The organism is Lentzea sp. NPDC004789, assembly GCF_053601075.1.
Window position 1 is genome coordinate 1 of the sequence record NZ_JBSGBE010000003.1, and the last position, 222,622, is coordinate 222,622.

The 222,622-nt window shown below is 68.9% G+C and carries 223 protein-coding genes, 1 tRNA gene, 2 pseudogenes and 1 riboswitch (1 of these 227 cut by a window edge); of the genes and pseudogenes, 92 read left to right on the forward strand and 134 right to left on the reverse strand.

Features of this window, described 5'->3' with window-relative positions; translation table 11 throughout:
- Positions 1 to 409: 409 nt before the first annotated feature.
- The 4 genes from ACWEIJ_RS07545 to ACWEIJ_RS07560 all read left to right on the forward strand — a co-directional run bounded on the left by ACWEIJ_RS07545 (position 410) and on the right by ACWEIJ_RS07560 (position 5,172).
- Positions 410 to 1,054 carry an FABP family protein gene (locus ACWEIJ_RS07545; RefSeq protein ID WP_449836362.1) on the forward strand — a complete coding sequence of 215 codons (645 nt, stop codon included), beginning with the start codon at positions 410 to 412 and terminating at the stop codon, positions 1,052 to 1,054.
- A gap of 62 nt (positions 1,055 to 1,116) precedes the next feature.
- Positions 1,117 to 1,704 carry a 5-oxoprolinase subunit PxpB gene (gene pxpB, locus ACWEIJ_RS07550; protein WP_449836363.1) on the forward strand — a complete coding sequence of 196 codons (588 nt, stop codon included), beginning with the start codon at positions 1,117 to 1,119 and terminating at the stop codon, positions 1,702 to 1,704.
- A complete protein-coding gene (locus tag ACWEIJ_RS07555) occupies positions 1,701 to 2,552 on the forward strand; it encodes a 5-oxoprolinase subunit C family protein (RefSeq protein WP_449836364.1) in 852 nt (283 codons plus the stop codon). Before pxpB ends, ACWEIJ_RS07555 begins: the two co-directional genes overlap by 4 nt.
- 85 nt (positions 2,553 to 2,637) lie before the next feature.
- A complete protein-coding gene (locus tag ACWEIJ_RS07560) occupies positions 2,638 to 5,172 on the forward strand; it encodes a glycosyl hydrolase family 18 protein (RefSeq protein WP_449836365.1) in 2,535 nt (844 codons plus the stop codon).
- Here ACWEIJ_RS07560 and ACWEIJ_RS07565 read toward each other — a convergent pair.
- Entirely contained in the window at positions 5,169 to 6,011 is an 843-nt protein-coding gene (locus ACWEIJ_RS07565; protein WP_449836366.1) for an aminodeoxychorismate lyase, read from the reverse strand. The genes ACWEIJ_RS07560 and ACWEIJ_RS07565 overlap by 4 nt on opposite strands.
- A gap of 71 nt (positions 6,012 to 6,082) precedes the next feature.
- On the opposite strand from ACWEIJ_RS07565, the gene ACWEIJ_RS07570 reads away from it, so the two are divergent.
- Genes ACWEIJ_RS07570 through ACWEIJ_RS07590 form a run of 5 tightly spaced genes read left to right on the forward strand, consistent with a single transcriptional unit; the run spans position 6,083 to position 10,226 of the window.
- Positions 6,083 to 6,472 (forward strand): Fur family transcriptional regulator, encoded by a 390-nt coding sequence (locus tag ACWEIJ_RS07570; protein WP_449836849.1) that lies wholly within the window; start codon positions 6,083 to 6,085, stop codon positions 6,470 to 6,472.
- Positions 6,469 to 7,530: a CAF17-like 4Fe-4S cluster assembly/insertion protein YgfZ gene (ygfZ, locus tag ACWEIJ_RS07575; protein ID WP_449836367.1), complete on the forward strand. Its 1,062-nt coding sequence runs from the start codon at positions 6,469 to 6,471 to the stop codon at positions 7,528 to 7,530. Before ACWEIJ_RS07570 ends, ygfZ begins: the two co-directional genes overlap by 4 nt.
- A 19-nt stretch (positions 7,531 to 7,549) precedes the next feature.
- The gene (locus tag ACWEIJ_RS07580; RefSeq protein ID WP_449836368.1) at positions 7,550 to 8,374 is read left to right on the forward strand and encodes a 3-keto-5-aminohexanoate cleavage protein; all 825 of its coding nucleotides are present in this window, start codon (positions 7,550 to 7,552) and stop codon (positions 8,372 to 8,374) included.
- 60 nt (positions 8,375 to 8,434) lie between these two features.
- On the forward strand, positions 8,435 to 9,004 hold the full coding sequence (locus ACWEIJ_RS07585) for an RsiG family protein (protein ID WP_112262787.1): 570 nt from the start codon (positions 8,435 to 8,437) through the stop codon (positions 9,002 to 9,004).
- A 43-nt stretch (positions 9,005 to 9,047) separates the two neighbouring features.
- On the forward strand, positions 9,048 to 10,226 hold the full coding sequence (locus ACWEIJ_RS07590) for an MFS transporter (protein WP_449836369.1): 1,179 nt from the start codon (positions 9,048 to 9,050) through the stop codon (positions 10,224 to 10,226).
- Here ACWEIJ_RS07590 and ACWEIJ_RS07595 read toward each other — a convergent pair.
- Positions 10,169 to 11,032, reverse strand: coding sequence for a hypothetical protein (locus ACWEIJ_RS07595; RefSeq protein WP_449836370.1), 864 nt, complete (start codon positions 11,030 to 11,032; stop codon positions 10,169 to 10,171). The two genes, ACWEIJ_RS07590 and ACWEIJ_RS07595, sit on opposite strands and share 58 nt — an antisense overlap.
- A gap of 173 nt (positions 11,033 to 11,205) precedes the next feature.
- On the opposite strand from ACWEIJ_RS07595, the gene ACWEIJ_RS07600 reads away from it, so the two are divergent.
- Positions 11,206 to 11,388 carry a DUF3073 domain-containing protein gene (locus ACWEIJ_RS07600; protein WP_355437970.1) on the forward strand — a complete coding sequence of 61 codons (183 nt, stop codon included), beginning with the start codon at positions 11,206 to 11,208 and terminating at the stop codon, positions 11,386 to 11,388.
- Positions 11,389 to 11,460: 72 nt separating this feature from the next.
- On the opposite strand, the gene ACWEIJ_RS07605 is transcribed toward ACWEIJ_RS07600, so the two are convergent.
- The 10 genes from ACWEIJ_RS07605 to ACWEIJ_RS07650 all read right to left on the reverse strand — a co-directional run bounded on the left by ACWEIJ_RS07605 (position 11,461) and on the right by ACWEIJ_RS07650 (position 21,809).
- A complete protein-coding gene (locus ACWEIJ_RS07605) occupies positions 11,461 to 12,450 on the reverse strand; it encodes an NADH:flavin oxidoreductase/NADH oxidase (protein ID WP_449836371.1) in 990 nt (329 codons plus the stop codon).
- A 105-nt stretch (positions 12,451 to 12,555) separates the two neighbouring features.
- Positions 12,556 to 14,409 carry a 3D-(3,5/4)-trihydroxycyclohexane-1,2-dione acylhydrolase (decyclizing) gene (iolD, locus tag ACWEIJ_RS07610; protein WP_449836372.1) on the reverse strand — a complete coding sequence of 618 codons (1,854 nt, stop codon included), beginning with the start codon at positions 14,407 to 14,409 and terminating at the stop codon, positions 12,556 to 12,558.
- Complete coding sequence (iolB, locus tag ACWEIJ_RS07615; protein ID WP_449836373.1) at positions 14,406 to 15,293, reverse strand: 5-deoxy-glucuronate isomerase; 888 nt, start codon at positions 15,291 to 15,293, stop codon at positions 14,406 to 14,408. Before iolB ends, iolD begins: the two co-directional genes overlap by 4 nt.
- Positions 15,290 to 16,195, reverse strand: coding sequence for a Cgl0159 family (beta/alpha)8-fold protein (locus ACWEIJ_RS07620; RefSeq protein ID WP_449836374.1), 906 nt, complete (start codon positions 16,193 to 16,195; stop codon positions 15,290 to 15,292). Before ACWEIJ_RS07620 ends, iolB begins: the two co-directional genes overlap by 4 nt.
- Entirely contained in the window at positions 16,192 to 17,127 is a 936-nt protein-coding gene (gene iolC / locus ACWEIJ_RS07625) for a 5-dehydro-2-deoxygluconokinase (protein WP_449836375.1), read from the reverse strand. Before iolC ends, ACWEIJ_RS07620 begins: the two co-directional genes overlap by 4 nt.
- Positions 17,124 to 17,894: an ATP-binding cassette domain-containing protein gene (locus tag ACWEIJ_RS07630; RefSeq protein WP_449836376.1), complete on the reverse strand. Its 771-nt coding sequence runs from the start codon at positions 17,892 to 17,894 to the stop codon at positions 17,124 to 17,126. Before ACWEIJ_RS07630 ends, iolC begins: the two co-directional genes overlap by 4 nt.
- Positions 17,891 to 18,940: an ABC transporter permease gene (locus ACWEIJ_RS07635; protein WP_449836377.1), complete on the reverse strand. Its 1,050-nt coding sequence runs from the start codon at positions 18,938 to 18,940 to the stop codon at positions 17,891 to 17,893. Before ACWEIJ_RS07635 ends, ACWEIJ_RS07630 begins: the two co-directional genes overlap by 4 nt.
- A 15-nt stretch (positions 18,941 to 18,955) precedes the next feature.
- Positions 18,956 to 19,939: a sugar ABC transporter substrate-binding protein gene (locus ACWEIJ_RS07640; RefSeq protein WP_449836378.1), complete on the reverse strand. Its 984-nt coding sequence runs from the start codon at positions 19,937 to 19,939 to the stop codon at positions 18,956 to 18,958.
- A 14-nt stretch (positions 19,940 to 19,953) separates the two neighbouring features.
- On the reverse strand, positions 19,954 to 20,814 hold the full coding sequence (locus ACWEIJ_RS07645; RefSeq protein WP_449836379.1) for a TIM barrel protein: 861 nt from the start codon (positions 20,812 to 20,814) through the stop codon (positions 19,954 to 19,956).
- A complete protein-coding gene (locus ACWEIJ_RS07650; RefSeq protein ID WP_449836380.1) occupies positions 20,814 to 21,809 on the reverse strand; it encodes a Gfo/Idh/MocA family protein in 996 nt (331 codons plus the stop codon). Before ACWEIJ_RS07650 ends, ACWEIJ_RS07645 begins: the two co-directional genes overlap by 1 nt.
- 135 nt (positions 21,810 to 21,944) lie before the next feature.
- Here ACWEIJ_RS07650 and ACWEIJ_RS07655 point away from each other — a divergent pair, with 135 nt between their 5' ends.
- Both ACWEIJ_RS07655 and ACWEIJ_RS07660 read left to right on the forward strand, forming a co-directional pair.
- The gene (locus ACWEIJ_RS07655) at positions 21,945 to 22,946 is read left to right on the forward strand and encodes a LacI family DNA-binding transcriptional regulator (RefSeq protein ID WP_449836381.1); all 1,002 of its coding nucleotides are present in this window, start codon (positions 21,945 to 21,947) and stop codon (positions 22,944 to 22,946) included.
- Positions 22,943 to 24,436 carry a CoA-acylating methylmalonate-semialdehyde dehydrogenase gene (locus ACWEIJ_RS07660; RefSeq protein WP_449836382.1) on the forward strand — a complete coding sequence of 498 codons (1,494 nt, stop codon included), beginning with the start codon at positions 22,943 to 22,945 and terminating at the stop codon, positions 24,434 to 24,436. Before ACWEIJ_RS07655 ends, ACWEIJ_RS07660 begins: the two co-directional genes overlap by 4 nt.
- Before the next feature lie 72 nt (positions 24,437 to 24,508).
- On the opposite strand, the gene ACWEIJ_RS07665 is transcribed toward ACWEIJ_RS07660, so the two are convergent.
- The 3 genes from ACWEIJ_RS07665 to ACWEIJ_RS07675 are packed head-to-tail and all read right to left on the reverse strand — an operon-like array spanning position 24,509 to position 27,495.
- Positions 24,509 to 26,026, reverse strand: coding sequence for a tripartite tricarboxylate transporter permease (locus ACWEIJ_RS07665; protein WP_449836383.1), 1,518 nt, complete (start codon positions 26,024 to 26,026; stop codon positions 24,509 to 24,511).
- Positions 26,027 to 26,530, reverse strand: a complete 504-nt coding sequence (locus ACWEIJ_RS07670; RefSeq protein ID WP_355437995.1) for a tripartite tricarboxylate transporter TctB family protein — start codon at positions 26,528 to 26,530, stop codon at positions 26,027 to 26,029.
- Positions 26,527 to 27,495, reverse strand: coding sequence for a Bug family tripartite tricarboxylate transporter substrate binding protein (locus ACWEIJ_RS07675; protein WP_449836850.1), 969 nt, complete (start codon positions 27,493 to 27,495; stop codon positions 26,527 to 26,529). Before ACWEIJ_RS07675 ends, ACWEIJ_RS07670 begins: the two co-directional genes overlap by 4 nt.
- A 130-nt stretch (positions 27,496 to 27,625) precedes the next feature.
- Here ACWEIJ_RS07675 and ACWEIJ_RS07680 point away from each other — a divergent pair, with 130 nt between their 5' ends.
- Positions 27,626 to 29,161 (forward strand): ATP-binding protein, encoded by a 1,536-nt coding sequence (locus ACWEIJ_RS07680; RefSeq protein WP_449836384.1) that lies wholly within the window; start codon positions 27,626 to 27,628, stop codon positions 29,159 to 29,161.
- Entirely contained in the window at positions 29,158 to 29,829 is a 672-nt protein-coding gene (locus tag ACWEIJ_RS07685; RefSeq protein ID WP_449836385.1) for a response regulator, read from the forward strand. Before ACWEIJ_RS07680 ends, ACWEIJ_RS07685 begins: the two co-directional genes overlap by 4 nt.
- On the opposite strand, the gene arfB is transcribed toward ACWEIJ_RS07685, so the two are convergent.
- From arfB to ACWEIJ_RS07720, 7 genes and pseudogenes are all read right to left on the reverse strand, one after another.
- On the reverse strand, positions 29,812 to 30,234 hold the full coding sequence (gene arfB, locus ACWEIJ_RS07690) for an alternative ribosome rescue aminoacyl-tRNA hydrolase ArfB (protein ID WP_449836386.1): 423 nt from the start codon (positions 30,232 to 30,234) through the stop codon (positions 29,812 to 29,814). The genes ACWEIJ_RS07685 and arfB overlap by 18 nt on opposite strands.
- Positions 30,235 to 30,937: 703 nt before the next feature.
- Positions 30,938 to 31,396, reverse strand: a pseudogene (locus tag ACWEIJ_RS07695) (SigE family RNA polymerase sigma factor); the annotation flags it as partial.
- Positions 31,397 to 31,450: 54 nt separating this feature from the next.
- Positions 31,451 to 32,512, reverse strand: a complete 1,062-nt coding sequence (gene purM, locus ACWEIJ_RS07700) for a phosphoribosylformylglycinamidine cyclo-ligase (RefSeq protein WP_449836387.1) — start codon at positions 32,510 to 32,512, stop codon at positions 31,451 to 31,453.
- A gap of 29 nt (positions 32,513 to 32,541) precedes the next feature.
- Positions 32,542 to 34,047: an amidophosphoribosyltransferase gene (purF, locus tag ACWEIJ_RS07705; protein ID WP_449836388.1), complete on the reverse strand. Its 1,506-nt coding sequence runs from the start codon at positions 34,045 to 34,047 to the stop codon at positions 32,542 to 32,544.
- A gap of 114 nt (positions 34,048 to 34,161) precedes the next feature.
- Complete coding sequence (locus tag ACWEIJ_RS07710) at positions 34,162 to 34,482, reverse strand: hypothetical protein (protein ID WP_449836389.1); 321 nt, start codon at positions 34,480 to 34,482, stop codon at positions 34,162 to 34,164.
- A complete protein-coding gene (locus tag ACWEIJ_RS07715; protein WP_449836390.1) occupies positions 34,482 to 34,802 on the reverse strand; it encodes a hypothetical protein in 321 nt (106 codons plus the stop codon). The genes ACWEIJ_RS07710 and ACWEIJ_RS07715 overlap by 1 nt, the downstream gene beginning before the upstream one ends.
- Complete coding sequence (locus ACWEIJ_RS07720; RefSeq protein WP_449836391.1) at positions 34,802 to 35,548, reverse strand: maleylpyruvate isomerase N-terminal domain-containing protein; 747 nt, start codon at positions 35,546 to 35,548, stop codon at positions 34,802 to 34,804. The genes ACWEIJ_RS07715 and ACWEIJ_RS07720 overlap by 1 nt, the downstream gene beginning before the upstream one ends.
- A gap of 94 nt (positions 35,549 to 35,642) precedes the next feature.
- On the opposite strand from ACWEIJ_RS07720, the gene ACWEIJ_RS07725 reads away from it, so the two are divergent.
- Both ACWEIJ_RS07725 and ACWEIJ_RS07730 read left to right on the forward strand, forming a co-directional pair.
- Positions 35,643 to 35,966 (forward strand): type VII secretion target, encoded by a 324-nt coding sequence (locus ACWEIJ_RS07725; RefSeq protein WP_449836392.1) that lies wholly within the window; start codon positions 35,643 to 35,645, stop codon positions 35,964 to 35,966.
- On the forward strand, positions 35,963 to 38,002 hold the full coding sequence (locus ACWEIJ_RS07730) for an alpha/beta hydrolase (RefSeq protein ID WP_449836393.1): 2,040 nt from the start codon (positions 35,963 to 35,965) through the stop codon (positions 38,000 to 38,002). The genes ACWEIJ_RS07725 and ACWEIJ_RS07730 overlap by 4 nt, the downstream gene beginning before the upstream one ends.
- Before the next feature lie 5 nt (positions 38,003 to 38,007).
- Here ACWEIJ_RS07730 and ACWEIJ_RS07735 read toward each other — a convergent pair whose 3' ends face one another.
- On the reverse strand, positions 38,008 to 38,355 hold the full coding sequence (locus ACWEIJ_RS07735; protein ID WP_449836851.1) for a sterol carrier family protein: 348 nt from the start codon (positions 38,353 to 38,355) through the stop codon (positions 38,008 to 38,010).
- Positions 38,356 to 38,443: 88 nt separating this feature from the next.
- Between ACWEIJ_RS07735 and ACWEIJ_RS07740 the strand changes: the two genes are divergently transcribed.
- Both ACWEIJ_RS07740 and ACWEIJ_RS07745 read left to right on the forward strand, forming a co-directional pair.
- Positions 38,444 to 39,982, forward strand: a complete 1,539-nt coding sequence (locus tag ACWEIJ_RS07740; RefSeq protein WP_449836394.1) for a hypothetical protein — start codon at positions 38,444 to 38,446, stop codon at positions 39,980 to 39,982.
- Positions 39,979 to 41,667 carry an FtsK/SpoIIIE domain-containing protein gene (locus tag ACWEIJ_RS07745; RefSeq protein WP_449836395.1) on the forward strand — a complete coding sequence of 563 codons (1,689 nt, stop codon included), beginning with the start codon at positions 39,979 to 39,981 and terminating at the stop codon, positions 41,665 to 41,667. The genes ACWEIJ_RS07740 and ACWEIJ_RS07745 overlap by 4 nt, the downstream gene beginning before the upstream one ends.
- Here the strand turns inward: ACWEIJ_RS07745 and ACWEIJ_RS07750 are convergent.
- The 5 genes from ACWEIJ_RS07750 to ACWEIJ_RS07770 all read right to left on the reverse strand — a co-directional run bounded on the left by ACWEIJ_RS07750 (position 41,662) and on the right by ACWEIJ_RS07770 (position 46,490).
- Positions 41,662 to 43,305, reverse strand: a complete 1,644-nt coding sequence (locus ACWEIJ_RS07750) for a glycosyl hydrolase family 28-related protein (protein WP_449836396.1) — start codon at positions 43,303 to 43,305, stop codon at positions 41,662 to 41,664. The two genes, ACWEIJ_RS07745 and ACWEIJ_RS07750, sit on opposite strands and share 6 nt — an antisense overlap.
- A gap of 56 nt (positions 43,306 to 43,361) precedes the next feature.
- Positions 43,362 to 44,168, reverse strand: coding sequence for an ESX secretion-associated protein EspG (locus tag ACWEIJ_RS07755; protein WP_449836397.1), 807 nt, complete (start codon positions 44,166 to 44,168; stop codon positions 43,362 to 43,364).
- Positions 44,165 to 45,397: a PPE domain-containing protein gene (locus ACWEIJ_RS07760; RefSeq protein ID WP_449836398.1), complete on the reverse strand. Its 1,233-nt coding sequence runs from the start codon at positions 45,395 to 45,397 to the stop codon at positions 44,165 to 44,167. Before ACWEIJ_RS07760 ends, ACWEIJ_RS07755 begins: the two co-directional genes overlap by 4 nt.
- Positions 45,398 to 45,411: 14 nt before the next feature.
- Positions 45,412 to 45,786 carry a transcriptional regulator gene (locus ACWEIJ_RS07765; RefSeq protein ID WP_449836399.1) on the reverse strand — a complete coding sequence of 125 codons (375 nt, stop codon included), beginning with the start codon at positions 45,784 to 45,786 and terminating at the stop codon, positions 45,412 to 45,414.
- A gap of 116 nt (positions 45,787 to 45,902) precedes the next feature.
- Complete coding sequence (locus ACWEIJ_RS07770) at positions 45,903 to 46,490, reverse strand: DUF3558 domain-containing protein (RefSeq protein ID WP_449836400.1); 588 nt, start codon at positions 46,488 to 46,490, stop codon at positions 45,903 to 45,905.
- 150 nt (positions 46,491 to 46,640) lie between these two features.
- Between ACWEIJ_RS07770 and ACWEIJ_RS07775 the strand changes: the two genes are divergently transcribed.
- Positions 46,641 to 49,289 carry a glycosyl hydrolase 2 galactose-binding domain-containing protein gene (locus ACWEIJ_RS07775; protein WP_449836401.1) on the forward strand — a complete coding sequence of 883 codons (2,649 nt, stop codon included), beginning with the start codon at positions 46,641 to 46,643 and terminating at the stop codon, positions 49,287 to 49,289.
- On the opposite strand, the gene ACWEIJ_RS07780 is transcribed toward ACWEIJ_RS07775, so the two are convergent.
- From ACWEIJ_RS07780 to ACWEIJ_RS07790, 3 genes are read right to left on the reverse strand one after another with little or no spacing between them, the layout of a single operon-like run.
- Entirely contained in the window at positions 49,286 to 51,076 is a 1,791-nt protein-coding gene (locus ACWEIJ_RS07780) for a glycoside hydrolase family 15 protein (RefSeq protein ID WP_449836402.1), read from the reverse strand. The two genes, ACWEIJ_RS07775 and ACWEIJ_RS07780, sit on opposite strands and share 4 nt — an antisense overlap.
- Before the next feature lie 20 nt (positions 51,077 to 51,096).
- Positions 51,097 to 53,262 (reverse strand): putative bifunctional diguanylate cyclase/phosphodiesterase, encoded by a 2,166-nt coding sequence (locus tag ACWEIJ_RS07785; protein ID WP_449836403.1) that lies wholly within the window; start codon positions 53,260 to 53,262, stop codon positions 51,097 to 51,099.
- Between the two features lie 60 nt (positions 53,263 to 53,322).
- Positions 53,323 to 54,135 carry an SAM-dependent methyltransferase gene (locus tag ACWEIJ_RS07790; RefSeq protein ID WP_449836404.1) on the reverse strand — a complete coding sequence of 271 codons (813 nt, stop codon included), beginning with the start codon at positions 54,133 to 54,135 and terminating at the stop codon, positions 53,323 to 53,325.
- A gap of 72 nt (positions 54,136 to 54,207) precedes the next feature.
- Between ACWEIJ_RS07790 and ACWEIJ_RS07795 the strand changes: the two genes are divergently transcribed.
- Positions 54,208 to 55,080: a pentapeptide repeat-containing protein gene (locus ACWEIJ_RS07795; protein WP_449836405.1), complete on the forward strand. Its 873-nt coding sequence runs from the start codon at positions 54,208 to 54,210 to the stop codon at positions 55,078 to 55,080.
- A 256-nt stretch (positions 55,081 to 55,336) separates the two neighbouring features.
- Positions 55,337 to 55,819 (forward strand): annotated as a pseudogene (locus ACWEIJ_RS07800) (pentapeptide repeat-containing protein); the annotation flags it as partial.
- A gap of 117 nt (positions 55,820 to 55,936) precedes the next feature.
- Here the strand turns inward: ACWEIJ_RS07800 and ACWEIJ_RS07805 are convergent.
- Positions 55,937 to 56,830, reverse strand: coding sequence for a LysR family transcriptional regulator (locus tag ACWEIJ_RS07805; protein ID WP_449836406.1), 894 nt, complete (start codon positions 56,828 to 56,830; stop codon positions 55,937 to 55,939).
- 78 nt (positions 56,831 to 56,908) lie between these two features.
- Between ACWEIJ_RS07805 and ACWEIJ_RS07810 the strand changes: the two genes are divergently transcribed.
- Positions 56,909 to 57,748, forward strand: a complete 840-nt coding sequence (locus ACWEIJ_RS07810) for an aldo/keto reductase (RefSeq protein WP_449836407.1) — start codon at positions 56,909 to 56,911, stop codon at positions 57,746 to 57,748.
- A 42-nt stretch (positions 57,749 to 57,790) separates the two neighbouring features.
- Positions 57,791 to 58,582 carry a lysozyme gene (locus tag ACWEIJ_RS07815; RefSeq protein ID WP_449836408.1) on the forward strand — a complete coding sequence of 264 codons (792 nt, stop codon included), beginning with the start codon at positions 57,791 to 57,793 and terminating at the stop codon, positions 58,580 to 58,582.
- 20 nt (positions 58,583 to 58,602) lie between these two features.
- On the opposite strand, the gene purL is transcribed toward ACWEIJ_RS07815, so the two are convergent.
- Genes purL through purS form a run of 3 tightly spaced genes read right to left on the reverse strand, consistent with a single transcriptional unit; the run spans position 58,603 to position 61,759 of the window.
- Positions 58,603 to 60,855: a phosphoribosylformylglycinamidine synthase subunit PurL gene (purL, locus tag ACWEIJ_RS07820; RefSeq protein ID WP_449836409.1), complete on the reverse strand. Its 2,253-nt coding sequence runs from the start codon at positions 60,853 to 60,855 to the stop codon at positions 58,603 to 58,605.
- Positions 60,852 to 61,523, reverse strand: coding sequence for a phosphoribosylformylglycinamidine synthase subunit PurQ (gene purQ, locus ACWEIJ_RS07825; RefSeq protein ID WP_449836410.1), 672 nt, complete (start codon positions 61,521 to 61,523; stop codon positions 60,852 to 60,854). The genes purL and purQ overlap by 4 nt, the downstream gene beginning before the upstream one ends.
- Positions 61,520 to 61,759: a phosphoribosylformylglycinamidine synthase subunit PurS gene (gene purS / locus ACWEIJ_RS07830; RefSeq protein WP_355438052.1), complete on the reverse strand. Its 240-nt coding sequence runs from the start codon at positions 61,757 to 61,759 to the stop codon at positions 61,520 to 61,522. The genes purQ and purS overlap by 4 nt, the downstream gene beginning before the upstream one ends.
- 563 nt (positions 61,760 to 62,322) lie before the next feature.
- On the opposite strand from purS, the gene ACWEIJ_RS07835 reads away from it, so the two are divergent.
- Both ACWEIJ_RS07835 and ACWEIJ_RS07840 read left to right on the forward strand, forming a co-directional pair.
- On the forward strand, positions 62,323 to 63,303 hold the full coding sequence (locus ACWEIJ_RS07835; protein ID WP_449836411.1) for an NAD-dependent epimerase/dehydratase family protein: 981 nt from the start codon (positions 62,323 to 62,325) through the stop codon (positions 63,301 to 63,303).
- Between the two features lie 102 nt (positions 63,304 to 63,405).
- Positions 63,406 to 64,029 carry an MBL fold metallo-hydrolase gene (locus ACWEIJ_RS07840; protein WP_449836412.1) on the forward strand — a complete coding sequence of 208 codons (624 nt, stop codon included), beginning with the start codon at positions 63,406 to 63,408 and terminating at the stop codon, positions 64,027 to 64,029.
- Here the strand turns inward: ACWEIJ_RS07840 and ACWEIJ_RS07845 are convergent.
- Both ACWEIJ_RS07845 and ACWEIJ_RS07850 read right to left on the reverse strand, forming a co-directional pair.
- Positions 63,992 to 64,642, reverse strand: a complete 651-nt coding sequence (locus tag ACWEIJ_RS07845; protein WP_449836413.1) for a DUF2334 domain-containing protein — start codon at positions 64,640 to 64,642, stop codon at positions 63,992 to 63,994. The genes ACWEIJ_RS07840 and ACWEIJ_RS07845 overlap by 38 nt on opposite strands.
- Before the next feature lie 50 nt (positions 64,643 to 64,692).
- Complete coding sequence (locus ACWEIJ_RS07850; RefSeq protein WP_449836414.1) at positions 64,693 to 65,568, reverse strand: phosphoribosylaminoimidazolesuccinocarboxamide synthase; 876 nt, start codon at positions 65,566 to 65,568, stop codon at positions 64,693 to 64,695.
- Between the two features lie 123 nt (positions 65,569 to 65,691).
- On the opposite strand from ACWEIJ_RS07850, the gene ACWEIJ_RS07855 reads away from it, so the two are divergent.
- Positions 65,692 to 66,090: a hypothetical protein gene (locus ACWEIJ_RS07855; protein WP_449836415.1), complete on the forward strand. Its 399-nt coding sequence runs from the start codon at positions 65,692 to 65,694 to the stop codon at positions 66,088 to 66,090.
- Here ACWEIJ_RS07855 and ACWEIJ_RS07860 read toward each other — a convergent pair.
- Genes ACWEIJ_RS07860 through ACWEIJ_RS07890 form a run of 7 tightly spaced genes read right to left on the reverse strand, consistent with a single transcriptional unit; the run spans position 66,087 to position 71,517 of the window.
- Positions 66,087 to 66,881, reverse strand: a complete 795-nt coding sequence (locus ACWEIJ_RS07860; RefSeq protein WP_449836416.1) for an MOSC domain-containing protein — start codon at positions 66,879 to 66,881, stop codon at positions 66,087 to 66,089. The genes ACWEIJ_RS07855 and ACWEIJ_RS07860 overlap by 4 nt on opposite strands.
- Positions 66,878 to 68,296, reverse strand: a complete 1,419-nt coding sequence (purB, locus tag ACWEIJ_RS07865) for an adenylosuccinate lyase (RefSeq protein WP_449836417.1) — start codon at positions 68,294 to 68,296, stop codon at positions 66,878 to 66,880. Before purB ends, ACWEIJ_RS07860 begins: the two co-directional genes overlap by 4 nt.
- A gap of 25 nt (positions 68,297 to 68,321) precedes the next feature.
- Complete coding sequence (locus ACWEIJ_RS07870) at positions 68,322 to 69,083, reverse strand: hypothetical protein (protein ID WP_449836418.1); 762 nt, start codon at positions 69,081 to 69,083, stop codon at positions 68,322 to 68,324.
- The gene (locus ACWEIJ_RS07875; RefSeq protein WP_449836419.1) at positions 69,080 to 69,613 is read right to left on the reverse strand and encodes a SigE family RNA polymerase sigma factor; all 534 of its coding nucleotides are present in this window, start codon (positions 69,611 to 69,613) and stop codon (positions 69,080 to 69,082) included. Before ACWEIJ_RS07875 ends, ACWEIJ_RS07870 begins: the two co-directional genes overlap by 4 nt.
- A gap of 57 nt (positions 69,614 to 69,670) precedes the next feature.
- The gene (locus ACWEIJ_RS07880; RefSeq protein WP_449836420.1) at positions 69,671 to 70,255 is read right to left on the reverse strand and encodes a TetR/AcrR family transcriptional regulator; all 585 of its coding nucleotides are present in this window, start codon (positions 70,253 to 70,255) and stop codon (positions 69,671 to 69,673) included.
- A 27-nt stretch (positions 70,256 to 70,282) separates the two neighbouring features.
- Positions 70,283 to 70,972, reverse strand: a complete 690-nt coding sequence (locus ACWEIJ_RS07885) for a hypothetical protein (RefSeq protein WP_449836421.1) — start codon at positions 70,970 to 70,972, stop codon at positions 70,283 to 70,285.
- A gap of 26 nt (positions 70,973 to 70,998) precedes the next feature.
- On the reverse strand, positions 70,999 to 71,517 hold the full coding sequence (locus ACWEIJ_RS07890; protein WP_449836422.1) for a SigE family RNA polymerase sigma factor: 519 nt from the start codon (positions 71,515 to 71,517) through the stop codon (positions 70,999 to 71,001).
- A gap of 183 nt (positions 71,518 to 71,700) precedes the next feature.
- Between ACWEIJ_RS07890 and ACWEIJ_RS07895 the strand changes: the two genes are divergently transcribed.
- Both ACWEIJ_RS07895 and ACWEIJ_RS07900 read left to right on the forward strand, forming a co-directional pair.
- The gene (locus ACWEIJ_RS07895; RefSeq protein WP_449836852.1) at positions 71,701 to 72,642 is read left to right on the forward strand and encodes a threonine aldolase family protein; all 942 of its coding nucleotides are present in this window, start codon (positions 71,701 to 71,703) and stop codon (positions 72,640 to 72,642) included.
- A 1-nt stretch (position 72,643) separates the two neighbouring features.
- Complete coding sequence (locus tag ACWEIJ_RS07900; protein ID WP_449836423.1) at positions 72,644 to 73,240, forward strand: HAD-IA family hydrolase; 597 nt, start codon at positions 72,644 to 72,646, stop codon at positions 73,238 to 73,240.
- Here ACWEIJ_RS07900 and ACWEIJ_RS07905 read toward each other — a convergent pair.
- The 9 genes from ACWEIJ_RS07905 to ACWEIJ_RS07945 form a co-directional block, all read right to left on the reverse strand.
- On the reverse strand, positions 73,184 to 73,909 hold the full coding sequence (locus ACWEIJ_RS07905; RefSeq protein ID WP_449836424.1) for a potassium channel family protein: 726 nt from the start codon (positions 73,907 to 73,909) through the stop codon (positions 73,184 to 73,186). The two genes, ACWEIJ_RS07900 and ACWEIJ_RS07905, sit on opposite strands and share 57 nt — an antisense overlap.
- Positions 73,910 to 73,947: 38 nt before the next feature.
- Complete coding sequence (locus ACWEIJ_RS07910; protein ID WP_449836425.1) at positions 73,948 to 74,121, reverse strand: hypothetical protein; 174 nt, start codon at positions 74,119 to 74,121, stop codon at positions 73,948 to 73,950.
- Positions 74,112 to 75,242 (reverse strand): pyridoxal phosphate-dependent aminotransferase, encoded by a 1,131-nt coding sequence (locus tag ACWEIJ_RS07915; protein WP_449836426.1) that lies wholly within the window; start codon positions 75,240 to 75,242, stop codon positions 74,112 to 74,114. The genes ACWEIJ_RS07910 and ACWEIJ_RS07915 overlap by 10 nt, the downstream gene beginning before the upstream one ends.
- A 21-nt stretch (positions 75,243 to 75,263) precedes the next feature.
- Positions 75,264 to 76,430, reverse strand: a complete 1,167-nt coding sequence (locus tag ACWEIJ_RS07920) for a transglycosylase SLT domain-containing protein (protein ID WP_449836427.1) — start codon at positions 76,428 to 76,430, stop codon at positions 75,264 to 75,266.
- A 1-nt stretch (position 76,431) separates the two neighbouring features.
- Positions 76,432 to 76,737 carry a hypothetical protein gene (locus ACWEIJ_RS07925; RefSeq protein ID WP_449836428.1) on the reverse strand — a complete coding sequence of 102 codons (306 nt, stop codon included), beginning with the start codon at positions 76,735 to 76,737 and terminating at the stop codon, positions 76,432 to 76,434.
- Positions 76,738 to 76,841: 104 nt separating this feature from the next.
- Positions 76,842 to 77,579 carry an ESX secretion-associated protein EspG gene (locus ACWEIJ_RS07930; protein ID WP_449836429.1) on the reverse strand — a complete coding sequence of 246 codons (738 nt, stop codon included), beginning with the start codon at positions 77,577 to 77,579 and terminating at the stop codon, positions 76,842 to 76,844.
- A gap of 22 nt (positions 77,580 to 77,601) precedes the next feature.
- On the reverse strand, positions 77,602 to 78,867 hold the full coding sequence (locus tag ACWEIJ_RS07935) for a hypothetical protein (RefSeq protein WP_449836430.1): 1,266 nt from the start codon (positions 78,865 to 78,867) through the stop codon (positions 77,602 to 77,604).
- Between the two features lie 10 nt (positions 78,868 to 78,877).
- Positions 78,878 to 79,477: a DUF3558 domain-containing protein gene (locus ACWEIJ_RS07940; protein WP_449836431.1), complete on the reverse strand. Its 600-nt coding sequence runs from the start codon at positions 79,475 to 79,477 to the stop codon at positions 78,878 to 78,880.
- On the reverse strand, positions 79,474 to 79,824 hold the full coding sequence (locus ACWEIJ_RS07945) for a hypothetical protein (RefSeq protein WP_449836432.1): 351 nt from the start codon (positions 79,822 to 79,824) through the stop codon (positions 79,474 to 79,476). The genes ACWEIJ_RS07940 and ACWEIJ_RS07945 overlap by 4 nt, the downstream gene beginning before the upstream one ends.
- Before the next feature lie 188 nt (positions 79,825 to 80,012).
- Here ACWEIJ_RS07945 and ACWEIJ_RS07950 point away from each other — a divergent pair, with 188 nt between their 5' ends.
- Positions 80,013 to 81,419, forward strand: a complete 1,407-nt coding sequence (locus ACWEIJ_RS07950) for a hypothetical protein (RefSeq protein ID WP_449836433.1) — start codon at positions 80,013 to 80,015, stop codon at positions 81,417 to 81,419.
- Between the two features lie 49 nt (positions 81,420 to 81,468).
- On the forward strand, positions 81,469 to 82,317 hold the full coding sequence (locus ACWEIJ_RS07955) for an AraC family transcriptional regulator (protein WP_449836434.1): 849 nt from the start codon (positions 81,469 to 81,471) through the stop codon (positions 82,315 to 82,317).
- On the opposite strand, the gene ACWEIJ_RS07960 is transcribed toward ACWEIJ_RS07955, so the two are convergent.
- The 4 genes from ACWEIJ_RS07960 to ACWEIJ_RS07975 are packed head-to-tail and all read right to left on the reverse strand — an operon-like array spanning position 82,307 to position 87,341.
- On the reverse strand, positions 82,307 to 83,215 hold the full coding sequence (locus tag ACWEIJ_RS07960; protein ID WP_449836435.1) for an ADP-ribosylglycohydrolase family protein: 909 nt from the start codon (positions 83,213 to 83,215) through the stop codon (positions 82,307 to 82,309). The two genes, ACWEIJ_RS07955 and ACWEIJ_RS07960, sit on opposite strands and share 11 nt — an antisense overlap.
- The gene (gene purD, locus ACWEIJ_RS07965; RefSeq protein WP_449836436.1) at positions 83,212 to 84,468 is read right to left on the reverse strand and encodes a phosphoribosylamine--glycine ligase; all 1,257 of its coding nucleotides are present in this window, start codon (positions 84,466 to 84,468) and stop codon (positions 83,212 to 83,214) included. The genes ACWEIJ_RS07960 and purD overlap by 4 nt, the downstream gene beginning before the upstream one ends.
- Positions 84,469 to 84,484: 16 nt before the next feature.
- Positions 84,485 to 85,462: a TAXI family TRAP transporter solute-binding subunit gene (locus ACWEIJ_RS07970; protein WP_449836437.1), complete on the reverse strand. Its 978-nt coding sequence runs from the start codon at positions 85,460 to 85,462 to the stop codon at positions 84,485 to 84,487.
- Entirely contained in the window at positions 85,398 to 87,341 is a 1,944-nt protein-coding gene (locus ACWEIJ_RS07975) for a TRAP transporter permease (protein ID WP_449836853.1), read from the reverse strand. The genes ACWEIJ_RS07970 and ACWEIJ_RS07975 overlap by 65 nt, the downstream gene beginning before the upstream one ends.
- Positions 87,342 to 87,514: 173 nt before the next feature.
- Here ACWEIJ_RS07975 and ACWEIJ_RS07980 point away from each other — a divergent pair, with 173 nt between their 5' ends.
- Both ACWEIJ_RS07980 and ACWEIJ_RS07985 read left to right on the forward strand, forming a co-directional pair.
- Positions 87,515 to 89,083, forward strand: coding sequence for a Na+/H+ antiporter (locus ACWEIJ_RS07980; protein ID WP_449836438.1), 1,569 nt, complete (start codon positions 87,515 to 87,517; stop codon positions 89,081 to 89,083).
- Positions 89,084 to 89,167: 84 nt separating this feature from the next.
- Positions 89,168 to 90,250 (forward strand): glycerophosphodiester phosphodiesterase, encoded by a 1,083-nt coding sequence (locus ACWEIJ_RS07985; protein WP_449836439.1) that lies wholly within the window; start codon positions 89,168 to 89,170, stop codon positions 90,248 to 90,250.
- Here the strand turns inward: ACWEIJ_RS07985 and ACWEIJ_RS07990 are convergent.
- The 5 genes from ACWEIJ_RS07990 to ACWEIJ_RS08010 all read right to left on the reverse strand — a co-directional run bounded on the left by ACWEIJ_RS07990 (position 90,240) and on the right by ACWEIJ_RS08010 (position 95,148).
- Positions 90,240 to 91,361 (reverse strand): LLM class flavin-dependent oxidoreductase, encoded by a 1,122-nt coding sequence (locus ACWEIJ_RS07990; protein WP_449836440.1) that lies wholly within the window; start codon positions 91,359 to 91,361, stop codon positions 90,240 to 90,242. The genes ACWEIJ_RS07985 and ACWEIJ_RS07990 overlap by 11 nt on opposite strands.
- Complete coding sequence (locus tag ACWEIJ_RS07995) at positions 91,358 to 92,326, reverse strand: ABC transporter substrate-binding protein (protein WP_449836441.1); 969 nt, start codon at positions 92,324 to 92,326, stop codon at positions 91,358 to 91,360. The genes ACWEIJ_RS07990 and ACWEIJ_RS07995 overlap by 4 nt, the downstream gene beginning before the upstream one ends.
- Positions 92,310 to 93,011 carry an ABC transporter ATP-binding protein gene (locus ACWEIJ_RS08000; protein WP_449836442.1) on the reverse strand — a complete coding sequence of 234 codons (702 nt, stop codon included), beginning with the start codon at positions 93,009 to 93,011 and terminating at the stop codon, positions 92,310 to 92,312. Before ACWEIJ_RS08000 ends, ACWEIJ_RS07995 begins: the two co-directional genes overlap by 17 nt.
- Positions 92,996 to 93,763, reverse strand: coding sequence for an ABC transporter permease (locus tag ACWEIJ_RS08005; RefSeq protein ID WP_449836443.1), 768 nt, complete (start codon positions 93,761 to 93,763; stop codon positions 92,996 to 92,998). The genes ACWEIJ_RS08000 and ACWEIJ_RS08005 overlap by 16 nt, the downstream gene beginning before the upstream one ends.
- Positions 93,764 to 93,858: 95 nt before the next feature.
- Complete coding sequence (locus tag ACWEIJ_RS08010) at positions 93,859 to 95,148, reverse strand: adenylosuccinate synthase (protein WP_355438119.1); 1,290 nt, start codon at positions 95,146 to 95,148, stop codon at positions 93,859 to 93,861.
- A 110-nt stretch (positions 95,149 to 95,258) separates the two neighbouring features.
- Here ACWEIJ_RS08010 and ACWEIJ_RS08015 point away from each other — a divergent pair, with 110 nt between their 5' ends.
- The 3 genes from ACWEIJ_RS08015 (at position 95,259) to ACWEIJ_RS08025 (ending at position 96,852) form a co-directional block, all read left to right on the forward strand.
- Entirely contained in the window at positions 95,259 to 95,867 is a 609-nt protein-coding gene (locus ACWEIJ_RS08015; protein ID WP_449836444.1) for a hypothetical protein, read from the forward strand.
- Positions 95,868 to 95,971: 104 nt separating this feature from the next.
- Complete coding sequence (locus tag ACWEIJ_RS08020; protein ID WP_449836445.1) at positions 95,972 to 96,601, forward strand: GmrSD restriction endonuclease domain-containing protein; 630 nt, start codon at positions 95,972 to 95,974, stop codon at positions 96,599 to 96,601.
- Entirely contained in the window at positions 96,601 to 96,852 is a 252-nt protein-coding gene (locus tag ACWEIJ_RS08025) for a hypothetical protein (protein WP_449836446.1), read from the forward strand. Before ACWEIJ_RS08020 ends, ACWEIJ_RS08025 begins: the two co-directional genes overlap by 1 nt.
- Here the strand turns inward: ACWEIJ_RS08025 and ACWEIJ_RS08030 are convergent.
- Both ACWEIJ_RS08030 and ACWEIJ_RS08035 read right to left on the reverse strand, forming a co-directional pair.
- Positions 96,761 to 97,900 (reverse strand): FUSC family protein, encoded by a 1,140-nt coding sequence (locus ACWEIJ_RS08030; protein WP_449836447.1) that lies wholly within the window; start codon positions 97,898 to 97,900, stop codon positions 96,761 to 96,763. The two genes, ACWEIJ_RS08025 and ACWEIJ_RS08030, sit on opposite strands and share 92 nt — an antisense overlap.
- 175 nt (positions 97,901 to 98,075) lie before the next feature.
- The gene (locus ACWEIJ_RS08035) at positions 98,076 to 98,486 is read right to left on the reverse strand and encodes a DUF3151 domain-containing protein (RefSeq protein ID WP_449836448.1); all 411 of its coding nucleotides are present in this window, start codon (positions 98,484 to 98,486) and stop codon (positions 98,076 to 98,078) included.
- Between the two features lie 250 nt (positions 98,487 to 98,736).
- On the opposite strand from ACWEIJ_RS08035, the gene ACWEIJ_RS08040 reads away from it, so the two are divergent.
- Positions 98,737 to 99,852 carry a hypothetical protein gene (locus ACWEIJ_RS08040; RefSeq protein ID WP_449836449.1) on the forward strand — a complete coding sequence of 372 codons (1,116 nt, stop codon included), beginning with the start codon at positions 98,737 to 98,739 and terminating at the stop codon, positions 99,850 to 99,852.
- Between the two features lie 63 nt (positions 99,853 to 99,915).
- On the opposite strand, the gene fbaA is transcribed toward ACWEIJ_RS08040, so the two are convergent.
- Positions 99,916 to 100,950, reverse strand: coding sequence for a class II fructose-bisphosphate aldolase (fbaA, locus tag ACWEIJ_RS08045; RefSeq protein ID WP_449836450.1), 1,035 nt, complete (start codon positions 100,948 to 100,950; stop codon positions 99,916 to 99,918).
- A 145-nt stretch (positions 100,951 to 101,095) separates the two neighbouring features.
- Between fbaA and ACWEIJ_RS08050 the strand changes: the two genes are divergently transcribed.
- Positions 101,096 to 101,380: a DUF427 domain-containing protein gene (locus ACWEIJ_RS08050; RefSeq protein ID WP_449836451.1), complete on the forward strand. Its 285-nt coding sequence runs from the start codon at positions 101,096 to 101,098 to the stop codon at positions 101,378 to 101,380.
- Here ACWEIJ_RS08050 and ACWEIJ_RS08055 read toward each other — a convergent pair.
- A complete protein-coding gene (locus tag ACWEIJ_RS08055) occupies positions 101,370 to 102,170 on the reverse strand; it encodes a TIGR03620 family F420-dependent LLM class oxidoreductase (protein WP_449836452.1) in 801 nt (266 codons plus the stop codon). The genes ACWEIJ_RS08050 and ACWEIJ_RS08055 overlap by 11 nt on opposite strands.
- Before the next feature lie 30 nt (positions 102,171 to 102,200).
- On the opposite strand from ACWEIJ_RS08055, the gene ACWEIJ_RS08060 reads away from it, so the two are divergent.
- Positions 102,201 to 103,127, forward strand: a complete 927-nt coding sequence (locus ACWEIJ_RS08060; protein WP_449836453.1) for an aldo/keto reductase — start codon at positions 102,201 to 102,203, stop codon at positions 103,125 to 103,127.
- A gap of 45 nt (positions 103,128 to 103,172) precedes the next feature.
- On the forward strand, positions 103,173 to 104,024 hold the full coding sequence (locus tag ACWEIJ_RS08065; RefSeq protein ID WP_449836454.1) for an SDR family oxidoreductase: 852 nt from the start codon (positions 103,173 to 103,175) through the stop codon (positions 104,022 to 104,024).
- On the opposite strand, the gene ACWEIJ_RS08070 is transcribed toward ACWEIJ_RS08065, so the two are convergent.
- Positions 104,014 to 104,298, reverse strand: a complete 285-nt coding sequence (locus ACWEIJ_RS08070; RefSeq protein WP_109629507.1) for a YciI family protein — start codon at positions 104,296 to 104,298, stop codon at positions 104,014 to 104,016. The genes ACWEIJ_RS08065 and ACWEIJ_RS08070 overlap by 11 nt on opposite strands.
- A 40-nt stretch (positions 104,299 to 104,338) precedes the next feature.
- Between ACWEIJ_RS08070 and ACWEIJ_RS08075 the strand changes: the two genes are divergently transcribed.
- The 6 genes from ACWEIJ_RS08075 (at position 104,339) to ACWEIJ_RS08100 (ending at position 109,502) form a co-directional block, all read left to right on the forward strand.
- Positions 104,339 to 104,902 (forward strand): SigE family RNA polymerase sigma factor, encoded by a 564-nt coding sequence (locus ACWEIJ_RS08075; RefSeq protein WP_109629511.1) that lies wholly within the window; start codon positions 104,339 to 104,341, stop codon positions 104,900 to 104,902.
- 107 nt (positions 104,903 to 105,009) lie between these two features.
- Positions 105,010 to 105,921: an ROK family protein gene (locus ACWEIJ_RS08080; protein WP_449836455.1), complete on the forward strand. Its 912-nt coding sequence runs from the start codon at positions 105,010 to 105,012 to the stop codon at positions 105,919 to 105,921.
- Positions 105,918 to 107,081: an N-acetylglucosamine-6-phosphate deacetylase gene (gene nagA, locus ACWEIJ_RS08085; RefSeq protein ID WP_449836456.1), complete on the forward strand. Its 1,164-nt coding sequence runs from the start codon at positions 105,918 to 105,920 to the stop codon at positions 107,079 to 107,081. The genes ACWEIJ_RS08080 and nagA overlap by 4 nt, the downstream gene beginning before the upstream one ends.
- Entirely contained in the window at positions 107,074 to 107,268 is a 195-nt protein-coding gene (locus ACWEIJ_RS08090) for a hypothetical protein (RefSeq protein ID WP_449836457.1), read from the forward strand. The genes nagA and ACWEIJ_RS08090 overlap by 8 nt, the downstream gene beginning before the upstream one ends.
- Positions 107,269 to 107,336: 68 nt before the next feature.
- Positions 107,337 to 108,008, forward strand: a complete 672-nt coding sequence (locus ACWEIJ_RS08095) for a DedA family protein (protein ID WP_449836854.1) — start codon at positions 107,337 to 107,339, stop codon at positions 108,006 to 108,008.
- A gap of 66 nt (positions 108,009 to 108,074) precedes the next feature.
- On the forward strand, positions 108,075 to 109,502 hold the full coding sequence (locus ACWEIJ_RS08100) for an amidohydrolase family protein (RefSeq protein ID WP_449836458.1): 1,428 nt from the start codon (positions 108,075 to 108,077) through the stop codon (positions 109,500 to 109,502).
- On the opposite strand, the gene ACWEIJ_RS08105 is transcribed toward ACWEIJ_RS08100, so the two are convergent.
- Positions 109,499 to 110,875, reverse strand: coding sequence for an FAD-binding oxidoreductase (locus ACWEIJ_RS08105; RefSeq protein ID WP_449836459.1), 1,377 nt, complete (start codon positions 110,873 to 110,875; stop codon positions 109,499 to 109,501). The genes ACWEIJ_RS08100 and ACWEIJ_RS08105 overlap by 4 nt on opposite strands.
- Before the next feature lie 155 nt (positions 110,876 to 111,030).
- Here ACWEIJ_RS08105 and ACWEIJ_RS08110 point away from each other — a divergent pair, with 155 nt between their 5' ends.
- Positions 111,031 to 111,696: a DedA family protein gene (locus ACWEIJ_RS08110; RefSeq protein WP_449836460.1), complete on the forward strand. Its 666-nt coding sequence runs from the start codon at positions 111,031 to 111,033 to the stop codon at positions 111,694 to 111,696.
- Here ACWEIJ_RS08110 and ACWEIJ_RS08115 read toward each other — a convergent pair.
- Both ACWEIJ_RS08115 and ACWEIJ_RS08120 read right to left on the reverse strand, forming a co-directional pair.
- Entirely contained in the window at positions 111,664 to 112,299 is a 636-nt protein-coding gene (locus tag ACWEIJ_RS08115; protein WP_449836461.1) for a nucleoside/nucleotide kinase family protein, read from the reverse strand. The two genes, ACWEIJ_RS08110 and ACWEIJ_RS08115, sit on opposite strands and share 33 nt — an antisense overlap.
- Positions 112,263 to 113,108: a carbohydrate kinase family protein gene (locus ACWEIJ_RS08120; RefSeq protein WP_449836462.1), complete on the reverse strand. Its 846-nt coding sequence runs from the start codon at positions 113,106 to 113,108 to the stop codon at positions 112,263 to 112,265. The genes ACWEIJ_RS08115 and ACWEIJ_RS08120 overlap by 37 nt, the downstream gene beginning before the upstream one ends.
- Positions 113,109 to 113,141: 33 nt before the next feature.
- Here ACWEIJ_RS08120 and ACWEIJ_RS08125 point away from each other — a divergent pair, with 33 nt between their 5' ends.
- Together ACWEIJ_RS08125 and ACWEIJ_RS08130 are read left to right on the forward strand one after the other, a co-directional pair.
- Positions 113,142 to 114,116: a LacI family DNA-binding transcriptional regulator gene (locus tag ACWEIJ_RS08125; RefSeq protein WP_449836463.1), complete on the forward strand. Its 975-nt coding sequence runs from the start codon at positions 113,142 to 113,144 to the stop codon at positions 114,114 to 114,116.
- The gene (locus ACWEIJ_RS08130; RefSeq protein ID WP_449836464.1) at positions 114,110 to 114,841 is read left to right on the forward strand and encodes a sugar phosphate isomerase/epimerase family protein; all 732 of its coding nucleotides are present in this window, start codon (positions 114,110 to 114,112) and stop codon (positions 114,839 to 114,841) included. Before ACWEIJ_RS08125 ends, ACWEIJ_RS08130 begins: the two co-directional genes overlap by 7 nt.
- Here the strand turns inward: ACWEIJ_RS08130 and ACWEIJ_RS08135 are convergent.
- From ACWEIJ_RS08135 to ACWEIJ_RS08160, 6 genes are all read right to left on the reverse strand, one after another.
- Positions 114,831 to 115,928, reverse strand: a complete 1,098-nt coding sequence (locus tag ACWEIJ_RS08135) for a glycoside hydrolase family 76 protein (protein WP_449836465.1) — start codon at positions 115,926 to 115,928, stop codon at positions 114,831 to 114,833. The two genes, ACWEIJ_RS08130 and ACWEIJ_RS08135, sit on opposite strands and share 11 nt — an antisense overlap.
- Before the next feature lie 25 nt (positions 115,929 to 115,953).
- The gene (locus tag ACWEIJ_RS08140; RefSeq protein WP_449836466.1) at positions 115,954 to 116,631 is read right to left on the reverse strand and encodes a TrmH family RNA methyltransferase; all 678 of its coding nucleotides are present in this window, start codon (positions 116,629 to 116,631) and stop codon (positions 115,954 to 115,956) included.
- On the reverse strand, positions 116,591 to 116,959 hold the full coding sequence (locus ACWEIJ_RS08145; RefSeq protein WP_449836467.1) for a DUF2784 domain-containing protein: 369 nt from the start codon (positions 116,957 to 116,959) through the stop codon (positions 116,591 to 116,593). Before ACWEIJ_RS08145 ends, ACWEIJ_RS08140 begins: the two co-directional genes overlap by 41 nt.
- A gap of 62 nt (positions 116,960 to 117,021) precedes the next feature.
- Positions 117,022 to 117,576: an orotate phosphoribosyltransferase gene (pyrE, locus tag ACWEIJ_RS08150; protein WP_449836855.1), complete on the reverse strand. Its 555-nt coding sequence runs from the start codon at positions 117,574 to 117,576 to the stop codon at positions 117,022 to 117,024.
- Between the two features lie 37 nt (positions 117,577 to 117,613).
- Entirely contained in the window at positions 117,614 to 118,387 is a 774-nt protein-coding gene (locus tag ACWEIJ_RS08155; protein WP_449836468.1) for an SDR family NAD(P)-dependent oxidoreductase, read from the reverse strand.
- 426 nt (positions 118,388 to 118,813) lie between these two features.
- Positions 118,814 to 119,545, reverse strand: a complete 732-nt coding sequence (locus ACWEIJ_RS08160; protein ID WP_449836469.1) for a hypothetical protein — start codon at positions 119,543 to 119,545, stop codon at positions 118,814 to 118,816.
- Positions 119,546 to 119,634: 89 nt separating this feature from the next.
- Here ACWEIJ_RS08160 and ACWEIJ_RS08165 point away from each other — a divergent pair, with 89 nt between their 5' ends.
- The gene (locus ACWEIJ_RS08165) at positions 119,635 to 120,798 is read left to right on the forward strand and encodes a cytochrome P450 (protein WP_449836470.1); all 1,164 of its coding nucleotides are present in this window, start codon (positions 119,635 to 119,637) and stop codon (positions 120,796 to 120,798) included.
- A 158-nt stretch (positions 120,799 to 120,956) separates the two neighbouring features.
- Here ACWEIJ_RS08165 and ACWEIJ_RS08170 read toward each other — a convergent pair whose 3' ends face one another.
- Both ACWEIJ_RS08170 and clpB read right to left on the reverse strand, forming a co-directional pair.
- Positions 120,957 to 121,340: a hypothetical protein gene (locus tag ACWEIJ_RS08170; RefSeq protein ID WP_449836471.1), complete on the reverse strand. Its 384-nt coding sequence runs from the start codon at positions 121,338 to 121,340 to the stop codon at positions 120,957 to 120,959.
- A gap of 36 nt (positions 121,341 to 121,376) precedes the next feature.
- Positions 121,377 to 123,959 carry an ATP-dependent chaperone ClpB gene (gene clpB / locus ACWEIJ_RS08175; protein ID WP_449836472.1) on the reverse strand — a complete coding sequence of 861 codons (2,583 nt, stop codon included), beginning with the start codon at positions 123,957 to 123,959 and terminating at the stop codon, positions 121,377 to 121,379.
- Positions 123,960 to 124,105: 146 nt separating this feature from the next.
- Here clpB and ACWEIJ_RS08180 point away from each other — a divergent pair, with 146 nt between their 5' ends.
- Positions 124,106 to 124,489, forward strand: coding sequence for a VOC family protein (locus tag ACWEIJ_RS08180; protein ID WP_449836473.1), 384 nt, complete (start codon positions 124,106 to 124,108; stop codon positions 124,487 to 124,489).
- On the opposite strand, the gene ACWEIJ_RS08185 is transcribed toward ACWEIJ_RS08180, so the two are convergent.
- Positions 124,486 to 126,045 (reverse strand): MDR family MFS transporter, encoded by a 1,560-nt coding sequence (locus tag ACWEIJ_RS08185; protein WP_449836474.1) that lies wholly within the window; start codon positions 126,043 to 126,045, stop codon positions 124,486 to 124,488. The genes ACWEIJ_RS08180 and ACWEIJ_RS08185 overlap by 4 nt on opposite strands.
- A gap of 190 nt (positions 126,046 to 126,235) precedes the next feature.
- Positions 126,236 to 126,763 carry a pyridoxamine 5'-phosphate oxidase family protein gene (locus ACWEIJ_RS08190; protein WP_449836475.1) on the reverse strand — a complete coding sequence of 176 codons (528 nt, stop codon included), beginning with the start codon at positions 126,761 to 126,763 and terminating at the stop codon, positions 126,236 to 126,238.
- Between the two features lie 390 nt (positions 126,764 to 127,153).
- Here ACWEIJ_RS08190 and ACWEIJ_RS08195 point away from each other — a divergent pair, with 390 nt between their 5' ends.
- Both ACWEIJ_RS08195 and ACWEIJ_RS08200 read left to right on the forward strand, forming a co-directional pair.
- Entirely contained in the window at positions 127,154 to 128,257 is a 1,104-nt protein-coding gene (locus tag ACWEIJ_RS08195; RefSeq protein WP_355438191.1) for an FAD-binding oxidoreductase, read from the forward strand.
- Between the two features lie 5 nt (positions 128,258 to 128,262).
- Positions 128,263 to 128,347: riboswitch (ZMP/ZTP riboswitch) on the forward strand.
- A gap of 13 nt (positions 128,348 to 128,360) precedes the next feature.
- Positions 128,361 to 129,578 carry a serine hydroxymethyltransferase gene (locus tag ACWEIJ_RS08200; protein WP_449836476.1) on the forward strand — a complete coding sequence of 406 codons (1,218 nt, stop codon included), beginning with the start codon at positions 128,361 to 128,363 and terminating at the stop codon, positions 129,576 to 129,578.
- On the opposite strand, the gene ACWEIJ_RS08205 is transcribed toward ACWEIJ_RS08200, so the two are convergent.
- Entirely contained in the window at positions 129,555 to 130,136 is a 582-nt protein-coding gene (locus tag ACWEIJ_RS08205; protein WP_449836477.1) for a TetR/AcrR family transcriptional regulator, read from the reverse strand. The genes ACWEIJ_RS08200 and ACWEIJ_RS08205 overlap by 24 nt on opposite strands.
- A gap of 87 nt (positions 130,137 to 130,223) precedes the next feature.
- On the opposite strand from ACWEIJ_RS08205, the gene ACWEIJ_RS08210 reads away from it, so the two are divergent.
- Positions 130,224 to 131,111, forward strand: coding sequence for an SDR family oxidoreductase (locus tag ACWEIJ_RS08210; RefSeq protein ID WP_449836478.1), 888 nt, complete (start codon positions 130,224 to 130,226; stop codon positions 131,109 to 131,111).
- Between the two features lies 1 nt (position 131,112).
- On the opposite strand, the gene ACWEIJ_RS08215 is transcribed toward ACWEIJ_RS08210, so the two are convergent.
- The 9 genes from ACWEIJ_RS08215 to ACWEIJ_RS08255 form a co-directional block, all read right to left on the reverse strand.
- Positions 131,113 to 131,535, reverse strand: coding sequence for a hypothetical protein (locus tag ACWEIJ_RS08215; protein WP_449836479.1), 423 nt, complete (start codon positions 131,533 to 131,535; stop codon positions 131,113 to 131,115).
- The gene (locus ACWEIJ_RS08220) at positions 131,532 to 131,960 is read right to left on the reverse strand and encodes a heat shock protein transcriptional repressor HspR (RefSeq protein WP_449836480.1); all 429 of its coding nucleotides are present in this window, start codon (positions 131,958 to 131,960) and stop codon (positions 131,532 to 131,534) included. The genes ACWEIJ_RS08215 and ACWEIJ_RS08220 overlap by 4 nt, the downstream gene beginning before the upstream one ends.
- 5 nt (positions 131,961 to 131,965) lie before the next feature.
- Positions 131,966 to 133,126, reverse strand: a complete 1,161-nt coding sequence (gene dnaJ / locus ACWEIJ_RS08225) for a molecular chaperone DnaJ (protein WP_449836481.1) — start codon at positions 133,124 to 133,126, stop codon at positions 131,966 to 131,968.
- A 179-nt stretch (positions 133,127 to 133,305) separates the two neighbouring features.
- A complete protein-coding gene (gene grpE, locus ACWEIJ_RS08230; RefSeq protein WP_449836482.1) occupies positions 133,306 to 133,941 on the reverse strand; it encodes a nucleotide exchange factor GrpE in 636 nt (211 codons plus the stop codon).
- Entirely contained in the window at positions 133,938 to 135,797 is a 1,860-nt protein-coding gene (dnaK, locus tag ACWEIJ_RS08235) for a molecular chaperone DnaK (RefSeq protein ID WP_449836483.1), read from the reverse strand. Before dnaK ends, grpE (ACWEIJ_RS08230) begins: the two co-directional genes overlap by 4 nt.
- 191 nt (positions 135,798 to 135,988) lie before the next feature.
- Positions 135,989 to 136,819, reverse strand: coding sequence for a DUF4097 family beta strand repeat-containing protein (locus ACWEIJ_RS08240; RefSeq protein WP_449836484.1), 831 nt, complete (start codon positions 136,817 to 136,819; stop codon positions 135,989 to 135,991).
- An 81-nt stretch (positions 136,820 to 136,900) separates the two neighbouring features.
- Complete coding sequence (locus ACWEIJ_RS08245) at positions 136,901 to 137,455, reverse strand: hypothetical protein (protein WP_355438207.1); 555 nt, start codon at positions 137,453 to 137,455, stop codon at positions 136,901 to 136,903.
- A 4-nt stretch (positions 137,456 to 137,459) separates the two neighbouring features.
- Entirely contained in the window at positions 137,460 to 138,035 is a 576-nt protein-coding gene (locus ACWEIJ_RS08250; protein ID WP_449836856.1) for a TetR/AcrR family transcriptional regulator, read from the reverse strand.
- Positions 138,032 to 138,376: a DMT family transporter gene (locus ACWEIJ_RS08255; RefSeq protein ID WP_449836485.1), complete on the reverse strand. Its 345-nt coding sequence runs from the start codon at positions 138,374 to 138,376 to the stop codon at positions 138,032 to 138,034. The genes ACWEIJ_RS08250 and ACWEIJ_RS08255 overlap by 4 nt, the downstream gene beginning before the upstream one ends.
- A 125-nt stretch (positions 138,377 to 138,501) precedes the next feature.
- Between ACWEIJ_RS08255 and ACWEIJ_RS08260 the strand changes: the two genes are divergently transcribed.
- A complete protein-coding gene (locus ACWEIJ_RS08260) occupies positions 138,502 to 140,721 on the forward strand; it encodes a (Fe-S)-binding protein (protein WP_449836486.1) in 2,220 nt (739 codons plus the stop codon).
- A gap of 61 nt (positions 140,722 to 140,782) precedes the next feature.
- Here the strand turns inward: ACWEIJ_RS08260 and ACWEIJ_RS08265 are convergent, their stop codons facing one another.
- From ACWEIJ_RS08265 to ACWEIJ_RS08285, 5 genes are all read right to left on the reverse strand, one after another.
- Entirely contained in the window at positions 140,783 to 141,163 is a 381-nt protein-coding gene (locus tag ACWEIJ_RS08265) for a phage holin family protein (RefSeq protein WP_449836487.1), read from the reverse strand.
- 32 nt (positions 141,164 to 141,195) lie between these two features.
- Positions 141,196 to 142,446 carry an SdrD B-like domain-containing protein gene (locus ACWEIJ_RS08270; protein WP_449836488.1) on the reverse strand — a complete coding sequence of 417 codons (1,251 nt, stop codon included), beginning with the start codon at positions 142,444 to 142,446 and terminating at the stop codon, positions 141,196 to 141,198.
- 85 nt (positions 142,447 to 142,531) lie between these two features.
- Positions 142,532 to 142,993 carry a hypothetical protein gene (locus tag ACWEIJ_RS08275; RefSeq protein ID WP_449836489.1) on the reverse strand — a complete coding sequence of 154 codons (462 nt, stop codon included), beginning with the start codon at positions 142,991 to 142,993 and terminating at the stop codon, positions 142,532 to 142,534.
- 160 nt (positions 142,994 to 143,153) lie between these two features.
- Positions 143,154 to 143,705, reverse strand: a complete 552-nt coding sequence (locus ACWEIJ_RS08280; RefSeq protein WP_449836490.1) for a MarR family winged helix-turn-helix transcriptional regulator — start codon at positions 143,703 to 143,705, stop codon at positions 143,154 to 143,156.
- 175 nt (positions 143,706 to 143,880) lie between these two features.
- Positions 143,881 to 145,155 (reverse strand): SdrD B-like domain-containing protein, encoded by a 1,275-nt coding sequence (locus ACWEIJ_RS08285; protein WP_449836491.1) that lies wholly within the window; start codon positions 145,153 to 145,155, stop codon positions 143,881 to 143,883.
- A gap of 202 nt (positions 145,156 to 145,357) precedes the next feature.
- On the opposite strand from ACWEIJ_RS08285, the gene ACWEIJ_RS08290 reads away from it, so the two are divergent.
- Positions 145,358 to 146,338, forward strand: a complete 981-nt coding sequence (locus ACWEIJ_RS08290) for a cation diffusion facilitator family transporter (protein WP_449836492.1) — start codon at positions 145,358 to 145,360, stop codon at positions 146,336 to 146,338.
- 3 nt (positions 146,339 to 146,341) lie between these two features.
- Here the strand turns inward: ACWEIJ_RS08290 and dcd are convergent, their stop codons facing one another.
- Positions 146,342 to 146,923 (reverse strand): dCTP deaminase, encoded by a 582-nt coding sequence (gene dcd, locus ACWEIJ_RS08295; RefSeq protein ID WP_449836493.1) that lies wholly within the window; start codon positions 146,921 to 146,923, stop codon positions 146,342 to 146,344.
- A gap of 72 nt (positions 146,924 to 146,995) precedes the next feature.
- Here dcd and ACWEIJ_RS08300 point away from each other — a divergent pair.
- Together ACWEIJ_RS08300 and ACWEIJ_RS08305 are read left to right on the forward strand one after the other, a co-directional pair.
- Positions 146,996 to 147,066, forward strand: a tRNA-Gly gene (locus ACWEIJ_RS08300).
- A 575-nt stretch (positions 147,067 to 147,641) separates the two neighbouring features.
- Complete coding sequence (locus tag ACWEIJ_RS08305; protein ID WP_449836494.1) at positions 147,642 to 149,039, forward strand: hypothetical protein; 1,398 nt, start codon at positions 147,642 to 147,644, stop codon at positions 149,037 to 149,039.
- Here ACWEIJ_RS08305 and ACWEIJ_RS08310 read toward each other — a convergent pair.
- A complete protein-coding gene (locus tag ACWEIJ_RS08310) occupies positions 149,036 to 149,452 on the reverse strand; it encodes a hypothetical protein (protein WP_449836495.1) in 417 nt (138 codons plus the stop codon). The genes ACWEIJ_RS08305 and ACWEIJ_RS08310 overlap by 4 nt on opposite strands.
- Before the next feature lie 118 nt (positions 149,453 to 149,570).
- Between ACWEIJ_RS08310 and ACWEIJ_RS08315 the strand changes: the two genes are divergently transcribed.
- Positions 149,571 to 149,906, forward strand: coding sequence for a hypothetical protein (locus tag ACWEIJ_RS08315; protein ID WP_449836496.1), 336 nt, complete (start codon positions 149,571 to 149,573; stop codon positions 149,904 to 149,906).
- Here the strand turns inward: ACWEIJ_RS08315 and ACWEIJ_RS08320 are convergent.
- On the reverse strand, positions 149,896 to 151,410 hold the full coding sequence (locus ACWEIJ_RS08320; protein WP_449836497.1) for a sodium:solute symporter family protein: 1,515 nt from the start codon (positions 151,408 to 151,410) through the stop codon (positions 149,896 to 149,898). The two genes, ACWEIJ_RS08315 and ACWEIJ_RS08320, sit on opposite strands and share 11 nt — an antisense overlap.
- Positions 151,411 to 151,651: 241 nt before the next feature.
- Here ACWEIJ_RS08320 and ACWEIJ_RS08325 point away from each other — a divergent pair, with 241 nt between their 5' ends.
- Positions 151,652 to 152,290 (forward strand): response regulator transcription factor, encoded by a 639-nt coding sequence (locus ACWEIJ_RS08325; protein WP_449836498.1) that lies wholly within the window; start codon positions 151,652 to 151,654, stop codon positions 152,288 to 152,290.
- Here ACWEIJ_RS08325 and ACWEIJ_RS08330 read toward each other — a convergent pair.
- Positions 152,252 to 152,830 (reverse strand): TetR/AcrR family transcriptional regulator, encoded by a 579-nt coding sequence (locus ACWEIJ_RS08330; protein ID WP_449836499.1) that lies wholly within the window; start codon positions 152,828 to 152,830, stop codon positions 152,252 to 152,254. The genes ACWEIJ_RS08325 and ACWEIJ_RS08330 overlap by 39 nt on opposite strands.
- Before the next feature lie 82 nt (positions 152,831 to 152,912).
- Here ACWEIJ_RS08330 and ACWEIJ_RS08335 point away from each other — a divergent pair, with 82 nt between their 5' ends.
- Positions 152,913 to 153,947, forward strand: coding sequence for an FAD-dependent oxidoreductase (locus ACWEIJ_RS08335; RefSeq protein ID WP_449836500.1), 1,035 nt, complete (start codon positions 152,913 to 152,915; stop codon positions 153,945 to 153,947).
- Here ACWEIJ_RS08335 and ACWEIJ_RS08340 read toward each other — a convergent pair.
- Entirely contained in the window at positions 153,862 to 154,365 is a 504-nt protein-coding gene (locus ACWEIJ_RS08340) for a PH domain-containing protein (RefSeq protein WP_449836501.1), read from the reverse strand. The two genes, ACWEIJ_RS08335 and ACWEIJ_RS08340, sit on opposite strands and share 86 nt — an antisense overlap.
- Positions 154,366 to 154,549: 184 nt before the next feature.
- On the opposite strand from ACWEIJ_RS08340, the gene ACWEIJ_RS08345 reads away from it, so the two are divergent.
- A complete protein-coding gene (locus tag ACWEIJ_RS08345; protein WP_449836502.1) occupies positions 154,550 to 156,385 on the forward strand; it encodes an acyl-CoA dehydrogenase in 1,836 nt (611 codons plus the stop codon).
- A 58-nt stretch (positions 156,386 to 156,443) separates the two neighbouring features.
- Here ACWEIJ_RS08345 and ACWEIJ_RS08350 read toward each other — a convergent pair whose 3' ends face one another.
- The 4 genes from ACWEIJ_RS08350 to ACWEIJ_RS08365 form a co-directional block, all read right to left on the reverse strand.
- Positions 156,444 to 157,172: a DUF1206 domain-containing protein gene (locus ACWEIJ_RS08350; RefSeq protein ID WP_449836857.1), complete on the reverse strand. Its 729-nt coding sequence runs from the start codon at positions 157,170 to 157,172 to the stop codon at positions 156,444 to 156,446.
- Between the two features lie 109 nt (positions 157,173 to 157,281).
- Positions 157,282 to 159,066, reverse strand: a complete 1,785-nt coding sequence (locus tag ACWEIJ_RS08355; protein WP_449836858.1) for a VanW family protein — start codon at positions 159,064 to 159,066, stop codon at positions 157,282 to 157,284.
- A 282-nt stretch (positions 159,067 to 159,348) separates the two neighbouring features.
- A complete protein-coding gene (locus ACWEIJ_RS08360; RefSeq protein ID WP_109632928.1) occupies positions 159,349 to 159,642 on the reverse strand; it encodes a GroES family chaperonin in 294 nt (97 codons plus the stop codon).
- 36 nt (positions 159,643 to 159,678) lie between these two features.
- Positions 159,679 to 161,499 carry an NHL domain-containing thioredoxin family protein gene (locus ACWEIJ_RS08365; protein ID WP_449836503.1) on the reverse strand — a complete coding sequence of 607 codons (1,821 nt, stop codon included), beginning with the start codon at positions 161,497 to 161,499 and terminating at the stop codon, positions 159,679 to 159,681.
- 243 nt (positions 161,500 to 161,742) lie between these two features.
- Between ACWEIJ_RS08365 and ACWEIJ_RS08370 the strand changes: the two genes are divergently transcribed.
- Entirely contained in the window at positions 161,743 to 162,762 is a 1,020-nt protein-coding gene (locus ACWEIJ_RS08370; protein ID WP_449836504.1) for an NAD(P)-binding domain-containing protein, read from the forward strand.
- Here ACWEIJ_RS08370 and ACWEIJ_RS08375 read toward each other — a convergent pair.
- Together ACWEIJ_RS08375 and ACWEIJ_RS08380 are read right to left on the reverse strand one after the other, a co-directional pair.
- The gene (locus ACWEIJ_RS08375) at positions 162,759 to 163,427 is read right to left on the reverse strand and encodes a dienelactone hydrolase family protein (RefSeq protein WP_449836505.1); all 669 of its coding nucleotides are present in this window, start codon (positions 163,425 to 163,427) and stop codon (positions 162,759 to 162,761) included. The genes ACWEIJ_RS08370 and ACWEIJ_RS08375 overlap by 4 nt on opposite strands.
- A gap of 252 nt (positions 163,428 to 163,679) precedes the next feature.
- Positions 163,680 to 164,372 (reverse strand): hypothetical protein, encoded by a 693-nt coding sequence (locus ACWEIJ_RS08380; RefSeq protein WP_449836506.1) that lies wholly within the window; start codon positions 164,370 to 164,372, stop codon positions 163,680 to 163,682.
- Positions 164,373 to 164,831: 459 nt separating this feature from the next.
- Between ACWEIJ_RS08380 and ACWEIJ_RS08385 the strand changes: the two genes are divergently transcribed.
- On the forward strand, positions 164,832 to 165,605 hold the full coding sequence (locus tag ACWEIJ_RS08385; RefSeq protein ID WP_449836507.1) for an HAD family hydrolase: 774 nt from the start codon (positions 164,832 to 164,834) through the stop codon (positions 165,603 to 165,605).
- Here ACWEIJ_RS08385 and ACWEIJ_RS08390 read toward each other — a convergent pair.
- From ACWEIJ_RS08390 to ACWEIJ_RS08410, 5 genes are all read right to left on the reverse strand, one after another.
- Positions 165,602 to 165,946 (reverse strand): NTP pyrophosphohydrolase, encoded by a 345-nt coding sequence (locus ACWEIJ_RS08390; protein WP_449836508.1) that lies wholly within the window; start codon positions 165,944 to 165,946, stop codon positions 165,602 to 165,604. The two genes, ACWEIJ_RS08385 and ACWEIJ_RS08390, sit on opposite strands and share 4 nt — an antisense overlap.
- A 15-nt stretch (positions 165,947 to 165,961) precedes the next feature.
- Positions 165,962 to 167,335, reverse strand: coding sequence for a S28 family serine protease (locus ACWEIJ_RS08395; RefSeq protein WP_449836509.1), 1,374 nt, complete (start codon positions 167,333 to 167,335; stop codon positions 165,962 to 165,964).
- A gap of 49 nt (positions 167,336 to 167,384) precedes the next feature.
- Positions 167,385 to 168,236, reverse strand: coding sequence for an NAD(P)-dependent oxidoreductase (locus tag ACWEIJ_RS08400; RefSeq protein ID WP_449836510.1), 852 nt, complete (start codon positions 168,234 to 168,236; stop codon positions 167,385 to 167,387).
- A gap of 228 nt (positions 168,237 to 168,464) precedes the next feature.
- Complete coding sequence (locus ACWEIJ_RS08405; protein ID WP_167969512.1) at positions 168,465 to 168,611, reverse strand: hypothetical protein; 147 nt, start codon at positions 168,609 to 168,611, stop codon at positions 168,465 to 168,467.
- Between the two features lie 158 nt (positions 168,612 to 168,769).
- The gene (locus tag ACWEIJ_RS08410; protein WP_449836511.1) at positions 168,770 to 169,963 is read right to left on the reverse strand and encodes an AAA family ATPase; all 1,194 of its coding nucleotides are present in this window, start codon (positions 169,961 to 169,963) and stop codon (positions 168,770 to 168,772) included.
- A 144-nt stretch (positions 169,964 to 170,107) separates the two neighbouring features.
- Here ACWEIJ_RS08410 and ACWEIJ_RS08415 point away from each other — a divergent pair, with 144 nt between their 5' ends.
- From ACWEIJ_RS08415 to ACWEIJ_RS08435, 5 genes are all read left to right on the forward strand, one after another.
- Positions 170,108 to 170,719, forward strand: coding sequence for an SIMPL domain-containing protein (locus tag ACWEIJ_RS08415; RefSeq protein ID WP_449836512.1), 612 nt, complete (start codon positions 170,108 to 170,110; stop codon positions 170,717 to 170,719).
- 112 nt (positions 170,720 to 170,831) lie between these two features.
- The gene (locus ACWEIJ_RS08420; RefSeq protein WP_449836513.1) at positions 170,832 to 171,566 is read left to right on the forward strand and encodes a hypothetical protein; all 735 of its coding nucleotides are present in this window, start codon (positions 170,832 to 170,834) and stop codon (positions 171,564 to 171,566) included.
- On the forward strand, positions 171,559 to 171,897 hold the full coding sequence (locus ACWEIJ_RS08425; protein WP_449836514.1) for a hypothetical protein: 339 nt from the start codon (positions 171,559 to 171,561) through the stop codon (positions 171,895 to 171,897). Before ACWEIJ_RS08420 ends, ACWEIJ_RS08425 begins: the two co-directional genes overlap by 8 nt.
- A gap of 35 nt (positions 171,898 to 171,932) precedes the next feature.
- On the forward strand, positions 171,933 to 172,643 hold the full coding sequence (locus tag ACWEIJ_RS08430) for a hypothetical protein (RefSeq protein WP_449836515.1): 711 nt from the start codon (positions 171,933 to 171,935) through the stop codon (positions 172,641 to 172,643).
- A 20-nt stretch (positions 172,644 to 172,663) separates the two neighbouring features.
- Complete coding sequence (locus tag ACWEIJ_RS08435) at positions 172,664 to 173,215, forward strand: hypothetical protein (protein ID WP_449836516.1); 552 nt, start codon at positions 172,664 to 172,666, stop codon at positions 173,213 to 173,215.
- Between the two features lie 5 nt (positions 173,216 to 173,220).
- Here ACWEIJ_RS08435 and ACWEIJ_RS08440 read toward each other — a convergent pair whose 3' ends face one another.
- Together ACWEIJ_RS08440 and ACWEIJ_RS08445 are read right to left on the reverse strand one after the other, a co-directional pair.
- Positions 173,221 to 174,192, reverse strand: coding sequence for a serine hydrolase domain-containing protein (locus tag ACWEIJ_RS08440; RefSeq protein WP_449836517.1), 972 nt, complete (start codon positions 174,190 to 174,192; stop codon positions 173,221 to 173,223).
- A gap of 58 nt (positions 174,193 to 174,250) precedes the next feature.
- Positions 174,251 to 175,456 carry an acetyl-CoA C-acetyltransferase gene (locus ACWEIJ_RS08445; protein ID WP_449836518.1) on the reverse strand — a complete coding sequence of 402 codons (1,206 nt, stop codon included), beginning with the start codon at positions 175,454 to 175,456 and terminating at the stop codon, positions 174,251 to 174,253.
- Between the two features lie 53 nt (positions 175,457 to 175,509).
- Between ACWEIJ_RS08445 and ACWEIJ_RS08450 the strand changes: the two genes are divergently transcribed.
- Both ACWEIJ_RS08450 and ACWEIJ_RS08455 read left to right on the forward strand, forming a co-directional pair.
- A complete protein-coding gene (locus ACWEIJ_RS08450) occupies positions 175,510 to 176,745 on the forward strand; it encodes a 3-oxoacyl-ACP reductase (RefSeq protein ID WP_449836519.1) in 1,236 nt (411 codons plus the stop codon).
- Positions 176,745 to 177,506, forward strand: a complete 762-nt coding sequence (locus ACWEIJ_RS08455; RefSeq protein WP_449836520.1) for a MaoC family dehydratase — start codon at positions 176,745 to 176,747, stop codon at positions 177,504 to 177,506. Before ACWEIJ_RS08450 ends, ACWEIJ_RS08455 begins: the two co-directional genes overlap by 1 nt.
- 3 nt (positions 177,507 to 177,509) lie before the next feature.
- Here ACWEIJ_RS08455 and ACWEIJ_RS08460 read toward each other — a convergent pair whose 3' ends face one another.
- A complete protein-coding gene (locus tag ACWEIJ_RS08460; protein WP_355438266.1) occupies positions 177,510 to 178,145 on the reverse strand; it encodes a TetR/AcrR family transcriptional regulator in 636 nt (211 codons plus the stop codon).
- A gap of 101 nt (positions 178,146 to 178,246) precedes the next feature.
- Between ACWEIJ_RS08460 and ACWEIJ_RS08465 the strand changes: the two genes are divergently transcribed.
- The 4 genes from ACWEIJ_RS08465 to ACWEIJ_RS08480 all read left to right on the forward strand — a co-directional run bounded on the left by ACWEIJ_RS08465 (position 178,247) and on the right by ACWEIJ_RS08480 (position 180,993).
- Positions 178,247 to 178,876, forward strand: a complete 630-nt coding sequence (locus ACWEIJ_RS08465; protein WP_449836521.1) for an SCP2 sterol-binding domain-containing protein — start codon at positions 178,247 to 178,249, stop codon at positions 178,874 to 178,876.
- 15 nt (positions 178,877 to 178,891) lie between these two features.
- A complete protein-coding gene (locus ACWEIJ_RS08470; RefSeq protein WP_449836522.1) occupies positions 178,892 to 180,106 on the forward strand; it encodes an acyl-CoA dehydrogenase family protein in 1,215 nt (404 codons plus the stop codon).
- Between the two features lie 194 nt (positions 180,107 to 180,300).
- Entirely contained in the window at positions 180,301 to 180,531 is a 231-nt protein-coding gene (locus ACWEIJ_RS08475) for a hypothetical protein (RefSeq protein ID WP_449836523.1), read from the forward strand.
- Positions 180,532 to 180,573: 42 nt separating this feature from the next.
- Entirely contained in the window at positions 180,574 to 180,993 is a 420-nt protein-coding gene (locus ACWEIJ_RS08480; RefSeq protein ID WP_449836524.1) for a hypothetical protein, read from the forward strand.
- A gap of 7 nt (positions 180,994 to 181,000) precedes the next feature.
- On the opposite strand, the gene ACWEIJ_RS08485 is transcribed toward ACWEIJ_RS08480, so the two are convergent.
- The gene (locus tag ACWEIJ_RS08485) at positions 181,001 to 181,396 is read right to left on the reverse strand and encodes a hypothetical protein (protein ID WP_449836525.1); all 396 of its coding nucleotides are present in this window, start codon (positions 181,394 to 181,396) and stop codon (positions 181,001 to 181,003) included.
- A 113-nt stretch (positions 181,397 to 181,509) separates the two neighbouring features.
- Between ACWEIJ_RS08485 and ACWEIJ_RS08490 the strand changes: the two genes are divergently transcribed.
- Positions 181,510 to 182,238: a thermonuclease family protein gene (locus ACWEIJ_RS08490; RefSeq protein ID WP_449836526.1), complete on the forward strand. Its 729-nt coding sequence runs from the start codon at positions 181,510 to 181,512 to the stop codon at positions 182,236 to 182,238.
- Positions 182,239 to 182,381: 143 nt separating this feature from the next.
- Here ACWEIJ_RS08490 and ACWEIJ_RS08495 read toward each other — a convergent pair whose 3' ends face one another.
- Positions 182,382 to 183,302: a helix-turn-helix domain-containing protein gene (locus ACWEIJ_RS08495; RefSeq protein WP_449836527.1), complete on the reverse strand. Its 921-nt coding sequence runs from the start codon at positions 183,300 to 183,302 to the stop codon at positions 182,382 to 182,384.
- Positions 183,303 to 183,346: 44 nt separating this feature from the next.
- Positions 183,347 to 184,816, reverse strand: a complete 1,470-nt coding sequence (locus ACWEIJ_RS08500; protein ID WP_449836528.1) for a carboxylesterase/lipase family protein — start codon at positions 184,814 to 184,816, stop codon at positions 183,347 to 183,349.
- A gap of 108 nt (positions 184,817 to 184,924) precedes the next feature.
- Between ACWEIJ_RS08500 and ACWEIJ_RS08505 the strand changes: the two genes are divergently transcribed.
- Positions 184,925 to 186,349 carry a pentapeptide repeat-containing protein gene (locus ACWEIJ_RS08505; protein WP_449836529.1) on the forward strand — a complete coding sequence of 475 codons (1,425 nt, stop codon included), beginning with the start codon at positions 184,925 to 184,927 and terminating at the stop codon, positions 186,347 to 186,349.
- Here the strand turns inward: ACWEIJ_RS08505 and ACWEIJ_RS08510 are convergent.
- From ACWEIJ_RS08510 to pdhA, 3 genes are read right to left on the reverse strand one after another with little or no spacing between them, the layout of a single operon-like run.
- Positions 186,343 to 187,725, reverse strand: a complete 1,383-nt coding sequence (locus ACWEIJ_RS08510) for a dihydrolipoamide acetyltransferase family protein (RefSeq protein WP_449836530.1) — start codon at positions 187,723 to 187,725, stop codon at positions 186,343 to 186,345. The genes ACWEIJ_RS08505 and ACWEIJ_RS08510 overlap by 7 nt on opposite strands.
- Before the next feature lie 14 nt (positions 187,726 to 187,739).
- Positions 187,740 to 188,765 (reverse strand): alpha-ketoacid dehydrogenase subunit beta, encoded by a 1,026-nt coding sequence (locus ACWEIJ_RS08515; RefSeq protein WP_355438287.1) that lies wholly within the window; start codon positions 188,763 to 188,765, stop codon positions 187,740 to 187,742.
- Positions 188,765 to 189,961: a pyruvate dehydrogenase (acetyl-transferring) E1 component subunit alpha gene (pdhA, locus tag ACWEIJ_RS08520; protein WP_449836531.1), complete on the reverse strand. Its 1,197-nt coding sequence runs from the start codon at positions 189,959 to 189,961 to the stop codon at positions 188,765 to 188,767. Before pdhA ends, ACWEIJ_RS08515 begins: the two co-directional genes overlap by 1 nt.
- Positions 189,962 to 190,315: 354 nt before the next feature.
- Between pdhA and ACWEIJ_RS08525 the strand changes: the two genes are divergently transcribed.
- On the forward strand, positions 190,316 to 191,734 hold the full coding sequence (locus tag ACWEIJ_RS08525) for a M20/M25/M40 family metallo-hydrolase (RefSeq protein WP_449836532.1): 1,419 nt from the start codon (positions 190,316 to 190,318) through the stop codon (positions 191,732 to 191,734).
- On the opposite strand, the gene ACWEIJ_RS08530 is transcribed toward ACWEIJ_RS08525, so the two are convergent.
- Positions 191,685 to 192,275: a hypothetical protein gene (locus ACWEIJ_RS08530; protein WP_449836533.1), complete on the reverse strand. Its 591-nt coding sequence runs from the start codon at positions 192,273 to 192,275 to the stop codon at positions 191,685 to 191,687. The two genes, ACWEIJ_RS08525 and ACWEIJ_RS08530, sit on opposite strands and share 50 nt — an antisense overlap.
- 312 nt (positions 192,276 to 192,587) lie before the next feature.
- On the opposite strand from ACWEIJ_RS08530, the gene ACWEIJ_RS08535 reads away from it, so the two are divergent.
- The 8 genes from ACWEIJ_RS08535 to ACWEIJ_RS08570 all read left to right on the forward strand — a co-directional run bounded on the left by ACWEIJ_RS08535 (position 192,588) and on the right by ACWEIJ_RS08570 (position 203,540).
- The gene (locus tag ACWEIJ_RS08535; protein ID WP_449836534.1) at positions 192,588 to 195,242 is read left to right on the forward strand and encodes an MGH1-like glycoside hydrolase domain-containing protein; all 2,655 of its coding nucleotides are present in this window, start codon (positions 192,588 to 192,590) and stop codon (positions 195,240 to 195,242) included.
- Positions 195,243 to 195,512: 270 nt separating this feature from the next.
- A complete protein-coding gene (locus ACWEIJ_RS08540) occupies positions 195,513 to 196,295 on the forward strand; it encodes a transporter substrate-binding domain-containing protein (protein ID WP_449836535.1) in 783 nt (260 codons plus the stop codon).
- Positions 196,296 to 196,374: 79 nt separating this feature from the next.
- Complete coding sequence (locus ACWEIJ_RS08545; RefSeq protein ID WP_449836536.1) at positions 196,375 to 197,175, forward strand: amino acid ABC transporter permease; 801 nt, start codon at positions 196,375 to 196,377, stop codon at positions 197,173 to 197,175.
- Positions 197,172 to 197,939, forward strand: a complete 768-nt coding sequence (locus ACWEIJ_RS08550) for an amino acid ABC transporter ATP-binding protein (protein ID WP_449836537.1) — start codon at positions 197,172 to 197,174, stop codon at positions 197,937 to 197,939. The genes ACWEIJ_RS08545 and ACWEIJ_RS08550 overlap by 4 nt, the downstream gene beginning before the upstream one ends.
- Before the next feature lie 4 nt (positions 197,940 to 197,943).
- A complete protein-coding gene (locus ACWEIJ_RS08555; protein ID WP_449836538.1) occupies positions 197,944 to 200,052 on the forward strand; it encodes a hypothetical protein in 2,109 nt (702 codons plus the stop codon).
- 51 nt (positions 200,053 to 200,103) lie between these two features.
- Complete coding sequence (locus ACWEIJ_RS08560) at positions 200,104 to 202,272, forward strand: hypothetical protein (protein ID WP_449836539.1); 2,169 nt, start codon at positions 200,104 to 200,106, stop codon at positions 202,270 to 202,272.
- Between the two features lie 11 nt (positions 202,273 to 202,283).
- On the forward strand, positions 202,284 to 203,183 hold the full coding sequence (locus tag ACWEIJ_RS08565; protein WP_449836540.1) for an ROK family protein: 900 nt from the start codon (positions 202,284 to 202,286) through the stop codon (positions 203,181 to 203,183).
- 93 nt (positions 203,184 to 203,276) lie between these two features.
- On the forward strand, positions 203,277 to 203,540 hold the full coding sequence (locus ACWEIJ_RS08570) for a hypothetical protein (RefSeq protein ID WP_449836541.1): 264 nt from the start codon (positions 203,277 to 203,279) through the stop codon (positions 203,538 to 203,540).
- Between the two features lie 287 nt (positions 203,541 to 203,827).
- Here ACWEIJ_RS08570 and ACWEIJ_RS08575 read toward each other — a convergent pair whose 3' ends face one another.
- Positions 203,828 to 204,607 carry a LamB/YcsF family protein gene (locus ACWEIJ_RS08575; protein WP_449836542.1) on the reverse strand — a complete coding sequence of 260 codons (780 nt, stop codon included), beginning with the start codon at positions 204,605 to 204,607 and terminating at the stop codon, positions 203,828 to 203,830.
- A 95-nt stretch (positions 204,608 to 204,702) separates the two neighbouring features.
- Here ACWEIJ_RS08575 and ACWEIJ_RS08580 point away from each other — a divergent pair, with 95 nt between their 5' ends.
- The 5 genes from ACWEIJ_RS08580 (at position 204,703) to ACWEIJ_RS08600 (ending at position 209,550) form a co-directional block, all read left to right on the forward strand.
- A complete protein-coding gene (locus tag ACWEIJ_RS08580; RefSeq protein ID WP_449836543.1) occupies positions 204,703 to 205,395 on the forward strand; it encodes a GntR family transcriptional regulator in 693 nt (230 codons plus the stop codon).
- Positions 205,396 to 205,494: 99 nt separating this feature from the next.
- On the forward strand, positions 205,495 to 205,761 hold the full coding sequence (locus ACWEIJ_RS08585) for a DUF3311 domain-containing protein (protein WP_449836544.1): 267 nt from the start codon (positions 205,495 to 205,497) through the stop codon (positions 205,759 to 205,761).
- Positions 205,761 to 207,395 carry a monocarboxylate uptake permease MctP gene (mctP, locus tag ACWEIJ_RS08590; RefSeq protein WP_449836545.1) on the forward strand — a complete coding sequence of 545 codons (1,635 nt, stop codon included), beginning with the start codon at positions 205,761 to 205,763 and terminating at the stop codon, positions 207,393 to 207,395. The genes ACWEIJ_RS08585 and mctP overlap by 1 nt, the downstream gene beginning before the upstream one ends.
- A 71-nt stretch (positions 207,396 to 207,466) precedes the next feature.
- Positions 207,467 to 208,708 carry a hypothetical protein gene (locus ACWEIJ_RS08595; RefSeq protein ID WP_449836546.1) on the forward strand — a complete coding sequence of 414 codons (1,242 nt, stop codon included), beginning with the start codon at positions 207,467 to 207,469 and terminating at the stop codon, positions 208,706 to 208,708.
- Complete coding sequence (locus tag ACWEIJ_RS08600; protein ID WP_449836547.1) at positions 208,705 to 209,550, forward strand: septum formation family protein; 846 nt, start codon at positions 208,705 to 208,707, stop codon at positions 209,548 to 209,550. The genes ACWEIJ_RS08595 and ACWEIJ_RS08600 overlap by 4 nt, the downstream gene beginning before the upstream one ends.
- Before the next feature lie 283 nt (positions 209,551 to 209,833).
- Here ACWEIJ_RS08600 and ACWEIJ_RS08605 read toward each other — a convergent pair whose 3' ends face one another.
- The 10 genes from ACWEIJ_RS08605 to ACWEIJ_RS08650 form a co-directional block, all read right to left on the reverse strand.
- On the reverse strand, positions 209,834 to 210,046 hold the full coding sequence (locus ACWEIJ_RS08605) for a hypothetical protein (protein ID WP_449836548.1): 213 nt from the start codon (positions 210,044 to 210,046) through the stop codon (positions 209,834 to 209,836).
- A 115-nt stretch (positions 210,047 to 210,161) separates the two neighbouring features.
- Complete coding sequence (locus ACWEIJ_RS08610) at positions 210,162 to 211,973, reverse strand: phosphoenolpyruvate carboxykinase (GTP) (RefSeq protein WP_449836549.1); 1,812 nt, start codon at positions 211,971 to 211,973, stop codon at positions 210,162 to 210,164.
- A 306-nt stretch (positions 211,974 to 212,279) separates the two neighbouring features.
- Positions 212,280 to 212,966, reverse strand: coding sequence for a DUF6802 family protein (locus ACWEIJ_RS08615; protein ID WP_449836550.1), 687 nt, complete (start codon positions 212,964 to 212,966; stop codon positions 212,280 to 212,282).
- A 44-nt stretch (positions 212,967 to 213,010) separates the two neighbouring features.
- Positions 213,011 to 213,613: a cupredoxin domain-containing protein gene (locus ACWEIJ_RS08620; RefSeq protein WP_449836551.1), complete on the reverse strand. Its 603-nt coding sequence runs from the start codon at positions 213,611 to 213,613 to the stop codon at positions 213,011 to 213,013.
- Positions 213,613 to 214,488 carry a cupredoxin domain-containing protein gene (locus tag ACWEIJ_RS08625; RefSeq protein ID WP_449836552.1) on the reverse strand — a complete coding sequence of 292 codons (876 nt, stop codon included), beginning with the start codon at positions 214,486 to 214,488 and terminating at the stop codon, positions 213,613 to 213,615. Before ACWEIJ_RS08625 ends, ACWEIJ_RS08620 begins: the two co-directional genes overlap by 1 nt.
- Before the next feature lie 25 nt (positions 214,489 to 214,513).
- A complete protein-coding gene (locus ACWEIJ_RS08630) occupies positions 214,514 to 215,398 on the reverse strand; it encodes a CopD family protein (protein WP_449836553.1) in 885 nt (294 codons plus the stop codon).
- On the reverse strand, positions 215,395 to 216,006 hold the full coding sequence (locus ACWEIJ_RS08635) for a hypothetical protein (protein WP_449836554.1): 612 nt from the start codon (positions 216,004 to 216,006) through the stop codon (positions 215,395 to 215,397). The genes ACWEIJ_RS08630 and ACWEIJ_RS08635 overlap by 4 nt, the downstream gene beginning before the upstream one ends.
- Before the next feature lie 247 nt (positions 216,007 to 216,253).
- Positions 216,254 to 218,074 carry a dynamin family protein gene (locus ACWEIJ_RS08640; RefSeq protein WP_449836555.1) on the reverse strand — a complete coding sequence of 607 codons (1,821 nt, stop codon included), beginning with the start codon at positions 218,072 to 218,074 and terminating at the stop codon, positions 216,254 to 216,256.
- Positions 218,071 to 218,436 carry a nucleotide exchange factor GrpE gene (grpE, locus tag ACWEIJ_RS08645; protein ID WP_449836556.1) on the reverse strand — a complete coding sequence of 122 codons (366 nt, stop codon included), beginning with the start codon at positions 218,434 to 218,436 and terminating at the stop codon, positions 218,071 to 218,073. The genes ACWEIJ_RS08640 and grpE (ACWEIJ_RS08645) overlap by 4 nt, the downstream gene beginning before the upstream one ends.
- Positions 218,433 to 219,938, reverse strand: a complete 1,506-nt coding sequence (locus ACWEIJ_RS08650; RefSeq protein ID WP_449836557.1) for a dynamin family protein — start codon at positions 219,936 to 219,938, stop codon at positions 218,433 to 218,435. The genes grpE (ACWEIJ_RS08645) and ACWEIJ_RS08650 overlap by 4 nt, the downstream gene beginning before the upstream one ends.
- A gap of 54 nt (positions 219,939 to 219,992) precedes the next feature.
- On the opposite strand from ACWEIJ_RS08650, the gene ACWEIJ_RS08655 reads away from it, so the two are divergent.
- Positions 219,993 to 220,427 carry a hypothetical protein gene (locus ACWEIJ_RS08655; RefSeq protein ID WP_355456228.1) on the forward strand — a complete coding sequence of 145 codons (435 nt, stop codon included), beginning with the start codon at positions 219,993 to 219,995 and terminating at the stop codon, positions 220,425 to 220,427.
- On the opposite strand, the gene ACWEIJ_RS08660 is transcribed toward ACWEIJ_RS08655, so the two are convergent.
- Positions 220,412 to 220,780, reverse strand: coding sequence for a GntR family transcriptional regulator (locus ACWEIJ_RS08660; protein WP_449836558.1), 369 nt, complete (start codon positions 220,778 to 220,780; stop codon positions 220,412 to 220,414). The genes ACWEIJ_RS08655 and ACWEIJ_RS08660 overlap by 16 nt on opposite strands.
- The gene (locus tag ACWEIJ_RS08665) at positions 220,777 to 221,454 is read right to left on the reverse strand and encodes a hypothetical protein (protein ID WP_449836559.1); all 678 of its coding nucleotides are present in this window, start codon (positions 221,452 to 221,454) and stop codon (positions 220,777 to 220,779) included. Before ACWEIJ_RS08665 ends, ACWEIJ_RS08660 begins: the two co-directional genes overlap by 4 nt.
- Positions 221,455 to 221,571: 117 nt before the next feature.
- Here ACWEIJ_RS08665 and ACWEIJ_RS08670 point away from each other — a divergent pair, with 117 nt between their 5' ends.
- Positions 221,572 to 222,622, forward strand: the 5' portion of a protein-coding gene (locus ACWEIJ_RS08670) for a sensor histidine kinase (RefSeq protein ID WP_449836560.1). Its footprint extends 125 nt past the window's final position; the window shows 1,051 of its 1,176 coding nt (coding positions 1-1,051); it begins with the start codon at positions 221,572 to 221,574; the stop codon falls past the right edge of the window.

Here is a 222,622-nt window from a genome sequence, read left to right on the forward strand (position 1 = left end):
TCTACCCGCCCGTTTGGCTCGATCCGCAGCAAAAACCGAGACGCAACCTGATCAACGCGGTCGCGTGATCGGCCTAATGTCGACCCGGCAAGCGTACTCGGATCGGCCGGGCTCTTTTCAGCCCGGCTTTTCAAGGCCGACCAGCACCTCGCAAGGGCCCCGAAGTCAAGCCCCAATCGCTATCGTCGCGAAGCGGCGATGACGCAACCGACCCCCGTCATCGGCCCGGCACGGCAGGCGCTGGAAGGTGACCAGCCGGTGTCCTGCACCACCACGACCCTGCACGTCAGCCCACGAGAGATATCCTCACTCCCGTGGCACACATCTTCACCGGACTCCTGGTCCTAGTGACAATCGCAGTCATGTGGTTCGCGGGCTACGTGGTCTACCGCCTCTACTCCGACCAGCGATGACGACCACCCCTGGCGCCGCCCCCATCCCCGGCAGCGGCGACGAGGCCATCCGCCTGGCCGAGGAACGAGCAGCGGCGACGCGTGAGCGCAACCTCCCGCAGTTCACCGACATGCCCATCGCGGGCGACACGGCGAACCTGCGCGAGGGGGCGAACCTCAACGACGCGCTGCTGTCGGTTCTTCCGCTCGTGGGTGTCTGGCGAGGCGAGGGCGAGATCGTCTACCCGACGATCGACGGGCCGTTCCGCTTCGGTCAGCAGATCACGTTCGCGCACGACGGGCGGCCGTTCCTCGTCTACGAGGCGCGCAGCTGGCTGCTCAGCGAGGCCGGCGAGGTGATTCGGCCCGCCGCGCGTGAGCAGGGGTTCTGGCGGCCGCAGCAGGACGACACCATCGAGCTGCTGCTCACCCACAACACGGGCATCGTCGAGCTGTACTACGGCAAGCCGCGGACGAACACCTCCTGGGAGTTCGAGACGGACGCGGTCATCCGCACGGCCAGCGCCAAGGAAGTGCTCGGCGCGCAGCGGCTGTACGGCATCGTCAACAGCGGTGACCTCGCCTACGTCGAGGAGCGCGCGATGGTCGGCCAGCCGATGCAGCCGCACGCGTCCGCGCACCTCAAGCGCGTCGTCGGCTGAGACACGAAACTCCGGGTCGTGGGATTGTTCAACAATCCCACGATTCCCCGTAGCATGGGCTCATGCTGCTACGGCGCTGCGGAACCGACGCGCTCCTCGTCGAGGTCGACTCACTGACCGAGGTCGCGGCCGTCCGCGCAGCCCTGCACGGCCTCGACGGAGTTGAGGAGCTCGTGCCGGCCGCCCGGACGGTGCTGGTCAAGGGCGCTCTCAACCGGGTCAGAGACGTTCTCGCCACCGTCGACCTCACGCGCGTGCCCGAGACGAGGTCCCGCGAGGTCACCATTCCGGTCACCTACGACGGGCCGGACCTCGACCTGGTCGCCGACACGGCGGACATCAGCCGAGAAGAAGTCGTCAGGCTCCACACGGACGCCACCTACGAGGTCGCGTTCTGCGGCTTCGCGCCCGGCTTCGGCTACCTGACCGGCCTCCCGCCCAGCCTGCAGCAGCCCAGGCTGGACTCGCCGCGCACCAAGGTCCCGGCGGGCAGCGTCGGCATCGCCGGCGAGTTCACCGCGGCCTACCCCAGGTCCACCCCCGGCGGCTGGCGTCTGATCGGGCGCACCGGCATCACCCTGTTCGACCCGAAGGCCGAGACCCCGGCACTTCTCCAGCCGGGCGACCGGGTCAGGTTCGTGGTGGCGTGAAGCGCACCGTCACGATCGTCCGCACCGGCCCGCAGGCCCTGGTCCAGGATCTCGGCAGGCCTGGCCACGCCCACCTCGGCGTGCCGCCGTCCGGCGCGCTCGACGCGCACTCGCTCACCCTCGCCAACCGGCTCGTCGGCAACGAGGAGGGCGCCGCGGGGCTCGAACTGCTGCTGGGCGGCGCGGAGATCACCACCGGCGTGTCGTGCACGGTCGCGGTGACCGGCCCCCAGGTGCAGGTCTGGGTCGACGACCGCCTCGCCGACTCGCACCAGCCGCTGCACCTCCCCGAGGCCTCGACGTTGCGGATCGGCACCCCGGACACCGGCCTGCGCACCTACCTCGCGATCTCCGGTGGCGTCGACGTTCCGGAGGAGCTGGGCAGCCGGTCGACCGACCTGCTGTCCGGAATCGGTCCAGACCCGTTGCGGGACAACGATGTTCTGCCACTCGGCACGCCTGGCGTCCCCGTCGGCGCCGACGTGGTGCCGCCGGTCCGAGCGCCGCAAACGTTGGTCGTCCCGATCCGGCTCGGCCCGAGAGACGACTGGTTCGAGGACGCGGAAACCCAGCTGCGCCAAGGCTCCTGGACGGTGTCCGACCGCAGCAACCGGGTCGGCGCGCGGCTCGGCGGCACGAAGCTGAATCGTCGTGACGGCGAGATTCCCAGCGAAGGGATGATCACCGGCGCCGTCCAGGTGCCGCCGGACGGGCAGCCCGTGGTCTTCCTGAACGACCACCCGACGACGGGCGGGTATCCCGTCATCGGCGTCGTCGACCGCGACCACCTGCGGTTTCTCGGCCAGGCGCGGCCGGGGACGAGCGTCAGGTTCCGCCCGATCAGCTGAGGGCCACGGCGTTGACGTAAGTGGTCCAGACCACATACCGTTACTGCCGGGCCGCCGCGGAATCTCTACCTACCTGGAGTTCCGCATGCGCCGAATCCCTGCGCTGCTGGCGGTTCTGATCGCCGTGCTCGCATTGGCGGTCCCCGCACAGGCCGCCACGGGCATCACCGCGACCTTCTCCCGCACCGGCACGAGTGGCAAGTTCGTGGTCGCCAACGCGGGCACGACCGCGCTCAACGGGTGGTCGATCAAGTTCGACCTGCCCGCCGGAGTCATGGTGAGCAACGTCCAGAACGCCACCACCACCCAGAACGGCACGAGAGTGACGCTCACTCCTGCCTTCTACATCAACAACATCCCCGCCGGACGCAACACCGAGCCGTACAGCCCGGCGTTCACGCTGAGCTCGGCGGCCGACCCCACCACCTGCACGATCAACAACATGGCGTGCGACGGCAGCGGTGACCCCGCGCCGGCGCCGAGCGGTGTCACGGCCGACTACTCGGTCGCCGGCGGCACGGCCAAGTTCATCGTCCGCAACAACACCACCGCCGCGATCTCCGACTGGTCGATCGTCTTCACGCTGCCCGCCGGCGTGACGGTCAGCAACGGCCAGAACGGCACCGTTTCCCAGTCCGGCAACACGGTCACGCTCACCCCCGCCTACTACAACAAGAGCGTCGCGGCGGGTGGCAGCACCGAGCCGTACAGCCCGACGTTCTCGATCAGCTCGAACGTCGACCCGGTCACCTGCCGGATCAACAACGCTAACTGCAACGGCGCGCCGGACACTCCGCCAAGCGCCCCAACGGGTCTGGCGTCACCGTCGAAGACCACGCGCACGGTGACGCTGCAGTGGAACGCCTCCACCGCGGGCTCGCTGCCGATCGCCGGCTACGACGTCTACAACGGCACGGCGCTCGCCGGCAGCTCCACCACGACGTCGACGATCATCACCGGCCTGAACCCGAACACCGCGTACTCGTTCACGGTGCGGGCCAAGGACACCAAGGGCACGCAGTCGGCACCTAGCGCGGCCCTGAGCGTGACGACGAACAACCCCGCGAACGACACGACGCCGCCGACCGCACCGGCGAACCTGCGCGCCACGGCGAAGGACGCGGGCAGCATCACGTTGGCGTGGAACGCTTCCACCGACAACAGCGGCGTCGCGAACTACGACGTCTACGTCGGCACGACCGTGAAGCTGACGGTCTCCGGCACCACGGCGACGGTCTCCGGACTCGCGCCGTCGACCAGCTACACCTTCACGGTCAAAGCCCGCGACACCTACGACAACGTGTCCGCGGCGAGCAACGCGCTGACCGAGAGCACGAGTGACATCGTCGGCGGGTACGCCCGTGTCGGGTACTTCGTGCAGTGGGGCATCTACGGCCGTCAGTACTTCGTGAAGGACATGGACGCCGCAAAGCTGACCCACGTCAACTACGCGTTCGGCAACATCGACCCGGTCAACCTGACGTGCCTGCAGGGCGTCACGAAGGGCACGACGTCGAACCCGCAGGACCCGAGCCAGGGTGACGGCGCGGGTGACGCGGAAGCCGACTACAGCAGGCCGATGAGCGCGGCGCAGTCGGTCGACGGCGTCGCGGACTCGGGCTGGGAACCGTTGCGCGGCAACTACAACCAGCTCCGCAAGCTCAAGGCGAAGTTCCCGAACCTCAAGGTGCTGATCTCGATCGGCGGCTGGACGTACTCGAAGTACTTCTCCGACGTCTCGGCCACCGACGCGGCGCGCAAGAAGTTCGTGTCGTCGTGCCTGGACGTCTACCTCAAGGGCAACCTGCCCACCTACAACGGCGCGGGCGGTCCCGGCAGCGCGGCCGGCATCTTCGACGGCATCGACCTCGACTGGGAGTGGCCGGGCGCGGAAGGCCACGCGGGCAACCACTTCGGGCCGCAGGACAAGGTGAACAACTCGCTGCTGATCGAGGAGTTCCGGCGTCAGATGGACGCGCTCGGCGCCACGACCGGCAAGCGCTACCAGCTCACCGCGTTCACCCCCGCCGACCCCGCCAAGATCGCGGCGGGCTGGGAGCTCGGCCGGGTCGCGCAGTCGATGGACATCTTCAACGTCCAGGGCTACGACTTCCACGGCGCGGGCAGCGACAACTCGTGGGAACCGAACCGGACCGGCCACCAGGGCAACCTGTACACCGACACCGACGACCCGTACTCGTTCCACTTCAGCGTGGAGAACGCGGTGCAGCAGTACCTCGACGCGGGCGTGCCACCGCGCAAGATCACCGTGGGGCTCGCGTTCTACGGCCGCGGCTGGCAGAACGTGACCGACGGCGGCAAGAACGGGGAGTGGCAGGCGGCGGGTGGCGCGGCACCCGGTCAGTTCGCCGAGGAGGCGGGCACCCGCGGGTACGCGAACCTCGTCGCGTCCGTGCCGAACTGCACGGTCCACCACGACGAACAGGCCGTGGCGACCTACTGCTACACCGGCAACCAGTGGTGGACCTTCGACGACGCGTGGTCGATCCAGAAGAAAACCGCGTGGCTGAGGTCGAAGAACCTGCTGGGCGCGATGATCTGGGAGATGTCGGGTGACCGCGGCCCGTTGATGACCGCGGTCGACGCCGGACTCCGCTAGTACTCGGACTCGTACAGGCCCTGCAGCTCGGCGAGCAGGGCCGACGAGTCGGGCAGCTGCTTGCCGTCCAGCGTGGTGACCCGCGTGATCTTGCGGACGCTGGACGCGAGGAACACGCCCTCGGCGTCGTAGAGCTCGCCGGTCTGGATCGGCTCCACGAGCACGGTCCAGCCGGCGCGCTCGGCGGCGCGGAACAACGCGTACTGCGTGGTGCCGGGCAGGATGCCGAGCTTCGACGGCGGCGTGACCAGCGTCTTGCCGCGCACCAGGATCACCGTGGAGGTCGGGCCTTCGAGCACCGAGCCGTCCGAGGTGGTGAAGATGACCTCGGCGGCGCCGCGGCGCTCGGCCTCCCGGATCGCGGCCATGTTGATCGCGTACGACAGCGACTTCGCGCCCAGCAGCAGCCACGGCGCGCGGTCGGCCAGGTCGGCGTCGATGCCGCGGTCCAGCGTCACCGCGGACAGGCCCTCGGCGCGCTGCGTGAGCACCTTCGCGCCGATCTCCATGCCGAGCGCGAAACCGGTGGGCGTGCCGTCACCGCCGTCGACGCCGCGGGTGTAGACGAGCTTGAGAGCGAACTCCCTGCCGCCGGCCCAGTTGCCGATGACGAGCTCGACCGCGCGCTCGAACTCCGCACGCGGAGGAGGCAGCATGTCGAGCATGGCCGCGGACCGGTCGAGCCGGTCCAGGTGGGGCGTGAGTTCACGGGGCTTCCCGTCGACCACGAGGATCGTTTCGAACACGCCGTCACCGCGCATGAGCCCGAGGTCGTCGACGCGGATCTGCGGCGAGTCGGGGTCAGCGAGGGTTCCGTCGAGCAGTGCGAGCACGCGCATGGAAAGAGCCTACTAACATCGGTGCTGTGGAGACCGCAAGAGGGCTGCGCAAAACGCTGCACGACCGCGGCATGCGGATGACACCGCAGCGCCAGCTGGTGCTGGACGCGGTCAGGTCCCTCGGGCACGCGACACCCGAGCAGATCTGCCAGCGCGTCCAGGAGACCGCGCCGACGGTCAACATCACCACGATCTACCGCACGCTCGACCTGCTCGACCGGCTCGGGCTGGTGCGGCACACCCATCTGGGGCACGGAGCGCCGAGCTACTCGGCCGACGACCACCAGCACGTGCACCTCGTGTGCCACGTCTGCGGCCGGATCGACGAGATCCCGTGTGAGCTGCTCGACCCGCTGGTCGGAACATTGCGGGAACGCGACGGGTTCGAACTGGATGCGAGCCACCTCGCGCTGTCCGGCACGTGCCGCGACTGCCTGAAGCAGGAGCAGGAGACAGAGTGACCTTCCCAGGAGCCGTCCCGCCGCCCGACGATTCCACCGACGCCGGCGTTGCCTGGCACTACGGCGACCCGTTCGCCGAGCAGCGCTCCGCCGCCCGTGCCGCGGTCGTCGTGGACCGCTCGAACCGGGGGATCATCGCGATCACGGGCGAGGACCGGCTCACGTGGCTGCACCAGCTGACGAGCCAGCACTTCGAGCAGCTGGGCGAGGGTGCCTCGACCGAGGCGCTGATCCTCGACGCGCAGGGCAGGCTGGAGCACCACATGGTCGTCGCGAACGTCGGCGGCACGGTGTTCCTGGACGTCGAGAAGGTCGACGACCTGCTGGCGTACCTGAAGAAGATGGTCTTCTGGTCGAAGGTCGAGCCGCGCGACGCCACGGCGGAGTTCGCGCTGCTGTCGATCATCGGACCGGACACGCCCTCGTTGCTGGAGAAGCTGGGCGTCCCGATGCCGTCGGACGTAGACGCGCTCGGCGAGGGTTTCGTGCGCCGTACGTCGTGGCCTGGTCAGGTCTCGGTCGACCTGCTGGTGCCGCGGGCGGAGCTGACGTCCTGGTGGCAGAGGATCACGGACGCGGGCGCGCGACCGGCCGGCAGCTTCGCGTTCGAGGCGCTGCGGGTCGAGGCGCTGCGGCCGCGCCAGGGCGTGGACACCGACGAGCGCACGATCCCGCACGAGGTCAACCTGATCGACCAGGCCGTGCACCTCAACAAGGGGTGCTACCGCGGTCAGGAGACGGTCGCCAAGGTCCACAACGTGGGACGCCCGCCGCGCCGGATGCTCCTGCTCCACCTGGATGGTTCCGCGGACGCCCAGCCGGAGACCGGTGACCCGGTCACGCTGGACGGCCGCGTGGTGGGCCGGGTGGGCAGCGTGGTGCTGCACCACGAGCTGGGCCCGATCGCGTTGGCGCTGATCAAGCGGTCCGTACCGATCGAGTCGGACCTCGTCGCCGGAGCCCCCGAACGGGAGGTTCAGGCACGAATCGACCCGGACTCGGTGCCACCGGACACCCCCGGCTTGGGCCGGGAAGCCGTTCGCAACCTGCGGGGATGAGGCCCTAGAGTCCCGGGACATGTCCCAGGGCACGCTCATCACCGTCGCTCCCACCGGAGCGGAACACGCGAAGGCCGACGTCCCGCAGCTTCCGGTCACCCTGGAAGAGCTGGTCGCGACGGCGCAGAGCTGCGAGCAGGTCGGCGCAGCCATGATCCACGTCCACATCCGCGGCGAGGACACCAAGCCGTCGCTCGACCTGGGCCGTCTCAAGGCCACCGTCGAGGCTCTGCGCTCCGAGACCAACCTGGTCGTCCAGCTGTCGAGCGGCGGGTCGGTGCACGACCCCGAGTCGGACCGGCTGCGCGTGCTGGAGGCGATGCCGGACTCGGCGTCCTGCACGATGGGCACGGTCAACTTCGGCGACGACGTGTTCCTGAACCGCTGGGAGTTCATCGTCGCGCTGCACAAGGGCATGCAGGAACGCGGCATCGTGCCGGAGTACGAGATCTTCGACATCGGCCAGCTCGCGTCGTTGAAGCGGCTGCTGGACCAGCACGGCCTGCCCGCGGGCGGTCACGTGCACGTGGACTTCGTCATGGGAGTGCCCGGCGGCATGCCCGGTGACGCCGCCACGCTGGTCGCCGCAGTCAACGCTCTGCCGGACGGGGCAACGTTCTCCGCCACCGGGATCGGTCGTACCACTCTTCCGGTGATGTTCACCGCATTGGGTGCGGGTGGGCACCTCCGCGTGGGTATGGAAGACACCATCAGCTACTCGCGTGGGGTGCCGGTGCGGGACAACGCACAGCTCGTGGCCCGTGCCGCCGGTCTCGCGAAGATCGCGCAACGACCTGCGTTGACGCCGGACGAGGCGCGGAAGGTGCTGGGCGTGCACATTTGAGACAAGTTTGGTGCATGGGATGTGTTGGCGGGTGAGGAGGATCTACCGCAGGATGGACACGTGATCGAGGTGCGTCCTGGCGGGCGCCGCCGAATCGACCGGGTGCTCGCCCCCGACTACACGGAGGGCGTCGAGCAGCGCCCGCTCGTCGAGGTGCGCGAACTCCGCGACGAGGCAGCGCAGGAAGAGACCGACCTGTCCTACCTGCGGCGGCTGCTGCACGCGCGGATCGACATCGTGCGCGCGGAGCAGGAGCGCCGCAGTTCCGGTGGCTCGGCGGTGGTCGAGCAGCTGGCCACGATCCTCTCCACGAACGCCGTGGGCCCGGCGACCGGCCTCGGCCGGTACCAGACCCACGAGCCGTCACGTGCTGATGCGCATCAACGGCACGTCGAGGCTTTGGTTTCCGACGTGGACCTCTCCGACGTGAGCAAGTTGTCCGACGATCGGCTGGCCGAGGCGTTGGAGACGTTCATCTCGGAAGAGGCCTCGGTGTCGGTGCGGCGGCGTGAGGTGCAGGTGGTCGTGGACAAGCTCAACGCCGAGATCGCCTCCCGCTACCAGCGCGGAAGTGCATCGGTGGACGAGCTGCTGGCGGCCGAGCGCGGCCACCACCGTCCCAAGAGATAAGACAGACGTTCCACTTTTTGAACGGCAGACCTAGCGTGCCCTCATGGGGTATCGCTGGGTCGTGCTGTGCATCGGAGCTTTGGCGCAGGGCGTGAACGCGGCCGTCTTCCTCGGCCTGCCGGCGATCAGCCCCCAGCTCCAACAGCACTTCTCCCTGACGTTGCCCCAGGTCGGGCTGCTCCTCGGTGCGGTCAACCTGGGCACGATGGTCGCGCTGGTCCCCTGGGGAGTCTTCGCGGACCGCCGCGGCGAACGGCTCGCCATGACCATCGGCGGTGTCGGCTCGGCCGCCTGCCTGCTGGCGGTGGCACTCGGCAACGCGTGGCTCGCGGGGGTGGCGTTGCTCGGAGCCGGGCTCTTCGGGGCGAGTGTGAACGCCGCCAGCGGCCGTGCGGTCATGTCCTGGTTCCGCGCGGGCAAGCGCGGGCTCGCGATGGGGGTGCGGCAGACGGCGACCCCACTGGGCGCGGCGCTCACCGCGGCGTTTCTGCCGGGTGTCGCGATCACCCACGGCGTGCCGGCGGCGTTCGTGGCGCTGGCCTCGGTGACCGCTTTCGTGGCGGTGGCCGTGGCACTGCTGGTCCGCGAGCCGCCCGGCGCGACCAGGGCGGGCAGCGACCGGGGCCAGATCCTCAAAGATCCGAAGCTGCTCAGGTTGTCGGTGGCCAGCGGGCTGCTCGTGGTGCCGCAGTTCACCGCGACCGCCCTGCTCGTGCCGTTGCTGAGCACCCACGGCATGACCGTCACAGCCGCCGCGGTGGTGTTCGGCGTCGCGCAGGCGCTGGGCGGCGCCGGCAGGCTGGTGGTGGGCGTGTGGTCGGACCGGGTGCGCAGCCGCGTGGGCCCGTTGAAGATCGTCGCGGTCGCCACGGCGGTGGGGTTCGCCCTGGTCGCGGTGTTCGACCAGGCACCGGTCCCCGCGCTCGTCGCTGTGCTGGTGCCGACGACCGCGCTGGCGGTGTGCTGGAACGGTCTCGCGGTCACGGAGGCCGGTGAGCTCGCGCCGGACGGCCGCAGCGCCACCGCGATCGCCATGCAGAACTCGGCCAACTACCTGAGCGCCGCCGTCACGCCGGCCGTGGCGAGCTGGGTCGCGGTGCACGTGGCGTGGCCTGCGGCGATGGTGCTGGCAGGCACCGCGGCGGTGGTGGCGAGGGTGCTGCTTCAGCCGTGGCGTTCCCTGCGGGCCAGCTCGCCCCAGAACTCGCGCAGCGTCTCGTAGCGCAACGCGACCTCCTCGGCGTCACCGGTTTCGAGCGCGTCCACGATGGCGTTGACGTCGGCCGCCGAGCTGTCCTCCAGGAGGTCCTTGTCCTCCAGCAGCTGGACCAGGCCGCCGTAGTCGAGCTCGACCGCCGAGTGCGGGTGGAAGTGCTCCAGCCAGCGCCCGGTGTCGGCGAGGACCTTGGCCGGTCCCTCGTCACCCAGCGACGACTTCACGACCTTCAGCGCCCGTGCGACGCGGCGCCGCGCGTCGGCCATGGCGACCCGCCAGGAGACCTGCCGTTTCGGGTCGTCCTGGGCGCTGGCGAGCACCACGCGGCGCTGAGCCGGGTCGACGATGGCGAACCAGGGCAGCGGCACCGTCCAGGTCGTGGAGATCACATGGACGGCTCCTCCCGCGAGCTCGGCCATCACGGCGGACGCGCGCGCTCGGACCGTTTCCGGAGAAACGTTGAGGGCCGCGTCCTGCAAGATCGGCGGAGAAGAGGCCAGGAAGCCCACCAGAGCCGCCGCGGACCGCGCCCTGAGGTCCAGCGGGCACACGAGAGGTCCGGGGCCGACACGCGCGGCCTCAGACGTCGGCACCTCGGCCGGACTGATCGTCATCACGTCGAAGTGGGAGTCGGCGGGGAGCATCTTCTTGGCCAACTGTGATCGCAACCACAGTTCCCTTTCGCGGTCCCCTGCCTCCGAACGAGGTAACGGGCCTGTTTCCAGGGCTTTTCGGACCTTGTCCGCTAGCGGTGCGTCCATTGTCGATAACGGTTCGTACACCCGAAGGTAGGCGACGAACGGTCTGGGCACCTGTGCATCCTTCCACGCGGGGGTGGCCGCGAGATTTGGCGGTACGTGTCACCCCTACCGCGTCGCGAGGAACCCCATCGGCACGGTACGGTAGTTACCAGGAACTAGTTGTCGAGACGAGTGGGGCCGCCGTTCCCCCGGCCGCCCCCGTCCCTGTGCGAGGGGGTCGAGCCATGGGGCGCGGCCGAGCGAAGGCCAAGCAGACGAAGGTCGCCAGGGAGCTCAAGTACAGCTCCCATGAGACCGACTTCGCTGCTCTGCAGCGCGAGCTGTCTGGCGAACCATCGTCGAACGGGAGTGGTGGCGAAGAACGCCACGACGACCCGTACGACGACTACGACGACTACCGTCGCTGAATTCAGCCTGAAGAGTTCAAGGGTTGGGCACCGATGATCCGGTTGCCCAACCCTTGAACTCTGAGGGCGCTCTCAGAACGCCCTGGCGTACTGCCTCGGCGCCTTGACCTCCACGCCCAGCTGCTGTGCCGCGCGCAGCGGCCAGTACGGGTCGCGGAGCAGTTCGCGCGCGAGCAGGACCAGGTCGGCGGAACCGTCGTTCAACACCTGTTCGGCCTGATTCGCCTCGGTGATCAGGCCGACCGCACCCGTGGGCACGTCTGCCTTGCGTCGCACCGCCTCGGCGAGCGGCACCTGGTAGCCGGGCCCGATCGGGATGTCCGCCTGCGCGGTGTTGCCACCGCTGGACACGTCGATCAGGTCCGCACCCGCGGCCTTGAGCGCCTGTGCCAGCACAACGCTGTCGTCGGCGGTCCAGCCGTCGTCCACCCAGTCGGTGCCGGAGATCCGGACGAACACCGGCACGTCCGGGCCGACCGCTGCCCGCACGGCGGCGGTGACCTCGACGGGGACGGCGATGCGTTCCTCGATGCTGCCCTCGTTCGTGAGCGGCGAGTAGTACTCGTGGAGCAGGTAGCCGTGGGCGGCGTGGATCTCGAGCACCTCGAAGCCGGCCTCGACCGCCCTGAGGGCACCCTCGACGAACGCCTTGACGATGCTGCCGTGCTCGGTGAGCTTCTCCGGCGTGTTCAGGCCCGGGAACGGCTCGGTCGTCGGCGCGACCGGCATCCAGTCGCCGAACGCCTTGCGCCCGCCGTGCGCGAGCTGGACGCCGGGAACGCTGCCCTGCTCCTTGATGAACGCGGTGATCCGCCGCCACGCCGCGACCTGCTCGTCGTTCCAGATGCCGACGTCCTGCGCCGAGATCCGGCCACGCGGCTCGACGGCAGTCGCCTCGGCGATCACCAGGCCGGCGCCGCCCACGGCACGGGAGCCCAGGTGGACGAGGTGCCAGTCGTTCGGCACGCCGTCGGTCGCCGAGTACTGGCACATCGGGCTCACCGCGATGCGGTTGGGCAGCGTGACCGACCGCAGGGTGAGCGGGGAGAAGAGCAGGCTCACGAGAAGCTCCCTCGAACAGTTCGTAGACCTAACTAACTGTTCAAGGGAGCTCGTGCGCGCGTTGTTCCCCGGTGCGAGGTTGTCTCAGTCACCGGGAGGTGACGCTCAGCTCAGGTAGCGCACCTGGCGGGCCTTGCCCTCCAGCACTTCCTCGCGCGCCGCCGCGATCTCCGTCCGGTGGGAGACCTCCGGCACGCCGACCTCCCACCACGCCCCGGCCTCGGTCCACGACGACGGGTGCGTGCGGATCACGACGACGGCCGGGCGCTTCTCTGCGACCGCAACCTCCCGCGCCTTGCGGTAGGCGCCTTCGAGGTCGGCCAGCGAGTCGACCGGGAAGACCGCACAGCCCATCGCGGCGGCGTGGGCGGCGAAGTCCGTGCGCGGGGGTTCGGCGTGGCTGGTCGTGCAGTCGGCGTAGAGGTTGTTGTAGCCCGCGCCGCCCTGGCCCGTCTGCAGGCGGTGGATGACCGCGTAGCCGTCGTTGTCGCAGACGACGGCAACGAAGCCGTGGCCCGCGAAGGCCGCGGAGAACAGCTCGGCGTTCAGCATCAGGTACGAGCCGTCGCCGAGCAGGGTGGTGACCACGCCGTCGGTGTGCGCGATGGCGGCACCCCAGGCTCCGGCCAGTTCGTAGCCCATGCAGGAGAAGCCGTACTCGACGTCCATGGTGGCCTCGCCGGTCGCGCGCCAGCCGCCGATCAGCTCGCCGGGCAGGCCGCCGGACGCGGTCATCACGTAGTCGGTGGGGCCGCTGACGTCGTTCACGACGCCGACCACCTGGGCGTACGTCGGCAGGCCCGCGGAAGGCTCGCGCAACGACGTGATGTGCCGGTCCCACTTCGCGCGTTCGGTCTGGGACCGGCGAGCCCAGTCGGCGGGTGCCTGCCAGGCGCCGAGGAGGTCGGTCAGCTCGCGCAGGCCCTCGTCGGCGTCGGCGACCAGGGCGAACGAGCCGTGCTTCACGGCGTCGAAGCGGGCGGCGTTCAGCGAGATCAGGTGCACGCCCGGCGCGAAGACGGTCCAGGACGCCGTGGTGAAGTCCTGCAGGCGGGTGCCGACGGCGATGACCAGGTCGGCCTCGCCCGCCAGGACGTTGGCCGAGGTCGAGCCGGTGATGCCGAGCGGGCCGGCGTGCAGCGGGTGGTCGTGCGGGACGAGCGTGCGGCCGGCCGTGGTCTCGGTGATCGGGATGTTGTGCTGCTCGGCGAACCGCAACGCCCTTCCGGCGGCACCGGAGTAGCGGACGCCGCCGCCCAGCACCAGCAACGGGCGGGACGCGCCGCGGATCGCCCGTGCGGCGTCGGCCAGGGCGTGCAGGTCGGGGCGCTGGCGTTGCAGGCGGTGCACGACCGGGGCGAACAGCGCGTCGGGGAAGTCGTAGGACTCGGCCTGGACGTCCTGCGGCAGCGCCAGGGTCACCGGGCCGCAGTCGGCCGGGTCGGTGAGGACGCGCGCGACCTGCGGCAGCGTCGACAGCAGCTGCTCGGGACGGGTGATGCGGTCGAAGTAGCGGCTGACCGCGCGGAACGCGTCGTTCACCGTCGCGGTCGGGTCGTGGAAGTGCTCGACCTGCTGCAGCACCGGGTCGGGCGCGCGGCCGGTGAACGTGTCGCCGGGCAGGAGCAGCAGCGGCAGGCGGTTCGCGTGGGCGACGCCCGCCGCGGTCACCATGTTCAGCGCGCCGGGGCCGATCGACGACGTGGCGACGCCGACCTGGCGGCGGTGGGTGGCCTTGCCGATGCCGACCGCGGCGAGCGCCATGCCCTGCTCGTTGTGGCCGCGCCAGACCGGCAGGCGGTCGCGGACCTCTTCGAGCGCGTTGCCGAGGCCGAGCACGTTGCCGTGGCCGAAGATCCCGAAGACGCCGGGGAACAGCGGCGCCTGCGTGCCGTCGAACAACTCCGTGCGCTGCGCCAGCATCCAGCGGACCAGCGCCTGTGCGGTCGTGAGCTTCACTTGACCCGCCCCTCTGCGGTCGTGACCGGGCAGCGCGGATCCAGTTCCTGCGTCGCCCAGCTGTCGCGGACCCAGGTGTGCGCCGGGTCGTCGCAGAACGCCATCGAACGTTCGTCGCCCGGTCCGGCCAGCACGTTCAGGTAGTACATCGGGTAACCCGGCGCCGCAACGCACGGACCGTGGTAGCCGCGCGGGATCAGGAACACGTCACCGTCGCGGACGGTCACGTCCTCGTCGATCGTGCCGTCGTCGGTGTACGTGCGGTGGAAGCCGAAACCCGTGCGGGACGGGGTGACCTGGTCCCGATCGGCGATCCGGAAGTAGTAGATCTCCTCGTTCTCGACCTCACAGGGTTGTGAGGAGTCGTGCTTGTGCGGCGGATACGACGACCAGTTGCCGTCCGGGGTGATCAGCTCGCACGCGTTGAGCTTGTCCGCGTGGTCCCACACGCCGGGCACGCCGAAGTTGGTGACCTGGCGGGTGGCGTTGCCGGAACCCCTGACCTCGACCGGAACGCCGTCGGCCGGACCGTACTTCGGCGTCAGCCTGCGGGTGCAACGCGCCATCGGCAGCGCGACCTCGCAACCGTCCACAGAGGACAAGGTGACCGACGCGTCCCGCGGCACGTAAGCGAAGTCGGTGACGCGGGTGAACACCGAGTCACGGCCCTGCAGCTCGTAGCGCTCGTCGTCGACCTCGACCGTCAACGATCCGGCGAGCGGCAGGACGAACGCCTCGAACTCACCGGTCTCGATCGTGCGCACCCAGCCTGCCTCGATCCGCAGCACGCGCAGTCCCGTGTAGGTCCAGCCCGCGTCCTCCGGTGCCAACGAGATGACGTCCGTCGAGGTCGAGAGAGTCCCGTGTGGACGGTGCAAAGTCATACCGTGATTCCCCTCGCGGTGCGCAGAACTTCAGCGGCGGCGGCGACCGCGGCGGCGACGTCGCCGTCCGGCGGGTAGAGCAACGCGCGACCGACGACCAGGCCGCGCACGGTCGGGTGGCGCAGCGAGCGGCCCCACGACGCGAGGTCGTCCTCCGGCCGTTCGGACGGCACGCCACCGAGCACCAGCGCGGGCAACGCGGTGGTGTCCAGCACGACGTCCGGCTCGTCCGGCGCGGGCAGCTTCAGCCAGGTGTAGGCGGAGGTCGCGCCCAGCCCGGCGGCCACGGCCGAGGCGCGCGACAGGGCCGCCGCGTCCTTCTGCAGCACCAGCTTGTCGTTGTGATCACGCTTGTACGGCAACGGTTCCACCATGGCCATCAGGCCGTGCTCGGCGAGCTCGGTGACGGCCCGCGCGCAGCCTTCCAGCGTGGGGATCGTGCCGGGGTCGGAGTCGACCAGGCGCAGCAGCATCTTGCCGCCGTCCAGCCCGAACGCGGCGATGGACGACGCGTCGTACGCGGTGAACCTGTCGTCGATCTCCCAGTCCGCACCGGCCAGGCCACCGCGGTTCATCGAACCGATGACCACGCGCTCGTCCAGGCCGTCCAGCAGCAGCAGGTCCTCGATGACGTCCGGCGTGCCGAGGACACCGTCGACCTCGGGGTTCGCCAGCGCCGTCAGCAACCTGCCGAGCAGCGACCGCCGGTCGGCCATCGCCAGCGGGTCGCCACCGACGCCGAGCGCGCCGCGTGCCGGGTGGTCCGCCGCGACCAGGAACAGCGTGGACTTGCCGTTCAGCAAGGAGTTCCGCCGCTTGCGGGCCTGGTACGCCCGCCGCACCGCGCCTGGGTCGGTCGCGCGGGTCTCCAGCAAAGAAGCCCACTGCTCGTCGGTGATCACAGCAGTTCCTCGATCTCTTCCTGATCCGGCATCGCGTCCGCACAGGCCAGCCGGGAGGCCACGATCGCGCCGGCCGCGTTGGCGTAGCGGGCGATCTTCACCGGGTCCCAGCCCGAGAGCAGGCCGTGCACCAACGACCCGCCGAACGCGTCACCGGCACCGAGGCCGCACACGACCTCGACCGGGTTCGGCGCCACGGTCCAACGACCTTCCGGCGTGGCCACGAGCACGCCCTCAGCGCCCTTCTTGACCAGCGCCAACGAGATTCCGCGGGCCAGCAGCCGGTCGGCGGCCTCGTCGGGGTCGGACGTGCCGACCGCGACCTCGCACTCCGTCCGGTTGCCCACGGCGACCGTCACGTGGTCGAGCATCCAGCTGATCTCGGCACGCGCGGTCTTGACGTCCGGCCAGAACATCGGCCGGTAGTCCAGGTCCAGCACGGTGTGTCCGTGCCGGGCGCGGCTGCCGAGCATCGCGCGCTGGGTCGAACGGGCCGGTTCGGCGGACACGCCGGTGCCCGTCACCCACAACAGCGGGACGTCGCGCACGAGCGACCACGGCACGTCGTCCTCGTTCAACGTCAGGTCCGGCGCGATCGGCAGCCGGTAGAACAGCAACGGCGGGTCCGCGGGCGGGTTGAGCTCGCAGAACACCACCGGCGTCAGCAGGTCGGGCGAGGTGCCGACGTACTCGGACGACACCCCGAAGCTCTCCAGCGCGGAACGCACGTAGGTGCCGAACCCGTCCGGGCCGACCTTGGTGAGGACACCGGCTTTCCGCCCCAGCCGAGCGGCGGCGACCGCGACGTTGGTCGCGGTGCCGCCGAGCGACTTGGCGAAGGTGCTGACCTGCGCCAGCGGCACGCCGGACTGCTCGGGGTAGAGATCGACCCCGACCCGGCCGACGGTCAGCACTTCCAGAGACGACGTCACGCCTCGACACCCCGCAGTTCGTGGGCCAGCGCTTCGAGCTCCGCGCCACCGGCCATCTGACGTGTCAGCTCCTCCAGGCCGATCTCCGACTTCTCGTACGACCCCAGCGCGCGGCCGCGCTTGAGCAGCAGGAACCGGTTGCCGACCGGGTAGGCGTGGTGCGGGTTGTGCGTGATCAGCACGACGCCGAGGCCGCGATCACGCGCCTGGGCCACGTACTTCAGCACGACACCGGCCTGCTTCACGCCGAGCGCCGCGGTCGGTTCGTCCAGGATCAGCACCTTGGCGCCGAAGTGCACGGCACGGGCGATCGCGACGCACTGCCGTTCACCACCGGACAGCGTGCCGACCGGCTGTTCCACGTCCCGCAGGTCGATGCCCATGTCGGACAACGCCTTCTTGGTGACCTCCCGGCCCTTCTTGCGGTCCAGGAAGCCGAACTTCGTGGTGGGCTCCGAACCCAGGAAGAAGTTGCGCCACACCGACATCAGCGGCACGACCGCGAGGTCCTGGTACACGGTCGCGATGCCGTGGTCCAGGGCCTCGCGCGGCGACGAGAACCTGATCTCCTCGCCCTCGACCTTGAACGACCCCTGGTCGTGCTGGTGGACTCCGGCGAGGATCTTGATCAGGGTCGACTTGCCGGCGCCGTTGTCACCGAGCACGCAGGTGACCTCACCCGCGTTGACCACAGTGGACACCTCGCTCAACGCGATGACGCTGCCGTAGGTCTTGCCGATGTTCTCGACTTCGATCAGGGACGTCATCGCTTCACCCTTTCCGCCCGGCGCCGCAGCATGTTGTTCACCAGCACGGCGGCCAGCAGCATCACGCCGAGGAACAGCTGGAACCAGTCGCTGTTCCAGCCGGCGTAGACGATGCCCTGCCGGGCCATGCCGAAGATCAGCGCGCCGATCGCCGCGCCCACCGCGGAACCGAAGCCACCGGTCAGCAGGCAGCCGCCGATCACCGCCGCGATGATGTACTGGAACTCCAGGCCGATGCCCTGGTTCGCCTGCACGCTCGCGTACCGCAGGATGTTGATCGACCCGACCAGCCAGGCGGCGAACGCGGTCGTCATGAACAGCAGGATCTTCGACCGCACGACCGGCACACCGACCGCGCGCGAGCTCTGCGCGGCACCACCGATCGCGAAGATCCAGTTGCCGAACTTGGTGCGCACCAGCACGGTCGAGGCGATGACCGTGAACAGCACCCACCAGATGATCGACACGTAGAAGCTCTGGCCGCCGATCTGGAACGTCGACGCGAACAGGTAACCGGCCGACTCGTAGCCGCTGGTCGCCCGCATGCCCGACACCTGCACGCTGCCGGTCATCAGGCGCGTCACGCCGAGGTTGAGGCCCTGCAACGCGAGGAAGCTGCCCAGCGTCACGATGAAGCTCGGCAGGCCCGTGCGCATCACGAGCCAGCCGTTCAACGCGCCCACCGCCAGCGCGAAGGCGAGCGAGACCAGCAACGACAGCCAGACGTTCAGGCCCAGCCGGGTGGAGAGGATGGCCGTGACGAGCGCCGTGGACGCGGTCATGACACCGGCGGACAGGTCGAACTCGCCGCCGATCATGAGCAACGCCACGGCCACCGCCATGATGCCGAGCATCGAGGCGTCGTCCAGCCACGTGGCCGCACCGCCCAGGCTCAGGAACTGCTCGGTGACCACGGAGAAGAACAGGAACACGAGCAGTGCGCCGAGCAGGGCGCCGATCTCCGGACGCACGACCAGCTGGTCGAGCAACCTCGGCTTGCCCAGCCGTTCGTCGGCAGCCGGTGGCGCTTGAGCCGTCACGGTCATCTCTCCCTGTCCTCCCTAGCGCTTGCCGGCCTTGGCGTACTCCGCGACCTTGTCCACGTTGGACTTGTCGACGAAGCCGGGGCCGGTCAGGACGGGCTTGCCACCGCCGAGGGTGTTCGCGTTGTCGTGGAAGAGCTTCAGCATCACGATCGGTAGGTAGCCCTGCTCGTACTGCTGCTGGTCGACGGCGAACAGCACGTCACCGGACTTGATCGCGGTGACCACGTCGGCGTTCAGGTCGAACGTCGCGACCTGCGCCTTCGAGCCCGCGCCCTTGATCGCCGACGCCGCGTTCACGGCCACCTGCGGGTTCAGCGCGAGCACGCCGTCGAACGACGTGTCGGACTGCAGCTTGGCCTTGATCCGGGACTCGATGTCGGTCGGGTTGGAGATGTCGACCTGCAGGTTCTCCACCGTGCCGCCGAAACCGGTGCGGGCACCGTCGCAGCGCTGGTTGAGGCCGGTGTTGCCGGCCTCGTGGATCACGCACAGCAGCTTGGTCCTGCCGGCGGCCTTGAGCTTCTTGCCGGCCTCCTCACCCGCGATCGACTCCTCCTGGCCGACGTGCGCCATGGCGCCGAACTCCGCGCTCTTCGCGCTGCCGGAGTTGATCGTGATGACCGGGATGCCGGCCTTCACCGCGTTCTGGATGGAGGTCTTCAACGCGTCCGGGTTCGCCATCGACACCACGATGCCGCCGACCTTCTGCGACACGGCGTTGTCGATCAGCTTGGCCTGGGCGCCGGGGTCGCCGTCGGAGTTGTAGGTGACGCCGACGCCGAGCTGCTTGCCCGCGTCCTCCGCACCGACCTTCACGACGCTCCAGAACGCGTCGCCCGCGGTGCCGTGCGTGATGACGGCGACCTTGAGGTCTCCGGTCGCCGGCGCGCTGTTGTTCTGCGTGTTTTGGGTGTTCGTTCCCGTGGGACCGCTACAGGCGGCGAGTAGAGCAACACCCGCGAGCGCCACGCCCGCACGGATGACCAAGCGAGACTTCATCGTCTCCAGTCCCTTCAGAGGATCTTGCTGAGGTGCGCGAGGCTGCGCGCGGTGTCCTTCAGTGGCTTGTCCACTGGGCTTCCGTCCTTGAGCCGGGTGTCCTGCTCAAGCACGAACCAACCGGCGTAGCCCGCCTCTTGAACGAGCTTCACCAGCGCTTCCACGTCCACGTCGCCGTCCCCGAGCGGCACGTAGATGCCCTGTTCCACGGCATCGGTGTAACTGAGTTCGCCGCTGCGCACCTGCGCCGCGATCTCGTCGCGCACGTCCTTGAGGTGCACGTGACCGATCCGGTCCGGGTAGCGGCGCGCCAGCTCGACCGGGTCCGTGCCACCGATGAGCAGGTGGCCGGTGTCCAGGCAGAGCTGGAGATCGGAGTCCGCGAGGAACCGGTCGACCTCCGCCTCCCGCTCGACGTGGGTGCCCACGTGCGGGTGCAGCACGGTGCCGAGACCGTGCTTCGCGGCGATCTCCCGGATCTTCGCGCAGGTGTCGACGAGGGTGTTCCACTCGTCGTCGGTGAGCTGCGGCCGTTCGTCATAGCCGTCGAGGCCCGTGGCCGCGGCCAGGACGAGGACCTCGGCCCCGCCCGCCTTGAGGATCGCGGCCACGCGGTCGGCCTCGTCCAGAGTGGACTGGACGTCCGTGTGCAGCGTGACCGCGAGGAAGCCGCCGACGAGGGTGAGCTCGTGGCCGCTCAGGAGGGTCTTCAACGCTTCGGGGTCGGCCGGCAGGTAGTCCGGCGGGCCGAGTTCGGTGGCGGTGAGGCCGAGCGAGTGCATTTCGGACAGGACCGTGTCCGCGGGCAGGACGTTGCCCCAGCCCGGAACCTCGCACACGCCCCAGGAGATGGGTGCCCCAGCGATCTTGGCCATCAGTTCCCCTCGATCTTCACTGGTGCGCCGGTGCGGCGCGACTGCTCACACGCAACAGCCAGGCGAAGGCTGATCAGACTCTCCCGCGCCGGTGACGGGTTCGCGACTTCGCCCTTGATGACCTGCGTGAACAGGTTCATCTCGTTGACGTAGGCGCGGTGGAAGCGCTCGGGGAAGCCGGGGTAGGCGTCCGGTCCGGCCACGTGACCGCCAGGCTCCAGCGAGTTCAGCGGGGTGCGCGGGTCGACGCCCGCGACCAGCGAGTCCTTGCTGCCCAGCACCTCGATGCGGTGGTCGTAGCCGACCGGGTCGTGCCGGCCGCCCGCCAGCGTGGCGTGCGCGCCGCCCGCGAACTTCAGCATCACCACGGCGTTGTCCACGTCGTCGGCGTCCGCGAACGCCTGATGCACCAGCACCGAACCACTCGCGTAGACCTCGACGACCGGCTCGCCGACCAGCCACGGCACGCAGTCCAGGTCGTGGATCAGCAGGTCGCGGAAGATGCCCCCGGACGCGGGCAGGTAGGAGAAGTCCGGCGGGTTCGCGTCGTTGCCGACGGCCCTGACCAGGTAGATGTCGCCGACCTCGCCCGCGCGGATGCGGCGGTTCAGCTCGTAGATGGCCGGGTCGAAGCGGCGCTGGAAGCCCACGAGGACCTCCACACCGGATTTCTCGACGTCCTCGACCAGCGCGGTCATCTCGGCGAGGTCGCTCGCGATCGGCTTCTCGCACAGCGTGGGGACGCCCCTGGCGATCGCCGCGCGGAGCATCTCCGGGTGGGTGTTGGTCGGGGTGGCGAGCAGGACGCCGTCGACGTTGCCGAGCAACGTGTCGAGGTCGTCGACCGCCTTGGTTCCGCTCAGCTCGGCCGACGCCTGCGCGGCACGACCGGGCACCGGGTCGAAGAGAAGCACCTCGTCGACTCGATCCAGTGCGGCGAGGTTGGTCGCGTGCATGGTGCCGATCCTGCCGACACCCGCTACTCCGATCCGCATCGCAGGTTTCCCCTGTTCTCGGCCGTAATGTGTTAGAGCGCTCTATTGGTTGGAGCGCTCTAATGCTGTAGCTTCCGTCACACGGGTGTCAAGGGTGTGTTTCCCGCCCGTGACGTGAGGGGGAGGTGGTCATCGGTGGTCAGACCGACGATGGAGGACGTGGCTCTGCGTGCGGGCGTGTCCCGCGCACTGGTGTCACTCGTGATGCGCAACTCACCCAAGGTGAGCGAGGCGCGACGCGCTGCTGTGCTGAAGGCGGCCGAAGAACTGGGGTACTCGCCGCACGCGATGGCGCGGTCGCTGGCCTCGCGCACGTCGACCGTGCTCGGCGTGATGGTGTCCGACCTGCACAACGCGTTCTTCGCCGAGGTCGTGGACGGCATCGACGAGGTCGCGCGCGAGCAGGGGTTCGACGTCATCATCAACACCGGTGGTCGCTCGCCCGCCCGTGAGCGCCGCGCGTTGGAGTCGCTGCAGTCCTTCCGCCCCGCCGGGCTGATCCTGCTCTCGCCCGTGGTGCCCGCGACGGCGATTTCCAAGGCGGCCGAACAACTTCCGATCGTGCTCGTGGCCCGGTCGTCGCGTGTGTCCACTGTGGATACGGTGAACGACGACGGCGAGCAGGGTGCCCGGCTCGCGATCGACCACCTGGTGTCGTTGGGGCACACGAGGATTGCCCATCTGGACGGCGGTGAGGGCACCCAGGCCGGGCCTCGCCGGCGGGGCTACGTCGCCGCGATGGAGGCGCACGGGCTCACGCCGCAGATCGTTTCCTCGGAGTACACCGACGTCGCCGGCGCTCGGGCCGTTCGCTCGTTGATCGCGGAAGGCACGTTGCCCACAGCCGTCCTGTCCTGCAACGACTTCAACGCCGTCGGTGCGATCTCCGCTCTTGAGGACGCCGGGCTGCGCGTGCCTGCCGACGTCTCCGTGGTGGGGTACGACAACACGTCGTTGGCGGCCCTCCGCCACGTTTCGCTGACCACGATCGACCAGCCCCGTGCCGAGTTCGGCCGGTTGGCGGCGCTCGCGCTGCTGCAGCGAGTTCGTGACGGGCGCACCGAACCCGTGCGCCATCTCCTCAACCCCTCTCTCGTAGTCCGCAACACGACAGCTCCCCCAGGAGGACCGCGTTGAGCACCATCCCCCACTGGATCGACGGCGCCCGCACCACGGGGGTGTCGTCCCGCACGTCGGACGTCTTCAACCCCGCGACCGGGCAGGTGGCGGCTCAGGTCGTGCTGGCCGAGCAGGCCGACGTCGACCTCGCGGTCTCCTCCTCGCTGAAGGCGGCGCAGTCCTGGTCGGAGTCGTCGCTGTCCACGCGGTCGCGGATCCTGTTCGCCTACCGCCACCTGCTGCACGAGGCACGGCACGAGCTCGCCGAGATCATCACGTCCGAGCACGGCAAGGTCCTCTCCGACGCCGCCGGTGAGGTGCAGCGCGGCCTGGAGGTCGTGGAGTTCGCGTGCGGCATCCCGCAGCTGCTCAAAGGTGAGCACTCCGAGCAGGTCTCGCGTGGTGTCGACGCGTACTCGCTGCGGCAGCCGCTGGGTGTCGTCGCGGGCATCACGCCGTTCAACTTCCCCGTGATGGTGCCGATGTGGATGTTCCCCATCGCCATCGCGACCGGGAACACCTTCGTGCTCAAGCCTTCCGAGCGCGACCCGTCCGCGTCCGTGCGGCTGGCCGAGCTGTTCCAGGAGGCCGGGCTGCCCGACGGCGTGCTGAACGTGCTGCAGGGTGACGCCTTCGCGGTCAACGCCCTGCTCGACCACCCGGACGTGGCCGCGGCGTCGTTCGTCGGCTCGACCCCGATCGCGCGGCACGTCTACTCGCGCGGTACCGCGGCCGGCAAGCGCGTGCAGGCGCTGGGTGGCGCGAAGAACCACATGGTCGTGCTGCCGGACGCCGACCTCGACGTGGCCGCCGACGCCGCGGTCTCCGCCGGTTACGGCTCCGCGGGTGAGCGCTGCATGGCGATCTCGGTGGTCGTGGCCGTCGGCGAGACCGGTGACGCGCTCGTCGAGAAGATCGCCTCCCGGACCCGCGACCTGCACCCGGCCGTGCTGCCCGGTACCGACCCCGACGCCCAGATGGGTCCGCTCGTGACGGGCGTGCACCGCGACAAGGTCCGGTCCTACGTGGACGCGGGCGAGGCGGCCGGTGCCACGCTGGTCGTCGACGGTCGTGGTTACGCGCCGGAGGGTCACGCCGACGGCTTCTGGCTCGCGCCGACGCTCTTCGACCACGTCACGCGCGACATGACGATCTACACCGACGAGATCTTCGGCCCGGTGCTCTCGGTCGTCCGCGCCGACACGTTCGAGGACGCCGTGGAACTGGTGAACGCCAACCCGTACGGCAACGGCACGGCCATCTACACCGGTGACGGCCTGGCCGCGCGCGAGTACCAGCGGCGCGTGCACGTCGGCATGGTCGGCATCAACGTGCCGATCCCCGTGCCGATGGCCTACTACTCGTTCGGCGGCTGGAAGGACTCGCTGTTCGGCGACACCCACGTCCACGGCGCCGAGGGCGTGAAGTTCTACACCCGTGCCAAGGCCATCACGGCCCGCTGGCCGCAGCAGCACGGCGTCAACCTGGGCTTCCCCACCCACGGCTAACCCCCGCTTCAAGACGGCACGCGGGGCCCTTTCGTACTCCACGAGAGTACGAAAGCTCCCCGCGTGCCGTCATCAGGCGTCGACTTTCTGGTGCTCAGGGGCAGGAGCGGCAGGAGGGGTTGGGCTCGGGAGGAAGCGTTTGAGCAGCGGGAAGAACACGATCAAGAGGATGATCACGTACACGATGACGGCCATCGGGCTGTTGACCAGCCCGGTCAGCGAGCCGTCGGAGAGCTGCAGCGAGCGGCGCATCTGCTGTTCCGCGGCCGGGCCGAGGATCACGCCGATGATCGCGGGCAGCACCGGCAGGCCGTAGCGGCGCATCGCGAAGCCCAGCACGCCGATCACGAACATCAGCAGCAGGTCGAAGATGTCCGCGTTCACCGCGTAGGCACCGACCGAGGCGAAGAACAGGATGCCCGCGTACAGGTACGGCCGCGGGATGCGCAGCAGCTTCGCCCACAGCGGTGCCAGCGGCAGGTTCAGCACCAGCAGCAGCGTCAGGCCGATGAACAGCGACGCGATCAAGGCCCACACGAGGTTGGCCTCGCGCTGGAACAACAACGGCCCCGGCTGGATGCCGTACGTCTGGAACGCCGCGAGCATCACGGCCGCGACCGCGGTGGTCGGCAGACCGAGCGTCAGCATCGTGACCAGTGTGCCGGCCGCGGACGCCGACGCCGTGGACTCCGGACCGGCCACGCCCTCGATGGCGCCCTTGCCCCACTCGTCCTTGTTCTTGGAGAGCCGCTTCTCCGTCACGTACGACAGGAACGTCGGGATCTCCGCGCCACCGGCCGGGATCGCGCCGAACGGGAACCCGATCACCGGCCCGCGCAGCCACGGCTTCCAGGTGCGCTTGAGGTCCGCCCTCGACAGCCACGGCTGACCGACCGGGATCGGCTCGAACGCCTTGCGCCGCAGGTGAGCGGCGACCCACAGGGCCTCGCCGACCGCGAACAGCGCCACCGCGACCACGACGACGTCGATGCCGTCCGCGAGGTGCAGCGAGCCGAACGTGAGCCGCTGCTGGCCGGTCATCTCGTCGAGCCCGACCAGGCCGATGGTGAGACCGATGAGCAACGACGCCACGCCGCGGATCCGTGAGGAACCCAAGACCGACGTCACCGCGATGAACGCCAGCACCATGATCGCGAACAGGTCCGGCGCGCCGATGTCGACCGCGTGCTTCGCCACGAACGGTGCCAGCAGGACGATCAGGGTCGTGCCGATGATGCCGCCGGTGAAGTGGCCGATCGCGGCGGCGGCAAGCGCTTGCGCACCGCGTCCCTTGCGAGCCATGGGATTGCCTTCGAACGCGGTGACCACCGCCGCGCTCTCACCCGGTGTGTTCAGCAGGATCGACGTGGTCGAGCCGCCGAACATGCCGCCGTAGTAGATGCCCGCGAACATGATGAACGCGCCGGTCGGCTCCATGCCGTAGGTGACGGGCAGCAGCAGTGCCACCGCCATCGCCGGGCCGATGCCCGGCAGGACGCCGATCGCGGTGCCGAGCAGCACGCCGATCGCCGCGAACAGCAGGTGCGTCGGCGTCAGCGCGGTCGCGAAGCCGTTGAGCAGTTGTTCCACCTAGAACACCTCCATCAACGGGCCACCGGGGAGCGGGACGCCGAGCAGGTTGTTGAACACCAGGAACGTCACGATCGACATGCCCGCCGCGATCAGCGGGTCGCGGACGAGGTTGCGGCTGCCGAGCGCGTAGGCCGCGCCCCAGAACAGGATCGCGCCGGAGATCGGGAACCCGACCACGCCGATCAGCGCCGCGTTCGCGAGGAACGCGCCGCACAGCAGCAGAACCGTGCGCCAGTCGGCGGGCGCGGTCAGGTCGACGTCCTCGCCGCCCTCCGCCTCGCCGCGGCCGCCGCGCAGCACGTCACGGGCCAGCAGCACCGCGACGACCAGCAGCAGCGAGCCGACCAGGATCGGCACCGCCTTCGGCCCGACCGGGCCGCGCTGGGCGAAGTCGGTGGGGATGCGCAGCGCGTCGGTCAGCACCAGCACGCCGAGCACGACCAGCAGGGCGCAGATGCCCAGCTCAGAACGCTCGCGCAACCAGGATTTCGTCGCTGTCATGCGAGCCCCAAGTCCTTCAGCACCGTTGCCACCCGCTTGTTCTCGTTGTCCAGGAAGGTCTTGAACTGGTCTCCCGGCGCGAAGGCGTCGGTCCAGCCGTTGCGCTGCAACGCCTCCGCCCACTGCGGTGTCTTCTGCATCCGCTGCAGCAGGTCGACCAGCCGGTCGCGGTCGGTCTGCGTGATGCCGGGAGGAGCCACGATGCCGCGCCAGTTGCTGAACTCGACGTCCACACCGGACTCCTTGAGCGTCGGCGCGTCGATGCCGTTGACGCGCTTGCCGCTCGTCACCGCGAGCACCCGCAACGTGCCCGCCTGGATCTGGTCGCGGTACTCGCCGACGCCGGAGACGCCGAACGCGACCTTGCCGCCCAGCACGCTCGCCAGCAGCTCGCCGCCGCCGTCGAACGGGATGTAGTTGACGCTCTTGGGCGCGAGCCCGACGCCCTTGGCCATCAGCATCGGCGCCAGGTGGTCGGGACCGCCGGGTGCCGAGCCGCCGCCGACCGTCACCGCGCCGGGGTCGGCCTTCCACGCGTCCACGAGCTGCGGCAACGACGTGTACGGCGAGTCCTTCGCGACCACGACGATGTCCGGTTCCTCGATCAGCCTCGCGATCGGGGTGGTGTCGAGCAGCGAGTTCGGCGACTTGTTCGTGTACACCGCGCCCACGACGCCCAGGCCCATCGACATGATCATCTTGCCGTTGCCGCGCTCACCGACCGTGCGGCCGAGCCCGACCGTGCCGCCCGCGCCGGGGAGGTTGAACACCTCGGCGTTGCGCAGCAGGCCGGCGTCCTCCATGGCCTTCGCCGCGGTGCGGGCCGTGATGTCGTAACCACCGCCGGGCTGGTTCGGCACCAGCACGCGCAGCGCCCGCACCTGGCTGGTATCGCCGCTGTCCGCACCCGGCGTCAGCAGCGGTGGCACCAGCAGGACGGCGAGCAACGCCGTCGCCACCGCCACCCACACCTTCACCGACACTGTGATCCCCGCCTCTCATCCGCGTGGTTCGACATGTTGCTCTGGTGTAAACCTTGATGTCGCTCTTGCGCTTCTAAGGTTTCTTTCGGTCTTTCTGGTCACGGGAGGTCTCATGCGCCGCCGCCGTTCCCTGGCCAGCCAGCTCCTAGTGTGGCAACTCGTAGTCGTCACCTTGCTACTGTGCGCGGTCGGCGCGCTGACTGTCGTCCAGACGGGCAGCAACTTTCGCACCAACGAGGAACGCCGGATGCTGTCCGTCGCGGAGAACGTGGCGGCCCTGAACGTCGTGCAGACGTCGATGGGCAACTGGCGGATCCTGGCCGCGCCCGCCGAGACCGCGCGGAGCCTCTCCGGTGCCTCCTACGTGCTGATCGTCGACATTCGGCGGATCGTGATCGCGTCACCCGACCCGGCCCAGATCGGGTCCACTCTGGACACACCGACGACCGCGTTCGACGGCAAGGCGTGGGTCGGCACGATCAACGGCTCGATCGAGGCGCACGTGCCGGTGTTCGACGAGCGGACCCGCAAGGTCAACGGCATGGTGGTCGCCGGCGTGATCGAGCCCGGCCTGTTCGCGGGGGCGCTGGACCAGCCGGAGGACGTGCTGCGGTACCTGGCGATCGCGCTGGTCATCGGCGTCACGGGGTCGTTGCTGCTGGCGCGGCGCGTGAAGAACCAGACGCTCGGGCTGGAGCCGCACGAGATCACCGCGCTGGTCGAGAACCGCGAGGCGTTGCTGCACGGCATCAGGGAAGGCGTCGTCGGCCTCGACGGGCAGCACAAGATCACCCTGGTCAACGACCACGCCCGGGACCTCCTCGCACTACCGGACGACGCGGTCGGCCGGTCGGTCGAGGAGCTGGAGCTCAACGACCGGCTGCGCGACGTGCTCACCGGGCGCGCGACCGGTGTGGACCAGCTGGTGCTGCGGGAGGGCGTCGTGCTGACGTTGAACCGCATGCCGATCGACGGTGCCGGCGCGGTCGTGACGTTGCGAGACCGCACGGAACTCCTTGCGCTGCAACACGAACTGGATGCCTCCCAGCACGCCACGGACACGTTGCGGGCACAGGCGCACGAGTTCGCGAACCGCCTGCACACCATCGCCGGGCTGATCGCGCTGAAGGAGTACGACGAGGTCAGCAACTACATTCACCAGATCAGCTCGGCGCAGGACCAGTGGCGAACCGAGGTCAGCTCGCGGATCGGCGACCCGGCCGTGGCCGCGCTGCTGATCGCCAAGGCCTCGCTGGCCGCCGAGCGCGGCACGGTGCTGCGCATGGGCCCGGACAGCGTGCTGGGACGCGTCGACGAGGCGTTGTCCGCGGATCTGGTGATGGTGCTGGGAAATCTGGTCGACAACGCGTTGGACGCGCTGAGCTCGTTCAGCGCCAACGGAGCCGGCAAGTGGATCGAGGTAGGTGTGGTGCAGTCGGACGACGAGGTCCAGGTCGTGGTGCGGGACTCCGGGCCGGGGGTGGCGCCGGAACTCGCGGAAGAGGTGTTCCGGCACGGGTTCACGACCAAGGCGGCATCGCACGGCGAACGCGGGATCGGCCTCGCGCTGATCAGGCGGGCGTGCCTGCGCCGCGGTGGTTCGGTGAGCGTGTCCGGCTCGGTCTTCACCGCAAGGCTGCCCTGGTGATCCGGGTGCTCGTCGTCGACGACGACTTCATGGTGGCGAAGGTGCACAGCGGGTACGTCGCGCGCACCGAGGGCTTCGAGGTGGTCGGAGTCGCGCACAACGGCGGTGACGCGCTGAAGCTCGTCGCCTTGTTGAAGCCCGACCTCGTGCTGCTCGACGTCTACCTGCCGGACGTCAGCGGGCTCGAAGTGCTGAAGTCGTTGCGTGCCAACGAGGACGTCGACGTCATCGTGATCACGGCGGCGACCGACGTCGAGACCGTGCGCAGTGCGATGCGCGGCGGCGTGCTGCACTACCTGATCAAGCCGTTCGACTACTCGGCGCTGCGCGACCAGCTCGCGCACTTCGCGTCGTTGCACGAGAAGCTGCACCGGCTGGATTCCGCCGGGCAGGCCGACGTGGACCAGGTGTTCGGCGCTCGTCCGGCGTCGAAGCCGTTGCTGCCCAAGGGGTTGACGCCGGAGACGGCGCGGCTCGTGGAGAACGCGCTGCGGTCGCACCCGGACGGGCTGTCGGCGTCGGAGTGCGCGTCGTCGACCGGCGTGGCTCGGGTGAGCGCGCGCCGATATCTGGAGCACTTCGTGTCGTCCGGCAGGGCCGAGGTTCGGTTGCGGTACGGCGGAACCGGCCGGCCGGAACGGATCTACGCGCTAGTCCCAGGAGCCTGAGCGGCCGCGCTTGGTCTCCGCACGGCGCTTCTTGCCGGCGATGCGGCGTTCCTTCGAGCCCTTGGTGGGCTTGGTCGGCTTGCGCATCGGCGGTGGCGGGGCGGCGGCACTGCGCAGGATCGCGGCGAGACGCTCCCGTGCGGCGGCGCGGTTCTGCAACTGGGCGCGGTGCTCGGACGCGGCGATCGTGAGGACACCGTCGACCAGCCTGTTCTCCAGGCGGTCGAGCATCCTGCGCTTGAGGTGCTCGGGGACCGACGGCGAGGCAGCCAGGTCGAACGAGAGCTCCACGCGGCTGTCCGCGGTGTTGACTCCCTGCCCGCCCGGCCCACCTGACCTGGAAAAACGTTCGCGCAACTCGGACGCCGGGATCACCAGCGTCCGAGTCACGGTCACGTCGTTCATGCCTGCCAGGCTAATAGGTGAGGCCCGGCAAAGTCGCGATCTTTATCAGCGTCTCGCGGTCGAGCGGCGGCGTCGGCCGGGTCACCGGGCCGTCCAGTTTCGGCATGCCGACGATGTTGGTGCGGAACTCTCCCACGTTCACGCTTTTGATCTCGACGAACACACCGTCTGGTCGAAGCGCCTGCACTTGGTAGGTGTGGAGGCCGTTCTGCTTACCCGCGATGCTGGACCGGACCTTGATGCCGTCGACCACGCGAAGCTCGCACGGCGCGACCTCGGGCTCAAAACACCAGCTGACGTCGTCGCCGGTGTTGGTGTGGCCGCGGTAGAGCTCGATCGTCAGCGCACCGGTGCCCTGGGCGTCCTTCAGCAGTGCCACGGCTTGTCGGACGTCTCCGTGGTCGAAGAACTGCAGTGGACCTGCCGGAACGCTCGGGACGTCCTGCACCGTCACTCCGGCCGGGATCACCTTGGCGTCGAGCAGGATCGCGGTGAGCTGGGCGTTGCGGTCGACGACCACCGCCCCGGCGGTCGAGGCCGCTCCGGACGACTGCCGCGGCAGTGCCAGGTAGCCGACCGTGCCCAGCCCGGCCATCAACACGAAGGCCATCACCGTCGCGATGGCGGTCCGCCTGCGGGCGAGCTTCGTCTTGCCCTTGCGGATCACCTCGGAGCGGTGGATCCGCAGCGCCGGCTCGTCCTCCAGCAGGTCGCGCAACGCCGCCAGCCCCTTGGCCGCCTGGCTCTTCACCGTGCCCTCCGTCCTGCCGAGGATGCGGGCGGTCTCGGTGACGCTCAGGTCCTCCCAGTACCGCAGCACGACGACAGCACGTTGTCCCGGTGGCAACGCGTCGAGCGCCAGCCGCAGGTCGAAGTCCGCCGAGTCGTCGGTCACCGCGGATTCCGGCAGGACGTCGACCGTGCGTTCGCGCTGGAAGAAGCCGCGCCTGGTCTCGTCGACGGCGGTGCGCACCAGCACCTTGCGCGCGTAGGCGTCCACGCTGTCCTTGCGCACGCGTGACCAGGCCACGTAGAGCTTGATCAGCGCGGTCTGAACGATGTCCTCGGCGCGGTGCCAGTCGCCGCACAGCAGATAGGCCGTGCGGCGCATGACGAGAGCGCGTGCGTCGACGAACTCCCCGAACTCGCGGTCGCGATCCAAGTGCCCCCTCCTCGGTCGCCGTTTAGTACGCGACGACGACCGCCGGAGGTTGCCTCAGAACCTCGGGTGGTCTCCGACGAGTGCGGCGCCGCCGACCTCGGCCTTGGTGACCTCGCCGAGCACCCACGACGGCACGTGGCGCGCGGTGAGCACGGCCAGTGCGCGGTCGACGTCCTCCGGCGCGACGACGGCGACCATGCCGACGCCCATGTTGAACGCCTTCTCCATCTCCTCGCGCTCCACCCGGCCGCGCTGGGCGATGAGCTGGAACACCGCGGGCGGCGTCCAGGTGCCGCGGTCGAGCGTCGCGTGCAGGCCGTCCGGCAGCACGCGGGCCAGGTTCGCGGCCAGGCCACCACCGGTGACGTGCGAGAACCCGCGGACCTCCGTCTCGGCGATCAGCGCGAGGCAGTCCTTGGCGTAGATCTTGGTCGGCTCCAGCAGCTCCTCGCCGAGGGTGCGGCCGAACTCCTCGACGTGACCCTCCAGCGGCATCCGCGCGATCTCCAGCAGCACGTGCCTGGCGAGCGAGTAGCCGTTGGAGTGCAGGCCGGACGAGCCCATCGCGATCACGACGTCGCCGTCGCGCACCCGGTCGGGACCGAGCAGCTTGGACTGCTCGACCACGCCGACGCCGGTGCCCGAGATGTCGTAGTCGTCGTCGCCCATCAGGCCGGGGTGCTCGGCCGTCTCGCCGCCGAGCAGCGCGCAGCCGGCCTGGACGCAGCCCTCGGCGATGCCCTTGACCAGCGCGGCGATCTTGTCCGGCACGACCTTGCCGACCGCGATGTAGTCCTGCACGAACAGCGGCTCGGCACCGCAGACGACCAGGTCGTCCACGATCATGGCGACCAGGTCGATGCCGACGGTGTCGTGCTTGTCCAGCGCCTGCGCGACCGCGATCTTGGTGCCGACACCGTCCGTGGACGAGGCGAGGATCGGTTCCTTCCAGCGGTCGAGCTTGAGCTGGAACAGCCCGGCGAAACCACCGATGCCACCGAGCACCTCTGGCCGGTGCGCCTTGGCAGCCCACGGCTTGAGCTTCTCCACCGCCTCGTCACCTGCGGCGATACTGACTCCGGCGGCGGCGTAGGTGGCCTTGGCGCTGTCGGTCACGTCAACTTCTTCCACTTGGTTCTTCGAGCTCACGGACGACGCAGTGCGTCCTCGGCACCATAGCCGTTGGCCAGGACGGGAGCGGCCGAGCCCGCCACGCCCTTGAGGCCTTCGAGCAGGTGCTTGCCGATGAGCGCGTCCTGCGGCAGTTCGATCGGGTACTCGCCGTCGAAGCACGCCGAGCACAGCCGCGTCTTGGGCTGCTCGGTCGCCGCGACGAGCTGGTCGAGCGACACGTAGCCGAGCGAGTCGGCACCGACCGAGCGGCGGATGCCGTCGTCGTCCAGGCCGTTCGCGATCAGCTCGGCCCGCGAGGCGAAGTCGATGCCGTAGAAGCACGGCCACTTGACCGGCGGCGACGCGATCCGGACGTGCACCTCAAGGGCGCCGGCCTCGCGCAGCATGCGGACGAGCGCGCGCTGGGTGTTGCCGCGCACGATCGAGTCGTCCACGACGACCAGCCGCTTGCCGCGGATGACGTCGCGCAGCGGGTTCAGCTTCAACCGGATGCCGAGCTGACGGATGGTCTGCGACGGCTGGATGAACGTCCGGCCGACGTAGGCGTTCTTGACCAGGCCCGACCCGTACGGGATGCCGCTGGCCTGCGCGTACCCGATCGCGGCCGGCGTGCCGGACTCGGGCACCGGGATCACCAGGTCGGCCTCGACCGGGTGCTCCTTGGCGAGCCGGCGACCGATCTCGACGCGCGTGGCGTGCACCGACCGCCCGGAGATCGTCGTGTCCGGCCGCGCCAGGTAGACGTACTCGAAGATGCAGCCCTTGGGCTCGGGGGTCGCGAACCTGCTGCTGCGCAGGCCGTCGCCGTCGATCGCGATCAGCTCACCGGGCTCGACCTCGCGCACGAAGCTCGCACCGACGATGTCCAGCGCCGCCGTCTCGCTCGCCACGACCCAGCCGCGCTCCAGCCGGCCCAGCACGAGCGGCCTGACCCCGTGCGGGTCACGCGCCGCGTAGAGGGTGGACTCGTCGCTGAAGGTCAGGCAGTACGCGCCCTTGACCGTCGGGAGGAGTTCGAGGGCCGCCTGCTCGATGCCCTTGTCGGCCGCCGCGTGGGCGAGCAGGCCGCAGAGGATGTCCGAGTCGGTCGTCGCGCCGTTGCGCTCGACGATGCCCAGCTCCTTGGCCTTCTCCAGCAGCTCGGCGGTGTTCACGAGGTTGCCGTTGTGGCCGAGGCTCAGACCACTCCCGGCAGCCGTGGTGCGGAACGTCGGCTGCGCGTTCTCCCAGGTCGTGGACCCGGTGGTGGAGTAACGGCAGTGCCCGACGGCCACGTGGCCCTTGAGGCTCTGCAGGACCTGCTCGTCGAAGACCTGGCTGACGAGCCCGAGGTCCTTGAAGACGACGACCTGCGACCCGTCACCGACGGAGATGCCCGCCGCCTCCTGGCCGCGGTGCTGCAGGGCGTAGAGCCCGTAGTAGGTCAGCTTCGAGACGTCCTCACCGGGAGCCCAGACGCCGAAGACGCCGCACTCCTCACGGGGTTCCTGTTCGGGCTGGGACTGGTCGGCGACCACCGAGTGGCTCCCTCACGCTCGCGCTGGATGCTTCCCGAGTGTAAGTGGAGCAGGGGGCCAACCACCCCCATCGCACCCCTGGTGAGGTGACGAAACTCATGCCTTCGGCCCATTTCAGGCCTTTTTGCACCCGCTCAGGTGGGTCTGGAGGTTCGAGTTCCCGAACGCGCTCCCCTTCTCCTGCTTGATCGTGCAGACGACCTCGTCACCGACAACCGCGCCTCCGCTGATCTCGCGTTGGTACGCGAGCTGATGCGCCAGCGCCTTCGAATCCAGGGCGCTCTTCGGCGCCTCGTCGAGCAGGTCGAGTTTCAGGTACTCGGTCGGAGAGCTGTTGTCGATTCCGCTGATCTTGTAGCGGAGGTCGTGCCCCGAGCTCGCGGCGCACGCGGTCAGCAGCAGGCATGCCACCAGGAGCGCGCTGATCTCGCGCATCAGGCCTTCCTGCACCCGCTCAGCTTGGTGTCCTTGGACCATGACGCGAACGGACTTCCCTGTTTCTGCGTGGCGGTGCAGATCACCTCGTCCCCGACCTTCGGGTCACCGCTGATGTCGCCCGGCGGCTGGAGCTGAGAAGCCACCCTGTCCTGCCACAGGACGTCCTTCGGAACGTCGCCCACCAGTTCGAGCTTGAAGAACTCGGTCGGCGTGGTGTTGTCGACTGAGACGATCTTGTAGCGGAGCTGCTGTTCCCAGCTGGTCGCACAGCCCGCCAGCAGGAGACATCCCAGCAGGGCCGCGGTGAGCTTGCGCATCAGTGCCCCCGTCCGACCTGCAGCACGTCCAGCACGCGCCGGTCGCCGGTCATCTCCTTGAGGTTCATCCGGTTCCAGAGCCAGAAGTAGACGAGCTCGGCCTCACCGACGACGGACGCGTCGCCTTCCTCGCCGGGCGCGGCGGCACGCGTCTCGGGCACCTCGCCCGCCGTGAGGGTGATCAGCCACGCCTCCGGCACGTCGGTCGGTCGCACGACGGCGCTGCCCGACACCGCGCTCGGCACGTCGCCCGCGACCTTGGCCGCGACGATCGTGGTCAGCACCTCGTCGATGCCGTCGGCGCAGAGGTCGGCGTCCGTGGCAACGACTTGACGGACGACCGTCTGCGCATCGAACCGACGCAGCACCGTCTCGTGCGCGATGCGGCGGTGCCACACCCACGCGAGGTCAGGCGCGGACGGCGAGAACGTCCACACCGGGCGATTACCGGGTACGGCCGTGAGGATCTCGCTGGCGGCCGTCAGCTGCAGGTCGAAGTACTCCAGTGGCGTCAGGCCGGTCTGGGCGGGTGGTGGCTGCATCGGGTGGCGGCTGCCGGTGCGCAGGTACGCCGTGGAGGTCTCCAGGAAGCGCGCGAGGTGGACGACCAGGTCCTGCACGGTCCATCCGGGACGCGTTGGCACCTCGGCGGCCGGATCCGCGTCCGCCACCGCCTTGCGGAACATCTCCGCCTGCTCGATGAACACAGCGGTCCACCGCTCGGCCGTCCACCCTGTCTGCACCATGAACGACATCGTGCCCGAAATGCTCCAGTCGCGAGGCGGGAACCGGCCATGATGTGGGCGCGTCGCAGTGATCGAGGACCAACAGGGGGTGGCGATGTTCGGCGTTGAGCCGGAGCTGCTGCGCAGCGCGTCCAAGGAGTTCGGCAACGGCTCCGACGCGGTGCGCGAGGCAGCGGAGATGATCTCGATGCTCAAGCTCGACGCCGGCGCGCTCGGCGAGGTCGACGCGGCGGCGGAGTTCGCAGACGCTCTCGCGAAGTTCGTCGACACGCACTCCCAGGACCTGCAGCGCGGTTCCGCGTGGATCAACGACGCCGCAGAGGGCCTCGTGTCGAACGCCGATGCCTACCAGCGCACGGACGAGGACCACGCGTCGATGCTGACGAAGCTCATGCAGGGACTTGGGGGCGGCAAGTGAGCTACACGGATCCGGAAAGCTTGTACGGCAAGCTCGCGTCCGGCGACATCAGCCGGATCGCCGCAGCCGCGGACCCGATCACCGGTGCCATCAGCGCCGTCGGACGCGCCGGCGAGTCGGTGGCCAGGGGCGGCAGGACTGCGGTGAGCAACTGGGTGGGTGATGCCGCGACCAAGTTCACCGCACGTGCCGAGCTGTCCGCGACCGCCGCCAAGGCTGCCGCCGAACGACTCGGTGCCGGTGTGGACATCGTCCAGGCGGCATCTCGGGCCTACGGCCAGATGCGCGGGGCCGCGGACCAGGCGATCAACGTGTGGCGCAGCCGTCCGCCGGGTCTCGACGAGGAACAGACTCGCGCGCTCGCCAACCAGGTCAACGACTCGCTGAACAAGGTCAAATCCGGCTACGACAACGTGCTGCGCTCCTACGCCGGCGCGCTCATCAAGATCCCGCCGGGCTTCGAGGAGTCCGCCAGGACCGACTGCGGCTGGGACCGTGCTGCCCAGCGCTCCGGTGTCGGCGGCGACCTGCCTCCGTTGCCACCACCGGGCAGCGACCCGGCAGCCGTCCGCAAGTGGTGGGACAGCCTCAGCGACGAACAGAAGAATGCGCTGGTCAAGTCCAAGCCCGAGGAACTCGCCAAGATCAAGGGCCTGCCCGCCGAGGGCCTGGACATGGCCAACCGCGAACGCATCAGGCAGGACAAAACGCGGTTCGAGGCGCAGAAACAGGATCTCAAGCAGCAACTCGACGACCGCGCCCGCGAACTCGGTGTGGACCCGAATTCGTCCGACGGTCAGCGTGCGCTGCGCAACGACCCCGCGGGTGCGCGGCTCATGTCGGAGTACGACGACGCGACCCGGCGCGCCAAGAACGCCACCGATGCGGATGGCGCACTGATCGAAGCCGACCGACTGGGCGTCGAGAACGGCAAGAAGCCGTATGTCCTGGCGTGGAACCCCGACGGTCCTGGTGCCAAGGAAGGCACTATGGCGGTGGCGTTCGGAAACCCGGACACCGCCAAGGACCTCGCGGTCTGCGTGCCCGGCACGACCTCCAAGCTCAGCGGCTTCAGCATGGACCAGGCAGCGCAGCTGAGCGGGGCGATGGGCGAGCACGGCGCTGCGATCCAGTGGCTCGGCTACGACGCCCCCGAGTTCCTGCCCGGTCAGGTGGACGACCCCGCGCAGGCGAAGGAAGGCGCGGCGCTGCTGGCCAACGACGTGGCGGAGTACCGCGACCGCAACCCCGGCGCGCACGTCACGGTGATCGGGCACAGCTACGGCAGCACGGTGGTCGGGTACTCGGCGATGGACAACGGGTTGAAGGCGGACGACATCGCGTTCGTCGGCTCGCCCGGTGTCGGTGCGTCCAATGTGGACCAGCTGTCGGCCGGCCGTGGGCACGTGTACGTCGGTGGCGCCGAGCACGACCCGGTCATCCAGGCGACCAGCGGTGACTGGTTCACCAAGGACGGGTCTTCGACCGGGCCGTACGACTCGTCGTTCGGTGCGCGGCAGTTCGGCACGTCCGGGGAGTCGTGGGTCGGGCACGCGCATTCTTCCTACTACGACAAGGGTTCCGAGTCGCTGGACAACCTGGCGAAGATCGCCACCGGGCACGGCGGCGACGTCAGCTCGCAGCGGTGGCAGGACTCGCCCACGCCGGTCGAGGTGCCCGGTTCGAACCTGCCCGGGGTCGGGCCGGTCATCGACTGGACCGTCAACACCGGCAAGGAAGTCGTCGACATGAGCGAGGACGTGTGGCGCGGCGGCGGTCAGGTCGCCGGCGACATCTCGCACGGCAACTGGGGTGACGCCGGGCGGCACGCGATGGGCACCGTTGGCGAGCTGGGCAGTGACGCCGTGGACGTGGTGGCCGACACGCTCGGCAACGTCGGTGAGCTCGGCCGGGATGCGTACGAGGGCGGCAAGGCCGTCGTCGAGGGTGGGGTCGGGGTCGTCAAGGACGTCGGCGGGGCGATCGCGGGCGGCGCGAAGTCCGTCTACGACAACACGATCGGTTCGTGGTTCTAAGAGTTCTAGAACTTCACGACCGGTAGCAGTGCGGACAGGTCGGCTCGGGTCCCCGACGCGGTGACCCGAGCGCCGTCCAGGGCGTCGGGCCAGGTCAGGGTGCCGGTCGCGAGTTCCAGCCACGTGCGCGGATCGGTCTCCACGACGTTCGGGGGCGTGCCGCGGGTGTGCCGCGGGCCCTCCACGCACTGCACCGCGGCGAACGGCGGCACGCGCACCTCGACGCTGCGGCCCGGTGCGATGTGTTCCAGCGTGCGCAGGCTGAGGCGGACGGCGGCGGCCAGCACCGGGCGTTCCGGCTGGTCGGCCTCGCCGCGCAGCCAGGGCAGGACGGCCTGCACGGCGGCGCGCATCTCGGCGGGGTCGACGGGCTTGGCTGGCACGTCGCCCACATTAGCGAAGCGGCAGCGGCGGTCCGGGCGCTGTTGGTATATCTGGACGGTGATCAGGAACTTCGCCGTCGTCGGTCCCGGGCAGGCGACCAGGGAGCGGCTGAAGGCGGCTCTCGCGGCCGCGCCGGACACCTCCGTCTACCGGATCGGGCGTGGTGCCGACCCGTTGCCCGTTTCGGCCACCTTCGACCCCTCTGACCAGCCCGGCTGCCGGAGTCTGCTGGACTGGTTCGAGCGCGGGGCGCCGTCCGGTGCGGTGCTGCTGGTGGACGACTGGCGGCTGTGCTCCGAGCAGGACCCCGCGCTCGACCGGGTCGTCGAGTGGGTCGCGGCGTTCGGGCCCGCGCGGGGCGTGCAGGTCGTCGTCACGGCACGGACGTGGGACGAGTTGCCGGACCGGTTGCGGCGACAGCTGCACGGTGAGGCGACGGACTTCCTCGCGCTGCACGGGATCCAGGCCGACCTGAGCGACAAGTACCAGCGGCGCGACCTCAGCGCGGCGGTGGGGGTCGACGAGCGCGGATGGCCGGTGCACCTGGACATCAGCGTCGACGGGGACGGGCTCACGGGTGCGTACTACGGACCGCAACGCGGGCAGAAGCTGCTCAGCGCTTTGCTGGGGCTCATGGTCACGCACTCGCCGCAGCACCTGAACCTCGGTCTCTTCGACCTGAAGAACTCCGGCGTGTTCGACGGCCTCAGCGTCGCGCCGCACGTGTCGTTCGCGCTCAAGGGTGAGGACGAGGACGAGCTGTTCGAGCGGTTCCAGGAGGGGCTGGCCGGCGAGCTCAACCGGCGGCAGCAGCTGCTGCACGAGGCCCGCTGCCGCAGCTTCACCGACTACCGCGAGCAGGCCGACGACCTGGCCGCGTTGCTGATCTGCGTCGACAGCGCCGAGGTGCTGATCGAGCGGCAGCCGGGGTTTCAGAACACCCTGGAGTCGCTCACGCGTGCCGGCCGCACGCTGGGCATCCACCTGCTCTACTCCGGCGACGCGTTCCCGCCGCAGCTGCCGTTCCAGGTGCCCGAGTGGCCGTTCGCGACGCCGCCGCACGACTTCGCCGAGTGGGTGAGCGTCCTGCCGCAGGCGCTGGTCGGATCCGCGCCGCCCGCACGCCCGATCGTGCTGCCGCCGCTGCACAAGAGCTACGTCGACCTGACGCTGGAAATGCTGCCGCCGGGCGCGATAGGGCTGGTGGACAAGCCGTTCGAGCAACGCCGTGACGTCCTGGTCCCCGGCTTCACCGAGGAGCAGCGGCACGGCGCCATCGTCGGCAAACCGGGCACCGGCAAGAGCACGACGCTGCGCACCCTGGCCCGTGTCCTCGGTGACGACCTGGCGCGCTGCCAGCTCCTCGACGGCCCCGGCGAGCCCCTCGACCCGCAGCGCCACATCGTGGTGACCGCCCGGTCGTGGGACCAGGTGCCGCCGTTCATCCGCGACAGCCTGGCGTTCGGCATCGAGTTCCGGCTCGACGACCCGGCCACGTCGCTCGTCGGCGCCCGTGAGGCGGCCCGCGTGCCGGACAAGCCGGGCTTCTGTCTGTCCGTGCCGGATCGCCTGCACGCCCAGATCGCGCTGCCGTGACCCATCTCGCCCTCGTCGGGCCGCCGCACCTCACCGGGCCGCGAATCCCTGCGGCACAAGGCGTTTACCGCATCGGGCAAGGCGAGTCACCGATCGCGGCGGTCAGCTTCGACCCGACCGACCAGCGCCGGTGCCAGAACCTGCTGACGTGGTTCGAACGCGGCGCGGAACCCGGCGCGACGCTGCTGATCGACGACTGGAAGCATTGCGCGGACCGCGATCCCGGCCTCGCCGACGCGGTCAGGTGGATCACCGCGACCGCGCGCGGAGTGCGGGTGATCGTCACCGCCCGGTCGCTCGGTGACCTCCCGGCACGCGTGCCGCTGCACGTGGAGGTCGTGGACTTCCTGGCGCTGCACGGGTTGAGCCGGTTCAGCAAGGCGCTCGTGTGGCGGGGCCGGTGGTGGAAGGTGCCGATCGGTGTCGACGGCAACGGCCGGCCGGTCGTCGTGGAGCTCACCCACTTCGCCGACGGCAAGTGGCGCACGGGATCGCACCTCGCCGTCACCACGCGCGACGCGTTCCGGAGCCTGGTGCTCGGGCTGATGACCACCCACTCGCCCAAGGTGTTCCAGACCATCTTCATCGACGCGCACGACACGGACACGTTCGCCGGGCTGGACCAGGCACCGCACGTGCAGGCACATCACCGCAACGCCGAGGCCGATCCCGGTCCGCTCGCCGAGGCGCTCCTGGCCGAGTCGGAACGCCGGTTGGAGATCGTCGGCAACACCTGGACGATCTTCGACCACCGCTCGCTCGGCCAGGTGCTGCCGCAACTCCTGATCTGCGTCACCGGGTTCGCGGACCTCGCGGCGACAGAACTCGGCAACGCCCTCACCACCATCGCCCGGGACGTCGGCAGATCCGGCGTGCAGCTGCTGCTGGACACCCCGCACGAGCTGACGCAGGTCCGGATCGACGACTGCACCACGCCGGCGAACCTCGACCAGCAAGCCGACGAGCTGCCCCGGCTGATGCACCAGCCAGAGCCGCCACCGGACTTCTTCACGTTGCACGACATGCTGAGGTTCGACAAAGCGCACGCGTGGCGGCCGCGCCCGGCCAAGCTGCGGTTCCGGACCGCGGTGGGCGTGGACGAGCACGGTCAACCGGTCGAGATCGACGTCAAGGCGGGTCTCGCGGAGGACGGCATGGGTCCGCACGGCGAGGTCGTGGCGCCTCCCGAACGTCGTGCGGACGCCCTGAAAGCGCTGATCCTCGGCCTGATGCTGTGGCACTCACCGGATGAGCTGCAGGTCGTTCTCATCGACTTCCACGGCACCGGCGTGTTCGCGGGCCTGGAGCACGCACCGCACGTGCAGCCGCACGACCTGATGGACGATCTGGAACGCCGTATCAGCATGCTGGTGGAAGGCAACGCACCACCGCGGCTGCTCGTCTGCGTGGACGGCGTCCACGGCCTGACCGAGGCGAAACCGGGGTTCCTCACCACGCTGCAAACCCTCACCGAGGTCGGCCGCACCTACGGCCAGCACCTGCTGCTCTCCGACACGACCTCGGTCCGCGACCTGCCACGGCTGCACACGACGTACCGCCTGGAGCTCACCGAGCAGGGCTGGGAACGCCGCATCGGCAGATCGGTGGAGAGCTTCGTGCTCCCCACCGATCTCGACACGGTCGTGCGGTCACTGCCGGTCGCCATGTACGCGGCTACCTCATGAGCGACGCAACTTCCGTTGTGCGTCATAGAGATTGCGCGGTGTCACGTCGTTCGTGCCGTAGAGCTCCAGGCGCGAGTTCAGCGGGCCGGTGAAGTCCGGCTTGTCGATCTGACCGAAGTCGCGGACCTCGGAGATCGCGACCGTGGCGCTGCACGGCGCGACCTGGTCGATGCGGACGTTGCCGGCGCGTTGGTTCGTGACGGTGACGTTCCAGTGCGTGAAACGCGCGCCGTACAACGGACCCGCGTTGGCGCTGCCGCCGTGCGCGCCGACGTTGTTGATGGTGATCTCGGTGCGGACGTTGCCGAACGGCAGACCGCGGTGGGTGTCGAAGACGTCGTAGTCCATCCGCCCGCGGGTCCACACGTTGCCGCACGACAGGCCTTCGACGTTCAGGCCGTGGTTGCCCGCGCCCGGCTGCGAGGGCTCCGACGGCGCCTCGATCACGAACCCGTCGGTCAGGTTGTCGTGCGACTGCTCGCGGGTCGCGTAGGCGTGGTGGTGGCCGCGGCCGGAGACCCGCGTGTTCAGCAGCGAGACCCCCTTGGAGGACACCAGGAGGAACCCGTTGTCGACGTCCTGCACATGCACGTCGTCGGCCCAGCAGTCCCACGCGCACTGGAACACCAGCCCGTTGTACCCCTTGTCCTGCAGGTGCTTCGGCGTCGGCACCTTGAACATCTCGATCTTGATGCCCTCGACGCCCGCGCCGGTGATCACCGGGGCCATCGTGGTCAGGCGCGCCTTCCACTCCGGACGGAGCTCCACCGGCAGCGGCTGCGCGAGCTTGACCCTGTTGCCGCGCACCCACTCCACGCGCACCGGCCACAGGAAGGGGAAGTACGACAGGAGCTTGTCCTTGTCGTCCCACTTGTACGTGGCCGTGCCGGGGATGTCGCCGCACAGGTGCTTGGGCAGCGAGTAGTTGTCGTCGTCCAGCCGCAGCAGCACGCGCTGACCGGGCCGCAGGTTCCGTCCGTTCTCGACGGTCACGACGAACGAGCCGCGCGCCGCGGAGCCGGTGACCGCGGTCAGCGTCGAACCCAGCTCCAGCTCGTTGCCCGTCCAGCCCTCGAACGGCCACTTGTGCGCCTTGATCGCGTCGACCAACGGCTGGTAGCGGTCGCGGTGGCACACCCACACCAGCCCGCCGGACCAGCTCCACGCCGAGTTCTCCGAGCCGTAGCGGCTGCGGTTGATGCCGACGATCTCCTCCAGCGACCTGGTCGCGCGGAACGTCGTCCGGTCGCTGCCCGCGCCGCGCAGCACCACGTTGTCGTGGCCGACGCGGATGATGTCGTCGATCCGGTAGCGGCCCGGCGGTACGAACACCGTGCCGCCGCCCAGCCTGCCGACGAACTCGATCGCGCGGTTGATGGCCACCGACGCGTCCGCCGAGCCGTCCCGGCGCGCACCGAAGAACAGCACGTTCGCCAGCACGGGACGGCGGGGAGGCCGCTCACCCGTCCGGTAGCCCGCGTACGCGATGTTCGGGAGCTGCGGGTGGTTGTACGGGTTCGCCGCGAACTCCTGCCACAACGAGGCGGAGGACGCGGCGGAAGCGGTATCCGTCAGCGCTTGCGTTCCGACCAGTGCGACCCCTGTAGCCAGCAGGAATCGCCTTCTGTCGATGTTCATTTCGCCGTCTCCAAGGGGTCTTGGCCACGGCGGCGGTGGTCAGATCAAACCAGAGATCAGCCGCCCGCGGAACGAACCGCTTCGGAGATCAGCTCGTCCACCTGGTGCATCATCCGGCGGGCATCGGTCGGCGTGAACGTGCTCCACGGCGGCTGACCGTTCGACGCACGGCGTTGCTGCAGGTAGCGGCCCTCTTCGGTGTCGAAGAACGCGACCACGCGGTCGGGCCGCCAGCGCTTGCCGTACTTGTCGCGGGCGGCGGCACCGAAGTTGCCCGTGTGCACGAGCCCGGTGAACATCTTGACCAGCGCCTTCGCGTCGTCCTCGCGCAGTCCGACGCCCCGGAACGCGGCCTCCATCGACTTCGGCGAACCGTCGGTCTGCGAGATCGCCTTCTCGATGTCCGCGCTCGGCAACGTCACCGAAAGCCCTGTTCCGGCCGGGTGCGCGGGCAGCACGGACAGCACCGCCGAGGCGAGCCCGGAGCCCGCCCACGGCTGGAACGTCAGCTGGTCGTCCCGCAACGTCGCGAGCGCGCCCCAGTCGCCGTTCGCGACGGCGAGGACCCGCAGGCTGTGCCCGAGCCAGAGGCGGCCGTCCGCCTCCCGCTCGGGCTTGACGAACATGCGCAGCAACCCGTCCAGCTCGGCCGACAGGCCACGCGAGTTGCCCAGCCGGCGGTGGTCCAACTGCTGGTAGACGCGGTTCTCGAGCTGGATGCGCTCGTCCCGCGTCTTGCCAGGCGTGGGAACTTTCAGCACGAGCGGCATCGAGCCGACGTTCATCCGTTCCCACACCACGTCGAACTCCTCGGCGGAGAGGGTGATCGGCTCCCTCTCCACCGCAGCGCCGAACAGGCTCACTCCGAGAAGCCTCCGATGACCGGCGGAGCGACCATGCGCTCGTCGCCGAACACGTCGTCGGTCTCGACCAGGTAGTCGGCGGCCTTGTGCTCGAGGTCGTCCTCGCCCTCGCCCTTCTGGCCGTGCGCACCACCGGCACCGGCACCGGCGCCACCGGCCTTGCCCGCACCCGCGCCGGAGCCCATGGCACCGCCGCGCATGCCCTCCGGACCGGAGCCCATGCCGGGCAGTCCGCCCTTGACCGAGCCCTGCTGACCGGACGAGCCGAGCGAGCCGCTCATCGGCCCGAACGCCTTGCCGCTGCCGAGCTGACCACCGCGAACGCCACCGGCACCGCCACCGCGCAGACCACCGGTGCCACCGGAGGTCGGCCGGGTGAACACCGGACCGGACGGCACCGAAGGCGTCGGGGTCGGCGTGGGCGTCGGGTGCGGCAGGTTGGTCGGCGGAGGCGTGACCGGCGGCGTCGACGGAGGCTGCACCCACGACGTGTGCGTGCTGTCCGTGGGCGGCGGCGGAGTCCAGGCCGGCTGCACGTGCTGCTGGGTCGACGGCGGCGTCGTCCACGACGGACTCGTCGTGCCGTTGGTGCCGGACGGCGTGTGCGGAGTGGTCGAGGTGTAGCCGACGCGCGTGTTCTCCGTGCCGGACGGGCCGGGCGGAGGCGTGTCGATCACGACCTGCGGCGGCTGCGGGAACTCACCGAGCGTCGAGGAGTTCCAGCGGCTGTCGGACTGGTAGTCCTCCATGACCTTGACGGCCTGGGCGGCGGCGTTGTCCGCGGCGGCTTCCTGCTTCTCGTGGTCCATCTGCTGACCGACGACGTGCGCCATGCCGACGGGACCGGTCAGCGCGCCGACCGCCACGTCCAGGAAGCCGGGCTTCTCCGTGGTGACCTTGACGGGCTCCGGCATCTTCTTGCGCGCGTCGGCGATGAACTCGCCCTGCAGGCGCGCGGAGCTCTCCATCGTGCCCGAGCCCTGCTCGGCGTAGCCGGCCCACTGGGCCAGCGGCGACAGCGCGCCCTGCGCGGTTTCAGCCGCGTCGGACTCCCAGCCGGCGCCCATCTTGGCCAGCGCGGCGTGCAGGTCGGAGTCGATCTGGGCCAGCGATTCCTTGATCGTCTTCCAGCCCTGCTCGACCGGGATGGAGGCGGAGACGCCGGGACCAGAGTTGATCATCTTGTACAGCTCGGGGTGGTCGTACCCCTGAAAGCGGTGGTCGGTCATCGGTCAGCCCCCTCTCAGCCCAGGTCCCGCTGGTGCTTGCCCCACATGGCCGCGTTGTCGCCCTCGACCTTGCGGTACTGCTCCTCGATCATCTTCAGCTGGTCGATCACACCGACGAGCTGCGCGCGGTAGAAGGTCAGCGCGGCCAGTGCCTTGTCAGAGGTCTGCTCGTTGAACGCCTTCGACGTCTCGCTGCTGATCGGGTCCTCCGCCCAAGGCTTCGTGGGCAGGTGCTCGACAACCTTCTTGATCTTGTTGTCGAACTCGTCGAGCGCGCGCTCGAAGGCCTTTCTGGCCTCCGGAATGGCAGACGGGTCCACCTTCAGCTTGCGCTGACCGAACTCCGTTGGCGTGGACACACCACCGCCACCACCATCCGCGAGATACACGGCACACCCTCCTCAGTACGGCCCTCAGGAGACGGGCCGCGTGTGCATTTGGGACGACTTTAGCTCTGATGCGTGACGCGGGTGACCGGTTCCCGGTACAAGGCGCGTAGTTCTACTCACTTCTTGGCGAGCACGGCACCCGCCGCCTCCGCAAGCCCCTTGACCCGCTCGCAGGCACCGTCCAAAGTGCCGTCACTACCCCATCCACCGATCACCGACACCAGCAGCAGCTGCTGGTCGTTCGCGTCGATGTAGACATCGCACTCGGGAGAGCCGGTCGCCTGCGACGGCCCCTTGGTGAGATAGCCGGGGTAGCCGGCGACCTTGAGCTCGGCGAGCTGCTTCACCTTGCCTTCGGTGCTCTTCAACCGGTCGACGCCACCGTTGACCAGCGTGTCGATGCTGTAGGTGAACTTGCGGTCCTCGTAGCTTGCGCCGCAGGACTTACTGCCCTCGCCGTAGTCGGCGTCGGGGGTGCCCGGCTCGACGGTGCGGATGCCGAGCTTGGCCTTCGCCTCCGGCGTGATCAGCGAGCACGGGTCGAGGGTCTTCATGTCGACGGCCTTGGGCCTGTTCACCGGGGCAGTCCCGGTCGACGTTCCGGTCTTCGGCGTCTGCTGCCCCGCCGTGGGTGTCCCGGGTTCGGTCGAAGAACACCCGGTCAGGACCACTGCCAGCACGAACGGGACGACAAGTCGACGCATGACGGTCAACGTATCGGATCGTCGCGCACGGAGTGTTGCGATTGCTGTGGCCCGCGTCACCCATAAGGCGCATTGCCGGTTACCAAATAAAAAGGAAACCTTCTTTACCATACCCCGAAGCGCCGCCGCCCCGATGCGTCGAGGAGCGACATGCTGCGCAACCGACCACTACCGACCCTGGTCGTGGCGGCGGTGGGTCTGGCCTTGCTCGTGCCAGGCACCTCAGCCAACGCGGGACCCGTCCCCGGCACGGGGGCGGTGCTCAAGGTGGCCGCCGGCCCCGGTCAGGTCTCCACCGTGCCCGACTGGCGGATGCAGACCAGCAAGACCGCCACCCAGTCCGGTGAGGTGATCTCCGGACCGGCCTATTCGGACTCCGGATGGCTGACCGTGCCCGCGCGATCGACGGTGATGGCGGGCCTGATCGCGAACAACAAGTACGGCGACGTCAACTACTCGGAGAACCTGAAGAAGGCCAACCGGGCCGACTTCCAGGTGCCGTGGTGGTACCGCAAGGTCTTCCAGGCCGATCCGCAGCCGGGTGTCAACACGTTCCTCAAGCTCAACGGCGGCGTGATCTCCCGCGGTGAGGTCTGGCTGAACGGCAAGAAGGTCGCCGGCACGGACACCGTCATCGGCGCGTACCCGAACTTCGAGTTCAACGTCACCGGTCTGCTCAAGAAGGGTGACAACGCGCTGGCCATCAAGGCCTCGCCGTCCGACCCGGCCAAGGACCTGGTGATCCACTTCATCGACTGGTCGCAGCTGCCGCCCGACCGCAACCAGGGTCTCTTCCGCAACGTCGACATCGCCCAGAGCGGCCCGGTCTCGTTGCGCGGCCTGCACGTGCTGACCGACCTGCCGCTGCCGAACCTGAACAGCGCCACGGTCACCGTGAAGGTCGACGCGCGCAACAACACCGGCAGCGCCGTCACCACGACCGTCGCCGGCAGCGCGGCGGGCCAGAACTACAGCCAGAACGTGAGCCTCGCCGCGAACGAGACCAAGACCGTCACGTTCCCGCTCAACGTCGCGAACCCGCAGCTCTGGTGGCCGTTCCAGATGGGCGAGCAGCCGCTGTACGACGCGACGGCCACCGCGACCGTGGCGGGAGCGAAGTCGGACGAGCAGAAGACGACGTTCGGCATCCGCGAGGTCACCTCGAAGATGGTCAGCGGCAACATCCAGTACCAGATCAACGGCAAGCCGATCCTGATCCGCGGTGGCGGCTGGGCGTCGGACCTCTTCCTGCGCACCAACGTGCAGAAGATCGCCGACGAGCTGATGCTGACGAAGTCCATGGGCCTCAACACGATCCGTCTCGAAGGCAAGCCGGAGAACGACGAGCTCTACGACATCGCCGACCGCCTGGGCATCCTGATCATGACCGGCTGGGAGTGCTGTTCGAAGTGGCAGAGCACCGGCAACTTCTCCGCGGAGGACAAGAAGGTCGCGGGCGCGTCCGCCGAGGGCGAGGCCAAGCGGATCCGCAACCACCCCAGCGTCTTCACCTTCCTGATCGGCTCGGACGAGGCCCCGGCGGCCGCCGTCGAGACGATCTACCTGGACGCGTTGAAGCGCGCCGACTGGCAGACGCCGATCGTCACCGCGGCCGCCCGCCGCAGCTCACCGCAGCTCGGTGACTCCGGCATGAAGATGGACGGTCCGTACTGGTGGGAGCCGCCGGTCTACTGGTACAACAACCAGAAGGGCGGCAGCGCGGGCTTCGCGTCGGAGATCGGCCCCGGCCCGGCGATCCCGGAGATGGACGAGCTGAAGAAGTTCCTCAGCTCCTCCGAGATCAGCAAGCTGACCGACTACAACGCCTCGCAGTACCACCTCTCCCCGTCGAGCACGTTCAGCAAGCTCGGCTTCTGGGGCACCGCGCTGGACAACCGCTACGGCAAGCCGTCCTCGGTGGACGACTTCGTGAAGAAGGCCCAGCTGCAGCAGTACGAGACGAACCGCGCGCAGTTCGAGGCGTTCGGCCGCGACTTCTCCGACACCGGCGCGAACCAGGCGCAGGGCGTCATCTACTGGATGCAGAACGACCCGTGGCCCAAGCTCTACTGGCACCTCTACAACTACAACCTCGCGACCGCGGGGTCGTACTTCGGCGCCAAGACGGCCAACAAGGCGCTGCACGCGCAGTACTCCTACGACGACAAGTCACTGGCCGTCGTGAACATGGGCCTGCAGGCGCAGGACGGCCTCAGCCTCCAGGTGACCGTCTTCAACTCCGACGGCACGCAGAAGGCGAACGAGACCCGTCCGGTTCCGGCCAAGGCCAACGGTTCCGTGCGGGTCGGCAACCTGCCGCAGCCGTCCGGCCTGTCCACCGCGTACTTCGTGCGGCTGCTGCTCAAGGACGCGAACGGCCAGGAGGTCGACCGCAACGTGTACTGGCTGTCCACCAAGGCGGACACGCTGAACTACAGCGGCGGCGACTGGTACTACACGCCGCAGTCGGCGTACACGGACCTGAAGTCGCTGAGCTCGCTGAAGGCGGGCCAGGTCTCGGTGTCGACGACCACGACGCCCGGCACGGACGGCAGGCAGGCCACGCACGTGACCATCAAGAACACCGGCACGTCCGTGGCGTTCTTCCTGCGGGCGTCGCTGCGCAAGGGAGCCGGCGGCGCCGAGGTGCTGCCGGCCGAGTGGACGGACAACTACATCACGTTGTTCCCCGGTGAGACGCAGACGATCCGGGCCGAGTACCGGGCGTCCGACCTCGGCGGTGCCCAGCCGGTCGTGGAGGTCTCCGGCCACAACGTGGCGAAGAAGTCCGTGAGCTAGTACCGGTTCGCGACGACGTCGGGCCGTTCCACGGGACGGCCCGCGTCGATCGACCAGGCCAGCCGCACGTACTGCGCGTGCGTCCAGGCGAGCGGGGTGGCCGAGGTGGTTCCCCGGCCGTCCCACACCTGTTCGGGCAGCATGAGGCCGCTGTTGGCCGTTGCCGCGATCTCCCGCAACCGCTTGGCAGCGCTGGCCTTCTGGCCGATGAGCAGCTCGTACTCGCCGCGCTCGCCGCTCAGCAACGGCCAGAGCCGTCCGTACGTGCGCGTGGGCGTCGGCCAGTTGATGTTCCACGGCCTGCCGTCCGCCGTCTCGCCGTAGCCGTCCTGCGTGAACCGGTGCCAGTAGCCCTGTTCCTTCAGCTGCTGGTCCACGACGCGCACGGTGTTGCGGATCGTCGGGTCGTCGGCGCGCTTGACCCCCAGCCTGGTCAGCTCCAGGAAGCTCGGGTCGACGACCGCGCGCTGGTCGATGTCGGCAGGGTTGTTGTCCCCGAGGTTGTACTTCGTGCCCGCGTCCGGGTTGCCGTCCTTGGTGAGCCGCAGGTAGTACGGCTTGGGCTCGTACGGACCGGTCGTGGTCGCGGTCCAGCTCTCGACCTTCCGCTGCCACTCGTCGGCGACCGCGAGGTACCGGTCGGCGTTCTCCCCGTTGCGCCGCAGGAGATCCGCGAAGCACACCAGCCCGGCGACGACCGAGGCGATCGTGGCGGGCGAGTAGCCGCTCTGGTTCTCCCACCGCTCCTGCTCGCTGAACGGCGCGTTCGGGTAGCTCAGCAGGTAGTCGGCTGCCTTGCGCAGATGCTCCACAGTGGACGCATCGCGCCGGTCCAGCTGCCAGGCCAGCAGCAGCGGTGCCGCGGTCTCGTCCAGCTGGACGCTCTTCCAGAACGGCGTGCCGTCGGTGCGGGTGTTCTGCGGCAGGTGGCCGTCCGGTTGCTGCTGCTTGATCAGCATGAAGTCCAACGCGCGCATGGCGATACCGCGATCACCGGCCGCGATCATGGCCGTTGCGACGTGGTAGAGGTCGCGCGGCCACACGAGCGCGTACGGTCCGAGCTCCGGCGCGAGCTCGCGGTCGAAGCCGAACGCCCACGGGAAGCTCGGCGAGGCGATCAACGCGCCGGGGTTGCGCTTGTCCTCGGTCGCGGCCAGCACCATCACGGACTGGTCGTAGAGCCGCCGGTCCGCCGACTTCGGCCGCCGCAACCCGGCCAGGTAGGTGTGCCAGCCCTGCGCGTACTCCCGTTGTGCCGCCGCGAACCCGCGGCCCAGCGCGGCCTGGGCGACGCCTGCGCCGAACCCGACCGCGAACGTGCCGTGCGCACGCCGCACCGGCTCGGTGGGCAGTGTGCTGACCACTTCACTGGTGCCCTTCATCGGCACGTGGTCCACCGACAACCGCATCGGGCGACCTGACGAGAACGCCACGTCCGCGAGAACCGCCGCACGTCGCGGGTCGGTGACGTAGGTGATCTCGGCGTGCCAGCCGTCCCCGCGCAGCCGCTGCCGGAACGTCAACGACCGGTCGTCCGCGGGTTCGGTGACGGCCTGACCTGGCTTTCCGTCGACCAGCAACCGGGTCTCGCGGGTCGCCGGTGTGCTCAGGTCCGGGAAGAAGATCTCGGACAGGCCCTGGTGGCCGAGCGTGAACCACACCGGGCTCGCCGCGGACCGCGCGGTGCCGAAGCCCTGCTTGTCAGCGGGCAGGGGAACGACGTCGGCGGCGCGAGCGACCGGAGCCGTCATGACGAGCAGGAGCACCACCAGGGCCAATGCCTTCATGGCCCTGGGAGTTCCCCGACCTAGAGATCACCACGCAGCAGGCTGTCGATGTCCTCCGGCGGGCCGGGACGGGCGAAGAACCACCCCTGACCCGTGTCGCAGCCCAGCCTCAGCAACCGCGCGGACTGAGCGGGCGTCTCCACGCCCTCAGCCGTCACGCCGAGCCCCAGGGCGTGCGCGAGCTGCACCAGCGTGGCGACGATCTGCGAGTCGACCGGGTCCTCCTCGGTCTCCGCGCGCAGTCCCTCCATGAACGAGCCGGCGATCTTCAGCTCGTGCACGGGCAGGTGCTTCAGATAAGCCAGGTTCGAGTAACCGGTGCCGAAGTCGTCGATCGCGATGCGCACACCCATGTCGCACAACGCCCGCAGCGCTTCCAGCGGCTCGTCGGCGGTGCCCATGATCGCCGACTCGGTGAGCTCCAGCTGCAGGTGGTGCGGCGGCAGCGCGCACTCGTCGAGGATGCGCTTGACGTCGCGGACCAGCTCGGGGTCGCGGGACTGGCGCACGGCGAGGTTCACCGACACGAACGGGGCCGCGTCGCCGAACTCCTCCAGCCAGCGCCGCGCCTCCTCGCAGGCCTTGCGCAGCACCCACCGTCCTAACGGGACGATGAGGCCGGTCTCCTCGGCCAGCTCGATGAACCGGTCCGGTGCCAGGCGGCCGAACTCCGGGTGCTGCCAGCGCACCAGGGCCTCGACGCCGGTGACCGTGGAGTCCTCCAGGCGCACGAGCGGCTGGTACTCGACGTAGAACTCGCCGCGTTCCAACGCACGCGGCATCGTGGCCGACAGCGTGAAGCGGGCGACCTCGCGGGCGTTGCGCTCCGGGTCGTACAGCGCCCAGCGGGCCTTGCCATCTGCCTTCGCCCAGTACAGCGTGATGTCCGCGTCGCGCATCAGGTCGGCGGACGTCGTGCCGGACAGCTGCCGTTCGACGATGCCGATGGACGCGGAGACCGACAGCTCGTGGCCCGCGATGCGGATCGGGGCCTCCAGCTCGGTCAGCACGCGGTCGGCCACGTCCACGATGTCCTGCTCACCGGTCGAGCCCTCGACCAGGATCACGAACTCGTCGCCACCCATCCGGGCGACCAGCTTGCCCTCGCCGGACACCGAGTGGTCGAGCCGGCGGCCGACCTCGACCAGCAGCTGGTCTCCGGTGTCGTGGCCCAGCGAGTCGTTGATGACCTTGAAGCCGTCCAGGTCGAGGTAGCAGAGGCCGGCTCTCAGGTGCTTGCCGCGGTTGGTGAACACGCGGCCGAGGCGTTCGAGGAACAGCGCGCGGTTGGGCAGGCCGGTCAGCGGGTCGTGCAGGGCCTGGTAGCGCAGCCGGTTCTGCAGCAGGTGGCGGTCGGTGACGTCCTCGATCATCGCCACCTGGTACTGCGGCTCGCCGTGGTCGTCGCGGACCAGCGACAACGTCAGGTGCGTCCACACCTGCTCGCCGTCGGCGCGGTGGAAGCGCTTCTCGGCGCGGTAGTGGTCGCACTCGCCCGCGATGAGCTGGTCGTAGAGCCGCCACACGCTGCCCGCGTCCTCCGGGTGCATGAGGTCGCGCACGTTGTACTGGCGCATCTCCTCGACGCTGAACCCGAGCATGTCCTGCAGGGCCTGGTTGACGTCCAGGATCCGGCCCTCGATGTCCGCGATGCCGATGCCGATCGCGGCCTCGGTGAACATCGCGCGGAACCGGGCCTCCGACGCCCGCAGCATCGCTTCTGCCTGGTCACGGGCGTCCAGCACGGCCGCTCTGATCGCCTCCTGCTCGGCGAGCGTGCGTTCGCGCAGCGCACGGGCGTACCCGGCGGCCAGCGCGCCCTGCAGAGCGGCCAGGCGGGACCGCAACCGGTCGTCGGCCGCGCGGCCCAGCTCGGCCAGCAGGTCGTCGCCGAGCAGCTGGATCGTGCGGCCGAGGGTGTCGGTGCCGGTGAAGTGCGCGTCGACCAGCCGTGAGCCGATCTCGTAGCCGGGTGCCGTGCGGAACGGGCTCGCGAAGAGCGCCTCGACCAGCATCTCGGTGAGGTCCTGCAGGTGCTGGGCGACCTCGGCGCGGGTCATCGGCACGTAGCTCGACCCGATCACGGCCGTGGCCCAGCTGCGCGCGAACGACTCGGCACCGGCCAAAACGGCCGGGTCCAAAGGAGAGCGGTCGTCACGCACCCGGTGGTCAACCCGTTCGGTCATCTGCTCGGCCCTAACGCCACGAACGCGCAGCATACGGGCGGTCGCCCTGCGGAGTCACCTCTAAGCCTTTCGGCCCACCGCGCAGAAGCCCGGGAAGGGCTGCTGCGACGCCTCGACGTCGTGGCCGGACTCGGGCCGCCACGCGGGCAGCCGCACCACACCGGGCTCGACCAGTTCGAACCCGTCGAACAACGCGGTGATCTCGGCCTTGTTGCGCAGCCGCGTCCGCACGACGTCACGCTCGTACACGGCCCGTGCCTCGCGAATCGCCTCGGTCTCCTCGTCCTCCTCGTAGCCCGAGTGCGAAATGGCGAGGTAGCTGCCGGGAGCGAGTCGATCGCGGTAACCGCCGATGATGGCCTCTGGTTTCTCGTCGTCCGTGACGAAGTGCAACAACGCGATCATCAGCACCGCGACCGGCGCGCCGAGGTCGAGCAGGCCGGTCACCTCCCGCGAGGCCAGCACGGCCGCCGGGTCCCGCACGTCGGCCTGCAGCACGTTCACCCGATCGTTGCCCGCTAAGAGCGACCGGCTGTGTGCGACGGCGACCGAGTCGATGTCGACGTAGACGACCTTCGCGGCCGGGTCGACGGCCTGGGCGATCTCGTGCACGTTGCCGACGGTCGGAATTCCGGAACCGAGGTCGAGGAACTGCCGCACACCGCGGCCCAGCAGGTGGCGGACGGCCCTGCGCAGGAACGCGCGGTGGTTCAGCACGACGTTGCGCAGCTCGGGCATCGACTCCATGGTCTTCTGCGCGACCGCGCGGTCGGCGGCGAAGTTGTGCGCGCCGCCCAGGTAGTAGTCGTACACCCGCGCCACGCTCGGCCGTTCCAGGTCGATGTCACCCGGCGCCCAGTTCGGCCGCTCCACGTGCTCACCTCATCCGCGTCCGGAGCCGTTCCAGCCCATCATGCACCCGCCGCTTGGCAGAATGCCGACCTCGTGAGGAAAAGTTTGCTGCTGCCCACCGTTCTCGCCTCGTTGGCGGCGTTTCTGCTGGTGGGCGGCGCATTGTTGATCATCGACCCCGGCGCGCCGAAACACGAGGCGATCAAGACCGGCGGGCTGGCGGGCGGCGCGATCGTGGCGCTCTACGCGTTGTGGCTCAACGACCGGCGCCGCAAGGTCGAGGAGGCCCGCCAGGAGCTCGAAAGCCAGCGCATCGACCACGACCGGTCCCGCGTGGCCGACGAACGGTTCGCGCGCGCCGTGGAGCTGCTGGGCCACGACGCGGCGCAGGTGCGCGTGGGTGCCATGCACGCGCTCGCGGGCCTGGCCAAGTCCAGGCCGGAGCACTACACGCAGACCGTGCTGGACATCCTCTGCGCCTACCTGCGACGGCCGTTCCGCCACGAGAAGGACGACGAGCAGAGCGAGATCGAGCTGGAGGTGCGGCTGACCTCGCAACGGCTGATCGAGGACCTGCTGCCGCGCCGCGACCAGGAGAACGCGCCGAGGTACGACCTCAACCTGACCAAGGCCCACCTCGAGTTCATGGACCTGTCCTACCGCCAGGTCGGCGACCTCTACCTGCGGGTCGCGCACTTCGAGGAGTCGAACTCCTTCCACCACATGCTGATCCACGGCCACTTCTACGTCACCGAGGCCACCGCGAACGGCCGGTTCCAGGTGCAGCACACGGAGATCCGCGGCAAAGCGTGGTTCAGCCGGTTCAAGTCCACCGGGATCGCGCTGTTCACGGACACGAAGTTCGGTGGCGAGACCAAGTTCGCGAACTCCGAGTGGGCGGAGGTGAGGGCGGACGGCTGTACGTTCGCGGTGGAGCCGGAGCTGCCGGAAGCTTGGAGGAACTGACGTGAAGTGGCTGCTGGCGGTCCTCTCCGCGGCCGTGGTCACCGCGGCCACCGCGGCGCTCCTCTGGTGGTTCAAGGCGCCGCCCGTCGACGTCGTGAAGACCGCCGGAGTCGCCGGCGGTGCGGTCATTGCGCTGTACGCGTTGTGGCTCAACGACCGCAAGCACTGGCTGGAGAGCGAGAAGGTCGCCGACGAGCGGTTCGCGCGTTCGGTCGAGATGCTCGGCAACGAAGCCGACCAGGTGCGGGTGGGCGCGATGCACGCGCTGGTGTGGCTGGCGAAATCCACCCCGCGCTACAAGCAAACGGTGATCGACGTCCTGTGCGCGTACCTGCGCCGGCCGTTCGTCCACGCCTCCTGGGCACTCGACGGCGCCGATCCGGACACGAAGCTCCCCGAGAACCTCACCCTGGAGGAACAGCAGGAGCAGCAGGTCCGGCGCACCGCCCAGCGGTTGATCCGCGACGTGCTGTCCTGGGGCGACAAGAAGAAGGAGTACTTCGACCTCGACCTCACCGGGGCCGCGCTGGAGTACTTCAGGCTGGACGGCAGGCGGGTGCACAGGTTCACCGCCCGGCGCGCGCAGTTCTACGGGATCACCGAGTTCCGCGAGCTGCAGGTGCGGAAACCCGCGTTGTTCTCCGGCGCGACCTTCCACGGGCGGCTTTCCCTGGCCGACGCGAAGCTGGACGGCGGCGTCGCGTTCACCGAGGTCACGTTCAAGCGCGAGGTGGACTTCCGCGCGGCCACCGTCGGCACGTTCCTGGCTCTCGTCGACCCGCCACCGCCGAAGCAGATCGGCGAGCTGGAGTTGTTGCCCGGCACGGCGATGCGCACCCGGCACCTCGGCTGGCAGCTAACCGGCAGCACGGAGGCGACCGGCGCGGGCCTCGGCGACCACGTCGAGCAGGACGCTCGCGGCGGCGCTGACGGTGTTCGGCGTGACGGCGACGGTCTCGGCAACGGGCAGGTCCCCGCGAAGGCCGACGAAGCGAGCGCGGTCGGTCTTGACGGCGAAGGACTGCGGGACCAGCGCGACACCTAGGCCGAACCCGACGAAGTCGAGCAGCGAGTGCACGTCGTTGACCTGCACGGCGACGTGCCGCTCGACCCCGGCCGCGGCGAGCGCGCGGTCGACCTCGTCGCGGGTGCCCCAGTCCGGGTTGAAGTCGACGAACGGCTGCCCGGCGAGCTCTTCCAGTGCGACGGACTCCGCACCCGCCAACGGGTTGTCCGGCGCGCACGCGAGCACGAGCGGTTCACTGGCCAAAGTGGACACCCGCAGGTCGTCGGCGATCTTCGGCTGACGGGCGACGAACGCGAGGTCGAGCCGTCCCGCGCGGACCTCCTCGACCAGCTCGGCGTTGCCGGACTGGCGCATCCTGATCTCCACGCCGGGGTGGAGCTCGTGGAACCGCGACAGCACCGCGGGCAGGTGCACCACGTGCAGGCACTGCAGGCTACCGACCGACAGCGTGCCGCGCAGCAGCCCCTGCACCGCGGCGACCGCGTCCCTGGCCGACTCGACGCTGTGCAACGCCCGGCGCGCCTCCGGCAGCAGCGCCCGACCGGCCTGAGTCAGCTCGACCTGGCGGGTGGTGCGCAGGAACAGCGGCGCACCGAGCTCGACCTCCAGCGCCCGGATCGACGCCGAGAGACCCGACTGGGAGACGTGCATCCGGCGGGCGGCCCGCGTGAAGTGGGATTCGTCGGCGACCGCGAGGAAGTGCTCCAGCTGCCTGAGTTCCACGATTCATCACCCGCAGTGCTCAATGAGATCACTTCTTTGCGTTGGACAGCTTAATCGAGCTGGGCCAGAGTGGAGTTCATGCAGAAGCGTCGTATCGGAGAAGTGGAAGTCAGCGCCATCGGCCTGGGCGGCATGCCCGTCTCCATCCAGGGACGGCCGGACCGCGCGCAGGGCATCGAGACCGTCCACGCCGCGCTCGACGCGGGCGTGACGTTCATCGACACCGCCGACGCCTACTCGCTCGACGACAGCGACTTCGGCCACAACGAGGAGCTGATCGCCGAGGCGCTGCGAGGCCGTTCGGAAGAGGTGTTCGTCGCGACGAAGGGCGGCCACACCCGTGTGCCCGGCGGTGGCTGGGGTCTCGACGGGCGCCCGGAGTACCTGCGCCAGGCCGTCGACGCGTCGTTGCGGCGGCTCGGCGTCGACCAGATCTTCCTGTACCAGTTCCACCGGCCGGACCCGAAGGTGCCGATCGCCGAGTCGGTCGGGGTGCTGAAGGAGCTGCTGGACAACGGCAAGATCCGCTACGCCGGTGTCTCGAACTTCAACCCGGACGAGATCGTGCAGGCCAACGACATCCTCGACGGACGGCTGGCGGCGGTGCAGAACCAGTTCTCGCCGTCGTTCCGGTCGAGCGAGCCGGAGCTGGAGCTGTGCGACAAGCTCGGCATCGCGTTCCTGCCGTGGAGCCCGTTCGGCGGCATCAGCAAGGCGGGCGCGCTGGCCGGACCGTTCAAGGAGGTCGGTGACGCCCACGGCGTGAGCCCGCACCAGGTCTGCCTCGCGTGGATGCTGGCGAAGTCCGAAGTGGTGGTACCCATTCCGGGTGCTTCCCGGCCCGCGAGCATCCGCGATTCCGCCGCGGCCACCCACCTGGAGTTGACCAGGGAGGAGCTGACCCGCCTGGACGGGTGACCCCGGTGGCAAAACAGGACAAATGGTCGCACGATCTAGTCCATGCGGACCTTGATCAGCATCGTGGCGATCGTCGCCGGCCTCTCGCCGGCACCCGCGTCCGCGGCGCCCTTGCCCGAGGGCTCCGCGGACCACACGGCGGGCTCCCAGATCCTCAAGCACGAAGGCACCGGTGATCTCCGAACAGCGGAGGACCCGCCGACAGACGGCAAGGTGCCCGGCATGGACGTCAGCAGCCACCAGGGTGACGTCGACTGGAAGTCCTCATGGGACAAAGGAGCCCGGTTCGCGTACGTCAAGGCGACCGAGGGCACCCACTACCGGAACCCGAAGTTCACCCAGCAGTACAACGGTTCCTACGACGTCGGCATGATCCGCGGCGCGTACCACTTCGCACTGCCGGACCGGTCCGACGGCGCGGCGCAGGCGAACTTCTTCGTCAACAACGGCGGCGGCTGGTCGCCCGACGGCAGGACGCTGCCGCCGGCGCTGGACATGGAGTACAACCCGTACGGCGAAACCTGCTACGACATGGACCAGGCCGCGATGACCGCCTGGGTGAAGTCGTTCAGCGACACGGTTTTCGCGCGCACCAAGCGTCATCCGGTCATCTACACGTCCACGAGCTGGTGGAACAAGTGCGTCGGCGGCTCGGTGAAGTTCGGCGACAACAACCCGCTGTGGGTCGCGCAGTACAACTCGAAGCTCGGCCCGTTGCCGGTGGGGTTCGAGTTCCACACCATCTGGCAGTGGCAGGCGGCCGGGCTCTTCCCCGGCGACCAGAACCTGTTCAACGGCAAGTTCGACCAGCTGCAGCGCGTCGCCGCCAGCTGACGGCGACGCGCTGAGCCGGCTCAGTCGAACAGAGCCGGGAGGGTGCCTTCCCAGGCCTCGCGGAGCTCGTCGAGCGTCAGCTCACCGAGACCCTGGATCTCCAGCGCCTTCGACTCCGGGTCGACGACACCGACCTTGCGCCACGGCAGGCGGCGCGCGGTGCACATGTCGGTGAAGCGCTGCTCCTCGGTCCGCGGCACGGCGACCAGCACACGGCCGGCCGACTCGCTGAACAGCTCGGTGAACAGGTCGCCCTGCAGGAACACCCGCGCGCCGGTCTCACCGATCAGGCACGTCTCGACCAGCGCCTGGGCCAGTCCGCCCTCGGAGAGGTCGTGCGCGGCGGAGACCATGCCGTCCCGGGAACCCGCGACGAGGACCTGGCCGAGCAGCTTCTCCCGCCGCAGGTCGGCCTTCGGCGGCAGACCGCCGAGGTGACCGTGCACGTGGTGGGCCCACTCCGAGCCGCCGAACTCGGGTTTCGTCTCGCCGAGCAGCAACAGCGTCTCGCCGGCCTCGGCCCCGATCCCGGTGGGGATGCGGCGCCGCACGTCGTCGATCACGCCCAGCACGCCCACGACCGGCGTCGGCAGGATCGCCGTGGAGCCGGTCTGGTTGTAGAAGCTGACGTTGCCGCCGGTCACCGGGATGCCGAGCTCCGCACAGCCGTCCGCGAGACCCTTCACGGCCTGCTCGAACTGCCACATGACCGCCGGGTCCTCCGGCGAGCCGAAGTTGAGGCAGTTCGTGACGGCGACCGGCGTGGCACCGGTGGCCGCGACGTTGCGGTAGGCCTCGGCCAGCGCGAGCCGTGCACCCTCGTACGGGTCGAGCTTGGTGTACCGGCTGTTGCAGTCCGTCGAGAGAGCGACCCCGCGGCCGGTCTCCTCGTCGATCCGGATCATGCCGCCGTCGCCGGGCTGCGCGAGCACCGTGCCGCCCCGGACGTACCGGTCGTACTGCTGCGTGACCCACTTCCTGGAGGCCAGGTTGGGGCTGGCCGCCATGACCTTGATCAGTTCCAGCAGGTCGTCCGGCCGTTCGAGCGAGTCCGGCGTGTCGGCCTGCAGCGCGTCCTGGTCGGCCGGGCGCTCGATCGGCCGGTGGTAGACCGGTCCCTCGTGCGCGACGGTGCGCGGCGGCACGTCCACGACGACCTCGCCGTGGTAGGTGATCACCAGGCGGTCGCCGTCGGTCACCTCACCGATCTCGGTGGCGATGACGTCCCACTTCCGGCAGACCTCCAGGAACGCCTCGACGTTGCCCGGCTCGACGACCGCGCACATGCGTTCCTGGGACTCGCTGGAGAGGATCTCGGCCGGGGTCATGCCGGTGGCCCTGAGCGGCACGCGGTCGAGGTAGACGTGCATGCCACCGTCGCCCGCGGACGCCAGCTCACTCGTGGCGCAGCTGAGACCGGCGCCGCCGAGGTCCTGGATGCCGACGACGAGGCCCTTCTCGAAGAGCTCCAGCGAGCACTCGATCAGCACCTTCTCCGTGAACGGGTCGCCGACCTGCACCGACGGCAGCTTCTTGCGCTTGCCCGCGCTGTCGTCGAACGTCTCGCTGGCCAGTACTGAGACGCCGCCAATGCCGTCGAGCCCCGTGCGCGCGCCGTACAGGATGACCTTGTTGCCGGTGCCGCTCGCGTGCGCGAGGTGCAGGTCCTCCACCCGCATCGCACCGACGCACAGCGCGTTGACCAGCGGATTGCCCTGGTACGACTCGTCGAACACGACCTCGCCGCCGATGTTCGGCAGGCCGAGGCAGTTCCCGTACCCGCCGACCCCCGCGACGATGCCGGGCAGCACCCGCTTCGTGTCCGGCGCGTCCGGCCTGCCGAACCGCAGCGGGTCCATGACCGCGAGCGGCCGGGCCCCCATGGCGAGGATGTCGCGCACGATGCCGCCGACCCCCGTGGCCGCACCCTGGTAGGGCTCGACGTACGACGGGTGGTTGTGGCTCTCGACCTTGAACGTGACCGCCCAGCCGCCACCGATGTCGACGACGCCGGCGTTCTCGCCGATGCCCGCGAGCATCTTGCTGCGCATCTCGTCGGTCGTCGTCTCGCCGAAGTACTTCAGGTGCACCTTGGACGACTTGTAGGAGCAGTGCTCGCTCCACATGACCGAGTACATCGCGAGCTCGGCGTCCGTCGGGCGCCTGCCGAGGATCTCCCTGATGCGCGCGTACTCGTCGTCCTTCAGGCCCAGCTCCCGGTAGGGCTGCTCCTGGTCCGGCGTCGCTTCCGCGTTCTTGACGGTGTCGATCACGCCTTCACCACCAGGTCCAGCAGGGACAGGAACATGCCCAGTCCGTCGTCGGTCGGGCCGGTGAGCGCGTCGATGGCGTGCTCCGGGTGCGGCATGAGGCCGACGACGTTGCCCTTGGCGTTGGTGATGCCCGCGATGTCGTTGCGGCTGCCGTTCGGGTTCTCGCCGACGTACCGGAAGACGACCCGGTTCTCGCCTTCGAGCTCCTTGAGGGTCTCCTCGTCGGCCTGGTAGCCGCCCTCGCCGGACTTCAGCGGCACGAGGATCTCCGCGCCCTTGTCGTAGCGGGTGGTCCAGGCGGTGGTGTTGTTCTCGACCTTCAGCCACTGGTCGCGGCACACGAAGTGCAGCTTGTGGTTGCGGGTGAGAGCACCCGGCAGCAGGTGCGCCTCGGCGAGGATCTGGAAACCGTTGCAGATGCCCAGAACCGGCATCCCCTTGTTCGCGGCCTCGACCACTTCCTGCATGACCGGCGCGAACCGCGCGATGGCACCGCACCGCAAGTAATCGCCATACGAGAACCCACCGGGCACGATGACCGCGTCAACGCCCTTGAGGTCGTGATCCCCGTGCCACAACGGCACGGCCTCCCCGTCGGCGTACCGGACGGCCCGCTGCGCGTCGACGTCGTCGAGCGTGCCGGGGAAGGTGATGACACCGACCCTCATGCCTCGACCCTGCGCACGGTCCAGTCCTCGATCACGGGGTTGGCGAGGAAAGACTCAGCGATCTTGGCGAGCGTGGCGTCGTCGACGTCGTCGGCGACCTCCAGCTCGAAGTGCTTGCCCTGGCGGACGGCGGTGATGCCGTCGAAGCCAAGACGCGGCAGCGCGTTCGCCACCGCCTGGCCTTGCGGGTCGAGAATTTCGGGCTTCGGCATGACGTCGACGACGACTCGGGCCACGACAGACTGCTCCCGGGTTTGAGGGGCTGGCGGTACTCCGAGACCCTACCTGACCTGGGGCTTCATCTCCCCGACACGTGGTCGGCGGCACACCTTCACCCGGCCTCCCCATCGGGTGAACGAGCTTGCCGCGGCGGCAGTGTTCGTAGACGAGATTTGTGGACAACGCGACGCGGCCGAGTGAGGTGCGGATCGTCAGGAGGTCATGCGAATCTCGCTGGGCGCGCGAATCGAGAACGAGCCGGTGAGCACCGGCTTTCAGCAGATCCTCGACGAGTTGCCTGACGCACGTTTGGCGTGCCTGCTCATCACCCTCGTCACAGCTGCGCCTGTACAGCCGCACCGAGACCTGCTCTTCCACCAGCCGGGACGCGATTGCTTTGCGGCGACTGGGGGGTTTCCTTCTTGCAATGCAGCTCCCGTTGTCCCGGCATCAGCAGACAGCGCAGAGCCTTGCGGAACTTGTGCAGCCGACCGGGCGGCACCAAGTCCAGCCGTTCGAGGCGTTACGCCGAAAGCGAGACCGGTAGCCATACCGGCCCGGCGGACGGATGCTGGGAATCATGAAGATCCTGGTGCTCGGCGGAACCGTGTTCCTCAGCAAGGCGATCACCGCGGAGGCGGTGCGCCGGGGCCACGAGGTGCTCTGCGGCGCCCGCGGTGCCTCGGGCGAGGTCCCCGAAGGTGCGCGGCTCATCTCGATCGACAGGAACAGGCCCGGCGCGTTCGACCAGCTGGCGGGCGAGCGGTTCGACGCCGTGATCGACGTGTCCAAGTACTCGGTGAACTGGGTGCGGGACGCGTTGGAGGCGTTCGGCGCGACGACGCCGCACTGGACGTTCGTGTCCAGCATCTCGGTCTACGCGGACCACGGCACGGGCAGTGACGAGCTGTTGCCGCCGCTCGAGGACGATCCGACGCAGGAGTTCACCCCCGAGCGGTACGGCAGCGTGAAGGTCGCGAGCGAGAACGCGGTCAGGGAAGCCGTCGCGGGGCGGGAGTTCATCGTCAGGGCCGGGCTGATCACCGGGCCGGACGACCCGAGCGACAGGTTCGGGTACTGGCCCGCGCGGATGGCTCAGGGTGGCAAGGTCGTCGTGCCGGACAGCCCCGACCTCGGGTTCCAGCACATCGACGTGCGGGACCTGGCGCAGTGGATCGTGTTCGCGGCCGAGGAGCGGGTCACCGGCACGTACGACTCGACCGGGCCGGTCATGCCGTTCCAGATGGCGATCGGGGAGATCGCCGGAGCCACGGCGGCGCCGGGGACGCAGATCGTCAGCGTGCCGGAGAGCGTGCTGCAGCAGCTGGAGATCAACCCGTGGGCCGGGCCGCGGTCGCTGCCGCTGTGGTTGCCGCAGGAGTGGGCCAAGATGGTCGGCCGCGACGTGAGCAACGCGCTGGCGAACGGGCTGCGGGTCAGGCCGCTCGCCGAGACCGCGCTCGACTCGCTGGAGTACGAGCGCGCCCTCGGGCTGGACCGGCCTCGCAAGGCCGGGCTCACGCGGGAAGAGGAGCGGGAAGTCCTCACCGCAGTGAGCTGATCTGCGCGTCGATGAGAAACCGGTCGCGTCGGGAGTCGCCGTCAACGAAGATCGAAGTCCCGGTTCGCGTCAGTCCGCCAAGAGCCGGTAATGGAGGAATTCGTGCGAGTAGTCCACTTCGGTCACGCCTGCGTGCTTCTGGACACCGGGACGACGCGCATCCTGATCGACCCCGGCACGTTCTCCGCCGGGTTCGAGGACGTGCGGGACCTGGACGCCGTGCTGATCACGCACCAGCACTACGACCACCTGGACGTCGACAAGCTGCCGGCCCTGCTCGAAGCCAACCCGCAGGCGCAGCTCATCGTCGACGAGGGATCGGCACCCAGCGTCGAGAAGCCGACCGTCGCGCAGCCCGGTGACGTCCTCAAGATCGGCGACACGACGGTCAAGGTCGTCGGCGGCAGGCACGCGATGATCCACGAGGACATCCCGATCGTGCCGAACACCGGCTACGTGGTCGGTGACGGCGCGTTCTACCACCCCGGCGACTCGCTGTTCGTACCGGACGAGGACGTCGACGTGCTCGGCCTGCCGGCCGGTGCGCCGTGGCTGCGGCTCGGCGAGGCCGTCGACTTCATGCGCGCGATCAAGCCGCGGGTGGCCGTGCCCATCCACGAGAAGCTGTTGTCGATGCCGCAGAACGCCTACGCGGTGTTCGAGATGCTCAAGCCGGAGGGCACCGAGATCAGGCCGCTGACGCCTGCCGAGGAGACGGCAGTCTGACGTAGGTGGTCGGCGCGGCGTCGTGGGCGAGTGCGATGTCCACGGCGTCGAGCACGGCCTGCCGCGCACCGGGGCGGTGCAGGTCACGGGCATCGACGGTGATCCTGGTCAGGCCACCGCGGCGCGCGGACCTGGCCGTCGCGTAGACCAGCGCGAGCGACCGCAGCTCACCGAAGCTGCTGCGTTCGGTCAGCGCGTGCAGGCGGCCGATGGTCGCGAGGCCCGTGCCGACCTCGCGGACGGCGTGGGCGTCGGCGCAGCGGTTGAAGCGGTGCTTGGCCAGCGCGATCAACGTGCCGGGCGACGCCACGCACCGCCGTGGCGCGAACGTGTCGGCGTTGAGCCCGATGGCTTCCATCTGCGCACGAGCGCCCGTGAGCAGCAGGCCCGCCTCGTGGGCAGGTAGCCGCCGCCGGCCGAGGCCGTGCAGCACGACGGCGTCGCCGGACGCGGCGCGCCGCCGCACCCATTCCTGCGCCTCGCCGAGCTCGCGGGGGACCACGAGCAGCGACAACGGCACCTTCCGCGGGTCGAGCGCCGCGGCGAGATCAGCGCATCGGTCGAGTGTCTGCGGACCGATGCCGGACAGTGAGACCACGAGCTGTGAGTGCACGCTCTGAGTGCGCCACGCCGTGGTGACATCCGCGTGAAACCAGAGCTAACTCACGCGAGCCAGTCGGCGAAAGACCGGCCGGTGAGCCGCTCGTACGCCTCCACGTACCTCTTCCGGGTGGCTTCGACGACGTCCGCGGGCAGCGGAGGCGGAGGCACGTCCGACTTCCGGTCCCAGCCGGACGCAGCGGACGTCAGCCAGTCGCGCACGTACTGCTTGTCGAACGACGGCTGCACGCGGCCCGGCTCGTAGCCCTCGGCCGGCCAGTAGCGCGACGAGTCCGGCGTGAACACCTCGTCCGCGAGGATCAGCTCGCCCGACGCGTCCAGCCCGAACTCGAACTTCGTGTCCGCCAGGATCAGGCCACGCGTCAACGCGTACGCGCGCGCCTCGCTGTACAGCTCGATCGTGCGGTCACGCAGCTTCGACGCCAGCTCGACGCCGTGCTTGGCCGCGATGACCTCGAACGACACGTTCTCGTCGTGCGCGCCGAGCTCGGCCTTCGACGCGGGCGTGAAGATCGGCGGATTCAGCTCGGAGGCCTCGACCAGCCCGGCCGGCAGCTCGATCCCGCACACCGCGCCCGTCGCGGTGTAGTCGGCCATGCCGGAACCGGTCAGGTACCCGCGCGCCACGCACTCGACGTCGACCATCCGCAGCTTGCGCACCAGCAGCGCACGGCCGCGGACCTCGGCGGGGATGCGCGGGTCGTCGTAGGCGACCAGGTGGTTCGGGGCGAGCCGCTCGAACCAGAACACGCTCATCGCGGTCAGCACCCGGCCCTTGTCCGGGATCTCGGTGCTCAGGACGTGGTCGTAGGCGGAGATCCGGTCGGACGCGACGAACAGCAGCAGCTCGTCGTCGACGTCGTAGAGTTCGCGAACCTTGCCGCGGGCGACGTGCTGGTAGTCAGCGAGCGTAGGCACGCTGGTCAGCGTACGTGCCGGGCTCCGGCAACCGGATGCACACCCCTTGCTCCACTTCAGCTCGAATTCGCCGGCGCCTACAGTGCACCCGTGTTCACCCGCAAGGCGTTATGGATCCCCGCTTTGGCCAGCGTGGGACTGCTCGTCGTGCTGGGCGTCGTGGGGTGGAGCATCGACTCCAGCCCCATCACGTCCCCCGCGACGAGCTCGCAGAACACGCCCCTGCCGCACTCGGTCAGCATCGTGCCGACCCCGGACGTCGCTGACATCTCGGTCAAGACCTCCGCCTCGACGACGGTCACGACGACCACCACCACCCGGCCGAAGCCGCCGCCCGCGCAGACACCACCGCCCGCGCAGCAGCCCACCACGCCGTCCACTCCGCCGCAGCAGGGCCTCCTGGTCAACGAGGGCGCGCGGTGCGATCCCGAGGGCGCGAGCGGTATCGGCCTGGTCGGCGAACCGCTGGTGTGCCAGAAGGACCCCCAGCGCGGCGACCGGCTGCGCTGGCACAAGGTCTAGGCGGCCCACTCCAGCACGTCGATCTTGTCGCCGACCGCGATCGTGCCGGTGCCGACGACGGCGGCCTTCATCCCGAAGGTCACGCCGCCGTCCGGGTCACGCCGGTAGCCGGCGAGCGTCCTGGTCGGTTCAGGACCGTCCTTCAGGCCCGACTCCTGGTCGACCATCGGCACGGCGCACCGGACGCAGTCCTTGGCGTAGCCCAGTTCCACGTCGCCGATCACCGCACGCCGCACCCGGTCCTCGGTGTGCGGTTCCGGCCACCCGGACACGACGATGTTGGGGCGGAAGCGGTTCATCGGCACCGGAGCACCGCCGCGCTCCAGGATCCGCTCGTTCAGTCCGTCCAACGAGGACAGCGAGATCATCAGCAGCGCGTGCGCGTCCGCGTACCCGACCAGGCCCGCCGTCCTGCCGCCCGACTCGCGGCGCAGGTCCGGCGGCGTCCGCGCGAGCCGAACGGACATCCCGAGCGCGTCGGAGAAGTACGCGGCGGCCGCGTCACCCTGGTCGATGCCGGTGCCCTGCCACTTGTGCACGACCACTGGAACCCGCGGCCCGTCCGCGACGACGGGGAACGACTCGCCGCCGATCGTCAGCGACGAGTCCACGAGCGACGGACGCAGCGCGGCCATCGCGGGCACCTTGCGCTGCGACAGGAACGTGCCGTCGGCGTCGACCAGCATCATCATCCGGTCGCCGCGCAACCCGGTGAGATCAACGGGCGACGAAGCGACCGAGCAGCCGCCGCAGCCCTTGATCGGATAGACGTGCAGACCCGAAACGATCACAGAATCGGCTCCGGCTCGTAGGCGGGGTACTTGTCGACGACCGCGGCGACCTGCTCGACCACGGACGCCACCTGCGCCGACGCCACGCCGGTGAACGACAGGCGGTCGGCCAGCAGCGCGTCCAGCGCGGCGCGGTCCAGCGGCAGGCGGGAGTCCGCGGCCAGCCGGTCCAGCAGGTCGTTCTGCGCGAGCCCCTCCTCGCGCATCGCCAGCGCGACGGCAACCGCGTTCTCCTTGATGGCCTCGTGCGCGGTCTCACGGCCGACGCCCGCGCGCACGGCCGCCATCAGCACCTTGGTCGTGCCGAGGAACGGCAGGTAGCGGTCCAGCTCACGCGCGACCACGGCCGGGTAGGCACCGAACTCGTCCAGCACCGTCAGGAACGTCTCCAGCAGCCCGTCGAACGCGAAGAACGCGTCCGGCAGCGCGACCCGGCGGACCACCGAGCACGACACGTCGCCCTCGTTCCACTGGTCGCCCGCGAGCTCGCCGACCATCGACAGGTAGCCGCGCAGGATCACCGCGAAGCCGTTCACGCGCTCGCACGAGCGGGTGTTCATCTTGTGCGGCATCGCGCTGGAACCGACCTGGCCTGGCTTGAAGCCCTCGGTCACGAGCTCGTGGCCGGCCATCAGGCGGATGGTCTTCGCCACCGACGACGGCGCCGCAGCGAGCTGCACGAGCGTGGACACCACGTCGAAGTCGAGCGAACGCGGGTAGACCTGACCGACCGACGTCAGCACGCGCTCGAACCCGAGGTGGCCGGCGACCGTGCGCTCCAGCTCCTCCAGCTTCTCGGGCGTCCCGAGCAGGTCGAGCATGTCCTGGGCGGTGCCGACCGGGCCCTTGATGCCGCGCAACGGGTAGCGCGCGATCAGCTCGTCCAGCCGCGAGAACGCCACCAGCAGCTCGTCCGCGCCGGTCGCGAACCGCTTGCCCAGCGTGGTGGCCTGCGCCGCCACGTTGTGCGAACGACCGGCCATGACCAGGTCGGAGTGCTCGGCCGCGAGCCGCGCCAGCCGGCCGAGCACCGCCGCGACCTTGGACCTGATGAGCTCCAGCGACCGCAGCACCTGCAGCTGCTCGACGTTCTCGGTCAGGTCGCGCGAGGTCATGCCCTTGTGGACCTGCTCGTGGCCCGCCAGCGCGTTGAACTCCTCGATGCGCGCCTTCACGTCGTGCCGCGTCACCCGCTCACGCGCGGCGATCGACTCCAGGTCGACCTGCTCCAGCACGCGCTCGTAGTCGGCGATCGCGGTCGCCGGCACGTCGATGCCCGCCGCCGCCTGCGCCCGCAGCACGGCGAGCCACAGCTGACGCTCCAGCACGATCTTGTGCTCGGCCGACCAGAGCGTCGCGAGCGACGTGGAGGCGTAGCGACCTGCGAGGACGTTGGCGATGCGCGGCTTGGTCACGCCGTAAGGCTAGTGCACCGCGGACTCACTCCCAGGTGATGGCGGGGTCGGCGACCAGCGCTGTGAGCACATCCACACCCACCGGGATCGTCTTGCGGAAGCCGGTGCCCGACATCGGGTTGTGCGCGTAGCTGGAGATGACGACCGCCCTGCTGCTGTCCGCGAGCCTGCGCATCGACACCGCCTTGACGATGTCCGGACCCTCCTGGAACTCCGCCTCGGTGACGACGGTGCCGTCCCGCTGCGGCACGTCCCGGCAGAAGATCGCACCGCTGCTGCACAGCTGGCTCTGGGAAACCGCCGAACCGGTGGTCACCAGCAGCGCCGTCGGTCCTATCGAGTCCTGGAAGTAGACGAACCCGTACAGGTCGGTCGAGTCCACGCTCTGCCGGATCTGCTGCAGCGGTGCCTCCGGCTTGAACCCGGTCCCCTTCCAGTTGAAGGACGCGTACACGTCCTTCATCTCCGGCCTGAGCTTCAGGAGCTTGGAGGTGAGCCCGTCACCGATCCTCTGCTCGCGTTCGTACGGCGACAGGGTCCGCGTCGACGACGGCGTGGTCGACTGCCCCGTGGCACCCAGCTGCGCGTCGCCGTCGCGCGGCAGCAGACCGGGCAGCGTGAGCGAGGTGACGACGATCATCGCCGTAGCCACGCCCACACCCACCAGCGCTCGTCGCCGACTTTTTTTCTGCTCTACCCGCCGGATCAGCTTGTCCGGGTCGAAGTCGAGCGGCGGCTCGTCCCAGACGGCCAGCAGCATTCCCTCACGGATCTCCTGCTCACTCACGACGCGACCCTCCCCGAACTGCTGTCGAGCTTCTCCACGATGGCGCGCAACGTCGCGAGGCCGCGCGCCGTCTGGCTTTTGACCGTTCCCTCGCTGCACCCCATGGCCACCGCCACCTCGGCGACCGAGAGGTCTTCGAAATAACGCAGGACGAGCACCGCTCGTTGCCTCGGCGGCACCTGCAGCAACGCGGTGTGCACCAGCTCACGCGCCCACAGCTTCGCGCTGGTGCTGTCGGGATCGACCGTCGCGTCCGCGGTGTCCGGCAGCTCCCCGTCGCACTGCTCGGCTCTGCGCCACGGCCTGCGCTTCTCGTCCAGCCAGGTGCGCAGCAGCACCTTGCGGGCGTACGCGATCAGGTTGTCGAGGTCCTTGATGCGCTTCCAGGCCATGTACATCTTCATCAGGCTGGACTGCATCAGGTCCTCTGCCGTGTGCCAGTCGCCACAGAACAGATAGGCAGTGCGTCGCAAAGACGCGGCATTGGCTGCCGCGAATTCGCGAAAGCCCTGCTCATCGGCCTTGCGCATGCGATCCCCTCTCGCGTCCTCACTGAGGGGAACGCATCAGGGGAACGGGGGGTTGCATCAAACCTGACGCGAAAGGGCCGTTCGGAGCATCCTCGCCGCCACACCGCGCGGGTCGGGCTTCAGCTCGATGAACGCGTTCACCATCGCACCGTCGACCAGCGCGATCAGCTCCTCGACCCGGTCGGAGGCGATGTCACGGCCGGAGCGGGCGAAGATGTCGGCGATCAGCGCGTGCAGTTCCGTGGACAGCACGCGCATCAACGGGCGCAGGTACGGACGGCGACCGGTCGCCACGAGGCGTTCGTAGCGCAGCAGCATCGTCTCGGTGTCGGCGTCGTCCTGGCCGACGAGCAGGTCGAGGACGAGGTCCACCAGCACGTTCTCGTCGGTCAGCTCGTGCGAGAGCTCGGCCAGGCGGGCGCGGCAGCTCGCCAGTTCGCCGCGGCCGTGGAACTCCACCGCCGCGGTGATCAGCTCGTCGAGCGAGTCGAAGTAGTAGGTGGTCGAGGCGAGCGGCAGACCTGCGCGTTCGGCGACCGCGCGGTGCCTGATCGCGTCGAAGCCGCCTTCCACGAGCAGTGCGGACGCGGCTTCGACGAGCGCCTGCCGCCTGCGCTCACCCTTGGGGGTTGCTGCCGTCATAGTCGCGCCAGGGTACTGGGCGTGGTGTCAGAACCTCGGCGCCAGTGCGTCCGCGATGGCCCTGACCTCGGGTTTCAGCTCGCCATCGCCCTGCGTGACGAGGTAGAGGTTCTGGCCGGCGGCCGTCTTCACCTTTTCCGTCCGCGCATCGGCCGGCACCTCGAACGCCTGCGGCGTCACGATCGCGGTGACCGTCAAGCCGTTGATCTTGAACGCGGCCGCGCGCGAGTCGGGGGAGCAGGTCATCGAGGGCGCCTGGGCCAGACCCGGTGAGACCGAAAGCTCGCCGGCGAGGGCGTCTGCGAGCTCTCGGTCCACCGCCGCGCAGCCCTGCACTGCGCGTGGGGCGCCGGTCGTGAAACCGGCGCTCCCCGGCGTTGACGCATCTCCCTGCGTGGAAGCGTCACCGGGGAAGTCCTTCGTCTGCGGCTGGGGGACCTGCAGCGGGGTCAGCAGTTCGGTCGGCGCCGAGTCCTCCTGCTGACCCGACCCCGCGTTGTTCATGGTGGTGGTCTTCTCCGTGCCGAACCAGCCGGCACCCGTCACGACACCGCCGAGGCCGAGCACCACGACCAGAGTAGTGCCGACGGCGATCGAGTTGCGCCTGCGGAGGGTGGCGCGTCGCGAAGCCGTTCGGACGTCACTCGCGTCGAAGGACGCCGGTGGCGCGTCGTGCGCGGCGTCGCGGAACAGGTCCGCGAGCTTCTGCTCGTCCATCTACGTCGTCCTCCTTCCGCTGGTGGTCACGACGCCGGTCGCAGGTCGTCGATGGCGTCACCGAGAGCTTCCCTCAGTGCGGTCAGTCCGCGGGCGGTCTGACTCTTCACAGTTCCTTCCGAGCACTTCAGCACCCCGGCCGTGGCCGTGACGTCGAGGCCTTCGAGGAACCTCAGCACGAGCACCGCCCGTTGCCGCGGCGGAACCCTTCGCAGGCCCTTCATCAACGCGTCGCGCGTCGCGACCGTCTCGCCGACCTCGGTGTCCGTCCTCGGCGGTTCCGGCAGCTCGTCGGTGAACTTCTCGCGCCGCCACGGACGACGCGACTCGTCGATCACCGCGCGCACCAGCGTGCGCCGCACGTAGGCGTCGAGAGCCTGCTTGTCCCGGATCTTCCGCCACCTCCTGTGCACCGCCACGAACGCCGTCTGCGCGAAGTCGTCAGCGCGGTGCCAGTCGCCGCACAGCAGGTATGCCGTTCGGCGCACGGCCTCACGGCGAGCCACGAAGTACTCCGCGAACTCCTGCTCGTCGCGCTGATCCACGCGGACTGCTCTCCGCTCGTTCCTCGAGTTGCACTGACGGGACGGAATCTGAGGCAACAACGGTTGCACGAACCCTCGGCGAGAGCTACATCACCCCCGCGGTCGTTCACCGGATGTGATGTGATCGGACGTGTGACCCCCATCGATCTGCGCTCCGACACCGTCACCCAGCCGGACGCGGAGATGCGCCGCGCGATGGCGGCGGCCGAGGTCGGCGACGACGTGCTGGACCACGACCCGACGATGGCCGCCCTGGAGGAGCGGGTGGCCGCGTTGCTCGGTGTCGAGGCCGCGCTCTGGGTTCCCTCCGGGTCGATGGGCAACCTCATCGCGTTGTTCCTGCACCTCAAACGGGGTGACCGCTTCCTGGCGCCGCTCGGCGCGCACGTGCTGGACGCCGAGCTCGGGACCGCCGCGTGGCTGGCCGGCGGCATGCCGCACGGGCTAGCGGTGCTGACGCCGGAGGCCGTGGTCGCCGCCGGTGGTGGTGAGTCGCCCTACTACGGGTTGAACACCACGTTGTTGTGCTTGGAGAACACGCACAACGCCTCCGGTGGCACGTTGACCGAGCCCGATGAGCACGCACTGCTGGTGTCCGCGGCACGGTCCGTCGGGCTGGCCGTGCACCTCGACGGCGCCCGGTTGTGGAACGCGTCGGTGGCGCTCGGCGTGCCACCCGCCGCGCTGACCGTGGGCGCGGACACCGTGCAGGTGTGCCTGTCGAAGGGGCTCGGGGCGCCGGTCGGGTCCGTCGTGGCCGGATCGGCCTCGTTCGTGGTCGAGGCGCGGCGCGTGCGGAAGATGCTCGGTGGCGGGGTGCGGCAGGGTGGCGTGCTCGCCGCCGCCGGTCTCGTCGCGCTCGACCGGATCGACCGGCTGGCCGCTGACCACGCCAACGCCTCCGCACTGGCGGCAGGCCTGCGTTCGCTGGGCTGGGACGTGCCGGAGCCCGCCACGAACATCGTCCTGGCGTCCGTGCCGGACCTGGACAAGACGCTGACGTCGTTGCGCGATGTCGGGGTTTTCGCCAGTCCGATGTCCGGCAAGGTTCGGTTCGTGACGCACGGCGACGTGGACTCGTCCGACATCGCCGAGGTGCTGCGCCGACTGCGAGAGGACGCCTGAGATGCGCTGGATCGTGTTCGACTTCGGCGAGGTCATCAGTCAGCGGAACCCGGCGATCCCCGCGATGGCCGCGCGGCTCGGGGTGTCGGTGGAGCGGTTCGAGGCGGCCTACTGGGACCGGGACGCCTACGACCGCGGCGGGTCGGACGCGGACTACTGGGCGTTGATCGGGTCCTCGCTCGGGTTGACGTTCGGCTCCGCCGAGGTGCGGGAGCTGACCGCGATGGACAACGCGGGCTGGCTGGACGAGCCGGTCGCGGAGACCGTTGCGCTCATCGACGACCTGGACGCGCTGGGCGTGCCGCTGGCGCTGCTGTCCAACGCGCCGACGACGTTCGCGCGGCTGGCCGAGAAGGTGCCGTGGGCCAAGCACTTCCGGCACCTGGTCTTCTCCGGCGACCTCAGGTGCGCGAAGCCGGACGCGGCGATCTGGAGGCACGTCGAGTCCGTGATCGGGTCGTCCGACGTGATCTTCTTCGACGACCGGCTCACCAACGTCGAGGGCGCGCTGGTCGCCGGCTGGGACGCGCGGCTGTGGACGTCAGCCGCTGCTGCGCGCGTTGAGCTCCGCGCGGAGTTCGGCGATCTCGGCGCGTAGGTTCCGCAGCTCCTGCGCGGCCTCGAGCTCCGCTTCCTCGACGCCGCGCAGCTTCTCCACGAGCCAGCTGGCGATCGTTCCGGTGATCACACCGAGCAGTGCGATGCCGCCGACCATGAGCAGTCCCGCGACCAGCCGTCCCTCCGCCGTGACGGGGAAGCGGTCGCCGTACCCGACCGTCGACATGGTGGTGAGCGTCCACCACAAAGCGTCGCCGAACGTGGTGATGCTCGCGTTGTCCGCGTGCCTTTCCGCGTCCAGCACGGCGAGGCTCGCGCAAAAAGCGACGATAATGGTCACTCCGGCGACATAAATGCTCACGCGCTGCCGGATCTTGTGCTGGAACTTCTTGTTGAGCAGCGTGATAACGGTGATCAGCCGGAGCACGCGCAGTTGACGCACCATCGGCAGGACGACCGCCGCAAGATCGAACAGGTGCGTTTTCAGGAAGTGGACCTTGTTCTGCGCAAGGGTCAGCCTGGCGCCGTAGTCGACCGCGAACACGGCCCAGACCAGCCACAACACGATCTCGAGAGTGACGTGCATGCTCCCGTGGTCGTCGAAAACCTGCCACGCGTACGCGACGAGGAACAGCACGGCGAGAGCCGTCAGCGGCCACTCGGCCTTTCGCTCCCACCGTTCCAGGCGGGCCTCGTTGGACTGCAACACCGCTTCATGGTGAGCGGTGCCCACCGTTCAGACCAGGGTCATCGCTTGGATTTGATCGCACCGTAAGCCGCGGTGCCCGCGAGGAGTAGTCCACCGATCACAGCGAGCCAGAAAAGGCCCTTCACCACGGCTCCCACGACCGCGAGCACGATCCAGATCGCCACCAGCCAGCCGATGATCGCCCACACGGTCGCCTCCCCCTTCACAGCCATGCCTTCAGACGTACCAACGCCTCCTCGACGTCGTTTGTTGCACCGGCGAACGACATCCGCACGAAGTGGTGCCCGTCGACCGGGTCGAAGTCGATGCCGGGGACGATCGCGACGCCGGTGTCGTCGAGGAACCTGCGGCAGAACGCCATCGAGTCATCGGTCAGGTGCCGCACGTCCGCGTAGACGTAGAACGCCCCGTCCGCCGGGGCGAGCTCGTCGATGCCGAGGTTCGTCAGGCCTTCGAGCAGGAGATCGCGGTTGGTCTTGTACCTCTTCAGGTGCTGTGCGGTTTCGGCGTAGGCGTCCGGGTGGAACGCCTCGACCGCGGCGTACTGCGCCAGTGCGGGCGGGCACAGCGTGAAGTTGCCGGTCAGGCAGTCGACCGCGCGACGGAGGCGTTCCGGCAGCAACATCCAGCCGAGCCGCCACCCGGTCATGGCGAAGGCCTTCGAGAACGAGTTGACGACGATCGCGTCCCTCGACGTCTCCCAGGCGCAGTGCAGCGGTTCGCCGTAGCTGATGCCGTGGTAGATCTCGTCGCTGACCAGCTGGACGCCCTTGTCCGCGCACCACCGCGCGATCGGGCCGACGTCCACGACGGTGCCGGTGGGGTTGGCCGGGCTCGCGACGATCACGCCCTTGAGGTCCTCGTCGAGCATCTCGACCGTGGGCTGGAACCGCGTCTGGGGCCCGCACGGCAGCTCGACGACCTCGCAGCCCAGCGCCTTGAGGATGTTGCGGTAGGCGGGATAGCCGGGCCGGGCCAGGGCGACGCGGTCACCGGCGTCGAACGCGGCCAGGAACGCCAGCGTGAACGCGCCGGACGACCCCGTCGTGACCACCACGTCGTCGGCGGTCACGTCGAGGTCGTACTCGCGCTGGTAGTGCCCCGCGATGGCGGTGCGCAGCTCGGGGATGCCGAGCTGCTCGGTGTAGCCCAGCGGGTGCTCGTTCAGAGCTTTCGCCGCGGCGTCGCGCACCGGTTTCGGCGCCGGGCTGGACGGCTGCCCGGCGGCCAGCGAGATCACGTCACCGTGCGTCCGCTGCCGTTGCGCGGCAGCGGAAAGCACGTCCATGACGTGGAAGGGCGGTACGTCGGCGCGGGCGGCCACGGTCAGCATGCCGCCAGGCTAACTCCCTGCTCAGTAGCCCTGGTAGCCACCGCCGTGGGCCATCGACTTGAGGCCTGGGTGCCCCTCGAAGCCGCCGTAGCGCGAGAACGTGTACCGGACGCCGGCGATGATGTTGTCGACCGGGTTCCAGATGTCGTCGTGGCCGGGCAGCTTGTGGGCGTTGAACGTCGAGTCGATGCACTGCATCAGACCCTTCGACGGGTGGCCCGCCTGGGCGTTCGAGTCCCAGAGGTTGATGGCGTGCGGGTTGCCGCTCGACTCCTTCTCGATGATCTTCCAGATCTCGTCGATGTTGTCGTCGGTGACCGGGATGCCGTTGGCCTGCAGGATCTTGATGGCCTCGCGGATCCACTCCTGGACGTTGCCGGGAGGCGGGCTGCCCGACGGCGGGCCACCGCTCGGGCCGAGGCCGCCACCGCCTCCTCCGCCGCCACCACCGCTCTCGGCACCGCCGCCGCCTCCACCACCGCCACCACCGTGGTGCTGGGGCGCGGGGGCCGACTGCTGCTGCTGGGGCTGCGGAGAGTCCGAAGAGGACTGCTTGGTGGTGTCGTCCGGCGGCGGGGTGGGCGCCCACTCGATCGGCTTGCCCGGTGCCGGGGTGAAGGACTGGGTGTTCGGGTCCTCAATGGACGAGAACTTCGGCGTGAGCGCGCCGGGCCGGCCCTTCAAGGTGCCGGCGGCGGCGTTCACCGCGTTCTCCGCCTGGGAGATCACGGGTTTCGCGTCGCTCGTCGCCTCGGCGCAGTAGCTGCGGATGACGCTGTCGACGTCCTCCTGCGGCTGGTTGTGCAGCTGCTGGCGGGTCTGCCGGGCACGGCTCAGCAGGTTCTCGCAGATGCTCGTCATCGAGGTCTTGGCGGACTCCAACGCGTTCGCGACCGCCTCCAGGTCGGCCGCGGCGCCGTTGAGGCCGTCCGCCATCGAGGTGCCGGCCTTCGTGACGTTGCCCATGTAGGCGACGAAACCGTCCGCCGACCTGCCCTCCCACGCCCCGTCGAGCTGGGTCACCGACTTCTGCAGGACGTTCGTCTGGTCACCGCACTTGCCGGCCGCCTGCTTCCAGCGGTTCGCGATGTCGCGCACGGCCTGCGGCTGCGCGGTCTCGATCTTGTCAGCGAGCGCGGCCAGCTCAGCCCCGCCGGGCAACGCCGCGACCTCGTCCATCGCGCTCACGTCACACCGCCTTCAGGGAGTTCTTGTTGGCCTGCTCGGTGTCCTCGACGTTGGTCTGGATCGCGTCGAGCGCGCTCTCGACCTTGCGCAGCACCTTCTCGGCCGCCTCGAACTCCTGCGCACCCGCCTGGTCCATGGCGGTCACGGCGCTTTGCACCGCACCGGAAGCACCGAGTTTTCCGAAAATGTCCGGATTGCCGTACTGATTGGAAAAGCCGTCACCGATCGCGCCGAATTGCCCGGCCTGGCTGCTCACGGTCGTGCGGCACTGTTCCATGGCTTCGGTGTTGAACTTGGCCACAGCCATGCGCACCTACCCCCTAAGTGTCTCCTCGCCGACCTTAGAACGAATTGCGTTGCACGGTCGGGTGATATCCGAGATTGAGACGCAGGGGCAGGCGCGAACGTTCCTCAGACCTCTTGCAGGAGCTCCCACACGGCCCCGGCGAGCCGATGGTTGTCCACGGGCGTGATGGTGCACCACTGCCGCCCGTCACTGCTCGGCTTGAGCTGCCGCAGGTACCGCCCGTTGTGCGTGTCGTGGAACGAGACGACCCGCTTGGCGCGCTGCCCGTTGCGCTGCACCCCGAACTGCCCGCGCGTCGACGTCCCGTCGAGCATCCCGGCGAGCTCCTGAGCGTCACCGAGCCGCATCCCCTGCCGCTCCAACGCCGTGATCAGCCGCTGAGCGTCCAGACCAACGTCCTTCGCCGCCCGGACGAGCTCGTCGTAGGGCAGGCTGATCGACCGCCCGAACCCGGCCGGCATCTCCCCGGCCACCGACACGGCCGCCTCGGCCAGCGCCGTGCCGCGCGCTTCGATCAACCACATCTCGTCGCGATCCTGCACCGCCAGGATCGCCTCGTCCCCGATGGCCGCCGCCAGCCCGCTGATCTGCCGGTCGGCCCAGATCCACAGGTCGATCGAGACGTTCGCGTTGGCCAGCAACGCGAACCCGTCCGCCAGCTCGGGCACGACCCGGCCGTTGTTCGCGAGACCTCTGGACTCCAACGACTCCCAGGCCCGCTTCACCACCTCGGCCTTCTCGGTGTGGGTGATGGACGGAATCCGCGTGTCCAGCGCAACGTGCGCGGCCGGGAGGCGCTGCGCCTCCCAGACCACGGCGAACTCCACTGTGGACAAAACCACAGAACCTGGTGAGCTCAAGGGATTACTGGTCCTTCGGTTCTTCGCCGATGACGGACTGCACCACCATGCGCTCGTCACCGAACACGTCATCGGAGTCAACGCCGTACTTGCGCACGTGCTCGCCGTCCTCCTCGCCCTCACCCTTGGCCGCACCGGCCGCAGGCGACATGAGCGACCCGGACCCCTTACCGCCGGCGCCACCCCGACCGGCAGCACCGCCCCGGTTGGCCGCCTCAGGCCCAACACCGGCCGCACCGCCAGGCGTCATCGTGCCGCCCTTGCCCGGCACACCACCCTTGCCGGCCGCGCCGCCCTTGCCCTCGCCGATCGTGCTCGGCGCACCCTTCGGTCCGTTGGGGGCGATGGGCGACTTCGGCGCCTGACTCGGACCGCGGCCACCACCCACGACCTGCGCACCCTTGGCGGTGCCGGCCGCGCCCGCCAGTCCGGTGGCGGCGGCACCTGCGGCGGCCAGGCCGATCGGGACCGGCGAGCCGAACGGCTTGGGCAGGCCTGGGCCGGTGGCGAGTGGGGTGGGCTGGGTGCCGGGGAGCACGCCCGTGGTGTTGCCGGGGATGCTCGGGGGTGGGCCCACCGGGACGCCCGGGGTGCCGGGCAGGCCCGGGGTGCCCGGGAAGCCGGGGGTGCCAGGGGTGCCGTGGATGCTCGGAGTGCCCGTCTGGGGCATGCCGACGGCCGGGCCCACCGGGGTGGGCGCGGCGGCGCTGGCCACGACGATGTCCGGCGGCGGGTTCGGCGTGCGGAACGAGTCGATCGCGCTCTGGCTGTTGGACACATAGCCGTTGAGGCTGTCGATGGCTTGCTGACGGGCTCGGTTCGTAGCTTCTACCTCGGCCGCGTGGTCCGTCTCGATGCCGATGAGGCTCGCGCCCTTGTCGATCCAGCTCTTCTCACTGTCGCCGCGAAGCGACTGGGATTCAGGCGAGCTGTTACGCGCAGCAGTGGTGCTCTCACTCTGCCGTGCGACGGCGTCCGAGTTCCCCTGCGTCGCTTCGCCTGCATCGCTGATGCCTTGCGCGGAGACTTTGGTTTTCTCCTGCCCCTTCTCGCCAGCCGCACCGCCCCAGTCGATGCCGAGGGCCTTCAGCTGGTTGCGCAGCTCGTTGTCCACGTCCTGCAAGGTGCTGGCGAGCCCGCGCAGGACGTCGGACGCTGCGGCGAACTTGCGGGCGAGATCACCGTTGCCAAGCTTCTGGACCTCTTCCGCCAGCTGCCCGTTGGACCAGCCGTCGAAGTTGAAGTCCGCAATTCGCTCGTTACCCGACATGCCCTCCCCCTCACTTCAAATTCTTGAGAGTGTCAACCGCGAGCGTGGCCGCCTTCTTCGCGTTGCCGCACAGCTGATCCTGAGTCTCGCTCTTCTGGGTGGTCGGTGAGTAGTTGACGTACAGCGCCTGGCCGTCAGAAACGTCCACCGCAATGGCGCAGTTAACGCCTTCGGTACCAGTCAACGTGATTTGGGCGGCCCCGAAGCCTCCGACGTCCACGAGCTTCGACGTGGTGTTGCCGCCACCATTGAGCCAAGAACGAATATCCCTGTTCGTCAGGCCGACAACCATGTAGGTGTACTTCAGACCGTTCTCGTAGAAGCAACCCGGTTGCTTGCCGAGATCCGACACCTCAACTTGATCTGATGTGGCCTGTGCGACTTTGATCTCTGACATCTGCGATGCCGTGAGCAGCTTGCACGGATCGACGCCGTTCAGCTTGAGGTTCGCAGGACGCTTCGGCACGTCGACATTGGACGTGGACGACTTCGACGTGGGAGAACCTCCCGACGTCGGGCTTGGTGTCCCGCCGACGCTGTTGCCGGTACACGCCGTGCCCGCAAGGAGCACCGACGCCACGGCCATGATTTTGAAGATCGCCCTGGTCACGCCACCGGTCCGAACGTCGTGGTGATTTCTTCCTCCGTGAAGCCGTACTGCTTCGCGGATTCTCTGAGCTGCTGCGACAATCCGTCCAAGCTTTCGATGTACTGCCTGATACGCCCCACGTAGGAATCATCGCCCATCGTGAGGCGGCGGTTCCACAGACCTGCGATGTTCGCGCTCACCACACCTGATGCCTCACCGTCGACGTCAACGTCAAGGTGGGCCTCAGCCTTCTTCAGGGCTCTGTTCAGCACGATGGCCTGGTCCTGGATGATCGTGCCCGCTTTGAGGACGTTGTCCTTGTTGACGTGGAAGCTCTGGGTCGACGGACCTGCCATGAGGCCGTCCAAGAAGTCCGATGCCGTGTGGAACGCGCTGACCGCGGCCCCGATCACACCCCCGGCCATACCCCCGACGGCACTGAGAGCGGCATCCGCCCCCGCGCTCTCGTGTGTCACGACGTCCTACCCCCGTACGGTTGGTAACGGTTCGGTCCCGCTTCGCAGGCTACCAACGCCTGCGTAAGACGTACCTGTGGTTGGACGAAGACCACCCCGTGTTGGTTCCGCGTCACTCTCAGTTCTGTTTCCGCTGGCGCAACCCGCTGATTCCGGTAGCTTCCGCGACTTGGGGGAGGAACGGACACGACCACTGGGGGGAACACGTGCACGGGCCACAGCAGCCGTATCCGTATCAGCAGCCTTATCCGTTTCAGCAGCAACCACCAAAGAAGAAGCGGACCGGATTGATCACCGCGGCCGTCGTCGGGGTGCTGGCGCTGCTGGGTGGCGGCGTCACCGCGGCTGTCGTGGTCACCAAGGGTGATGAGCCTGCGGCGAAGCAGGAGGCCGGCCCACCGGATGGCGACGTTCTCGAGGAGAGGACCACCACCGGGCCGGTCAGGTACGGGGACTTGGCCGTCGTCGATGCCTGCACGCTCATGTCGGCGTCGGTCCTGGAGGAGGCGGGCTTCGGCGACGTGGCGCACGACCTGCACATCCAGAAGTACGTCGAGAAGTCGGTTCCCGCGGCTGAGGCCACGGTGAAGGACGTGGACGACGGTATCTCGGTTTGCCGATATGACGGGGCGAAGGAGGGCCGGGCTCAGATGCTCGCGCTCACCGTGGAGCAGCGGCCGTTCAACGACCCGCTGCCCGCGTCGGTGGTCGGTGACGAGATCGAGATGACGGTGGGCGGACTCAAGGCCTTCGCCGCGAAGCGGGATGGCAGGAAGCCGGACGACTTCTTCACGCGCATCTACAGCGCGGATGGCCGAACCTCGGTGCACCTCAACGCCTCCCGCCTGGCGGATACCGAGGACTACCAGGCGGCGCACGCCAAGTTGCTGGAGAAGGTGGCGCTCAACCTCGCCATGGCGACCGGCTCGCAGACCAGGTACGCGTACACGGGGCGCTACCAGAACGTGCCGCCTGCGTGCGATGTCCTCACCGGCAAGTTGTTCGAGGAGCTCGCACAGGTCAAGGACTCGGGTGTGGTGGAGACCGAGATCGGCGAGAGCGAGCAGCGGCAGTCGTCGACGCCCAAGGAAACCAACGTGACGCAGTACTTCTACTTCACGAGTCAGACGTGCCACCGCCACTCGCCCGAGTCGCTCAAGCCAGGCCGCGGGGTCAGCCTGAAGATGCAGTTGAACGTCCATCGCGATGCCGACATGGCCAGGAACTACGAGCCCGAGTGCGACCCGGACTCGCCGTCGCGAAAGCTGCTCGGCAAGGCGAAGAACGCGCAGGAGAAGGTCGGTGACGGCGATGCCTGTGCGTTTCTCATCGGCAACTCGCTCGTCTTTTCCTACGTCGTCGGACGTGCCCAGGTCAGGCTCACGCCGTACGGCTCGTGGGCGCCGAACGATGTCGATCAGTTCGTAGCCAAGTTCACGCCGATCGCGCAGAAGACGGTCGACGAGGTTCGCAAGGCGATCGGATAGGGCACAGGAAGTCGGGTGCGCCGGCAACGAAGCCCATAGCGTTGTGGGCGTGCTGGAACGACTCAACGAAGCCATGGCCCGCATCGAGGCCGACCTCGACGGCGAGGTCGACGTCAAAGAGCTCGCACGTATCGCGGGCACCAGTGAGTACCACCTGCGCCGGTTGTTCAGTGCGCTCGCGGGCATGCCGCTCAGCGAGTACGTCAGGCGCAGGCGGCTCACGAGGGCGGGCGCTGAGGTCCTCAGTGGACAGGACTCGCTCCTCGACATCGCGGTGCGGTGGGGGTACGGGTCCAACGAGGCCTTCGCGCGGGCGTTCAGGGGCATGCACGGGGTTGGGCCGCAGGAGGCCCGCGCGAGCAGGAAAGCGTTGCGGTCACAGCAGATTCTCACGTTCAGGCTGGTTGTCGAAGGGAGTACGAGCATGGAGTACCGGATCGTGAACAAGGAGGCGTTCAAGGTGGTCGGGCTGGGGACGCGGGTGCCGTTGGTGCACCTGGGGATGAACCCCGCGATCGTCGAGTTCGTGAAGGGCATCGGCATGCCCACGCTGGAGCGGATCAAGGCGATGAGCGACGGGGATCCGGAAGGGATGCTGGCGCTCACGTACAACCAGGAGGGGGTCGAGGAAGGGGATCGGCTCGACTACTTCCAGGGGGTGGTGACGAGCCGGGATGCGCCTGAGGACTTGCAGACCGTCGAGGTGCCTGCGAGCACGTGGGCCGTGTTCACCACGCAGGGGCCTTATCCCGAGACGATTCAGCACATGTGGCGGGACGTTTACGCGCAGTGGTTCCCGTCCAACAGCTACCAGAGCGTTGAGGGGCCGTCGATGTTGCGCACGCGGATCGACGGCGATCAGGCCGAAGCGGAGTTGTGGATTCCCGTCACCAGCTGAGGGTCAGGCGTTCGATCACGTCCCGCAGTTCGAGCACGGACAGCCACGAGGGCGGAATGACGGCGACGCCGTCTCGGGCGCCCAGGATGTTGCCGCAGATCGAACCGGTCGAGTCCGAGTCGCCGGAGTGGTTCACGGCGGCCCGCAGAGCCGACTGGAAGTCCGGCGCCACCAGCGCGGCGTGCAGGCCGATGGCCAGGGCCTCTTCGCCCACCCAGCCGCCGCCCAGTTCGGACTCGATCTCCTCCGGGGTGAGCGGGCCGAGGCCCATCACCTTGTCCAGCAACGAGGTCTGCTCCTCGTGGCCGTCCCAGCGGATGAGTTCGGCACGGGCCGTGCTCACGGCGGACGGCAGGTCCGCGCCTTCGAGCAACTGCTGCACGATCACGGCCAGAACGCCTGCCGACAGGTAGCCGCTCGGGTGGTGGTGCGTCATCTGGGCGGTGCCGGCGGCGAGGGTGAAGACCTCGCGGACGTCGCTGGACCACACGGCGACAGGGGCGGCGCGCATCACGCCGCCGCAGCCCTTCGAGTTGTTCTTCTCGTTGTGCTTCAACGCGGTGATGCACGTGTGGCCCGGCGCCCGCCGTGAGTGCAGGCGCTGGTCCGCCATCAGCCAGCCGTCGGAGGCGACCGGTGGGCCGCCCTGCGTGTGCAGCCAGCGCGCGTAGGCGGCCCGCACGGTCAGCAACGGGTCGATGCCGTGCTGACGGGCCAGCAGCAGGCCCTCCAGCGTGAACAGCACCATCTGGGTGTCGTCGGTGATCTCCAGCGCGGGGAGGTCGACGACACCGTCAGGGCCGTGCTGGCGGCGGATCACGTCGATCGACGAGAACTCGACCGGTGCGCCGAGGCCGTCACCGACGGCCCCGCCCAGCAGGCAGCCCAGCAGGCTCACGGCACCGTGATCTTGCCGTCGATCGCCTTCGACGCGATGTCCGTGCGGTGGTGGGAGCCGGTGAGGTGGATGTCCGCGATGCGCTTGTAGGCGCGCTCGCGGGCCTTCGACAGCGACTTGCCGGTGCCGACGACCGACAGCACGCGGCCGCCCGCGGAGACCACGGCGCCGTCCTCGCGGCGGCGGGTGCCGGCGTGCAGCACGCCTTCCGCCTCGGCGCCGGTGATCACGTCGCCCGTGCGCGGACGGCCGGGGTAGCCCTCGGCGGCCACGACGACGGTCACCGCGTAGCCGTTCTCCCACTCCAGCGCCGGCAGCGACGCCAGCGAGCCCGTCGAAGCAGCCAGGAACAGCGACGAGATCGGCGACTTCAGCAGGGCGAGCACGGACTGCGTCTCCGGGTCGCCGAAGCGGCAGTTGAACTCGATCACCTGCACGCCGGTGGACGTCAGGGCCAGGCCCGCGTACAGCAGGCCGACGAACGGCGTCTCCCGCGCGCGCAGCTCGTCGACGACCGGCTGCACGCACCGCGAAACGATCTCGTCGACCAGGCCCTCGGGAGCCCACGGCAACGGTGCGTAAGCGCCCATGCCGCCCGTGTTCGGGCCGTGGTCCCCGTCACCCACGCGCTTGAAGTCCTGCGCAGGGATCAGCGGCACGACCGAGACACCGTCGGTGACGCAGAACAGCGACACCTCCGGACCGTCCAGGAAGGACTCCAGCAGCACCGGGTGGCCGCCGTCGAGCAACGTCATCGCGTGCGCGCGGGCCGCGGCCAGGTCGGACGTCACCACGACGCCCTTGCCGGCGGCGAGGCCGTCGTCCTTCACGACCCACGTCGGGCCGAACCGCCCGAGAGCGGCGTCCAGGCGGGCCGGGTTGTCCACGACCTCGCTGTGCGCGGTCGGCACGCCCGCCGCGGTCATGACGTCCTTCGCGAACGCCTTGGAGCCCTCGATCCGCGCGGCGGCGCGCGAAGGCCCGAAGCAGGGGATTCCGAGGGCTCGGACCGCGTCGGCGGCCCCGACGACCAGCGGTTGTTCGGGGCCGATGACGACGAGGTCGGCCTTCCACTCCTTCGCGAGGGTGGCCACGGCCGAGGCATCTGCGACGTCCACGCCGTAGATCTCGGCGTGCCCGGCGATGCCCGCGTTGCCCGGCGCGCACGCCAAAGCAGTCAGTTGCGGGTCGCGCGACAACGCGAGGACAAGGGCATGCTCACGGGCTCCAGACCCGATGACCAGGACGCGCACGATGCCCCAGCGTAGTTCAGCCGAGCGCCTGCTTCGCTCCAGGGTGCAGCGGGACCGGGTCGGACGCCGCCGCCTTGTCGCGGGAGATGTCCTTCACGGCCGGGTGGACCTTCTCCAGGTCAGCCTTCCTGTCGAAGATCAGCTTCGTGATGGCGCACGCGTTCGGGGCCGCGAAGTCCTCGCGCACGAGCAGCAGGTTCGGTACGACGATCGTCGCAACGTCCGAGGTGCCGTACGTCGCAGCCGGGATCTTCCCGCCGTCGTAGACCGAGCTGATCTTCTTCATCTCCGGCAGCAACGGGCTGATGTCGACGAACTTGACCTTGTCCTTCAGCGACGTGGTGATGTCGGTGATCTGCGGCGTCGGCAGCCCGCCCGACCAGATGAGGCCGTCGATGGTGCCGTCCTTCATCCCGTCCGCGGTCTTGGTCAGGTCCAGGCGCTGGGCCGAGACGTCGGAGTCGATGTTCAGGCCCGCCGACTTCAGCAACCGGCCGGCGATCACCTCGGTGCCGGACTTCGGCGACCCCGTCGAGATCCGCTTGCCCTTCATGTCGGCCACCGAGTTGATCCCGGAGTCGGCGCGGACGAGCACCTGCGTGTAGTTCGGGTAGATCCGCGCCAGCGCCGCGATCTTCTCCTTCTTGCCGTTGAACGCGCCGGTGCCGTTCACCGCGTCGGCGGCCGTGTCGGCCAGCGAGAACGCGATGTCGTACGTGCCGGAGACGAGCTGCTGGATGTTCTGCACGGACGCACCGGTCTCGGCGGCGGACGCCTTGAGCTTCGTGTGGTCGGAGATCAGCTTCGCCAGGCCGCCGCCGACCACGAAGTACACGCCACCGGAGTTGCCGGTCGCGATGGTGATCCGGCCCTCGGACGCCTCGCACGACGTGCCACCGCCCGACGCGTCCGGGGTGGTGGGCGTGCGTTTACCGCCGCACCCGGAAACCACGAGCGCCAGAGCGATGGCGCCGATCGCGTACTTGCGCAGCATCACGAACCCTCCCACGAGTGACCAGGTGGACCGCGACGGCCGCCACGAGGAACCCGGCCCCGAGCACGATCGTCAACGGCTGCAGGTAGAGCAGGAACAACGCGGCCGGCACGCTCAGCAGGCGTTCCGGCCAACGCGCGGGACCGAACAACCAGCCGCCCGTCAGCACCGCGAGGGCGGCCACCCCAAGGGCGGACGCGGCGAACGCCCACAGCGAGTCCAGCAGCGACCCGCGCAGCAGCAGCGAGGAGCCGGCGTCGGTCAGCACGAACGCCAGCGGCACCAGGAACGCCGGCAGCGTGTACTTCCACGTCTGCCACATCGTCCTCATCACATCGCCGCCGGTCAGCGCGGCGGCGGCCACGGCGGCGAGCGCGGTCGGCGGCGTCACCTCGGACAACACCGCGTAGTAGAAGATGAACATCGCGGTCTCGGCCGGCTCCACGCCCAGCGTGATCAACGCCGGCCCGATGACGACCCACGAGATGATGAACGACGCCGTCACCGGCACGGCCAGCCCGAGCACCGACACCGCCACGGCCGCGAACACCGCCGTCAGCATCAAGACGACCACAGGTGACGACGAAACGGCCGAAGCCAGGTCCACCAGGGAGCCCGCAAGCGCTTGCCCCAGCCCGGTCTTGGTGATCGTCGACGTGACCACGCCCGCGGCCGCGCACACCGCGATCACCGGAAACGCCGAACGCGCGCCGATCGACAGGGCGTCCGCGACCAGCCGGAACCAGTCGCGCCGGTGGTCGATCAACGCGAACAACGCCGCCACGCCCGTCGCGTACACGACCGCTCGGTAGACCGGGATGCCCAGCGCCAGGAACACGATGATGATCCCGAGCGACAGGAAGTGGTACCAGCCGAGCTTCAGCACGTGCCGGAACCGCGGCGCGTCGACGTCCACCGGCCGGGCCCCGAACCGCCGCGCGTCCGCCTCCACGGCCAGCGCGATGCCCAGGTAGTACAGCAGCGTCGGGATGATCGCCCAGATCAGCACCGACAGGTACGACACGTCCAGGTACTCGGCGATGATGAACGCCGCCGCGCCCAGGGTGGGCGGCGACAGGATCGCCCCGATGCCGGACGCGGCGAGCAGCCCGCCCGCGTTCTCCCTGGGGTAACCGGCTTTCTGGAGCATCGGCCACGTCACGGCACCCAGCGACACGGTCGTCGCGGTCCCGGACCCGGAGACGGTCCCGAGCAGGAACCCGGCGGTGGCGGCCGTGCGGCCGGGAGCCGTCCGCGACTTGCGGAAGGCGGCGAAGCTGACGTCGACGAAGAACTTCCCGGCACCGGACGCGTTCAGCATCGCGCCGTAGATCGTGAACAGCACGATGTAGGTCGCGGCGACGTCGAGCGGTATCCCGTAGAACCCGCTGGAGTCGTTGAAGAAGGCGTTGATGATCTGCGCGTAGTCGACGCCGGAGTGCGAGATCGACCACGACGGCGGCAGGAACCCGCCGTAGTAGGCGTAGGCGATGAACGCCAGGCACACCACCGGAAGCACCCATCCGGTCGTGCGCCGGCACGCCTCCAGGATCAGGACGAGCAGCACCGAGCCCGCGAGCACGTCCAGCGCGGTCAGCTGCCCCTGCCGGTTCAGGAACTCGTCGTAGCCCCCGAACAGCGGGTACGCGCCGGCGACGAACGCCACCAGCGCCAGCACCCAGTCCCACCACGGAGGTGTGTGCCCGCGGCCGTACGACAGGAACACCAGCGGCAGCGTCACCGCCAGGAAGATGATCAGGTAGTACTGGCTGCCCTTGGCGAACGGGAAGAACACCTGCTCGAGCACCAGGAGCGCGATCAGCAGACCGGCGATCCACAGCGCCCGCTCCCACCTGGGCGAGAGCGAACGCGACGGCATCTCCTCGTCGTGCTCCGCGACGATGCGGGCTAGATCGGGGTTGGCCACAGACCGAACGTACTGTGGCCGCGATCACAGCAGGAGAGGGTCAATCCAAAGAGATTGCAAAGACTCGGGCGGTGCTCTCCGCGTGCGAGGAGGTCCGGCCGCCGATCTTTACGCAGAATGAGGGCATGGTCGGGCCTGAACTGCTGCTGCTGTTGCTCGGGGCGTTGGTCGTCACGTCCGTCGCCCGCCGGTTCAACTGGCCGGCGCCGCTGGTGCTGGTCGCCGTCGGGCTCGTGGTCTCGTTCGTACCGGGGGTGCCGGAGTTCGAGCTGGACCCGCACCTGATCCTGGTCCTGGTGCTGCCGCCGCTGCTCTACAGCGCCGCGCTGGACAGCTCCTACCTCAACATCCGCGCGAACCTGCGGCCGATCGGCCTGCTCGCGGTCGGGCTGGTGCTGTTCACGACGTTCGTGGTCGGCGTCACGGCGAAGCTGGTGTTCCCGGACCTCCCGTTCGCCGCCGCGCTGGTGCTCGGGGCGGTCGTGGCGCCACCGGACGCCGTCGCGGCGGTCGCGATCGGGCGCAGGCTCGGTCTGCAACGCCGGGCGATGACGCTGCTGGTCGGCGAGAGCCTGATCAACGACGCCACGGCGCTGACCGCGTTCAAGGTCGCGGTGGCGGCGACGGTCGGCGCGGCGATGCACCCGATCGCGGGCGTCGGCATGTTCGTGCTGGTCACGGTGGGTGGCATCGCGGTCGGGCTGGTCGTCGGCGTCGCGGTCCGCCTCCTGCGCAAGCGGCTCTGCGAGGGCGTGCTGGAGAGCGCGCTGGGCCTGCTCGTGCCGTTCGGCGCCTACCTGCTCGCCGAAGAAGGCCCGCACCTGCTGTTCCACGACGTCCAGTTCTCCGGTGTGCTCGCGGTCGTCGTCGCGGGCCTCTACGTCGGCCACCACTCACCCCGCGGCACCTACACGACCCGGCTGCAGGACGCGGCGGTGTGGCGGTCGGTGGACGTGCTGCTGGAGTCGTTCGTCTTCGCGCTCATCGGGCTGCAGCTGTCGACGATCGTCAGCGACGTCGAGCTGAACACCGGTCTGCTGCTGGGCGCGGGTGCCGTGCTGCTGGCGACGATCCTCGCGCGGTTCGTGTGGATGTACCCGGCCACGTACATCCCGAGGTTGATGTCCAAACGCCTGCGGGAACGGGAGCGCCAGCCGCACGTGGGCCAGGTGACGGTGATCGCGTGGGCGGGCATGCGCGGCGTGGTGACCCTCGCCGCGGCCGCCGCGATTCCGCAGGAGGTGCCCGGCCGCGACATCATCGTGTTCTGCGCGTTCGTGGTCACGGTCGCCACGCTGTTGCTGCAGGGCACGACGTTGCCGTGGGTGATCAACAAGATCGGCTTCGAGGGCGACGACGCCCGCCAGGACGCCCTGGCGGAGGCGCAGGTGCAGCACCGGGCCGCGCAGGCCGCCGTGACGAGGCTCGACGAGGAGATCGGCGAGGTGCCCGACCACGTGCGCGACCAGCTGCGCTCGCTCGCCGAGCACCGGGGCAACGCCGCGTGGGAACGGCTCGGGCGCCAGGAGGAGGAGAGCCCGGCGGCCGCGTACCGGAGGCTGCGCCGGCTGATGCTGAGCGCGGAGCGCGACGAGTTCATCCGGGCCAGGGACCAGGGCGAGATCGACGACGAGGTGCTGTTCCGCGTGCTGCGGGAGCTGGACCTGGAGGAGGCCGCCCTGTCACGTGAATAGGCACTGCCCCGTGAGCAACCGTTCACCTGCATTTCGTGTTGCGATGCTTGGGTGCGCTCTCAACACGAACTGGGAGGTCGAACGATGTTCCGGAGAGGTCTTGCCGCCGCGGTCCTCGTCTTCGCGGGTGCGGTGGTGGCGTCCCTGCCCTCCGCCTCGGCACACGACGACAAGGGACCGATCGTCATCGGGCACCGGGGCGCGTCGGCGTACCGGCCCGAGCACACGCTCGCGTCCTACGAGCTCGCCGCCCGCATGGGCGCCGACTACGTCGAGCCGGACCTGGTGTCCACGAAGGACGGTCAGCTGGTCGCCCGGCACGAGAACGAGATCGGCGGCACCACCGACGTCTCGACGAGGCCGGAGTTCAAAGACCGCCAGAAGACCAAGGTCATCGACGGCGCGCCGATCACCGGGTGGTTCACCGAGGACTTCACGCTCGCCGAGCTGAAGACCTTGCGCGCCAAGGAACGCATCCCCGCGATCCGCCCGCGCAACACCCTCTACGACGGCCGCTTCCAGGTGCCGACGCTGCAGGAGGTCATCGACCTCACCAAGCGGCTGTCCCGCGAGCTGCACCGCGAGATCGGCATCTACCCGGAGACCAAGCACCCGACGTACTTCCAGTCGATCGGTCTCGCGCTGGAACCGAAGCTCGTCGACGTGCTGAACCGCAACGGCCTCAACCGCCGCGGTGCCAAGGTGTTCGTGCAGTCGTTCGAGGTGGCGAACCTCAAGCAGCTGAACAGGTCCCTGCGCGTGCCGCTGATCCAGCTGGTCAACGGCTCGGGCGCGCCGTACGACTTCGTCGTCGCCGGCGACAAGCGCACCTACGCCGACCTGGTCACCCCGGCCGGTCTGCGCGAGGTCCGCTCGTACGCGGACGGCGTCGGCGTCACCAAGGACCTGATCGTCCCGCGGGACGCCGCCGGTTTCCTCAAGCAGCCGACCACGCTCGTCGCGGACGCGCACAAGGTCCATCTGGCCGTGCACGCCTGGACGTTCCGCAACGAGAACTCGTTCCTGCCCGCGGACTTCCGTTCCTCCGCCGACCCGGCCGCGTACGGCCGGGCCTTCGAGGAGTACGACGTGTTCTTCAGGACCGGTCTCGACGGCCTGTTCGCGGACAACCCCGACACGGCCATCGAGGCCAAGATCAAGCGCTGAGCACCAGCGTGCGGTCGCTGCCGAGCAACCCGCGTTGCGCGAGCAGCGGCCGCACGCCCTCGCCGAACCAGTAGGCCTCCTCCAGGTGCGGGTAGCCGGAGAGGACGAACTCGCTGATCCCGATGGAGTGGTACTCCTCGATCAGGTCCGCGACCTCCGAGTGCGAGCCCACCAACGCCGTGCCCGCACCACCGCGCACCAGGCCGACGCCCGCCCACAGGTTCGGGTAGATCTCCAGACCGCGCACGCCGCGGCTGAGGTCGCCGCCGTGCAACGCGACCATCCGTTGCTGGCCAACGGATTCCGACGCGCGCAGCTGTTCCTGCGCCTTCGCCACGGCGGCCGGGTCCAGCGCGTCGAGCAGCCGGGCGGCCGCCTCCCAGGCCTCGGCCGAGGTGTCCCGGCTGATCGTGTGCAGCCGGATGCCGAACCGGATCGGGCGATCCGTGAGCGTCCGCACCCGCGCGATCTTCGCGGCCACGTCCGCCGGCGGTTCGCCCCACGTCAGGTAGACGTCGGCGTTGCGCGCCGCCACCGGCAGAGCGGCGTCCGACGAGCCGCCGAAGTAGATCGGCGGCACCGGGTCCGGCGCGGCCAGCACGGTCGCGTCCCGCACCTGGTAGTGCTCGCCGTGGAACGAGTACGGCTTCCCGGTCCAGATCCCGCGCACGATCTGCAGGAACTCGTCGGTGCGCGCGTACCGCTGGTCGTGGTCGAGCCAGTCACCGAACCGTTGCTGCTCAACGGAATCGCCACCGGTCACGACGTTCAGCAGCAACCGGCCGCGCGAGATCCGCTGGTACGTCGAGGCCATCTGCGCGGCGAGCGTCGGCGAGAGCACGCCCGGCCGGAACGCCACCAGGAACTTCAGCCTCGTGGTCTGCGCGATCAACGCGGACGTGGTCAGCCACGCGTCCTCGCACCACGTGCCGGTCGGCGTGAGCACGCCGGTGAAGCCGACCTGCTCGGCCGTGCGCGCGATCTGCGCCAGGTAGTCGATGTCCGGCTCGCGACGCGCCCCGGCCGCAGGCGCGCGCTGCGCGTGAAAGTGCTCCACGACCGTGCGCCCGTCGCCGGAGGTCGGCAGGAACCAGTGCAGCGTGACGCTCATGTCAGATCTCCCTGGAACCTCGTGTCGACGAACTTCGCGAAGTCGACCTTGCCCGGCAACGTCCTGTCCTCGGTGAACGCGTCGGCGAGCTCCTGCTCGGAGGAGATCAGCGTGTCGTCGATCCTGACCGGCAGGTCGCCGTTGCGGTTGACCGCGGCCAACGCGACCTCGTACTTGAGGCCCGTCTCGGCCGCCCAGGCCTTCGCCCACTCCTCGCGGTGCGTGTCGGCCCACTTCTGCGCCTTGTAGTAGCGGACGAGGTACTCCTTGAGCGCCGGCGTCTTCCCCTTGTCGTCCAGCGCCTTGCGGCCCGCGACCTGGAAGCCGTACCCGTTCGCCTGGCCCCGGCCGTCGGCCAGCACGCGCGCCTTGGCCTCCGCCTGCGCCTGCGCGGTGTACGGGTCCCAGACCGCCCACGCGTCGACCTTGCCCTGGGTGAACGCGCCGTAGGCGTCCGAGGGCTGCAGGAAGTTCAGCGTCACGTCCTTGGTCGTCAACCCGTTGGCGCGCAACGTCAACAGCACCTGGCCGTGCGCCGAGCTGCCCTTGGCGACCGCGATGTTCTTGCCCTTGAGGTCAGAGACGCTGCGCAGCGGCGAGTTCTCCGGCACCAGAATCGCGTCCGCCTCGACGTCACCCTTCGACGCACCGACCGCGGCGATCCTGGCGTTCGCGGCGGCGGCGAAGATCGGCGGTGTGTTGCCGACGCCGCCGACGTCGATCGCTCCGGCGGACGCGGCTTCGAGCAGCGGCGGACCGGAGGTGAAGGTCGACCACTCGATCTTGTACGGGAAGTCCTTCAGCAGACCGGCGGCCGTCAGCAGCGCCTTCGCCCCGCCCTTCTGGTCACCCACCTTCAGCACGACCTCGCCGGCGGGCGTGTCCTGCGCGGCGGCCGAGCACCCGGTCGTGAACAGGATCGCGGCGAGCAGGCTGAGCCATTTTCGGCTAGGCAGCTGTTTCAACATCCACTCCCAGGTCGGCGAGCACGCGGGTGCGTTGCTCCACAACGGAGGCCCGGCGGCGCGGGCGGGGCAGGTCGACGTGGTGCGTGGCGACGATCCGGCCCTCGTCGAGCACGAGGATCCGGTCGGCCAGCAGCAACGCCTCGTCGACGTCGTGGGTCACCAGCAGCACGGCCGGCCGGTGCCGGACCCAGAGGTCCTCCACCAGGTGGTGCATGGCGAGCCTGGTCAACGCGTCCAGCGCGCCGAACGGCTCGTCCAGCAGCAGCACGTCGGGTTCGCGGACCAGGGCGCGTGCGAGCGAGACCCGTTGCGCCTCACCGCCGGACAACGTCAGCGGCCACGCGTCGGCGTGATCGGGCAGCCGCACTTCCTCCAGGGCCTTGCGCGCGACCGCGTGCCCGTCCGGCCTGTGCAGGCCCAGCGCGATGTTCCGCCAGACCTTGCGCCACGGCAGCAACCGCGGCTGCTGGAACGCGATCGACACCGTGCCGGGAACCGCCGCGGTGCCCTCGATCTCGCGGTCGAGGCCCGCCAGGATCCGCAGCAACGTCGACTTGCCGCAGCCGCTGCGGCCGAGCAGCGCCACGAACTCGCCCGGCGCGATCTCCAGGTCGATCCCGTCCAGCACGGTCCGCGACCCGAAAGCCTTGCGCAGCCCCCTGATGCTCACCGCACTCGCCATCGCAGCACCCTCCTCTCCAGCAGCCGCACCAGCGCGTCGGTCGTGAGGCCGAGCAGCGCGTAGACCACGAGGCCGACGACCACGACGTCGGTGCGGAGGAACTCACGGGCGTTGTTGATCAGGAAGCCGAGCCCGGCGTCGGCGTTGATCTGCTCGCCGACGATCAGCGAGAGCCACGCCGTGCCGAGCGCGATCCGCAGTCCCACCAGGGTTTGCGGCACGGCGGACGGCAGCACGACGTGCACGATCCGTTCGAGACGGCCGTACCCGAGCACGCGAGCGGCCTCCACCAGACCGGGATCGGTCTGCCGGATGCCGGCGTGCAGGTTGAGGTAGAGCGGGAACGCCACACCGGCCGCGACCAGCGCGAGCTTGGGCTCCTCGCCGATGCCGAACCACAGGATGAACAACGGGATCAGACCGAGGTGCGGCAGCGTCCGCAGCATCTGGACGGGCGGGTCGAGCAACGTCTCGCCCCACCGGGAAAGGCCGGAAACCAGCCCCAGGGCAAGACCGATCGTGCCGCCGATGAGAAAGCCGAAGAAAACGCGGCCCAGCGAAACGAGGAATGCGTCGGCCAATTGGCCATCCGCGATGAGCTCACCGGCGGACTGCGCGACGGTCAGCGGCGAGGCGAGCTTCTCCGGCGGCAGCAGGCCCACTGAGCTGGCCGTTTGCCACAGCAGAACCAGCGCTACCGGGCTGATCCAGCGCACCGGTACCGCGGGTTTTCGGACAAGAGAAAGGGCCACGGCCAGAAGTACAGGCGAGCCGTGGCCCTTCGTCAACGACGCCCAAATCGTGAAAAAGCGTCGTACATCGAGATAGTCGGTGCTGCGCCCTTTTTCTAGCCGAGCACGTCGTGGCGGACGATCGTCTGGTCGCGGCCGGGGCCCACACCGATCGCCGACACGCGGGCGCCGATGATGCTCTCCAGGTACTCGACGTAGGCCTTGGCGTTGGCCGGCAGCTCGTCGAACTCGCGGCAGTGCGAGATGTCCTCGAACCAGCCAGGCAGCTCCTCGTAGACCGGCACGGCGTGGTGCACGTCGGTCTGCGTCATCGGCATCTCGTCGACCCGGCGACCGTCCACTTCGTACGCGACGCAGACCGGCACCTTCTCCAGGCCCGACAACACGTCCAGCTTGGTGAGGAAGTAGTCGGTGATGCCGTTGACGCGCGAGGCGTAGCGGGCGATCACGGCGTCGAACCAGCCGGTGCGGCGCGAACGCCCGGTGGTGACACCGAACTCGCCGCCCTGCTTGCGGAGGTACTCGCCCATGTCGTCGTTGAGCTCGGTCGGGAACGGACCGGAGCCCACGCGGGTCGTGTAGGCCTTCAGGATGCCGATCACGGTGCTGATGCGGGTCGGGCCGACGCCGGAGCCGACCGTCGCGCCACCCGAGGTCGGGTTCGAGGACGTGACGAACGGGTAGGTGCCGTGGTCGACGTCGAGCAGGGTGCCCTGCGAACCCTCCAGCACGACGATCTCGCCGCGGTCGAGCGCCTGGTTGAGCAGCAGGCGGGTGTCGGCGATGCGGTGCACGAAGTGCTGCCCGCGCTCCAGCACCTGGTCGACGACCTGGTCGGGGTCGAGCGCCTTGCGGTTGTAGACCTTGACCAGCACCTGGTTCTTGAAGTCCAGGGCCGCCTCGACCTTCTGCCGGAGGATCTTCTCGTCCAGCAGGTCCTGCACGCGCACGCCGACGCGGGCGAGCTTGTCCTGGTAGGCGGGGCCGATGCCGCGGCCGGTGGTGCCGATCTTGGCCTTGCCCAGGTAGCGCTCGGTCACCTTGTCGATGGCCACGTGGTACGGCATGATCAAGTGCGCGTCCGAGGAGATCAGCAGGCCGCTGGTGTCGACGCCCTTCTCCTCCAGGCCCGAGAGCTCCTCGAGCAGCACGCCGGGGTCGACCACGACACCGTTGCCGATGACGTTCTTCACGCCGGGCGTCAGGATGCCGGACGGGATCAGGTGCAGGGCGAACTTCTGGCCGTCCGGGAGGACCACGGTGTGACCCGCGTTGTTGCCGCCCTGGTAGCGGACGATCCACTGGACACGCTCACCGAGGATGTCGGTGGCCTTGCCCTTGCCCTCATCGCCCCACTGGGCACCGATCAGCACGACGGCCGGCATGTGAAACTCCAAGCGCTTGGACTGGTTCGAGCGAATGCCGGTAAGCGAGGGTAGACCAGGAGATGACCGTGCGCGGAATCGTGTTGGCCTGCGGAAACACGCAGTTGCCAATGATCACTCAACGTGACGGGGTGCAGGTCGTTCCGGCCCGTCCCGGCAAGGACCACGTGGATCAGCACCTGGACGCCGAACGGCTCATCGTCGTGGGCACGGACGCCGACCTGTCCGCGGTCGCGCTGCGGTTGCTGCGCAAGGAAAAGCTCGGTTCGGTCGCACTGGGTTACGTGCCGGTGGGCCAGTCGCCCGTCGCCGCGCTGTGGGGCCTCTCGACCGACCCGGAACGCGCGTTGGACATCGCCCTCAACGGTGACGTAGATCCCGTCCCGTTCGTGCGCGACGACGTCGGCGGCGTGCTGATGGGACTCGGCGTGTTGTCACCTGTCCGTGGCGTCGGTTACAGCGACGCGGACAACGTGCTGCGCGGTCAGGCCTCGCGGATCGAGTGCACGCCGGATCCGGAAGGCGGCTTGGGCCTCGTGATCCGAATCGTGAACAAGCGCCTCATCGGCGCCAAGGTCAGGGAGAGCCGCCCGCGCGCGTTCCAGCTGGGCTGCCTGCCCACGACGGCCGTTCTCGACGGTCACAAGCACCCGCGCCCGGTCGACAAGTGGACCTGGTACCGCCACACCGAGGACTTGAGGCTGGTTCGAGGCGTCTAGTCGTGCGCTTGTCATTCACTTGAGTGTCACCCAAAGGTATTGCCTAATTCCACACTGTCACTGAGGGTGTGTCCCGATCACTTCCAACAAGGAAGGTCGGGACGATGTCAAAAGTTAACCGAACCGTCGGTGTTCTCGTTGCCGCCCTGGCACTCGCCGTCGGTTTTGTTTCCCCTGCACTCGCGACACCCCAGAACATTCCCACCGCGACCGAGGCCCGCAGCATGCTGGCCGGTCTCACCGTGCGCGCCGACGGCCCGATGACGGGCTATTCCCGCGACAAGTTCCCGCACTGGATCACGCAGTCGGGCACCTGCAACACCCGCGAGGCCGTGCTCAAGCGGGACGGCACGAACGTGGTGACCGACTCGTCGTGCGCGGCCGTCTCCGGCAGCTGGTACTCGCCGTACGACGGTGCGACCTGGACCGCGGCCTCGGACCTGGACATCGACCACATCGTGCCGCTGGCGGCCGCCTGGAGGTCCGGAGCGTCGTCGTGGACGACCGCGCGGCGCCAGGCGTTCGCGAACGACATGACCCGCCCGCAGCTCATCGCGGTCACCGACAACGTGAACCAGGCGAAGGGCGACCAGACCCCGGCCACGTGGAAGCCTCCGCTGACGTCGTACTGGTGCACCTACGCCAAGATGTGGGTAGGTACGAAGAGCTACTACGGCCTCAGCGTGAACTCGGCCGAGAAGACTGAACTGACGGGCATGCTCGGAAGGTGCTGATGGCAACGCTCTCCTCGCTCTTCGTGGCCGGCCCCGGCGGCGTGATGACCGACGAGGTCGGTGTCGTCACCGGGGACCTGGAGCTGTGCACCGAGCTGTCCGACGACGGGAAGCTGCGCGCACTGGTCCGCTACGAGGGCGCGGAGGAGTGGTACGCCATCACGGGCGGTTCGTGCGTCCTGGCTGATCCTCGTGATCACGAGCCGGTTCACCAGCTGCTGCTGGGCCTGCTGAACCGGCCGGAGGGCTGAGGGGCGGAAGCGCCTCCATCGCCTCGCTCCGGCTCAGTCCCGTGGCCTGCAGGAGATCCACGGCCACGCTGCGGATCTGCGCCAGCACGACCTTGGACGAGAACCCGTCCCCGCCGAGGCGCCGCGCGGTGAGATGCCGCGCGGCGCCCCGCACGGCCTCCCTGGTGTCCTTGGGCGTCCTGCCCTTCTCCAGCTCGCCCCGAAGGCAGTCGACGGCGTCCGCGTAGTCCTTCAGCACCTCCGGCACGCCGTCCGGGATCTCCTCGTCGGCCTTGAGCGCCGCCATGGTCCTGCGAGCGAGCACGCGGGTGTTGCGGATCGCGTAGTCCACCGGTCCCGCCGCGGTCTGGTACCGGCTGAGCCCGTCCTTGGACCGCCACCGGATGGGTGCGATCTTCGCGATCTCGCTGCCGGTCTGCAGGGCCGACTTGTAGTCGTCGATCGTGGTCTGGCTGGTGCGCAGCTCGGCCAGCACTCCGGCCGCCTTGACCGCGTCCTTCTCCGTGAGCGCGTCGGCGAGGTTGCGCAGCGCGCCGCTGAGGGTGTTCGTGAGCACCTTGAGCTGCCGTTGGGCCACGGTGACCGGATTCGCGGGCAGCAACGCCGCCACGGCGAGCCCGACCAGCCCACCGGTCAGCGCGTCGATCATCCGGTCGAACCCGCCGCCCGCGCTCGGCGGCAGCAACGTCGCGACGAGCACGGCGGACGAGCCGGCCTGCAACGCGATCACCGAGCCGCCGTCCAGCAGCACGGCCGCCGACATCGCGAGGCCCACGGCCAGCGCGATCTGCCAGGGACCGGACCCGATCCAGCTGATCAACGCGTCACCGACGCCGACCCCGACCGACACGCCGACGACGAGCTCGCCGACGCGCCGCAGCCGTTGCCCCAGCGAGACCCCGAGGCACACGACCGCGGCGATCGGCGCGAAGAACGGGCGCTGGTGCCCGATCACGAGCGTCGCCACCACCCAGGCGATCCCGGCGGACAGGGCGCACTGCACGATCGGCAACGCGGCCGCGCGCCACCGCGTCAGCCCACGCCCCACCGCTTCACCGACCGCGCCCACCACTCACCCCGACCTGGCTCGTCCGTCTCTGCCGCCGCCAGTCTTGATCCCGGGGCCATCAGGCACAACCGGCCAGACCGAGGCGAACCCGCCCCCGCGCCCGCCGCCTTGGCCACGAGCCACTTCAGCGGGCGCCTCACAGTGTTGGACCAGGTCAGACCAGACCGAGCGCGGCCGGGGCCTTCGGGTCGGAGTCGGCCAGGAACGTGCTGCAGCGCTCCCACTCCTCGTCCTCGCCGATCTCCCTGGCGGCACGGGCGAGCGCGGCCAGCGCGCGCAGGAAGCCCTGGTTCGGCCGGTGGTCCCACGGCACCGGGCCGAAGCCCTTCCAGCCGGAACGGCGCAGCTGGTCGAGGCCGCGGTGGTAGCCGGTGCGGGCGTAGGCGTAGGCGGCGACGGGATCGCCGGAGTGCAGCGCCCGTTCGGCCAGCAGGGCCCACGCCTCGGAGAAGTCCGGGTAGGCCCGCACGATCTTGGCGGGGTCGGTGCCGCCGTCCGCGGCGGCCTGCGCCTCAGGGCGGTCGGGAAGACGGGTCGGCTCGGGCCCGAGGAGGTTCTCAACCATGCGGCCCATCGTGCCGCACGGACGGCTCCTAGGAGATGAACACCCTCATGACGGCGGCCACAACGGCCAGCATCAGTGCGGTCACGAGCACGCCTGCGATGATCTTCTTCTGCATGGCCTGGCATGGTTCCCGGCTAGGCCGAACAGATCAACGCCGTTCACCCCATCGTGCGCACGAATGGGAAACATCAGGGTAAAACCAGGGTGGTTTCGCCTACCTGGACCCCGGACGTGCGCTCATGATGTTCGGATGATTCAGGGGGTAAGGCAGTTCCGGGACCAGTACTGGGAGCGTGGCACGCCGGGCAGGGAGACACCGGCGGTGCTCACCAGGCAGCTCTACCGGTTGTGGCTGGCCGGTCTGGTCCTCAAGCTTCTCGGGTCGTCGTGGGACGTCTCGTGGCACTTCAAGTGGCTGCGCGACGACCTGGCGCCGCCGCACCTGATCAACACCGTCGGCACGGTGATCGTGGTCGGGTTGACGCTGTTCCACACGTTCACCGGCTACGGCGTGGACAAGGCGACCCTGCGGCTCATGCAGATCGGTTGCGGGATCTTCCTCGTCGCCCTGCCGATCGACGTCATCAACCACCGGATCAACGGGCTCGACATCACGTCGTGGAGCGGCTCGCACGCGTTGCTGTACCTCGGCACGGCGGTGATGCTGGCCGGTGCGATCCGCGGGTGGATGAAGTACTTCCCGGACGGCGCCACGCGGACGTTCGGGCTCGTGGCGCTGTGGTTCTTCTTCCTGGAGAACGTCTGGTTCCCCAACCAGCACCAGGAGTACGGCGTGCGCGCGTTGCAGGCCTACGACAGCGGTAAGCCCGAGGCCGAGCCGATCCTGCTGCAGTTCGCGGCCGACCAGCTGGGCGTCCCGATCGGACGCGAGGCGGTCGTGCACTTCGCGTTGCCGATCGCGGACTGGGTCTACCCGGTGTGGGGCCTCGTCGCGGCGGCCATCGTGCTGGTGATCGCGCGCAGGACGATCGACCGGCCGTGGGCGGCCACGGCGGTCGCGGGCGGCTACGTGGCGTACCGGTGCCTGATCTGGCCGTTGCTCGCGGGCATCGACTTCCCGAAGTCCGCGGTGCCGTTGTTCCTGGTCCTGGTCGGGCTCGCGATCGACGCGGCGCACGTGATCAAGATGCCCACGCCGGCTGCGGCCGTGCTGGGGTCGGCGGCCGTCACGACGGTCGGCTACGTCGGCATCTGGTTCCAGCAGGAGTACCTGTGGGGCCCGCCGATCGCGTTCGCGTCCGCGGCCGTCACGGCCGTGCTGCTGGCGGTCCTCTGGACGTTCGGCGACCTGATCATCCACCGCCCGGAGACCCAGCTGCTGGCCTCCCGCCTCAAGCTCAGCTGAAACGCACGCGGGGACCTTTCGTACTCTCACTGAGTACGAAAGGTCCCCGCGTGCGGTCAGAAATCAGCCCGCGATCATGCGGCCCGACGACTTGAGGTGCTCGCACGCCTGCGCGATGCGGGCGGCCATCGCCTGCTCAGCGGCCTTGAGGTAGCTGCGCGGGTCGTAGGCCTTCTTGTTGCCGACCTCGCCGTCGACCTTCAGCACACCGTCGTAGTTGGCGAACATGTGCGCCGCGATCGGGCGGGTGAAGGCGTACTGCGTGTCCGTGTCGATGTTCATCTTGATGACGCCGTACGACACGGCCTCGTGGATCTCCTCCAGCAGCGAGCCGGAGCCGCCGTGGAAGACGAGGTCGAACGGCTTCGAGCCGGCCGGCAGGCCCAGCTTCTCCGCCGCCACGTCCTGGCCCTGCTTGAGGATCTCCGGACGCAGCTTGACGTTGCCCGGCTTGTACACGCCGTGCACGTTGCCGAACGTCGCGGCGAGCAGGTATCGGCCCTTCTCACCGGCGCCGAGCGCGTCGACGGTCTTCAGGTAGTCCTCCGGCGTCGTGTAGAGCTTGTCGTTGATCTCGTTGTCGACGCCGTCCTCCTCGCCGCCCACGACGCCGACCTCGATCTCGAGGACGATCTTCGCCTTGGCGGAGAGATCGAGCAGCTCGCTCGCGATCTGGAGGTTCTCCTCCAGCGGCACGGCCGAACCGTCCCACATGTGCGACTGGAAGAGCGGGTTGCCGCCCTTGTCCACCCGCTCCTGGCTGATCGCGATGAGCGGACGCACGTACCCGTCGAGCTTGTCCTTCGGGCAGTGGTCGGTGTGCAGCGCGATGTTGACCGGGTACTTGGCCGCGACCACGTGCGCGAACTCCGCGAGCGCCACAGCGCCGGTCACCATGTCCTTGACCTTGGTGCCCGAGGCGAACTCGGCACCACCGGTCGAGATCTGGATGATGCCGTCGCTCTCGGCTTCAGCGAATCCGCGCAGAGCCGCGTTGAGAGTCTCCGACGAGGTGACGTTGATCGCGGGATAGGCGAACTCGTTCGCCTTGGCCCGGTCCAGCATCTCCGCGTAGACCTCGGGGGTTGCGATGGGCATCGGTCGTCCTCCTCAGGTGCCCTGAACGCCGTGTCGTCCGCATCCTACGAGGGTGTGTCACGGGGCCAACGCGGCGGCCAATTCGGCGTAGTGCCCGTTCGACCTCGCCGTTTGGCTACTCGCCGGTACGGGCATAGTGGGAGACATGGCTACCGCCCGGTGGAACAACAAGATCATCGCGTCGAGTGACGACACGGTGGTCGTCGAAGGCAACCACTACTTCCCGCTGGAGTCCGTCGACCAGAGCGTGCTCAAGCCGTCGGACCACACGTCGATCTGCCCGTGGAAGGGCACGGCGAACTACTACTCGCTGCAGGTCGACGGCGCCGAGAACACCGACGCCGCCTGGTACTACGCCGAGCCCAAGGAGGCCGCGGCGCAGATCAAGGGTCGTGTCGCGTTCTGGAAGGGCGTCGAGGTCAGCGCTTGAGCCCCAGCGCCGCGGCCAGTTCGGCGTAGTGCCCGTTCAACGACTGGATCGCCACGTGGTCGGCGCCCGCGTCGAGGTGCGCGTGCAACTGTGCGGCCACTTGGCCGGGGTCGCCGTGCGCGACCAGCGCGTCGATCAGGCGGTCCGAGCCGTTGTCCGCGAGGTCGTCCTCGGTGAAGCCCCAGCGCAGCCAGCTGCTCGTGTAGTTGGTCAGCGTGAAGTAGTACGCGAGCCGCTCCCGTGCGACGGCCCGCGCCGCCGCCGGGTCCGGTTCCACGACCACGGTGACCTCCGGCGCGAGGAGCTTGTCGCCGAGCACCTCACGTGCCTGCGCGGTGTGCTCCACCGGCACGAGGTACGGGTGGGCGCCCGCGGTGCGGTCGGCGGCGAGCTTCAGCACCTTGGGACCGAGCGCGGCCAGCACCACCTTCTCCGCGGGCACGTCGAGCCGGTCCAGGTAGGACACCAGCTTCGGGTACGGCTTCTCGTAGGCCTGGTCGATCTGCTTGTGGCCCACGCCGACGCCGAGCACCAGCCGGTCGCCGCCGATCCGGTGGAACGAGCGGGAGACGTCCTCCGGCTCGGTCTGCCAGACGTTGATGACGCCGGTCGCGATGGTCATGGAGGTCGTGACGCCCAGCAGCCGCTCGGGCAGCTCCAGGTCCGACTCCGGCGAGCTGCCGAGCCAGAACGTCCCGAACCCGAGTGCCTCCAGTTCGGCCACCCCGTCGATCCGGTCGGCCCACTCGTACCGCGAACCCCAGACGCCGAACTTCCCAAGATCGCTCATGTCCCCCTCAACACGGAGTAGGTTCGAAAAATGCCGAACTTGAGCACCTCAGACCTGAACGTGTCCCGTCTTTGCTTGGGCGGCAACGTCTTCGGCTGGACCGCTGACGAGGAATCCTCGTTCGCCGTGCTCGACGCGTACACCGCCGCCGGCGGGAACTTCGTCGACACCGCGGACGTGTACTCGGCCTGGGCGGACGGCAACTCCGGCGGCGAGTCGGAAACGATCATCGGCAGGTGGCTGGCCAAGCGCGCCGACCGCGACGAGATCGTGGTGGCGACGAAGGTCGGCATGCTCGCCGGGTTCGACAACCAGAAGCGCGACACGATCCTGACCAGCGCCGAACGTTCGTTGAAGCGCCTCGGCGCCGACCACATCGACCTCTACTACGTCCACCGCGACGACCCGAACACGCCGCTGGAGGAGACGCTGGCCGCCTACGACCAGCTCGTCCGCGACGGCAAGGTCCGGTACGTCGCCGCGTCCAACTTCTCTCCCGAACGGCTGGCGCAGGCGCTGGAGATCCAGGAACGCGAGGGCTTCGCGAAGTTCGTCGCGCTGCAGCCCGAGTACAACCTGGTGAGCCGCTCGCAGTTCGAGGGCGAACTGCAGCGGGTCGTCGCCGAGCACGGCCTCGCGACCGTGCCGTACTTCTCGCTGGCCAGGGGCTTCCTCACCGGCAAGTACCGGCCCGGCGTCGAGGTGGACAGCCCTCGCGCGGGCGCCGCCTCCAAGCACCTCGACGAGCACGGCCTGCAGGTCCTCGAAGTGCTCGACGAACTGGCCGAGACGCACTCGACCACGGTCGCGGCGGTCGCGCTGGCGTGGCTCGCACAGCAGCCGACGGTGGCCGCGCCGATCGCGTCCGCCCGCACGTTGGCGCAGCTCAACGACCTCCTGCCGGTGTTGAGCCTCGAACTCACCCAGGCCGAGGTGGACCGCCTCAGCGCAATTTAACTTGCCAGTAGCTTACTCGGAGTAGGTTGCGTTACCGTGGCGGACATGGACGTCACGGGCAAGGTGGTACTGATCACCGGCGCGGCCAGGGGCATCGGCGCCGAGGTGGCGAGGCAACTGGCCGCGCACGGGGCTCGTCTCGCGCTCGTCGGGCTCGAGAAGGCCCAGCTCGAAGAGGTCGCGCGGCAGACCGGTGGCAAGGCGTGGGAAGCCGATGTCACCGACTGGGACGCGCTCGAACGCGTCACGAACGAGGTCGCCGAGCACTTCGGCGGCATCGACGTCGTCATCGCGAACGCGGGCATCGCGGCCACCGGCTTCGTGCGCTCGATGGACCCCAAGGCGTTCGAACGGGTCATCGAAGTCAACCTGCTCGGTGTGTGGCGCACGGTCCGCACGGCACTGCCGCACCTGATCCGCAGCCGCGGCTACTGCCTGGTCGTGTCGTCGCTGGCCGCGATCGTGCACATCCCCGGCAACGCGGCCTACTCGGCGGCCAAGGCGGGTTGCGAGGCGTTCGCGGACAGCCTGCGGGCCGAGGTCAGGCACCTGGGCGTGGACGTCGGCACCGCGTACTTCTCGTGGATCGCCACCGACATGGTCAACAGCGCCGACGAGCACCCGGTGTTCGGCAGGCTGCGCAAGGGCATGCCGGGCCTGGCCGGCAAGAAGTACCCGGTCCGCGACGTCGGGAAGGCCGTGGTCCGGGGGGTGCGGAAACGAGCGAAGGCGGTCCACGTCCCCGGCTGGGTGGGCGCGCTGAAGTACTTCCGCGCGTTCACGCCGATGGTCGTGGACCGCCAGGCGGTCGAGGAGGTGGCCGACGCGGACCGGCAGATGGCCGCTTCGGACACATCAGGCCTGGTCGGGCCGGGAGGGCAAGCCGCTAGTCGGTGAGCCAGGAGCCGAGCAACGCGTTCCAGACGCGGATCTCCCACTTGGTGATCACGTTCGCCGGGGTGTACGGGTCGGCGGAGATGATCTCCTTCAACGTCGTCTCGTCCGGCGCGTCGTAGATGATCAACGCGCCGGTGTCGTCCGCGTACGGACCTGCGGCGAGGACCACGCCCTTCTCGGCGAGGGAGGCGATGTACTCGCGGTGTGCCGGGCGCACCGCGAGACGCTTCTCGCGATCGGGACCGAACACCAATTCGACTGCAAAGCGGGCCATGCGTCCACCGTAGCGACGGTGACCGGTACCGTCCTACCTTGTGGTTGGCGACGAAACCCCGCGCACCGTGCAGGACACCCTGACCAACCTGCGGATCCAGGACGGCGTCGCAGGACCTCCCACAGGGCCACTCACGCTCGAAGACCTGTACAAGCAGCACCGCATGCGCCTCATCAGGCTTGCGCTGCTGCTGGTGGACGAGCCCGCGACGGCAGAGGACGTGGTGCAGGAGGCCTTCACGGGCCTGCACCGCAACTGGAAGGGCCTGCGCGACGCACAGGCTGCCGTGGGCTACCTCCGCACGGCCGTGGTCAACGGCTCGCGCAGCGTGCTGCGCCGGCGCAAGACCGCCCGCGACTACACCCCTCCGCACGTGGCGAACGCGCGGTCGGCCGAGTCGCTCGCGATGCTGACGGCGGAGCACCAGGCCGTGGTCAAGGCCCTGCAGCAGCTGCCGCCGCGTCAGCGCGAGGTGCTCGTGCTGCGCTACTACGGCGACCTGTCGGAGGCCGAGATCGCCGAGGCGACCGGCATCTCGAAGGGCACCGTGAAGTCGACGGCCTCGCGTGCGCTGGACGCTCTGCAGAAGATCATGGCGGGCTGACGAACGCCGTTTTGCCCGGTGAGAGCGGTCTCACCGGGCAGGAACACGCCCCCAATCCGGCACTTGGTATAGACCAATAGGGCCTCGATGCCGCAGGATCAGTCCTCGTGGCACGCAGACACGTGGTCGCCGTCGACATCGGCGGTACCGAAACCAAGGCGGCGCTGGTCGCCGGCACCCCGGACGCGGTGGCGGCGCAGAAGCACGCCCGCCGGGCGACTCCCGGCGAGCTGGAGCCCCTCCTGGCCGTGATCGCCGAGCTCGTCGACGAGCTCGGGCGGGCCTGCGAGCACGAGGTCGACGCCGTGGGGATCGTGGCGCCGGGCATCGTCGACGAGGCCAACGGCGTGGGCGTGTACACGACCAACCTGCCGTGGAGCCGGTTCCCGTTCAGCACTGTCCTCACCGAACGGCTGGGCGTGCCCGTCGCGTTCGGGCACGACGTGCGCGCCGCCGGGCTCGCCGAGTGCCGTCTGGGCGCCGCGAAGGACCTGCGCAACGCGGTGATCATGCCGATCGGCACCGGGATCGCCGGCGCGCTGCTGCTCGACGGGAAGATCTTCAGCGGCGCCGGCTACGCGGGCGAGATCGGACATGTGAACGTCGGTCACGGCGTGCCCTGCGCGTGTGGCCAGATCGGCTGCGTGGAGACGGTGGCGTCCTCCGCGGCGATCGCCCGCCGGTACACCGCACGTACCGGCACCCCCGTCAACGGCGCCGCCGATGTCGCCAGAAGGGTGAAAGACGGGGAGCAGGACGCCGTCGCCGTGTGGCACGAGGCCGTGGACGCGCTCGCCAGGGGGATCCTGGTGCTCGCGACGCTGCTCGGCCCGGAGGCCGTGGTGCTCGGCGGTGGGCTCGCGCTCGCAGGAGACCTGCTGGTGGAGCCGTTGCGGGAAAGGCTGGACGGCCTGATCGCCTTCCAGCGCCGACCGGAGCTGCGGCTCGCGGCGCTCGGCGACGAGGCGGGCTTCCTCGGCGCCGCGCTGCTGGCCATCGACATGCTGGAGGCGTCATGAGCACGTGGGGTGGACCTGTCGAGGTGACCCTGACCAACGGTCGGGTCGTCACGCCGGACGGGGTGCTCGAGAACGGGTGGGTCAGCGTCCGGGACGGCCGGATCGCCGCGGTCGGCGAGGGCGCCGCGCCCGAGGGACCGACGACGGACGTCGGTGGCGGCACGATCGTCCCGGGGTTCGTCGACATCCACTGCCACGGCGGCGGCGGTGACGCGTTCACCAGCAGCGACCCGGCGAAGGTCCGCAAGGCCGCGGCCGCGCACCGCAGGCACGGCACCACGACGTTGCTGGCCTCGCTGGTCTCCCGCCCGGTGCCGGAGCTGGCCGACCAGGTGTCCGCGCTGGCCGAGCTGGTCCAGGAGGGTGTCGTCGCCGGCATCCACCTCGAAGGCCCGTTCCTGTCCGCCGCCCGCTGCGGAGCGCACGACCCGGCGATCCTGTGCCCGCCGGAGCAGACCGCGGTGACGAAGCTGCTCGACGCGGGCAAGGGCACCGTCCGGATGATCACGATCGCCCCCGAGCTGGAAGGCGCGGTCGTCGCCGTCCGTCAGCTCGTGGACTCGGGCGTCATCGCCGCCATCGGCCACACCGACGCGACCGAGGCGCAGGTCCGCCCGGCCGTCGACGCGGGCGCCTCGGTCGCGACGCACCTGTTCAACGGCATGCGCCCGCTGCACCACCGCGAACCGGGCCCGATCGGCGCGCTGCTGGACGACGAGCGCGTGACCGTCGAACTCATCTGCGACCTCGTGCACCTGCACCCGACCGCGGTCCGCCTGGCCGCGCGGCACGCGGGTCTCAAGCGCACGGTCCTCATCACCGACGCCATCGCGGCCGCCGGGGTGGGTGACGGCGTCTACGACGTCGGAGGCCTCGAAGTGCGCGTGGTCGACGGCGTGCCGACGCTGGCGGGCGGTGCCGCACTGGCCGGCAGCACGCTGACCATGGACATGGCCTTCCGCAACGCCGTCAACTCCTGCGGGCTGTCGCTCGTGGAGGCCGCGTACGCCACCTCGACCCGCGGCGCCGAGCTGCTCGGCCTGGACACGGGCAGGCTGCAGCCGGGCTGCGCGGCCGACCTCGTGGTGCTCGATGCAGAATTGAGGGCGAGGGACGTGATGAGCAAGGGCGAGTGGGTCAAGGACCAGGTGGATGGCTGAAGATCCGGAACGGCTGGTGACCGACGCGTTGCGCGCGCAGGCGACCAGCACGAATGCCGGATTTGCCGTACCTGTCCCGGTTTCCGAGGAACGTCCGGCGCCCATGTCCGCGTGGCTGGTCCTGGGCCTGGCGCTGCTGTTGGGCCTGGCAGCGGGCACGGTGGCCGCAGTGATCACGCTCAGCTGACCTGTACCGTTGAGACCGTGACGATTGCATTGGGCCCTGACTGGCTGGACCCCGAGAAACTGCTCACGATGCTCGGCCCGTGGATGCTCGTCGGGCTCTGCCTGATCATCTTCGCCGAGTGCGGGCTGCTGGTCGGGTTCTTCCTGCCGGGTGACTCGTTGCTGTTCACGGCAGGTCTCTTCGTCGCGGCGGGGCACATCTCGACGCCGCTCTGGCTCGTCTGCGCGCTGCTGACGGTGTGCGCGTTCGTCGGCAACGTCTGCGGCTACTACATCGGCCGCAAGGCGGGTCCGGCGCTGTTCAACAAGCCGGAGTCGAAGATCTTCAAGAAGGAGTACGTCGACAAGACGCAGGAGTTCTTCGACAAGTACGGCCCGCGTGCCATCGTCCTCGCGCGGTTCGTGCCGATCGTCCGCACGTTCATCACCGCCATGGCCGGCGTCGGGCGCATGGACCCGAAGAAGTACTTCACCTACTCCGCGATCGGCGGTGTGGCGTGGGCGGCGGGCCTGACCGTGCTGGGCTACTTCCTCGGCCAGGTCGAGTTCATCCGCAAGAACCTCGAGATCACGCTGATCGCGATCGTGCTCGTCTCGGTCGTGCCGATCATCTTCGAGGTGATCAAGGCGCGCAGGGAGAAGAAGTCGCTGCTGGAGGAAGAGGCGGACGACATCACCCAGGTCATGGAGATCCAGCTCCAGGACGACTCGACGCAGATCATCCCGCGCGTCGAGCGCTGATCACCGGCATCGGGTCGTTCGAAGGGGTTTGAGTCTGACGTAACGTCACGGTGTTGGTTGATCGGCATGACTGACACCACTCGACGTGAAGTGCTGGGCTGGCTGGCCGGACTCGGTGCGGCAGCCGTCCTCCCACCGGGCCGGGCCGATGCCGCTCCAAGCCTCACCGCGCTGCGTGGCGTCACGCTCGTCGACGCTTCCGGTGTCCGCCGCGACGCCAGCATCGTGCTGGCGGACAACAGGGTTCTCGCGGTCGGCGGGTGCGATCTGCCGTTGCCGCGCGGCTGTGCGGTGCTCGATCTCGCGGGCAAGTTCGTCATCCCCGGCCTGTGGGACATGCACGTGCACGGCTCGTATCTGGACCGCATCACGTTGCCCTTGTGCCTGGTCAACGGCGTGACGGGCGTCCGCGAGATGTGGGGCTTCCCGCCGCTTTACGCACTGCGGGACCGCATCGAGCGCGGCGAGGTGTTCGGGCCGCGGCTGGTCGTCGGCAGCACGATCATCGACGGCCCGCACTCGACGTTGCCAGGCGCGCAGATCGTTGCCACGGCGGACGAAGGACGCCAGGTCGTGCGGGACGCGAAGGCCCAGGGCGCGGACTTCGTGAAGGTCTACTCGTACCTGGACCGGCCGACGCTCGCGGCCATCGCGGACGAGTGCTCGCAGCAGGGCATCACGTTCGCCGGGCACTGCTCGGACCACGTTGCCATGGGCGATGCCAGCGATCTGGGACAACGCACGTTCGAGCACATGTACGGCCTGCCGCTCGCGACGAGCACGCGAGAACCCGAGCTGCGCCAGGCGATCGCGGATCTGCCGCTCGACCCGGCGAACTCGTTCGCGTGGTTCAAGCAGGTGCTGGAGTACGAACGCCAGGCGTCCCTGTCCCACAGCCGCTCCAAGGCCGTGCGACTCGCGAAACGGCTGCAGCGCAACGGATCCGCGTTGTGCCCGACGATGGTCGCGATGCGGGTGTACGCCGGCCCCGCGGACCGGTACGCGAACGACCCGCGGCTGAAGTACCTGCCGGCGTTCTACCGCGACCTCTGGCGTGACAACCTCAGGAACTGGGCCCCGGTCACGCCGCAGGAGATCCGCGAGCAGGCCGAGTTCCTCAAGCGCCGCATGGACCAGGTGGCCGAGATGCACGACCACGGCGTGGAGATCCTGGCCGGCACGGACGCGGGCAACCCGTACGTGTTCCCCGGCTTCTCGGTGCACGACGAACTGGAGCTGCTGGTCGAGGCAGGCCTGTCACCCCGCCAGGCGTTGACCGCGAGCACTCGCAACGCCGAGCTCAAGCCGGGTGAGATCGCCGACCTCGTCGTGCTGGACGGCAATCCGCTGAACGACATCCGCAACACGCAACGGATCCACACCGTGATCACCAGGAACAGGATCATCGGACCGGCGGACCGGCAGAAAATGCTCGCGGACGTGGAGAAGGCCGCTCAGGAACCGTTCCGCGCGGCAGTCCGGTCGTGCTGCTAGAGGCTGAACATCGAGCCGGGGTTGAACAGGTTCTCCGGGTCCAGCGCGCGTTTGATGTCGCGGTGGACCCGCAGCCCGACCGGCCCGATCTCCTTCGCGAGCCACTCGCGCTTGATCTTGCCGATGCCGTGCTCGCCGGTGACCGTGCCGCCCAGCGCGAGGCCGACCGCGAGGATGTCGTCGAACGCCTTCTGCGCGCGGGCGAACTCGTCCTCGGAGGCGGGGTCGTAGACGATCGTCGGGTGCATGTTGCCGTCGCCCGCGTGGCCGACGACGGCGATCTTGAGGTCGACCTCCTTGGAGATGTCCTCGCAGCCCTGGATCAGCTCGGCGATGCGCGTGCGCGGCACGCACACGTCGTCGGTGAGCCACGAACCGTAGACCTCCAACGCCGTCAGCACGGCCCGGCGCGCGGTCAGCAGGTCGCGGCCCTCGTTGATGTCGTGCGTCGCGTACACGAGGTCGGCTTCCGAGCAGATGGCCTCGATCTGCTGCAGTTCGTGACGTGCCTGCTCGCCGCCCGCGTCGGACTGGCAGATCAGCAGCGCCGCGCAGCCGGGACCGGCACCGAGCTCGGTCTTCAGGTACTGCTCGACGGCCTCGATCGAGGTGCGGTCCATGATCTCCATCAGCGACGGCACCACGCCCTCGCGGACGATCCGGCTGACCGCGGCACCGGCGGTGGCGGTGCCGCTGAACGCGGCGACCAGCGTGGCGGGAGCCTGCGGGAGGGGCTTCAGCGCGAGCGTGGCCTTGGTGATCACGCCCAGCGTGCCCTCCGAGCCGATGAAGAGCTTGGTCAGGTCGTAGCCCGCGACGCCCTTGACCGTGCGGCGGCCGGTCCGCAGCACCTCGCCGTCGGCCAGCACCACCTCCAGGCCCAGCACCGAGTCGGTGGTCACGCCGTACTTCACGCAGCACAGGCCGCCGGCGTTGGTGGAGAGGTTGCCGCCGATCGTGCACCAGTCGTAGCTGCTCGGGTCCGGCGGGTAGAACAGGCCGTTCTTCTCGACGGCCCCGCGCAGGTCGAGGTTGACCACGCCCGGCTCGACGACGGCCAGGCGGTTGTCGGCGTCGATCTCGACGATGGCGTCCATCTTGGTCGTGACGAGGACGACACAGCCGTCGATGGCGTTCGCCGCACCGGAAAGGCCGCTGCCCGCTCCACGCGGGACGATGGGGACGCGGTGCCGCGCGCAGGCGCGCACGACCGCCTGGACCTGCTCGGTGTTCAACGGGAACACCACCGCCAACGGGCTGCCGTGCGGCGCCAACGGCATCATGTCGCGCTGGTAACTCGCCGTGACATCGGCGTCGGTCAGCACGGCGTTGTCACCCAGTGCGGTGCGGAGTTCCGCGAGCAACGTCTCCATGCTCACCACGCTAGTCGGATTCGACTGGTTCACTCGACAGTGAGATCCAGGAGGGGAGTTCACGTGGTGACCGAGTGTGCTCAATCCAGATTTAGTCATCCCGTTAGACCGATGTCGCCGTGCCGCCGCATGAGCACGACGTAGGCTGGTTCACCGTGGCGCATGCTTTCGCCTCGCTGGAGACAGCCGGTCCGGTGGCCGTGTGGCTCATCGTGCTGAGCTTCATCTTCTTCGAGTGCGCTTTCATCTTCGGGCTCTTCCTGCCCGGTGACTCGCTGCTGTTCGCCGCCGGCGTGGTGCTGGCGCAGCACAACAGCGAGCTGTCGGCGTGGGCTCTGTCCGGTGTGGCCCTGATCGTCGCCGTCGTCGGCAACCAGATCGGGTACTTCATCGGCAGAGGTACCGGCACCCGCGTGCTCGCGCGCAAGGGCGGCAAGGTGCTGAACCGGCACAACCTGAAACGCGCGGGAGACTTCCTCGACCGCCGCGGGTTCTGGGCCGTCGTGCTGGCCAGGTGGATCCCGTGGATCCGCACGCTGGCGCCGATGATCGCCGGTGCCGCGCGGATGGACCTCCGCCGCTTCACGCTCGCCACCGCCATCGGCGCCGTCGCGTGGGTGCCGACGCTGGTGCTCGCCGGCTACTACGGCGCGGGCATCCTGCAGGAGCTGCCGTGGCTGGAGACCGCCGCGGTGATCGTCAGCATCGCGTTCTTCCTCGGCGGCACCGGATGGGGTCTCTGGCGCTACCGGCAGGAGATGCGCAAGCCGATCGACGACGACGCCGACCTAGAGCACCTCAGTGATCAGCAGGTCCGCTGAGCCCTTCGACGAGTTGACCATCAGCGCGTTGACGTGGTCCGTGCCGTGGAGCACGCGTTCCTGCGCCTCCGACAATGTGCGCCCGTACCGCAGATGGCGGTCGATCAGCCGTTGGACGCGCACGTCCTCGTCGATGTGCAGGAACCACGCCTCGTCCAGGATGATCCGGACGCGCTTCCACTTGTCGTAGTTGAGCAGCAGGTAGTTGCCCTCGGTCACGACCAGCGGGACGTCCGGGTGCACCGGCACCGCGCACGCGATCGGCTCCTCGATCTCGCGGCGGAACTCCGGCGCGTAGATCATGTCCGGCCCGCACGCCTTGATCCGGCCGAGCAGGTCGACGTAACCGGGGATGTCGAACGTGTCCGGCGCGCCCTTGCGCTCGACCAGCCGCAGCCGTTCCAGCTCGCTCTGGGCGAGGTGGAAGCCGTCCATCTCGACGAGCACCGCCTGGCCGTCGAGCGCCTCGACGAGCCGGCGCGCGAGTGTCGACTTGCCGGAACCGGGTGCCCCGCCGATCCCGAGGATCTTGCGCTCGCCCAGATCGGTGAGCGCTCGGGCCCGCTCTAGCAGCTCCTCGAACCTGACCTGCTGTCCTGCCACCGTGCCAGCCTCTCAACCCAGTCCCCGACCGCACCGACCCGGACGGCGGCCGCCTCCGATGCGAAGCCGATGGCGGCCACCGGATCCGCTCCTGACGCCAGCGCGTAGGCGTACGCGCCGTGCCAGACGTCGCCGGCACCGTTCGTGTCCTTCACCTCCACCGCGGGCACGGGCACCTCGCCGGACGAGCCGTTCCGCGACCAGGTCACCGGCTTCGCACCGTGCGTGCGAATGACCAGCGGCACTCCGTACGAGTGCACCTCGGCCTCAGACCGCTCGAAACCCGAACTGCAGGCAACCACGTCCACCAGCGGCAACAGGTGATCGAGGACAGGTTTCCAGCTCCCGGCGTCGAGCACCACAGGCAATCCGAGAGCTTTCGCCTGTTGGGCGACGGGCATCACCAGGCCGTCGTGGTGTCCGTCCAAGAGCACGACGTCCGCGGCGGCGAGCAGACCGGACAAGTCGGGCGCCGTGACTTGCACCGACGCGTTGCGCGAAACGACCGTGCGCTCCCCATCTGCGGTTCTGACGACGACCATGCTCACGGGCGTCGTCGCGGCCACGGCCGTCACGTGGACCGGGTCCAAGGACGCCCGCACGAATTCACCCAGTGCGTCGGCACCCAACGCGGTGAGCAGTGACGATTTCCCCCCGAGCGCCGCAACGGCACGGGCCGCGTTGGCCGCCGGACCGCCGGGTGAGAGCCGCGCGTCGAGCGAGCGGATCTTCTGCCCGGGTTCCGGGAAGGCGTCCACCCGTTGAGTCACGTCGAGAGTTGTGAGCCCGACACACAGCACGGCTGCCATCAGGGCTTCCTCCAAACGGGTAAGGTCCCGGCCATGGTCACCATGCGGGATGTCGCGGCTCTCGCGGGGGTCTCCATCACCACGGTGTCACACGTGATCAACGAGACCAGGCCGGTCGCGGGGGACACGCGTGAGCGCGTGCAGAAGGCGATCGACGAAACCGGGTACACGGGCGACGCCATCGCGAGGTCGCTGGTCATGGGCGGCACGAAGTCGCTCGGCCTCGCGGTGTCGCTGGTCTCCCACCCGTACTTCGCCGAGCTGATCGCCGCCATCGAGTCCGAGGCGACTCGCAACGGCTACTCGCTCGTGCTGATCGACACGCGGGACACCCCCGAATCCGAGCAGACCGCGGTCAGAATGCTGCGCTCACGGCGCGTCGACGGACTGCTGCTGACACCGTCGGCCGGTGGCGGCAGCCTCGTGCTGCCGGAGCTCAAGAGACTCAGCATCCCCACCGTGCTGGTGGACCGGCTGACCGTGGCCAAGGACATCGACCAGGTCGGGCCGGAGAACGTCCAGGCCACCTCGGGTCTGGTGAAGCACCTCGCGGAACTGGGGCACCGCAGGATCGGCATCGTCTGCGGCAAGGCGGGCGTGGCGACGACCGAGGAGCGCATCCTCGGCTACCGGCTCGGTCTCGGCCGCGCCGGCCTGAAGTGGGACGAGGCGCTGGTCTCGCAGAGCGGCTGGCTCGCGCCGCTGCTCGACCAGGACGACCCGGCCACCGCGGTCGTGGCGGCCGACCACCTCGTCACGGTCGGCATGCTGCACGAGATGCGCGCCCGCGGCCTGAAGCTCGGCACGGACCTGGCCGTCGTCGCCTACGACGAGGTCGAGTGGGCCACGTTGATCGACCCGCCGCTCACCACGCTGGCCCAGCCGGTCGAGGAGATCGGCAGGACCGCGGTGAAGCTGCTGCTCTCCCGCATCGCCGAGCCGGAGCGGCCACCGGAGACGATCCGGCTCGCGCCCTCGCTGATGCACCGGCAGTCCTGCGGATGCTGATCCCCGGCCTCGTCTCGGTGACGTTCCGGCAGCTCACCGTCGAAGAGATCGGGGAGCTGGCGGCGGAGTGCGGGCTGCAGGCCGTGGAGTGGGGCGCGGACGTGCACGTGCCGCCCGGTGACTTCGCCGCCGCACGGCGTGCGCTGGACACCGGGCTGAAGATCGCCGCCTACGGGTCGTACTACCGGGCCGGTGTGACCGATCGGTCCGAGCTGGCCGCGATCCTGGAGACCGCGGCCGAGCTGGACGCGCCGCTGGTGCGGGTCTGGGCCGGCACGTGCGGGTCGGCCGAGTGCCCCGACCGCGGGCCGGTGGTCGAGGCGTTGCAGCACGCCGTGGAGCACGCCGACGCGATGGGCACGCGGATCGCGCTGGAGTACCACCGCAACACGCTGACGGACACGCTGGAGTCCGCGGTCCAGCTGCTCGACGAGGTCGACGGCGTGGTGCCGTACTGGCAGCCGCGCGGAGGCCAGGACGTGTTCTCGGCCGTGCACGAGGTGCGGACGCTGGAACCGGTGACCGCGCACGTCTTCTCGTGGGGGCAGGGTGGTTACCAGGACCGGCTGCCGCTCGCCGCGCGCCGCGACCTGTGGAAGCCGGTGCTCACGGAGCTGGCGCGGGACGGCATCGACCGCAACGTGCTGCTGGAGTTCGTCCTCGACGACTCGCCGGAGCAGTTCCGCGAGGACGCGAAGACCTTGTTGAGCTACCTCAAGGGGTAGGCGCGTCCACGCCGTGCCGTTCGAGCAGGGCGGCGGCCTCCAGGCACATCCAGCCGCCGAGCTGGACGGACAGGTCGCGGCCCTCGCGCTCGTCCGCCGGGACCGTCCACTCCGGACCGAACAACGGCCCGCTGACCGCCATCACGCGGTTGAGCCACGCCGACTCCGCCGACTGGATCACGAGCTCCCTGGCCAGGTCCGCGGTCTCGTGCCGCTCCGGGTCGAGCTCGGGGATCGTCAGCACGGCCTGCGCGAGGTAGCGGGTGAGGATGCCCGCGAACAGCCCGCCGTCACCACCGCCCTGCCCCTTGATCACGCCGTTGGTGGCGAGGTCGTCGTGGACCGCGGTGATCGTGCGGGCGGCCCGGTCGAGCCACTTGTCCTGCTGCCCGTGCCTGGCCAGCTCGACGCACGCGCCGATCAGAACTCCTTGGCAGTACGTGTAGACGTTCTTCTCGTACTCGCGGATCTCGCCGTTGGGGTGGACGTGCAGACCGTCCCACGCGAGACCGCTGCCGGGATCGACGAGGTTGTCCTCGACCCAGTCCACGATGGACCGGGCGCGCGCGAGATCGGTGCGTTCGTTCTGCCGGGCCAGGAAGATCGCGGCCGGGCCGTTGGCGGGCACGTTCTTGAAGTCGTCGTCGCGCTTCCACCAGATGCCGCCGCCGGCGTGGTCGGTCCAGCCGTCCCGCAACCGCTCCGCGATCGCGGTGAGCGCCTTGGGTTTCGCGACGCCGACGTCCTTCTCGGCCCGTTGCAGGGCGAGGCCGAGCCACGCGATGTCGTCGTAGAAGTCGTTGGTCCAGCCGAGGACGTTGCGCACCCGGATGCCCCGCACGACCTTGGTGATCGCCGCCTTGCGCAGCTCGCTGGGCGAGCGCAGGTAGCCGTCGATCATGCAGTCGAGCAGGTGCGCCTGCCACCAGTAGTTGAAGCTCGTGTGCAGCTTGTCCCGCAACAACGGGGGCCACGCTCGCGCTCCGAGCAGCGTGCCCGGCACACCCCACACCCGCCTGAGGTGCCTGGAGTACACCGCGCGCTCCGCGACGCCCGCGCGCGCCGCCAGCAGTTTCGCGATCACCACTGGGCCATGGTGAGTGCTTGATCGGTCAAGAAGCGCGGTGAATCGCCCAGTGGTACAGCCCCATTGCCACCGAAGTGGTCAGGTTGTAGCTGCTGACCTTCTCGCGCATCGGCAGCCGGACGATCCTGGTGGCCTTCGCGCGGACCTCCGCCGACAGCCCGTGGCGCTCCGATCCGAACGCCAGCACGGCGTTGTCCGGGATCGGGCCGGTCAGCAGGTCGCCGTCCGCGTCGAACGCGATCAGCTCGCCGGCGAAGTCGAGGCCGTCGGCCTTCGCGACCGGGAGGGCGAAGTGCAGGCCGGCTGATCCGCGCAGCACGTTGGGGTGCCACGGGTCCACGTCGCCGGTGGAGGTCACGCCACCCGCGTCGAGCCCGGCGGCCACGCGGATCGCGGCACCGAAGTTGCCGAGGTTGCGCGGGTTGTCCAGCAGCACGATCGGCGCGTTGCGGTCGAACGGCAGATCGGGCTTCTCCGCGAACCCGGCCACACCGGTCGGGTGCGTGCGGCCGACGCGGAGCTTGAAGTGGTTCTGGTCGACCTCGGTGGCGGCGCCGAACCTCTCGACGAGGTCCGGCGCGTGCGTCTGCGCGAGGCCGACCGCGGCGCTGAGGTCCGTCGTGATCAACGGATGCACCTCGGCGCCGAAGCGCAACGCGTGCTTAACAGCGTGAAAGCCTTCGAGCAGCACGGTGGCCAGCATAGAAGCCGATCCACGAGAAGATCACGATCGACCCCAGCACCAGCTGCACCAGCGTCGACGCGCTCTCCGGGTACCAGACGCCGTCGATGTAGTGGTCGATGAACCCCGTGCCCAGCGACGGCATCCCGGCCTGCGCGCGGAAGAAGTCCTCCGCGGTCGTCAGCGGGCACGTCACTGGCACCAGCAGGCTGAGGATCGCCCACGCACCGATCGCCAGGTGCGGGTAGATCACGCCACGCCACCGCCATGCGGCGAACCCGCCCAGGAGCAGGAACGCCAGCACGGCGAAGTGCAGCATCATGACCGCTTCGGCTAGGAACCTGGCCATTCGCACCACCCCGTCCTCCAGACTAGGACGGGATGACTCGAACGGCGCTCGACAAAACCCGGTCAGCCGAGCCCGAGGTCGTTGAGGTCCAACAGGTACCGGTACGGCAGCCCCTCGGCCTCGATGGCCTCCTTGGCGCCCGTACCGCGGTCGACGACCGTGGCGACACCGACGACCTCGGCACCGTGCTCCCGCAGCGCCGTCACGGCCGTGAGGACCGAACCACCCGTGGTGGAGGTGTCCTCGACCGCGAGCACCCGCTGGCCGCGCACGTCGATGCCCTCGATCTGCCGCTGCATGCCGTGGGTCTTGCTGGCCTTGCGCACGACGAAGGCGTCCAGCACGTCACCTTCGATCGCGGCCGAGTGCATCATCGCGTAGGCGACCGGGTCGGCGCCGAGCGTGAGACCGCCCACCGCGACGAAGTCCCAGTCGCTCGTCAGTTGCCGCAGCAGTTTGCCGATCAACGGGGCCGCCGCGTGGTGCAGCGTCGCCCGCCGGAGATCGACGTAGTAGTCGGCTTCCTTGCCGCTGGAGAGGGTCACCTTGCCGTGCACGACGGCCAATTCGCTCACCAGACGAGCGAGTTCCGACTTCGCGTTCGCGTCCAAGACCACTTCAGTTCGCACAGGTCGCAAGCTTCGCACACCCGGCTCAGGTGCGCCCACGCCCGCCCGCGAACCGGGACGCCATCTTGCGCACCAGGGCGCGCGGCAGCACCTTCGTGATGCTCACGATCGCCTTGTACTGGGCGCCGGGGATCGACAGGACCTTGCCGCGGCGCAGGTCGCTCAGCGCGTCGTGGACCAGCCGGTCGGCGTCGACGTAGAGCCAGTCCGGCGTCTTCGACATGTCGATGTTGGCCCGCTTGTGGAACTCGGTCTTCACGAAACCGGGGCACAGCGCCATGATCCGCACGCCCGAGTGGGCGACCGCGAGGGACATGCCCTCGGAGAACGACGTCACCCACGCCTTGTCGGCGCTGTAGCTCGTGCCGCGGCCGGGCAGGAAGCTCGCGACGCTGGACACGTTGATCACGTCACCCTTGCCGCGCGCCATCATGCCGGGGATCGCGGCCCGGCACAGACGCAGCACCGTGGCGACGTTGACGTCCAGCTGGGCCTGCAGCTTCTCGACGTCCGCCGCGAAGAACTCACCGGTGTTGGCGAAGCCGGCGTTGTTGACCAGCAGGTCGACCGGCGACTCGGCCAGCCGTGCCTCGACCTTGGCGCGGTCGGCGTGGTCGCTGAGGTCGGCGGGCAGCACGTCCACGTGGACGCCGTGCCGGTCGTGCAGCTGCCGCGCGAGCTCCTCGAGCGCGGACGCGGTGCGCGCGACCAGTACGAGGTCATATCCCTCGGCGGCGAGCCGGCGAGCGAAGGCGGCCCCGATCCCGACGGTTGATCCGGTCACCAGTGCGGTTGGCATGCCACCGCACGGTAGTCGGGTCTAGGCCGGGGTCGGAAGCGCGCCGATGATCACGCTTCGTTCTTCGTCGGCCGACGGAGAACGAACAGGCGCAGTGCGAGGCCCGAAACGACCAGAGCGACTCCGCCGAACAGCAACCAGCCGACCGACGCACCCGTGTAGGCCAGCGTCGCGGTGGACGCCGTACCCGCCACAGCTACGGGCGTGACTACATTTCCTCCGTACATCGTGATTCCTTCCGAGGGGTTCGGGGACACGACGTCTTACGCACGGAGTATCTGAATCACCCTTGAATGTTTTACACAGAGTGAAGTGTGACGTGGATCACACCGCATCGATGACGGTGTGGAATACCCCTGGCTACCAGCGATCGACGCTCGGTAGCCCTGCTACAGCGGTTCACCCAGCGTTACGAGGAAGCCTCGGTTACGGCTGCTTCCGGCCGAACGAGGGGCGGTAGACCTCGCCACCGTCGTCCTCCGCCGCCGGCTCCTCCCGCTCGGAGGGGTCCGGGTCGAACGGGTCGATGACGTCCGCCAGCTCACCGATGTCGCGCAGCAGCCGCTCCAGCCGCGCGGGCGACGAGTTCGGCGGTGCGGCGGCCAGCACCCAGTCGTTCTCCATCCAGACGACCGTGACGTCGCCACCGATCTCCTCGGCGGCGTCGATCAGGTCGGGCGTGATGATCTTCCGGGCGGCCGGCACGTCGGTGACGAAGGCGTAGCGCGAGCCGACCGGCCCGAGCAGGTCCGGCATCGGCATCTTGTCGTTGTCGCGCTGGAACGGAACCGTGGACAACCACAGCTCGATCACCACCGACAGCGCACGCCGGCAGCGCACGCCGACCAGCACCGAGTTGACCTTGCCCCCGGTCTCGTGGTCGAGCACGTAGACCTGCCTGCGGCCGTCCGCGGTGAAGGTCGAGCCCGCGACCACGTCACGGGCGAGCCCGGTGCCGTAGTACGCGATGGCTCCCGCCTCCCACCGCGTCGGCAGCACGTGGTCTGTCTCCTCGAACTGCCAGCCGCGCAGGGCAGCCCAACGGCGCCGTTCACGATTACGCGCGGTTCGTTGCGCCCGGTCGGTCGCGAGCAGGGCGAACCCCGCCACGCCCGCCACCGCGGCGACGGTGAACCAGACCCACGCCGGTATGCCCACAGTGGAAGCGTAGTGGGTCGGGCCCCCGGAACGAAGATCACTTCCCCCGCGTCGCGAACCGGGTGTGCCGATCCGACGTGGTTGGGGACATGCCCGCCACGTTTCCGTTCACCACACCGCGCTCGTCGGACAGCGAACCGGAAGCCCAGCAACTCCTCGCCGCGCACGGCCCCGTGGTGCCCGCCACGATGGGTGCGACCCCGATCTGGCTGGCCCTCTCCTACGCCGCCTGCAGGCAGGTCCTCACCGATCCGCGCTTCAGCCGTGCCGAAGCCACCCGCCCCGGCGGCCCGGTCACGGTCCCGTCCGGCGCGAACCCGCTGATGCTCACCTCGATGGAGGGCACCAGGCACGCCCGCACCCGCAAGCTCGTGGCCTCGGCGTTCAGCCCGCGGATGGTCGCGTTGCTGGAACCGCGCGTCCAGGCGATCGTCGACTCGCTCCTCGACGCCCAGCCGCGAGACCTGGTCGCCGGCCTGTGCGTGCCGCTGCCGACCATGGTGATCTGCGAGCTGCTCGGAGTGCCCTGCTCCGACGCGCCCGACATCCGCCGCTGGACCGGCCGCCTGATGACGTCCCGGCTGACGCCCGCGGAGTTGCGCGAGGCGGAGAACGACATGCAGGGCTACCTCGCGGACCTGGTCGAGGAGAAACGCCTGCGGCCGGACGCCCAGCTGATCACCGCGCTGGTGCTGGCGCACGACGAGGGCGGGCACCTGACGTCCGCCGAACTGCTCGCCAACCTGCAGCTGTTGCTGGCGGCCGGGCACGACACCACCGTCAACCAGCTGGGCAACTCGGTGCTGACGCTGCTGCGGCACCCGTCGGAGCTGCGGCGGCTGGCCGACGACCCCGCGTTGGTCGGCACGGCCGTCGACGAGCTGCTGCGGTTCTCGCGGCTGATGGCGGCGACGTTGCCTCGGGTGACCACCGAGGCGGTGGAGCTGGACGGCGTGTGGCTGGAGGCCGGTGCCGCGGTGCTGCCGGTGATCTCGTCGGCCAACCGGGATCCCGCGGTGTTCCCGGATCCCGACCGGCTGGACCTCGGCCGTGCGGGTGCGGCGCCGCTCGCGATGGGGTTCGGGCCGCACTACTGCCTGGGCGCGCAGCTCGCGAAGCTGGAACTGCGGATCGCGTTGTTGGCCGTGCTGAGGCGGTTTCCGTCGTTGCGGCTCGCGGTGGACGAGTCGGAGCTGACGTACCGGATGGAGACCAACGTCCGCGCCCTGGTCTCGCTACCGGTGACCTGGTGAGCCACCGCGGCACGACGACGGTCGCCGGATTCGTGAAGTTGGCGTCGTACCAGTCGTTGTTCAGCCTTCGGAACAGGTGGTGCGCAGGGGTCAGCTGATCCGGCGGGGGCCGCTTGGAAACGCACGTGGCGAAAATCCCCACGGTCCTGAACTCGCGGTCAGACGGGTACGACGACGATCTGGTCCGCGTCCTCGTAGATGACGCGGCCGGGATCGTCGGACTCCAGTCGACACCAGCGCACGCCGTGCGCGTCGAGAATGGCCAGGTAACCCGCGACCCGGTCCAGCAGGTGCGTCGCCTCGGCCTTGAACCACGCGGCGGCCCCGGGATTGATCGTCCGGTCGTAGACGGCCGGATCGACGGTCGACGGGTCGGTGTAGGCGGCGTTGTACCAGGCGCCGTTGATGCGGCAGAACGATTCCTGCTCCTCGGTGAGCCGACCAGCCCTCCGCAGGCCGTTCACCAGGCCGAAGACACCGGTGAAGGTGCCTCTGGGCGTCGGCTCGACCGCCTGGTACCGCACATGGCGAAATTCCCCCACAGGGCGGGACCTTACCGCCCTGCGGGGGAACGGGAATCAGACTCCGCGACCCACGATCAGTCCGGACTGGTCGTCCGTCACGTCGACCCGCACCTTGTCGCCGTCCCGCACCTCACCGGCCAGCAGCTCCTTCGCCAGCTGGTCGCCGATCGCCGACTGCACCAGCCGCCGCAACGGCCGCGCCCCGTACACCGGGTCGAAACCGTTGAGCGCCAACCAGTCGCGCGCCGCGGGCGTCACGTCCAGCGTCAGCCGGCGGGCGGCCAGCCGGTCCGCCAGGCGGGCGACCTGGATGTCCACGATGGACGTCAGCTCCTCGGTGGCGAGGGCGTGGAACACCACGACGTCGTCGAGCCGGTTCAGGAACTCCGGCTTGAAGTGGCGCTGCACCACGGCCATCACGGCGTCACGCCGTTCGACCTCGGACAGCGACGGGTTGGCGATCGCGGTGGACCCCAGGTTCGAGGTCAGCACCAGGATCGTGTTGCGGAAGTCCACGGTCCGGCCCTGGCCGTCGGTCAGGCGGCCGTCGTCGAGCACCTGCAGCAGCACGTCGAACACGTCCGGGTGCGCTTTCTCGACCTCGTCCAGCAGCACCACGGAGTACGGGCGGCGGCGGACCGACTCGGTCAGCTGGCCGCCCTGGTCGTAGCCGACGTAGCCGGGAGGCGCGCCGACCAGGCGGGCCACCGAGTGCTTCTCGGAGTACTCGCTCATGTCGATGCGGATCATCGCCCGCTCGTCGTCGAACAGGAACGCCGCCAGCGCCTTGGCCAGCTCGGTCTTGCCGACGCCGGTGGGGCCGAGGAACAGGAACGATCCGGTCGGGCGGTCCGGGTCGGCGACGCCGGCTCGGGTGCGCCGGACGGCGTCCGACACGACGCGCACGGCCTCGGCCTGGCCCACGACACGGCGGCCGAGCTCGTCCTCCATGCGCAGCAGCTTCGCGGTCTCACCCTCCAGCAGGCGGCCGGCGGGGATGCCGGTCCACGCCGAGACGACGTCGGCCACGTCGTCCGGGCCGACCTCCTCCTTCAGCATCGCGGCGTCCTGAGTGGACTCCGAGGCCGCGGCGAGTTCCTTCTCCAGTGCGGGAATCCGGCCGTAGCGCAACTCGGCCGCGCGGCCGAGGTCGCCGTCGCGCTCGGCGCGCTCGGACTCGCCGCGCAACGACTCCAGCTGCTCCTTCAGGCCGCGCACGCGGTCGATGGAGCCCTTCTCGTTCTGCCACCTGGCGGTCAGCGCGGACAGCTCCTCGCGCTTCTCGGCCAGCTCGGCGCGCAGGGCCGAGAGCCGTTCCAGCGAAGCCGCGTCCGACTCCTTGGACAGCGCCATCTCCTCGATCTCCAACCGCCGCACGGCACGTTCGACGGTGTCGATCTCGACGGGCCGCGAGTCGATCTCCATGCGCAGCCGGGACGCGGCCTCGTCGACGAGGTCGATCGCCTTGTCCGGCAGGAAGCGCGCGGTGATGTAGCGGTCCGAGAGCGTGGCGGCGGCGACGAGGGCGGCGTCCGTGATGCGCACGCCGTGGTGCACCTCGTAGCGCTCCTTGAGGCCGCGCAGGATGCCGACCGTGTCCTCCACCGACGGCTCGCCGACCAGCACCTGCTGGAAGCGGCGTTCCAGGGCGGCGTCCTTCTCGATGTGCTCGCGGTACTCGTCGAGGGTCGTGGCACCGACCATCCGGAGCTCGCCGCGGGCCAGCATCGGCTTGATCATGTTGCCGGCGTCCATCGCCGACTCGCCGGTCGCGCCGGCACCGACGATCGTGTGCAGCTCGTCGATGAACGTGATGACCTGGCCGGCCGAGTCGGTGATCTCCTTCAGCACGGCCTTGAGCCGTTCCTCGAACTCACCGCGGTACTTGGCGCCCGCGACCATCGAACCGAGGTCCAGCGACACGACCCGCTTGCCGCGCAACGACTCCGGCACGTCACCGGCCACCACGCGCTGCGCCAGGCCCTCGACGATCGCCGTCTTGCCGACGCCGGGCTCGCCGATCAGCACCGGGTTGTTCTTGGTGCGCCGCGACAGCACCTGCACGACCCGGCGGATCTCGGCGTCACGGCCGATCACCGGGTCGAGCTCGCCCTTGCGGGCGCGTTCGGTCAGGTCGACGCCGTACTTCTCCAGCGCCTTGTAGGTGCCCTCGGGATCGGGCGACGTGACCCGCGCCGAGCCGCGCACCTTCTCGAACGCGTCCTTCAACGCGTCCGGCGTCGCGCCGTGCCTGCGCAGCAGGTCGGCCACCTGACCGCCGTGCTGCGCCAGCCCGACGAGCAGGTGCTCGGTGGACACGTACTCGTCACCCATCTCGGTGGCGAGCTCCTGCGCCTTGCCGAGCACCCGCACGGCGTCACGCGAGAGCTGCGGGGCGGAAACCGTGCTGCCCGAGGCGCTGGGCAGCCCGCGGGAGAGCTGTTCCAGCTCCTTGCGGACCTGCGCCGGGTCGGCACCCACCGCGGAGAGCAACGGCGCGGTCAACCCGTCCGTCTGCGCCAGCAGTGCGCTGAGCAGGTGCACGGTTCCCACGTCCGGGTTCCCGTTGAGCGTGGCGGCCTGCACCGCAGCGGAAACCGCCTGCTGCGTCTTCGTCGTCGGGTTGAAAGCGTCCATTCCTCCACCTCGTGGTCAGCTTCCAGCATGGACCATCATCCTGCACAACGTCAGAAAAGTTGAGTCTGTTCCGCTCAACTACGAGAACGTGACGGCAGTCGCGAAAATCCTGCCGCAACAGGTGGGGGATGAACGAAGATCAGCGGATGACTTCGATCATCCACAACATCACCGTCGACGCTCGCGACTCGTACGCGATCGCGTCGTGGTGGGGCCAGGTGCTCGACCTGCCGCTGCACCCGGACGACAACCCCGGCGACCCGGAGTGCCTGATCCAGCTGCCGAGCGGGATCCGCTACCTCTTCATCAACGTGCCGGAGGGCAAGGAGATCAAGAACCGCCTGCACGTCGACCTGCAGCCGACCGACGTGACCCGCGACGAGGAGGTCGAACGCCTCCTCGGCATCGGCGCCACGATCTACGACGACCAGCGCAGGCCGGACGGCACCGGCTGGGTCACCATGCACGACCCCGAGGGCAACGAGTTCTGCGTGGAACGCAGCGCAGCCGAACGTGCGGCGACGTCCTAGCTGCCGTCACCCACTCGTACCAACAGCTTGTCCACAGCAGATCCGGAGTTATCCACAATCCGCTGGTCAGTATCCACAGGTGAGTCGAGCTCAGTGGCGACCGTCTGTGCACCAGAACCCGTTGGAGTGACATCCACGGAGTCCCGCAGCGGCTGCTCCTTGATCAACAGCACCGCGATCACCGTGAACACCGCGAGCCCGGCGGCGATCAGGAACAGCTCGCCCATCGAATCGCCGTAGGAGGCCCGCACGACTGGGGAGAGGGAGCCGCGGTCGAGCGTCTTCGTGCTGACGTGGGCGGCCAGCACGGCACCCAGCACCGAGACGCCGGCCGTCCCGCCCAGCGACCTGAGGAACGTGGCCGTGGAACTGGCCGCCCCGAGGTCCGACATCCCCACGCCGTTCTGCACGGCCAGCACGAGGTTCTGCATCGTCAGCCCCACGCCGACGCCCACCAGCAACAGGTACGCGCCCATCAGCGTCAGGTTGGTGGTGTGGTCGATCGTCCCGAGCAACGCCAGCCCCGCGACCAGCGAGAACGCCCCCCAGACGAGGTAGCCCTTCCACCTGCCGCTCCTGGCGATGAGCTGCCCGCTGACCGTCGACGAGATGCTCAGCCCCAGCACCAACGGCACCGTCAGCAGCCCGGCCTTGGTGGGCGAGAACCCGCGCGCGATCTGGAAGTACTGCCCCATGAACACCGACGCGCCGAACATCGCCGTACCGACCGCGATGCCGCCGAGCATCGCCAGCACGACCGTCCGGTTCCGGAACAGGTGCAGCGGGATGACCGGCGAGCTGGCCCGCCGCTCCACGAAGTAGGCGGTGATGATCGCGAGCACCGCGCCGCCCGCGAACAACGCGCTCTCCTTCGAGAACCAGGCGAAGTCCTTGCCCGCGAACGACACCCACATCAGCACCAGGCTCACGCCACCCGTGATGAGCGTGGCGCCGAGGTAGTCGATCTTCACGTGCTGCTTGCGGACCGGCAGGTGCAGCGTCTTGTGCAGCACGGCCAGCGCCACCAGCGCCAACGGCACGCAGACGAAGAAGCACCAGCGCCAGCCGGGCCAGTCGACCAGGAAGCCGCCGACCAGCGGACCGCCGACGGTGCCGGCGGAGATCACCATGCCGGTGTAACCGCTGTACCGGCCGCGTTCACGGGGGCTGAGCAGCGCCCCGACCACGACCTGGCCGAGCGCCTGCACACCGCCCATGCCGAGTCCCTGGATCACCCGGAACGCGATGAGCTGCTCCATGTTCTGGCTGAGGCCCGACAGGACCGAGCCGGCCACGAACACCACGATCGACGTCTGCAGCAGCTTCTTCTTGTCGAAGAGGTCCGCGAGCTTGCCCCACAGCGGCGTGCTGGCCGTGGAGGCCAGCAGCATCGCCGTGATGACCCACGTGTACTGGGTCTGAGTGCCCTTGAGCTCGGCCAGGATCGTCGGGAGAGCGTTGGAGACGATGGTGGAGCTGAGGATCGCGACGAGCAGCGCCACCCAGATCCCGGACAGCGCTTCGAGGATCTCCCGATGCGACGAGGGCCGGTTCAAGCAGGCCTCCAGTTAGTTGGTTGATGTCATACAACTATATCTGGAGATAGTTAGCCAGGCCAACGAATTCGGTGGCTGATGGATCACACGGCGGTCGAGGTCGCGCGAGGCGCTGGAGCGGGAGCCGCACACGAGAAGAGGGGTGGCCAGGCGAAGGTCACCCGGCCACCCCTCCGCGCGACAACTCAGGTCACTCGGCGGTCTTGCCCGCCTTGACCCCGAAATAGTCGCCGCCCTTCCGCTTCACGTCGTCCGTGCCCCAGTCGCGCACGCGGTCGACCGGGAGCATCCGCGGGATGTGCTTGCGGCAGTGGATGTAGGCCTCCTTCACCTCCACCACCACCCACCGCTCGACCTTCCGGTCGTCGGTCGGCAGCTCCTCCCGCGGCACGATCCGGGCCCGTCCGTTCACGTGCAGCCCGATCAGGTCGTCGGCGAAGTCCACCATCAGCATCCCGACGTGCGGGTTCTCCATGATGTTGCCCAGGGACGCCATCACGCCGTTGCCGCGGTACTCGGGGTACGCGACGGTCCGGGAGTCGATCACCTTGATGAACCCCGCCGGCCCGGCCCGCAGGGTCGAGTCGCACTCCCCGTCCGCATCGGCGGTCGAAATGAACGCCATCTCCATCCGCCCGACGAACTCGGCCATCGCCGGGTTCAGATGATCGAGAACCTGGTCCGCGTAGAAGCGTGTAGCGCGAGCGGACGTCTCCAAGGCACATTGGAGGAAGTGCTCACCGCGTGAGCCTGGACGCTCAACACGGTCGGGTGAGGTGGTTTCAGTCAAGTCAGGCAGGGACACCCGCAACACGCTCCCACGCAAGCACGCAAGTCGGTACAGACGGACCCTCATATTCACACGGTTGCGGTAACAACTACTCACGGAGTGTGATCGGACTTCGCTCGAAGGTGGCATCAAGGAGTCAAACCCTCCGATCAGGGGTTACTGTCCACTCTGTCGGGGGACGGATGCTTGACGAGGACTACCGCGCCTTGCTGGCGCCAATGAGAACGTGGAGACTGCGCGCGGACCATGACTGCGAACGCTGTGCTGAGCCCCATCCCTACCCCGCCACACCGAGAGCCCCCGCCTGGCGTCACCGCGATGGTGCGGATGATCCGGGAGAGCTTCGCGGTGGTGGAACCGCACGCCGAAGAAGTGGCGAAGTTCTTCTACGGCATGCTCTTCTCGCTCTCGCCTGCCACACGCGAGATGTTCCCCGCGAACATGGAGGTGCAGCGGAGCCGCCTGCTGCGCGCTCTCGTGCACGTGGTGCAGATGGTCGACCGCCCGGACGACCTCATCCCCTTCCTCCGCCAGCTCGGGCGTGACCACCGCAAGTTCGGGGTCATCAACGTCCACTACGAGGCTGTCGGCACGGCGCTGCTGTCCGCGGTGAAGAAGTTCGCGGGCGCTGCCTGGACGCCGAAGGTCGAGATGGCCTGGGCGGAGGCCTACACGTTGATGGCGCGGGCCATGCAGGAGGCCGCCGACGCCGACAACGGGCCCGCCTACTGGCACGCCACCGTGCTGGAGCACCAGCGCGTCTCGTGGGACCTGGCGGTCGTGCGGCTGCAGCCCGACCACCCGGTCAACTACAAGGCCGGGCAGTACGTCAGCGTGGAGACGCCGCAGCGCAAGCGCCTGTGGCGGTACTACTCGCCGGCGAACGCCCCGCGCGAGGACGGCGTCATCGAGTTCCACATCCGGTCCGTCGACGGCGGATGGGTGTCGCGCTCGGTGGTCGGCCACACGCAGGCCGGTGACACGTGGCGGATCGGACCGCCCATGGGACGTCTGTCGGTCGACCGCACGGCCGGGTCGGACATCCTCATGGTCGCCGGCGGCACCGGCGTGGCGCCCATGCACGCGATCATCGACGAGATGGCGCAGTACGGGGAGAACCCGCGCGTGCACCTGTTCTACGGCGGCCGCACCCGCGAGGACCTCTACGACCTGGACAACCTGCAGCGCATCGCGACCACGAACCCGTGGCTCACGGTCGTGCCGGTGCTGGAGTCAGACCCCGGAGTCCGAGGTGTCGAGCAGGGCAGCCTCGCCGACGTGGTCACCCGCTACGGCGCGTGGGAGGAGCGTGACGTCCTGGTCTGCGGCAGCCCTGCCATGATCAGGTCGACCGTGTCGCGCATGCTGGTCGCCGGAACGCCGCTGGACCGGATCAAGTACGACCCGTTCACGCTGGACTAGACTCGGCACGTCGAAGCGACTGGCGTGCCGAGGGTGGAACTGACCACCGGGAAGCGACGGCCGAGCGCACCGAACGCCTGGGTGCCCGGCACGGAGTGATGCCGTGCTGCACGAAGTCGATCCCGAGATCGCCACCCTGATCCAGGCTGAACAACGTCGTCAGGCCAGCAAGCTGCGCATGATCGCCTCCGAGAACGACGTGTCGGCCGCCGTGCTTGAAGCAACAGGCTCGGTGCTGACCAACAAGTACTCCGAGGGCTATCCCGGCAAGCGGTACTACGAGGGCCAGCAGGTCGTCGACCAGATCGAACAACTGGCGATCGACCGGGCGAAGGCGCTGTTCGGCGTCGACCACGCCAACGTCCAGCCGCTGTCCGGCGCACCGGCGAACCTCGCCGTGTACCTCGCGTTCCTGCAGCCCGGTGACACAGTGATGGGCATGTCGCTCCCGATGGGCGGCCACCTGACCCACGGCTGGAGCGTGTCCGCCACCGGCAAGTGGTTCCGCGCGGTGCAGTACGAGGTCCGCAAGGACACCGGTGTCGTCGACATGGACGAGGTGCGCTCGCTCGCACTGGCCGAACGCCCGAAGGTCATCTTCTGCGGCGGCACCGCGATCCCGCGCACGATCGACTTCCCGGCGTTCGCGCAGATCGCCGACGAGATCGGCGCCGTGCTGGTGGCCGACATCGCGCACATCGCGGGGCTCGTCGCCGGTGGCGCGCACCCGTCCCCGGTCGGCCACGCCCCGGTGATCACCACGACCACGCACAAGACGTTGCGCGGCCCGCGCGGCGCCATGATCCTCTGCGACGCCGAGCACGCGAAGGCGATCGACCGCGCCGTGTTCCCCGGCCTGCAGGGCGGTCCGCACGACCACACCACCGCCGCCATCGCCGTGGCGCTGCACGAGGCCGCGCAGCCGGAGTTCCGGGAGTACGCGCACACGGTCGTCGCGAACGCTCGCGCGCTGGCGGACGCGTTGCTGGAACGCGGCTTCGACCTGGTGTCCGGCGGCACGGACAACCACCTGATCCTGGTGGACCTCACCTCGAAGCTCATCGGCGGCAAGCCGGCCGCGCAGGCCCTGGACAAGGCCGGCATCGAGCTGAACTACAACGCGGTCCCGTTCGACTCCCGCAAGCCGTTCGACCCGTCCGGCATCCGGCTGGGCACGGCCGGGATCACCACCCGCGGCCTCAAGCCCGAGCAGATGCCGTTGATCGCGAACTGGATCGACCGCGCGATCGCCGCGCACGACAACGACCAGGCCCTGGAGCGCATCGCCGCCGAGGTCTCAGAGCTGCTCGGCGCCCTGTAGCTCCGCGGCCGCGGCCCGGACCTCCTCGAGTGCACGGCGGGCGACTTCCGCGAAGTCCCCGCCGTCGGAGAGCCACCGGGTGTAGCCCCGTCGCAGCGCCAGAATCCCCAGTTCAGCGGCCACGTCCGCGTCGAGCTCCGACACACCGCGCTGCCGCAGCGAGTCCCTCGTCGCTTGACCGAACCCGGCCATCTTCAGCGCGTCCCGCTCACGCAGCTCGTCGGTGCGGTTGATCACCGCGAGCCGCCGCGCCCCGTACTCCCAGCGCTCCTGCGTGAACGTGACGGCAATGGCCACGAGTGCCGCCTCGACCGCCTGCAGCGGCCCCGCGGACTCGGGTGCGCCCGCGATTCCGCCCCTGATCAGTTCGAGCAGTTCGTCCTGGCCGCCGAACAGCACCTCGCGCTTGTCCCGGAAGTGCCGGAAGTACGTGCTCTTCGTGAGGCCGGCGCGCTCGGCGATCTGCGCCACCGAGGTGTTCTCGTAGCCCTGCTCGCAGAACAGGTCGAGTGCGGCGCGCAACAACCGCGCCCGTGCGTCCGGCTCCCATCGACCCATGCCTCACATGATAAGTGATGGGACTTGGTCTCATCACTCTGCTACCGTTGATGAGACCAAGTCCCATCACTTGAGGATGTGCAGATCATGAAGGTCTTCGTCACCGGTGCCAGCGGACATGTCGGCTCGGCCGTCGTACCGGAACTGCTGCGAGCCGGTCACCAGGTCGTCGGACTGGCCCGCTCGGACGCCTCGGCGGCCAGGCTCGAAGCCCAGGGCGCGACCGTCCAGCGCGGCGATCTCGACGACCTCGACGGGTTGCGCAAGGGCGCGGCCGAGGCCGACGCGGTGATCCACCTGGCGTTCAAGCACGAGGAGATGTTCGCGGGCGACTACGCCGGTGCGTCCGCCGCCGACCTCGCGGTCGTCCGCGCGTTCATCGAGGAGCTGTCCGGCACCGGCAAGCCGCTGATCGGCACGGGCGGCACGCTGTCGTACTCGGGCCTCGGCCGCACCGCCACCGAGGAGGAGCGCGCCCCGGACGACCACAGCCGCGGCACGGCCCGCAACCTGATCATCGACGCCGAGGGCCTGCGCGGCGCGGTCGCCGTGCTGCCGCCGACCGTCCACAGTGAACTCGACACGGCGGGCTTCATCCCGCTGCTGGTGCGAATCGCCCGCACCACGGGCGTTTCCGGCTACCCGGGCGATGGCACGAACCGCTGGTCCGCCGCGCACACGCTGGACGTGGCGCGGCTCTACCGGCTGGCGGTGGAGAAGGCTCCTGCGGGCTCGGTCCTGCACGCGGTCGCGGAGGAAGCCGTGTCGCTGAAGGAGATCGCCGAGGCCATCGGGCGGAAGTTGAACGTGCCGGTGCGGAGTGTTCCGGACGAGCACTTCGGTCCGCTCGCGAACATGGTCACGCGTGACGCACCGACGTCCGGTGCTCGCACGAAGGCGTTGCTGGGCTGGGAACCGAAGGAACCCGGCCTCCTCGCCGATCTGGAAGCCGGGTTCTACTTCGAAGAGCGCTGAGTCAGCGCATTCCTCGCCCGCGCAACCACTCCGCAAGGCTCTTGCCGGGAGCGTTGTCGCCGGTGCACTCCTCGACGAGGGCTTCGAGCGCAACCGGCGTGGCGTCGTAGTACGCCTCGATCGCCTGCCGTTCGCGCGAATCGCCGTTCTCGTGCGCGGTGTTCGCGATGCGCAGCCAGTAGAAGTCCGCGTCGAGCTCACCGGCCGCGATCAGGTCCAGCACGCGCGGGAGCAGGTAGCGCGCGAAGTTCTCGTCGCCGATCGTGCCGGAACGCAGCCAGTACTTCTCGACCTGTTCGGAGGTCAGCTCACGCAGCGGCACGGTCGTGAACGGCGCCACGTCCTCCGGATTCACGCAGTGGTCGCAGTGGTCGACCACTCGGGGACGAGGCGCCGAGAAGACCTCGTAAAGGCGCTCGATCACTTGCGAGGTTTGGGCTTCCACACGACGAGCGCGGTCTCCTGCCGGATCGGCACGAGGTCTCGCCGATAGGACGCGTGCACGGCGGCGGCCGTGGAGTCGGCTGCCGCCAACGCCTGCGCGAGCTCCTGCTGGAGTTCGGTGATCCGCGACCGCAGTGCGTCGACCTGGTTCTCCAGCTCGATGATCCGCTTGATCCCGGCCAGGTTCACGCCCTCCTCCTGGGAGAGCCGCTGAACCTCGCGCAGCAGCACGATGTCCCGCATCGAGTAGCGGCGGCCGCCACCCGAGGTGCGGCCCGGCGACACCAGACCCATCCGGTCGTAGGACCGCAGCGTCTGGGCGTGCAGACCGGAGAGCTGCGCCGCCACCGAGATCACGAAGAACGGCGTGTCCTCGTCAGTCCCGGGAGGGAACGGAAAACCCACCGAACTCACCGCCCTTCAAGGAGTGCGTTCAGCTCACCACGGGGGTCGTGGTCCTTCGTCACGTCGGCGTACGCCTCAAGGGCCTTGCGAGCTTCAGCCGACAGGTTGTTCGGCACCGCGACCTCCAGGGTGATGAGGAGATCGCCCGCGGTGCCGTCCCGCTTGGTGATCCCCTTGCCCCGAGCCCGCAGCACGCGCCCGGAGGCGGTACCGGCAGGCACCTTCAAGGTCACCTTGCCGTCCAGCGTGGGCACGGTCAACGTGGTGCCGAGCGCGAGCTCGGAGAACGTCATGGGCGCGGTCAGCGTCAGGTCGTTGCCCTGACGGCCGAACACGCTGTGCGGGTTGACGTGCACGCGCACGAACAGGTCGCCGGACGGTCCGCCGTTGCGGCCCGGTTCCCCTTGTCCGGCAAGGCGGATCCGCTGGCCGTCGTCGACGCCGGACGGGATCCGCACGGTCAGCGTGCGGGTGCGGGTGCTGACGCCGTCGCCACCGCACTCGGGGCACGGGTCGTCGATGATCCGGCCGGTCCCGCGGCAGTCGCGGCACGGCTCGCTGAACGCGAACGCGCCCTGCGAGCGGGTGACCAGGCCCGAACCGGAACAGGTCGCGCAGGTGTGCGGCGTGGTCCCCGGCTTGGCACCGGAACCGCCGCACGTCGTGCAGGCGGCGGGGGACGACAGGCGCAGCGGCACCGTCGCGCCCTTCACCGCCTCGGTGAAGTCGATGCGGACGTCGGTCTCGACGTCCTCGCCACGGCGCGGGCGCGTCGCGGAAGCCGCGCCGCCACCGCCGCGCCGGTTGAACAGGCCGCCCAGCAGGTCGCCGAGGCCGCCGCCACCGGTGCCCGGGGCCGCGCGGCCGAACAGGTCGTTGACGTCGAACCCGCCGCCGCCACCGAACCCGCCGGGGAAGCCGCCGCCGCCCGCGAACAGGCGACGGGCCTCGTCGTACTGCTTGCGCTTGGCCGGGTCCGACAGCACGCCGTAGGCCTCGGAGACCGCCTTGAAGCGGGCCTCGGCCTTGGCGTCGCCGGGGTTGGCGTCGGGGTGCAGCTCGCGGGCGAGCTTGCGGTACGACTTCTTGATCTCGTCGGCCGACGCCTCGGAGGAGACGCCCAGCTCGCGGTAGAAGTCCTTTTCGATCCAGTCCCTAGCACTCACCGGACGTCCCTCCTTTCGTGGTGGTGTGGCGCGGAACGTTGACGTGCGAATTCGCGGTCAGACGGACGCATCGCGGTGCCGCCCCCGCGTCCTCGTACTGGTTGTCCGCGGGCGCGGGGGCGGTACCGCGAGGCGTCCTGCTGAGCGTGAACTCACCGCCAACGTTCCGGGTCACGCCACTAGTTCTCTTCGGCCTGCGGTGCGGCGGGGGCAGGCTCGTGGTCGGTCACCGCGACGAGCGCGGGCCGGACGAGCTTGTCGCCGAACGTGTAGCCGCGGCGCAGGACGGCGGTGACGGTCGGGCCGTCGACGTCCGGGGACGTGCTGTGCTGCACGGCCTCGTGCACCGACGGGTCGAACGCCTCGCCCTCGTGCGCGAACGGCTCCAGGCCGGTCTTCTGCAGAGTGGACACCAGCTTGTCCGCCACGGCCTTGAAGGCACCGGTCAGGTCGCCGTGCGCGGCGGCCCGCTCGATGTCGTCCAGGACGGACAGCAGCTCGGCGGCCACGGCCGCCTTCGCGTTGTTGATCACCGCTTCCCGGTCGCGTTCCACCCGCTTGCGGTAGTTCGCGTACTCGGCGGTGAGCCGCTGCAGGTCGGCGGTGCGCTCGTCGAGCTGGGTCTTCAGCTCGGCGGCCACCTCGTCCACGACCTCTGCGACCAGGGGCTCTTCGGAAACCGGAGCAGCCGTCTCCTCGTCGGCAGCGTGACCCGGCGCCCGGACCTCACCCGTTTCGGGGTCGATCCGGTGCCGGTCGTTCACGACTACCTGAGGCTGCTCCTCGTCAGGGGCGGCGTGCCTCGGCTCGGTCACTTCTTCTTTTCCTCGTCCACGATCTCGGCGTCAACAATGTCGTCCTCGCCGGCCTTGGCCTGGCCGGCACCCGGCGCGTCCGCACCAGGGGCCTCGGCACCGGCGGCACCCGGCGCGTTGGCGTAGATCGCCTGGCCGATGGCCTGGGACTCGGTCGCGAGCTTCTCCACCGCGGCCTTGATGGCGTTGATGTCGGTGCCCTTGAGCGCCTCGTTCGCCTCGGCGATCGCGGCGGTGACCTTCTCCTTGATGTCGGCCGGGAGCTTCTCGTCGTTCTCCTTGACGACCTTCTCGGTCTGGTAGACGAGCGTCTCGGCCTGGTTGCGGACCTCGGCCTCCTCGCGGCGGCGCTTGTCCTCCTCCGCGTGCGCCTCGGCGTCCTTGACCATGCGGTCGATGTCCTCCTTCGGCAGCGCGGAGCCACCGGTGATGGTCATCGACTGCTCCTTGCCGGTGCCCAGGTCCTTCGCCGACACGTGGACGATGCCGTTCGCGTCGATGTCGAAGGTGACCTCGATCTGCGGCACGCCGCGCGGGGCGGGCGGCAGGCCGGTCAGCTCGAACATGCCGAGCTTCTTGTTGTGCGCCGCGATCTCGCGCTCGCCCTGGAAGACCTGGATCTGCACGGACGGCTGGTTGTCGTCGGCCGTCGTGAAGGTCTCGGAACGCTTCGTCGGGATCGTGGTGTTGCGCTCGATCAGCTTGGTCATGATGCCGCCCTTGGTCTCGATGCCGAGGGACAGCGGGGTGACGTCGAGCAGCAGGACGTCCTTGACCTCACCCTTGAGGACACCGGCCTGCAGGGCGGCGCCGACGGCGACGACCTCGTCCGGGTTCACGCCCTTGTTGGGCTCCTTGCCGCCGGTCAGCTCCTTCACGAGCTCGGCGACGGCGGGCATGCGGGTCGAGCCACCGACGAGCACCACGTGGTCGATGTCGCCGACGGAGATGCCGGCGTCCTTGATCACGTTGTTGAACGGCGCACGGGTGCGGTCGAGCAGGTCGGACGTGATGCGCTGGAACTCGGCGCGCGACAGCGTCTCGTCGAGGAACAGCGGGTTCTTGTCCGCGTCGACCGTGATGTACGGCAGGTTGATCGACGCCGTGGACGAGCTGGACAGCTCGATCTTGGCCTTCTCGGCGGCCTCGCGGATCCGCTGCAGGGCCATCTTGTCCTTGGTCAGGTCGATGCCGTTGGCCTGCTTGAAGCGGTCCACCAGCCAGTCGACGATGCGCTGGTCCCAGTCGTCACCACCGAGGTGGTTGTCACCGGAGGTCGCGCGGACCTCGACGACGCCGTCGCCGAGTTCGAGCAGCGAGACGTCGAACGTGCCACCACCGAGGTCGAAGACCAGGATGGTCTGCTCCTTCTCGCCCTTGTCGAGGCCGTAGGCCAGCGCGGCCGACGTCGGCTCGTTGACGATGCGGAGCACGTTGAGGCCCGCGATCTGGCCGGCCTCCTTGGTGGCCTGGCGCTGCGCGTCCTCGAAGTAGGCGGGGACGGTGATGACGGCGTCGGTGATCTCCTCGCCCAGGTACGCCTCGGCGTCGCGCTTGAGCTTCATCAGCACGCGCGCGCTGATCTCCTGCGAGGTGTACTGCTTGCCGTCGATCTCATCGGTCTTCCAGTTGGTGCCGATGTGCCGCTTCACCGAGCGGATGGTGCGGTCGACGTTCGTGACGGCCTGGTTCTTCGCGGGCTGACCCACGAGGACCTCGCCGTTCTTCGCGAACGCGACGATGGACGGGGTCGTCCTCGAGCCCTCCGAGTTGGCGATGACCGTCGGCTCACCGCCTTCGAGGACGGCGACGACGGAGTTGGTCGTCCCGAGGTCGATGCCGACTGCACGCGCCATTGGAGTTCCTTCCGCTAGTACTTGTTGAGCGTTGTTGGCTCAAGTTTGCCATCCCGCTCAACCTTGAGCCTACCCGACTCAAGCTTTCTGACTGAACCAACGGCGGGGAAGGTCTGGTTGTTCCCTCACAACGCGCCGAGGGCCACCCCGCGTGGAGTGGCCCTCGACACATTCCCCCAGCACAGCGGTGCTCAGCCCCCGAGCACCCTGACGTTCCCCGACCCGGTGCTCACGTGCACGGCCATCGGCGCCGCCGGATCGGTCGGAACGGCGATCGTGCGGTCACCGCTGCCAGACGCCACGTCGACCTTGTACGGACCCCCTGGCACCCGCACGGTGACGTCCCCGGACGAGGCGTCCACCCGCACCGACCGCGGCGACGTGAACGTGAGCGCGATGTCGCCGGAACCACCGTCCGCCGTCACGTCGTTGTCGAGCCTGGTGCCGGTGATGTCACCCGAGCTCGTGTGGACGAGCGCCTTGCCCTTCAGCTGGTCCAGCCGGATCCGGCCGGAACCGAGGGTGGCGGTCACGGAGCCCTTGACGTTGATCGCGTCGAAGTCGCCGGAGCCGGAGTCGACCCGGACGTCGCCCGCGATGTCGCGGACCACGATCCGGCCCGAGCCGTTGCGGTAGTCGACCGACGCCACCCCCTCGATCGTGGTGTCCCCCGACCTCACGTCCTCGCCCACCACCGCGATGTCGGTGGACGGCACCTGGACCTGGTACTCGATCGAGCAGTGGTCGCCGCAGTCGTCGAGCACCAGCGTGGTGCCCTCGACGTGGTGCGAGACGCCGGACGGCTTGTTGTCCTTGGCGTGCTGAACCCGGCGGTGGATCTTCGTCTCGGACAGCCCCGGCACGTACCGGATCGACACCTGCTCGGAGCCGGTGCGCACCCGCACCGACGTCAACTTCTCCGCGACCGTCTGGTCGTCGGAGAACTCGTACTTCACGATGCGGATGCCACACCCGGAGAGCAGAGCCCCCATCAGCACCGCCACCAGCGCCGTCCTCAGCATGAGCACAAAACTAGAGGCGGCGGGGATCGGCGACACGGCTGTCAGCCCCCGAAGGCGGGGTGGGGTTGTCCCTACCCCGGCTCAGACGAGGTCTTCGAGGACCGCGCGCAACGCCGGCGCCGTGCGCGCCGGGTCGTTCAGGAACCGCGTCGACGCCAGGACGTGCGCGGGTGCGATGCGCTCCCACAGCAGGCCGTCGACGGGCACCTCGGCGATGTGCAGCTCCACGCTCTGCGCCCACCGGCCGATCCGCGACTCGATGCCGCGCAGCACGTCGCCGATCGGCAGCGCGACCGGGGCCTGCACGCGGTGCAGCTGCTCGATGCCGGGCTTCAGCGCCAGCACCGCGTCACGACAGGCCGGCCGGGTGAGCAACGCCTCGGCGTTCTCCGGCGCGATCGGCTCGGCGCCGCGCGTGCACGCGTCCAGCGCGTCGGTCCACCAGCCCGGCCACTCGCGGGTCACGGCGGCGCGGTCCACCCCGGCCGGCACCTGCACCGGCAGCGACGGGTCCAGGCCGGGCACGTGCGGTTCGACGTCGACGGACAACGCCAGCGAGTCGCGGACGTAGAGCGCGGCCAGCAGCCCCAGGCTCACCCCGTGGCTGATTCCGGACACCTCTCGCGCGAACTTCATGCCCTCATTGTTCCCGCGCGGGAGGGGTGAAATCGTCGCGGCCGCGGATCAAGAAGGACACGATTGGCTCCAGCTCCTCCTCGTTCGGAGCAACATCGGCTATCAGGCCCTGGATCAGCAGTCCGTCGACGGCCGCGAGGAACGCGCGGAACGCCACCGGATCCGCGGGCCGGACGACTTCCACGGCAAGGTCGAGCCACCGGCGTGCGGCGGCCTTCAGTTCGGGACGACGACCCGCCAGCAGATACAGCTCGTACTCGGCGAGTGTGCGCGCACGGTTCTCGTTGACCGACTTCGCCAGAGAGGCAGCGATCTCACGCGCGGTACCGCCGCTGGCGACGATCTGCAGCATGTGGTCGCACAGCTCCTCGGCGACCCACAACAACGTGGCGATCAACAGGTCGTCGATCGACGCGAAGTAGTAGGTGGGCGCCGTCGTCGGCACGCCGGCCTCACGCGCCACGCTGCGATGCGTCACCCCGGCGACGCCCTCGCGCTCGATCACCCGCAGCGTCGCCTCGACGATGGCCCGCCGCTTCTTCTCGCCGCGCGCCTTGCGGCCGTCAACCACTGCGGTCAGTGCGCCCTCCCGAGCTCCAGCGTCACCACGCCTCCGATGATCAAGGCCAACCCGATGACCATCGTGGGGTTGAGGGTCTCACCGAGGAACTTCCAGCCGATGATCCCCACCGCTGCCACGCCGACCGCGGACCAGACTGCGTAGGCGACGCCCACGGGCATACCCAACTTCAACGCGCGCGAAAGAGCCGTGAAGGCGATCGCGTAGCCGATGACGACGACCACCGATGGCCACGGTCTGGTGAAGCCCTCGGACAGCTTCAACGACACGGTGGCGGCGATCTCTCCGACGATCGCCGCAGCGAGATACAGGTACAGCACGGCGACCTCCGGGTTGCCCATCACAAACTACTGGAACAATTGTTCCATAAGTTTTTGATCAACTTCCGGATACTTGACCGGTACGTGAGGAGACACCGGCCACGTCCAAGTGGTTACCCACGAGTAACGTGGCCTAGACTCCCGCCATGACCCTCCAGCTGGTTCTCGGACTCGTCGCGGTAGCGGTGAGCGTCGTCGCCTGGGCCGTGTTCGTCGCCGGCGTCTGGAAGATGATCAAGATCATCCGGCTGGGCCAGCCGGACGGGACCCGCAACGGCCCGTTCTGGCCGCGGCTGAGGACGCTGATCGTCGAGTTCGTCGCGCACACCAGGATGGCCAAGTTCCGCTCGGTCGCCCCGTGGCACTGGATGGTGATGTGGGGCTTCCTGATCGGCTCCGCGGTGCTGTTCGAGGCCTACGGCGAGGTGTTCGACCCGCACTTCCACTGGCCGATCATCGGCACGTGGTCGATCTGGCTGCTGCTGGTCGAGCTGCTGGGTCTCGGCACCGTCGTCGGTGGCGTCGCGCTCGCGATCATCCGCCAGCGCAACCACCCGCGCCGCGCCGACCGCGTCTCCCGCTTCCAGGGCTCCGACTTCAAGTCGGCGTACTTCGTCGAGGCGGTCGTGATCATCGAGGGTCTGGGCATCCTCGGCGTGAAGGCGTTCAAGCAGTCGAGCGGTCTGGAAGAGGCGCCGCTGTGGACGTCGTTCGTGACGCAGCCGCTCGCTCACCTGCTGCCGTCCGCCGCCATCTGGGTGTCGGTCATGGCGCTGGTCAAGCTGCTGTCCGGCATGATCTGGCTGGTCGTGGTCGGCCGGAACCTGACCATGGGCGTCGCCTGGCACCGGTTCTCGGCGTTCTTCAACATCTACTTCAAGCGCGAGGCCGACGGCGGCGTGGCGCTGGGCGCGTTGAAGCCGATGATGTCCGGCGGCAAGGTGCTGGACCTCGAGGAGGCCGATCCGGACAAGGACGTGTTCGGCGTCGGCAAGGTCGAGGACTTCAGCTGGAAGGGCTGGCTCGACTTCTCCACCTGCACCGAGTGCGGCCGCTGCCAGTCGCAGTGCCCCGCCTGGAACACCGGCAAGCCGTTGTCCCCCAAGCTGGTCATCACCCAGCTGCGCGACCACGCGTTCGCCAAGGCCCCGTACCTGCTGGCCGGCGGCTCGCGCGACATGGCCGGTGACGAGGTCGGCCTGGTCGAGGACAAGTACGAGGACTACAAGAAGCGCCTCGAGTCGATCGACGTGCTGGCCATGGCCGAGTCCGAGCGCCCGCTGGTCGGCGGCCCCGACGAGCTGGGCGTCATCGACCCCGAGGTGCTGTGGTCCTGCACGACCTGCGGCGCGTGCGTCGAGCAGTGCCCGGTCGACATCGAGCACGTCGACCACATCGTCGACATGCGCCGCTACCAGGTGCTGATCGAGTCGAACTTCCCGACCGAGCTCGGCGGCATGTTCAAGAACCTGGAGAACAAGGGCAACCCCTGGGGCCAGAACGCCAAGGACCGCCTGGCGTGGACCGAGGGTCTCGAGTTCGAGGTGCCGGTGTTCGACGGCGAGCTGGGCGACGCCGAGTACCTGTTCTGGGTCGGCTGCGCCGGCGCCTTCGAGGACCGCGCGAAGAAGACCACCCGCGCCGTCGCCGAGCTGCTGCACACCGCGGGCGTCAAGTACACGGTGCTCGGCCCGGAGGAGACCTGCACCGGTGACCCGGCCCGCCGCGCCGGCAACGAGTTCCTCTTCCAGATGCTCGCGCAGCAGAACGTCGAGGTCCTCAACTCGGTCTTCGAGGACCGGCCAGCCGGTCAGCGCAAGATCGTCGTCACGTGCGCGCACTGCTTCAACACGCTGGCCAACGAGTACCCGTCGGTCGGCGGCACCTACGAGGTCGTGCACCACACGCAGCTGCTGAACAAGCTGGTCCGCGAGCGCCGCCTGGTGCCGGTCGCGCCGGTCACCGAGGACGTCACCTACCACGACCCGTGCTACCTGGGCCGCCACAACAAGGTCTACGAGGCACCGCGTGAGCTCATCGGTGCGTCCGGCGCGAAGCTGCGCGAGATGCCGCGCCACGAGGAACGCTCCATGTGCTGCGGTGCCGGTGGCGCCCGGATGTGGATGGAGGAGCGGATCGGCAAGCGCATCAACATCGACCGCGTGGACGAGGCGTTGTCGACCGCGCCGTCGAAGATCGCGACCGGCTGCCCGTTCTGCCGCGTGATGCTCACCGACGGCGTGACGGCCCGTCAGTCCGACGGCCAGGCCGGTGCGCACGTCGAGGTCGTGGACGTGGCGCAGATGCTGCTGGAATCCGTGAAGCGCGGACAGCCGGCCCCGGCCGCGGAAGAGGCGAACGCGTAAGCACCGCACCGAAAAGAGGCCCTCGGTCCACACCGGACCGAGGGCCTCTTCCGCTTGCGGGTCAGTCGTTCTCGGTGATCTTGTCGTAGATCACGTTCAGCACCCAGCCGGTCAGGGCGACGATGATCGCGCCCCAGAACGCGGGCCAGAAGCCGTCGACGCGGAACGGCAGGTCGAGCTGCTCCGCGATCCACCCGGTGAACATGAACAGCAACGCGTTCACGACGAGCCCGATCAGCCCGAGCGTCACCAGGTAGAACAGGCAGCCGAAGAACTTCACGAGCGGCTTCACCACGGCGTTCACCAGACCGAAGATCACCGCGACGCCGATCAGCGTGAGGATCCGCGATCCGGTGCTGCCCTCGCCCAGATCGATGCCGGGGAGGGCCGTCGAGACCCAGACCGCCACGGCAGTCAGCAGCACATGCACCAGAATGCCCATGCCGCAGACTAACCGTGGCGGGTCCTATGTGGTCAGGAACGGCGGCGGCGCGCCACGAAGAACGCGCCCAGCCCGGCCGCGAGCAGCAGTGCGCCGAGGGCGAGGAAGCCCAGCGGCGAGGCACCGGTCGACGCGAGACCGGACTTGTCACCAGCCTTGGCCACGGCCTGGGTGGTCGTGGTGGCCGGCGGCGCGGTGGTCGTGCTCGAAGCCGGCGGCGTGCTGATCTCCGCGCTCCTCTCCGCGATCTTGATCGGCACGACCCGCACGTTGTCCTTGAACGGGTCGTCGCCCCACCTGCTGGGCCGCACCAGGACGTTGACCTGCACCGGCTCGGTGGTGTCGAACCTGACGCGGATCTTCACGTCGATGCTCTGCCCGGGCAGCAACGGCGACTTGACCGCGAACTCGTCGTACGAGCCCGGCGTGGGTTCGACGTTGTCGCTGTGCGCCAACGTGGTCAACGACCACTTCCCGGTCGTGAAGGTCGGCGATTCCGGTGCCTCGCCCTTGTTCGTGATCTGGAACGTCGCCTCGACCTCGTCGCCGACGACGTAGACGTCCTTGGCCGGCGACAGCACGGGCGTCGAGATCGCCAGGTCGCCCTTGGGGTTGAAGTACCGGATGTCGATCGGCGCGGACGTGAACCTGTCGTCGATGTCGTAGACCCGCTTGCCGGTCACCCAGTCCAACGCGCTGGACGACTTGCTGTCCACCAGGGTGAGCCCCTCGCGGCGGTAGTCCGTCGCCACCAGCTCGTACCGGCCGAACGGCAGGTCGTCGACCACGAACTGGTTGGTGTCCCGCCGGACCTCGAGCTTCTTGCCGTTCAGCGTGCCCGGTTCGAGACGGCGCTCGCCCTCGTTCTCGTCGAGCGAGCCGTTGCGGTTCTGGTCGAGGAACGCGTAACCCGTGAGCATGCCGCCACGCACGCCGAAGTCGACGGTGCCGCCCTCGGTCGTCGCCTGGCCCTTCCCCGTGACCGAGTACCGGCCGCGGACCTCGACGGACACGACGTACTTGCCCTTGGGCAGGTCGTTGGCGCTGTAGTTGCCCTTTTCGTCGGTCTGGTACTCACCGACGAGCTCGCCCGTACCGTCCTTGACGATCTTGATGATCTTCTCGTTCGGCACACCGGGCTCGGTGTCGTCCCGCTTCGTGTCGCTGTTGCGGTCGAACCAGACCAGACCACCGATGGAGATCTTCTCCTCCTGCGCGCCGGCGGTGCCGGCCACGGGCAGGAGGAGGGCAGCCGTCATCCCGACGGCGATGAGCTTGTTCACTTGTCCCCCAGAGATCGATCACTCCACTTGAGACATCGAAATCCGGGGGACAGGCGTTGCGTGATGCAGATCACGCGACCCGCGATCAGGGCTGTTCGACGTAGATCGGGCCGACGTACCAGTTGTTGTCGGTGTCGGCCTCGCCCGCGGGGCTCTCCCCGACGTGGGTGTTGATGGCCGTGAGACCCGCGTGCGTGAGCTCGGCGCGGACGGTGATCTCGACGCTCTGACCCGGCGCCAGCGGGTCCTTCAGCGCCCAGTCGGAGCCGGAGCGGACGAAGTTGTCGCTGTGCGCCAGCATCTTGTCCGTCCACGAGCCGAACCAGATCGACGGCTGCTCCACGACCTCGCCGCGGTTGGCGATGGTGAACTTCGCGTCGACCACGTCACCCAGGACGTAGTTCATCTTCCACGGCGTCCAGGTGAAGCCCTCGACCGCGATCTCACCCTTGGGCTCGGCGGGTCCGACGTCCGCGCTCGCCGTCCCCGCGACAGCGGTCGTTGCCACAAATGCGGTCGCCAAAGCCACCGCGAAGTACTTCTTCACGTGAATCCCCCAGTGTGTGGTTGTACCGCAGCCGGTCTACCACAGCCTCTGGCGAAGCCGCACGGAAATCGATCACTCGGACAACGGGTAGCCGCCCATGTCGCACCCCTCCCTCTCGCGCCCAGTTAGCACGATATCGGATAGTACGAGTTCGTAGCAATTACTCCTTGTCGTCGAGCGCGAGCCTCGTGCGACGGTGTGCCGGACCCAGTTCGCCCGCCAGCACCTCCATCACCTGCCGCAGCAGGTCGCGGAGGTTCTCGAGGTCACCGCCGGGCAGCGCGGTGAAGAGGTCCCTCTCCCGCTCGGCCTGACCCGCGACGATCTGCAGGAAGATCTCGCGGCCCGCGTCGGTCAGCGTCGCGGGCAACGACCGGCGGTCGCTCGGGTCGAGCTCGCGGATCACCAGGCCGGCCTTCTCCAGCCGGTCGAGGCGGCTCGTGATCGTCGTGGCCGGGCTCAGCGTGCCGTTCGCGAGCTGCTTGGGCGTGAGCCGGTGCGGCGGCCCGATCCAGAACAGACGGGCGAGGATCTCGTAGTCGGCGCGGTTCAGCCCGTGCGGCGCGGCGATCTCCGTGGCGAGGAAGTCGAGGTACTTGCTGATCTGGTGCACCCGGTCGACCACGCCTTCGACCACCGGATCGATCGCCGGAACCATGGCCCTCCACGACTCGACCTCGGCATCGGTGTCGTCCGCACCACGCTTGCCCATCCCACGATGGTAGTTGCGGCCGCATGCAGAACGGCCCGCGTCTCTCCCGGACGCGGGCCGTTCCGTCTTACCCCCTGGTGATCAGCGTCCCCCCGGAGCAGATCCCAGCCTTAAGACACCACAGGGCCGCAGAATGTTGCCCGGCCCCGCGAATGTCACTCGAATGCAGTAACGATCAGGCGCTGCGACGACGGCGAGCGCCGTAGAGCGCCAGGCCACCGAGGGTCAGCGCGCCCAGGCCGACCGCACCCAGACCGATCGGCGAGGCACCGGTGTTGGCCAGCGCGGCGGTCTTCTCGATCTCCGGCGCCTGGACGACCGGCTCGTCACCCCGCGGCTGCGGCTGGGCGGCCACCGCGTTGATCTTGCGGGTCAGCACGTTGTTGGACGGGTCGGAGTCGACGTTGTCGCTGCCGGCCACCCACTTGATCTCGGCACCGGTGAACTCCTTCTCCACCACGACCCTGGCACCGAGGAACTCGACGAGGCCGGGGTGCTCCTTCGGCCCGAACGGCAGGACCACCTGCTGCCCCTGCACGATCGCGCCGGGGGCGAGCCCGCCGATCGGCTCCACGATGCGCAGACCCTCCGGCAGCGTCAGCGTGCCGCCGAGGCCTTCCGGCGCGTTGCCGTTGCCCGCAATCGAGCCGTAGATGTCGAGCGTGTCGCCGACCTTGAAGGTGTCCCCGTCGGTCGCGTGCGGGTTGGCGACGACGATCTGCACGGCCTTCAGGTCGTAGCGGGCCTTCTTGAACCCGGCGTCGACGCCCTTGACCTGCTCGCCCTTGCCGACCTTGATCGCGCTCGTCTGGTTGTTCACCCAGTCGAACTTCGAGTCGCCGGTCGGCGTGGTCAGCACGAGCGGGTCGCCCGTCTTCTTGGTGTACGCGAGCGTGTAGTCGCCGGCCGGCAGGTTGTCGAAGCAGTAGCCGCCGTCCGCGCCCGTCTCGACGAGCTTGTCGAGCGCCTTCAGGTAGATCTGCCGGCCGGACAGCACCGGCTCGCCGGCCTGGTGCTTGCCGTCCTCGTTCGTGTCGCTCCACGCCGTGCCGCAGATCGAGCCGCCGCGAACACCGAAGTCGACCCCGTCGACACCACCCTTGAGGTCCACCTTCACCGTCGTCGGCGTGGTGTTGCCCAGCTTCGGGTCGACGTAGCTCACCTCGTACTCGCCGAACGGCGCGCGCTTGACGAACCAGTTGCCGTAGCTGGTGGTCGGGTACGGGTAGGCCTTGCCGTCCGAACCCTTCACCATGACGTCCACGTACGGGATCGTGGGCTCGTTGTCCTGCCTCTTGCCGTCGCCGTTGAGGTCGTTGAAGACAACGCCCCCGATGTAACCGCTCGGCTGCGGCTCCTCCTGCGCGAGTGCGGTACCGGACAACGCGAGCGGCACGGCGACCAGGGAGGTCGCCACGGTGACGGCTGCGGCGCGAATCTTGATGCTCATTTTCCTGCCCCCAGGATTTTGCGCAGCACAAATAGAGCCGCACATTTTCAGTGGATTTTCCCAGCCGCTCCAGCGTCCGGTCGCTATAGAGTCGTTCGAGGGGTGTGCCCGGTTGCCACCCGAGATCGAACCGTGATTTTCGCCGGTCAGCGGGTTGCACTCAGTACTGTGCGCCAGCGCCCGGAGGCCTAGAGTGATCGCCATGAGCGAGAAGCAGGCGGGCTCTGGCGAAAGCACACTCACCGTAGTTCTGGCGCTGCTGGTGAATCTGGCGATCGCCGTCACCAAGGCGATCGCGGGCGTCCTGACCGGTTCGGCGGCGATCCTCTCCGAAGCCGCGCACTCGGTGGCCGACACGTTCACCGAAGCGCTGCTGCTGACCGCACTGCGCCGCTCGGACCGCCCGGCCGACCGCCGCCACCCGTTCGGCTACGGCAAGGAGCGCTACTTCTGGTCGCTGCTGGCGGCCGTCTCGATCTTCGCCTCCGGCGCGATGTTCGCGTTCTACGAAGGCTTCCGCACGATCTTCGGCGAACCTGAGGAGCAGACGCGGCCGCTGGTCGGCTACATCGTGCTCGCCCTGGCCTTCGTCCTGGAGAGCGTGTCGTGGACGCAGGCGTTCCGGCAGGTGCGCAGCGAGGCCGCCGCGCACGACCGCGGTTTCTTCGACTTCCTGCGCCTGTCCGACGACCCGACCGTGAAGACGGTGTTCCTGGAGGACTCCGCCGCGCTGATCGGTCTGGTGCTCGCGTTCGGCGGCCTGGGCCTGCACCAGCTGACCGGCTCGTCGTTCTGGGACGGCCTGGCCTCGCTCGCGATCGGCGTCCTGCTGGCGCTGGTGGCGTACGTCCTGGCCCGCACCAACAAGGGCCTGCTGATCGGACGCCAGGCCGACCCCGTGCTGGTGAAGGCGATCTGGCGCCGGCTGGCCGAAGTGCCGGAGGTCGACGCCGTCGTGGACATCCTGACGATGCTGATCGGCACCGACCGCGTCCTGCTGTGCGCACGCCTCGACTTCAACGACACGCTCACGGCGTTCGAACTGGAGAACGCCTGCGTGCGCGTCTCCGCGGAACTGCGCGCGGAGTTCCCGGACCTCGACGAGATCTTCCTGGAACCGGTCCCCCGCACCGATCCCAACCTCCGGCGCCGAGTCCTCGACCGGTACGGCGAGCTGAGCTGAGCGCTAGCGGCGCGTGTCGGTGCGGTGGAAGTTGAGGTAGGCCCGGCTCGGCGTCGGCCCGCACTGCCCCTGGTACCGGCTGCCGGCCTGCTTCGAACCGTACGGGTGCTCCGCCGGGCTCGACAGCTTGAACAGGCACAGCTGCCCGATCTTCATGCCGGGGTGCAACGTGATCGGCAGGTTCGCGACGTTGGACAGCTCCAGCGTGATGTGGCCGGAGAAGCCGGGGTCGATGAAGCCCGCGGTGGAGTGGGTGAGCAACCCGAGCCGGCCGAGGCTGGACTTGCCCTCGAGCCGCCCGGCCAGGTCGTCCGGCAACGTCACCAGCTCGTAGGTGGACCCGAGCACGAACTCGCCGGGGTGCAGCACGAACGGCTCGCCCTCCGGCGCCTCGACCAGGCTCGTCAGGTCGTCCTGCTGCACCGACGGGTCGATGTGCGTGTACTTGGTGTTGTTGAAGACCCGGAAGAACCGGTCCAGTCGCACGTCGATGCTCGACGGCTGAACCATCTCGACGTCGAACGGGTCGAGCAGCAGACGGCCCGACTCGACCTCTTTGCGCAGATCCTGGTCACTCAGCAGCACCCGGACAGGCTAACCGAGTCTCGGCGACGAGGCGTTGCCGCGCTGTGTATGATCGGCTGCGAGCTTGCTCATGCGGGTGTAGTTCATTGGTAGAACGACAGCTTCCCAAGCTGTAGAGGCGGGTTCGATTCCCGTCACCCGCTCGCGACCGAGGCCGAGGTGTGTCTGCAGAAGGCGCAGACCTTCCTCGGCCTCTCGGTTTTTCTCTGGGGGCCGAGCCCCCAGACCCCCAGCCGGGGGCTGCGCCCCCGGACCCCCAGAACCGGGCGGAAGGCTTCGCCCCCCGGGCCCCCAGGACCGGGCGGAAGGCTTCGCCCCTGGGCCCCCAGAACCTTAGGTCGGAACACTTCTCTTCCGGATGCCCTGATCTCAGCTGGAGGGCTTCCCCCTGCGGACCTCTGATCTCCGGACAGAGGGCTCCACCCGCCGACTCGCAGACCCAGCCGGAGGCTTCGCCCCGGACCCCAGAAGCGGCCGTAGACCTCCACCCACCCGAGCAGACCTGGCTGGGTGGCATCCGCGCCGAACCGCGGAGCCTCCTGCCAGCTCCAGGCCAAACGTTCTCCAGGTCCAAACGTTTTGGCGTTTTGGGGGTGCTATGGGCGTTCTGGGTGAACCAGGGCCGGCGTCCGTCACGATTGCATCACGCGCCGAAACACCCCACCTGGCGTTTGCGACGGTCGGTTACACCGCTCAGCACAGCAGGGGGAGGCATCGCATGAGCACCGAAACCGCCGAAACCGCCGTTGGGCCGCTGGAGGTCACTCCGAACACCGGCGCGCCGAGTGCGGTCAGTCGCTACTGGCATCCGGGGGACAAGGACTGGCTGTCCGTGCCGGCGCACGGGAACCAGCCGACGGCCGCCCAGCTCGCCTCGTTCGGGTATCAGGCCGTCACGATTCCGCAGTTCTACGTGAGCATGGTCGGCAACAGCGGCATGGTGGCCAACTACCGCTGGTGGCATCCCGGCGACAAGGACTGGGTCGACGTGCCGGCCGGGTCCATCCCGGACGCCTCGATGACCGCGAACGGCTACATCAACAAGACGTTCCAGTACTACGCCTACGCGACGCAGGTGCCGGGGACCGTGGCGATCAACCGGTGGTGGCACCCCGGCGACCGGGACTGGTTGACGCTGCGCCAGGGTGAGCTCACCGACGCGCAGATGGCGTCGTACGGGTACCAGAACAAGACGCAGCTCTTCTTCGCGTTCCCGGAGCGCACGCAAAGCTCGCAGACCGGTTACTTCGCGCTCGGGACGCCGCAGAAGGCCGTGCTGAGCCCGATGTCGTGGAGCAGCGGGGACGACCACCCGCACACGTTCAGCGTGCTGGACGTGAACCCCGCGATGTCACCCGCGGTCAACCAGGGTTTCCGGTACCTGGGTTACTGGGGGCACCACGAGTGCTCGGGCATCGGCACCGCCAGGACCAACGACCTCAACGGCACGTGGACGCAGTCCAACACTCCGTTGTTCAGCGGTAACGGCGAGCGGTGGGCGTGCGCTCTCGTGAACCCCGACAACACCATCGGCATCGTGCACAACGTCTACTGGTGCGGGGGCAACCCGGACGGCGGCGCGTACTACATCGTCGGGCACAAGAGCACCAACGGGCTGAACGGCACGACGTTCACCACGCGCGTACCGATCGTCAAGGAACAGACCGTGGAGAACGGCAACCCCACGCTGTTCCGCGACCCCGCCGACGGCCACGTGTACCTGTACTGGTTCCGCAGAGTCGACGACACGTACGAGATCCGGGTCAAGGCCGCGAACAGCTTCGACGCCCTGCTCACCACGAACCCCGCCGACATCGGCACGCTGGTCGCGTTCTCGAAGGAGCTCGTGGCCGCGCCGCACGTGATCAAGGTCGGCAGCCTCTACTACCTGGCCGTGGAGACGCAGGAGCAGGACATCGTCTGGAAGACCAGGGTGCTCACGTCGACGAGCCCGCTGGGACCGTTCTACGAAATCCCGGACGGGCCGGTGTACGGCGACAACTCGGCGTGCGTGTTCCAGCACGTCTTCGGGACGACGCTGCACTCCTGGTACTGCAACGAGGGCACGGCGGGCAGCGGGCACTGGACGCTCGACCACGTGTCGGCGCCGCTCTAGTCGACCGGCAGGCCCCACGGGCGGCGGTCCAGCTCCACCCAGCCGCCGCCACGTGCCAGCGCAGCGCGCACACCGGCCACGTGGCTGGCGAACGACGCGAGGTCGCCGTGCAGCAGTTCGGCGCGTTCGACGTCCAACGGGTGCGTGTCGTCGTGCCACAGGTCGACCGGGAACGACGCCACGAACGGCATCGACTGCAGCAGCTGCAACAGCGCGATCGACGGCCGTGCGGTCTCGGCGAGGTAGTCCAGGCGGATCGACTCGCAGGCCGCCAGCAGCTCGCGGACCTGCCGGATCGCGTCGGCGGGGGTGCCGTCCCACGACGGGTCCGGGTAGACGCGGTCGCTCAGCTCCAGCCACAGCCGCCAACCCGCGGCCAGTTCCGCGTCATCTGCAGGACACCACGTACCCATGCCATCCACTGTGCATGCGCGGCCCGCACGAGTCTCGTGACGATGACGCACGCCACGGCAACCATCGAGTGATGTGCACGTCTTGAACCGCATGACGCGAATGTGGCAAGGACGCTCCGTGCTGCTGAGTCTCATGATCGGGCTCGCGATCGGCGTGCTGCTGACGGTGCTCGCGGTGCCGGCGCTCAAGTACGAGGTCGTCGACCACGCCAACCTGCTGACCCGCGTGCTGGCCTACGGCTTCCTGCTCGTGCCGATCGCCGTCATCACCGTGCTGAAGAGCCCGTTCCCGGTCACGCACACGACCGGGCTGGTGGCGGGCGCGACGGTGGTGCTGGCGACGACCGCCTCGACCTACACCGGTACGCCGATGCCCTACATCTGGCTCGCGGCGGCGACCCTGTTCGGATGCGCCGCCGCGAGGATCATGAAGAACGAACGGGCTACGCCCTGACCTTCTCCGGCTCGGTCTCGCCCGCGTCGCTGTTGAGCGAGTCGAGCAGCACGTCGCGCTCGGCGGACGGCTCCTTCTTCAGGAAGCCGATCGACAGGTAGAGCACCAGCGAGAGCAGCAGCGGCCACGACACGAGCACGCCCTTGGTGACCCAGGAGGCCTTGTTCATCTGCTCGATGTACAGGAACGCCCACATGGCGAGGCCGCCGACGACCGAGGCGATCGCCGCCGTCGAGCCGATCTTGCGGAACCACGGCAGCAGGCCGAGCATCAGCGGGATCGCGATCGGGCCCATCGTGGCGGCGACCAGGTCGACCACGACCTTGAGCACGAAGCCCTGGCCTCCCGAGGCGATCGCAATGATCATGCTGATGCCGATGAAGGTGAAGGTCGTGATGCGGGCGAGCAGCAGCTGGCCGTCCGCGGAGAACGACCTCACCCTCTTCCACACGTGGGGCAGCATGTCGCGGTCGATGACGGCGGCGATGACGTTCGCGTCCGACGACACCATGGCCATGGTGTGCGAGAAGAAGCCCGCCAGGACGAGGCCGATCATGCCCGCGGGCAGCATCTGCTTGCCCATCTCGATGTACGCGCTCTCCGCCTGGGCTCCTTCGAGGCCCGGCACGATCAGCGGCGCGGCCCACATCGGGAAGAACAGCACGAGCGGCCACACGAGCCAGAGCACGGACGACAGCAGCGCGGAACGCTTGGCCGCGAAGCCGGACGGCGCGGCCATGTAGCGCTGCGCCAGGTTCCACATGCCGCCGTTGTACTCGAGCGTCTTGATCAGGAAGAGCGCCATGAGGAACGTCGACGTGTACGGGCCGGCCAGCGGGTCGCTGTGGCTCTCCGGGAGCTTGTCCCAGATCGTCGCGGGGAAGTCCCAGCCGAGGCGACCGGCGACGGCGAAGAACATCGCGAAGCCCGCGGCCGCCTGGATGACGAACTGGCCGAAGTCGGTGAGCGCGTCGGCCCAGAGGCCGCCGAGCACGGAGTAGACCATCGTGACCAGGCCGATGATGATGATGCCCCAGGTGATCGGGACGCCCGCGAAGCCGCGGAGCAGGATCGCCACGGCCGCCCACTTGGCGGCGATGTCGACGACCTTGAGCAGCGCACCCGCGTAGGCCATGACCTGCTGGGTGGGCAGGTTGTAGCGCTTGGCCAGGTACTCGAGCGGCGACGCGACGTTGTGCTTCGCGCGCAACCGGTTCCACCGCGGCGCGAACAGGAACGCGCCGATGCCGACGCCGATGCCGATGGTCAGCGACCACCACACGTAGACCGTCAGGCCGAGCCGGTACGCCTCGGAGGCGAACGCGACGAACATGACCGCGCTGTAGCCCGACATGTGGTGCGAGATGCCGGACAACCACCACGGCATCTTGCCGCCTGCCGTGAAGAAGTCGGCGATGTTGTGGACTCGCCCGCGTGACCAGAGCCCGATCGCGACCATCACGAAGAAGTAGCCGACGACCACGACCCAATCGAGGGTGCCCATGTGACCTCCTTGCGTGCACACACGTGTGCCCGCGAGAGCACCAGGCCTATGGCGGCGGAACCTGGCACATCCGCACGGGATATGTGACGTAGGTCTTACGAGACTGTTGCCGGGTGACGGAAGACTTGCGCCGGTCTTGAATCACATTCGTGACCCTTGTTCATCCACATGAACAAGACTTTCCACGTCACACGTCCAGGGGACGCACGTCTCAACTCCGGAAGCACGAACGGAGGTGCCGATGCTCCCGACCGGCCGGCCTGCTCCCGGCGTCGCGTTGATCGACCCCGTACCGCTCTACCGCGAGGGCCTGTCCGCCCTGGTCAAGCGGACCGCCGGGCTGCGCTGGCTCGGCTCGACCGGCGATCTGCACGCGGCCGTTCGCCTGCACGAACGACTGCGTCCCGACGTGCTGCTCGTCGACTCCGTGCTCGACCCCGTCGGCCACCTCGCCCGGCTGCTGGTCGAACGGGACCCGCACCTGCTGGTCATCGGACTGGTCCGGGACGCGCACTCGCACGCGAACTACGTGACGACCGCGCTGGAGGCGGGCGTGCGCGGCGTCGTGCCGCGGTCGGCCCAGCCGGAGCAGATCGTGCGGGTGATCGGCGAGACGTGCCGTTCACGCGGATACGTGCACCCCGACCTGCGGCCGACGGAACGGCCGACGCTGACCCGGCGCGAGTACGAGGTGCTCACGCTCATCGCGGACGGGCTGGAGAACCAGCAGGTCGCCGACGAGCTGATCGTGTCCGTGGAGACCGTGCGCACCCACGTGAAGGGCATCCTGCGCAAGCTGAGCGCGCGCGACCGCACACATGCGGTGTCGCTCGCCTACCGGTCAGGACTGCTGATCGGCCGCCCAGCCGTGTTCGAGTAGCCCGAACAACGCCTCCGCCACCTGCTCGCGGTCCTGGCGGCCGAAGATCACGTCGCGGGCCTCCAGCGCGAACCGCGCCAGCCCCGCGCACCGCACGTCGTCCGGTGGCGCGCCGATCTCCTCGGCGATGGCACGCGCCAGCGACGTCCCCTGCCTGAGCCACATGGCGCGCTGGTACGCCCGCAACGACGGCGTGCTCTCGACCAGCCGGACGAAGGTGGCGAACAACGGGTGGTCGGCGTGGTTGGTGGCCGCGCCCAGGAAGTGGTTCTTCAGCGCCTGCGGGATCGACTGCCCGGCCGGCCGCTCGCGCACCGCCGCGACCAGCGCCGCCTCCGTCTCCGCGTCCTCGTCGAAGAGCAGCGCCTCCTTGCTCGGGAAGTGCTTGAACAACGTCGTCACCGACACGTCCGCGTGGTCGGCGATCTCCTTCACGCCCACGTCGTCGAACCCGCGCGCCAGGAACAGCTCCAGCGCCGCGTCGGCGATCGACTGGCGGGTCTGCAGCTTCTTGCGCTCACGGCGGCCGAGTTCGGTCACGAACAGATCCTACCTCGCGAGTTGAGCCACTTCAAAAGTGTAGTCGTTGCACTTTTTAAGTCGATGCGGTTTCATCGATGCCATGACCACACCACGCATCGCCATCGCAGGGGCCGGGCTCGGCGGCCTCACCTGTGCCCGCGTCCTCCAGCTGCACGGCTTCGAGAACGTCACCGTCTTCGAGCGCGAGAGCTCGCCGGACGCCCGGCAGCAGGGCGGCACCATCGACCTGCACGCGGGCAGCGGCCAGGAGGCCGTCCGCACCGCCGGCCTCTACGACGAGTGGCGCGCGCTCGCCCGGTTCGAAGGCCAGGAGCAGCGCACGGTCGACCACGCCACGGCCGCGTTGATCGAGCACCAGCCGGCCGAGGGCGACTTCCGGCCGGAGATCGACCGCGGTCAGCTGCGCGGGCTGCTGCTCGACTCGCTCAAGCCGGGCACGGTGAGCTGGGGTCTCGGCATCGACTCCGCGGCACCGGGCGAGGTCACGTTCCCCGACGGCTCGACCGACACGTTCGACCTGGTCATCGGCGCGGACGGGGCCTGGTCACGGGTGCGGCCGGCCGTGTCGCCCGCCACTCCCGAGTACACCGGCGTGATGTTCGTCGAGACCCGGCACGACCACGACGAGCAGCTGCTCGACCTCACCGGTCAGGGCACGATGGTCGTGGACGACGAGGGCCTGATGCTGTGGGCCCAGCGCAACAGCGGCGACCACATCCGCGCGTACGTGTGCATGCGCGCGCGTGAACATTGGAGGCCCTCCAACGCCGAACTGCTGGAGCTCTGCGCGAACTGGCACCCGTCGTTGCAGGCGTTCCTCGCGGGCGAGCTCTTCCACCGGCCGCTGTACGCGCTGCCGGTGCCCCACACGTGGGAGCACACGCCGGGCGTGACGTTGCTCGGCGACGCCGCCCACCTGATGCCGCCGCTGGGCGTCGGGGCGAACCTCGCGATGCAGGACGCGGCCGAGCTGGCGCTCGCGATCGCCGAGCACGGCGTCCACGACGGCGTGCGCGCCTACGAGTCCGTCATGTTGCCGAGGTCGGCGGAGTTCCAGGCGCGGACGGAGGTGGGGCTGGCGAGGATGTTCCCCGAGCATCCGGTGCGCGTCTGACGCGCCGGTCGTCCAGCCGGGCGACCGCCTCGGCGTGCACGGTCCAGCGGGCCTCTTCGTCGTAGGAACGGCCCATCGGAGCACCGGGAAACGCCCGGCAGCTCTCCTGGCCCCACCGCAGCTGGAAGTACAGGCCGCCCTGGTCGTCGAACTCCACGCCGACGACGTCGTCCCACGACAGGTGAACGTCGCGCAGGACGTTCCTGATCACCACGCCCTCGTCGCCGAGCAGCACCGCGAGCCGGACCGTCCGCCACACCAGCAGCACCGGTACGACCGGCAGCAGACCGGCGAGCAGGGCCAGGAGCAGATGGCCTGCCTGGAGGCTGGTGACGAGGGGAACGAGCGAGATGCCCACGAGGAACAGGGCCGACAACCCGTACCGCACGCGGGCGACCCTGTCGACGTGCTTGGTCACGAATTCAGGCTAGTGCGGCCGGCATGAGCCTGACCAGCGTTCATGTCCCGTTCAGGGCTCACGGAGGAGTGTCTGTTCCGCCACCAGTGGGTGGTCGCCCTTGCCGGGGTTACTGTCGAGTAATACTCTGTTGTTACCGGTCAGTAGGCGACCCCGCCGCGACCCTGAGGAGTGAGCTGACGAGATGGGCCACTACAAGAGCAACGTCCGGGATCTCGAATTCAACCTGTTCGAGGTCTTCAACGTGCAGGACCACCTCGGCAAGGGGCCGTTCGAGCAGTCCGACGAGGACACCGCGCGCGGCGTTCTGGCCGAGGTGAAGATCCTGGCGGAGGGTCCGATGGCGGACTCGTTCGCCGACGCTGACCGGAACCCGCCGAAGTACGACCCGCAGACCTTCTCGGCGACCCTGCCGGAGTCGCTGAAGAAGTCGTACAAGGCCGTGTGGGACGGCGAGTGGTACCGCATGTTCCTGCCCGAGGCGCTGGGCGGCTACGGCACTCCGCCGTCGGTCGTCTGGGCCGCGTCCGAGATGATGCTCGGCGCCAACCCGCCGATCTACATGTACCTGGCGGGCCCGAGCTTCGCGACGGTCGTCTACAACAACGGCATCGAGCGCGACAAGCACTGGGCGCAGATCATGATCGACCGCGGCTGGGGCGCCACGATGGTGCTGACCGAGCCGGACGCCGGTTCGGACGTCGGTGCCGGCCGCACCAAGGCGATCAAGCAGGACGACGGTTCCTGGCACATCGAGGGCGTGAAGCGCTTCATCACGTCCGCCGACCAGGACCTGACCGAGAACATCATGCACCTGGTGCTGGCGCGTCCCGAGGGCGAAGGCGTCGAGGCCAAGCCGGGCACCAAGGGCCTGTCGCTGTTCCTCGTGCCGAAGTTCCACTTCGACCCGCAGACCGGTGAGCTGGGCGAGCGCAACGGCGCCTTCGTGACCAACGTCGAGCACAAGATGGGCATCAAGGCGTCCACCACGTGCGAGCTGACGTTCGGCCAGCACGGCGTGCCCGCCAAGGGCTGGCTGCTCGGCGAGGTGCACGACGGCATCGCGCAGATGTTCGACGTCATCGAGTACGCCCGCATGATGGTCGGCACCAAGGCCATCGCGACGCTGTCGACCGGCTACCTGAACGCGCTGTCCTACGCCAAGGAGCGCGTCCAGTCCGCCGACCTGACCCGCATGACGGACAAGACGGCCCCGCGCGTCACCATCACCAACCACCCGGACGTGCGCCGCAGCCTGATGCTGCAGAAGGCGTACGCCGAGGGCCTGCGCGCCGTGTACCTGTACACCGCGACGTTCCAGGACAAGGTGATGCTCGGCGGCGATGACGCCAAGCTCGCGGCTCAGGTCAACGACCTGCTGCTGCCAATCGTCAAGGGCGTCGGTTCGGAGCGCGCGTACGAGCAGCTGGCGCAGTCGCTGCAGACCCTGGGCGGCTCGGGCTTCCTGCAGGAGTACCCGATCGAGCAGTACATCCGCGACTCGAAGATCGACTCCCTGTACGAGGGCACCACGGCCATCCAGTCGCTGGACTTCTTCTTCCGGAAGATCATCCGCGACAAGGGCCAGGCGCTCGCGTTCATCAACGGCGAGATCCAGTCGTTCCTCGACAACGAGGGCGGCAACGGCCGGCTGAAGGAGGAGCGCGCGCTGCTCAAGCAGGGTCTCGAGGACCTGCAGGGCATGCTCGGCTCGCTGGTCGGCTTCCTGACCTCGTCGCAGGAGGACGTCCGCAACCTCTACAAGGTCGGCCAGAACTCGGTCCGCCTGCTGATGACCGCGGGTGACGTGCTCGTCGGCTGGCTGCTGCTGCGCCAGGCCGAGGTCGCGCTGCAGAAGCTCGGCGGCACGCCGTCGGCCAAGGACAAGGCGTTCTACGAGGGCAAGGTCGCCGTGGCGTCGTTCTTCGCGAAGAACGTGCTGCCGGAGCTCACCGCCCGCCGCAAGGTCGCCGAGTCCACCGACAACTCGCTGATGGACATCGACGAGAGCGCTTTCTGAGACACGGCAAGGACAACGGGTCCTCGCACCTCCTGCCCGAGGTGCGAGGACCCGTTTTTCATCCCTTGAGCGCTCGCGCCGCCACGAAGCAGTAGACGCCGAACGCGGCGATGCCGATCGCGACCGCGCTGAGCAGGAACATGCCGAAAGGCTGTGCCGCCAACGTGTGCAGGGCCTTGTCCAGGCCGCCGGACTGCTCAGGGTCGGCCTTGATCGCCGCCAGTCCGATGAGGACGCCGATCACGCCGTACGCGACGCCCTTGCCGATCCAGCCGATCCGGCCGACCGGTTCGATCCACGACGGCGCACGGCCCATGTCGAGGTCCTTCTCGAAGGACTTCTTGACGCCCTTGTAGACGATCACGCCCGCGGTGATGATCACGCCGATCGCGACCGCGCCGACGATGAACTGACCACCCGGCCACGAGAGCACCTGCGCGGTCAGCTCTTGTTGTTGCTGCGTCTGGTCTTTGGTGCTGCCGCTCGTGGCGTACTTGAACGCACCCAGGGCGATACCGCCAGAGGTGATGGCCCTGGCGGCGGACCCGACGCGCTTGGAGATCCGCTTGCGCTGCTTGGTGATGTAGGTGTACCCGACACAGGCCAGGAGCAGCTGCCAGAGCGCGAAGAACACCAGTCCGATGCCCACCGCCCACAGCAGCCAGGCACCGTTCTGCGCGATCTCGCTCAGCGCGCCCTTCGAATCCGTCCGCTCGGCGTCGCCGCCGAACGCGACCTGGAGCGCCAGCCACGCGATGAGCACGTGGACCGCCCCGTACACAACCATCCCCACCCGCCCCAGCGTCTGGACGACGGGATGTCTTCGCGCCTCATTCGCAACAGTGGCCACGAACGGGTGAATACCCGCGCGTGGCCACTGCGAATCTGCGGAACGCTCAGCCGCCGGGCGGCGGCTCACAGACGATCTTGAACTGCGGGTCGTACCGGACGGTGCGCGACTCGCTGCGGGTCTGGCCCGTGCGGCGGTCCTTGATCGTGCGGGTGTCCGTCACCGAGAAGCCGGGGGCACCGTTGCTCGGCGAGCACCCGGCCTTGCTGACCTTCTTCTCCTGCGGCTGGGTGGGGTTGAAATCGCCGCTCGTGGAGCCGGTGACGTCGTAGTTCTTGGTGCCCCACAACACGATCTTGATCGACGAGGGGGTCCAGATCGTCTGGATGGCGACGCCCGTGTCGTCCGGGTTCGTGAACGCGATGTCGATCAGGCTGGTGCCGTCGGGCTCCATGAACACCGTGGCCTCGCGGCCCTTCGGGTACCGCGTGATCCAGTAGCTGTGCTCCTTGTGGCCCGCGTCTTTCATGCCCGCGTAGTAGGACGCGTTGTAGAGCGTGGTCGCGAACTGCGAGATACCGCCACCGACCGCCTTGTCGGGGATGCCGTCGTTGATGATGCCCGCCTCGACGTAACCCTGCGCGGTGCCGCGGGGGCCGGTGTACTTGTTGAGGCTGAACGTCTCGTGCGGCTTGACGATCGCTCCGTTGACCTTCTCGGCGACGACCCGGATGTTGACGCCGGAGGCGGCGGCGAAGCCACCGGTGGTGAACTCGCCGATGACCTCCTTGATGCCCATCTTGTTCGCCTGCTCGGTGGTGACCTTCGCCGGCGCGTGCTTGTACTCGAACTTGACCTCGCGCCCGTCGGTCTTCGTCAGCGTGTCGAAGTAGGGCTGGAGGTTCTTGTCCCAGTCGACGTCGAGGCCGTCCACCGACTCCTTGACGACCGGCCTGCCGCCCTCGAACACGATCTGGGCGTCCTTGCCCTCCTTGATCGTGTCCTTGAGCTGCGGTGCGACCACCTCGACGAGCTTGTCCTTGTTGGGCTTGACGTTCAGCGCGCCGCCGTCGCCCGGCTCGAACGCCAGCGTGCCGGCGATCTGCTCGGGCGTCAGGGTCGCGTCCTTGCCCTCACCCTTGATCTTGACCGGGCCGGAGACCGCGGTCTTCACCACGTCGTTGAGCGCCTTCTCGACGCCCTGCTTGCTCGTCTTGACCGGGGTGAAGTCCATCGGGACCGCGACCGGGTTGCCGGACGCCCAGTTCGCGACGACGGCGTTGACGGCCTCCTCGGCCTTGAGCTTCTGGCCGTCGTGCGGCTCGACGGCGACAGGACTGGCGCCCTCGAACTTGATGGTGCCCTCGATCGGCTCGTGGTCGAGCTTGGGCCGCATGGCCTCCAGCGCGCCGCCGAGCTTCTTGTCGTCCGCCTTCGTCGCGACACCGACCTCACGGCTGGTGAAGAACGAGGTGACGCGGGTGATCGGGCTGAGCGGCTGGCTGCCCGCACGGTCGATCGTGGCGTCCCAGTCGAGCTCCAGACCCGCTGCCTTGGGGTCGAGCTCGGCCGTGACGTCACCGGCCTTGAGCGCGACCGGCTTGCTCAGCCTCGGGCCGATCGAGTCGCGGAGCTTCTTCTCGGCGGCGTCGTGGCTCATGCCGCCGACGTCGACGCCGGCCACGGTCACGCCGCGCGGCACGTTGCCGCTGGACACGAGGATGTCGAGGCCGTAGAGCAGGCCGAACGCACCGACCACGGCCGCGGCCACGACGAGGGCCTTCTTCTTGCCGTTCTTCGGCGCCGCCTCGTCCTCGCCCGGCTCGATCATCACGGGTCCGTAGACGCCGGAGTCCTCAGGCCGCGGCTGCGGGGGCGGCACCGGCAGCATGAACTCGGTGGCGTCCTCACTGGCGGGAAAGCCGACGCCGGGCACGGCCGCGGCGATGGTCGGCTCGTTGTCCGGCTCCTCGGACGGCCACGACGCGGCGGGCGCGTCGATGCTCACGGGCGCGATCTTCGTCGTCTGCTCCGAGGCGGTGCTGCCGGGATGGACCGACGGCATCGCTCTCGTCTTGTCAGCGTCGTACGGCACAGCTCTCCCCGTTGCCCTGTCTCTACTGAGGCGGCATATGTGTGTGTAGCTATCAGGCGCAGATCACGAACCGGCGGCTCATAGGTACAGACCAGTACCGTGCTCGGTGAGCTCACTGGCCACAGCGTGCAGGTCGCGTTCTCTCATCACGAGATACGTGGTGCCCTGCACCTCGACCTCAAGCTGATCTTCCGGGTTGAACAGCACCCGGTCGCCCACCTTCACGTGTCGCACGCTGGTACCGACCCCGAACACATCACCCCACGCCAACCGCTTCGCCATCTGGGCGGTAGCGGGGATCACAATGCCTCCGCTGGAACGCCGCTCGCCGTCCTCCGGCGAGATGCGCACCATGACGCGGTCGTACAGCATCTGGATCTCGAGCTTGACATCAGGCACCGCCAGAGTCTACGTGCCCGCCGGAGCTGCCTCGTCCATGCCGCCCATCAGCAACGGCAGCCGGGCAGGTGCATCGGCGACCACTCGAACGGGCACGCCCCAGTCCTGCCTGGTCAGGCGGCAGACCGGGTGTTCGTCGGCAGGATCGTCACTGCAACTGGCGGCCTGCGCTACGACGTGCAGAACGCCGTTCGTGACCTGATCGTTGATCCGCAACGCCCGTACCAGTTCGGTGCTCACCCCGGCGCCCTCGACGATCAGCTCGGGCGGTGAGCTGGTGATCTCCAGCCGCGTCGACGGCCCGTACCGCTCGTCCAGCTTCGTCCCCGTCGGCGGGGTGAAGATGACCGCGAGCTCCAGCTCACCGGGCGCGATGTCGGTGGACGGTCGCTTGACCGCGTGCTCCTGACCGTCGATCTTCGTGGCGGCCGCGGAGAACCGTTCGAGCCGGTGCGCCGCCGACGCCACGACCACGAGCTCGTCGCCGACCTGGAGGGCGTCGGACGGCTCGGCGACGTCCGTCGCGATCGTGGTCAGGGTGTTCGTCTCGGGGTCGAAGCGCCGGATGGCGTTGTTGTAGGTGTCCGAGATTGCGACCGAGTGGTCGTTCAGCACCGTGACGCCCAGCGGGTGCTGCAGCAGAGCCTCGTCCGCGTCGCCGTCCTTGTGCCCGAACGCGAACAGCCCCTTGCCGATGACGGTGTGGACCTCGCCGTTCTCCAGGTAGCGCAGTGCGCTGGTCTCGGAGTCGACCATCCAGAGCCGGTCACCGTCCGCGGCAAGCCCGGACGTCTGCGCGAAGAAGGCCTGGTCGGCGGGCCCGTCGTTGATGCCTTCGACGGTGGTGCCCGCGAGCCTCTTCGTCGTGTTGGTCTCGGGGTCGAAGAAGCCCAGCGTGTGGTTGCCCGCCATGGCGATGGCGACGCCGCCGTTCCACCAGGCGACGTCCCACGGACTCGTGAGGTCGATCTTGTCGGCGGGCCCGTCGGTCTCGCCGTCGCGCCACTGCTCACCCGTGCCCGCGAGGGTCGTGACCTCGCCGGTCTCCAGGTTGAGGCCCCGAAGCAGGTGGTTGACGGTGTCCGCGACGACGACGTCGTAGCCGTGGGTGTTGGGCACGAGCGTGAGGCCCGCGGGCTCGGAGAAGGTCGGGTTCAGGCCGTCCTGCCTGCCGCGCTCCCCGGTGCCGATGCGGCGGACGACGGTCTCGCCGTCGGCTTCCAGCTCCACGACGCTGTGGTGGGCGGAGTCGCTGACCAGGATCGTGTTGCTCGGCGTGACGATCGCCTTCGCGGGGAACCTGAGCGTGGTGTTCGTCGGCTCCGGAGCGACGTACGGACCGGTGCCCCGGTGCAGCGTGCCCTTGGCGTCGTGCTCCTCGATCAGCTCCCTGATGATCGTGTCGAGCGCCTCGACGTGGCCCTCACCCGCGGCGACGTGCACGACGTAGCCCTCGGGGTCGACCAGCACGAGCGTGGGCCACGCCTTCACGGCGTAGTTCTGCCAGGTCGTGAGCTCCGGGTCGTCCAGGACCGGGTGGTGCACCTCGTAGCGCTCGACGGCCGCCTTCAGCGCGTCCGGGTCGGCCTCGTGCACGAACTTCGGCGAGTGCACACCGATCGTGACCAGGACGTCCTCGTGCGCCTTTTCGAGGGGGCGCAGCTCGTCCAGGACGTGCAGGCAGTTGATGCAGCAGAAGGTCCAGAAGTCGAGCAGCACGATCTTGCCGCGGAGGTCCTTGAGGCTGACCGCGGTGTCACCGGTGTTCAGCCAGCCGCGTCCTACCAGTTCAGGGGCACGGACACGGGCACGGCGCTTGGCAGTCGTCACGACCGTATCCAACACTGTGGAACAGGGCGTCCATTCCGGGTTCCATCATGTGGACGATCGACTCGACCACCGTGTGGACGGCCGCTCACGACCAAGGGTTGAGGCGGTTGGGCCGATCAGCACAACAATCCTTATGTGCCTTCTGATTGACCGAAGTCGCCCGGAATCCTCGATGATGGAAGGCAGACCGCCCGTCTGAACCTTTGCGCCGCCATTGGCGTAGAGGACGCCGGGAGGTGCGTGATGGTGGAGTACCTGGTGATCGGGGCGGGTCCCGCGGGACTGCAGATCGGGAGTTTTCTGCACCGGGCGGGCCGCGACTACGTGATCCTGGAAGCGGAATCGGGGCCGGCGAGTTTCTTCCGCGAGTTCCCCAGGCATCGGGTCCTCGCGACGGACGACAACTCGCTGTTCGACGGGGTGCCGTTCGGGCGGTACAGCAAGCGGGCGTTTCCCGATGCGGACGATCTGGTGCGGTATCTGGAGGACTTCGCGCGGCCGTTGCACATCCGGTACGGCACGCGGGTCAGCGACCCGGCGGAGTACCAGGCGCGGCACGTGATCCTCGCGATCGGCAAGAAGCCGCACGTGCCGAGCATTCCCGGTGTCGAGCACGCGGACACCTATGCGAGTGCCGCCACGGATCCGACCTTGTACGCGGGGAAGCGGGTGCTGATCATCGGGCGCGGGCGCAGTGCGTTCGAGACGGCCGACAACATCGCGGCCACGGCGCGGCTCACGCACACGGTGGGGCGGAAGGTGCAGCGGATCGTCAAGCAGGGCAACGAGTTGGTCGTCGCCATCGACGGCGCCGGGGAGCTGCGGTACGACAAGGTGATCGTGTGTGCCGGGTTCCGGCGGGACACCAGCCTCGACGTCCCCGACGCGCACGTCATCACCGGCGACTCGATCAAGGCCATCAGGCATTCCGCGCGGGCGTTGCACCGGACGCTGGAGGCCGAGCACCACGGGGTGCCGTGGCCGCACCGCAAGCTCAGGAACCGGCCCGACTCGTTGGCCGCGACCATCGCCGGACGGGCCAGGCAGATTCCCGAAGGGCTGGCGGATGTCGTTGTGCCGCAAGGGCAGCACGCGCTCCTCTACGACGAGATGCCGACGACCGAGCGCAACGGGTTCGTCGTCACCAGCACGCAGATCAGCCACTACCGGCGCAACGAGCTGATCGCCGTGGAACGCCGGCTGCACCGCAAGCCGCTGGAGAGGTTCTTCTCGCAGCAGCTCGCGGTGCCGTGCATCTCCTAGACCGGCAGGGTGCGGGCGAGGAACGCCGTGGTCACGTCCCAGGCGCGGTGCGCGGCTTCCGCGTCGTACCAGGGGCCGAGGTGGTTGAGGAACGCGTGGCCCGCGGCCTCCAGGTGGATCTCGGCGCCGGGGTGCTCCGCCGCCGCGTCCACGACCTTCTGGTAGCCGGGGAGGTACGGGTCCTCGGTGCCGAAGAGGAACAGGATCGGGCAGGACACCTCGTCCAGCGTGCCGATCTGGTCGGGCACGCCCGAGCCGTAGAACGACACGGCGGTGTCCGGGTCGGCGGCGACGGCCGCCGAGTAGGCCAGGGTGCCGCCGAGGCAGAAGCCGAGCACTCCCACGCCGCCGGTGACCTCCGGCAGGCCGCGCAGGTACTCGACCGACGCGGTGACGTCCCCTACTGCCAGCGGGAAGTCGAGGTTGCCGACGACCTCCATCGACTTCTGGATACCCGCCTCGTCGTGCTCACCCACCCAGCCCGGCTGGAAGCGGTGGAACAGCTCGGGCACGGCCACGACGTAGCCGAGAGCCGCGAGCTGCTCCGCGACACCTCGCAGGTACCCGTCCAGCCCGAAGATCTCCTGGATCAGGACGATGCCGGGACCGGAACCGGCCTCGGGCAACCACACCGGCAGGGGCATGCCGTCAATTCGATGGGTCATGCATCGATCTTGCCCGATGAGCGGGACGAGGAGCTGAAGAAGCCCCAGGTTGCCGTGGCAGCGAGTTCCAGGCAGGCGGCCCCGAAGATCCGCCCGATCCCGCGGTCAACAGAAATCAGCGAGCTTTCCAGCATTTCCCGAAAGGCGAACGAGAACGCCCAGGGGGAACGCGGTGGATGTCGCCCGAGCCCTCGGCGGCGACATCCACCCCGTCACTTTCAGAAGGTGGCTTCGGTGTTGGCAGACCGAGCCTTACCGGCCGATCAGGCTGCCCTTGACGACCGCGTCCTGCTGGTAGACCGGAGCGTTGCTGCAGGCGTTGTAGTCAGAGCCGAACAGGCCACCCTGCTGCCACGGAGCGGGGCACGGGACGTTGACGTTGACCAGCGGCGCACCGGCCGTGGTGACGAGACCGTTGATCGACCCGTTGTTCTGCACCGGAGCGGCAGCGGTCTGACCGAAGCCCGTCGGCTGGTCCGCCCAGCTCCGTTCCGTGCCGACGAGGTTGCCGGCCACCGGCGCGTCCTGCTGGAAGACCGGGGCGTTGTTGCAGGCGTTGTAGTCGGCGCCGGCGACGCCACCCTGGTTCCACGGGGCGGGGCAGGGGATGTTCACGTTGACCAGCGGCGCACCGACCGTGGTGACGAGACCGTTGATCGACCCGTTGTTCTGCACCGGAGCGGCAGCGGTCTGACCGAAGCCGTCGTTGCGCGAGCCGGACCCGTCGCCGCCCAGGTCACCGCCGACCATTGCGCCCTGCTGGTAGACCGGGGCGTTGTTGCAGGCGTTGTAGTCCGAGCCGGCGACGCCACCCTGCTGCCACGGGGCGGGGCAGGGGATGTTCACGTTGACCAGCGGCGCACCGACCGTGGTCACGAGACCGTCGATCGACCCGTTGTTCTCCACGGGAGCGGCGGCGACCTGGCTGAAGTCAGACGCCTTCATCTCGCTCTCGCCCGCAAAGGCGCCGGCGGAGGATGCCAGAACGGAACCAACCGCGATGGTGACTGCCACGGTGCCGAGAACGGACCGACGCAGGGCGCCCGAATTGAACATGGAACTTCTCCGTTTCCTTCAGATGAGTAACCGCTGAGATGGCATCCCGCTCTTGCCTGAACAGGAATGCGCGCGGTGAGTCGAGTGCCGCCACATTAGCGTCGGCGAACACCGTCGCAAGTAGACAGACGCGCTTTTCCGCGTTCTTCACTCGAAGGTGTTGGCGTGCACCGCATCAACACTCACCAGAACGGGTATCTCCAAGGGCTTCCGGGCAGGACCGAGCGGACGACCGTCCCCAATTGATTGCCACCGCACGGAAAATCGCGACCCAGATCCCATCCGGCGGGGACAGCCGAGTCGGGCAAATCGTTCGTACGCGCGGAGATCCTGCCCGATAATCGGCCGATGATCAGACTGGTCGCGACCGACCTCGACGGCACGCTGCTGCAACCGGGTGGGGTGCTGAGCGATCACACCCGCGCCGTGCTCGACGCCGTCGACGCGGACGTCGTGGTCGTCACGGCGCGGCCGCCGCGGTTCGTGCAGGACCTCGCGCTCACCGGCACGGCGATCTGCGCGAACGGCGCGATGATCTACGACCTGACGAACCGGGAGGTCACGCACGCGCAGACCGTGCCGTTCGACGTGGTGCGGAAGGTGGCGGAGGCGCTGGCGCAGGTGATCCCGGACGTCGGCATCGCGGTCGAAACCGGCCTGGAGGTGTTGTCGGAGCCCGGTTTCCAGGGCTTCGGGCCGAAAAATCCACATCGGACACTCGAACTGCTCGACCACGTCTTCGCGGAGGCGCACCAGGTCGTGCAGATGCTCGCGTGGGCGCCGGAGCGTGAGAGCGATCACATGATGGAGATCGCCAGGGAGGCGGTCGGCCGGCACGTCACGGTCACGCACTCCGGCGGCACGGGTCTGCTGGAGATCAGCCCGCCGGGTGTGTCCAAGGCCGCCACACTCGCGTCCCTGTGCGGCGCAAGAGGAATCCGCAGGGAAGAAGTGATCGCGTTCGGGGACATGCCGAACGACCTGTCGGTGCTCGGGTGGGCCGGCACGGCCTACGCGATGGGCAACGCGCACCCGCTCGTCAAGCAGGCGTGCGCCAACCACGCGCCGCCCAACACCGAAGACGGTGTCGCCCAGGTCCTCGAGAAGCTGTTCGACCTCTAGCGGCGCGGCACCGAGGTCGGCCCCGCCACCTCGGCACCCAGCGCTGTCACCCGCCGCCGCAGTTCGCGGTCGGCGGTCACCACGGTCACCGCACGGCCGGCGCCCTCGGCCCGCACCACCTCGACGATCTTGTCGTCGCCGTCGCCGGAGGCCGCGACCACGCGGACGTCGTCGATGCTGGACACGTTGCGCGCCTTGCCCTCCACGACGAGGACGACCTCCTCGTCCCGGCCTCGCAGCGCGTCGCGGAGGCGTTCGGCCGCGCCCGCCCGGTCGCGCCACCACCCGTCGGGCACCGAACCCACGACGTTGGCGGCATCGACCACGAGCAACGGCTTCACGCCCCTCAGCCTGCCTCAGCCCCGGCGGGCCCGCAGCGCGTCCAGCGAGTCAGGGCCGCCCTCGTCGACGGCCGACGTGCCGACGGCAGCCGCGGGAACACCGGCCCAGCGCAGCACCGCCGCGGTCGCCGCACCGCGTTCCTTCTCCGGCAACCTGGCGATGTTCGAGCCGTGGTTGCCGCCCGGCACGACGAACGCCAGCGAGTCACGCGTGCCCGGTCCGAGGTGGAACGGCTCGGCGCTCCACGGGTCGTTCTGCCCGTACACGAACAACAGCCGCGAACCCTCGTAGCGCACCCATCGGTCGATGTCCTTCATCGCGTGCTTGTCGAAGCGCGGGAACCTGATCGAGTCGGGCACCATCGTCCGCGGCACGCTGGAACCGGGGTAGCGCAACAGGTCCCGGACCGCGGACTCGTCGGCTTCCGGCCAGCCGAGCTGCGTGCCCGCCTGGTAGTAATAGGTCTCGTAGGGCGCGACGCCCGCATCGGTGTAGAAGTCCCAGCCGACGGTCTGGTCGATGAACGTCCACAGGTCGTCCACCGAGGCGGCGGCACCGGGCACCAGCGCGCACTGGCCCTGGGTGCCGTACTGCCAGAAGGTGAACGGCGTGTCCAGCACCAGGAGCTCCAAGGCCCGCTGCGCGCCACCGAACTGCCGGTACGTGTAGCCCTTGGCCTCCAACCGGGCCACGATCGCGTCGCGGTTCTGCAGGATCTGCCGTTGCACGCCTTCGAGGCGCCGGTTGCACGTCGGGTCGTTGCCGACGTTGCGGATGAACTCGCTGTAGGAGTCCTCGTCGTTCACCACGTCGTTCGGTGCCACGTAAGCGATGGTCGCGTCGACGTCGTGCGGGAAGAACCGGCGGTGGTAGACCGACGTCATGCCGCCCTTGCTGGCGCCCGTCGAGAGCCAGCGGCCGCGGTAGATCTTCTTGAAGGCCTGCACGATCCGGTGGTGGTCGCCTGCCGCCTGCCGGATGTTCAGGTCGTCCCAGTCCGCCGGCACCGGCCGCGATGGTGGGAAGAAGCGCTGTTCGACGCTGATCTGGTTGCCGTCGACGAGCCGGGCCGGCTCGGACGGGCTGATGGAGCCGGGCAGGTGGTAGCCGGTGGTGTGCAGGACCATCGGCTTCGACTCGTCCTTGTGCAGCAACGAGATCCGCTGTTCGAACTGCGCGCCGCGCGGTCTGCGGTGGTCCGCGGGCTGCTGGATGCCGAGCACGAACGTCCGCGCGGTGCCGGACGTCCCTTCGCTGATGATCCGGACGCCGGGCAGGGCGGCGATCCGGTCCTTGACGTCTGCAGCGGCGTTGACGACCGAGGCGACCGCCAGGACCTGCGCCGATGCCAGGCCGAACGCCAGCAGGGAGCGTACGAGTCTGTTCACCGAGCCAAGCTAGTGAGCCCGCACGCCCCGCCGGACCGGCCGATCGTCGCTATTCGAAGCTGGCGTAGTAGGACGCGGCCATGTCCTCGTCGCCGTGGCCCTTGGTGACCGCGCGGTTCAGCCGTGCGGCCGACGCCTGCGCGACGTCGAGGTGCACGTTGCCCCGCACCGCGGCTTCGTTGACGAGCAAGGCGTCCTTCAGCGCGTTCTGCACGGTGAACGCGGGCGCGAGGGACCGCTCGATGATCGCGTTGCCCTTCATCTGCAGGTACGCGCAGTCCACCGCGCCGCCGGAAACGGCTTCGAGGAACAGCTTCGGGTCGAGCCCGGACGCCTCGCTCAGCGCCACGGCCTCGCCGACGGCCGCGGTCAGCGCGAGCACCCAGCTGTTGGCGACGAGCTTCAACCGGGAGGACGCACCGGCTTCACCGACCCACATCGTGCGGGCGCCGATCACGTCGAACACGGGTTGCACGCGCTCGCGCAGTTCCGCCGCGCCCGAGGCCAGCACGACGAGGTTGCCCTCCGCCGCGGGCTTGGTGCTGCCGAGGACGGGCGCGTCGACGAACTCGAGCCCGAGCGAACGGGCGAGTGCGATGTGGTCCTCGGTGGAGCTGATCCCGACCGTGGAGGACTGGATCCAGACGGCGTCGTGCGGCAGCGCTTCGGCCGCGGCCTGCATGGTGGCGGTGACCGCGGGGCCGTCGTTGAGCATGGTCAGCACGATCTCGACGCCCTCGACGGCCTGGGCGGGTGTGTCGGCGACGACCGCGCCCTGAGCGGCGAGCGGTTCGGCTTTGGCGCGCGTGCGGTTCCAGACCCGGACGGCATGTCCGGCGGCGGCGAGGTTGGCTGCGACGGGGGCACCCATGAGGCCGGTGCCGAGCACGGCGATCTTCATGTCCCCAGCAAACAAGAAACCTCGCGGTGCTGCCAGGTCGGGGGTCCGACAGCACCGCGAGGTCAACCGTGACATCGGCGGACCGACGTGCACTGTTACAACGCCATCTTACTGTGGCGCGCATCACGTTTAACAGAATGAAACCCCTGGAGCGCGGGAGGTGCTCCAGGGGTTCCCGTTTGGGGAGGCACTCGCGACGGGGCGCCGTGCGAGTGCCGGGTCGTGAAGTCAGCGCAGGGTGGTGACCTGAGCCTGGGCGATGGCCATCAGCTCGTGACGCATGGCCGGCGTGGTGGCCATGTCGATCGCGCGAGCCACGGCCTTCCGGTTGCGCGCCTCGGCACGACGGGCGCGGAGCTTCGCTGCGAAGTTCATCGGGGTCTGCACTTCCCTCTCGGAGGTCTGTTCGGTTGGTAACTCAAGTATGCACCTTCCTACCCGCGAACGCACGCGATTATCCGGTGAGTTGGGGCACACGCCGATGAATCATCGGCCGACAACGTGAACGGCCGGACAACGCCGGGCGGTGCGGGTCACTCCTCCCGGCCGAGCAGGAACCTCCCGAAGTGCGGCACGGTGAAGGCGATCTGACCCCGTTCCGCGCTGTAGACCAGGCCTTTCTTGATGAGCGAGTCCCGCGCGGGCGACAGCGACGAGGGTTTGCGACCGAGGTGGTCGGCCACCTGGGCGGTGTTGACGCCCGCATCCTTTCCGTCGGTCAACTCGGCCATCGCCCGGAGATACTCGCGTTCAGCGGGCGTCGCACGCTCGTATCGGGAGCCGAAGAAGCCCACTGCCAGCTCCGCGTCGGCCTCCGGAGCGGCCACGGAGACGTCCAGCGCGCTGATTGGATCGGCCGGCGCGGCGTCCCAGGCGGCCTTGCCGTAGGCCTGGATGAAGTACGGGTAGCCCCCGGACGCGTCGAACAACGCGTCCAGCGCCTCGTCCGTGATGCCCGCGTCCTCCCGTTCGACCGGGGCGAGCACCGCGCGGTCGGCGTCCTCACGGCTGAGCCGGTCGATCCGCACGTACCGGAAGAGCCGCTCCGAGTACGACTTGCTGGCGCTGAGCACGGCGGGCAGGTGCGGCAGACCCGCACCGACGACCACGAGAGGTGAGCCGAGCTGCGAGAGCTCGTGGCACGCCGCGCACAACGCACTGATGTCGTCCGGCCTGAGGTCCTGCATCTCGTCGATGAGCAGCGCGACGCCCGTGCCGACGTCCTGCGCGAGCTCGGCGACGTCGGTGAACAGCTCGACCAGGTCGATCTCGATGTCACCGGAGTCGGCCCGGCCCTGGGCGGCGGGCACGTCGATGCCGGGTTGCCAGCGGTCGCGCAGCTTGGCACCGTCCGGTGCGGCCCGCAGCGCGAAGGCCTTGAGGATGCCGAGGATGGCCTCGACCCGGTCCGGCGCGCGGTGGCGGACGGCGAGGTCGCGGATCGCCCGGTGCAGCGCCGCCGAGAGCGGTCGTCGCAGGTCGGCGTCCGGCCGGGCCTCGACCTTGCCCGCACCCCAGCCGCGTTTGACCGCCATGGATCGCAACTCGCCGAGCAGCACCGTCTTGCCGACACCCCGCAGCCCGGTCAGCACCAGGCTGCGTTCCGGACGGCCGCGGGCCACGCGTTCGAGCACCACCTCGAACGCTCCGACTTCCTTGTCCCGGCCGGCGAGCTCAGGAGGCCGCTGGCCTGCACCGGGAGCGAACGGGTTGCGCACCGGGTCCATGGCTCGCACCGTATCGGCGTTTCTAGGGCCTGAAGTAGAGACGCGCAGACGTGGGTACGAATGCCCGCGTATACATCTCTCTAGTGTGGGAGCAATACAACTGAATAGTTGCGGATGGACCTGGGCACCGGTTGGCTGGGCGACGTGGCTGAAGTCGTGACGAAGGGGACCGGCGAGGTCGAGCGCACCGCCGACCGCGCCCAGGTGGACGTGACGTTCGAGGCGCTCGGCGCCGAACGCTCCGAGGCGGTGAGCACGCTCAACCAGCGCATTTCCGTCGTCGAACCGCTGCTGCAGGACTTCGAGGTGCGCTCGCGGCAGCTGTCCGTGCACGACAACTGGGACAACAACCAACGCGTCGGCAGCCGCGCGCAGCAGCAGTACGTGATCTGGGTGTCCGACCTCGACAAGCTCGACGGCCTGCTCGCCGACCTCGTCCAGGCCGAGCCGTCGTGGATCAACGGCCCGTCGTGGACGCTCGTCGACGACGCCGAGGCCGTCCGCGAGGCGCAGAAGGAGGCCGTGGCGGACGCGCTCCGTCGTGCCGAGGGTTACGCATCGGCGCTGGGGCGGCGGCTCGGGCCGTTGCTGCGGATCGGCGACACCGACGGCGGTGCGGGCTACTCGCCGCGGATCCGCGCTTCGGCGTCGTTCGAGATGGCCGGACCTGCGGGGATGGTGGACCAGCTGAACCTCAAGGCGCAGCTGATCACGGTTTCGGCGTCCTGCACGGCCGCTTGGTCACTGCTCGACTGAGGTCACGTAGCGCGACAGGCTGATTACCCCGAATTACCTATGACGCTCGCGATGCACCGCTATGGTCGGTTCGTACCGTACGAGCGCAATCTGAGGTTCGGGGGAATGCGTTGTGCCGCTTGAGCGCCTGGAACTCGCAAGACTGAACGTTCCCGACAACCCGCAAACGAGAGCACGCCTGGCCGAACTGACTCATCCCGGTGGCCTGCCGATGCAACCGGCTGAGACCTACGAGGCTCATGATCCTGCGGGGCTCATCACCATCACCGTGAACAAGGCCCAGATGGTGACAAACGTTCGCATTCGCCCGAGGTGGTTCGAGCAAATGCGACCAGAAGCGTTTCCTGCCACGGTCTACAACACGTACGTGACTGCGGTGCAGCGCGCACTCGCAGTCGAGTTCGCCCACCGCCCTGCGCATTCGCAGAACCCGTCCACTCCGGCCAAACCAGAGGCGGACCCCGCCGACCTACCGCTCGAGGACTGGATGGCGAGGACGAGGGCCAAGCTCGACGCCGTAGACGCCGAGTACGACGCGATCCGCCGCCAGGAGCAGGCGCCTCAACAGCCTGCCATCACAGAGGTCCGCAGCCCTCTCGGCTATCTGGTGATGCGCATGCGCGGTGGTGGCCCGATCTCGCTGCACGGCGACCCTCAGGCGTTGGACAACCCGTCCGACGCGGTACTCGCCGACGACGTCCTGAGCCTCTTCGTGCGCGCGGGTCTTGGCGTCGATCCCGGCGAACGCCCTCGCCCGGTGGCACGACCGCGCACCGGCGGTGACGAGGCGGACGACGACTACTTCACCGACTTCCGGGTCTTGGGCAAGAGGGACGAAAATGGCTGACTACAAGGTTGTCACCCAGGATCTGCGCGAAGAAGCAAAGCTCTGGCAGGAGAAGGCCGACAAGGCGGAGCCGATCGTGCAGGCGATACGGGACACCTACCTCACGGAGACCGCGTTCTTCGTCGGCGACTTCGCGACGCTTGGCGCCGGACTCGCCAACGCCACCCTTGAAGCAGGTCAGTACGAGGAATTCCGGACGTTCATGGAGAAGTGCGTCGCGGGCGCGGTCACCGAGTTCAACCAGATCGACGGCGCGTTGCGCGCGATCGCGGACGAGTACGACCGCACCGAGAGCGTCAACGAGATCGATCTTCGCAAGTTCTACGGCTAGCAGGAGCACGAGAATCCATGAGCAGTTCCGGTGAAATGACCAACCTGTTCGAGCGCGGGTTCCAGAGGCTCGAGGACAACGCTCGCGAGTGCGCCCATAGGTTCAACACCGCCATCGACCACATCAACGACTGGCGCTTCGTCCTCGGTCCCGCGATGCTCGTGATCAACCCCGCTCTCGACGTCATCCGCGAGGGTCTCGAGAAGATGTTCAAGCTGATCAGGACCGCGGTGGAGCACCACTTCCCGGTCCTGTCGCTGATCTGGCAGTCGTTCAACTGGGTCGAGAAGGTCCAGCAGCCGATGAACGGCCTCAGCCACGACACGTCTGCGACCTATTTGGCCGACCGTTGGACGGGTGAGGCGGCCGGCGCCTACTCGCGGCGGGTCGCCGCGCAGAACGACGCGATAAGCGCCGTGGGAACCAAGGCGGACGGCGTCAGCAAGTGGCTGATGGACATCGCCAAGTACAACATCGACTACATGACCGAACTGTCGAAGATGGCGACCGGCTTCCTCGGCGCACTGGTCACCGCCGCGATCGAAGGCGCGACCGTCGTGGGCATCCCGTTCGCGGTCAAGGATCTCGCCGGCGCCATCGGCACCCTCGTCACGCAGCAGCTCGACAACCTCGTGGGCATCGCCAAGCGGTTCGCCGAAGCACTCAGCAAGGTGCGGGACATCATGAGCCTGATGACCGATCCGAAGCTGCCCAACCAGGGCTGGCCGCAGGCGGTGAAGGGATGAGGCCAGGCACCGTTCTGGCCATGGCAGCGACGGTGTTCGTCGGCGGATGCACCTCCAAGCCGGTCGAGACACCGACGTTCAGCGATGTCCCGACCACGACGTCATCTCCGGCGCCGGTGAAGTACCACCAGGCGGCGTTGAAGTCCTGTTCGGAGATCGGGCAGGAAACAGGCGATCTCCCGCCCGCGCAACCGAATGACGACCAGAAGTTGGGCTCCAACTCGTCGGCACGAACCTGCAGGTTCAGAGGGGCAGATCACTCCGTCACCCTCAGCATCCGCTCCTGGGACGACACCGAAGACATCAGAGGTGCCAGGCCTGCGGCGGAGTACGCGAAGGACTACTTCGCCGACCGCACCCAGGCCTGGGAGAAGGACATCGGCGCGAACCTCGGTTCGGACGCGCGCTGGCGCACCAAGTCCCCCGCGGCCTGCGCCCTGGAGATCCTCGACCAGAACGGCGTGCTGACCGTGGCCAACAGCAGCAACAGCAGCACGGGGTTCGACGAGCAGCAGTGCCGCACAACCGTGCGTGAGTTGGCGAAGAAGTTCTTCGGCGCTGTGCAGCCGTAACGCGTTCAGCGCATCGCGCTCCGCCAGAAATCACGCATGACGGGCAGCGGGGCGGGGCTGGTCATGGCGGTGCGGGTGAGCAGGATCGTGATCAGGTTCTGCGACGGGACGACGTGGGCCGCGGTGCCGGAGCCGCCGACCCAGCCGTAGCGGCCGGGGACGTTCCACGGGTCGATCTCGGCGACGTCGACGCTGCCGCCGTAGCCCCAGCCCTGGCCCTCCAGGAAGATGTGCGCCGCCTCGCGCTCCGCCGCAGACGTGGTGTCGGTCGCGAGTTCGGGCAGGAGGTCGCTGGTCATCAGGTACCGGTGGAACGCCAGCAGGTCGTCCGCGGTGGACTTCAGGCCGCCCGCGCCGGACGGCAGGGTGTCGCTGATGAAGCTGGTGTTGGTCATGCCGAGCGGTGCGCAGAAGCGTTCGGCCAGGAAGTCCGGGAGCGAGCCGGTGACGCGGTGCAGCAGCACGCCGAGGACGTCCGAGCCGGTGTTGTAGACCCAGCCCTCGCCCGGCTGGTGCAGCAGCGGCACGCCGGCGAGCTGCTTCAGCCACTCCTCGGGGGTCGGCAGGTCCTCACGGCCGTGCAGGTGCGCCTGTTCGAAGAGCTTCTTCGTGGCCGGCAGGGAGAAGTCCGCCGAGAAACCCCAGCCGGACCGGGAGGCCTGCAGGTGGCGGACCGTGATCGGCCTCGTCGCGGGAACGACGTCGTCGACCTCGCTCGCCGGAGTGCGGACGACCACCGGGTGCGCGAGTTCCGGCAGCCAGTTCGCGATCGGGTCGTCGAGGGCGATCTTCCCGTCCCGCACCAGCAGCATCGTCGCCGCCGCGACGATCGGCTTGGTCAGCGAGGCGATCGGGAAGACCGACTCCCGCGTCTCGCCGCCGACCGACGCGAACTCGACTTCGTCTCCGCGGGCGACGAGCGCCACGGCGTTGGGCGTGGTCTCGCGGTGGGTTTCCAGAACTTCCTGCAGCGTCATGGTCGCCATCCTTCTCCGGTGAGGGTTCGGATGGTCTGACTTCAGCACTGGGCGAAACTCATCGCTCCAGGATCGCCGTGATGCCCTGACCGCCGGCGGCGCAGATCGACACGAACCCGCGGCCGCTGCCCCTCTGGTGCAGCAGCTTGGCCAGGGTCGCCACGATCCGGGCGCCGGTGGCGGCGAACGGGTGGCCCGCCGCGAGCGAGGAGCCGTTGACGTTGAGCTTCGCGCGGTCGATCTCGCCGAGGTCGGTCTCCCAGGCCTTCAACGTGGCCAGCACCTGCGACGCGAACGCCTCGTGCACCTCGTAGAAGTCGAACTCCTGCAGCTTGAGGCCCGCCTTGTCGAGCATGCGCGGCGCGGCGTGCACCGGGGCCATCAGCAGGCCCTCGTCGCCGTGCACGTAGTCGACGGCGGCGGTCTCGGCGAACGTGAGGTACGCCAGCACGGGCAGTTTGCGGGCCCGTGCCCACTCCTCGGTGGCCAGCAGGACCGCGGAGGCGCCGTCGGAGAGCGGGGTCGAGTTGCCGGCGGTCATCGTGTCGCCGAAGACCGGCTTGAGCTTGGCGAGCTTCTCGACGCTGCTGTCCGGACGGAGGTTCTGGTCGCGGGTCAGGCCCAGGTACGGGGTGACGAGGTCGTCGAAGAAGCCCTCGTCGTAAGCGCGGGCGAGGTTCTGATGGCTGCGCGCAGTGAGCTCGTCCTGGTCCTCGCGGGTGATGCCGTACTGGGCCGCGGTGATGGCCGCGTGCTCGCCCATGGACATGCCGGTGCGCGGTTCGCCGTTGCGCGGCAGGTGCGGCACGACGTGGCTGGGGCGCAGCCTGGTCAGCAGGCTGACCTTGCGGGTGCGGTTGAACTCCAGCAGGAGCTTGCGGAAGTTCTCGTTCACGCCGATCGGGGCGTCGCTGGTGGTGTCGACGCCACCCGCGATGCCCGCCTCGATCTGGCCGAGCGCGATCTTGTTGGCCACCGCGATGATCGCCTGCAGGCCGGTGCCACACGCCTGCTGGAGGTCGTACGCAGGCGTTTCCGGGCCGAGCTTGCTGCCCAGGACCGACTCGCGGACGAGGTTGAAGTCGCGCGAGTGCTTGAGCACGGCGCCCGCGACCACCTCGCCGAGACGCTCGCCCTGCAGGCCGAAGCGGCTGACCAGACCGTCGAGCACCGCGGTGAACATGTCCTGGTTCGACGCGGTGGCGTACGGGCCGTTCGAGCGGGCGAACGGGATGCGGTTGCCGCCGATGATCGCTACTCGCATACCGGCATACTACCTACTAGCGAGTAGACTTACTAGCTAGTAGGTTGTGTGACGTGGACAGGTACCAGAAGTTCGCCTCTTCGGGGCTGGGGCGCCAGCTCGTGCGCAGGCTCGGCCTGCCGAACCCGTATCCACTCCGCCGCGACGCCGCCTTGGCCACCCCGGTGCTGGTCGGTGGCACCTCCCGGCTGTCCTTCCTGAAGCAGCTCCAAACGGGGTCCGCTCCCTACGGCGCGTTGGTGTTCGACGCGTCCGACTTGACGTCGGTGAGCGACCTGCGGCAGCTGCACGACTTCTTCCACCCGGTGATCACGCAGCTCGGGCCGTGCGGGCGGGTGATCGTCATCGGACGCTCGCCCGACTCCGTGGCGCAACGGGCTCTCGAAGGCTTCGTGCGGTCGGTCGGCAAGGAGCTGCGCCGCGGTGGCACGGCGAACCTCGTGTACGTGGCGGACGGGGCGGAGGACGGCGTCGAGTCCACGCTGCGGTTCCTGCTGTCCGGACGGTCGGCCTACGTGTCCGGGCAGGTCGTCCACGTCTCCGGCAACGCTGCCACCGGCTCGCTGGACGGCAAGGTCGCGCTGGTCACGGGTGCTTCGCGCGGCATCGGTGCGGCGATCGCGGCGACGTTGGCCCGCGACGGCGCGCACGTCGTGTGCCTGGACGTGCCCGCGGCCGGCGACGAGCTGTCGAAGGTCGCGAACTCCGCGGGCGGGTCGGCGTTGCAGCTCGACATCACCGGCGATCCGGCGAAGCTGACCTCGTACCTGATGGAACGGCACGGCGGCGTTGACATCGTTGTGCACAACGCGGGCATCACGCGCGACAAGACGTTGGCGCGCATGGACTCCTCGCTGTGGGACGCGGTGCTGGAGGTCAACCTCGCCTGCCAGGAGCGGATCAACGCGGCACTGCTCGAAGGCGACGTGCTGCGCGAAGGCGGACGGATCGTCGGCGTGTCGTCGATCGCGGGCATCGCGGGCAACGTCGGTCAGACCAACTACGCCACCTCGAAGGCCGGCGTGATCGGCATGGTCAAGTCGCTGGCACCCGTGCTGGCCGACCGCGGCGCCACGATCAACGCCGTCGCGCCGGGGTTCATCGAGACCAAGATGACCGCGGCCGTGCCGTTGCTGACGCGCGAGGTCGGGCGGCGGATGAACAGCCTGTCGCAGGGCGGGTTGCCGGTCGACGTGGCGGAGACGGTGGCGTGGTTCGCGGCGCCGGGCTCGGGTGGCGTGAACGGCAACGTCGTGCGGGTGTGCGGCCAGATGCTGCTGGGGGCCTGATGTTGCTGCGCGCCGCCCTGACGTCGTTCCGGCGCGGGGACACCCTTGCCGCGAAGCCCGTTTCCACCGCGGTCGACGTTTCGCTGAGACATCTGACGGCGTACAACGCGGTGTGCGGGTTCGCGCTGCGCGACGCGTTGCCGTTGACCTATCCGCACGTGCTGGGCTTTCCGTCGCAGATGAAGCTGATGACCGGCTCGGGGTTCCCGTTCCCGTTGCCCGGCCTGGTGCACGTCGCGAACCGGATCACGCAGTCGCGGCCGCTGACGCTGGACGAGCAGCTGGAGATCACGGTGACCGCGCGCGATCTGCGGCCGCACCCGCAGGGCGTGCAGGTCGACGTGGTGACGTCGGTTTCCGGTGTCTGGGAAGGCGTGTCGACCTACCTGCGACGGACCGGCGGCGGGTCCTCCGGCGGCGAGGAACTGCAGCGGCCCGTCGGGTCGGCGGTGTGGCGGGTGCCCGCGGACATCGGGCGGCGGTACGGGGCCGTGTCCGGCGACCGGAACCCGATCCACATGTCCCCGTTGAGCGCCAAGCTCTTCGGCTTCAAGCGGGCCATCGCCCACGGAATGTGGACGAAGGCGCGCTGCGTGGCCGCGCTGGAGGGCCGGCTGCCCGAGGCCGTGACGGTGGACGTCCGGTTCAAGAAGCCGTTGCTCATCCCCGGACGCGTCGAATTTTCGGCGGTCGAGGTCGCCGACGGCTGGGAGTTCGGCGTGTGGGGCAAAGGTCCCCATCTGCTCGGCTCAGCCCTGTGAAGCTCAACGCCGTGACGGTGGATGCCAGACGTTGCCCTCGACCAGGTCGCCGAAGCCCATCCACACGAGGTTCATGAGGCGGGCCGCGACCACACCGGCGGGCTCCTCCGGGTGATCGAGCCACCACTCCGCGAGCGACTCACCCGCGCCGACCAGCGCGGCGGCCAGCGACTCGGCCTCCAGCTTGGTCGCGGGCGCCTTCGTGGACTGCGTGAGCAGCGCCGCGACCAGCGACACCGCACGGCTGCGCATGTCGGTGAGCTCGACCGCGAACGGGCCGCCCTGGGTCGACGCCTGGCGGTGCAGCACCATCCAGCTGGCCCGGTTCTCACCGACGAACCCGAAGAACGCCCGCAGCCCGCTCCACAGCTGCACGTCAGGTTCCTGGTCGGGCTCGACGCCGGTCGCGATGGCCTCCATCATCCGCGTGGCCTCACGCCGGATGCAGGTCGCGAACAGCTCTTCCTTCGAGCCGAGGTAGGCGTAGAGCATCGGCTTGGAGATGCCGGCGACCTCGGAGATCTCGTCCATCGAGGCCGCGTGGAAGCCGAGCCGCGAGAACACGTCGACGGCGGCATCCATGATCTGCCGCTCGCGCACTGCGCGTGGCAAGCGCTTGGCTCGACCTTCTGTGCGCATCACACCCCCTCGGTTCGGAGGAACAAGATTATCCGATCGGGTTGCCACAATACCTACTCACCAGTAGTCTTACTCACCAGTAGGTATCAGGAGGTGTGTCCATGACGCTCGACCTCACCACCGAGGCGATCGCGAAGCTCAGCCCGACCGAGCTGATCAGCACGTTGCAGCAGATCTCCCCGGACGATCCCGCGCTGGCCGACGTGAACATCGACGTCATCGCCCGCGGCATCGACCCGAAGAAGCTGGGCAAGGCCGACTTCGCCGCGTTGCTGAACGCCCTGGGCACGCTGGCCGACGGCGGCGCGGACCTCGACCTGGCGAAGATGGACCCGGCCAACTTCGCCCGCATCATCTCCCGCGCCTCGAAGGACCAGATCGAGGCCGTGGTCTCCGACCCCGCGCTGCGGGTGCGGGTGCTCGACGAGGTCTTCCGCCGCATGGAGGTCCACTTCCGCGCGGACCGCGCCGGCGCCACCCGTGCCGTCGTGCACTTCCACGTGCTCGAAGACGTCTACGAGGCGATCATCGAAGACGCCACGTGCGTCATCAACAAGGGCGTGACGCGCGAGGCCCGTGCCGTCGTGACGCTGACGCCCGCCGACTTCCTGAAGCTCGCGACCGGGAACGCCTCCGCCCCCGTGCTGTTCATGACGGGCAAGCTGAAGGTGAAGGGCGACCTGGGGTTCGCGGCCGGGTTCATGAGCCTGTTCAACATCCCGAAGGCCTGACGGAGAGGTTTTGCAGTGGGTGGCTTCTCGCTCGAACTGAACGAAGACCAGACCGACCTGCGCGACTGGGTGCACGGTTTCGCTCGCGACGTGATCAGGCCGGCGGCCTCCGAGTGGGACGAGCGCGAGGAGACGCCTTGGCCGGTGATCCAGGAGGCCGCGAAGATCGGCCTCTACGGCTTCGAGGCCCTCGCGACCTGGTTCGCCGACCCGATCGGCCTCTCGCTGCCGATCGCCACCGAAGAGCTGTTCTGGGGCGACGCCGGCATCGCCCTCGCACTGATGGGCACCGGCCTCGCCGTCGCGGGCATCTTCGCGTCCGGCGAACCCGAGCAGCTGGCCGAGTGGGTGCCGGAGTGCTTCGGCGACGAGAACGAGCCGAAGCTGGCGGCGTTCTGCGCCTCCGAGCCCCAGGCCGGCTCCGACGTGGCGGGCTACCGCACGCGGGCCCGCTACGACGAGGCCACCGACGAATGGGTCATCAACGGCCAGAAGGCCTGGGCCACCAACGGCGGCATCGCGAACGTCCACGTCGTGACCGCCGTGGTCGACCCGGAGCTCGGCTCACGCGGCCAGGCCGGCTTCATCATCCCGCCCGGCACGCCAGGCCTGTCGTCGCCCGGCAAGATCAAGAAGCACGGCATGCGCGCCTCGCACACCGCCGACGTGTTCTTCGACGACGTCCGCGTGCCCGGCCGCTGCGTGCTGGGCGGCCGCGAACGCCTGGAGGCACGCCTGGCACGCGCCCGCGAGGGCAAGAAGGCAGGCGGCCAGGCCGCGATGGCCACCTTCGAGACCACCCGCCCGACCGTCGGCGCGATGGCCGTGGGCGTCGCACGCGCCGCCTACGAGTACGCGCTGGACTACGCCAAGGACCGCGAGGCGTTCGGCCGGAAGATCATCGAGAACCAGTCGATCGCGTTCGACCTCGCGAACATGCGCATGGAGATCGACGCGGCCCGCCTGCTGGTGTGGCGCGCGGCCTGGATGGGGCGCAACAACGTGCCGTTCACCGCGGGCGAGGGCTCGATGTCGAAGCTCAAGGCGTCCGAGGTGTCGGTGTGGGCGACGGAGCGGGCGATCCACATCCTCGGTGGTGCCGGGTACACGCGGGAGCACCCCGTGGAACGGATGCACCGCGACTCGAAGATCTTCACCATCTTCGAGGGGACTTCGGAGATCCAGCGGCTGGTGGTTTCTCGGATGATCTCCGGTATGCAGATCAAGTGAGCTGACCATCCCAGGCCGTCCCTGGACCGTCTGACTGGACGGGGTCTTGCGAGGCTTGAAGACCGCGTCCACAGCGAGCCGCGCCCTCTGGTGGCTGGACGGCATCAGGTCGGGCACGGCGATCGATGCCCGCCGACGCTCCGCGCCAACGGCCAACGCGCCATTTCGGTCGACGGCGTCTCTATGGTTTCTCCATGATCGAGCGCGGGGACATCGCGTCTGTACTCGTCCAGTTCCTTGAGGATCGGGGTGGACGAGCACTGGTGCGTCTGCCCAACGGCTCCAAGACGAGCCTGCCCTACGAGTGCCTGGATCTGGTCGTCCGGATCGACGACCTGGCTGAGCCGGTCAGCACGGATGAGCTCCGCTCGGGTCCACTACTGGCCCCCTATCGCAGGCAAAGCACCGCCGAAGACCACGGATGATTTCCGGTATGCGGATCAAGTGAGCGGCTTACCCTCACCCCCATGTGGGGGTTCTTGGTCAAACTGCTGGCGGTGATCGGCGTGCTCGCGAGCGCGGTGGTCACCGCCTCCGCGTTCGTGCCAGGTGTGCAGCGGCTGCCGGAGTGGCTCGCGCAGACCGCGCTGGTCGTGGCCATGGTGCTGTTCACCGCCATGCTGGTGCGGGAGCACGGCGGTTTTCCCGACCGGAAGGCGCAGCGCGAGATCTGGGCGGCTTGGTGGAAGACGCTGCCGGTGTGGGTGCGGCCGCTGGTGTACGCGATCGGCTGGGGGTGCGCCGCACTGGCCGTCTACACGTTCTTCACCGGCACGCACCTGACCAACGAGCAGTTCATCGGGATCACCGGGCCGATCGCACTGGGGGCGAACGTCAACGTGCTGGCGTTCGCCTTCGTCAGGCGGCGGGAGGCTCCCGCCGCCTGACGCCCGGTCAGCAGGAGGAGCCGCTGCTCCCCGTCAGCTGGGTCCCACCGATCTCCACCGTGCCGACGGCGATGGTGCACTTGTCGTTCAGCGTCTTGCTGGACGTCCACACGTCACGCTGGTTGGTCGCGCCCTGCGCGGGCGGCGTGAACGAGCCGCCGCCGCTGAGCTTGATCGACGCGCGGAACGTGCTCGACGACTGCACGTGGATGTGGCCGAACTTGGCGCCGCATCCCTCGAACTGCGTGATGGTGGCCGTGGTCGCGGTGCCGTTCCTGACGACACCTGCCGAACCGACCTGCACCGCGCTCGGGCAGGTCGGCGGGGTCTGTTCTGCTGCCTGTGCGGTACCCCCGAGGAGCAGGGCAACGCCGGTCGTGACGATTCCCAGTTTGATCAGCACGTCGTGAACGTAAGTCGAGCTGGTTAGCCGACGGTAAATCCGCGAACGCGTGGAGTAACGCCGACGACTGCTGCTCCGATCAGCCCAGTGGAACGGCGTTAGGGGGAATCGAGATGCTCCCGAATGTGTACGTCATGGCCGCCGCGGTTCTGGCCGGTGCCGCGGGCAGTGCCTACGTCGTGACGGTCGTGGACCACCCTGGGCCGGTGGCGGTCAGTCAGGTCGTGCGCGTGGTCGACGCGGAGACGGTCGAGGTGCGCGAGGGTGATCGCGTCACGGCGATGCGGCTCGTGAACGTCGACGCGCCGGCCGCGGACGAGTGTCTGCACAACGAGTCCCAGAAGCGGCTCACCGAGCTGCTGCCGGTGGGAACCGCGGTCACCGTGGTGCGGGAGGGCCAGTTCGCCGCACTGTCCACACTGGACGGGCAGCTGGTCAACGCCGCGCTCATCGCCGACGGGCTGGCGGTGCCGGTCGTCAACGGCACGCGGTTCCTCGACCAGGTGAAGGCGGCCGACAACGCGGCCACCGAGGGGCACAAGGGTTTGCACTCACCGGATGTGCCCTGCACGTTGCCCGGACAGGTGCGGGCGATCACCGAGGCGGCGGCCGCGGTGGAGGCGCAACCGCTCAAGGCGAGCAAGGCCGAGCTGACGGTCGCGGCGGACACGGCCAAGACGGCCATCGGGCTGGTGGACCAGCTGTCCAAGCCCGGCGGGCTGACGTGGGACGCGGTGGCGCCGGTGGACCAGACGGTGTTGCTGGCGAAGGTCACCAAGGCGGTGCCGACGTTGTATCGCAAGGAGGCCGAGCTGCGGAACGTCGTGAAGGGGCTGAGGTGACGGCCCGCCGTTCCCCTGCGCCGGCGGGCCGCGCACAACATCGCGTGTCGCGGTTATGGCGCGGTAAACGTCCAGGTTGGACCAAGCGGCCACGAGAACGAGCTGGGCGCCCAGCTGGTTCTCGCAGTGCACACGAGGTCGATCTAGCCGAAGGGCTGGCCTGCCTCACGCAGCCAGGCGCGCTCGGCCGAGTGGTCCGGCACGGCAGGCCACCCGTTGATCTTCGCGATCAGCACCCAGTACCGCTCGGCACGCGGGTCCGCGAAGTCGGAGAGCTCGCGCAGCCGCTCGACGAGCTGTTCGTCGTTCGGCAGGTCGAGCGACTCCGCCCACTTGGCGTTCACGCGGTCCACGACCTCGCGAGCGGCGTCGGACGTCGGCGCGATGCCGGCGTCGAGTGCCGCGCGCGCCTGGGCCATCGCGAAGTTGAACGCCTCCATCTGGTTGTCCGCCGGCGGGCTCATGTCCTTGCCGTTGCGGCGGAACTCCTCGTGCTGCTGGGACATCCGCTTCACCGCGGCCCGGAAGTCCGGGTCCTGCACGAGCTTCGCGAGCTCGACCCACGCCTCCAGCTGCTCGGTCGTCGGGTCGTCCGGCAGCTCGATCCGCACGGACCGCATGCGCTGCTCGAACTGCGGATCCAGCTCGTAGGGCCCGAACACCTCCTCGAAGAAGTCGTCGAGGATGCGCTGGCGCTCCTCGTCCGACATGCGTGCCAACTCGTTCATCAGTTCCATCTCCCCTCCTTTGGCGACGGCGCGCAGCACGGCACGGCGCAGCCGCAACGTCCTCATCTGCGCGTCGATCGCTTCCGCATGTGCCCGCGCCACGTCGGTCACCGTCACCTCGCGGGCGAGGACCCGCCCGGCGGTCGGCAGGTCGACACCCAGATCCCTCAGGGTGCGGACGAGCTTGAGCTTCGCGACCGCCTCACCGTCGTACGTCCGGTAGCCGCCGACCGTTCTGGCAGTGGGCGGGATGAGGCCCTGGTCGGAGTAGAACCGGATCGTTCGGACGGTGAGGCCGGTCATCCTGGCCAGCTCGCCGATCTGGTAGCGCGTCACGGGGACAACTCTGAACCCTCCAGTGACTGGAGAGTCAAACCCGATTAACCGATCGAGTTCCAGAAACCACAGTTGTGCCTGGTCAGGCCGTTGATCGGGCCTACGTGCTCCAGCGAGTACTCCTGGACGGTGCCCCGCGCCCAGCCCGGCTTGCCGGTGCGCGCGAACGTGGTCCAGTCGCGGATCATCGTCGACGCGAGCCGCTGCTGAGCGGGGTTGAGGTCGAAGGTCGGGATGTCGAAGAAGTAGGCGAGCTCGGACGAGTGCCAGGCGCCGGCCGGGGAGCCCGCGGGGAAGAGGTCCTTGAACCAGCCGAGCGGCGCGGTGCGGTCGGCGAACTCGTAGCCGTACGTCGGCGTGTAGCGCGAGAGCAGCCGGTCATCGGTGAGCTGGTGGCACGCCCACACGCCGTCGGTGAGCACGGCACCGTACGCGAGCCGTGCGGAGTCACCCGCCGGGTACTCGGCCGCGATCTTCGCCGCCTTCTCCGCACCGAACGACGTCACCAGCAAACCGTTGTAGTCGAACGGTTCCGGCACGGTCGCGGACGTGAGCCTGCCTTCGTCACGGGTGTTGCCCCAGATCACCGGCACGCGGTTGAACCGGCCGGACCGCAGCGCGTCGACGGGGTTCACGGGCAGCACGCTGTTGCCGGTCACGACCGGGGTCACGCCGCGGTCGATGGCGGTGAAAGCCGTGGGAGGCAACGCACGCAGGCACGCGACGTCAGCGCAGCCGAGCTGAGCCGAGATCGCCACAGCGTCCTTCGCAGCCGCGTCCTTCGTGATCCACGGCGAACCACCCGGCTTGGTGTGGATCACGCCGTTGGCACCCCACGTCGTGGAGCAGCCGCCGCTCTGCGCGATGGCCTTCTGGAACAACCCACGCGACTTCGGCGACGTCACCTGCGCGCACACGTCGAACGCGCCACCGGACTCGCCGAAGATCGTGACGTTGCGCGGGTCTCCACCGAACGCGGCGGCGTTGCGCTGCACCCACTTCAGGGCCGCCTGCTGGTCCTCGATGCCGTACGCGCCGGAGTCCGGCAGGCCGGGGTGCCCGAAGAAGCCGAAGAACCCGAGCCGGTAGTTGATCGTCACGACGACCACGTCACCCTGCACGACCAACGGCCGCGGGTTGAAGCCGTCGCCCGACAGGTAGCTGTTGCCGCCGCCGTGCAGGTAGACCATGACCGGCCTGCGGCCGTGCGTGGACGCCGTGGTGACGTTGAGGTACAGGCAGTCCTCGTTGCTGCTCGGCGAACCGGCACCGGCCGACTGCGCGCAGACGGGGCCGGGCTTGGTCGCGTCACGAGGCGTCGTCCACGGCGTGATCGGCTGCGGCGAACGCCATCGCAGCTCGCCCACCGGCGGGGCCGCGTACGGAATCCCCTGGTAGACCTGGCGATCAGCCAGGACGGTGCCCTGCACCGGACCGGTGTCGGTCCGCACGAGGCCGGAGTCGGATGCCTGCGCCACGCCCACCGGGCCTGCCAGCAGAGCCGTTGCGATCAAGAAGGACAGTCGCTTGTTCATGCACAGGCGTCGAACGAAGGGCCCGCGGATCGACATCCGCGGGCCCTCGCATACCGGGCTGTGCCGGAATCGGGAACGATCTCGATCGTGTCGACGATCCTGCCGTGGCTCGAACGCGTGTTCGCCGCTTACTGGCCTCCCGCGCTGGCCGGACTCGTGCTGTTCTGGGCCTACCGACTGGGGAGGCGGGCCCTGGCCATCTGGGCCGGGCACGATGTCGACTTCCCCGACTCGAAGCCGTCCCAGGAGGCCGAGCCGGGCGTCAAGGGATCGATGGCCTGGGCGGTCATCAAGTGGCTCACCCTCGCGATCGTGCTCGCAGGTACCACCGGCTACGGCCTCTTCCTGGTGCTCGGCAGTCCTTCCCTTCCGGACCGGAACACCTTCACGACCAGTGAACTACTCGATCTCATGAAGATCGGACTCGCGGTGGTCGGTGGTCTGGGAGCCGTCGTCGCCCTCGCCGTCGCCTACCGCAAGCAACAGGTTTCCGAAGCGGCTCATCTCATGGCCACCGGTCAAGAACTTCGCGAACAGACCAAGTTCTTCAACGAGCGCTATGTGAGCGCCGCGGAGCAGCTGGGACACGAACGCTTCGCGGTGCGACTGGCCGGTGTCTACGCCATGGTCGGGCTGGCCGACGACTGGCCGGCAGGACGGCAGACGTGCGTCGACGTCCTGTGCGGATACCTGCGAACCCCGTACCCGGAGGGCGACCCGACCGACCGGGAGGTACGCCAGGAGATCATCAAAACCCTGCTGGACCACGTCTGGGACCACGAGATCGGAGAGCGGCCGGTCCGGATGGACTTCAGGAAGGTCCAGTTCGAGGACCTCGACCTCTCCCGTCGCAAGTTCAGCGCCGAGATGGACTTCGAAAAGGCGGTCTTCCACGGGAAGCTCACCAACTTCTCCGAATGCCTCTTCACCGGGGTGGTGAACTTCTACGGAGCGACCTTCAAGTCGGAGAAGACCTCCTTCGCCGACTCGAACTTCCGCGACGGCACCGTGAACTTCCGCCGGGCGACGTTCAGCGGCAAGCTGGTGGACTTCGCTGATGCCGTCTTCCTGAAGAGCGATCTCAGCTTCGCCGAGGCGACAGTCGCGGACGGCACGAAGGTCTCGTTCGAGGGCACTCGAATGCAGGCTTCGTCGATCTCCCTCGAGAACGTCGCGTTGCGGAACGCAGAACTCGACTTTTCACTGATGCTCTTCATGCCGTCGACGGCGTACAGGGCCAAGTCCGGGCTCAACCTGCGCAAGATGCTCGCGAACAACACGAGCGTGACGTTCAAGGGGAGCAAGATCAATGACGCGGTTCTGTCGCTCGGCCACGCGCGTCTCGTCGACTGCACGATCGACCTCGAAGACCTCGAACTGATCGACACGGATCTTCTGACCCAAGGCATGCAACCGGTTGGCGCGGCCGCAGCTCTTCGCAGACTCGGTGGGGCGATGCAGAAGGCCCCCGCGCCGGAGCACGAGGGCCTTCGCCAGGACGAACCTCAGTAGGTCATCGCGATGCCGGGGTCGGCCAGCAGCGCGCCGACGTCGGCCAGGAACTGCGAGCCCTGCTGGCCGTCCACCACGCGGTGGTCGAACGACAGCGCGAGCTGGCAGATCTTGCGGACCTTGATCTCGCCGTCGACCACCCACGGCATGTCGCGGATCGCGCCGAGCGCGAGGATCGCGGACTCGCCGGGGTTGAGGATCGGCGTGCCGGTGTCGACGCCGAAGACGCCGACGTTGGTGATCGTGATGGTGCCGTTCATCATGTCGGCCGGTGCGGTCTTGCCGTCACGGGCGACGGTGGCGAGCTCGTCCAGTGCGACCGCGAGCTCCTTCAGCGACATGCGGTCGGCGTCGCGGACCTTCGGCACCACCAGGCCGCGCGGCGTGGCGGCCGCGATGCCCAGGTGGACGTAGTCCTTGTAGACGATCTCGTTGGCGGCGCTGTCCCACGTCGCGTTGACGTCCGGCGTGCGGCGCGTCGCGAGGATGACGGCCTTGGCGCAGAACGCGAGCGGCGTCAGCTTCACGCCGCGGAACTCCGGCGCGTTCTTCAGGCGCGCGCGCAGTTCCATCATCGGCGTCACGTCGACCGTCAGGAACTCGGTGACGTGCGGTGCGGTGAACGCGCTGTCGACCATGGCCTGCGCGGTCGCCTTGCGGACGCCCTTGATCGGCACGCGCCGCTCGCGGCTGCCGTTGTCCACAAACGACGGGGCGGCGGGAGCGGGTACGGCGACGGCGCTTTCGACGTCCTCGCGCGTGATGACGCCGTCGGGGCCGGAGCCCGTCAGCGCGTACAGGTCGACGCCGAGGTCCTTGGCCAGCTTGCGGACCGGCGGCTTGGCCAGCGGCACGTAACCACCGGGAGCCTGGACCGGAGCCGGAGCAGGAACAACGGGCGCGGGCGCCGCGACGGGAGCAGGAGCAGGCGCGGGCGGAGCCACGACGGCGGCCGGAGCGGCGGCCGGGGTGTCCTTGCGCGCGCGGCGCTTGGCCGTGCCGGACTTCGGGCCGTAGCCGACGAGCGTCGCGATGCGGCCGCCCGGCATCTCCTCGCCGATCTTGCCGGACGAGGTGCCGTTCGCCTCCGCGGCGGCCGGAGCCGGAGCGACGGGTGCGGCGGCGCCGCCGGGGTCGGTGTCGATCGTGATGATCGGGACGCCCACCTCGACGGTCTGACCGGGCTCGGCGAGCAGCTCGGTCACCACGCCCGCCCACGGGCACGGCAGCTCGACGGCCGCCTTGGCCGTCTCGATCTCGACGATGATCTGGTTGACCTTGACGGTGTCACCCGGCTTGACGTGCCAGGTGAGAATCTCGGCCTCGGTCAGCCCCTCTGCCGTGTCGGGCAGGGGGAATTGCTTGTACTGCGGCATTTCCGTTTGTCCCCTTACCAGGCGAGAGAGCGGTCGACGGCGTGCAGCACCCGGTCGAGGTCGGGGAGGAACTCCTCCTCGAGCTTCGACGGCGGGTACGGGGTGTCGAAACCGGTCACCCGCAGCACCGGTGCCTGCAACGAGTAGAAGCACTCCTGCTGGACCTTGGCTGCAATCTCGCTGGCGATCGAGGACTCGGACGGCGCCTCGGACACGACGACCAGCCGGCCGGTGCGGCGCACCGACTCGAACACCGGCGCCAGGTCGAGCGGCGACAGCGAACGCAGGTCGATGACCTCCAGCGACGTGCCGTCCTCAGCGGCCGCGTTGGCGGCGTCGAGCGACGTGCGGACCATCGGGCCGTACGCGACCAACGTCGCGTCCGTGCCGGAACGCAGCACACGGGAGGCGAACAGCGGTCCGGGCTGGGCCGTGGTGTCGACCTCGCCCTTCTCGTAGTAGCGGCGCTTGGGCTCGAAGAAGAGCACCGGGTCGTCGCAGTCGATCGCCTGCTGGATCATCCAGTACGCGTCGGCCGGGTTCGAGCACGAGACGACCTTGAGGCCGGCGGTGTGCGCGAAGTACGACTCGGGCGACTCCGAGTGGTGCTCGACGGCACCGATGCCGCCACCGAACGGCACGCGGATCACGATGGGCATCTTGATCTTGCCCTGCGTGCGGTAGTGCAGCTTCGCGACCTGCGACACGATCTGGTCGAAGCCGGGGAAGATGAAGCCGTCGAACTGGATCTCGCACACCGGGCGGTAGCCGCGGATCGCGAGGCCCACAGCGGTGCCGATGATGCCGGACTCCGCGAGCGGCGTGTCGAGCACGCGCTGCTCACCGAAGTCCTTCTGCAGACCGTCGGTGATCCGGAAGACACCGCCGAGCTTGCCGATGTCCTCGCCCATCATGATGACCTTGGGGTTGGCCTCCATGGCCGCCCGCAGGCCCATGTTGAGCGCCTTGGAGATCGTGAGCGTCTGCACCGGGGTCGCCGGAGCCGCAGCGGTCGAACGATCCATCGTCGGAGCAGCCATCAGTGCTCACCTCCAGCAAAACCCGAGACGTAGTCGAGGAACTCATCGCGCTGAGCTTCGAGGACGGGGTTGCCCTCGGCGTAGACGTTGCTGAAGATCCGCTCCGCGGGCGGATCCGGCATGTTCACGCAGAACTCGCGCAGGTTCTCGGCCAGCGCGTCGGCTTCCGCCTCGACACCCTCGAAGAACGTGCTGTCGGCCCACTGCTGGCGGACCAGGTAGACCTTGACCCGCTCGATCGGGTCCTTGAGCTTCCACATCTCCAGCTCGTCCGACAGCCGGTAGCGGGTCGGGTCGTCGGAGGTGGTGTGCGCGTCCATCCGGTAGGTGAACGCCTCGATCAGGATCGGGCCGTTGCCGTGGCGGCACTCGTTCAACGCCCAGCGCGTGACCGCGAGCGTGGCGAGCACGTCGTTGCCGTCGACGCGGATGCCGGGGAAGCCGTAGCCGCGGGCGCGCTGGTACAGCGGCAGGCGCGACTGGCGCTCGGTCGGCTCGGAGATGGCCCACTGGTTGTTCTGGCAGAAGAAGACGAGCGGCGCGTCGTAGACCGCGGCCCACACGAAGCCCTCGTGCACGTCGCCCTGGGAGGTCGCGCCGTCGCCGAAGAAGCACATGGTGGCTTCGCCGTCGTCGTCGCCGACCTTGCCGTCGAACTTCTGACCCATCGCGTACCCGGCCGCGTTGAGGACCTGGTTGCCGATGACGATCGTGTACGGGTGGAAGCGCTTCTCGACCGGGTCCCACGTGCCCTGGTCGGTGCCGCGGAAGATGCCCAGCAGCTCGGTCGGGTCGATCCCGCGGGTCCACGCGATGCCGTGCTCGCGGTAGCTCGGGAACGCCATGTCGGTCGGACGCATCGCGCGGCCGGCACCGATCTGCGCGGCCTCCTGGCCGAGCAGCGGCACCCAGATGCCGAGCTGGCCCTTGCGCTGCAACGCGTTCGCCTCGCGGTCGACGCGGCGGATCAGGACCATGTCGCGGTACAGCCCGCGCAGCTCCTCCGCCGAGATGTCGATGTCGAAGTCGGGGTGCGAAACCCGCTCACCCTCGGGGGTGAGCAGCTGCACCAGGTCGGCGCCGCCCTCGTCTGTTGCTCGCAAGCCTGCGATCACCTGTTCCGCTGTCGGTTTTGCGGCAGTGGCGGCCGGCGCTGCATCCGGCTCCGGGTGCGTCCATTGCTCAGGGGACGACATGCGCCTTCTCCTCTGTCTCTCCGACCGCCTGATCGCTCGTGACGACCTCGTGCGGCGACGCCGGCGGTCGCCGCCAACCCTGTGGGGCCGGAGGCAGCCGTCGACGGTGACGGTGGCTTACGACCACATCCTGACACGGCCTCACCCGAGTTGGTGAGACCCGTCCCACTTCGTAACACACGAGTCAACGTTCTGATCAGCGACAACAGTCGGATGGTCGACCTTTTGCCCTCCGACTAGGACGTCCGATTACCGGACGTCGCTGTCCCGGTTACCGATCGTTAACTTCCACCGGGGCCTCCGCGGACAAGGTCGCGGACGCGGACGGAGGCGGAGTCGTGACAGGATCGAGAGGTGGACCGTTCAGTCGTGACCAGCACCGTCCGGACGCTCTGGGACTCCGAGATCGTCCCGAGCCTGTCTCAGCTCGTCGCCGTGCCGGCGATCTCACCCGCGTTCGACCCGGCCTGGGAGGAACACGGCGAGCTGGCCGCCGCCATCGCGCACGTGCGCGCGTGGATCGAGTCTCGCGCGCTGCCAGGAGCCGTCCTGGACGTCGTCCAACTGGCGGGACGCACGCCTCTTCTCGTGATCGACGTGCCGGCGTTCGGTAACGCGGGCGACGACACGGTGTTGCTCTACGGACACCTCGACAAGCAGCCGCCGGTGGGCGGGTGGGGCGAAGGACTCGGTCCGTGGACCCCCGTGCTGCGTGATGGACGTCTCTACGGCCGTGGCGCGGCTGATGACGGTTACTCCGGTTATGCCGCAATCGCCGCAATCGAAGCCGTCCGCGCGGCAGGCGGCTCGCACTCGCGCTGCGTGGTTCTGCTGGAGACCGGCGAGGAGTCGGGTTCGCCCGATCTGCCCGCATACCTGGAGCACCTGTCCGCGCGGCTGGGCCGGGTGTCGCTGGTGGTCTGCCTGGACTCCGGCGGCTCCGACTACGACCGCATGTGGCTGACCACGTCGCTGCGCGGGCTGGTGCAGGTCACGCTGACCGTCCGGGTGCTGGAGGGCGGCCTGCACTCGGGCATGTCGTCCGGCATGGTCCCGTCGTCGTTCCGCATCGCGCGCGTGCTGCTGGACCGGCTGGAGGACTCGGTCACGGGCGAGATCCTCGTGCCGGAGATGCACGTCGAAATCCCTCCGCACCGGCTGGCCGAGGTCCGCGAGGCCGTCGAGGCCGCGCCAGGCGCCCTGTGGGGTCCCGTGCCGCGGGTCGGGGACCTGCAGCCGATGTCCACCGACGAGGTCGAACAGGCGCTGGGCACCGGCTGGCGGCCGACGCTGTCCGTGACCGGCGCCGACGGACTGCCGTTGCCGGACGACGCGGGCAACGTGCTGCGCCCCTTCACCTCGCTGGTGCTGTCGTTCCGCCTGCCGCCGACGGCGTCTTCTGCGGCTGCTTTGGAGGCGGTCAAGCAGCGTCTGACCACCGACGTGCCGTACAACGCGACCGTGGAGCTCTCACGGGTGGAGGCTGCTGACGGGTGGAACGCGCCCGAGCTGGCGCCCTGGCTGTCGGCCGTGCTGGACGACGCCGGCAAGGAGGTCTTCGGGTCGCCGTGGCGGACCGTGTCGCTCGGCGGGTCGATCCCGTTCATGGGGCTGCTGCACGAGGCGTACCCCGATGCGCAGTTCCTGGTGACCGGGGCGGTGGGGCCGGACTCGAACTGCCACGTGCCGGACGAGTGGCTGCACCTGGCGCACGCGGCTCGGATCACGGAGGCGGTGGCGCTGGTGCTGGACGCGCAGTCGTCGCAGCGCTGAACTCCTCCAGCAGCGCCAGCCCTGTCGCCGGGTTGCTCCCCGCGTAGCGGCGCGCTCTCGCGAGTGCGTTGACCTGCGCGGGGGCGACCTCGGCCAGGTCGTCGGTGAAGTAGTCCCGGACGACCGCGAGGAACTCGATTCGAGCGGCCGCGAGGTCGCGGAGGTTCCTCGTCGCGGGGTCCTGGTTGTCGGCGGTCAGCGCGTCACCGGTGGTCCTGCACACGCGATCCAGCTCATCCGAGATCAACTTCTCGGCGACCACCGACAGGGCCGTGCCCTGTTCCTCGCGAACGATCGCGCGTGCCGTTCTCATCAGCTGCCGGCAAGGCCGCCCGACAAGACGTAGGCGAGGGCCACGAACGTTCAGCACCGCCGAACGCCATTCCTCCAACGCACGTTGAGCTGCGGCGATCGCATTGATCGTCGCTGCCGTCGGCAACACCGTGTTCACTGCGGGGTAGGACCATGATGCCGCGAGCACGGCGCCCGCCAGCGCCACCCAGACCCTCCATTCGGGCAGGCCGGACTGGCCGAGGCCCACGGTGCCGATCGCCGTGATCGCGAGAGTCGCGCCGCCCAGGACCCAGGTCCGGCCGATCGTCCGCCCGGAGGTCAACGCGTACGAGAGTCCGACCAGCGCGGACGGTCCTGCACTCCGAGCAACGCCTTGTGCACGGCGTGGTCGAAGACGTCGTCCTCTTCGTCGGCTCGGAACACGTCAGCATGCTGACCTTGTTCGGACGCGTTCGAAATGGGCCGTTCAGGTCATGCTCGAACGAGTTTTTAGTGAGGAAAGACTCAGACAAGACGTGGACCCGACCAGCCGTCTGACCTGGTGTCCCACACTGGGCGGATGGGCGAACAAGCGGAACGGGCGCGTCTCGCGGAGTCGGAGAACCCGACTTCGCCGTGGCGGCTGTGGGGGCCGTACCTGTCGGGTCGCCAGTGGGGCACGGTCCGCGAGGACTACTCGCCCGAGGGTGACGCGTGGGCGTCGTTCCCGTTCGACCACGCCCGTGCGCGCGCTTACCGGTGGGGTGAGGACGGCATCGCGGGGATCTGCGACGTCCACGGGTTCCTCAACCTCGCCGTCGCCCTGTGGAACGGTCAGGACCCCATCCTCAAGGAGCGGTACTTCGGCCTCACCAACAGCGAGGGCAACCACGGTGAGGACGTCAAGGAGCACTGGTGGGTGACGGACGGGACGCCCACGCACTCGTGGATGCAGGTGGTCTACCGGTATCCACAAAGAGAGTTCCCGTACGGGCAGCTCAGGGAGATGGCCCGCAACGCGGGGCGGGAGAACCGCGAGCCTGAGCTGGCCGACACCGGGGTGCTGGACGAGAACCGGTTCTTCGACGTCCAGGTGACCTACGCGAAGGCCGAGACGGACGACATCTGCGTCGAGATCAGCGCGACCAACCACGGGCCGGAGGACGCGCCGCTGCACCTGCTGCCGCAGCTGTGGTTCCGCAACACGTGGGCGTGGGGGCGGGACCAGCGGCCGTGCCAGCTCGTCGCCAGCACCGCCACCGGGCGCAAGGTCACCGCCGACCACGGCAACCTCGGCCGGTACACGCTGCACCTGGACGACTCGCCGTCGATGCTCATGACGGACAACGAGAGCAACGAGATGTCGCTGTTCGGGGCCGAGCGGAACCCCTCGCCGTGGACGAAGGACGGCATCTGCAACTACGTCGTGCACGGCAGCACGTCGACCTGTCAGGTGGTCGGGCCGGACGACGCCGGGGCGGCGGGTACGAAGTTCGCGGCCTGGTACTCGTTCGACCCCGTGGAGCCGGGCGAGACGGTGACCATCAGGCTCAGGCTCGTCGGCGGCGACGGGCACCTGGACCCTTTCGGGCCGAGCTTCGAAGAGACCCTCCGCGCCAGAAAGATCGAGGCCGACGAGTTCCACGACGCCATCGCACCGGAGGCCGGGCCGGAGGAGAAGCACGTGCTGCGGCGCGCGCTGGCCGGGCTGATGTGGACGAAGCAGCACTACCGGTTCCGGACGCGCGACTGGCTCGACGGCGACCCCACCAAGCCCGAGGCGCCGTCGAGCAGGCGGACCCCCGAGGCGCGCAACGTGCACTGGCGGCACCTCGACGTCGCGGACGTGATCTCCATGCCGGACGAGTGGGAGTACCCCTGGTTCGCGGCGTGGGACCTCGCGTTCCACACGATCCCGTTCACGCTGGTCGACCCGGCGTTCGCGAAGGAGCAGCTGCTGCTGTTCTGCCGTGAGTGGATGATGCACCCCAACGGCCAGATTCCCGCCTACGAGTGGGAGTTCGGCGACGTCAACCCGCCGGTGCACGCGTGGGCGGCGCTCCAGGTGTACCGGGCGGACGGCAGCAGGGACCGGCAGTTCCTCGCAAAGATCTTCCACAAGCTGCTGCTGAACTTCTCGTGGTGGGTCAACCGCAAGGACGCCGACGGCAGCTACCTGTTCGAGGGCGGGTTCCTCGGCATGGACAACATCGGGCCGGTCAACCGGTCCGAGCCGATGCTGGGCGAGTGGCGGCTGGAGCAGTCCGACGCCACCTCGTGGATGGCCGCCTACAGCCTGCACCTCATGCAGATCGCGCTGGAGCTCGCGCGCGACGACGAGTCCTATGAGGACGTTGCGACGAAGTTCGTCGAGCACTTCCTGTCGATCGCGGAGGCGTTCACGCACTTCGGGTCGCACGGTGGCGGCATCTGGCACGACGAGGACGGCTTCTGCTACGACCGGGTCTCGCGGCGCCGTCCGGACGGCGGCGTCGAGTCCGAACCCGTTCGGGTGCGGTCGATGGTCGGGCTGATCCCGTTGCTGGCGTCAGCGGTCCTGGAGCCGTGGGTGCTCAGCGAACTGCACGGGTTCACGAGCCGGTTGGAGCACCTGCTCAAGAGAAGGCCCGAACTGCGGCAGTTCATCACGTTCCACTACGAGCGCGGCGCGTTCGTCTCGTTGCTGGACGAGCACAAGCTGCGGCGCGTGCTGCACCGGATGCTCGACGAGCAGGAGTTCCTTTCGCCGCACGGAATCCGATCGCTCTCCGCCGCCCACCGCGAGGGCCTGGAGGTCAACGTCGCCGGGCAGGACCACCGGATGGGCTACGAGCCCGGCGAGTCGCACACGCCGATGTTCGGCGGCAACTCGAACTGGCGCGGCCCGATCTGGCTGCCGACCAACGCGCTGCTCGTCGAGGCGCTGCGGACGGTCTGCGCGTTCCACGACGGCGCGTTCCAGGTCGAGATGCCGACCCACTCCGGCCGCCTGGTCACGGCCGGCCAGGTCGCGGACGAGCTGAGCGACCGGCTCATCGGGCTCTTCCTGCCCGACCACGACGGGCGCAGGCCTTCGGACGGCAAGCGGATCGAGGCCTCCGAGTCACCTCTTTGGCGTAAGCACGTCACCTTCAGCGAGTACTTCGACGGCGACACGGGCGAGGGCCTCGGCGCGACCCACCAGACCGGCTGGACGGCGCTGGTAGCGGGCCTCTTGACCGATCGTTCCCGGTGAACAGGCCCATTCGTGATCAAATTCTGATCAAGGAACGTTGCGAGTCGTCACCGTTCGGGTGCAATGCGTGCATACGTTGTGTGATCTAGCGCAATTTGCGCAATGATTTGCGCCAGTAAGCTGGATTTCACACAAAATTGTTGCGTTGGAGTGGCCTGTAACACGCACGTGCTGTGCACCGCGTCACCCGAGTGGCAGGATCCCGTTCACTCGTCCGCAACAGTTACGAGGAGTGACGCAGTGGTTCGTCCAACCAGGCAGTTGATTGCCATGATCCCGGTCTTGGGGCTGGCCGTGATGGCAGCTTCCGGCTGCGCGACTCCGGTGAACCAGGGTTCGGGCGGTTCGAACATCCCGTTGGTGCAGAGCGGCAAGCTCGTCACCTGCACGCACCTGTCGTACAAGCCCTTCCAGTACAGCGAGGGCGACAAGACGGTCGGCTTCGACGTCGACCTCGTCGACCTGATCGCCAAGGACCTCGGGGTCACGCAGCAGATCTTCGACACCCCGTTCGAGACGATCACCTCGGGCACGGCGTTCACCGCGAACCAGTGCGACCTGGCCGCGGCGGGCATGACGATCACCGACGCGCGCAAGCAGGCGATCGACTTCTCCGACCCGTACTTCGACGCCTCGCAGGCGCTGCTGGTCAAGAAGGGCGCGGGCTACAAGAGCCTCGCCGACCTCAAGGGCAAGAAGCTCGGTGTCCAGCAGGACACCACGGGTGAGGAGTACGCCAACAAGAACGCGGCGGCCAACGGCTACACCGTCGTCCAGTTCGAGGACCTGCCGCTGTCGGAGACCGCCGTCCGCACCGGCGCCGTCGACGCGACGATCAACGACAACGGCGTGCTCTACGACTACATCAAGGAGTTCCCGGACACCGAGGTCACGACCGAGTTCGACACCGGTGAGAAGTACGGCATCGGCGTCAAGAAGGGCAACACCGCCCTGCTGACGAAGGTCAACGAGGTCCTCAAGAAGGCCAAGTCCGACGGCTCGTACGACAAGATCTACGAGAAGTGGTTCGGCAAGAAGCCGGCGTCCAAGTAGTCGCTTCGCCTGGGGCCGGTGCGGTCACGTATCGCGCCGGCCCCGCCGCTTGTCCGAACCACATTCGCTAGGAGCCGCAATGGCTGTGTCGAAGCGCAAGCGCGCGCAGTACATCCGCTACGCGCAATACGGCCTGCTCGTCGTCGTGATCCTCCTGGTCGCCGTCCTCGCGGACTGGGGCCAGATCAAGCGCGCGTTCTTCAACACGGAGATCGCGAGCTCGATGTTCCCCAACGTCATCACCGTGGCGTTGAAGAACACCATCATCTACACCGCGCTCGGCTTCGGGTTCGGCCTGGCGCTGGGCCTCGTGCTCGCGCTCATGAAGCTGTCGTCGGTCGCGCCGTACCGCTGGATCGCGACCGCCTACATCGAGTTCTTCCGCGGCGTGCCCGCGCTGCTGGTCTTCATCGGCATCTACTACGGCGTGCCGATCGCGTTCCAGGTGCAGTTCCCGCCGCTGACCACGGTCATGCTGGCGCTCGGTGGCGTCGGCGCGGCCTACATGGCGGAGACGATCCGCGCCGGCATCCAGGCGGTGCCGAAGGGGCAGGTCGAAGCCGCGCGGTCGCTCGGCATGTCGCAGGGCCGCGCGATGATCACGGTCGTGATCCCGCAGGCGTTCCGGATCATCCTGCCGCCGCTGACCAACGAGCTGATCCTGCTGACCAAGGACTCCTCGCTCATCTACATCCTCGGCCTGTTCCGCGAGCAGTACGAGCTCACGAAGTTCGGCCGGGAGACGCTGAGCCGCAGCCCGTCGCTCACGCCGATCCTCATCGCGGGTCTGTGCTACCTGATCATCACGCTGCCGCTCGGCTACCTTTCGCGGTACCTGGAGCGACGTGGCACCGGCACCAGGAAGAAGGTGTCCGCATGAGCGAGACGTGCGTCGAGATCACCGGGCTGAAGAAGTCGTTCGGCCCGCTCGAGGTCCTCAAGAACATCGACCTGCGGGTCAACCGCGGTGACGTGGTCTGCATCATCGGTCCGTCCGGTTCGGGCAAGTCGACGTTGCTGCGGTGCGTGAACCTGCTGGAGGAACCGAACGGCGGCAAGATCGTCGTCAACGACACCGAGCTGACCGATCCGGACGTCGACATCGACCGCGCCCGGACGAAGATCGGCATGGTCTTCCAGTCGTTCAACCTGTTCTCCCACCTCAACGTGCTGGCGAACCTCACCGTGGCGCAGCGCAAGGTGCTCAAGCGCTCGGAGGAGGAGGCCAGGCGCGTCGCGCTGCACAACCTCGAACGCGTCGGGCTGAGCGAGAAGGCCGACTCGATGCCGGCCCAGCTGTCGGGTGGCCAGCAGCAGCGCGTCGCGATCGCCCGCGCGCTGTCGATGGACCCCGAGGTCATGCTGTTCGACGAGCCGACCTCCGCGCTCGACCCGGAGCTCGTCGGTGACGTGCTCGGCGTGATGCGCCAGCTCGCCGACGAGGGCATGACGATGCTGGTCGTCACGCACGAGATGCAGTTCGCCCGCGAGGTCGCCGACAAGGTGATCTTCATGGACGGCGGCTACATCGTCGAGGAGGGCCCGGCGGCCGAGGTGATCGGCAACCCGCAGGAGGACCGCACCAGGTCGTTCCTGGCGCGCGTGCTCGACCCGACGCACCACGGTCCGAGCGACCCGGACTAGCCACGTGGCCAGGGGGAGGGTCGCCGCGGCGGACGTGTTGCGAGGACTGTTGGGGGAGAACGACAACGCGGGTGGTGGCGGGTGGCGGTTGCCTCGGCGCAGGCCGAGCACCCCGCCCGTCATCCACGTCGCGGACCGGGTGGTCACCGGTGTGCTCGACCTGCGTGCGGTCGAGGTGCCGTACGTGCTCGAGTTCGAGCGCTGCCAGTTCGAGGCGGCACCGGACCTGAGGCAGGCGAATCTCGCCGGCATCTCGTTCACCGACTGCGACCTGCCGGGGCTCGAAGCCCGCAACCTGAGCAGCAGCAACGACGTCTCGCTGCTCAACTGCCGGGTCACCCACCTCGTGGACCTCACGGACGCCGAGATCGCCGGCTCGGTTCTGCTGCGGGACAGCAGGTTCAGCGTTCCCGGCGGGTTGTGCGTGCACGGCGACCGGCTGACCGTGGCGGGTGCTCTGCTCGCGTTCGGCATCCACAGCGAGGGCGAGGTGCGGTTCGCGGGTGCGCGCATCGGCGGCAACGTCAACCTCGGCGGCGCGGTGCTGGAGAACGCCAACGGCTTCTCGTTGAACGGCAACGGCATGCAGGTGGGCGGCAACTTTCTCGGCGCGTTCACCTCGCACGGCGTGGTGTTCCTCGCCAACGCGCGGATCAGCTCGGCGCTGTCGTTGCGCGGCGCGATGCTCTCGCGCGGCTCGGAGTTCGAGGACACCACCGACCCGCACGCCGACCCGTCCGCGACGCTGATCCTGGACCGCGCCGACGTCTCCGGTGACCTGGAGCTCGACCGCGGCTTCACCAGCGCGGGCACGGTCCGCGCCGTGAACGTGCGCATCGGCGGCACGTTGTCGGTGGCGGACGCCGTGCTGGACGCGGTGTCACCGCCCTCGGTGGGCACCGACCCGACGGGTTCCGGCCGGGCGCTGCACGTCGACGGCGCGGAGATCAGCGGCGACATCGTCGGGCGCGGCGTGCGGATCAAGGGCCAGCTGCGCATGGTCGACACGCGCGTGCGCGGCAGCATCACGCTCGAACGGGCCACTGTGGACAATCCGGCCGCGGACGCCCTGCTGACCAACCGGTCGCAGATCGGCAGCAACTTCGTGGTGCGCGAGTCGGAGATCTCCGGCGGCCTGGAGCTGCGCGGCATCACCGTCGGCGCGAACCTCGACCTGCGCGGCAGCCGCCTGATCAAGCCGGGCAAGTACCGCCACCAGCCGCGCGAGAAGCCGTCGCTCGACATCGGCGGTGCCACGATCGGCCGCGACCTCATCTGCGCCCGCGGCGAGAAGGAGTTCGTCGCGCACGGCGGTGTGCGGTGCCGGCGCGCGACCATCGGCCGCATGGCGAACTTCAACGGCGCGGTGCTCGGCTACAAGTTCGACAGCCACGCGTTGAACGCCATGGGCATGCAGGTCCAGGAACTGATGCTCAACGTCGTGTCGCCGCCGAAGGGCCTGGTGACGCTGCGGCAGGCGCGTTGCACGTCGTTGGACGACAACGAGAACTTCTGGAACGCCACGGGGTTCATCGACCTCGACGACTTCCGCTACGACTCGCTCGCCTACCCCATCGACCTGCGCGACGACGCCCAGGTCCAGCAACGGCTGCGCTGGCTGCGGCACGCGATGCGCCGCAGCTACCGGCCGCGCCCGTACGACCAGTTCGCCGAGATGCTGACCGCGGCGGGCAACGAGGAACACGCGTCCACGGTGCTGATCGAGAAGCAGCGGCTGCGGTACCGCGCGGTCGCCGAGGGCATGCGGTTCTTCGGCCCGCTGGTGCTGGTGTGGAGCTTCCTGCAGCGCTCGATGGTGGGCTACGGCTACCGCCCGGCGCGCGCTCTGGGCTGGCTGATCACGGCATGGGTCGTGGGCAGCATGTGGTTCGCGTACAAGGGGCCACTGGTCCCGATCAACGAACAGGACCACCTGCCGTGGAACGCGTGGCTCTACACGATCGACCTCGTGGTGCCGATCGTCGACTTCGGCAACAAGAACCGCTGGCAGACGCCCGGAGCGTCGCAGTGGATCGCCTCGGGCTTGATCGTGACGGGCTGGATCCTGGCGACCACGGTGGCCGCGGGCATGACACGAATGTTGAAACGATGACGCCACCATCGGGGTATTTCGTCCGCTGGTGAACGATGGTGCGATCGTTCGGTGATCGCCGCCGAGTCCACCGAGCTCTTCGTCGGGCCTCGGACCGCACTGCTGCAGGTGGTGCGGGTGACCTCGCCCACGTTGATGGGACCGGTGCACGCGCACGTCTCCGGCCCTGGCCTGCACTCGCCGAGGCACGGCGGCTCGCTGCTGCCCGGGCCGTTCGGTTACGAGGTCCAGGTCGACGTCTCCGAGCACTCCCCCGGCTCCCTGGTGCCCGCACAGGCCGTCGTGCGGTCTGCCGACGGTGAGGATTCGTGCACGTTCTCGCTGGTCGTGGGCTCGCCCGGGTGGACGGTGCACCTCGTCGGGCACGTGGCGGCTGATGCGCCGTTCCCGGTGCTGCGGGCACACCTGGACCTGGCCCTGACCGATCCGGCCTACCGGTTCGCGGTGACGTCCGCGGAACTGCTGCAGCCGTACTGGGACACGTTCCCGAAGCACCGGTCGTTGCTGCTGCGGCTGATCTCCGAGGGCCGCGTCGAGGTCGTCGGCTCTCCGTCCAATGTGGTCGGTGTGACGCCGGTGCTGTCCTCGCTGCCGTCCGGGACGGAGCTGGCGGCCTCCTCGCTGGACGAGGCCGAGCGGGCGGTCTACTCGTCGTTCCTGGCGCTGCGGCCCGCCGCGTCCTCGCCGCACGTGATGCTGCCGGTCGGCCCGCCGCGGTCGATGCCCTCGCCGTGGATGACCCCGATCCACCACGACTGGAACCGGCGCTACACGTGGCCGCGGATCATCTGCTCGTTGCCGCGTGACTACTACGTCCGCGGGTCGGTACCGGTGCCGCCGCCTCCAGTCGACGACTCACCGGCCGCGGTGTTCGCGTCGCACGCGTCTCGGCTTACCGGCGCGGCCTATCCGACCGCCGCTCTCGAACGGGCCGCGGTCGCGCATCCTCGTGAAGCCTTCGACCTGCACTCGGACGTCATCGCGCGATCGCTCGCCCGGTTGACATCCACTGTGGACTCGTCGGTCGTCGTGTGGAACCCGTTGGGCGTGCCGTGCACCGATGTCGTCTCCGTGCACCTGCCTGCTCCGCGGAACGTGCACGCGTCTCATGACGGCTCGGTGCTGCCAACGCTGGTCGACGGGGTCACCGTGACGTTCCTGGCCAGGGACGTGCCGGCGTGCGGGTGGCGGACCTATTCGCTGGTCGAGGACAACGCCGACCACGGCTGGAAGCGCGGATACGGCAACGAGATCGCTTCCACTCATTACGTTCTGTCGTACGACCCGATCGCGTCGCTCGTCGCCGTTGACGGTCCGGCGCTGGAACCTCCTCGGCTGACCGGGCCGGTGACCGTCTGGCACAGCGAGGTCGGCGAGAAGATGGTCGGGTCGTCGACCTTCACGCTGTGGCACGAGGTCGACCACCTGGGCCCGTCGCGGCTGGTGGGAGTGCTGGGCTCCCGTTCGCCCGCGCACGGCTCGCTGCCCTCGGTCAAGGCGCGGCTCGCGGTGGCCGGCCCGCCGCTCGGGCCCGTCTCGCCCGCTGTCACCCCGGTGTTCGCGCGGTACTGGCTGCACGAGCCGGCGCCGTTGGGCGGGCTGGCGGCGAACGTGCACCTGGAGGTGCTCGGTCCGACCCGGTTGCGGGTGGTGGCGGTGTCGGACGGCCCGGAGTTCGAGGGCGTCGTGCGGCTGGTGCTGCCGGACGGGTGGTCGGCGTCGTGGGACTCGTTGCCGGTGTCGCTGCCCGCCGGTGGGTACGTCGAGGCGGAGGTGCGGCTCGAAGGCCCGCGGACGCCCGGCTGCTACCCGGTGCGGGCGATCCTGGAGGGGCTGCCGTTCGACGTCTACGACGTGGTGCTGCTGACCGTGCCGGAGTGGGACTTCGAGGACCCGGTCGAGGTGCTGTGGGTGGCTTCGTCGCCGTCCCTCGTGTCGGTGGCGCCGGGTTCGTCGTCGGTGCTGCGGATCGTGCTGGCTTCTGGTGCGCACGGCGATCTGCCGGTACAGGCCTGGGTGTTGTCGCCGCGTGAGACGTGGGAGTTGGTCGGACCGTTCTGCGTTTCCGGCGTGCTGCCCGCTCAGGGCAGGCTGGCGCTCGACTTCACGGTGTCCGCGCCCGCGTGGGCCCCTGCCGGGTCGTGGCCGGCCGTGGTGAAGGTGACGGCCGGTGAGCTCGTGCGGACCACTGCGGTGATCCGGCTCGAAGTCGCTGGTTAGCATGGCTCCCCGTGACTGATCTGGTGCTGGCACTGGACTTCGGCGGCACCAAGATCGCTGCCGCCCTGGTGGACCCCGCGGGTCGCGTGGTGCGGTCGTCGCGGGTGCCGACGCCTGCCGCCGACCCCTGGGACGCGGTCGTGTCCGTGGTGTCGTCGGTGGCCGGCGGTACCGCGGTGGCCGGTGTCGGTATCGCCTCGGCCGGACCGGTGGACACCGTCGCCGGCACGGTTTCGCCGATCAACGTGCCGTCGTGGCAGGCCTTTCCGCTGAGGTCAGCGGTGTCGTCGCTGATCCCGGGCGTGCCGGTCGAATTGGCGGGCGACGGCGTGTGCATGGCCCTGGGCGAGCACTGGCGCGGCGCCGGCCAGGGCAGCACGTTCATGGTCGGCCTGGTCGTGTCCACCGGTGTGGGCGGCGGACTGGTGTTCGACGGCCGACCGTTCGGCGGGCGGACCGGCAACGCCGGACACATCGGCCACATCGTCGTCGACCCCGACGGCGAGCCGTGCACGTGCGGCGGGCGCGGGTGCGCCGAGACCGTGGCGGGAGGCCCGCGAATGGTGGCCTGGGCCCGGCGCGCGGGGTGGCAGGCACCCGACGACGCGGACGCGGCACTGCTGGCCGCGGCGGCGCTGGCCGGCGAGGAGATCCCGCTGGAGGCGTTCGAACGGGCCGGTCAGGCGGTCGGCATGGCCATCGCCGGGGCCGCCGCGGTGTGCGACCTGGAGCTGGCGGTCATCGGGGGCGGGGTGGCGCAGGCCGGGGAGCTGCTGTTCGAGCCGGTGCGGCGGGCTTTGAAGGCCTACGCCGGGTTGTCCTACCTGACCGGGCTGGAGGTTCGGGCGGCTCGGCTGGGCGGTGAGGCCGGGCTGGTGGGGGCTGCGGCGCTGGTGCGGTCGGCGCGCTGAGCTGCGCAGCGAGCCGGGTGGGCGCGGCGGCAGTAACGCGGTCAGCACGCTGAACTGCGCGACAAGGCCGAGCTGGGTGGCGAGATTGAGCTGGTGCGGTCAGCACGACGGCCTAGGTGGCAAGGCTCGGCTGCGCGGCGAGGCCGGCTGGTAGGTGGGGCCGAGCTGGTCCGGTCGGCGGCCGGGCTGGGCGACGAGGCCGGGCTGGGCGACGAGGCCGGACTGGGCGACGAGGCCGGACTGGGCGACGAGGCCGGACTGGGCGACGAGGCCGGACTGGGCGACGAGGCCGGACTGATGCATGGTGGCCGTGAGCTGAGCAACGAGCTGGGCTGCAAGGCGAGGCCAGGCCGGTAGGCGAGGCCAGGCCGGTAGGCGAGGTCACGCCGGTGCTGTCAGCGCGCTGAGCCGGGTCGCGAGGCCGGACTGGTGCGGTCGGCGGGCAGGGCTGAGCTGATGGAGCCGGGCTGGGCGGTGGGCCGGGCCGCGCGGCGAGGCTGGGATGGGGCGGGCCGCGCGCTGGGCTGGAAGGCGAGAGTCGGCTGGCAGAGGCCGGGATGGTGCTGTTGGCGTGCTGGCGCAGGGGTCCCCTTGGAGGTCGGGTCCCCCGCGACCCAACGTAGCGGGTGGGTCTGACAGGTTTGTCAGACCGCGCGGCGGGTGTGGTGGAGGGGTGCGTCCACGCGGGACAGCGCGATGCCGGCTGATTCCAGGGCCGTGCGGACTGTCTTGGCGATCTTTGCGGCGTTCGGGGTGTCGCCGTGTACGCAGATCGAGTCGGCTTGGATGCGCACCGGGTGGCCGTTGATGCTGCGCAGCCAGCCTTCGGTTGCGAGTTGGACGCATCTTGCGGCGATCTCTGTCGGGTCGTGCAGTACGGCGCCTGGCTCGGTTCGGGGGACCAGGGTTCCGGCGGCGGTGTAGGCGCGGTCGGCGAAGGCCTCGTGCCAGGTGCGCAGGCCGGCTACAGAGGCTCGTTTCAGCCAGACGGCGCCGGGTGGGCCCAGTACTGCGAGGGTTGGGTCGAACAGGCGGACTGCGTCCACCACGGCGTCTGCTTGGGCCTCGTGGCGGACCAGGGTGTTGTAGAGGGCGCCGTGCGGCTTCACGTACGACACGCGGGTGCCGGCGGTGCGGGCGAAGGTTTGGAGGGCTCCTAGCTGGGCCAGGACCTCGTTGGTCAGGGTGTCCGGGGCTACGTCGATGAAACGGCGGCCGAAGCCTGCCAGGTCTCGGTAGCCGACGTGGGCGCCGATTGCCACGCCTGCCTCGGCGGCTTGCGCGCAGGTGGCGCGCATTGTGTCGGCGTCGCCCGCGTGGTAGCCGCAGGCTACGTTTGCGCTGGTCACGACCTTCAGCAAGGCGTTGTCGTCGCCCAGGGTCCAGTGGCCGAAGCCCTCGCCGAGGTCTGCGTTCAGGTCCATGGTCGACCTCCCACTCCTGGGGATTGTTGGATTGTGGGATTGTTGAACGATTTGACGATACTGCAATCGAACGATCCTGCAAATAGACTTGGCGGGTGACCGAGACGTGGGTGTCGACGCTGGCGCAGGGCAAGGCGGAACTGGAGCGCGCGAGCACCGCGCAGAAGGTCGCGGACATGCTGCGCGAGCGGGTGCTCGACGGCGAGCTGACACCGGGCCTGCGGCTGAGCGAGGAGGCCATCGGCGGCGCCCTCGGCGTCAGCCGCAACACGCTGCGCGAGGCGTTCCGGCTCCTCACGCGCGACCGGCTGCTGGTGCACGAGCACAGCCGCGGCGTCTTCGTCCGCAGGCCGACCGGCGACGACGTGCGCGATCTCTACGCCGCGCGCAGGGTGATCGAGTGCGGTGCGCTCAGGCTGTGGAACGACGTCACCGAGACCCAGCGCGAGGCCGTGCGGGCACCGGTCCGGCAAGCCGTCGCCAGGGCCGAGAAGAACGACTGGACCAAGGCCGGCCAGGCGAACATCCAGTTCCACCGCGGCATCGTCGGGCTCGCCGGCAGCACGAGGCTGAGCGACGAGTCGGACCGGCTCTTCGCCGAGCTCATGCTCGCCTTCCGGGTGGCGCAGGAGATCAACGACTTCTACCAGGCATATGTGCCGTGGAATCGCAGGATTGTGGAATTGTTGAACAATGGGGATGTTCGACAGGCGGTCGATCAGCTGGCGGAGTACTTCGACGCGGCCGAGGAGGACCTCGTCGGCCGCCTGGAGGCTGCGCAGGCCTAAGGGACTGTTAAGCGGAGTGCAACGATTCCGATCACGAAGCTGACGACGCGTCTCATCAGGCCTAACATCCGCGCAACACCGCGTACACGGAGGGCCACCATGCCGTCGGATCCCAAGACCGGCCTGCGCTGGAGCAACTGGAACCTGCTGCTGATAGTTCCGCTGCTCATGCTCATCACGCCGTGGTTCAACATGGACGAGCCTCGCCTCTTCGGGCTGCCGTTCTTCTACTGGTACCAGTTCGCGTTCGTGCCTCTCGGCGTGCTGTGCGTCGGCCTGGTCTACATCAAGACCAAGGACGCGCCGGTCGTCACCGGCAAGCCGGACAAGCTGGGTGTCGACGACCTGGACGAGGGAGCGAACTGATGCAGTGGACCGAGCTGATCGTTTTCAGCGTCCTCTTCCTGCTCGTCACGGTCATGGGCTTCGTGGCGGCGCGGTGGCAGAAGGGCGCGACCCTCGACCACCTCGACGAGTGGGGACTCGGCGGCCGGAAGTTCGGCAGCTGGATCACGTGGTTCCTGGTCGGCGGTGACCTCTACACCGCCTACACGTTCGTGGCGGTGCCGGCGCTGATGTTCGGTGCGGGCGCGCTCGGCTTCTACGCCCTGCCGTACACGGTGATCCTGTACCCGATCGTGTTCCTGCCGTTGGTGCGCATGTGGTCGGTCAGCCGCGTGCACGGTTACGTCACGCCGGCGGACTTCGTGAAGGGCCGTTACGGCTCGCACTGGCTGGCGCTGATCATCGCGATCACCGGCATCGTCGCGACCATGCCGTACATCGCGCTGCAGCTGGTCGGCCTCGAAGCAGTGCTGCGCAGCATGGGTCTCAACGGCAGCGGCATCCTCGGGCACCTGCCGCTGTTCATCGCGTTCGTGATCCTCGCGCTCTACACCTACCAGTCGGGTCTGCGGGCGCCGGCGCTGATCGCGTTCGTCAAGGACATCCTGATCTACGTCGTCATCCTCGTGGCGATCGTCTACCTGCCGTCGAAGTTCGGCGGCTGGAGCCACGTCTTCGGCACCGCGCAGGCCAAGTTCGACGCGACGCCGTCCAAGGCGGACGGCATCCTGCTGACCGGGACCAACCAGCTGCAGTACGCCACGCTGGCGCTCGGCAGCGCGCTGGCGCTGTTCCTGTACCCGCACTCGCTGACCGGCATCCTGGCCAGCCGCGGCCGCAACGTCATCAAGCGCAACATGGTGGCGCTGCCCGCGTACTCGCTGGTGCTGGGTCTGCTGGCGCTGCTGGGCTTCGTCGCGATCAGCGCGGGCACCAAGCCGATCGTCAACCAGGCGACCGGCCGGCCCGACACCAACACGATCGTGCCCGAGCTCTTCGGCCACAACTTCCCGTCGTGGTTCGCGGGCGTCGCGTTCGCGGCCATCGGCATCGGCGCGCTGGTGCCGGCGGCGATCATGTCGATCGCGGCGGCGAACCTGTGGACGCGCAACGTCTACAAGGAGTACATCCACAAGCACGCCACCCCGGCGCAGGAGGCCAAGCAGGCCAAGATCGCGTCGCTGGTCGTGAAGTTCGGCGCGGTGGCGTTCATCGTGTTCGTCGACCCGCAGTTCTCGATCGACCTGCAGCTCATCGGCGGCGTGATGATCCTGCAGACGCTGCCGTCGGTCGCGATCGCGCTCTACACCCGCTGGTTCCACATCTACGGCCTGGTCGCCGGCTGGGTCGCCGGCATGGGCTACGGCATGTGGCTGCTCTACAACATCGGCAACCCGGCCGTGAACAAGGCGCACTTCGCCGGCTCGGCGCTGCCGCTGGGCAACATCTCGATCTTCGGCTGGCACCCGTTCGGGACGTCGACGACGCAGATCTACGTCGGCATCGTGGCGCTGTTCGTCAACCTGCTGGTCGGGGTGATCGTCACGCTGATCGCCAAGCGGGCCAGGGTGTTCAACGGCACGGACCAGACGGACCCGTCCGACTACCACGTCGACGAGGACAACCCGAGGGTCAAGCCGGTCGCCGCCCACTGAGACGCGTCCGTTAACGACATGGGCCACCCGTCGGTTTCGGCGGGTGGCCCGTTTCCGTTAGAGATCAAAGCGTGAAAATCATCGCTGGACTCGTCATCGCGGCAGGCCTCGCGGTCGTGCCGGGCATCGCCCGAGCTCAGGACGACCACTGCTACGACACCACCGCTCCGCTGACCGTCGAGGAGCAGCGGCTGGACGACACGCTCGTCGCCGGTGGTCCCGCCGTTGGTCCCGAGCTCGTGCGGCTCGCCGGCTTCGACGGCCGCGTCACGGAGTTCACCTCGCGGCTGTGCCACCAGATCGTGCCGAAGCAGGCGCAGCAGTTCGTGGCACGCGAGGGAAACGCGCTGTGGAAGGCCGCGGTCGCCCGCGCGCAGAGCACCAAACCGTTGGCGCACGACGCCTATGACGACCGGCCGCTCTACTGGGCGCGTCTGCGGCTGACCTCCGCGCTGCGCCAGTGGAAGCCGCGTTTCCCGCTGTCGGTCCACGAACGCGCGCAGCTGATCCAGCAGTTCGACTGGGCCTCGCGCGGGCTGAGCGACGCGGCGTTCCCGGCCAGGCCGGGCGTGCGCAAGATCGCCGTGACCGGCTTCGACCCGTTCCAGCTGACCGGCACGAACGTGCGGCGTGCCAACCCGGCGGGCGCCGCGGCGTTGCAGCTCGACGGCCGTGAGATCACCACGCCGCAGGGCAGGGTCGTGATCCAGGCCGCCGTGCTGCCGGTGCTGTGGGGCGGGTTCGACGAGGGGATCGTCGAGCAGTTCTACGGCTCCGCGCTGGAGCAGAAGCCCGACGCGTTCGTGACGATCAGCCAGGGCCGGCCGGGACGCTTCGACATCGAGCGGTGGGCGGCGCGCTGGCGCGGCGGATCGGCCGACAACAACGACGTCGGGTCGTACGGCAGCGTGCCGGACGCCGCGGGCTGGCCGCAGCCGGCCGCCGAGTTCATCGAGACGTCGCTGCCGTTCCAGAAGATGATCGACGCGGGCACCGGCCCGTTCCCCGTGCAGCTCAACCGGAGCTTCTGCGAGTGGGTCGTCGTCGGCAGCCAGCAGGACTGCCGCACCGACCAACCGACGCCAGGACGGGTCGCGGCGGTCGGCGGTGGCGGCAACTACCTGTCCAACGAAAGCATGTACCGGGCCAACCGCGTGCGAATCGGTTACGGCGCAACGAATGTCCTCGGCGGACACCTGCACACGCCGGTGCTCGGCCAGCCGGCCGACCCGGCCGCGGTGACGGACGCGGCATTCGAAAAACAGCGTCGGGACATCGCCGATCAGGTCAAGGCCCTAGTCTCTGTGGTGTGACTCGTGTGCGGCTGGCGGTGGCAATCATCCTGAGTGCGCTGGGTCTGAGCGCCTGCGCCATTCAGGTCGGAGGTCAGGCCGTCCCAGGCCCGATGCCGTCCACCGCCGCCGCGGACGCACCGACCCTGCCCAAGGTCGGGCAGTGCATGAACTCCTCCGACCTCAAGCCGGTCGACTGCGCCGCGAGCCACGACGCCGAGGTGATGGGCGTCGGCGAGATGACCGGCCTGTCATCGGCTTATCCGGACACCACGGCGCTGCGCAAGGCCGCGCTGCCGTCGTGCTACGGCGTGATCAACGACTACCTCGGCAGCGCGGACGCGGGCGCGACGCGGTTGCAGGTGTGGACGTTCTGGCCGAACGAGCAGGGCTGGAAGAAGGGCGAGCGCTGGCGGCTGTGCACCGTCGTCGAGCTCGCGCCAGAAGGAAAAGCCCTGGCGCGCAAGGGTTCCCTGAAGGACGCGCTCAAGGGCGGCTCCAGCTTCAACACGTTCCAGATCTGCCTCGGCGGCTCGCCCTCGAAGGACCCGGACGTGAAGCCCGCCCCGTGCAACGGACCGCACATGGCCGAGGCCGTGCCGGGCGGCATCGTGCCGCTGGGCAAGTTCAGCGACCCGGCGCCGTCCAAGGAGCAGATGAGCGCCGTCGCGAAGGACAAGTGCACCAAGGCCGTGCACGACTACCTGGGTTCGGACAAGCGCACCGACGTGTTCCCCGCGTGGCGGATGCCCGGATCCCAGGGCTGGTCAGAGGGTTGGACTTACGCGATCTGCTACGCGGAGGCCACCAAGACCTTCACCGGCACCCTCCTCGGCATCCGCGACAACCCGCTGCCGAACTGATCCGGCGATCACGACCATCAGCACGGCGGCCAGGGACAGCACCAGCATCGCGACTCCTGCGATCCCCACGGCACACCCCCTTCCGTCCTGGTGGCGATCTTCGTGACCGCCATCACACACCTAAGACGTTCCCGGAAGGGCGCAGGTTCATTCCTGTGTCAAGACCGTTTTCGCGACCTGTGGACGAGTCCCCACGGCTGTCCACAGCTATCCACAACATGTGCACAGAGCCGTCCACACCTGTGGACAACTTCGTCCCGAATGGACGGTGAGCTGCACTGACTCAGAGAAAATTGCTGCACAGGACCACGCCGACGGCGGTACCGGCCGCTAAACCGAGGACGAACACGAGCAGGTAGCGCCACCACGTCGGGCGGGCCGGAAGGGCAGGCGGCACCGGGTAGTAGCGCACGATGCCGGTCGTCGGTCCGACCTCAACGTCGCGCTTGGTGCCGTCGAAGTGAAGTCCCCCGAGGAAGTCCCCGTCCTGCGTCACCCGTCCAGTGATACCCCACCAGAGCGACCCAGTCACTCACCGCGCCTGCTTGAAATGCACGCGGGGACCTTTCGTACTCTCTGAGAGTACGAAAGGTCCCCGCGTGGCGTCAGGGTCAGCCCAGGCGCTGCTTCAGAGCCGCCAGCTCGTCGCGGAGCGTGGTCGGAACCTTGTCGCCGATCTTCGCGAACCACTCCTCGACCAGCGGGATCTCGGCACGCCACTCGTCGGCGTCGAACGCCAGCGCGGCCTCGATGTCCTCACGCGACGCGTCCAGACCCTCGAGGTCCAGGTCGTCCGCGGTCGGCACGTAGCCGATCGGGGTCTCCTGAGCGGCGGACTTGCCCTCGATGCGCTCGATGGCCCACTTCAGCACGCGCGAGTTCTCGCCGAACCCGGGCCACAGGAAGCGCTTGTCCTCACCGCGGCGGAACCAGTTCACGTAGAAGATCTTCGGCAGCTTGTCGGCGTCGGCGCGCTTGCCGAGGTCGACCCAGTGCTGGAAGTAGTCACCGGCGTTGTAGCCGATGAACGGCAGCATCGCCATCGGGTCGCGCCGGACGACACCGGTCTTGCCGACCGCGGCGGCCGTGGTCTCCGACGACAGCGTGGCGCCCATGTAGGTGCCGTGCTGCCAGTCGCGCGACTCGGTGACCAGCGGAATCGTCGTGGCGCGGCGGCCGCCGAAGAAGATCGCCGAGATCGGCACGCCCTTGGGGTCGTCCCACTCCGGCGCCTTGATGTCGCACTGCTCGATCGGCGTGCAGTAGCGCGAGTTCGGGTGCGACGACAGCTCCTCGCTGTCCGGCGTCCAGTCCTGGTGCTTCCACGAGGTGAGGTGGGCCGGGGGCTCGCCCATGCCCTCCCACCAGATGTCGCCGTCGTCGGTCAGCGCGACGTTGGTGAACAGCGAGTTGCCCTTGGCGATGGTGCGCATCGCGTTCGGGTTGGTGTGGTAGTCCGTGCCGGGCGCGACGCCGAAGAAGCCGTTCTCCGGGTTCACCGCGTACAGGCGGCCGTCCTCACCGAAGCGCATCCACGCGATGTCGTCGCCGAGCGTCTCGACCTTCCAGCCGGGGATGGTCGGCTCCAGCATCGCGAGGTTGGTCTTGCCGCAGGCCGACGGGAACGCGGCCGCGATGTAGTACGCCTTGTTCTCCGGCGAGGTGAGCTTGAGGATCAGCATGTGCTCGGCGAGCCAGCCCTCGTCCCGCGCCATCACACTCGCGATGCGCAGCGAGTAGCACTTCTTGCCGAGCAGGGCGTTGCCGCCGTAGCCGGAACCGAAGCTCCAGATCTCGCGGGTCTCCGGGAAGTGCGAGATGTACTTGGTCTCGTTGCACGGCCACTGCACGTCGGGCTGGCCGGGCTCCAGCGGGGCGCCGAGCGAGTGCAGCGCCGGGACGAAGTCCGCGTCCTCACCGAAGAGCGCGAGAGCCTTGGTGCCCATGCGGGTCATGATGTGCATGGAGACGACGACGTACTCGGAGTCGGTGATCTCGACGCCCAGCATCGGCTTCTCCGCGTCGAGCGGGCCCATGCAGAACGGAATCACGTACATCGTGCGGCCGCGCATGCAGCCCCGGTAGAGCTCGGTCATGATGGCCTTCATTTCCGAAGGGTCCATCCAGTTGTTCGTCGCGCCCGCGTCCTCTTCACGCACAGAACAGATGTAGGTGCGCTCCTCGACCCGAGCGACGTCGCTGGGGTCCGAGGCGGCCCAGAACGAGTTCGGCTTCTTCTTCAGCGGCACGAACGTGCCGGCGTCGACGAGCTTCTTCGTGAGACGGTCCCATTCGCCCTGGGACCCGTCCGCCCAAACAACCTCATCGGGGCAGGTCAGCTCAGCGACTTCCTGAACCCATGCGAGCAAACGCGCGTGGTTGGTAGGTGCGTGTTCGAGACCGGGAATGGTCACTGCCGTCATCTCGTCTCGTCTCCTGACTGAACGCCTCGGCTGCCCGAGGACGGGGTGGGTCGTCCGCGGTGTGGGGACTTCGTCGTCCTCGGGAATAGCTCCAGACGCCCGGTGGCGCCGGGCGTGCGTGGAAGGGGATGGATCGAGGTTAGCCCGGTGAATGGCAGGTAACGCACCCCCAGCCTGTCGGTTCTCTCACAAAACCGATTCTGGAATCGATTCAGCACTCGGACGGCGTTAAGGCGCGCTTGAGGTGGGAAAAACGCAAGAGGCCCCGGTGCGGTTCTCACCACACCGGGGCCTGTGACCTGCGCTTCAGTTCGGGCTGATCCACTGCCCGGTGGTGGAATCGATTCGGACGACCCCGTCGAACCGTTCTTCCTCGAACCAGTCGTCCGAGTCGTCCAGAATGCCGCTCTTCGAGTCGGTCACGTACCGGCCGTCGGACTCGATGTGCCCGTGCTCGACCTCGACCCAGTCGTCACCGCGGTGTTCCGACATCGTGACCTCGCCCGATCGTGTGATCTCGGTCGCCACGTCGGCCCGTCCGTCGCCGTTCTTGTCGGTGAACAGCCAGGTGTCCCCGTCGTCGTCCCGCACCACGGCGGTGTCGGCCTTGCCGTCGCCGTCGGTGTCCTCGGTCGCCCGCCCGACTTTTCGGTCGCCTTCGTCGGTGTCCACGACAATCGTCTGCTGCGGCGCAGAATTTGTTTTTTGTTGGTGATTGTCGTTCGGGTCGACGGCAACCCACTCGCCGGAATTCTCCTCGAACCGGGCCTGGCTGAGGAGATGGCCGTCCTTGTCGAACGTGCTCATCAGATCGGCGTCACCGTCGCCGTTCGTGTCGGTGAACGCGAGATGTCCACCGTCGTCCGTCTCGACCACGGCGGAGTCGTTCACGCCGTCGCCGTCGAGGTCGAAGGTGACGTCGGCGGTGTACTCCTCGTGCTCGACGGTCACCTTCAGCTCGGCGTCGGCCGCACCGTTCTCGTCGATGTACACCGGGACACACCTCCTACACCTCTTGCGTACCGGTATGACCCACGTTATGCCGGTTTGGTTCCCCGGCCAACCTCCTCGCGCTCCGGCCGCGCGCCGATCAGCAGCAAGCACAGCGTGGTGACCGCGGCGACGAGACCCGCCAGCAACAGCATCGGCGGCAGGGAGGCCGAGGGCGGCTGCGGTGCCGCGACGGCCGCGGCCGCGCTGGTCGTCACCGTCTCGGCAGGCGCGGACGTCGTTGTTGTCGTCGTCGGCGCCGTGGTCGCCGCCGGTGCCTGGGCGGCCGGTTGCGCGGGCTGCCGCGGAGCCGGCGCGGGTGTCTGAACGGCGAGCACGACGATCTGGGCCCGCATGTCGGGGTGCACGGAGCAGACGTAGTCGAATGTGCCCGGTTGGGTGAACGTGAAGCTCCACGACTGCCCCTGGGCGAGCATCGGCGAGTGGAACGTGCCGCCCGCGACGTCGTGCGCGGCCTGGTCCTGGTTCGTCCACGTGACGACGTCGCCGACGTGCACCGTCATCGTGGCCGGTTGGTAGGCGTACCGCGAGATCGGGATCTGGTGCGTCGTGGCGGCGGACGCCGTGCTGACGGCGAAGGTCAGCACGGCGAGCGCGGCCAGGACAACGCCGGCCAGGCCGCGCGTCATCAGCAGATCGCCTGGTTGAACGCCGGGTCGAGCATCTGCTCGACCAGCACGGTGTGCGCCTTGATGTAGTTGTCGAACGCCAGCGCGTCCTGCACCTGCTGCAACGGTGACGTCTCCAGGTGCGCCGCCTTCACGTGCGCGATGAACGGCGCCAGCACGTCAGCCGGCAGGGACGAGGTCAGTGCCGGGTCGAGCATCTGCTCGATCAGCACGGTGTGCGCCTTGATGTAGTTGTCGAACGCGAGCGCGTCCTGCGCCTGCTGCAACGGCGAGGTCTCCAGGTGCGCCGCCTTCACGTGCGCGATGAATGGCGCCAACGCCTCCTTCTTGACGCAGGTCGGCTGTCCCGCCGGCGGCGTGGCCGTGGTGGGAGTCGGGTGCGTCGTCGGATGACCGGTCGGAGGAGTCGTCGTGGGTGGCGTGGTCGTCGTCGGCGGTGTGGTGGCCGGCGGCGTGGTCGTGGTCGGCGACGTGCTGCCGTTGACCGTGACCGAGGCCTTCATGTCCGGGTGGATCGAGCAGTAGTACGAGTACGTGCCCGCCTTGGTGAAGGTGTAGCTGAAGGTCTGGCCCTTCTGGAGGGTCGGCGAGGTGAACTTCTCCGGCCCGTTCGTCACGACGACGTTGTGGGGCGCCGTGTCGTGGTTGGTCCAGGTGACCGTGTCGCCGGCGGAGATCGTCAGCGTGGCCGGCTGGAACGCGTAGCCCATCATCTCGACGTTGGTCGTCTGCTGGGTGGCGGCCTGACCCTGCTGGGCGGCGAGGTCCACGCCGACCGGGGCGGCCTGCCCCGGTGCGGTGAGGCTCAGACACAGCGCCGTTCCCGCCATGCCGAGTGCCGCGACGAGCACGGCGAACCGGTTTCCCTTGTCCACTGCGGACTTCCTTTCTCGTTGCGAGTCAGCGACCGGGACCGGTCGTGACGAGGAGGGCGGCGACGGCCAGCACGACGACGGCGAGCACCGCTTCGGCCGCGACCGACACCACGAGCCCTCGGGTGGTCGCGGCGACGCGCAACCGCCGGTCCACCCAGGTCTTGCTCGCGAACCCGAGGACCAGCAGCCCTCCGAAGAGCACGAGCTTCGTCAGCAGCAACCGGCCGTATCCGGTGTGCAGCAACGCGTCCACCGAACCGACGAGCCGCCACGCCAGCACCGCGCCCGCCGCCGTGATCACCCCGACGGAGACCATCGCGAGCCGCGAGTAGCGCGGCAGCACCGCGGCGAGCACGTCCCGGTCGCGGGCGGGCAGCACGGCGAGCAGCAACATCAGCAGGCCGCCGACCCAGAGGCAGACCATCAACAGGTGGGCGAACACGACCGCCTGGCCCCAGCCGGGCAGGTCCATGACGTGGCCGGTCATCCCGTTGGTGCGCAACACTCCCAGCGCGACCGCGGTGGCACCGACGCGCCACGGCAACGACCGCGCGGCGCGCGCACCGCGCCGGGTCAGATCGGCGACCACGACCAGGGCGAGCAGCCACAGCAGCACGCGGGCGAACCACACCCGGCCGAACGGGGTGTCGAACAGCGGCACCAGCACCGACGGGTCGAAGGCGGCGGACGGCGGCCGTCCCGCCACCCACGCGGCGTCGAAGCAGAGACCCGCCGCGGTGCCGGCGAACCCGCAGAGCCAGCCGAACCCGATCAGCCGCCTGGCTCGGGCGGTGTCCGCGCCGTCGGGCCACAGCAGGGCGATGAAAGCCGTGCCACCGATGAACAACGTCGTGCCGAGGTAGTCGAACGACCTGGCGAACAGCAACCACGACTTCGCCGCCTCGGTCATGGCGTGTCCAGCACTGCTTTGACCTGGCCGGTCTGCTCGTCCACGGCCAGGGCGCAGGTCGAGCCGAGCAGGTCGCCGACCAGCTTGCCGGCATCGCCGAGCAGCTTGGTGGGATCACCCAACAGCGGTAGGTCCACAAGGGACGGTTGCTTCAGGTCGCCGGCCTTCTTCGTGCCCGTCGGCAGTTCGTGCACCACCGGCAGGTCTTCGCCGAGCAGGGACAGCAGTCCGAGCTGCCGCAGCAACTTCGTGATGGCTCCGGCGTCGCACGGTTTGCCCGGCTGGGAGCTGGGAGGTGTGGTCGTCGGCGGCGGTGTCGTGGGCGGCGGGACGTCCGGATGCGTGTGCTCGGGTGCGGGCACGTGCGGTCCCTCCGGCACCGGCGGCATCGGAGCCGGGTCGTACGCCACCGGTTGCGGCATCGGGTTCTCCGGCTGGGGCGGCTGCTCGGCCGGCGAAGTGGTGGTCGGCGCGTGCGAGTGCTGATCCGGTTGGCTGACCACGCTCTGCGTCTGCGGCACGCGCCCGATGCCCGACGCGAACCCGAGCACGACGACCACGGTGCCCACCAGGGTCGCCGCCACCACCTGGTCTCGTTGCAGCTTCATATCGGGCAGCGAAGCAGTTCAGCGATTACCGGCCATTCCCGTTCGATGACACAACGGTGAACTAGCTTGCGCACCGAAATAGTCGCAAGCCGTGCAGACCCGGAAACGACGAATTAAATTGCCGCCACAAGAAGGCCCTGATCAGGCAAAATGAGCAAAGCTCCGTTAAGTTCAATCATTGGTACAATCGAATTTGTCGACCACCCGTAACCGTCGGACGGCACGGTCGTTGAGCCTTTTTCGACCCCTACGCGCGGTCGCGCACGGACCTGATCCGGCCCAGCAGCTCCTCGGCCTTCGCGCGTCCCGCCTCCACCTCGGCCAGGTGCCGGGTCACCGACTGGAGTTCGCGACCGCGTTCGCCGGCCTCCATGCGCAGCGCCTTGTCGACCTCGCGCAGTTCGGCCTCGATGGCCTCGATGCGCTTGGCGAGGGCCTCGTCCAACGCCAGCGACAGCGCCTGCTCGGCCTCGATGAGCTGTTCGGCGACCAGTTGGTCCACTGTGGAGCGGGCGTCGGCGATGGCGTCGGAGAGCCACTGCTTGACGTGCTGCTTCTCGGCCGTGTGGGTGCGGGTGCGGGCCATCCACCACCCCGCGCCCAGACCCAGGACGATCGTCACCGGGAGGACCACCGGGTTGAGGACGGCGATGCCGAGACCGGCCAGGGGCATCACGGCCAGCTTGCCCGCGCCCAGGCCACCGGACACGCCCATGAAGACCAGCAGCTTGTCCTCGGCGGTCGGCGGCCGCTTCTCCTTGGGGCGCAGCACGACCGGGGGTTGCTCGCCACGTGCGAACTGGCCGCGGATCAGGGTCAGCTCGTCGGCGGAGAACAGGGTGGCGAGAACGGCGTCGGTCACCTGGGCCAGGCGGACGGCCAGGGCCGTGGAGATGCGGCCCGACACCACCTGCAGGGCCGTGTCGACCTGTTGCGGCAGCTGGGCCAGAGCGGTGCGATCCGCCGCGTCGATCGCCTGGCGGTACCAGGTCTGCAGGTCGCGCATCTGCCGGGAGATCTCGTGGGAGTTCTCCACGCGGGCGCGCTGGACCTCGCCGCGCAGGCGGACCTGCCAGCCTCGGGTGGAGGAACGGCGTTCGGTCTGCAGCTCCTCACGCCGGGCGCGCAGCACGGCGGCCTCATCCTCGCCCACGGACAGCGCGCGCTTCTCGTGCTCCAGGCGCACCGACAGCTCGGCCAGCACCGTGGACAGGGCGCGCAGGGCGTTGGCCTCGGCGAGCATGCCGGCGCGGCCGGCGACCAGTTCCTGCAGTGCGGTCTGCAACGCGCCGATGCCCGAGCGTTCGCGCAGCATGGCGGCGGCGTCCGGGTTCGGGGCCTGCGCGGCCATCTCGAACATGCGGGACGAGACCGGGTGGAAGACGGCGTCGGCGAAGCGCGGGGCGTGCTCGGCCAGCAGCGCGCGGTCGGCGTCGAGGACCTGGCGCCAGCCGCGGTACTGGTCGGTCTTGGTCAGCGCGAAGACGACGGTCTCGACGCGGTCGCCCACGCGCTTGAGGAAGTCCAGCTCACCGCGGGTGAACGGCGACGAGGCGTCGACGACGAACACCAGGGCGGTGGCCGAGGTGACGGCTTCGAGCGCCAGCTCGCCGTGCACCGACTCCAGGCCACCGACACCTGGAGTGTCCACAACGGACATGCGCTCCAGCAGCGGGATCGGGGCGTCGACCTCGACGTAGCGCGGCGGGAGCTCGCCGGGAGGCAGCTCGTGCGCCGCGGAGACCCAGTTGATCAACGCGGGCAGCGGGAACGTCACCGGCGCGAGCACGCCGGGGTAGCAGGCGCGGGCGGCCCACGCGGAACCGTGCTGGAACACCAGGTACGTGGACGTGGCCACGTCGGCGTCGACCGGGGAGAGGCCAGGAGTGGCCAGCAGGGCGTTGACGAGCGAGGACTTGCCCCGGTTGGTCTCGCCGACGATCACGACCGACGAGATCTCCGGGACCGCGCGGCGAGTGACCCAGTCGGCGAGCACCGGGTCGAGCTCGCGCACGAGAGAGGTGAGACGTTCGCGCGTCTGACGGACCGTCTGGGCGAGGTTGCTCATGGGGCCGTGTAGACCGTCACGATCGGAGCCCGCAGGACGCGGCCGCGGTCGCAGAAGCCCGGTACCTCGGTCTCGGCGACCAGGCCCTGCAGTGACGCGTCGTCCGTGGGCACCGTGCCGCCGGCTTCGTGCAACGACGGGTCGAAGCGCTCACCGTCGGCGCGGACGGCCACGACCCCTATGGTCGACAGACCTTCCTCGATGCGCTCGACCACGCCGGCGCTGGCGCGGTCCAGCGCGTACAGGCACAGCTGGACCAGGGCGCGGCGTTCGGCCAACGCCTGGTCGAGGAGCTCGTCGGCAATGGTCTCCACACCGTCGTCCGACGCCACGCCCGTGGGATCGGTTCCATTCACGCTCATCGGTGCCCCCCAGCACGTAGTTGCTGCCACATGAGGAAATACGCCCGGTGGACGACGTGCGCCACCCGAGCCTGCGCCGGCGTCGCCCCGAACGAGGCGAACGAACGCCACCAGCCGGCGCGTTCCAGCGCGCGGGCGGTCAGTTCCGGCAACGAACGGCCGGTCAGCCCCAGCTGTCCCGGCACGTCCGGGGTGCTGCCGACGCGCAGCACCTCCTCCGTCAGGTCCGGCGGCAGCGCCACCGCACCGGACGACACCAGGGTCAACGCCTCCAGCAGCCGCAGCTGATGGGCCTCCGGACGGGCCAGCAGCACCTCGATCGCGTCGTGCACGCGCTGCCGTTCGCCGGGATCGCCCGAGGCCAGCGAGGTGACCGACGCCAGGGCGGCCGCCGCCTTGATGCCGTCGGCACGGGCCCGGAACACCGCGTCCAACCGGCCGCGCACGGCGGCGAACCCCGAGGCGTCGAACAGCACCCGCCGCAGCGCACCCGCGGTCAGCGAAGGTTCGGCGTCCAGCGCCGACAGCGCACGGCCGATGCCGTACAGGTCGAGCTTCTCCAGCAACCGCGACCGCACGCCGGACGGGACGTCGCAGTCCCACGACGTGAAGAGATCGCCGGCCATCAGCATCATCGTGCGGGTGTCGGGGTCCAGGGCCGCCAGCTGCCGCAACGCCTCCGCGTCGGCCGAGGTGAACTCGCCGGTCTCCGCGGACTCCGCGAGCAGGCTGATCACCGGCAGCACGTCCGCGACCCGCGGTTTCAGCAGCACGGCCTGCTTCGAGGCCAGGATCTCCGCGGCCCGCCACACGTCACCGTCCGAGCCCTCGACGGTTTCCGGTGCCACGGCGTCGACCTTGTTCAACGCGGCGATGGCGTTGACCGGCCCGGCCTCACGGGAGGCGGTGGCGGCGGTGAAGGCCGCCAGGGTCGAGTGGTCGTCCGCGCGCACGCCCTGCGTGACGACGTAGAGAACGGCCTCCGCGCCCGCGACGGCGTTGCGCGACACGGGATCCAGCAGTTCCTCGGTGCGCGCGACCGAGGCCGCGTCCAACGACCCGAGTCCTGGCGTGTCGATGACGGTGAAATCGCGCAGGACGGCGTTCGTCAGGTACGCCTCGATGTGCGAAACGCCGTCCAAGCCAAGAGAAGCGGGAATCATGCCGTTGGCGTCGAACGGCAGCACCTGCCGCCGTCCGTCCCGCAGCACCACTTCGATGCGGTCGACCGTTCCGTACTGATAGCGCGTCACGAGCCTTGTGCACTCACCGACGTCGGTGGGCGCGACCCGGCGGCCGATCAACGCGTTGACCAGCGTCGACTTGCCGGACTTGATCCGCCCCGCCACCGCGACCTGCAACGGCGCGTGCAGCCGCCGCAACACCTCCTGAAAACCGACGGCGGTCTGCTGGGAGACCTGAGGCCGCAGGGCGACGCACAACTGGGCCACCGCCGCGCAGAGCGGTCCGGCCAGTTGTTGTTGTCCCTGCAACGCCGTCACGGGAACTGATCGTGCCACGGTTTGTACGCGTGCGTGCGCGGGTAGCCACAGCTCATGGAAGACAGCTACGTGACGTTCCTAGTGCTGGGGATCGTCCTGGTCGTCGTTGACGGCCAGCTGATCTACCACAGCGGCAAGGGATATCTGAAGCGCGCGTACGACGAAGAAGAAGCCACCTCGATGATCCGGCTCGCGGTGGTGTTGTTCCACCTCGTCGTGCTCGGCCTGCTCGCGCTGGTGTCACTCGTCAGCGTCGAGACCGGGAACGCGACCAAAGACGTCGTGATGAAGCTGGGCATAGTGCTCTTGCTGCTGGCACTGGCGCACGCGGTGACGATGGCGATCCTGGCCAGGATTCGGGATCGCCAGATGCAGCAGCAGCTCGCGGACCAGATGGCCGAGGAGCACCGCATCTACGAGGAACGGCACGCGCACGTAGGCGAACCGCGACCCGCACCCAAGATCGAGTCGCCTTACTCAGCCCCGTAGTGGGCACGCACGGCGTTCAGTGCCTCCCCCTCACTGGCGCCGAGTGACCGAGCGACGGCGACGAACTCCGCCGCGGCGGCGGAGAGCGGGTCCGGTGCATGCGAAGGCAGGGCAGCCACCACGGTGCCCTGCCTTCGTCCTGTCGTGAGCACGCCTTCGGTCTCCAGCTCGCGGTACGCCCGCGCGACCGTGCCGGCGGCGAGGCCGAGGTCGGCGGCGAGCTGCCGGATCGTCGGCAACCGCGACCCGACCGGCAGCACGCCACCGCTGATCAACCGCACCAGCTGGTCGCGGACCTGACGCCACGGCGCGACGCCGTTTTCGACGTCGACGACGATTCGGGGCGCGCTCACCGGTCGATCTTCGCCGGAACCGGCTTGGTGTTGGCCATCGCGATCCACGCGAGGATGCCGATGATGAGGCCCCACGTGCTGAGGTCCAGCACACCGGCCACTGCCGCGCCCAAGCCCGCCGACACGTGCACGCTGCGGGTCCGCAGCGCCATGTCGACGTCCTGGTCACCGGTCGCCGGGCGGGTCACCGCGGCCCAGATGATCACACCGACCACCGCCGCGGACAGCGCCAGCCACCCGACGAGGTCCCACCTGAGATAAATGCCGAGGTCGATCGCCACGGCCAGGACGATGAGCACATAGGAGACGAACACGCCCTTCGAGGCGATGTCGAACAATCCGCGCGGGGTGAGAGACGCCACCCGGCGAGCCGAGCGCCGAGGTCGCAGCGCCAGCAGTTCGGCGAGCAACGTGCCGGCGAGCACGGTGACCAGGATGTCCCCGTGGCCGTCACGCAGCGGGGTGAAGTACCCGATCGCCGGATACAGCCAGGGGTAGAGCAGGCGACGCCGCTTCAGGTACCGGACGGCGTCGGCCACCTGCGCGTCCGTCGGATCGGGCACCTGCCACTTCTTCAGCAAGCGCTTGCCGTTCGACGCCGTCGGCCACAGGAGCACGAGCAGCAGCAATCCGAAGCAGACGAACACGACCACCGCGGCCACACGATCGCTCACCGCACACCCCCGAGTTTTTGTATCAACCCCTCGACACAATAACTCACACTGAAGTCGTACGCACCGTCCACCCGTGGCGCGACGCGCGGAAGTTCGACCCGCACCTAACCTGGTCCGGTGCGGCGGTTCAGCCTGTGGATGAAGGCTCACCCGGCGTTCGGGGACTCCCTGATCGCCGGGATTCTGCTGATCTTCGACATGGCTGTGGGGCTCAGCACAACGGACCGGGGCGTGTCGTTCTCGGCGTTCCTCGCGGTCACGCTGCTGATGCTCGGACCGCTGCCGTTCCGGCGCTACCACCCGCTCGGCACCAGCTACCTGATCCTCGCGGGCGGGTACCTCCAGCTCTTCACCCACGGCGGTGAGGGCGGCATCCCGGTCCGCATGTCCGACTTCGCGCTGGCCATCGCGCTGTACACGCTGGTGGCGTACATCGGCCGCAAGTCGGCGTTGATCTACTCGGGCTGGTTGCTCGCGGGCACGCTGCTGTGGGCGATCTTCCAGGTCGGCGAGATCCAGGCCGTGTTCCTCGTGTTCATGGTCTTCGTGATCTTCGGCTTCAGCTGGGCGATGGGCGAGTTCATCGGGGCTCGCCGGGCCTACCAGAGCGAGCTGGAGCAACGGCTCAAGCTGCTGGAGACCGAACGCGACCAGCAGGCCAGGATCGCGGTCGGCGAGGAGCGCTCGCGGATAGCCCGTGAGCTGCACGACGTCGTCGCGCACGCGGTGAGCGTCATGATCGTCCACGCGGACGGCGCCGCCTACACGATCAGGTCGCAGCCGGAGGTCGCGGAGAACGCGGTCCGCACGATCGCGGAGACCGGACGGCTCGCGCTGACCGAGATGCGGCGGCTGCTGGGCGTGCTGCGCAGCGAGGACGCCGAGACGCAGTGGGCTCCCCAGCCGGACGCGCGCGGCGTGGTCGAGCTCGCCGAGAACACCCGCGCGGCCGGGGTCCCGGTGCGGCTGGAGATCACCGGTGACGTGGAGGACCTGCCCGCCGGTGTCGGCCTGAGCATCTACCGGATCGTGCAGGAAGCGCTGACCAACACCATCAAGCACGCCGGCGCGGGCACGACCGCGACCGTCCGGCTCGCGCGGTCACCGGAGGAGCTGCGGCTGGAGGTCGTGGACAACGGCTTCGGCACGCCGCACGACGTGGTCAAGG

Bases quoted from the DNA above. Each gene is read 5' to 3' on its own strand.
- ACWEIJ_RS07545 (WP_449836362.1), top strand. From the start codon at position 410: ATGACGACCACCCCTGGCGCCGCCCCCATCCCCGGCAGCGGCGACGAG.
- pxpB (WP_449836363.1), top strand. From the start codon at position 1,117: ATGCTGCTACGGCGCTGCGGAACCGACGCGCTCCTCGTCGAGGTCGAC.
- ACWEIJ_RS07560 (WP_449836365.1), top strand. From the start codon at position 2,638: ATGCGCCGAATCCCTGCGCTGCTGGCGGTTCTGATCGCCGTGCTCGCA.
- ACWEIJ_RS07565 (WP_449836366.1), bottom strand. From the start codon at position 6,011: ATGCGCGTGCTCGCACTGCTCGACGGAACCCTCGCTGACCCCGACTCG.
- ACWEIJ_RS07570 (WP_449836849.1), top strand. From the start codon at position 6,083: ATGCGGATGACACCGCAGCGCCAGCTGGTGCTGGACGCGGTCAGGTCC.
- ACWEIJ_RS07580 (WP_449836368.1), top strand. From the start codon at position 7,550: ATGTCCCAGGGCACGCTCATCACCGTCGCTCCCACCGGAGCGGAACAC.
- ACWEIJ_RS07590 (WP_449836369.1), top strand. From the start codon at position 9,048: ATGGGGTATCGCTGGGTCGTGCTGTGCATCGGAGCTTTGGCGCAGGGC.
- ACWEIJ_RS07600 (WP_355437970.1), top strand. From the start codon at position 11,206: ATGGGGCGCGGCCGAGCGAAGGCCAAGCAGACGAAGGTCGCCAGGGAG.
- iolB (WP_449836373.1), bottom strand. From the start codon at position 15,293: ATGACTTTGCACCGTCCACACGGGACTCTCTCGACCTCGACGGACGTC.
- ACWEIJ_RS07630 (WP_449836376.1), bottom strand. From the start codon at position 17,894: ATGACGTCCCTGATCGAAGTCGAGAACATCGGCAAGACCTACGGCAGC.
- ACWEIJ_RS07635 (WP_449836377.1), bottom strand. From the start codon at position 18,940: ATGACCGTGACGGCTCAAGCGCCACCGGCTGCCGACGAACGGCTGGGC.
- ACWEIJ_RS07640 (WP_449836378.1), bottom strand. From the start codon at position 19,939: ATGAAGTCTCGCTTGGTCATCCGTGCGGGCGTGGCGCTCGCGGGTGTT.
- ACWEIJ_RS07645 (WP_449836379.1), bottom strand. From the start codon at position 20,814: ATGGCCAAGATCGCTGGGGCACCCATCTCCTGGGGCGTGTGCGAGGTT.
- ACWEIJ_RS07650 (WP_449836380.1), bottom strand. From the start codon at position 21,809: ATGCGGATCGGAGTAGCGGGTGTCGGCAGGATCGGCACCATGCACGCG.
- ACWEIJ_RS07670 (WP_355437995.1), bottom strand. From the start codon at position 26,530: ATGACAGCGACGAAATCCTGGTTGCGCGAGCGTTCTGAGCTGGGCATC.
- ACWEIJ_RS07680 (WP_449836384.1), top strand. From the start codon at position 27,626: ATGCGCCGCCGCCGTTCCCTGGCCAGCCAGCTCCTAGTGTGGCAACTC.
- arfB (WP_449836386.1), bottom strand. From the start codon at position 30,234: ATGAACGACGTGACCGTGACTCGGACGCTGGTGATCCCGGCGTCCGAG.
- ACWEIJ_RS07710 (WP_449836389.1), bottom strand. From the start codon at position 34,482: ATGCGCGAGATCAGCGCGCTCCTGGTGGCATGCCTGCTGCTGACCGCG.
- ACWEIJ_RS07715 (WP_449836390.1), bottom strand. From the start codon at position 34,802: ATGCGCAAGCTCACCGCGGCCCTGCTGGGATGTCTCCTGCTGGCGGGC.
- ACWEIJ_RS07720 (WP_449836391.1), bottom strand. From the start codon at position 35,548: ATGGTGCAGACAGGGTGGACGGCCGAGCGGTGGACCGCTGTGTTCATC.
- ACWEIJ_RS07725 (WP_449836392.1), top strand. From the start codon at position 35,643: ATGTTCGGCGTTGAGCCGGAGCTGCTGCGCAGCGCGTCCAAGGAGTTC.
- ACWEIJ_RS07735 (WP_449836851.1), bottom strand. From the start codon at position 38,355: ATGCGCGCCGCCGTGCAGGCCGTCCTGCCCTGGCTGCGCGGCGAGGCC.
- ACWEIJ_RS07750 (WP_449836396.1), bottom strand. From the start codon at position 43,305: ATGAACATCGACAGAAGGCGATTCCTGCTGGCTACAGGGGTCGCACTG.
- ACWEIJ_RS07760 (WP_449836398.1), bottom strand. From the start codon at position 45,397: ATGACCGACCACCGCTTTCAGGGGTACGACCACCCCGAGCTGTACAAG.
- ACWEIJ_RS07770 (WP_449836400.1), bottom strand. From the start codon at position 46,490: ATGCGTCGACTTGTCGTCCCGTTCGTGCTGGCAGTGGTCCTGACCGGG.
- ACWEIJ_RS07775 (WP_449836401.1), top strand. From the start codon at position 46,641: ATGCTGCGCAACCGACCACTACCGACCCTGGTCGTGGCGGCGGTGGGT.
- ACWEIJ_RS07780 (WP_449836402.1), bottom strand. From the start codon at position 51,076: ATGAAGGCATTGGCCCTGGTGGTGCTCCTGCTCGTCATGACGGCTCCG.
- ACWEIJ_RS07785 (WP_449836403.1), bottom strand. From the start codon at position 53,262: ATGACCGAACGGGTTGACCACCGGGTGCGTGACGACCGCTCTCCTTTG.
- ACWEIJ_RS07810 (WP_449836407.1), top strand. From the start codon at position 56,909: ATGCAGAAGCGTCGTATCGGAGAAGTGGAAGTCAGCGCCATCGGCCTG.
- ACWEIJ_RS07815 (WP_449836408.1), top strand. From the start codon at position 57,791: ATGCGGACCTTGATCAGCATCGTGGCGATCGTCGCCGGCCTCTCGCCG.
- purQ (WP_449836410.1), bottom strand. From the start codon at position 61,523: ATGAGGGTCGGTGTCATCACCTTCCCCGGCACGCTCGACGACGTCGAC.
- ACWEIJ_RS07835 (WP_449836411.1), top strand. From the start codon at position 62,323: ATGAAGATCCTGGTGCTCGGCGGAACCGTGTTCCTCAGCAAGGCGATC.
- ACWEIJ_RS07875 (WP_449836419.1), bottom strand. From the start codon at position 69,613: ATGCGCAAGGCCGATGAGCAGGGCTTTCGCGAATTCGCGGCAGCCAAT.
- ACWEIJ_RS07880 (WP_449836420.1), bottom strand. From the start codon at position 70,255: ATGACGGCAGCAACCCCCAAGGGTGAGCGCAGGCGGCAGGCGCTCGTC.
- ACWEIJ_RS07885 (WP_449836421.1), bottom strand. From the start codon at position 70,972: ATGGACGAGCAGAAGCTCGCGGACCTGTTCCGCGACGCCGCGCACGAC.
- ACWEIJ_RS07895 (WP_449836852.1), top strand. From the start codon at position 71,701: ATGCGCCGCGCGATGGCGGCGGCCGAGGTCGGCGACGACGTGCTGGAC.
- ACWEIJ_RS07900 (WP_449836423.1), top strand. From the start codon at position 72,644: ATGCGCTGGATCGTGTTCGACTTCGGCGAGGTCATCAGTCAGCGGAAC.
- ACWEIJ_RS07910 (WP_449836425.1), bottom strand. From the start codon at position 74,121: ATGGCTGTGAAGGGGGAGGCGACCGTGTGGGCGATCATCGGCTGGCTG.
- ACWEIJ_RS07915 (WP_449836426.1), bottom strand. From the start codon at position 75,242: ATGCTGACCGTGGCCGCCCGCGCCGACGTACCGCCCTTCCACGTCATG.
- ACWEIJ_RS07925 (WP_449836428.1), bottom strand. From the start codon at position 76,737: ATGGCTGTGGCCAAGTTCAACACCGAAGCCATGGAACAGTGCCGCACG.
- ACWEIJ_RS07935 (WP_449836430.1), bottom strand. From the start codon at position 78,867: ATGTCGGGTAACGAGCGAATTGCGGACTTCAACTTCGACGGCTGGTCC.
- ACWEIJ_RS07970 (WP_449836437.1), bottom strand. From the start codon at position 85,462: ATGCTGCGCAAGTACGCGATCGGCGCCATCGCTCTGGCGCTCGTGGTT.
- ACWEIJ_RS07975 (WP_449836853.1), bottom strand. From the start codon at position 87,341: ATGCCGTCGCGTTCGCTCTCGCCCAGGTGGGAGCGGGCGCTGTGGATC.
- ACWEIJ_RS07980 (WP_449836438.1), top strand. From the start codon at position 87,515: ATGGTCGGGCCTGAACTGCTGCTGCTGTTGCTCGGGGCGTTGGTCGTC.
- ACWEIJ_RS07985 (WP_449836439.1), top strand. From the start codon at position 89,168: ATGTTCCGGAGAGGTCTTGCCGCCGCGGTCCTCGTCTTCGCGGGTGCG.
- ACWEIJ_RS07990 (WP_449836440.1), bottom strand. From the start codon at position 91,361: ATGAGCGTCACGCTGCACTGGTTCCTGCCGACCTCCGGCGACGGGCGC.
- ACWEIJ_RS08000 (WP_449836442.1), bottom strand. From the start codon at position 93,011: ATGGCGAGTGCGGTGAGCATCAGGGGGCTGCGCAAGGCTTTCGGGTCG.
- ACWEIJ_RS08010 (WP_355438119.1), bottom strand. From the start codon at position 95,148: ATGCCGGCCGTCGTGCTGATCGGTGCCCAGTGGGGCGATGAGGGCAAG.
- ACWEIJ_RS08015 (WP_449836444.1), top strand. From the start codon at position 95,259: ATGATCACTCAACGTGACGGGGTGCAGGTCGTTCCGGCCCGTCCCGGC.
- ACWEIJ_RS08020 (WP_449836445.1), top strand. From the start codon at position 95,972: ATGTCAAAAGTTAACCGAACCGTCGGTGTTCTCGTTGCCGCCCTGGCA.
- ACWEIJ_RS08025 (WP_449836446.1), top strand. From the start codon at position 96,601: ATGGCAACGCTCTCCTCGCTCTTCGTGGCCGGCCCCGGCGGCGTGATG.
- ACWEIJ_RS08035 (WP_449836448.1), bottom strand. From the start codon at position 98,486: ATGGTTGAGAACCTCCTCGGGCCCGAGCCGACCCGTCTTCCCGACCGC.
- ACWEIJ_RS08040 (WP_449836449.1), top strand. From the start codon at position 98,737: ATGATTCAGGGGGTAAGGCAGTTCCGGGACCAGTACTGGGAGCGTGGC.
- fbaA (WP_449836450.1), bottom strand. From the start codon at position 100,950: ATGCCCATCGCAACCCCCGAGGTCTACGCGGAGATGCTGGACCGGGCC.
- ACWEIJ_RS08050 (WP_449836451.1), top strand. From the start codon at position 101,096: ATGGCTACCGCCCGGTGGAACAACAAGATCATCGCGTCGAGTGACGAC.
- ACWEIJ_RS08055 (WP_449836452.1), bottom strand. From the start codon at position 102,170: ATGAGCGATCTTGGGAAGTTCGGCGTCTGGGGTTCGCGGTACGAGTGG.
- ACWEIJ_RS08060 (WP_449836453.1), top strand. From the start codon at position 102,201: ATGCCGAACTTGAGCACCTCAGACCTGAACGTGTCCCGTCTTTGCTTG.
- ACWEIJ_RS08065 (WP_449836454.1), top strand. From the start codon at position 103,173: ATGGACGTCACGGGCAAGGTGGTACTGATCACCGGCGCGGCCAGGGGC.
- ACWEIJ_RS08070 (WP_109629507.1), bottom strand. From the start codon at position 104,298: ATGGCCCGCTTTGCAGTCGAATTGGTGTTCGGTCCCGATCGCGAGAAG.
- nagA (WP_449836456.1), top strand. From the start codon at position 105,918: ATGAGCACGTGGGGTGGACCTGTCGAGGTGACCCTGACCAACGGTCGG.
- ACWEIJ_RS08090 (WP_449836457.1), top strand. From the start codon at position 107,074: ATGGCTGAAGATCCGGAACGGCTGGTGACCGACGCGTTGCGCGCGCAG.
- ACWEIJ_RS08095 (WP_449836854.1), top strand. From the start codon at position 107,337: ATGCTCGGCCCGTGGATGCTCGTCGGGCTCTGCCTGATCATCTTCGCC.
- ACWEIJ_RS08100 (WP_449836458.1), top strand. From the start codon at position 108,075: ATGACTGACACCACTCGACGTGAAGTGCTGGGCTGGCTGGCCGGACTC.
- ACWEIJ_RS08105 (WP_449836459.1), bottom strand. From the start codon at position 110,875: ATGGAGACGTTGCTCGCGGAACTCCGCACCGCACTGGGTGACAACGCC.
- ACWEIJ_RS08120 (WP_449836462.1), bottom strand. From the start codon at position 113,108: ATGGCAGCCGTGCTGTGTGTCGGGCTCACAACTCTCGACGTGACTCAA.
- ACWEIJ_RS08125 (WP_449836463.1), top strand. From the start codon at position 113,142: ATGGTCACCATGCGGGATGTCGCGGCTCTCGCGGGGGTCTCCATCACC.
- ACWEIJ_RS08130 (WP_449836464.1), top strand. From the start codon at position 114,110: ATGCTGATCCCCGGCCTCGTCTCGGTGACGTTCCGGCAGCTCACCGTC.
- ACWEIJ_RS08140 (WP_449836466.1), bottom strand. From the start codon at position 116,631: ATGCTGGCCACCGTGCTGCTCGAAGGCTTTCACGCTGTTAAGCACGCG.
- ACWEIJ_RS08145 (WP_449836467.1), bottom strand. From the start codon at position 116,959: ATGGCCAGGTTCCTAGCCGAAGCGGTCATGATGCTGCACTTCGCCGTG.
- ACWEIJ_RS08155 (WP_449836468.1), bottom strand. From the start codon at position 118,387: ATGCCAACCGCACTGGTGACCGGATCAACCGTCGGGATCGGGGCCGCC.
- ACWEIJ_RS08165 (WP_449836470.1), top strand. From the start codon at position 119,635: ATGCCCGCCACGTTTCCGTTCACCACACCGCGCTCGTCGGACAGCGAA.
- clpB (WP_449836472.1), bottom strand. From the start codon at position 123,959: ATGGACGCTTTCAACCCGACGACGAAGACGCAGCAGGCGGTTTCCGCT.
- ACWEIJ_RS08180 (WP_449836473.1), top strand. From the start codon at position 124,106: ATGACTTCGATCATCCACAACATCACCGTCGACGCTCGCGACTCGTAC.
- ACWEIJ_RS08195 (WP_355438191.1), top strand. From the start codon at position 127,154: ATGGTGCGGATGATCCGGGAGAGCTTCGCGGTGGTGGAACCGCACGCC.
- ACWEIJ_RS08205 (WP_449836477.1), bottom strand. From the start codon at position 130,136: ATGGGTCGATGGGAGCCGGACGCACGGGCGCGGTTGTTGCGCGCCGCA.
- ACWEIJ_RS08210 (WP_449836478.1), top strand. From the start codon at position 130,224: ATGAAGGTCTTCGTCACCGGTGCCAGCGGACATGTCGGCTCGGCCGTC.
- dnaK (WP_449836483.1), bottom strand. From the start codon at position 135,797: ATGGCGCGTGCAGTCGGCATCGACCTCGGGACGACCAACTCCGTCGTC.
- ACWEIJ_RS08240 (WP_449836484.1), bottom strand. From the start codon at position 136,819: ATGCTGAGGACGGCGCTGGTGGCGGTGCTGATGGGGGCTCTGCTCTCC.
- ACWEIJ_RS08245 (WP_355438207.1), bottom strand. From the start codon at position 137,455: ATGAAGTTCGCGCGAGAGGTGTCCGGAATCAGCCACGGGGTGAGCCTG.
- ACWEIJ_RS08255 (WP_449836485.1), bottom strand. From the start codon at position 138,376: ATGGGCAACCCGGAGGTCGCCGTGCTGTACCTGTATCTCGCTGCGGCG.
- ACWEIJ_RS08260 (WP_449836486.1), top strand. From the start codon at position 138,502: ATGACCCTCCAGCTGGTTCTCGGACTCGTCGCGGTAGCGGTGAGCGTC.
- ACWEIJ_RS08265 (WP_449836487.1), bottom strand. From the start codon at position 141,163: ATGGGCATTCTGGTGCATGTGCTGCTGACTGCCGTGGCGGTCTGGGTC.
- ACWEIJ_RS08280 (WP_449836490.1), bottom strand. From the start codon at position 143,705: ATGGGCAAGCGTGGTGCGGACGACACCGATGCCGAGGTCGAGTCGTGG.
- ACWEIJ_RS08285 (WP_449836491.1), bottom strand. From the start codon at position 145,155: ATGAGCATCAAGATTCGCGCCGCAGCCGTCACCGTGGCGACCTCCCTG.
- ACWEIJ_RS08290 (WP_449836492.1), top strand. From the start codon at position 145,358: ATGAGCGAGAAGCAGGCGGGCTCTGGCGAAAGCACACTCACCGTAGTT.
- ACWEIJ_RS08305 (WP_449836494.1), top strand. From the start codon at position 147,642: ATGAGCACCGAAACCGCCGAAACCGCCGTTGGGCCGCTGGAGGTCACT.
- ACWEIJ_RS08310 (WP_449836495.1), bottom strand. From the start codon at position 149,452: ATGGGTACGTGGTGTCCTGCAGATGACGCGGAACTGGCCGCGGGTTGG.
- ACWEIJ_RS08320 (WP_449836497.1), bottom strand. From the start codon at position 151,410: ATGGGCACCCTCGATTGGGTCGTGGTCGTCGGCTACTTCTTCGTGATG.
- ACWEIJ_RS08325 (WP_449836498.1), top strand. From the start codon at position 151,652: ATGCTCCCGACCGGCCGGCCTGCTCCCGGCGTCGCGTTGATCGACCCC.
- ACWEIJ_RS08335 (WP_449836500.1), top strand. From the start codon at position 152,913: ATGACCACACCACGCATCGCCATCGCAGGGGCCGGGCTCGGCGGCCTC.
- ACWEIJ_RS08345 (WP_449836502.1), top strand. From the start codon at position 154,550: ATGGGCCACTACAAGAGCAACGTCCGGGATCTCGAATTCAACCTGTTC.
- ACWEIJ_RS08350 (WP_449836857.1), bottom strand. From the start codon at position 157,172: ATGGTTGTGTACGGGGCGGTCCACGTGCTCATCGCGTGGCTGGCGCTC.
- ACWEIJ_RS08355 (WP_449836858.1), bottom strand. From the start codon at position 159,066: ATGCTGCCGGTGCCGCCCCCGCAGCCGCGGCCTGAGGACTCCGGCGTC.
- ACWEIJ_RS08360 (WP_109632928.1), bottom strand. From the start codon at position 159,642: ATGCTGTACGACCGCGTCATGGTGCGCATCTCGCCGGAGGACGGCGAG.
- ACWEIJ_RS08370 (WP_449836504.1), top strand. From the start codon at position 161,743: ATGGTGGAGTACCTGGTGATCGGGGCGGGTCCCGCGGGACTGCAGATC.
- ACWEIJ_RS08375 (WP_449836505.1), bottom strand. From the start codon at position 163,427: ATGACCCATCGAATTGACGGCATGCCCCTGCCGGTGTGGTTGCCCGAG.
- ACWEIJ_RS08380 (WP_449836506.1), bottom strand. From the start codon at position 164,372: ATGAAGGCGTCTGACTTCAGCCAGGTCGCCGCCGCTCCCGTGGAGAAC.
- ACWEIJ_RS08385 (WP_449836507.1), top strand. From the start codon at position 164,832: ATGATCAGACTGGTCGCGACCGACCTCGACGGCACGCTGCTGCAACCG.
- ACWEIJ_RS08400 (WP_449836510.1), bottom strand. From the start codon at position 168,236: ATGAAGATCGCCGTGCTCGGCACCGGCCTCATGGGTGCCCCCGTCGCA.
- ACWEIJ_RS08405 (WP_167969512.1), bottom strand. From the start codon at position 168,611: ATGAACTTCGCAGCGAAGCTCCGCGCCCGTCGTGCCGAGGCGCGCAAC.
- ACWEIJ_RS08410 (WP_449836511.1), bottom strand. From the start codon at position 169,963: ATGGACCCGGTGCGCAACCCGTTCGCTCCCGGTGCAGGCCAGCGGCCT.
- ACWEIJ_RS08425 (WP_449836514.1), top strand. From the start codon at position 171,559: ATGGCTGACTACAAGGTTGTCACCCAGGATCTGCGCGAAGAAGCAAAG.
- ACWEIJ_RS08430 (WP_449836515.1), top strand. From the start codon at position 171,933: ATGACCAACCTGTTCGAGCGCGGGTTCCAGAGGCTCGAGGACAACGCT.
- ACWEIJ_RS08435 (WP_449836516.1), top strand. From the start codon at position 172,664: ATGGCAGCGACGGTGTTCGTCGGCGGATGCACCTCCAAGCCGGTCGAG.
- ACWEIJ_RS08440 (WP_449836517.1), bottom strand. From the start codon at position 174,192: ATGACGCTGCAGGAAGTTCTGGAAACCCACCGCGAGACCACGCCCAAC.
- ACWEIJ_RS08445 (WP_449836518.1), bottom strand. From the start codon at position 175,456: ATGCGAGTAGCGATCATCGGCGGCAACCGCATCCCGTTCGCCCGCTCG.
- ACWEIJ_RS08455 (WP_449836520.1), top strand. From the start codon at position 176,745: ATGTTGCTGCGCGCCGCCCTGACGTCGTTCCGGCGCGGGGACACCCTT.
- ACWEIJ_RS08460 (WP_355438266.1), bottom strand. From the start codon at position 178,145: ATGCGCACAGAAGGTCGAGCCAAGCGCTTGCCACGCGCAGTGCGCGAG.
- ACWEIJ_RS08465 (WP_449836521.1), top strand. From the start codon at position 178,247: ATGACGCTCGACCTCACCACCGAGGCGATCGCGAAGCTCAGCCCGACC.
- ACWEIJ_RS08475 (WP_449836523.1), top strand. From the start codon at position 180,301: ATGATCGAGCGCGGGGACATCGCGTCTGTACTCGTCCAGTTCCTTGAG.
- ACWEIJ_RS08480 (WP_449836524.1), top strand. From the start codon at position 180,574: ATGTGGGGGTTCTTGGTCAAACTGCTGGCGGTGATCGGCGTGCTCGCG.
- ACWEIJ_RS08490 (WP_449836526.1), top strand. From the start codon at position 181,510: ATGCTCCCGAATGTGTACGTCATGGCCGCCGCGGTTCTGGCCGGTGCC.
- ACWEIJ_RS08510 (WP_449836530.1), bottom strand. From the start codon at position 187,725: ATGCCGCAGTACAAGCAATTCCCCCTGCCCGACACGGCAGAGGGGCTG.
- ACWEIJ_RS08515 (WP_355438287.1), bottom strand. From the start codon at position 188,765: ATGGCTGCTCCGACGATGGATCGTTCGACCGCTGCGGCTCCGGCGACC.
- pdhA (WP_449836531.1), bottom strand. From the start codon at position 189,961: ATGTCGTCCCCTGAGCAATGGACGCACCCGGAGCCGGATGCAGCGCCG.
- ACWEIJ_RS08535 (WP_449836534.1), top strand. From the start codon at position 192,588: ATGGGCGAACAAGCGGAACGGGCGCGTCTCGCGGAGTCGGAGAACCCG.
- ACWEIJ_RS08540 (WP_449836535.1), top strand. From the start codon at position 195,513: ATGATCCCGGTCTTGGGGCTGGCCGTGATGGCAGCTTCCGGCTGCGCG.
- ACWEIJ_RS08545 (WP_449836536.1), top strand. From the start codon at position 196,375: ATGGCTGTGTCGAAGCGCAAGCGCGCGCAGTACATCCGCTACGCGCAA.
- ACWEIJ_RS08550 (WP_449836537.1), top strand. From the start codon at position 197,172: ATGAGCGAGACGTGCGTCGAGATCACCGGGCTGAAGAAGTCGTTCGGC.
- ACWEIJ_RS08575 (WP_449836542.1), bottom strand. From the start codon at position 204,607: ATGGACCTGAACGCAGACCTCGGCGAGGGCTTCGGCCACTGGACCCTG.
- ACWEIJ_RS08585 (WP_449836544.1), top strand. From the start codon at position 205,495: ATGCCGTCGGATCCCAAGACCGGCCTGCGCTGGAGCAACTGGAACCTG.
- mctP (WP_449836545.1), top strand. From the start codon at position 205,761: ATGCAGTGGACCGAGCTGATCGTTTTCAGCGTCCTCTTCCTGCTCGTC.
- ACWEIJ_RS08610 (WP_449836549.1), bottom strand. From the start codon at position 211,973: ATGACGGCAGTGACCATTCCCGGTCTCGAACACGCACCTACCAACCAC.
- ACWEIJ_RS08620 (WP_449836551.1), bottom strand. From the start codon at position 213,613: ATGACGCGCGGCCTGGCCGGCGTTGTCCTGGCCGCGCTCGCCGTGCTG.
- ACWEIJ_RS08630 (WP_449836553.1), bottom strand. From the start codon at position 215,398: ATGACCGAGGCGGCGAAGTCGTGGTTGCTGTTCGCCAGGTCGTTCGAC.
- ACWEIJ_RS08635 (WP_449836554.1), bottom strand. From the start codon at position 216,006: ATGAAGCTGCAACGAGACCAGGTGGTGGCGGCGACCCTGGTGGGCACC.
- ACWEIJ_RS08640 (WP_449836555.1), bottom strand. From the start codon at position 218,074: ATGAGCAACCTCGCCCAGACGGTCCGTCAGACGCGCGAACGTCTCACC.
- grpE (WP_449836556.1), bottom strand. From the start codon at position 218,436: ATGAGCGTGAATGGAACCGATCCCACGGGCGTGGCGTCGGACGACGGT.
- ACWEIJ_RS08655 (WP_355456228.1), top strand. From the start codon at position 219,993: ATGGAAGACAGCTACGTGACGTTCCTAGTGCTGGGGATCGTCCTGGTC.